The sequence below is a fragment of the Streptomyces sp. HD genome, from assembly GCF_028369295.1.
Lineage (GTDB): Bacteria > Actinomycetota > Actinomycetes > Streptomycetales > Streptomycetaceae > Streptomyces.
The window spans coordinates 114218-325485 of the sequence record NZ_JAQMYP010000005.1 but is presented as its reverse complement, the minus strand read 5'-3'; the positions used below and the strand labels follow the sequence as shown (position 1 = coordinate 325485).

Sequence of the window (211268 nt, the reverse complement as noted above, 5' to 3'; positions counted from 1 at the left end):
CGCTCCTCGCAGAAGCACGGCCGACGAACGAGGCCGCGTTGCGCGAGGCCCTCGACGCGGCCGCGGAGAATCCCGAACTGGCCCCGCTGGTCCGGGCGGTCGAGACACTCCGCGTACCCGTCTGAGGCCGCGCGCCGCCCCGGCGGGCCGGCATCCGCACCTGCGCGGACACCAGTTCTGGGCCACCCCCGGCCATGTGCCGTTGACGCGATCTCCGATGTGCCCGTACACATGGCCTCTATGAGCGCGCCCCACCTTCCCCTGTCCGGTGTCACCGTCGTCAGCCTTGAGCAGGCCGTGGCCGCCCCCTACGCCACCCGGCAGCTCGCCGACCTCGGGGCGCGCGTGATCAAGGTCGAGCGGCCCGGGGGCGGGGACTTCGCCCGTCGGTACGACACGACGGTGCACGGGCAGTCCAGCTATTTCGTGTGGCTCAACCGGTCCAAGGAATCCCTCACGCTGGACCTGAAGGCCCCGCGGGGCCGGGAGATCCTGAACGAGCTCCTCGACGGCGCCGACGTGTTCGTGCAGAACCTGGCGCCCGGCGCCGCCGACCGTCTCGGCCTGGATGCCGAGGCGCTCCGCGAGCGGTGGCCGCGGCTGATCCCGTGCACGATCTCCGGGTACGGCACGTCCGGGCCATGGGCCGACCGGAAGTCGTACGACCTGTTGGTGCAGTGCCAGACCGGGCTGGTGTCACTGACCGGAACCCCCGACGAGACGGCGCGGGTGGGCATCTCCGTCGCCGACATCGCCGCCGGGATGTACGCGTACAGCGGTCTCCTCACCGCCCTGTACACCCGCGCCACCACGGGCACGGCGCATCCGGTGGAGGTGTCCCTGTTCGAGGCGCTGGCGGAGTGGATGGGGCAGCCCGCCTATTACACGCAGTACGGCGGCGCCCAGCCTCTCCGACTCGGCACCCAGCACCCCACCCTCGCCCCGTACGGCGCCTACCCGGCCGCCGACGGCCGTGAGGTGCTGTTCTCCATCCAGAACGAGCGCGAGTGGGCCGTCCTGTGCGCGGAGTTCCTGGGCCGGCCCGAGCTGACCGACGATCCGCGGTTCGCCACGAGCTCCGCCCGAGTGGCCCACCGCGACGAACTCAACGCCGTGGTCGCCGAGCGCTGCGCCCGCTCCGGTGCCGACGAGATCCTCAAGGACCTGGAGTCCATCAACATCGCCTGCGCCGGGGTCAACGACGTCGCCGCGTTCCTGGACCACCCGGTGCTGTCCGGCCGCGACCGCTGGCGCGACGTGGCGGTACCCGGCGGCGCGACGGCGCGGGCCCTGTTGCCGCCGGCCGATCTCGCCGGGGTGCCCGCGCGGATGGACCCGGTGCCCGCGGTGGGCGAGCACACCGAGGCGATCCTGACCGAACTGGGCCGTACCGGCGAGGAGATCGAGGCCCTGCGCGCCGGTGCCGTCGTCTGAGGGCGTTGATCCGCTTCCTCCGTCTCAACTCAGCTGCTCGGCCAGTCCGACGATGATGCCCTCCGGGCCGCGGACGTAGCAGAGCAGATAGCTGTCCTCGAACCGGGCGATCTCGCCGACGAGTTCGGCGCCGTGAGGGCGCAGGCGGGCAACTGTGTCCTTGATGTCGTCGACGGCGAACATGACGCGGTGGGTGCCCAGAATGTTGTGCGGCCGGTTGCGCGGCCCGGCGCTGATCACCGCGGGGCTGCGGTACTTCGCCAGTTCGAGCCGGCTGTGACCGTCCGGGGTCCGGAGCATCGCGATGTCACAGCGGACGCCGTCGAGTCCGGTGCACTGGTCGGCGAAGAGGCCCTCGACCTCCCCCCTGCCCTCCAGCTCCATACCGAGTTCCACGAAGAACGCGATGGCTGCATCCATGTCCTCGACGACGATGCCGACGTTGTCCATCCGCTGAATCGCCATGCCGGTTTCTCCCTCTTCCTCGGGCGGCCGGTGGTGGCCGCTGACGTCCCTGGGACGGAGCCGATGTCGCGTTCTCGACATCCGCGGACCGCCGAACTCCGAAAAACCTGGATCGCGCCCGGCACCGCTGCGGCAGACGACCGGCCGCGGCGTGCCGTCCCCGCTTTCCCATGATTCCTCGACGATTCGCACCGTGCACGACCGAACGCGGCGCACGCTCCCCGCGTCACAGTGTCGGGCGGTGACGGCACCGCCCTGACCGGCTCATCGCCGTCCGCTCGGGGGTATCCATGCGTACGACCGTCCCGCGCACCGTCCGGTTGCTCACCGCACTCGGCCTGCTCGCCGCCGGATGCGGCAGTGTCACCGCGAGCGAGGAGGAGTCCGAACCGGCGCCTCACACCAGGCCCCGTGCGCTCAAGGTGGCCAGGGCCTGGGACGGTTCACCGGCCGCCGAGACCTGGCGCGAGGGCTACTACCCGATGGGCGACCCGGTGCAGCTGCCCGAGGGCGCCTTCCACAACGACGCCGACAAGGAGGCGTACGACACCCGGAACTTCGTGCTGCGCGGCGAGCTCCCCAGGACCCCGCAGAAGAACGCGAAGGTGACCTGGCAGGACGGTGACTCGCTCACGCTGCCGCTCATGGGGGCGCGGGCGGCGTACGAGAAGCTGGGCGGTTCGAACGCCCCCGGGCCGCGTCTCACGGTGACCGGGGCCAAGCTGGGCGAGACGACGCTGGCCACCAGCCGCGGCCCGGCCACCGTTCCGGCGTGGCTGTTCACGATCAGGGGCTATGACACCCCGCTCAAACGGGTCGCCCTCAGCTCCGCCAAGCCGCCGAAGTCGCCCATCGGACCGTTCGAGTACCCCAGCAGCGAGTTGTGGGACCTCGACAGGCTGGTCGAGGTGTCCGCGGACGGCCGGTCCCTCACCGTGCTGGCCCACCACGGGGCGTGCGACGACGGACCCGGCGTGGACGTCCTGGAGACGGAGGGCAGTGTCGTGCTGTCCGCCTACTTCGTGGGGACCAAGGACGGTCCCTGCACGCTCCAGCTGCTGTCCAAGAAGGTGACCGTCGCATTGGACCGCCCGCTGGGCGACCGAACCCTGTTGGACGCGTTCACGGGCAGTCCCGTGCGAGGGACCGAGTGAGTCAGCGGTCCTGAAGGGCCCTCACATCGCAGGGGCCGAGGGGTACTTCGGTCGCGTACTCGGTGCGCAGGACCTCCTCGGCCTCCGGTGAGTCGAGGACGAGGTTCTGGTCGGCGTCGAAGAGGGCGCCGCCGCGCTGGTAGAGGAGCACTCTGGAAGGACTGCACGACCTGGCCGGCGTCGCTGCCGACCGTGGAGACGACGCACATCGACGCGCCGTGGTCGCGGTGGACGCGGGCGCCGAGCTCGGCGAACTCCTCCCAAGTGACGCTGTCCTTGGGCAGGTTGTACCGGTCGAAGGGGTCGTCCCGGCAGAAGTGGACGACCATCGGGGTGTCCGAGTCGAAGGCGTAGACCCGGCCGTCATCGCTGAAGGGGGCCGTGCGGGCGGGCAGCAGGTCGTCCTTCAGGCCGGGTACGGCGGCTATGTCGTCGGTGAGGTCGTCCAGCAGGCGTTCGGCGATGTCGCCGCGCAGCATGCGCGGGAAGCTGCCGATCTCGAAGCCGACGAGGTCGGGTATGCCGCGTCCGGCGACGGCCTGGGCGAGCAGCTTGGTGACCACGTCGGAGGCTCCGGCGCGGGTGACCTTCAGGTGGTAGCGGAAGTCGGTGAGGCGGTCGGCGTCCGGGATGCCCTTCTCGAAAAAGGCCTCGTAGCCCGGGTCGTGGGTCCACAGGGCGAGGGTGACGTCTCCGGAGGTGAGGGCGCTGGTGCTGTCTCCCGCGCAGGCGGTGAGGGCGGCGGCCGCGCTCAGGCCGAGGGCGCCGTGCAGGAGGGCACGGCGGGTCGGGTGGGCTGGTGGGTACACACGTGACTCCTCACGTGGTGCGGCTACGAGTGTGCGGGTGCGAGTGTGCGGGTGCGGTGGAGCTCCGTACGGTCAACACGACGGCCGGTTCGGGGTGTTCGGCCGGTGCGGGGCGGCCCTCGATCAGGGCGATGAGATGCGCGTTGTTCGGGCGGTAGTCCAGCTCCCTTGTGGCCCGGAGCACGCGGTCGCGGACGTCCGGGCTGACGTGCGGTTCGCCGTTGACGACCCGCGACACGGTCTTCTGGGAGACGCCGGCGGCGCCTGCGGCCTCGGTCATGGTCGTCGCCACGGAGGGCTCCCGGGGTGGTTGTCGTCGTCGTTGACTACGTAGTCACGTGGAGCGGTGGCTGTGCGAGGGCTGCATTGACCACGTAGTCACGCCAGTGTGGGGAGTGGTGGGAGCCCAGTCACTGGATCTGTGCGCCCGCAACAGCAATCCGGCGCGGTCCGGCCGCGATCCGGAAGCGATCCGGCAGCGTCAGCTCGTCAGGGCCGACTCGGCGGCTGCCAGGGCCTGTTCGGCGTAACCGCGGCCGAAGAGCACCGCGTGCACAAGGAGCGGGAAGAGTTGGTGGACGCCGATCCGGTGGGGCCAGCCGTCGGCGAGGGGCGCGGTCTCCTGGTAGCCGTCCAGGATGCGGTCCAGGTGGGGGCAGCCGAAGAGGTGCAGCATCGCCAGGTCGGTCTCGCGGTGCCCGCCGTGCGCGGCCGGGTCGATCAGCCAGGCGTGTCCGTCGGCGCCCCACAGGACGTTGCCGTTCCAGAGGTCGCCGTGCAGCCGGGCGGGCGGCTCGGCGGGGCCGGCCAGTTCGGGGAGCCGCTCGCAGACCCGCTCGACGATACGGGCCTCCGTGCCACGGACCGTGCCCTCGTCGACCGCACGGCGCAGATACGGCAGCACCCGGTGCTCGGCGTACCAGCGGGGCCAGTCGGGACCGGTGACGTTACGCATCGGGGCGAGCCCGATGCAGGCGTCCTCGGGGCCGCCGGGCGGCGGGGCGCCGAAGGCGGGGGCGCCGGCTGTGTGCAGGGCGGCCAGTTCGCGGCCCAGCCGCTGCGCGGCCTCGGCGCCGGGACGACCGGTCGCCACCCGGTCGGTGACCAGCCACGGCCCGTCCTGGCCGCGCACGGTGGGGATACGGACCGTGCCGGCCTCGGCCAGCCAGCGCAGCCCGGCCGCCTCGGCCCGAGCCGCCCGGTCTCCGTCGCCGCGTTTGACCATCACCACCCGGCCGTTGTCGAGGGTGACTTCGGCGAGCGTGCCGGAGAGCCGACGCTCGCCTTTGGCCGCACGTCCGGTGAGGCGCGCCGCGACGGCGCCCGGGTCCTCGAAGCTGTTGTGCACGGCCGTCAGCGTACGGCGGCCCCGCCCCCTGCCGAAGTCACCGGGTCAGCCGTTGGCGGCGGCCTTCTTGATCGCCTCGCGGATACGGGAGTAGGTGCCGCAGCGGCAGACGTTCTCGATGCGGTCGATGTCGGCGTCGGTCGGTCGGGGTGTCTTCTTCAGGAGGGCGGCCGTGGCCATGATCTGGCCCGGTTGGCAGAAGCCGCACTGGGCCACGTCGCAGTCGAGCCAGGCCTGCTGCACGGGGTGGAGGCGCTCGCCGTCGGCCAGGCCCTCGATGGTGGTGACCTCGCGGCCGGCGCAGTCGGCGACCGGGACGACGCAGGGCTGGATCTCGTCGCCGTCGAGATGGCTGGTGCAGGCGCGGCAGGCGCCGATGCCGCAGCCGTACTTGGGGCCGGTGACGTTCAGCAGGTCGCGCAGCACCCACAGCAGGGGCATGTCGGCGGGGGCCTCGACGGTGACGCGCTTGCCGTTGAGGGTGAAGGAGTAGGACGGCATCGGTACCTTCTCGGACGAGGCTCAGAAGTTCAGGGGGAAGCGGCGCGGCTTGGTGCCGGTCGCGCGGGCATAGGCGTTGGCGACGGCTCCGGACGCGGCCGGGACGCCGAGTTCACCGGCTCCGCCGGGGTCGCGCCGGGAGGGCATGATGTGCGCCTCGAAGTGCGGTGGGGCGTGCCGTTGGCGGGCGTAGTGGAAGTCGGCGTAGCTGCTCTCGCGGACGGCGCCCTTGTCGATGTGCAGGCCGGCCCGCAGCACCGTGGAGATGCCGTCTACGGCGGTGCCCATGAGCTGGGCCTCAAGTCCGCGCGGGTTCACGGCCGTTCCGACGTCGGCCGCCATCACCACCTTGGTCACCCGGGGGTTCTTCGGGTCGACGGCGTCGATCTCGACCAGACAGGCCACACAGGAGCCGTACTCCTCGTGGACGGCGACCCCCTGGGCGTGGCCCCGCGGCATGGTCCGGCCCCATTTCCCGGCGGTCGCGACCTTGTCCAGTACGGCCTTGACGGCCTTGCCGCGCAGTGTCGTACGGCGGAAGGCGACCGGGTCCTCGCCGAGGCTGCGGGCGACCTCGTCGACGACAATCTCCTCGGCGGTGCGCACGGTGCCGGAGTCCACCGAGCGCCAGGCGCCGAGCGGGATCGCCAGGCCGATCGAGCCCGAGTCGCCGGAGAGGCGGCCGAAGTTGTAGAGGCCGCTGTCGCTGGGAAGCGGGGCCGCGGCGGGGGTGACGGTGGCCGGCCGGACACCGCCCTGGGTGGACAGGCCCTGCTTCCCGGAGGACTCGTTGACCGAGGCCGTCGCGTGGGCGAAGGCCACCACCCGGCCCTGGGCGTGGCTGGCCCGGATCCGGTGGTGGGAGGCGGGGCGCATTCTGCCGTGCCGGACGTCGTCCGCCCGGCTCCACATCAGCTTCACCGGCCGGCGTGCCTTCTTGGAGATCAGGGCCGCCTCGATGGCGGCGTCGTAGTTCAGCCGGCGTCCGAACGAGCCGCCGCCGCGCAGGACATGAACCCGGATCTTCGACGCGGGCAGGCCGATCGTCGCGGCGATGTCGTCGCGCGCGGACTGCGGGGTCTGGGAGGAGAACCAGATCTCGGCACGCCCGTCGCGTACGTCGGCCACTGCCGTGAGCACCTCCATCGGCGCATGGCTGACGAAAGCGAACTCGAACTCGGCCTCGGTCTGCGCCGATCCGCTCGGCGGGGTGTCCAGCTTCGGGACTGCGGCGCGCAGCCGGGAGCGGATCTGGGTGTCGGAGAGGTTCGCCAACGGGCCCGGCGCCCACTTGATCTTGAGCGCGTCGCGGGCCTGGAAGGCGTGGTGGAAGGTCTCCGCGACCACGGCTACACCACCGTCGATCCGGACGACCGCGTGCACGCCGGGCATGGCGCGTGCGGCCGCGGAGTCGACCGAGACGACCTTCCCGCCGATCGTCGGCGGCCTGGCCACCACCGTCGGCTTCGCTCCGGCCACCGCGAGGTCTCCGGTGTACTTCGCCTTGCCGGTCACGATGTCGCGGGCGTCGATCCGGGTCGTCGGCCGGCCGATCACCCGGTGCTGGGAGGCGGGCTTGGGTGTGGTCGGCACGCCCGGCCGGGTGATCCGGGCGGCGCTGCGGCTCAGCGAGCCGAAGGTGGCGGTGCGCCCGTCCGGTGCGAAGACACGGGTGCCCCGGGTGCGCAGGGTCCGCGCGGGGACGTGCCAGCGCCGGGCGGCCGCGGTCACCAGCTTGGCGCGGGCGGTGGCGGCCAGTTGCCGGGCCGGCCCGTACAGCGAACTGACCGAGTTCGAGCCGCCGGTGAACTGGTTGCCCTTGCCTCGGGCGTCCGCGAGCGGGATGTCGACGTCGGCGAGCCGGGCGTCCAGTTCCTCGGCGATCATCATGGCGACGGCGGTGGTGACGCCCTGGCCGACCTCCACACGCGGCAGCCGTACGACGATCCGGTTGGCCGTGGTGACCTCCAGGACCAGCATCTCCTCGTCGGTGCCGGTGGCCACCACTTCGGACGACGGGCGGGCGCCGCCCTCGGCTTCCTCGGCGCCTTCCGCGGGCGAGGCCTCGCAGCCGAGCGGTGCGGCGACGGTCAGGGTGGTCGCCGCGAGCGAGTAGACCACGAACTGTCGACGTGACAACTGACGGGCCAACAGACGCTCCTCTCCGAGAACCCGGGGTGGTTCGACCTGTATGAGGGGCGGTTGCTCGCCGAGGTTGCGCCGGTTGGTCACTCCATCGATCTACGGTTCGGCGATCTACGGTTTGGCCGCTTCGTCGATCGACGGCCCGGGTGACCGCAGTTCGGTACCCCACTCCAGCTGCCGTATCAGCTCGTCGTCGCCGGGCCGACTGCCACGCGCGGCGCCGGGTCCGGGTCGGGGACCGGCGCCGGGTCCGGGGCCTGACGGTGAGTGGGTGCCGCGGGAGATGTTGCCGCTGACCGTGATGTTGTTCTCCACGCGGGGGCGGCGGAGCGTCTCGTAGAGGGCGAGTGCGCTGTCGGTGTCGGGCGTGTCCCGCAGGGACTTGGCGAGGACGACGGCGTCCTCCAGGGCCATGGACGCGCCCTGCCCGGTGGCGGGGGATGCCGCGTGGGCCGCGTCGCCGATGACCAGGGTGCGGCCGGAGCGCCAGGGCGTCCCGGTGGGCAGTTCGGTGGCGTTGGTGACCATCAGCCGGTCGGAGGTGGCCGCGACCAGGTCGGCGGCGGGGGTGGCGTCCTTGCGCAGCAGCGGCAGCAGCAGATCGCGCCATCGGGCGGGGGTGCCGTGGGCGAGGTCGTCGGCGGTCAGCGGGGTGTCGGTGACACGGGCGAACCAGTACGACTCCCCCGCGGGCGACACCGCGTATCCGAAGGCGACGGAGCTGCCGCGGACCATGGTGATGGTCTCGCCCTCGCCGGACGGGGGTGCGGCGTCGGTGTAGCCGTAGAAGACGTACTGCCCGGCGTAGTCCGGGCGGGCGTCGGGGGCGACGATCCGGCGGACGGTGGAACTCAGGCCGTCGGCGCCGATGAGGAGGTCGCCGGTGGCCGTACTGCCGTCGGCGAAGTGGGCGGTGACGCCGTCCGGTCCTTCCTCGACGGATACGAGGCGGGCGCCGTGCCGGATGTCGATGCCACGGCCTGTCACCTCGGCCTGTAAGGCGGCGTTGAGATCGCCGCGCCGCACGCAGCGGTACCGCAGGTGGGGGGTGCCGGCCTCGCCGAGCGGCACCTGGGCCACCTGGGTGCCCGTGTCGTCGAGGACCCGCATCGAGGTGAGGGGGAAGCCGATCGCGGTGACCGCGGCCGAGGCGTCGATCTCCGCGAGGGCGCGCATGCCGTTGGTCGCGAGCGTAAGGAACGCGCCGATGTCCTCGGCGGAGTCGGGGTGCGCCCTCGTGCACAGTGACGTCGAATCCCGCCTTGTGCAGGGCAAGAGCCGCTCCCGCACCGGCGATTCCGCCCCCGATGACCAGTACCTGTGCCACATCGCTCCCTACTCGTACGCACACGGCCCCCGTGCGCACACCTCGCCCGCCGGTCTCCCGCACATCGCCCGGGTCCTTCGTGGAACGTCCCGGCACCTGCGTGGGTTCCCGCGCCGGACCGGGTCCATCGGATGGTCCCGGCCATGGGCGGCACGGAGTGGGTGGCATGGGGCGGGCGCCGTGGAGCGGGTGGCATGGAGCGGGTGGCGGCATTCCCCATGTCTGCGTGGGCGCTGGTCATCGGTGTTCCTGGCTTGTTCCGCATGGTTCCTGCGACGTCTCTCGCGAACGGTGCAACCATGGAGCCAATCCGGGTGTCTCACCAGATACCAGACAGACAGCTTCCCGGGGGGACGCAATGGTACGAAAGAGAACGGCATGGGCGGCACTCGCGCTCATGGGCACCACCTTGGGAGTGGCGGCGGTTCCGGCCGGTGCCGCACCGGTCAGCACGACGGCCCTGACCACGGCCTGCCCCACGGGCTGGGGCAGTGTGGCCAAGACCCGCTCCGCCGCCACGACGGAGTCGGTGACGAACATCAGGACCGGCCGGCACGCCTGCTTCGACCGCATGGTCGTCGACGTCCCCGGCGCAGGCACGGGCGCCCTCGGCTACTCCGTCAGGTACGTCAGCCGACTCCACCAGGACGGCTCGGGCAACTACATCCCCGTGGGCGGCGGAGCCGTCCTCGAAGTGCGGGTGGCCGCCCCGGCGTACGACACGGACACCGGGAAGCCCACGTATCCCGTGCGCGCGGGTCAGCGCCTGTCGGGCGTGGACCTCACGGGCTACCGCACCTTCAGGGACGCGCGGTTCGCCGGCAGCTTCGAAGGGGACACACAGATCGGACTCGGGGTCCGGGCCCGGCTGCCGTTCCGGGTGTGGGTGACTGCCGGCCGGGTCGTGGTCGACGTCGCACACAACTGGACCGGGGCACGCTGAGGTCGCCGGACGATCAGGGCGGCCCGCCCCACCCCACGATGCGGCCCGCCTCACCTCACGGAGGCGGGCCCCTGATACTCCCGGAGCTTCCGGTAAAGGGTCGCCCTCGCGATCCCCAACGCCGCGGCGGCGCGTGCCTTGTTGCCGCCGTGGCGGCGCAACGCCTCCAGGATCGCGGCCCGTTCGGCGAGCTCCATCGGGCTGAGGCTCCGCCCCGCGGGCCCCTCCCGGACGAGATCCGGCAGTTCGTTCCGCCGCACCGGCCCGGAGATCCGGCGCTGACTCGCCAGCGCCCGTACGAGGTGGGCGAGTTCTGTGACGTTGCCGGGCCAGGGGTGCTGTTCCAGTGCCCGCAGCGCGTCCAGCGTCCAGGTCAGCGGCGGACTGCCGGGGGCGGGACCGGGCGCGAGGACGGGCAGCAACTCCCTGATGTCCTCGGGGCGTTCACGCAGGGCGGGCACGGTCACCGAACGGGCCGCGAGGGTGTCGAGAAGGCGCTGAAGACAGGGGCCCGGCGGAGTTCCGGGGGTGTAGGTGGCGACCAGATGGAGGCCGGGACGCCCGTCCAGGAGGGAGTTGAGGGCGGCGACGTCCGGCTGGGCCAGCCGTTCGGCATGCCTCAGCAGCAGCGGACGGTCACCCGCCCTCCCCCAGCCCCCGGCCGGAGGGACACCCTTCTCGCCACGCTCGCCGTCCTTGAGGCCGAGTTCGGGTGACTCGGCGGCGTCCACGACCAGCGGGGCCGTGCCGTCGAGCAGTTCGAGAGCGAGTGCGGTCTTGCCGGTGCCCCGCTCGCCCACGAGGAGCAGCGGCGCCCTGGTGCGTGCCAGGACTGTCGCCCGCGCGACCGCGTGCCGCCACGGCACCGAGCCCCCCACCAGCGAGCCCGCCGGACAGGGCGGCGCCGACGACGGCTCCACCGGACGTGGTTCGAGTACGGCGACGAGGCCGAGGTCGCGGCCGTCGTGCCGTACCGGAGTGATCTCGGCGGTGCACCCGGCGTCCTCGGGAAGCGGGATGTCGTACGGCTCCCCGGTCCCCCTCCCCCACGCGCGCGTGGCCGCATCCAGCGCGGCCCGCTCCAGCGCCTCCAGCACCTGCGGCGAGGCAAGGTGTGCCGCCGCCTCGCTGATCAGGCGGTTGCGACCGTCCAAGGCGACGACCGCCCGTCCGTTCTCCCGCGCGGCCCGCTCGTAGGCGTCGAGCAGGGCGCGTTCCGCGGTACGCGCGCGTGCCCGCAGTTCCGCCTCCACCGCAGCCGCGGCCGCCTCGGCGAGGGCGGCGCCGGGATGCGGTCGGCAGCCGGTGCAGAGACCGGAGGCGACCGTCACCGTGCCGAGGGCCTGTCCCGTCTCCGGGGAGAGCAGGGGCACGCTGACCGCGGAGACGTCCTGCCACACGTCGAGGAAGTGCTCGGGGCCGTGTACCTCCGCCCGGCGCCGGGTGCGCAGCGCGAGCGCGGCGCTGTTGTGGCCGACCTCCCGCTCGGACAGGTCGCGGCACGCGTCGTCGCCGGGCACGCTGCCGGCCGACCACAGCACCCTCAGCCGCTCGTCGGTGAGGACGAGCGCCGAGCGTCCGGCGTCCAGGGCGGGGGCGATGCGGGCGAGCACGGGGCGTGCCGCCTCCAGCAGGGGCGAGTCGGCCGGGTGGGCCGACTCCGGTGCCGGGCCGTCGAGATCGGGCCGTACGCCGAAGAACCGGGCGCGCCGCCAGGCCGCGACGATGTCGTCCGGGACGCCGTCCGGGAGGGGACGTCCCGTCAGGAACCGTTCGCGGGCCTGGCGCAGGGGGGCGAGGGCAGGGGGATGTTCCGCGGTGGTCATGGCGTCCCTCACCGTATCGGGGGCGTCACGCCCCGGGCGACGGCGGGTTGTCTCGTATTGAGACACCCATGACCGGCCACTCCGCTCCATGATCTTGAAAGGTCGGAGCCTTTCCCTCCCGTGTCCTGTCTCATCTCCTGGAGCGTTCTGTCGTGCACACCGTCGTCGAGACCGATGTACTGATCGTGGGCAGCGGCCCGGCGGGCGCCTCGGCCGCGCTCGCGCTGAGCAGCTACGGCGTGCGCAACATGGTCGTCACCCGATACGCGAGCCTCGCCGACACGCCCCGTGCGCACATCACCAACCAGCGGACCATGGAGGTGTTGCGCGATCTGGGCGTCGAGCAGGACGTGATCGCCCAGGCGACGCCGCAGCACCTGATGGGCGACACGACGTTCTGCACCAGCCTGGCCGGCGAGGAGCTGGGCCGGGTCCGCTCCTGGGGCAACGATCCGCTGGTGCAGGCGGCGCACGAGCTGGCCAGCCCGACCCGTATGTGCGACATGCCGCAGCATCTGATGGAGCCGGTGCTGGTGAACGCGGCGATCGCACGCGGCACGGACCTCCGGTTCAGCACGGTCTACAAGTCCTTCGTGCAGGACAAGGCCGGCGTCACGGTCACCGTCGAGGACCGGCTGCGCGGCGACGAGTACACGATCCGCGCCAGGTACCTGATCGGCGCCGACGGCGGCCGTTCCAAGGTGGCCGAGGACGCGGGGCTGCCGATGGGCGGGCAGATGGGTGTCGCGGGCAGCATCAACATCGTCTTCGACGCGGATCTGTCGAAGTACACCGCGCACCGGCCCTCCACCCTCTACTGGGTGCTAGCGCCCGGCGCCACGGTCGGCGGCATCGGCGCCGGCCTGGTGCGCTGTGTGCGGCCCTGGAACGAGTGGCTGATCGTGTGGGGCTACGACGTGACCGCGGGCGCCCCCGACCTCACCGAGGAGTACGCGCTGTCCGTCGTACGGCAGCTGGTCGGCGACGACGGGATACCGGTGACGATCAAGTCGTCGTCGGCGTGGACGGTGAACGAGATGTACGCCGAGACCTACGCCAACGGGCGTGTCTTCTGTGCCGGTGACGCCGTGCACCGTCACCCGCCGTCCAACGGGCTCGGTTCCAACACCTCCATCCAGGACTCCTACAACCTGGCGTGGAAGCTGAAGCTCGTGCTCGACGGGGTCGCCTCGCCGAAGCTCCTCGACACCTATGACGCCGAGCGGGCTCCGGTCGGGAAGCAGATCGTGACCCGCGCGAACAAGTCCATCGCCGAGACCGCCCCGGTCTTCGAGGCGCTGGACGGGCTGTCGCCGCAGACCCCGGAGCGGCTGTGGGCCAACATCGCCGCCCGCAAGGACGCCACGGAGGCGGCCGAGAAGCAGCGGACGGCGCTGCGTGAGGCGATCGCGTTCAAGGTGTACGAGTTCAACGCGCACGGCGTCGATCTCAACCAGCGCTATCCCGCCGACAGCTCTGCCGCCGTCGTCCCGGACGGCACGCCCGATCCCGGTTTCACCCGCGACCCCGAGCTGCACCACCAGCCGACCTCCCGCCCCGGCGCCAAGCTCCCGCACGCCTGGATCACCTCGGGCACCCGGACCGTGTCGACCCTGGACACCGTCGGCAAGGGCCGCTTCACGCTGCTCACCGGCATCGGCGGCGACGCGTGGGTGCGGGCCGCCGAGGCGCAGCCCCTCGACATCGCAACTGTGGTGATCGGACCGGGGCAGGAGTACGAGGACCCCTACGGCGACTGGGCGAACCTCAGGGAGATCTCCGACGCGGGCGCCCTCCTCGTACGCCCCGACGGGTATGTGGCGTTCCGGCACGCCGGGGCGGCCGAGGACGCCGAACGGTTGCTCACGGACGCGCTGCGGCGGATTCTCGGGCACGGTTGAGATGAGCGCCGAGGAAGCGGGAGAAGGACAGGAAGCCGGGGAAGGAGCCCACATGACCGGCGAGCCGACAGTCACCGACGAGGCCGTCGCCAGTCTGCGCGGGACGGGCGATCCACGGCTGCGGGAGCTGCTGACCGGTCTGGTCCGGCATCTGCACGCCTTCGCGCGGGAGACCCGGCTGACGCAGGAGGAATGGGAGCGGGCGATCGGGTTTCTGACGGCGACCGGGCAGGCCTGCACCGACACCCGTCAGGAGTTCATCCTGCTGTCGGACGTGCTCGGGCTGTCGATGCTCGTCGAGACGATCAACGAGCGCCAGGGCCCGGGCGCCACCGAGTCGACGGTGCTGGGCCCCTTCCACATGACCGAGTCCCCGGTGCGTGCGCTCGGCGCGAACATCGACCTGGTCGGTGACGGCGAGCCGTGCGTGGTCAGCGGCCGGGTGCTGTCCCGGGACGGCGATCCACTGCCCGGGGCGGTGGTCGACGTGTGGCAGGCCGACGGGCACGGCTTCTACGACGTGCAGCGCCCGGACGTACAGCCGCCGGGCAACGGCCGGGGCCTGTTCACTGCCGACGCCGAGGGCCGATTCTGGTTCCGTACGTGCGTGCCGAGCCCGTATCCGATCCCGACGGACGGCCCGGTCGGTGACCTGCTGCGGGCCACGGGACGGCACCCCTACCGTCCGGCCCACATCCACTTCATCGCCTCGGCCGCCGGCCACACGCCGGTGACCACGCACATCTTCGTGGCGGGCAGCGAATACCTGGACTCCGACGCCGTGTTCGCCGTCAAGCAGAGCCTGGTGCAGGACTTCGCGTCGACCGACGACCCGGCGCTGGCCCGGGAGTACGGCGTGGCGAACCCCTTCCGGCACGCCCGGTTCGACCTCGTCCTGGAGCGGGCGTGACCGGTTCCCTCGACTTCTCGTACGAGACCCGGCCGGTGCGGGTCGTCCTGCGGCCCGGCGCGGCGGTGTCGGCGACGCCCGGTGAGGCCGAACACCTGGCTCTGCGGCGGCTGTTGGTGGTGTGCGGTGCGCGCGGGGCGGACACCGCCCGCGCGGTCGCGGACGCGCTGGGCCCGGCCTGTGCGGGCCTGCACGACGGGGCCCGGATGCACGTACCGGTCGAGGTCGCCGACCGGGCCGTCGAGGTGGCCCGGGCGGCGGGTGCCGACGGGTGCGTGGCGGTAGGCGGCGGTTCGTCGATCGGGCTGGGCAAGGCGATCGCGCTGCGCACCGGGCTGCCGCTGATCGCGGTGCCGTCCACCTACTCGGGCTCGGAGATGACCCCGGTCTGGGGCCTGACCGAGCACGGCGCCAAGCGCACCGGCCGCGACCCCGTCGTACAGCCCCGCAGCGTCGTCTACGACCCCGAGCTCACCCTCCCCCTGCCCGTGCCGCTCTCCGTGACCAGCGGCGTCAACGCGATCGCGCACGCCGTGGAGGCGCTGTACGCCCCGGACACCTCGCCCCTGGTGCAGCTGATGGCCGAGGAGGCCGTACGGGCGATGGCGCGGGCGCTGCCCGAGGTGGCCGCGGAGCCGACGTCGCTTCAGGCGCGCGGCCGTGCGCTGTACGGCGCCTGGCTGTGCGGGTCGTGTCTGGGCGCCACCACGATGGGCCTGCACCACAAGCTGTGCCATGTCCTGGGCGGCACCTTCGATCTGCCGCACGCCGAGACGCACACGGTGGTCCTGCCGTACGCCTTGGCCCACAACGCATCCGCCGCACCGCAGGCGGCAGCGGCGGTGGCCCGCGCCCTGGACGCCGAGGACGCGCCGACGGCCCTGTGGGAACTGGCCGGGCGCCTCGGCGCACCCCGTTCCCTGGCCGAACTCGGGCTCACCGAGGCCGACTTGGCGACGGCAGCCGCCCGCACCGCGGGCCAGGCGTACGCCAACCCCCGCCCGGTCACGGTGGACGGCGCGCTCGCCGTGCTGCGGGCGGCGTACGAGGGCGCACGGCCGGTGACCGCGACCCGGTGAGCCCTCCCCGTTCATCCTCTCCTCCTCCCCCTCACGTTCCCCCGCCCCCCTCAGAAAGGTGACTGCCATGCCCCTCGGACTGCTCAGGGCTCGACGCTCCCGGGGGGTGCCCCCTGCCGGGTTTCCCGTTCCGCCGGGCGCGGGTGGTGTGGGCCGCGAGGTCGTGGATCCGGTGGGGCTGCCGATGCGGGGCGCCGATGTGACGGTGACGGCGCTGGACTCCCACGAGGTCGTGGTGCGAGGCACCACGGATCCGTACGGGCTGTTCTTCGCCGCGCTGCCGCCGGGCCGCTACGGCCTGCGGATCACGGCCGAGGGGCTCACCCCGCACCAGGAGACCCTGGACGTCGTCACCGGTACGACACCCGCCACCGCTCGGGCCCAGCTGGTGTCGGCGCGGCAGCTGGATCTGCCGGTGCCCGGCACCTGGCTGTTCGACCCGCCGCACACGGCGATCCGGTTCATCGCCAAGCATGTCGGCATGGCCCACGTCCACGGCCGTTTCGAGCAGTTCACGGGCGGCATCCGGGTGGCGCCCGACATGGTGGCGTCCCAGGTGTCGGTGCGAATCGACGCGGCCAGCATCACCACGGGCAACAACACCCGGGACAATCACCTGCGTTCGGCCGACTTCCTGGACGTCGAGCGCTATCCGTACATCGATTTCGTCAGTACCCGCTTCGCCTACCGGGGCGGCGCCAAGTGGACCCTGCACGGCTCCCTGACCATGCACGGGATCAGCCGTTCCGTCGAGCTGGACACCACCTACCTGGGCTCCGTCAACGGCGGCTACGGCGAGGAACTGCGCTGTGCGGCGCTGGCCAGGGCGGAGCTGCACCGGGAGGACTACACGCTGAACTGGCGCAGCATGCTCGCCCGCGGGATCGCGGTGGTCGGTCCTACGGTGCAGTTGGAGCTGGACGTCCAGGCGATGTACCGCACCCACGACACACCCACGCCTCCCGACTAGGCCGGGGTGGCTGAGAGGTACCTCACGCCCCGGTTACGAATCGCTCAACCTCTGGTTGCGACGCGGTGATCGAGCGACTATGGGTGCATGACACTGGCCCAGCGCGCCATGGAGCAACTGGAAGTCTGGCCCGACCTCAGTTCGGGCCCAGCCAGTTGCGGCGCAGGACGGGCCCTGTGCTCCGTCCACAGCGAGATCGTGCACTTCCATTCCGACCACGACGTGGACCTGCACCTCACCGAGAGGGCCATAGAGCGCTTTCGCGCCGACCTCCGGGAGTCGACCGCGATCCGGCTCGTCCCGGGTTCCCGCTGGGTGACCGTCCACCTCGATTGCGACACCGACGTCGATCTGCTGATGAGCCTGGTCAGCATGGCGCTCAAGGCCCACCAGACCGGGTCGTCCCCCGTCGGCCACCCGGCCCGGTCCGAATGCAACTTCCACCGCGTCACGGTGGTGCCGCGCTAGCGGCGGTGCCGCGCCAGCACCGGTGCGTCAGCGCTGCTCGGTGTCGTCCTCGCCCGCCTCCAGCAGGCCCGCGGCGGCGCCGATAATGCGGGGGTCGGGGGCGCCGACGACCTCGTCGTCCTTGTCGGCGTAGTCGAAGCGGGCCAGCACGCTGCGCATGGCCTCGACGCGGGCCCGCTTCTTGTCGTTGCTCTTGACCACCGTCCAGGGCGCGTGCTCGGTGTCCGTCTCGCGGAACATGGCGACCTTGGCGGCGGTGTAGTCGTCCCAGCGGTCCAGCGACGCCAGGTCCATGGGGCTGAGCTTCCACTGCCGTACGGGGTCGACCTGACGGATCGTGAAACGGGTGCGCTGCTCGCCCTGGGACACCGAGAACCAGAACTTGACCAGGTCCACGCCGTCGTCCACCAGCATCCGCTCGAAGGCGGGGGCCTGCCGCATGAAGCGCCGGTACTCGTCGTCGGTACAGAAGCCCATCACCCGCTCCACGCCGGCCCGGTTGTACCAGGACCGGTCGAACAGCACGATCTCGCCGGCGGTCGGCAGATGCTCGACGTAGCGCTGGAAGTACCACTGTCCGCGCTCGCGCTCGGTCGGCTTCTCCAGCGCGACCACGCGGGCGCCGCGCGGGTTGAGATGCTCCGTGAACCGCTTGATCGTGCCACCCTTGCCGGCCGCGTCCCGTCCCTCGAAGACGATGACGAGCCGCCGCCCGCTCTCCTTGATCCAGCTCTGCAGCTTCAGCAGCTCGATCTGCTGGAGCCGCTTGTGCCACTCGTACTCCGGGCGCTCCATGCGCTGCTCGTACGGGTAGTTCTCGCGCCAGGTGTCCACCGGGCCGCCGTCCGGCCGGATCAGTACGGGATCGTCCTGATCGGTGTAGTCGACGCGCAGCCCTGACAACAGTTCGGTATTCATACACCGATGCAAGCGAGCGCTTTCGTACGCTCGGCGAACCCCAGGCAAAGATCAGCTATAGGTGACGCCCGCGCGGCCGCTCAGAGACCGCCGGACCCGGCCTCGACCAGCCTCGCGAGCTTGGCCAGCGCCATCCGCGTGCCGGTCTCGTTGTCCTTCGCGGGCACGGCGTCGGGAAGGCCCTCGTGTACGACGAGGACGTCCGTGCCGTCGGCGGCGTCGGTGAGAGTGGTGGTCATCGTCATCGTGCCGTGCAGCGCGGGGTCGTCGGTCTCGAACTCGACCTCTTCGACGACCCGCTCGTCCGGCACCAGTCTCACGAAGCGGCCGTGGTACGTGTCGGTGTGCGAATCCGACTTGCCCGTGCCGGTCGGCAGGTCATAGGTGAGCGAGACCCGGAACGCCCCGCCCTCCGTACCGTCGAAGTGGTGCACCCGCGCGGTCATGCCGTCCGGCACCCGCCACTTCGCGACGGCGTCCGCGTCCAGCAATGCCCGGTAGACGGCGGCACGCGAGGCGTTCACATGCCGGGAGACCCGCGTCGTCTGCATGGCCTCACGATAGCCCGCGTCAGGGGGACTCCCAGAAGGCCAGTGCCCGCATCGCCTCGGCCGTCCGGGTGAAACCGTCGTCGCCCAGCAGGGCCCGTGCCTCGACGTTGAACCGGTCGACCTCCGGCTGCGCGGCGTCCAGTGCGGCGGCCCCGTCGGCGGTCAACTCCAGTACCACGGCCCGGTGTTCGCGCGGATGCGCCCGTTTGGCGACGAGACCGGCCGCGGTGAGCCGCCCGACCAGCCCGGTGACGGCGGACTCGCGCAGCCCGAGGACGCGGGCCAGCCGCTGCTGGGAGATGCCCGGCTCGTCACGGACCGCGTACAGCGCGCCGAGTTGGGCCGTGGTGATCCCGGCGGCGGTCTGCAGACGCCGGTCGAAACCGGTGCGCAGCCGGTGGGCCGCCCTCTGGAGCAGGAAGAACAGACGCAGGTCGGGCTCGGACATGGACCGATGTTGACAGACGTCGCCGGGCGGCACCATGCTCACTTCACTAGTGAAGTGAGTCGGTGGGAGTGGTGCCTGCGGCGCGATGCGCGCGAGGCCCCGCCCGCTCCCCCACCGCGCAGAGAGGCGGAACCCGTGCCCGTCATCGACGCCTGGATGCAGCATCCGACGCCGCGCCACGCCAACCACGAGATGTTCGAGTCGCTGCGCCGGTGGACCGGCTGGTCGACGCTCGACAAGCCGCTGCCCGTCGAGGTCACGGTGGCCGCGCTGGAGGCCGCGGACGTGGCGATCGGGCTCACGGCCGCCTGGTACGGGCCGCAGGGCGCGCTGATCGACAACGATGAGGTGGCCGCCTTCGTGGAGCAGTCGGGCGGGCGGCTGCGCGGAGTGGCGGGCGCCGATCTCGCCCGGCCCATGGCCGCCGTACGGGAACTGCGGCGCGCCGTCGAGGAGTCTGGCTTCGTGGCGCTGCGTGTCATCCCGTGGCTGTGGGAACTGCCGCCCACCGACCGGCTGTACTACCCGCTCTACGCGGCCTGCGTGGACCTCGGCGTGCCGTTCTGCACGCAGGTCGGGCACACCGGCCCGCTGCGGCCGTCGGAGACCGGGCGGCCCATCCCGTACATCGACCAGGTCGCCCTGGACTTCCCCGAGCTCACGATCGTGTGCGGGCACATCGGCTATCCGTGGACGACGGAGATGATCGCGGTCGCCGACAAGCACCCCAACGTCTTCATCGACACCAGCGCCTACACCGTCCGCCGGTATCCGCCGGAACTGGTGGAGTATCTGCGCGGCCGGGGCCGCCGCAAGGTCCTGTTCGGCTCCAACTACCCCATGATCAAGCCGAGTCGGGCCCTGGAGCACCTGGACGCCCTGAACCTGGACGAGGAGACGCGGGAGCTGTTCCTGCACGGCAACGCCCGCCGCGTCTTCGCCCTCTGACGGACCGCGCGAGGTTCAGCGCACCAGGCAGGGCCGCTTGGCGTCGAAGGTCCAGCCCTTGATCAGGTACTGCATCCCGGCCGCGTCGTCCCGCCCCGACAGCGCCTTCTCCCGGTACAGCTCGTGTGCGGCGAGGAGCCGGTCCTGGTCCAGGCGGATTCCGAGGCCGGGCGTGTCCGGTACGGCGACCTCGCCGCCGACGATCCGCGGCGGCTCGGCGGTGAGCCGTTCCCGGCCCTCCTGCCAGATCCAGTGGGTGTCCAGGGCGTTGTACTCGCCGGGTGCCGCCGCCCCGCAGTGGGCCATCATCGCCAGGGAGATGTCGAAGTGGTTGTTGGAGTGGCAGCCCCAGGTGAGCCCCATGGCGTTGCACAGCTGGGCGACCCGTACCGAACCCCGCATGGTCCAGAAGTGCGGGTCGGCCAGCGGGATGGAGACCGACTGCAGGGCCAGTGCGTGGGTCAGCTGACGCCAGTCCGTGGCGATCATGTTGGTCGCCGTGGGCAGGCCGGTGGCCCGGCGGAACTCCGCGAGGATCTCCCGTCCCGAGTAGCCGTCCTCCGCCCCGCAGGGGTCCTCGGCGTAGGCGAGGGTGCCGACGAGAGGGCGGCACAGTTCGACGGCCTCGCGCAGGGACCAGGCGCCGTTGGGGTCGAGGGTGATCCGCGCCTCGGGGAAGCGGTCCTTGAGCGCCCGTACGGCCGTCACCTCCTCGGTGCCCGGCAGGACGCCGCCCTTGAGCTTGAAGTCGCGGAAGCCGTAGTGGTCGTAGGCGGCCTCGGCCTGGCGGACGATCGCCTCGGGGGTGAGGGCCTCCTCGTTCCGGATGCGGTGCCAGTCGACGGCGGCGTCGGGGTCGCGGGCGTAGTCCAGGTCGGTGCGGTCCGGGTCGCCGACGTAGAAGAGGTAGCCGAGGACCCGTACGGCGTCGCGCTGTTTGCCGTCGCCGAGCAGGGCGGCGACGGGTACCTCCAGGTGCTGGCCGAGCAGGTCGAGGAGCGCCGACTCCACGGCGGTGACCGCGTGCACCGTCGTCCGCAGGTCGAAGGTCTGGGCGCCGCGGCCGCCCGAGTCACGGTCGGCGAAGGTCGCCCCGATCGTGCGCAGGACGCGCTGGTAGTCGCCGACGCGTGAGCCGACGACGTGGGGTTCCGCGTCCCGCAGGGTCCGGGTGATCTTCTCCCCGCCGGGCACCTCGCCCAGGCCGGTGCGGCCCTCGGAGTCCTCCAGGACCACCACGTTGCGCGTGAAATAGGGGGCGTGCGCTCCGGAGAGGTTGAGGAGCATCGAGTCGCGGCCGGCGACCGGATACACGGTGAAGCGGGTGACGACGGGCTGACTCATGGCTTGTGGATGCCGTTCTCGTGAGGGGGGCGGTCGGTCAGACGGCGAGGGCGTCGAGGGCCTGTTCCAGAACGAGGACGCCGCCCAGACCCAGGATCGCGAGGACCGTCGTATAGGTCGTACGGGCCTTGATGGCATCCAGGACGGACAGGTTGAAGTACTCCTTGAACATCCAGAAGCCAGGGTCGTTGACGTGGGAGAAGGCGATCGATCCGCAGGACACGGCGAGCACCATCACCTCGGGGTGTACGCCGCTGCCGGCGAGCAGGGGCAGCGCCACGCCGGAGGCGGTGACGACGGCGACGGTCGCGGAGCCGAGGGCCACCCGGAGGATGGCGGCGATCAGCCAGGCGAGGACGATCGGGGAGATGGACCAGCCGTCGGTCGCGTCCTTGATGTAGTCGGATATCCCACCCTCGACGAGGACGTTCTTGAAGGCGCCGCCCGCTCCGATGACGAGCAGGATCATCGTCATCGCCTGGGCGGCCTCCTTGCACGAGGCGCTGACCTCGGCCAGGCTGCGGCCGACGCGCGGGCCGAACGCCCAGATCGCCACGAGCAGGGTGAGCAGCAGGGCGATCGGCGCGGAGCCGATGAAGGCGACGAAGTGCATCAGGCCCCCGTCGCCCGAGCCCGCCAGGTCGGTCACGGCCGCCCCGGCGATCAGTACGACGGGGAGCAGGGCGACGGACAGCGACCAGCCCATGCCGGGCATCTCGTCCTCGTCGAAGACCCGCTCGCTCACCAGGCCCTTGGGGATGGAGGGGTTCATCGCCCGGACGAAGGGGAGGCGCGGCCACAGCAGGGCGATGGCCGCGCCGATCGGGACGGCGACGAACAGGCCGTAGAACAGGGTGAGTCCGACGGACGCCTGGAAGGTCGCGGCCACCGCGGTGGGGCCGGGGTGCGGTGGCAGGAAGCTGTGCATGGTGGACAGGGCGATGGACATGGGCAGCCCCACCCACAGCAGGTTCGCCCGGGTGACCCGGACCAGGGTGAAGGCGATCGGCACGATGATGACGAAGGCGACCTCGTAGAACATCGTCACGCCGATGAGCATGGCCGTCAGCACCATGGCCACCTGGACCCAGCGGGGCCCGCACACGTCCAGGAGCCGGCCGGCGATGCGCTGGGCGGCGCCCGAGTCCCCCATCACCCGGCCGACCATGGCACCGAGCCCGATGGTGAGCATGGTGTCGCCGATCTGGTCGCCGATGCCCTCCGCGAGGACGTCCGGGATCTTCTCCAGCCCGATCCCCTGCACCAGGCCGACGCCCACGGCCACCAGGAGCAGGGCCGCGAAGCCGTTCAGCCTCAGTTTGGTCATCAGGACGAGCAGGACCAGGACACTGATCCCGACCACCACGAGCGGCATATGTCGGTTCTCCTTTGAACGTCGGCCGCTTCCGTTCAACCCACTGAATGGGGTCCTCACATGAAGACGCCGTCTACATATGAGGACGGAGATTATGGTCGTGGACGGTCAAGGTCAATGGGTCTGCACCGATCGATTCACCCGCGTCGCAGTCGTCGCAGTCGGCGCACCCGTCTCACTCGTCACCGGTCGCGGCCCGCCAGCCGCTCCAGTGCAGGACGGTGATCACGACCACCGGCCCGTCCGGCGGCTCTCGCGTGTACTGGGCGTACTTCTGCCGCAGCAGGTCGACGGCGGCGGCGTACTCGTCGCGCGCCGCCTGTTCCGGAGCGTCGGGCGCCAGGATCCGGGCGCCACCGTCCGCCCGCACCCACCACAGGCGGTCCCAGTCGTCGTCGTACACGTCCGCCAGGAGGCAGACGGCCGGGGTGACCTCGATGTTGTGCAACCGCTTGAGCCGCCGGGACCGCTTCGGTTTGGCGTCGACGGCGGTGACGATCTCGTCGCCGCGCACCGCGAACACGACCGGCACCAGATGCGGACGGCCCCCGGGGTCGACCGTCGCCAGCCTTGCGACGGCCGCCGCCGCGAACCGCCCGCGCGCCTCGTCCTGCTCGATCTGCGGCATCTCGGCTCCTTACGCCGGGCGGTACATCGTGCCCTGTCCCGGGTACCCCTATCCGTGTAGCGCCCTCCGGGCGGATCAGGCGGATCGGGTGGTGTCGATGGTCGGTGACACGGACGACGACATCGAGACACGGCGGCGCGGCGGCAGTGGCCATCGGGCGGTGCCGCACACGGCCGACGTGCGCGTCGAGGCGTGGGGCGCGAGCCGGGAGCGCTGTCTGGTCGAGGCCGCGCTGGGGATGGTGGAGTGCTTCGCGGACGTCACGGCGGTACGGCCCACCTCGGTGGAGCGGGTGCGGTTCGCGCAGGACACCGACGAGGACCTGCTGACCGCCCTCCTCGACGAGGTCGTCTTCCGCCTCGACGTGGACGGCCGGGTGCCCGTCGATCTGGAGGCCGACGCCACGGAAGGCGACCTGGACGTGCGCCTCGCCCTCGCCGACCTCGCGGACGTGGAGATCACCGGCGGCACACCGAAGGGCGTCTCCTGGCACGGGCTGCAGATCGGGCCGGGCCCGTACGGGTGGTCGTGTGCGGTGACCGTGGACGTGTGAGGGGTGACGGCGGGCGCCGACAGGTGAGGGCGGACGCGCGAGCGCCGAGGTGTGAGGGGTGGACGCGCGAGCGCCGAGATGTGAGGGGTGGACGCGCGAGCGCCGAGATGTGAGGGGTGGACGCGCGAGCGCCGAGATGTGAGGGGTACGGCCGCGCAGCCGCCGTCGGAAGCCGAACGGCCGCCCCCGTGCCCTCAGCCCTTCACCACCCCCAGCGGCACCAGCCGGGCCACCGTCCGGCACAGTCCCGCGCCCTCGCTCGCGGCCACCACTTCGCCCACGTCCTTGTACGCCTCGGGCGTCTCCTCCGCCAGGCCGCGCAGGGAGCGCGGGCGCACCGCGATGCCTGCCGACTCCAGCCTGGCCCTCAGTTCCCGGCCGCCCACCACGCGGGCGGCCCGGTGGCGGCTGAGGACCCGGCCGGCGCCGTGGCAGGTGGAGGAGAACGCGTCTCCGCCGGGCACCCCGACCAGGACGTAGGAGGCGGTGCCCATCGTCCCGGGGATCAGCACCGGCTGGCCGACCTCACGCAGGTCGTCGGGCAGGTCCGGATGGCCGGGCGGGAAGGCGCGGGTCGCGCCCTTGCGGTGGACGCACAGGGTGCGGCGGGTTCCGTCCACCGGATGGGTCTCGATCTTGGCGAGGTTGTGGGAGACGTCGTACACCAGCGACAGCCGGGTGCGCGCGGTGCTGCGGAAGACCCGGCGGGCCGCGTCGGACAGCAACTGGCGGTTGGCACGGCCGTAGTTGGCGGCGGCCGCCATGGCGCCGAGGTACCGCTGTCCCTCCGGTGACTCGACCGGTGTGCAGGCCAGTTGGCGGTCGGGGACCTCGATGCCGTACCGGGCCATCGCTCGGTCCATCAGACGGACGTGGTCGGTGCAGATCTGGTGGCCGAGGCCGCGGGAGCCGCAGTGGATCATCACGCAGACCTGGCCGACGGCGAGCCCGAACGCGGCGGCGGCCGGCTCGTCGTACACCTCGTCGACGCGCTGCACCTCCAGGAAGTGGTTGGCGGAGCCGAGGCTGCCGACCTGGCCGAGGCCGCGCTCCCGTGCCCGTGCGCTGACCTGGTCCACGTCGGCGTCGGCGACCGCCCCGCCGTCCTCGCAGCGGGTCAGGTCGCGCTCCACGCCGTGCCCCTCCTGAACCGCGTACCGGGAGCCGCCGCGCAGGATCCGCTCCAGCTGGCCGGGCCCGGTCAGATGCCACACCCCGCCGGGCCCGGCGCCGCGCGGGATCGCCCGGTCCAGGCCGTCCATCACGGCGGTCAGCACCGGCCCCAGCGCCTTCCCGTCGGTGTCGGCGGCGAGCAGCCGTACGCCGCAGGAGATGTCGAAGCCGACCCCGCCGGGCGAGACGACCCCGCCGTCGGCCACGTCGGTCGCGGCGACGCCGCCGATGGGGAAGCCGTAGCCCCAGTGGATGTCCGGCATGGCGTACGACGCGCCGACGATGCCGGGCAGTGTGGCCACGTTGGCCACCTGCTCCAGCGACTTCTCGGCGTCCGTCAGCAGATTCGGGGTCGCGAACACCACGCCCGGCACCCGCATCGGACCATGCGGGTCGATACGGAAGCGGTGGGGAGTCTCCTCGACCAGTTCCATAGCGGCCTCCCGCGCCTCGGCCGGCGTTTCCTGCGCGCGGCGCGCAGGTGCGGGGTACCCGCGCGGGGGCGTCCGTATCGCGTGGGGCGCGGCGGTTCGCCGACCGGGTGATCGGGCAGGGCCACCCTCGCCTCGACCTCGTACGGTTGAGACATGAGCGGCGGCACGGTGACGCTCTTCGTCTGTGGTGACGTGATGCTCGGACGTGGCGTCGACCAGATCCTGGCCCGGCCCGGCGACCCGGCGCTGCGGGAGGGGTACGTCGCGGACGCCCGGTCGTACGTGAGCATGGCGGAGTCGGTGAGCGGGCCGATTCCCGCCCCGGTCGACCCGTCCTGGCCGTGGGGCGAGGCGCTGGCGTTGCTGGAGGCGAGCGCACCGGACGCACGGATCGTCAACCTGGAGACGTCGGTCACGACGAGCGACGCCTTCGAGCCCGGCAAGGCGGTTCACTACCGCATGCACCCGGCCAACCTGCCGGCCCTGACGGTGGCCCGGCCCGACGTGTGCGTCCTGGCCAACAACCATGTGCGGGACTTCGGCCGCGCGGGCCTGGAGGAGACGCTCACCGTGCTGCACGGCGCCGGTCTGCGGACGGCGGGCGCGGGGCGGAACGCCCAGGAGGCGTACGCGCCCGTGGCCCTGCCACTCCCCCACGGCGGCCGGGTGCTCGTCTTCGCCCTGGGCGTCGGCAACAGCGGCATCCCGCCCGACTGGGCGGCGACCGCGGACCTGCCCGGCGTCGCCCATGTGCCCGAGCTTTCGCCGTCCACGGCCGGCGCCGCGGTGCGGCACATCCGGCAGGTGAAGCGGGCCGGCGACATCGTGGTCGTGTCCGTGCACTGGGGCTCCAACTGGGGCTACCTCGTCCCCCGCGAGCAACGCCGCTTCGCGCACGCCCTGGTGGACGGCGGCGCCGACGTCGTCCACGGCCACTCCTCGCACCACCCCCGCCCCGTCGAGCTCTACCGGGGCCGGCTGATCCTGCACGGCTGCGGCGACTTCATCGACGACTACGAGGGCATCCCCGGCTACGAGCCGTACCGCGACGACTTGCGCATCGCCTACTTCGTGACGGTGGCGCCGGACACGGGCGCCCTCACCGACCTGCGCATGGCACCGCTGCTCGCCCGCCGCATGCGCCTGGAACCGGCCCCGCCCGAGGACCGCGCCTGGCTGCACGCCACCCTCGACCGCATCAGCTACGGCGTCCGTCTCACGCTGGACGCGGAGGGCATGGTCACCCTGCCGAAGCCGGCCCGGGCCACCGGCTGAACCCCCCGGGACGCGCCCGCGGCCCGCGCCTACTCGCCGCGCAGCGCCTCCAGCACATCGGCGTCGGTCAGCTGCCCGAAGTCCTGGTACCACTCGCCGACGGCGCTGAACAGCCGCGGCTCATACAGACAGACGAACTCGTCGACCTCCCGGCGCAGTTCCTCGGCCGTCTCCGGCGCGCACACCGGCACGGCCAGCACCAGACGCTCGGGGTCCCGGTTGCGGACGGCACGCAGCGCGACGCGTGCCGTCGAGCCGGTCGCGACCCCGTCGTCGACGACGACGGCGGTACGGCCGCGCAGCTCCGGAGCCGGCCGGCCCTGCCGGTAGCGCTCCTCGCGCCGCCGCAGCTCCCTGCGCTCCCGCTCCACCACCGGCGCCAGATCGGCCTCGCTCAGCCCCAGCCGGTACAGCGTCGTCTCGTCGAAGAGCGGAGGGTCGTCGCCGGCGAGCGCGCCGACCCCGAACTCCTCGTGGAACGGGGCACCGATCTTGCGTACGACGAGCACGTCCAGCGGAGCGTCCAGCTCGCGGGCGATCTCCCGGGCGACCGCGACGCCGCCCCTCGGAAGGGCGAGGACCACCGGGTGCAGAAGGTTGCCCTTGTCCTGCCGGATGCGCAGCTGCTCCGCCAGCTCCCGCCCGGCCTCTGTGCGGTCACGGAACTGCATGGGAACTTCCCCTTCCGTCCGTCGCCGCGTACCCCGCCCATCGGCGCCGGACACACGGCCGGGCCGGTCGAGCCCGGCCGTGGATCGGGTGTGCCCCTGCTGGATCCCGCCTGGATCCCTACTGGATGGTCCAGCCCACGCTGCCGACGCCGCTGCTGTAGAACGCGCAGACGCCGGACGACTCGCTGTACTGGCCGGGGGTCAGCGTCACCCAGTCGCCGGAGACGTCCGGGGCCAGGCCGCAGACGATCTCGGCCCGGAAGGTGACGTTGTGGTCGGTGTTGTTCTGGCAGCCCACGATGCCGTGGTTCGGGTTGTTGTTGTGCACCGTGCCGTGGCAGTCGACGGTGCCCGCCGCGGCCTGTGCGGGGGCGGCCAGGCCACCGAGGGTGAGGGCCAGGGCCGAGACGGTGGTGGCCAGGCCGGCGGCGAACATGCTCTTCCTGCGGTTCATACGAATCCCCGTGAGGTAGTGGTTCCGTTCGGATGTACGCCTTCAGTCAAGATCAGCGGCGCTTCGTCGGGAACCTCAGACATCCGAGGGTGATGCAGGCCGTCACCCGCTCGCCGTACCGGGCTCGTTCCACTCGTAGGGCCCGCCGCCCTGCCAGTCGATCAGCTCGGGGTCGTCGACGGCCCGGTCCTCGGCGGGCAGGTCCGCGCGGTGCACCAGGTCCAGCACGTCGAAGAGGCTGTACGCGGTGCCCGCCGGTTCGCCGCGGATTGTCACCTGACGCCCGCCGTCCGACGCGGGCGGCAGCACCACCACGGGGGGACGCGTGCTCATGTCACCACCATGCGCTCTGCACGGCCCGTACGCAGCCCGGCGTCCCGGCCAGATCCCGCGCACGCAGACCCGTCAGCGCCGGCAGAGCCCCACGTGCGGGCCGCTGACCGGCAGCCCGTTCGCGTGCGGGTCGACGTCATACCTGCCGCAGTACCCGTATGGGCGCGGACCACACGGTGGCGGGGCGGCCCTCAGGTGTCCCCCTGGTCCAGTAGCGCCCTGACTCCGTGCGAGGTCAGCGCCAGCTGCTCGGGGGTGCCGGCGTCGATAACCAGGGACAGGTCGGCGGGCCAGCCGTGCGCGAGGACGCCGAGCAGCACGCTGCGGTGCCGCCGGATCCGGGGCAGGGCCTGTTCCATGCGTTCCTGGGTGGTGAAGACGGGGACCAGTTCGGTGCCGTCCTCCTGTTCGAACACGGGGAGCGTCAGCGCCTTCGGGGGCGGTCCCTCCGCGTCCGTCGCCGCCGGGACCAGCACCTCGCTGTGGGCCAGTGTGTCCAGCGCGGCCTGGTCCGCGCCCTGCTCGACGACCGTGCGCAGCGCCTGCTGGGCGGCCAGGGCGTCGCTGTCGTAGTGGGGGTCGGTCATGGTTCGTCCCCTCGCCGTGTCGTGCCCGTCCGTCCGTCCGTCCGGATACTCGCCGGTGGTTCGGGTACCCGATCGGCGCCGCGTCATGTGCACACACTGGGAGGGGTACCGGCTGCGCGTTTCGTCGGGTGCCGAGCCGGGCACCCGGCGTCCGCGCCGACGTCGAGGGAGGAGCGCCGTGTCATTCCGCGACCGCACCCACGCCGGACGGGAACTCGCTCTGCGGCTGGTCGAGCGGGCCGGCTCCGGCCATCTGATCGATGTGCTCGTGCTGGCCCTGCCGCCCGGCGGCGTGCCCGTCGCCGCGGAGGTGGCCGGTGCGCTGCACGCCCCGCTGGACGTGCTGGTGGCCGGCGAGATCAGCACGCCCGTCCGGCCGGAGACGGCGATCGGCGCCCTCGTCGCCGACGATCCGCCGCTGTACGACCGGCGCAGCCTGGCCATGATGCATCTGTCCGAGGACCGGCTCGGCGATGTCGTCGTCGGTGAACGCAACGAGCTGCACCGCCGCGAGTACCTCTACCGCGGCCGCCGCCCGCTCCCGTCGGTCAACGGCCGCACGGTCGTCCTCGTCGACGACGGCCTGACCACCGGTCTGACCGCCACGGCGGCACTGCGCTTCCTGCGCAGGCACGGGCCGACCCGGCTGGTCCTGGCCATCCCCGTCGGCAACGCGCGAACACTGTCCTCCCTGCGCGACGAGTGCGACGCCCTGGTGTGCCTCCAGCAGCCGCCGTCCCTGCATGCGGTCGGCGAGTGGTACGAGGACTTCGCGCCGGTCTCCGACACCCAGGTCGCGGACACACTGCACGCGTTCCACGCCACGGCGTGACACGGGGCGAGCGTGACAGGGTGGGGCCATGGTCATCGAAGTTCGCCCGGCCTCGGTCTTCGAGGACGTCCGCGCGGTGGTCGGCCCGAAGTCGCCCTCGGCGAACGTCTGTTGGTGCCTGAGTCACCGGATCCCGTCCAGGCTCAACAACGAACTCCGGGGGCCGGCCCGCGGCGAGTACGTCGCCGAGCTGTGCCGTGCCGATCCGCCTCCCGGAGTGCTCGCCTACGACGGTGACGTGCCGGTCGGCTGGGCCGCCGTGGCGCCCCGCTCGGCCACGACCTTCGCGCGCAACCGCAAGATCCCGCACCTCGACGACCTGCCGGTCTGGTCGCTGTGGTGCATCCGCGTCCGCCCCGGTCACCGGAAGCAGGGGATCACCCACAGCCTCATCACCGGAGCCGTCGAGTTCGCCCGCGCCCAGGGCGCACCGGTGATCGAGGCGTACCCGCTCGACAACGGCGACGCCAGGGTCGACCTGACGATGGCGTACGCCGGGCTGCGGAGGAACTTCGAACGCGCCGGGTTCGTGCACGCCGCCGACACCACCTCGGTGCTGGCCGGACACCCCCGGATCCTGATGCGCCTCGACCTGCGCTGACGGGCCGACCGCGCGCCGGGCTCAGTGCACGGAGAAGCCGCCGTCGACGAAGATCGCCTGCCCGGTGACATACGCCGAGGCGCGGCTCGCGAGGAACACCGCCGCACCCGCGAAGTCCTCGGCGAGGCCGTTGCGCCCGACCATCGTCCGGGCCGCCAGTGCCGCCACCCGCTCGGGGTCGGACGACAGGCGCCTGTTGAGGGGCGTCATGACGAACCCGGGCACGAGCGTATTGCAGGTGACGCCGTACGGCGACCATGCCTCGGCCTGGGAACGGGCCAGCGACTCCAGCGCCCCCTTGGAGACACCGTAGGCGCCGCTCTGCACGAACGCCCGGTGCGCCTGCTGGGAGGTGATGTGGATGATCCGCCCGAACCCCCGCTCGGCCATGCCGGGCCCGAACCGCTCCCCCAGCAGGTACGGCGCCTCCAGGTTCAGGGCCATCGTGGTGTCCCACACGTCCTCGCCCAGCTCGCCCATCGGGGGCCGCAGGTTGATCCCCGCGCAGTTGACCAGGATGTCGGGCTCCCCGAACGCCTCGACCGCCTCCTCGGCCGCCGCACGCACACCGTCCCGCGTGCCCAGGTCCGCGCTCACCTTGGCCGCCCGGCAGCCGAGGGCTTCCAACTCGCCGACCGTCGCGGCCAGTTCCGCCTCCCGGCGGGCCACCACCACGACGCTCGCTCCGGCACGGGCGAGGGCCTCGGTGACGGCCCGGCCGATGCCGGAGCTGCCGCCGGTCACGAGGGCGACACGGCCGTCGAGGGAGAACAGTTCGGAGAGGTATGGCTGCGAGGTCATGTCGGCAGCCTAAGCCGCGCGATCATGGTGCCGGCGGCCGGGGCGGTTCAGGGCTGCCGGGGCTCTGGGGCCGCCGTACTGTGGAGATGCGTGCGGGCGGCACCGTGTCACCGGTCGGTGCGGGGGTGCCTGACCTGCGCTCGACGGTGCCGGGTCCTCCCGCGCTCGGTGGAGGGCCGACCGACCCGTCCCGTACGCAGAAGGGACGATCACCATGAGCGTGAGCCACCACACCCCGTCACAGGCCGAGGGCGAGCGCGACGACGCCGACACCCCTCGGGCCGATCACCCGACGCCGGAGTACACGACGCCCTCCCAGGCCGAGGGCGAGCGCGAGGACACGCCTGCGGCGGCCGAGAAGGCCGAGACCCTTCGCAGCGGTTCCTGACGGCGCGAACGCGCGATGCCGGTATGAGCCCATCCGCCGCGGGCACTCGGAGCCCGCGGCGGCTCCGTCCGGACCGCCGTTCCCGCACAGGAGGCGAAGGACATGGGTCATGGTGGGAACGTCATCGACGAGCTGGTGACCGATCATCTTGAGGTCGAGGAGCTCTTCGGCCGCATCGAGGGTCTTGCGCCCGGTGACACGAACCGCAAGGTGTACGCCGACCAGGCCACGATGGAGCTGGTCAGGCACTCCGTGGCCGAGGAGGCCTACCTGTATCCGGCCGTCCGGCGGCATGTGGCGGGCGGGGACGCCATCGCCGACAAGGAGATCGACGATCATTCCAACGCCGAGCGGATCATGAAGGACCTGGAGGGGCGCGAAGCCGGCGATCCGGAGTTCGACCGGCTGATCGGGCTGCTGATGACGGAGGTCCGCTCGCACATCGCCGACGAGGAGAAGAGCCTCTTCCCTCAGCTGCGCGCGGCGTGCACCCCGGATGCGCTCGACGACCTGGGCGAAAAGGTGCGCCAGGCGAAGAAGGTGGCACCGACCCGCCCGCACCCGGCCGCCCCGGACAAGCCGCCGGCCAACAAACTGCTGGCCCCGGGAGCGGGCCTCGTCGACCGCCTGCGCGACGCGCTGACGGGGCGCGGCAAGAAGCACTGAGCCCGCACGGCGCCGTATTGCGAGCCCCGGGCCACGGCTACCGGGCGGCGCGCTCCACGCTCAGGCGATGAGCGCCTGTCCCGGGCCGAGGCGCTCGTGCAGGGCGGCGCGGTGCAGGGCCGCCACGGGGGCGAGTAGGTCGGGGTGACGCAGCAGCGCCGCAGCCTGCCGGTCGTCGGCGTCGGGTGACACCAGGCGCCGGAAGTCGACCGGGACCCCGGTGGTGGCGTGGGCGCCGTCGGCAATCGCGGCGACGGCCGGCCGGGCCAGCCCGGCGTCGGTGAGCAGGCATGCGGCCCAGCTGGCCACGATCTCGTCCACCCAGGTGCGCCACGCGAAGTCGTCCCCCTCGGCCTGCCCTCCCGTATCCGACCCGGTGATCCAGTCCAGACCCGGCCGAGCCGCCCGGGCCGGCCAGCAAGACCAGTGCGGCGTCCGTGGGCGTCGGATAGCGCAGCCAGGCCGCGACCGTGACGGCCTGCCGAGCCTGCGCCTCACCCAGGGCAGCGGCCAGCGCACCACCGCACGCGGGGTAGGAACGCGTCAGCCACCGGGTGGTCGCCGCTATGAGCGGGGAGAGATCTGCGAGCACTGCTGGGCCGTCCGGGGTACGGGTGAGCGGGGATCCGTCAAACGGTAGCCCGTCGACCCGGGTGGCCGACATCCCCGCTCAGGCCGCCGTGTAGCCGAGCTGGCGTCTCATGAACGGCGTCATGAGGGTCTTCGCCTTGGCCAGCGTCGTGGTGCGGCCGCCGAGGACCGCCGTCTCGCCGCCCGGCACGGGCAGCAGAGTCACTCCGTCGGCCGGGCCGAAGGGGACGATGAGCGGAGTGCGGTGGACCGGCCGGTAGAAGCGGGGCTCCTTGCGGTGCTTGCCGGCGCTGTTCAGATAGGTGCGGATGTTGTGGGCGGCGAGGTCCGCCTGGGCGAGCGCCGCCGGGGTGATCTTGAGCTCGGTGGCGTCGTTGACGTCGCCGACCGCGAACACGTCCAGCCACCCCTGGACGCGGAGTGCCTGGTCGACCTTCACCTGGCCCGCCGCGTTCAGCCAGTCCCCGTGCCCGGCCAGACGCAGCCAGAGCGTGTTGGGCGTGGTGCCGGTCGCCCAGAAGGAGCGGTCGGCCTCGATGAGGTTGCCCTGGGCGTCGCGGTATGTGCCGAAGTCGTTGCCGGGGGACATGAAGGCGTCGAGCCACACCTGCACGTCATGGGACTCCAGCCAGGACCGCGCCTTGCGTCCGGCCCGGGTGCTGCCGGTGGAGTGCAGCAGTTCCGGCCCGGAGTGGGCGAGGGTGACCCGGGCTTCCGGCCGGGCGAGGCGGATCTCGGCGCTGAGCTCGATGCCGGAGGGCCCGCCTCCGACGACCAGGACGTGCTCGGCGGCGGCGATCTGCTGCTGGTGCGCGACGAATGACTTCGCGGCCTCCTCGACGGTGGTGCCGTTGAAGCGGGCGGGCTCGGGGTAGTCGGCGCCGGTGGCGATCACCAGCACGTCGTACGGGAGCCGCTCCCCCGTCGCCAGGACTACCTGACGTTCGGTGGTGTCGATGCGGACGGCCTTGCCGACAGCCACACGGCCGTTCTTCAGCAGGCGGTCGTAGGGGATGAAGGGGGTGTGCGACCAGTCCCGGCGCACTCCGGCACGCAGGGAGGCTATGCGGTGGAAGAAGACCTCCTTGCGGTCCACCAGCGTGACCCGCGCGGTCGCGTCCAGCCGCTTGGCGAGGCGGACGCCCGCATATCCGCCGCCGATCACCACTACGTCGCCGTCAAGCACGCCGAGTCTCCTGAGCTGGTGGGAAGAGGAGGAGCGCGTGCCACGGCGGGTGGGCAGCCGTCGGCCACGCCCCCGTCCCGGGGAGCCTAGCGTTTGAAACTTAAAGGGGTCGCTGAGGTGCAGTGTGCGTTCTGTGAAAGGTGGGGTCCGTGAGGCACAGCGGCCCTGCGGCAGGGCGCAAACGCCGACGTCCAGGCCGGCCCGTGCGGGCCCGCCTGGACGTCGGGTGCGGAACGATCAGGCCGATCAGACGAGGTCGAAGCGGTCCGCGTTCATGACCTTGACCCACGCCGCGACGAAGTCGCTCACGAACTTCGCCTTCGCGTCGTCGCTCGCGTAGACCTCGGCGAGCGCGCGCAGCTCGGAGTTCGAGCCGAAGACCAGGTCGGCACGGGTACCGGTCCACTTGACGGCGCCCGAGTCGTCACGACCCTCGAACGTGGTCTGGTCCGCGGAGGTGGACTTCCAGGTCGTGCCCAGGTCGAGCAGGTTGACGAAGAAGTCGTTGGTCAGCTTGCCCGGGGTCTCGGTGAAGACGCCGTGCTTCGAGCCGTTGGTGTTCGCGCCCAGCACACGCAGACCACCGACCAGGACGGTCAGCTCGGGCGCGCTCAGGCCCAGCAGGTTCGCCTTGTCGAGCAGCAGGTACTCGGCCGGCAGGCGGTTGCCCTTGCCGACGTAGTTGCGGAACCCGTCGGCGGCCGGCTCCAGCGCGGCGAAGGACTCCGCGTCGGTGTGCTCCTCGGTCGCGTCGACACGGCCCGCGGCGAACGGCACCTCGACGGCGTGACCGGCGTCCTTGGCGGCCTTCTCCACGGCGGCGGTGCCGCCGAGCACGATCAGGTCGGCCAGGGAGACCTTCTTGCCACCGGCGGCGTTGAACTCCTGCTGGATGCCCTCAAGGGTGCGCAGCACCAGCGCGAGCTGGTCGGGGTCGTTGGCCTCCCAGTTGCGCTGCGGCTCCAGGCGGACCCGGGCGCCGTTCGCACCGCCGCGCTTGTCGCTGCCGCGGAACGTCGAGGCCGACGCCCAGGCGGCGCTGACCAGCTGCGGGACGGTCAGGCCCGAGTCGAGAAGCTTGGCCTTCAGGGCCGTGACATCGGCGGCGTCGATGGCCTCGCCCTCGGCCTGCGGCAGCGGGTCCTGCCACAGCAGCGTCTCCGCCGGGACCTCCGGGCCGAGGTAAAGGGACTTCGGGCCCATGTCGCGGTGGGTCAGCTTGTACCAGGCGCGGGCGAAGGCGTCCGCGAACTCGGCCGGGTTCTCGTGGAAGCGCTTCGAGATCGGGCCGTAGATCGGGTCGAAGCGCAGCGAGAGGTCGGTGGTGAGCATCGTGGGCAGCTTCTTCGAGTCGCTGTGGGCGTCGGGGATGATCGCCTCGGCGTCCTTGGCCACCCACTGGTTGGCGCCGGCGGGGCTCTGCGTGAGCTCCCACTCGTAGCCGAAGAGGATGTCGAAGAAGTCGTTGCTCCACTGGGTGGGCTTGGTGGTCCAGGTCACCTCAAGGCCGGAGGTGATGGCGTCGCCGGCCTTGCCGGAGCCATAGGTGGACTTCCAGCCCAGGCCCTGCTCCTCCATGGAGGCGGCCTCGGGGTCGTTGCCGACGTGGTCGGCCGGGCCGGCGCCGTGGGTCTTGCCGAAGGTGTGACCACCGGCGATGAGGGCGACGGTCTCCTCGTCGTTCATCGCCATGCGGCGGAACGTCTCACGGATGTCGCGGGCCGCGGCGATCGGGTCCGGGTTGCCGTTCGGGCCCTCCGGGTTGACGTAGATGAGGCCCATCTGGACGGCGCCGAGCGGGTTCTCCAGCTCGCGGTCGCCGGTGTAGCGCTGGTCGTCGAGCCAGGTGGTCTCGGGACCCCAGTAGACGTCCTCGTCGGCCTCCCAGACGTCGGCGCGGCCGCCGCCGAAGCCGAAGGTCTCGAAGCCCATCTGCTCCAGGGCGACGTTGCCGGTGAGGATCATGAGGTCGGCCCAGGAGATGGCCTGGCCGTACTTCTTCTTGACCGGCCACAGCAGACGGCGGGCCTTGTCGAGGTTGCCGTTGTCCGGCCAGCTGTTGAGCGGCGCGAAGCGCTGCTGACCGCGGCCGCCACCGCCGCGGCCGTCGCTGATGCGGTAGGTGCCGGCACTGTGCCAGGCCATACGGATCATCAGCGGGCCGTAGTTGCCGAAGTCGGCGGGCCACCAGTCCTGCGAGGTGGTCAGCACCTCGGCGATGTCCTGTTTCACGGCCGCCAGGTCGAGGCCCTGGAACGCCTCGGCGTAGTCGAACTCCCCACCGAGCGGGTTCGCGACGACGGGGTCCTTGGCGAGGATCTTCAGGTTGAGCCGCTCCGGCCACCACTGACGGTTGCCGCCGCCCTGCGTGGGGTGCGCGGCGCGACCGTGCGCGACGGGGCACCCACCGGTGCCCTCAGCCTTCGCGTCAGTGACGATCGCATCGGGGTTCTCAGCCATGGGAAACCTTCCGAACTAGGTGAATCACAGTGCTCGGGGTGCACTGTTGGCGGTGGAACAGTCGGGGCACAGGCCCCAGTAGATGACCTCGGCCTCGTCGATGGAGAAGCCGTGGTCGTCGGACGCGGTGAGGCAGGGCGCCTCGCCGACCTCGCAGTCGACGTCGGCGACGACCCCGCACGAGCGGCACACGATGTGGTGATGGTTGTCGCCGATCCGCCCCTCGAACCGGGCCGGGCTGCCGGCCGGCTCGATGCGGCGTATGAGTCCCGCCGCGGTGAGTGCGTGGAGGCCCTCGTACACGGCTTGCAGGGAGACATGGCCTACGCGATCACGCACCCCGGAGGCGATGGCCTCGACACCGAGGTGGTCACCGGCCCGGACGGCCTCCAGCAGCGCGACGCGCGCGGCGGTCACCCGCAGGCCGGCACCGCGCAGCTCCTCGGCGGGGGTCGGGGTCTGGGATGCGGTCATGGCAGACAACCTACCTCGCTAAACACGAATCATTCAAGAAAACGAATGATGAAAGTCTGGTGCGCCGCGTCGGCACGTCCCCGGGCCGGGCTTCGCGCCCGTTGGCGCACATGGCACGTCCAGCGTCCCCCAAAACCGCGAAAAATCATCTTTTCCGGCATTTCGGCATGACTTTCCGTCAAGGACTTGTCCTGGTCGACATCCCACTCGTACTCGATGGAGGTACATCGCATGCTGGGCAGACATACCGCGGCCGGCCGCCGCGTCGCCCTGACCGCTCTCGGCACCCTGGCCCTCGCCGGGGTCGCCCCGACCGCCGCGGCGAAGCCGCCGCCCGCGCCCGCGTCCACCGCCGCGCACACCCTCGGCGCCGACCGGCCGCCGGCCGCGGTGGTGCGTGCCATGGAGCGCGATCTCAAGCTCAAGCCGGGTCAGGGGGCCAAGCGCCTGGTGAACGAGGCGGAGGCGGGCGCCCGCGCCGGCCGCCTGCGCAACGCCCTGGGCGATCACTTCGCCGGGGCCTGGGTGCGGGGGGCGACCTCCGCCGAGCTCACCGTCGCGACCACCCGTGCCGCCGACGTCTCCGCCATCCAGGCTCAGGGCGCCAAGGCCGCCGTCGTGAAGCGGCCGTTGACCGAACTGCAGGCCGTCAAGAAGAAGCTGGACGCGGCCGCCGACCGCACCAAGACGCGCGACACACCGGTCTGGTACGTCGACGTGCCGGCCAACAAGGTCGTCGTACAGGCGACCAAGCGCTCGGCCGCCGACGCCTTCATCAAGGCCGCCGCCGTGCAGGGCGAGGGCGTGGGAGTCGTCGTGTCGGAGGTACGGCCCCGGCTGTTCGACGACGTGGTCGGCGGCGACGCCTACTACATCGAGAGCTCCGCCCGCTGCTCCATCGGGTTCTCCGTCACCAAGGACCAGCAGCAGGGCTTCGCCTCGGCGGGCCACTGCGGCGAGCGGGGCGACACGACGGCGGGCTTCAACATGGCCGACCAGGGTGAGTTCCAGTCGTCCACGTTCCCCCTCAAGGACATGTCCTGGGTCGCCGTCAACAGCAACTGGACCGCCACACCCGACGTGAAGGGCGAGGGCGGCCAGCGGACGCAGGTCACCGGCTCGGTGCAGGCACTCGTCGGGGCGTCGATCTGCCGCTCCGGCTCCACCACCGGCTGGCACTGCGGCACCATCCAGCAGCACGACACGAGCGTCACCTACTCCCAGGGCACCGTCGAGGGCGTCACCCAGACCACGGTGTGCGCCGAGCCCGGTGACTCCGGTGGCCCCTACCTCTCCGGCTCGCAGGCACAGGGCGTCACCTCCGGTGGCTCCGGCAACTGCACGAGCGGCGGGACCACCTTCTACCAGCCCATCAACCCGATCCTCAGCGACTTCGGCCTCATCCTGAAGACCACGCCCGCCCAGTCCGGCACCCCCGCTCCGCCGGAGAACGCCGCGGACACCTGGACCGCGGGCCGCGTCTACGAGGCCGGCGCCACCGTGACCATCGCGGGTGTGCGCTACCAGTGCCTGCAGAGCCACCAGGCACAGGGGGCTTGGTCGCCGAGCGGCACTCCCGCCCTGTGGCAGCGGATGTAGGAGTCGGTCGTACGACCCTTCCGGTGCGGGAGCCGCTCCCGCACCGGTCGCTCCCCCGCCTCCCCCGCTACTGCTCCGCGAGGAGTCCGTAAGCGGTGGCGACGAACGAGTCGCGGGCGCGGAACCGGCGGGTGCACAGCGCGACGAGGGCCGTGCCCGTGTCGGGCCGGAAGCCGAGGAAGGCCTGCTGGCCGAGGGTGGCCCCGCTGTGGAAGTACATCGGTCCGGCGTCCGTGGGATGCCGGAACCACGCCATCGTGTGCACGTGCCGGCGGTCCAGCCCGCGCCGCAGCACGGGTGTGCGCACCGCCCGCAGCGCGTCACCCAGCGGGGTGCCGGCCGGGTCGAGGTGGGCTTCGAGGAACGTCAGCAGATCGTGCGGGGTGGCGCGGACGGCGCCGGCCGCCTGGAAGCCGCCGGCGTCGAAGGCGAGGGTGGGCGTGCGCCCGTCCTTGCCGTGTCCGACGGCGTCCGCCTTCGGATCCTCCGCCGCCAGGGCGGTGCCGCTCAGGCCGAGCGGACGCAGCACCTGGGCGCCGAGCAGTTCCTCCCACGCCGTGCCGGTCGCGGCGGCCAGGGCATGGCCGAGCACGGAGACACCGAAGTTGGAGTAGTGCCACCGGCTGCCGGGCCGGTGCCGGGGGCGGTGCCGCAGGAAGGCCCCGATCAGACGCTCGGCCGGATAGCGGCCGTACGGATTGGTGCGCCAGGCGGGCAGCGCCCGTACGTAGAAGTCGGCCGGCAGGGCGGGCAACCCGGCTGTGTGCGTGATGAGGTGAGCGAGCGTCACCGGAGCCGCGTCGGTACGCCGCCCCGGGTCCAGACAGGCGGCGGCCGGCTCGCCCCCGGTCAGCAGGCCGCGCTGGATGAGCTGGGCCAGGAGCAGTCCCGTGTACGCCTTGGTGGCCGAGCCGATCTCGTAGCGCAGGTCCTGCCGGGGAACCGGCGGGGGCGGGCCGGTGCCGCCGCAGTGCAGGGTGCGGTGGCCGAACCGGGAGACGGCGAAGACGACGTCCGGCGCGTCGATGGCGTCGACGGCACTCACCAGCCGCTCGCGCAGCGAGTCACCGTCACCATCGGCGAGGACGACGCCGAGGGCACGGCCCGCACTGGCGTAGTCCTCCTCGCCGACCCGCACGTCCGTGCCGTCGGCTGCGCCCGGCCCCGGCCAGGGCGTGGCCGGGCCGGTCATGAGGTGGTGGCGTGCGTCAGCTCGGCGAGGGCGCGGGAGGTGGCCAGCACGGAGGCGAAGGCGGCGACCAGCGTCGGGTGGTAGACCATGTCGAACACCTCGTCGGGTTCACCCTCCGGCATCGTCCGTACGGCGGGCATGGCGCCGTCGGCCTGCTGAGCGGCGGCGAAGCCCTCCCAGGCCCGTTCGTCCAGGGTGGGCCGGGGCAGGCAGGCGTCGATGACGAGGAGTTCGCCGAGCAGGTCCCAGCGCTTCAGGTCCAGCCAGTCGTCGATCCAGACCGGCAGCCAGGTGGCGAGGTAGTCGGCGATCTCCGGCGGCAGGCCCTCGGGGTGCTCTCCCCAGTCGGTGAGGTGGAACACCGTGTGGGTGACGTCGTAGGCGATGTGCCCGCTGACCGTCCAGGGTTCGGGGGTCTGGCCGAGCCAGGTGGAGCCGACGATGTCCGCCTCGGGCATGCGGGGCGTGAGGCCGAAGCGGCGCTGGAACGCGGAGAGTCCGAGGCGCCGGGTCGGGTCCAGTTCGAGGGCCGCCCAGCTGTCGAGCCGGTGGTAGAGGACGGTGGCGCGCTCCACCTCGGGTTCGCTGTACCCGAGTTCCTTGTACGGCAGGTACACCTCGAAGGGGATCGGCGAGAGCGGCTCGATGCGCTGGCCGCGCACCAGCATGCGGCCGCCGTCCAGGGTGTGCCGCCAGGTGTGGTCCAGCAGCTTGCGGGCGAGTTCCGCCTGCCGTGATCCGGCCACGCCCTCACGGAACAACACCCTGCAGATCAGGGCCAGTTCGCCGACCGGCTTGAAGCGCTCCAGGAAGCCCACCTCGGGATCGACGTCGGGCTCCAGACGGAATCCGTCGCGATGGGCCCACAGCCATTCCAGGGCGCGGGCGCCGACGGTGTGCATCAGACGGGTGTCGGTCATCCGGGCACTCCTTCGGCGGCAAGGCACTTGACGGTCTGCGCCGCCGCGAAGGCGGCCATCAGGGTGGAGTGGTAACAGCGCAGGAAGTCCGGCTCCCGGTCCGCTCCCGGGTCGCCCGGGTGGTCCTGCTCCGGGAGGGCGCCGCAGGGGTGCTGGGCCCGTGCGATCCGGGTCCAGGCGTGCTGGAGGGTCGCCGGGTCGAGCGGGCCCGGGAGGCTGCCGGCCACCACCAGCAGCTCGCAGCTCAGGTCCCACATTCCGGCGTCCAGGCAGGTGTCGAGCCAGGGCGGCAGCCAGTGGGCCAGGTAGTCGGCGAGGTCCGCGGGAACGCCCGTGGGGATGCGGCCCCAGTCGGTGAGGTGGAAGACGACGTGGGTGAGCGCGTACCCCGAGGAGCGCTCGAACGTCCACGGTTCCGGAAGTCCGCCGAGCCAGGTGCGCCGCAGCGTCTGCGCGGCCCGCTCGCGCCGGTGGATGCCGCTGCGCCGCTCGGCTCTCAGGACGCCCAGCCGACGGGTCGGTTCCTGCTCGGTGAGCCGCCAGCTGCGGGTGCGGGCCGTCATGCCGGCGGCGGCCTCGTATCCGGCGTGTCTGAAGCCGGCCGAGGCGAAGACGGAGTAGATCTCCAGCGGATAGGTCGCGAAGGGCTCCAACCGCTGGAGCCGGAGGAAGAGTTCGCCCTGGCCGGTCTGCTGCCAGGCGAACCGCAACAGGTCGGACGCGCAGGCGTGCAGCGGGTCCGACGGCGGGGTGTGCGCGCGTACGCTCGCACAGGTCTGGGCGAGTTCCCCGAGCGGTTTCCAGGTGACGTCGACATGACCGTCCAGGGTGAGCGCGTCCTCGCCCAGGGCGAAGTCGCCGCGGTGCGCGGACAGCCACGCGAACGCGGCGCTTCCCACCTCCCTGATCTCGCCGACGCCCACCGCGGTCACGCCCGGGGCGGTCATACGAGCGCTCCTGCCGCCCGCATGACGCGTGCCGCCTGCACCTGGAGGGCCACGCAGGGGTCGTTGCCGCCCATCAGTTCCACGAAGTCCAGCCCGGCTTCGAGACCGAGTGTGTCCGGTACTCCGTCGAGCAGGGTGAGCCAGCGCCCCGCCCCGGCGGCCTGTTGCCAGTCCCTGCGACGCACCGCCCGTACGAAGCCGCGGGCCACGTCGACCGGACGACGCCGGGCGGCGCGTGCCACCGCGCACTCCTCGCCGGGCACCGCGAGCGGCGCCAGGACCGCGAGTTGGTGCGTCAGAACCTGCCAGCCGGCCGCGTCGAGCCAGTCGGCGCCGGGTTCCGCGTCGTCGTCCTCGAAGGACGCGCCGGTTGCACCGGGTGCGGCGGGAAGGGGGGTGTCGAGCCGCCGCAGCGTTCGACTCATCGCCCAGTGGCTCCACTTGACGGTGGGTGGCGCGTCGGCGCCGGGTGGGAAGGCCTCCACCGTCTTCCGGAACACGGCGAGCGCCGCCGGGTCGGGCGGAGTGGGGAAAAGTACGTGCGGCAGCAGCAGATCCGCTCCCAACACGCGTACGGCCGCGAGGTCGAGGCTTCCCTCCACCTCGTGCACCGTCTCGATGCCGGACATGCGCACGTGGTCTCCACCCCGGAGGGCGGAGACCACGTCGGTCGCAAGGTCCTGCACCGCGCCCTTCAAGAGGGTCGAAGTGCCTGACTGCTCCATTCAGCGTGCTCCCGTCGTCCTTTTAGCCCTTCTTGGGGCGGGGGGTCGGCGGGGACAGCAGCAGCTTGGTGTCTGCGGAGAGCAGCGCCAGTGCGGCACACTCCCGGCTGTCACGGAAGACACCGTCGGGTTCGACGGGGTCGAGTGCCGCTTCGAGGTCGCTCCGGACGCCCGTGAGTTCCTCGATCGCCTTGTCAATGGAAGGCATATCACCATCTCCTCTGGGGTCAGCCATAGCCTCCACAACCAAGGTCACCACATACCCACAAACACCGCATCTTTTCCCACAAGACACGACAGTACCCACCTTCAACATTTCGGACGGGAGCGCGGCGTTCTCGCGGCCCGAATCCGTTGCGCCGCGTGGTTCAGGCGTACACCGAGAGTGTTCGCGCCGGCCGTCCAACTCGGCACCGACACGCCCGAGTTGCAGCGGCGACGGCGAGGGCACCCCCTCCCACTAGTGTCAGGCGCATGCCATCCACGATGATCATCAAGAAGTCCCGCCTGGCCACCCTCGCGATCGCCGCGAGTGCCTTCACCATGATCGCGACCAGCCCGGCGTACGCCTGGCCGACCGAGCAGGACGTCGCCACCGCCCGCCCGAATCCGGACGGTGTCCCCGACTGCGCGCGGGCCACCTCCGGCGCGAAAGCGTGCTTCGACGAGTTCGGCGACTGGTTCTACATCACCGACCGTTACAAGGACGGCTACTCGGCCGTCGCCCTGTGGCGGGTCAAGGACGCCAACGGCAGCGTCATGCGCGGCGGGAACGTGTGGAACAGGGACGGTGCGGGCACGACCCGGTTCAAGAACAAGGACCTGCCCGAGGAGTACTACGTCGACTGGGCGTCCTGCGTCGGCGACTACGCCACCAAGGACATCCTCGAAGACGCCTGCGGCCCCATGACGCGGATCATCAACAACTGAGGGTCGCCGCCCGAGCGGCCCGTTGGTTCCGGACGTCTCACCGAGCAGTCCGCTCGGGAATCTTCGGGAGAACCTTGTCAGCGATGTCGAGGAGAACCCTGTCGTCCGGGAGGGCTCCGGTCGTGCTCCACACGGTGAAGTCGCAGTAGCCGCCCCGGTCATCACGGTCGAGGGCCACGGACAGCGTCCTGGCCAGGGGGCCCTCTTCGACCGGCCCGCCGGATCCGGCGGATCCGTCACTCCCGAGGCTGATCTCCAGCTTCATGGTGTGATCCGAGGAGAAGACCGCGGGCCGGCCGAGCACCTTCAGTGTCCTGACGTCCTTCTCGTCCCCGTACTTCATCAGCTTCACGTACTGGTCGGTCGACAGGTCGTTGTAAGTCGCCGAGACATTCACGGTGTACGTCTCGAACCTGACCTCGGCCTCCGGCAGGGCGACCTTCCCATCGGTCAGGGGAGCGGTGTTGTTGGTGCCGGAAGCCGAGCTCGCGGTCTCTTCGGGCGTTCCGAGGAGCCTGGCCAGGTCTGGCCGGTTGAGTGCTTCGCACAGCTCTTCACCGGTCACCGGCCGGGGCTTCTTCTCGTAGGCCTTCGGCAGTTCCTCGTGTTCCCCGTCCGAACACGAGGCGGTCTGCTGGGTGCTGCTGTCGTCGGACGGCATCACGCGTGGGCCCAGCCACAGCACGGCAGCGACGGCCCCGAACACGGCCACGGCCGCGATGGCCTGGCCCCATGCGTTGTGGTCCTTCTCCGGAGTGCCCGGGCGCCCGGGGCGCGGCCCCGCTCCGGCCTGTGCGGCAGCAGCGACCGCCGGACCGTCCGCGGCGACCGCCGGACCGCCCACGAGGGCCGCCGAACCGCCCACGGGGGCCGCCGGACCCGGGTTCCGGCGTGCGCGCAGCGCCCGGACCACCACGTGGACTCGTATCGCGGTGAACACGAGGAACACCACGCCGAGACCGACCGCGACCCAGTCGTGATCGCGGACGCCGAGATACATGATGCGCACACCGAGAACGGACCCGACGGTGATGAGCAGAGGCTCCCGGACCCAGAAAGGCAGGAGACGGAGGAGGAAACCGAGCACTCGGTGATCTCACCAGGCCAAGAGCACGTTCGCCGTGGTGGAAGCCACAGTTCCGCACGCGTGCGCGACCTGCGAAATCAAAAGTCGCCGATACCAGGGCCGACTTGGCCGACCTATGCCGGATTCACCGGATTGGTGATGCGGCCCTCGCAGTGCCGAGCCCGCTTGTGTCTGCACCCTGGCACTGACGGTGATCCGCGCGTGGTCGTACCCACCAGGCCCGGGCGACGGGTTGATCGCGCCGAGGTCCCACACCACGCACAAGGCCGGGAACCACACCAGCCGCCTGCGTCAACCGTTCCAAGTGGGCACCTCTGTCCGGCCCGGCCATGTTATGGCTGACTGTGATTAGTCAGGGGCATGCCAATGATGCACATTCGGGGCTGAATCCCTCCAGTTCTGAGGAGCCTCCCCATGCACCGCAAATTGGCTGTCGCCACAGTGGTCTTCGCTGTGGCACTCGGGCTCGGATTCGCCGAGCCCGCTCATACACTCCCCCACGCCTCCGCCCCGCCGAAGCCGACGGGTCAGACCGGGTACGAGATGGTCGAGGTGTTCCAGCCCAACGGCAGGATCGAGCGCAAGAAGATCCAGAAACGAACCGGACTTGCCCAGTCCGGCGCACGGGCAACAGCTGCCGCCAACACGAGATCGGCGACAAGGACAACCCAAGTGCGGCGCGGCGGCGATCCCGCCACCAGCTTCGACCTGGTATTCGTCGGCGACGGTTACACCAGTGCCGAACTGGGCACGTTCGCCGACCAGGTCGACACCGCGGTCAGCGCTCTCTTCGCCCGCGAACCGTTCCGGAGCCACCGCAACAAGTTCAACATCTGGCGCGTCGACGTCACCTCACCCCAGTCCGGCGTCGACAACGACCCCCGCGGCATCTATCGCAACACAGCACTGGACATGGGCTTTTGGTGCGAGGACATTGCCCGGCTGCTGTGCGTCGACGAGAACAAGGCACTGCGGTACGGTGCGCTGGCCCCGGATGCCGACCAGGTCATCGCCCTGGGCAACACCACGACGTATGGCGGCGCCGGCGGCACGGTGGCCACCATGTCAGGCGGCAACGGCCAGTCCTCCAACATCATGATCCATGAACTCGGCCACTCCATAGGCGGGTTGGGCGACGAGTACGAGGATCCGTACCCCGGCTTCCCCTGCCCGCCGACTGCGGAGGTCGACTGGCCCAACCTGTCGGTCCACAACCGCAGCACCCAGCAGCAGTACCACCTCAAGTGGTACCAGAACATGGGGCAGAGCACCCCCGACGGCGGCATCATCGACGCCTACCAAGGTGGCGGCTACTGCGCCACCGGCGTCTACCGCCCCAGCAACAATTCCGTCATGCGCTCACTGGATTCCACGGAGTTCAACCTGCCCAGCCGCGACGCACTCATCCGCGCCTTCTACCGAGAGCGGTAATCAACGGGACGGCCCCGGCGCGAGAGAGATGCGTCGGGGCCGCGCCTTTGCCAGCCCCATTTTGTGCCCTTGGAGATCACCACAGAACAGCCGCCTGCCGCAGCCGGTGTGGGCTATATTCGCCACGACATCGGCGTGGGGTGGTCAGACATGCGGATTGAACTCCGTCACCTGCGCCTTCTGTGCGCCATCGCCGATGCCGGGAGCCTCAGCCAGGCAGCGGCCACGGCCGGATTTTCCCAGCCCGCCCTGACGGCCCAACTGCACCGCATCGAAGCCGCGCTGAACGGTCAGGTCTTTCATCGCGGCCGACGCGGCGTCACCCCGACCGAGTTCGGCCTGTTCGTGCTCAGCCGGGCCAGGTCCGTGCTGGTGACCCTGGACGACCTGACCGCCGTCAATGCCGAGGCGCACAATGCCTCGCTGATACGAATCGGCGGCTACACCACACCTGTGCTGACCGGGCTCGTGCAGCGCCTGTACGAGCATCAGGACATCGAAATCAGCGTCCACGCCGAGTACTCACCGCGGCTCCTGCTGGACCTGTTGAAATCCCGGCGCCTGGATCTCGTCGCAACGGTCGACTATCCCCTTTACCGGACACCGGCCGTCCCCGATGTCACGGCCCGATTCATCGCAACCGAGCCGATCTTCGTCATCATGCCCAGTGATCACCGGCTGGCCGACCGACGCGAGATATCGCTGGCCGACCTCGCCGACGAAGACTGGCTGGTATCACCGCCCGACGGCGCCGGCTGGCCGGAAGTCTTCTACTCCGCCTGCTTGGACGCCGGTTTCGCCCCGCGTATCCGCCACATGATGAGTGAAAGAGACGCGATCCGCTCCTTGGTGGCGAAGGGGCGGGTCATCGCCCCCTGCCAGGCGACCATGCCCTCCGGCCCCGGCTGCGTCGTCCGTCCCCTGGAAGGTTCTCCCCTGCGTATCCGGCATGTCCTTGCCTGGCATGACAAGGGTCCCGCCTCGGATCAGGCGGGCCTTCTCACCGACCTGGCCATGGCCGCCCACCGGCAAGCATCCGCGGCAAGCCCGGCATTCGCCGCATGGCTGGCCGGGCCCGCCGCGGGGAATCTCCGTGGTTGCCCCCCGGACTCACAGTAGGTCGTTGAAGCGCCGGGCGAAGAGGTAGGCATCGCCGGGCCATCGGGCAGACAGATACCGGCCGTCCTGGACGACGAAGGCGGCGCTGTCGTCGGTCGCCGTACCGCGCCGCCGCAGCTCGATCGGTCCGCGTTCGAACTGCGCGGGGTCGTCGAGCGCGGAGGCCACCTCGTCCTGGACGTACGCCGGATACGTCCGGTAGTAGCGGCCGCGCCGCCACGCGGTGACGTAATAGGCGCTGCGTTCCATGTACTTCGGCAGGCAGGTGGTGCGCCGGTCGGCGATGACGCTGCGGCCGGTTTCCGGGTCGATGGTACGGGCCAGCAGGAGGACGCCGTGGCAGATGGCGCCCACCGGCCGGCCCGTCTCCCAGAATCGGGCGACCTTCGTCTGCAGGACGGGCGAGCCGAGGTACTGGCGCATGCCCGGCGCGTGCCCGCCGGGCAACAGCAGCCCGTCGTATGCTTCCGGCTCGACGGCCCCCCAGGCGAGCGGATCCCGGAAGGCGGCCTCGCGGGTGAGCTCGCGGTAGAACTCCTTCGGCTCCGGCGCAGCGCCGAGCTGCCCGAAGAGCACACCGCTGAGCAGCAGCGGATCGGCTTGCGGCGGCCGCCCGCCGTGTTCGGTGGCGAACACCACGTCGTGGCCGGCGTCGCGCAGCAGCCGCCAGGGGACGGCGACCTCCGTGACATCGAAGTCCCGGTCGGGCAACGGGAGAAGGACACGCATGCTCGATACCTATCACAGCGCCGCGGTGAACTCCGCCCGCGGGACGCCTACTTGCCGGGTGTGCTCCGACGAGACCGTCCGCGGCCGGGGAACCGGCGGCGGGCCTTCACCAGGTGTCGACGCAGCGGCGCGAGCCGCGCTGCACGGGCTCGTGGTCATGCAGCAGCGTGCTGATCCAGCGTCGCGACTCGGCCGGGTCGATGACGTCGTCGATCTCGAAGACCGAGGCGACGTTGAGGGCCTTGCCGTGCTCGTAGGCGGCCGCGACCCGGCGGGCGAACTCCCGCTCGCGCTCGTCCGCGTCCTCGATGGCCGCCAGCTCCCGGCGGTAGCCCAGCCGCACCGCACCCTCGATGCCCATCGGCCCGAACTCGCCCGTGGGCCACGCCACCGTGAACCGGGGGATGCGGAAGCCGCCGCCGGCCATGGCCTGGGCGCCCAGCCCGTAGCCCTTGCGCAGCACGATCACCCCGAAGGGCACCGTGAGCGCCGAGGCGTGGACGAACATGCGGCTGACATGCCGCACGGTCGCGGTCTTCTCCGCCTCGGGGCCGACCATGAACCCGGGTGTGTCGCACAGGGACAGCACCGGCAGCCCGAACGCGTCGCACAGCTGCAGGAAGCGGCTCGCCTTGTCGGCCGCGTCGGAGTCGATGGCGCCGCCCAGATGCCGCGGGTCATTGGCGAGGATGCCGCACGGGCGGCCCTCCACCCGGGCCAGTGCGGTGATGACGCCGCGTCCGAAGTGCCGTCGCAGCTCCAGGACTGAGTCCGCGTCGGCGAGTGTGGCGATGACCGCACGCACGTCGTACGCCCGCCGCCGGTTCTCGGGAACGAGGTGGCGCAGTCGGCGCTGATCGGGGCACTCCCATTCCGTCACCGGCCCCTGGAAGTACGACAGATACGTGCGCGCCAGCCGAACGGCGTCCGCGTCGTCCTCGGCCTCCAGGTCGATGACGCCGTTCGCCCGCTGGACCTCGACCGGCCCGATGTCCTCCGGGGCGAAGCTGCCCAGTCCCCCGCCCTCGATCATCGCCGGACCGCCCATGCCGATGGTGGCCTCGGGCGTGGCGATGATGACGTCGCAACAGCCGAGCAGCGCGGCGTTGCCGGCGAAGCAGCGCCCCGAGCCGATGCCGACCAGCGGCACCTTCCCGCTCAGCGACGCGAACAGCGCGAAGGCCATGCAGTCCAGGCCGGAGACCACCGTGCCGTCCACATCGCCCGGCCGGCCGCCGCCCCCTTCGGCGAACAGGACGACGGGCAGGTGCGCCTGTTCGGCCAGCGCGAAGAGCCGGTCCTTCTTGCGGTGGCCCACCATGCCCTGGGTGCCGGCCATCACGCTGTAGTCGTACGACATCGCCACGACGCGGGCGGACCGGGGGCCGAACCGGTCGGCCCCCACCGTGCCGACGCCGCCGACCAGGCCGTCGGCGGGGGTGCGGCGGATGAGGTCGTCCAGGGACCGGCGGCTGCGCTGGGCGGCGATGGCCAGGCCGCCGTACTCGACGAAACTGCCCGGGTCACACAGGTCGGTGATGTTCTCGCGGGCGGTGCGCCGCCCCTCGGCGTGCCGCCGGGTGACCATCTCGGGGCGGTCGGCGTCGTCGCCGAACCGCTTGCGCGCCCGCACCTCCTCCAGATCGGCCCGTGGGGCGTCCGGGTCCGGCCGTTCCTCGGGGTGCGGTTCACCGTCCGTCACGCCGGTGGCCTCCATCACCACCAGCGGCTGACCGTGCTCGGCCAGATCACCCGGCTCTGCCCGTACGGCGACGACCACGCCGTCGCCCGGCGCCTGGAGCAGGTGCTCCATTTTCATGGACTCCAGGACCACCAGTGTGTTCCCGGCCCGTACGCGCTCGCCTTCGGCGACGGCGATGTCGACGACGGTGGCCGTCATCGGCGCGGTGACGGTGAGCGTGCCCTGCGGCTCGAAGGCGTCCGGGACCTCCGCGTTCTTGTCCGGGACCGTCTCCTGCGGGACCAGTGCGGGCAGGAGTTCGTCGAGGAGCGCCGTGTGCAGCCGCCCGGCGACGACGTCGGGTGCCTCCAACAGCCGCCGTAGCACCTCGGCGTTGGTGGCGACTCCCTCGACCCTCAGCTCACCCAGAGCGCGGCGGGCGCGGGCGAGCGTGTCGGGCAGACTGCCGGAGCCGTCGTGGACGACGAGCTTGGCCAGCAGCGAGTCGAAGCGCGGGCTGACCCGACCGCCGGGGAACGCGGCGGTGTCGACGCGCACACCCGGCCCGGCGGGCGGCCAGAAGACGTCCAGCGTTCCGGCGGAGGGCAGCACCGTCCCGTCGGGGCGGACCGTCTCGGCGTTGACCCGCACCTGCACCGCGCAACCGCGGGGAACGGGAGCCTGTCCGGCTCCGCTGCGGTCGAGGCGCTCGCCGGAGGCCACCCGCAGCTGGGCCTTGACCAGGTCGATGCCGGTGACCTCCTCGGTGACGGTGTGTTCGACCTGGATGCGCGGGTTGGCCTCAAGGAAATAGAAGCCCGGGGAGCCACCACCGGTGTCCACGAGGAACTCGAACGTGCCGAGACCGGCATAGGCGACCTCCCGGGCCATGCGCAGCGCCGCGTCATGCAGCCCGGTCCGCACCGCCTCGTCGAGGCCGGGCGCCGGCGCGATCTCCACGATCTTCTGCCGGTGCCGCTGCAGACTGCAGTCGCGGTCGCCGTGGCCGACGACGGCGCCCGTGCCGTCGCCGAGCACCTGCACCTCGACATGGCGGGCACGCCGCAGCAACTGCTCGACGTAGACCGCGCCGTCGCCGAAGGCGTGCGAGGCCTCCGAACGGCAGCGCCGGACGGCCTCCTCCAACTGCCCTGCCTCGTACACCGCCCGCATGCCGCGCCCGCCGCCGCCGGCGACCGCCTTGACCATCACCGCGGCGCCCTCGCCGAGGCCGGCCATGAACGCACGCGCCTCCTCTACACCGGTGTCGCCGTACGTCGCCGGCAGCACCGGCACCCCGAGGCGGGCGGCGAGTTCACGGGCCGCGCTCTTGTCGCCGAGCGTCCGCAGTACCTCGGGGCGCGGCCCGACCCAGGTGAGTCCGGCGTCGGTGCACTGCTGCGCGAAGTCGGCGTTCTCGGCCAGCAGCCCGTAGCCGGGGTGGACCGCGTCGCAGCCCGTGCGCACCGCCGCGCCGACCAGGGCCGCCGCGTCCAGGAAGGCACCCGGACCCTCGCCGTCGAGCACCACGACCTCGTCGGCCATGCGGGTGTGCAGCGCGTCCGCCTCGTCGCGGGAGCGCAGCGCCACTGTCAGCAGGTCCAGCTCGCGGGCGGCGCGGATCACCCGTACCGCGATCTCACCGCGGTTGGCGACCAGCAGCTTGGCCAGCCCCATCGTCACCGGTCCTTTCCGTAGGCAGCGGCAGCGGTCGGGGACGCCGAAGACACGGCGATGCGCGCCGCCCGCTCCAGCAGCTCGCCCTTCTTCACCTTGCCGGTGGTGGTCATGGGCAGGACGTCGACGCACATCACCACGGGCACCTTGTACGGGGCCATGTTCGCCCGCGCCCACGCGCGCACGCTCTCGGCGTCGAGAGCGGCACCGGGGCGGGGCTGGACGAACGCCAGCGGCACCTGGCCCCGGCGGGGATCGTCCATCGGTACCACCGCCGCGGTGAGCACATCCGGGTGCCGGGCCAGCAGCGCCTCCAGCTCGGACGGGAAGACGCTCATACCCGAGACCTTGATCATCTCCTTGTCGCGGCCGAGGTAGTGCAGGCACCCGTCCTCGTCGATCATTCCGATGTCGCCGGTGTGCAGCCAGCCGTCGCGCAGGACCCGGCCGGTGGCCTCCGGCTGTCGCCAGTATCCGGTGAGCAGGGAGGGGGAGCGTACGAGGATCTCGCCCCGCTCGCCCAGCGGCAGCGGCTCGGCGCTCTCCCCGTCGGCCACCATGAACTCGGTTTCCGGCACGGGCAGTCCGCAGAAGACCGGCTCGGTCAGCAGGTCGTGGTCCCCGTCCTGGAACCCGGTGGTGAAGGAGTCCGCGGTGTGCGTCTCGGTCAGGCCGTACGCCGCCTCCTGCAGCACGCTGTGCTCGCCGGCCAGGGAGCTCCACCGGGCCCGGATCGACGGCGTCAGCTTGCGCACGAACGACATGGCCCGCGGCTGCGCGAGGCTGGACAAGTCGGTGCCGGGCAGGCCGGGGTGCTCCATCAGCTCGACGTAGTTGTCGACCGTGCCCAGCATCAGCGTCACGTGGTACCGCTCGATCGCCTGCAGCACGGCCTCGGGGTCCCAGCGGGTGAGCAGCACGATGCCGCTACCGGTCAGCAGCGGCAGCAGGATGCCGAAGTCCTCGCCGGCGATCCAGCAGACCGGCACGTAGATCAGCAGCGTGTCGGGGTTTTCGCCGGAGAGGTCCATGCCGCTGGAGGCCGCCGCCGTCGCCGCGGTGTAGAGCATGTGCCGCTGGGAGTGTTCGCACCCCTTGGGCAGGCCTGTGGTCCCTCCGGTGTAGTTCAGGGCGGCGAGCGCGTCCAGGTCGGCCGGATGATCCTGGCCGCGGGCACCGCCGACGGCCTGCCCCCACGCGCTGCCGGCCGAGCCGACTCCCGCCAGGCCGGGCGGCAGCGGCAGCACCGGATCGGATGGGAGCATGTCGGCGAGGCTGGTGACGAGTTCGCCCCGTACGGCGGTGTCGGGCCGCACCGCGTCGACCAGCGGCCGCAGGGTGTCAAGAGTGATCAGGATCTCCACCCCGGCGTCGGCCAGCTCATGCCGCAGCTCGTGCTCCCGGAACATCGGGTTCACCGGGACGTGCACGGCTCCGGCGCGCAGGATGCCGAGCATGGCGACGATGAACTGCGGGCAGTTGGGCAGGAACACCCCGACGCGGTCTCCGGGGCGTACGCCGCTGCGCTGCAGCCAGCCGCACAGCCGCGCCGTCAGGTCCTCCAGCGCCGCGTACGTGATCTGCTCGCCGTAGAAGGTGATCGCGACGCGGTCAGGATGGCGCCGGGCCCAGTGCCGCAGGTGGTCGGTGAGCGGCCGCTGCCCGAGCGGGTACACCACCTCCCTCGGCATCGAGGCCGGCCATACGCGCTGCCGGCGGGCCTGCACATCGGCCAAGTACTCTTCCACGCGCGCGTTGTTCACCACGACGGCCTCCACCTGACACTGGCATACCAACCGGTCGGCACGTGCGCATCACCGTAAGGGAGCCCGCAGGCCGGGACAAGGGTGAGGACGCGGCGGGGGGGAGGCCGGGGGCTTCCGTCTCGTCGAGTCGCGCAAGGCAGATCGACCGATCCAGTCATGCCCCGCCAGCCCCAGAGGCAGGCGAGGGGCACCCGGGCCCCCACGGGCAGAATCCGACGCCGCCGGGACACACCGGCGGAACGCCCTGTTCACGACCCTTTCAAATCGACTACGGAGACCGAATAACGTCGCCCGGCGACTAATTGAATGCGGTAAGGGTGAATCGTAAATTGACGCGGCCGGGGCCATTTCCACCCAAGGCGGCAATCCACGCGCGGAGACCGCGTATTCGGCAATGGCGCTAATTCGGCTTCAGCGCGGCTTCGCATCCCGGCATGCTCTGGGTGCCCAGGCGCCAGGGCCGATCACCGGTCGAGCAGGCGTCGGGCCATGACGACCCGGAGACCCGGCGATCGAAGCAAAAGGACGCGGCCCTTTGGCCGAACACCGGTCGTCCCGGCCGGAAAACAATGCGCATGGCCGCGAGATCGAAATTCAGCGCCCCATTATCAGGAGCAGGTCATGAAGACAACGCATCATCACGCCGTGGCATTTCTGGCCACAGCGTGCGGTTTCACTCTGTGCCTCACGGGCGTGGCCCTCGCGGCCGACGCACCGACGCCGCAAATCTTCGCCACGACACTGGTGAACAAGACCGGCACCACCATCACGGTCACGGCCGGGGTCGGACGGGGCAACACGATCAGTGTCTGGCAGTCAGGCAACAGCATCAGAATCAGAGATACCGGAGACACGGTCGCACCGTCCGGCGACTGCACCGCCATCAGCACGACCGAAGTCGCCTGCAGGGCCGCCGACACCACCGAACTCGTGGTCAACGCCGGCGACCAGGACGACAGCGTCGCCTCCTCGCTGGCGGCCCTCGGCGTCACCCTCATCGGCGGTGCCGGCAACGACAACCTCTACGGCGGATCCGCCAACGACACCCTCGAAGGCGACGAGGGATCCGACTTCCTCTCCGGCGGCGCGGGCAACGACACGCTGACCGGAGGAGCCGAGGCGGACAGGATCTTCGGCGGCTTGGGCAATGACTCCATCGAGGGACGCGGCGGCTCGGACATCGTGGACGGCGGTGCCGGCAACGACGTGATCTACGGCGGCAGCGGCAACGAGCAGATCGTCGCCGGCGCGGGCAACGACTACGCCGAGGGCGGCAACGGCAGGGACACCATCGACGCCGTGGACAACGTCAGCGGCAACGACTACGTCGAAGGCGGCCCCGACGTGGACGACTGCCGCGCCGACCTGGGCGACAACATCAGCGGATGCCCCTGACCAGCGTGAGCGAGCAGCACGCCAGTACCCGTACACGGCGAGACCCGTACACGGCGAGACAACACGAAAGGTGGGCACCGATGAGAACACGAAGCATCTGCACCACGGTGGTGGCGATCGGCGCACTCACCTGCGCCCCGCTGAGCGCCGCCTCCGCCGCGCCCGGCGCGGCCCCAGGCGAAAGCCTGGCCGGCACCACGGTCGTGCAGGAGGTGGGCGACGCCCTGCTCGTCACGGCCGCCCAGGGTGTGGCGAACGACATCACCATCCGGCGTCAGGGCAACGCTGTCGTGGTGACGGACACGGGGGACACCGTGGCCGCCGTCGCCCCCTGTCAGTCGACGGGGACGCACACGGCGGAGTGCCCACTGCCCGTCACGTCGATACGGGTCAACGCCAACGACGCCGATGACAGTGTCACCATCTCCCCGAACCTGGAGGCCGCAGGAACGGTGATCGGCGGTGCGGGTGACGACCGCCTCGTCGGCGGCCCCCGGGCGGACCGGCTCGTCGGCGACGACCCGGCTGCCACCGGCCTGCGGGCGACGCCGGGCAACGACACCATCAACGGCGGCCCCGGCAACGACACGATCTCCGGGCTGGCCGGCAACGACACCATCAACGGCAATGCCGGCAACGACACTCTCAACGGCGACGACGGCAACGACACCCTCGGCGGTGACCAGGGCAACGACACCCTCAACGGAGGCAGCGGCAACGACACGCACATGGGCGGCGAGGGCAACGACACCCTCAACGCCGTGGACAACGTGATCGCCAACGACAGCCTCGACGGCGGGCTCGGCTTCGACTCCTGCAACCGCGACACCGGCGACACGGCCATCAACTGCCCCTGATCCACACCGTTGATCACCACCCGCAGGGACTTCTCGAACCGCTCGACCGTCCCGCGCTCGTGCTGCAGATCCGGAGGGACCGATCGGGTCGCAGGCGCCGCCGGACAGCCGTACCGGCTGTCCGGCGGCAGAATGACAGGCGGTGATGACCGGCAACCGGGCTCGGCCATGCCGGCAGCAGAGCCCTGCGTGAGGCCACACCCGGCACCTGCCGGGAGGCCGTCGTGCACCGCGCCGCGCCGTGACAGGAGCACCATCCGCGTGGCGCAACCGCGGCTGACGATCCGAGGCGGCTCAGCCGAGCAGCTCCGCGCTGCCGGCCGGTTCGCGCCGCTCCTGCCCATTGATGCGGTGCCGCTCGACGGACGAGCGCCGGTACACCTCCTGCCGCACCCGCTGGATCTCGCCGATGGGCCGGTGCTCCTCTCGTGAGCGCCACGGTGTGATCGACGTGGCGTCGGCGGCCGCCAAGTTGTCGTCCCCGCCGATGTCCTGACGCGGGAGATCCACCCGGGCGACCGTCACCCAGGGGGACAGCTCCTCGGGCCACTTCACGGAAGTGTTGTCCACCGGCATCCGGGCCAGATCGGTGTTGAGCTGCACCTGGAGTTCAAAGGAATGGTCCCGCTCCGCCGCCTCGGCGACGAGGGTGCGGCGGAAGGCCTCATTGTCCGCGCCCACGTCCACGATCTGGTGCGTGAGGGCGGCCAGGGACTCGGCCGTGGGCACGGTGCGGATCTTGGCGATGGAATCGCCGTACCGGAAGGCACCCATGCTGTTGTAGGTGTACGACAGCAGGTTCCTGCGCGGGACGGTGGTGAACGACAGCATGGCGAACAGTTCGTCCCACAGCCAGCCGTCGGGATCGGCGAGCGTGCCCCGGCGGGTGAGGAACTCCGCCATCCAGGTCTTGCGGCGGGCGGGGTTCACCAAGGCTTCTGGCAGCTCCGCGAAGAGCTCCTCGATGACCATGTAGTCGTAGGCGGTGTTGGCGAAGAAGACCTCGTTGTTGATCAGGTTGAGGTCGAAGGTACCGGTGTCCGGTTCGTCGGCCAGCAGTGAGCCGCCGGGGACTCCGAACAGCTTGATGCCCATCCCGCACGCCGCGCCCAGTTGGTGGTCGGGACGCTGGTGGCCCAGACCGTTGGAGTAGCGGACGACGGCGTCGTACACGGCGGGCCGGGCGAAGATGCCCTGCCCGTGGAATCCCTGGTTGTCACCGACCGTGACAGTGGCCTTGAGGAGGCCGTAGGTCTTTCCGTGGGCGGTCCGGACGGCGCGGCCGACGCCCTCGCGCTCGACCGAGGCGCCGGTGCGCCGCGCCACCTGCGCGACCACCGCATCCAACTCCTCTTGATAGGTCGGACGTTCGACGGCGCGGTAATCCTCGTAGCGGACGGGATCCATGGTGCTGCCTCCCTGTGAGGGTGCTGTTGACCCCAAACGCTAGACAGCAATTAAATTGTGCACAACATAACTGGCTGTGATGAATCACACGCTGCGGAACAGCATGTACGGCTCCCTGCTCGACTGGGCCGGCCCGGTACTCGACCGGCACCAGCCGGGCGGGGCCGACTACACGGAGACGGAGACGCGTGTCCTCACGACAACGGGCACCGCACGCAGCGTGCTCACATGTCGTGATCGGGGCGGTGGAGAAGCGGCCGCAGGGCCTCGATGACGTTCGGGTCGTCCACCGTGGACGGGATGGGTTCGTCGAGGCCGTCGGCGATACCACGCATCGTCTTGCGCAGGATCTTCCCCGAGCGCGTCTTGGGCAGGGCGGCCACGACGGCGACCTCCTTGAGGGAGGCGACGGCGCCGATGCGCTCGCGTACGAGTTGGACCAGTTCGGCCTCGACCTCCCCCGGGTCGCGGGCGGTGCCCGCCTTCAGGACGACGAAGCCGCGGGGCACCTGTCCCTTGAGGGCGTCCGCGACGCCGATCACGGCGCACTCGGCGACGTCGGGGTGAGCGGCCAGGGCCTCCTCCATGCTGCCGGTGGACAGCCGGTGGCCGGCGACGTTGATGACGTCGTCGGTGCGGCCCATGACGTACACGTAGCCGTCCTCGTCGATGTGGCCGCTGTCGCCGGTGAGGTAGTAGCCGTCGTAGGCGGAGAGGTAGGAGGCGACGAAGCGGGCGTCGTCGTTCCAGAGGGTGGGCAGCGAACCGGGCGGCAGGGGGAGCTTCACGACGATGGCTCCCTCGACGCCGGCCGGCACCGGCTGCCCCGAGGGGTCGAGGACGCGGACGTCCCAGCCGGGCAGCGGACGGGTGGGCGAGCCGGGTTTGACGGGGGCGGTCTCGATGCCGACCGGGTTGGCGACGATCGGCCAGCCGGTCTCCGTCTGCCACCAGTGGTCGATCACCGGGATGTCCAGGAGGGCACTCGCCCAGTGATAGGTCTCGGGGTCCAGGCGCTCACCGGCGAGGAAGAGGTAGCGCAGGCGGGAAAGGTCGTAGTCCGCGGCCAGGGCGCCCTTCGGGTCCTCCTTCCGGATGGCGCGGAAGGCGGTGGGCGCCGTGAACATGGTCTTGACGCCGTGGTCGGCGGCGACCCGCCAGAACTGCCCCGCGTCCGGGGTGCCGACCGGCTTGCCCTCGTACAGCACCGTCGTGGCCCCGGCCAGCAGCGGCCCGTAGACGATGTACGAGTGCCCGACGACCCAGCCGACGTCGGACCCGGTGAACATCGTCTCGCCCGGGCCGATGTCGTACACGGCGCCCATCGACCAGTGCAGAGCCACAGCGCAACCGCCGCTGTCGCGGACAACTCCCTTGGGTTTCCCGGTCGTTCCGGACGTGTACAGGATGTAGAGGGGGTCGGTCGCGGCCACGGGAACACAGGCGGCCGGCGGTGCGTCGGCGACCAGGTCGGCCCAGTCGAGGTCGTCCGGCCCCAACTCGGCCCGCTCCTGCGGCCGTTGCAGGATCACTTGCTTGTGCGGCTTGTGCCCGGCGAGTTCGATCGCGCGGTCCAACAGCGGCTTGTACGGGATGACGCGCTTGCCCTCGATGCCACAGGAGGCGGAGACGACCACCTTGGGGGTGGCGTCATCGATACGGACCGCTAGTTCGGGTGGGGCGAACCCGCCGAAGACGACCGAGTGGATGGCGCCGATGCGTGCGCAGGCGAGCATCGCGACGGCGGCCTCGGGGACCATCGGCATGTAGATGACCACCCGGTCTCCGCGCCCCACACCGAGCCCGGCGAGTGCCCCGGCGAAGGCCGCGACCTCCTCCCTCAGCCGGCTGTAGGTGTAGGTGCGCCGAGTGCCCGTCACCGCGGAGTCGTAGACGAGCGCGGGCTGTTCGCCCCGGCCGGCTTCGACATGCCGGTCCACCGCGTTGAAGCAGACGTTGAGCCGGCCGTCCGGGAACCAGCGGTAGAAGGGCGCGTCCGACGAGTCCAGGGCACGGGACGGCGCCACTTCCCAGTCGATGCCTCCCGCCGCCCGCAGCCAGAAGCTTTCCGGGTCTTCGAGGCTGGCCCGGAAGACGTCGTCGTACATTCCCATCGCACTCTCCTTGACCAGAGTCGTGGTGGCCTGCCGTCAACCATGTCACAGGTTGATCATGTGGTCGGCCAAGCCGTGCTCGGGCCTGAATGACCGCCTCGACCGGCAGTGGACGGCTCGCTGAACCGCGCATCACCTTGGCCGTCATGCCGCCGAAAGCGCCCCTTAAGGTGACCTTGGGGGAAACAAGGGTCAACGCAGGTGAGAGATCACCATCGGGGGGGACGAGAACGTGGCGGGACTGGTAGGCAGATCGGCGGAGCTCGAACGGCTGGATGCCCTGCTCGCAGGACTGGGCGGGTCCGGGTCGGCGGAGGTCGTCGACATCGTCGGTGAACCCGGCATCGGCAAGACCAGGTTGCTCGACGAGGTGTGCGGGCGGGCCCGCCGGGCCGGGTTCACCGTACTGCGCGGACGGGCCACCGAGTACGAACAGCAGGTTCCCTTCCAGCTGTTCACGGACGCGTTCGCCGATGCCGATCCCGGCGCGCAGGCCGCCTTCGCCGACCCCGCCTTCGCCGAGGTGCACGCGGTTCTGCACGGCATCCGGCAGGCCCCGGGCGACGGTTCCGTCGAGAGCGCCGTCGGCCGCTTCGGGCTGCACCGCGCGATCGCAACGTTGCTGACGCGGTTGGGTGAGCGCGGTCTGGTGCTGGCTCTGGACGACTTGCACTGGGCGGATCCCGCCTCACGCGAGCTCGTGGACCATCTGATCCGGCACCCCGCGCGCGGACGCGTCCTGCTGGTGGTGGCCCGGCGGGTCCGGCAGACGCCGACATCCCTGACCGCGGCGCTGGCGCGCGGCGCGGACTGCGGGACCGTGCTCCACCTCGCCCTGGAGCCGCTCTCCGAGCAGGAGTCCGTCCTGGCGCTGGCCCCGGACATCGCCGAGGACCAGGCCAAGCGGCTGCACGCCGCCAGCGAGGGCAACCCCCTGTATCTGCTGGCGCTGGGGCACGCCCACCACACCGGGGCACCCCTGCCCGGCCTCACCGTCGACCCCCACGCCGACGCCACGGACGCCGGGTACGCGGCCGGCGTGCCCGGCGGGCTCGCGGCGCTGCTGCTGGACGAGTTGGGCACGCTGACCGGGTCGCAGCGCCGGCTCGTGGAGGCGGTGGCGGCGCTCGGCGACCACGCCTCGTCCGCGCTGCTGGCCGTGGTGAGCGAGCTGTCCGTCCAGGACGTGGAGCAGGAGACCGAAGCCCTGGTGGCGCGCGATCTGCTGCGCGCCGGGCCGGGCGGCCGGTGGATGCTGCGCCATCCCCTGGTCCGGGCCCTGGTCTACGAGAGGACCGCGCCGGGGCGGCGTGCCGAATTCCACCGCCGCACCGCGCGGGAACTCGCCCGCCGCGGCGCTCCGGCCACCGAGCGGGCCCGCCACGTCGCACGGTCGTTGACCGACTGGGACGCCCAGGCTGCGGAGGTGCTCACCGAGGCCGCCGCACGGTTCGCGTCGACCGCGCCGGCCATCGCCGCCCAGCTGCTGGACGTCGTCCTGACCCATATGCCGGACACTCCCGACCGGTTCACACGACGCGGCGAGCTGGTCCTGGCGCGCGCCCGTGCGCTCGGCGTCAGCGGGAACCTCCGGGAGAGCCGGGACCTGCTGCACTCCCTGATCGAGACCGCCGGCAAGGACCATCCCGAACTGCGGACGCGGGCCGTCGCCCAGTGCGCCGTGATGGAGCGGCACCTCGGCCACTCCCCCGAGGCCACCGCCCTGCTGCGCCGGGAGCTGTCCCGCGAACCCGGCCCGTCCCCCGCCCAGGCGGTCTCCCTGCGCCTGGCCCTCGGCATGTCCGCCCTGCTGACCGCGTCCTATCCGCAGGCACGCGCGGAAGTGGCGCAGGCCGTCGCCGTCGCCCGCGCCGACGACGATCCCCCCGGTGAGGCGGCGGCGCTCGCGCTGGCGGCCCTGGGCGAGGCCTACGAGGGAGAGACCGAGGCGGCGGCCGGGTTCGCCGACTCCGCCGCGTCACTCGCTGACGCGCTGACCGATCCCGGCCTCGCCGGTCTGTGCGAGGCGCTGGTCTGGCTGGCCTGGGCGGAAACCCTGCTGGAGCGCTACGCCGACGCCGAGCGGCACATCACCCGGGGGCTGGGCATCGCCCGTCGCACCGGACAACTCCACGTCCTGCCCCACCTGTTGACGAGCCGGGCCTTCGTCCACCTCACCACGTGCCGTCTGCCGTCCGCGCTGGAGGCGGCCGAGGAGGCGGAGTCCATCGCGCGGGCCGCGGGCAGCGACGACCTTCTGGGCTTCACCCTGGCCATCAAGACGCTGGTGCTGTTGCTGGCCCGGCCGCTGGGCGACACAAGCGCCCTGGCCACCGGTGAGGAGGCCACCGCCGCGGCCGGCCGCAGCAGGGGCTGGTGGTCGTCGCTGGCCTGGTGCATGCTCGGGCACGCGACCTTCGTCAGCGGTGACCCTCATCGCGCCCAGGAGGCCATCACGACGGCAGGCGGCGGCCCCGAACTGCCCCTGCTGCAGCCGTCGATCCGTCCGGGCCAGCTCGACACCCTCGCGGCCGCGGCCCTCACCGCCGGGGACGTCGAGGCGGCAGGCCGCTGGGCCGCCCAGGCCACCCGCGAGGCCGACCGGCTCGGCCTCGACGGTCAGCGCGCGGCCGCCCTGCGCGCCCAGGCCACACTGGCCGAGCACCACGGCGAGACGGGCAAGGCCGTACGGCTCCTCGACGCGGCGGCACAGGAATACGTCCGCTGCGGCCAGACCCTGTGGGAGGCGTACTCCCTGCTGCGGGCGGCGCCCCTGGTACAGCGCACCGGGCAGGGAGCGCGCGCCGCCGCGATGTGGCACCGGGCCCACCGCATCGCCGTCGGCGGCGGCGCACGCCTGCTGGTGGACCTCGCCGAACTGATCCGCCCCCAGGTGATGGCGCAGACACCGGCGCTCCCGGCGCAGCTCGCGGAACTGAGCGCTCGTGAGCTGGAGGTGGCCGAGCTGGTGGCGCAGGGGCTGAGCAACCAGGACATCGCCGCCCGGCTCCACCTCAGCCGACGCACCGTCGAGACCCACCTGTCCTCGATCTACCGCAAGGCGTCGGTGCCGTCCCGCGCGGCCCTGGCCGGGCTCATCACCCGCGTCGGACTGGGAGCCGGGTCGTGAGCGGTGCCGTGAGGACTGGCACATCCGTGGAACCACGTACTCCCGGCCACCTCCGCACCGAACACCCAGCGACATGGCGAAACCCGTAGTCGATTACGTGTTTCCACTGAGGCCCCTGCCCCCGCCGCCGTCTATGTTCGACCAGTCGGACAACTTGAGCGGTGCAGAGGGGAATGCGTGAGAGACAACGCCCGTGGCGTACGGGGTAGTTGGGTGACGCTCCTGGTGACGGGGAGTCTGCTGACCGGGTGTTCGGCCCAGGGGGCGGACGGCGGCTCCTCACCGCGGCCCGGGACATCCGCGCGCACCGCCTCGCCGCAGGCCACGGCGCCGCCGTCGGGCGGGTCGACGGCCACCCCCGTCCTCACACCCGACGCGTCCCTCGTCCCCAGAACCTCGAAGGACGGACAGCGGCTCGTGGAGTCGGTGGTGTTCGCTCCGGGTGACTGGGGGCGGGGCTTCGTCGCCCAGGATCCGGCCGTGAGCCGGCCGGGCACCTGGGCCGTGCTGGACGACGGCTGCCGCTGGGAGCGGGAGAAGGCCCCTCGGGGAGTGCTGGCCAGCCTGTCCCGCTACAGCCTGCTGCCCGCCGGCGGCTCCAAGGGGGCCGTCAAGGTGACCGCCGCGGCCACCGCGCACTCCTCCGCCCTCGGCGCCGACGAACAACTGAGCACCACCCTGGAGGAAGTCCTGCGCTGCCCGGAGCAGCGGCCCCGGGCCGACGCCCGGATCACGGGCCTGAACTCGCTCGGCACCCCCTTCGGCGCCCGCGAGCAGGAGTACGCCGACGACTCCGTGCTGGAGGCCGGGCAGTACGTCGAGAAGGACGGTGCCGCGCAGCCGTACCGGTGGATGGTCGCCCGGCTTGGCACGGTCGTCGTGGCCGTCTCCGTGACGGGCGCGAAGGGGCACACCGAGCAGGAACTCCAACAACTGGGCGCCGACGCCCTGGGGCAGATGCTGGCGCGCGTCCAGCAGCGCTTGAAGGGGAAGTGATGGACCCGCTGCGTACCTCCGACCCGTCCAGACTGGCGGGTCATCGGCTGCTCGGGCGGCTCGGCGCGGGCGGGATGGGCGTGGTCTACCTGGCCCGCTCGGCCGGCGGTTCGCTGGTCGCGCTGAAGGTGATCCAGGCCGAGTACGCCGAGGACGCCGGCTTCCGGGAACGGTTCCGCAGGGAGGCGGAGACGGCCCGTCGGATGACCAGTCCCTGGGTGGCGCCCCTCGTCGACGCGGACCCGGATGCGGCGCAGCCCTGGCTGGCCACCGCCTTCGTGCCGGGGCCCTCGCTCGGTGAGGCCGTCGCGGCCCACGGGCCGTTGCCTCTACGGAGCCTGCGCGTACTGGGGACGCGGCTCGCCCAGGCATTGGGGGACCTGCACGGCGTCGGCCTCGTGCACCGGGACGTCAAGCCGGGCAATGTGCTGCTGGCGCTCGACGGGCCCCGGCTGATCGATTTCGGTGTGGCCCGCGATCCGCAGGACACCGCGCTCACCTCGACCGGCGTGGTGGTCGGAACCCCCGGCTTCCTGCCACCCGAACAGGCCGGGGACACAGGGGAGTTGGGCGCGTCCGGCGACATCTTCTCGCTCGGCTGCGTGCTGGCTTTCGCGGCCACCGGCCGCCCTCCGTTCGGCACCGGCTCGCTGGACGCGCTGCTGTACCGCACGGTGCACGACGCCCCGGACCTGGAGGGCGTACCCCGGCCGCTCGCCGAGGTGGTGCGCGGCTGCCTGGAGAAGGACCCGCAACTGCGGCCTACGGCGGAGGCGCTGTCGGAGGCGCTGTCGGGGACGCACACGGTCGCCGCGTCCGAGGCGCCACCCGACCCACGGGAGGCGCTGCGGGCGGAGCGTCCCGCGCCCCCGCAGGACACCGATGCGCCGGATGCGGTCGCCGACGGCGAGGCCGAGCAGGCGACCGGCGGGCAACTCCCCGCGGACGATGCCTGGTTGCCCGAGCCGTTGGTCCGGCTGATCGCGGAGCGCTCGGCAGCCGGGCTCGCCCTGCCCGCCGTCGACGAGACCGAGGTCGACCCCGCGTCCGCCGGCACCGCCGGGCCGGACACCGCGGCCGCGCAGTCGGCGGCTCGTACCGTCGGCAGACGACGGTTCCTGCTCCTGGCCGGAGGCGCGGCGGTCGTCGCGGCCGGGGGTGGACTGGCGGCGTGGGCGGGGCTCGACGGTGACGGCGGCGGGGAGGACGACGCCACGCCGACGGCCACCGCTCCGGTGTACACCCTCGGTCTGCACGCCGACCTGACGGGTGATCAGAAGGCGGTCGGCCGGGCTCAGGAACGAGGGCTGCGGCTCGCGGTCCACGAGTTCAACTCCCGTGCGGGCAAGCCCTTCACGCTCGCCGTGAAGACGGTGGACGACGGTGGTGATCCGGCCCGGGCACCCGAGGCGGCCAAGGAGCTCGTCGCCGACCGTTCCGTGCTGGCGGTGATCGGTCCCACCACTGACGCCACCGCCCTGGCCTCGCTGGCGACGTACGACGCCGCGTCGCTGCCGCTGATCGCGGTGACACCCGGCGCCACCGTGCTGCAGGTGATGGGCAGCCGGTCCTTCCTGCACACCCGGGTGACGGACACGATCCTGCCCCTCTATCTGGACGCGTACCTGCGCGGTACGGCGAAGTCGCGCACGGTCGGGATCGTCGACGACCGGGCGGCGGACGCCTACGCCTGGGAGATCAGCAGCACCCTCGCCGATATCCTGCGCAAGGTCCCGCTGCCGGCCGTGCCCAAGGTGGTCAGCGCGCTGCGCACCGACTTCGGGCCGACCCTGGACGCCCTGCTGGACGGGGGCGCCGACTCGGTGGTCTTCGCCGGTTACCACGACCGGGCCGCGCTGCTGGCCCGGGAACTGCACCGCCGTGACTTCCCGGGAGCCAGGGCCGCCGCCCAAGGGGTGCTCGACGTCCGGTTCCTGTCCGCCGCGGGGGACGCGGCCGACGGCTGGGTGATCGTCGCACCGGCCATGGACGCCACCGTGGCGCCCGAGGCGAAGGCGTTCAGGGCCGCCCACCGCGAGCTCTTCGGCGCGGAGCCGGAGCGGTACGCCGTGGAGACGTACGACGTGGCGCAGTTCGCCGTGAAGACGCTGCGCTCGCTGAGCGTCGGGCGCCGTACCCGGCAGACTCTGACGACGGCACTGCGCTCGGGGTCGTACAAGGGCATCGCCCGCAACCTCGCGTTCAACAAGGAGACCGGGGCACTGGTGGCCGACGGCAGCGGGGTCCACCTGTGGAAGGTCGAGGGCGGCAGGTTGGCGTACCAGGGCCCGGCGCCGTACCAGGTCGCCACCTGATGGGGCGTTGATGGAGCCGTTGCGCGGAGCCGACCCGGCCAGGATCGCGGGTTACCGGCTGCTGCGCCGCCTCGGCGCGGGCGGCATGGGCGTGGTCTACCTGGCCCGCTCCGGGGGAGGTTCGCTCGCCGCGGTGAAGGTCATCCGCGCCGCGCACGCGGACGACCCGGGCTTTCGGGCCCGCTTCCGCCGCGAGGTGGAGACGGGGAGCCGGGTGGCGAACCCCTGGGTCGTACCGCTGCTCGACGCGGACCCTGACGCGGAGTCGCCGTGGCTGGCCACGGAGTTCGTGCCGGGGCCCTCCCTCGCGGAGGCGGTGGAGGAGTGCGGCCCGCTGCCGTACCGGAGTGCCCGTGTCCTGGGGGCGCGGCTGGCCGAGGCGTTGGAGGCGGTGCACGGGGCGGGTCTGGTGCACCGGGACGTCAAGCCCGCCAATGTGCTGCTCGCGGTCGACGGGCCGCGGATGATCGACTTCGGGATCGCCCGGCCGCCGGAGGACACCGCGCTCACCGCCAGCGGGATGGTGGTCGGCTCCCCCGGGTTCCTCTCCCCCGAGCAGGCCCAGGGGCGGGGCCGGGAGATCGGGCCGGCCAGCGATGTCTTCTCGCTCGGCTGTCTGCTGGCGTACGCGGTGACGGGCGAGCGCCCCTTCGGATGGGGCTCGGCGGCCGAGGTGCTGGTGCGTACGGTCCACGACGAGGCGGACCTGGACGCCGTACCGGCGCCGTTGCTGCCGCTGCTGCGGGACTGCCTGGCGAAGGAGCCCGGCGCCCGCCCCGGCGTGTCCGAGGTCCGGGCGGCTCTGGACCGTGCGGGTGAGGCCGGGGGATGGGTGCCGGAGTCGCTCACCCGGCTGATCGCACGCCGTTCGGCCGCCGTCCTCGCCCTGCCCGCGGTCGAGGCGACCGAGGTGTCCGGCGCCCCGGCAGGCGCGGACACGGTGGCGGGCTCGCAGGAAGGGCCGAAGGGCGCCACGCGGCGCCGCCTGTTGGTGCTGGGCTCGACCGCCGGAGTCGTGGCGGCCGGCGCCACGGCCGCCTGGTGGACCGCGGGTCGTCCCCGCCGCGCCCCGGCACAAGGGGGCGGCACACGGCTTGCGCAGCAGGTGGTCGCCCTGCACGCCGATCTGACGGGAGATCAGAAGACGTCCGGCCTGGCGCAGGAGAACGGTGTCCGGCTCGCCGTCGACCACCTCAACTCCCGTGCCGACCGCGGCTTCGACCTCGTCCTCCAGGTGCACGACGACGCGGGCAGCACCGCCCGGGCACAGCGGATCGCGCGGCAGTTGTCGGCCGACGACCGGGTCCGCGCGGTGATCGGGCCGACCACCGACGCCTGTGCCAGGGCCGTCCTTGAGCAGTACCGGAAAGCACTGCTGCCCATGGTCTGCGTGTCGGTCGGACTCGACGGGGTGTCCGCCGCAAGGTACCGGATGTACGCGGCCACTCGGCCCCCCGACCGCTTCTTGGCGGCACCCCTGGTCGCCCACCTCGTCCGCACCGTCCGAACGCGCAGAACGGTGCTGATCGACGACGCGGCCGAAGGCGACTTCAGCTGGGAGCTCTGCGCAGGCGTCGCCCAGGCGCTCCGATCCGGACAGCGCACCACGACTCGGCGCACCCTCGCCGCCGAGGACGACACGGCTGACGACTTCCGTGCCCTGGCCGAGTCGGTGACCGACTGGGAGGCGGACGCGGTGCTGTTCGCCGGAGGCCACGCCCGCGCGGCGAAACTGGCGCGAGCGCTGCGGGCGGCCGGCTACTCCGGAGCCCGGCTGGCCACCCAACGCGCTCTCGACTCCCGCTTCTTCACCACGGCCGGGGACGCCGCCGAGGGCTGGGTCTTCGCCACCGCCTTCCTCGATCCGACCCGTGTGACGGCCGCGAAGTCCTTCGTCGCCGCCTACCGCCACCGCTTCGGCGCCGCCCCGCCCTGGTACTCCGCGGAGGCCTACGATGCGACGCTCTTCGTGGCCCGCGCGCTGACGGCGCTGGGCGCGTCCCTCACTGAACGGGGCCCGCTCGTGGGGCGGCTGCGGGAGACCGACTATCGAGGAATCACCAAGCGGCTGCGCTACACGGACTCAAGCACCGGCTACACCACGAAGGCGATGTACCTCTTCCAGGCGTCCGGTGGCCGCTTCCGCTTTCTGGGCCAGTTCGAGGACGCCACGACCTGAGCCGCGGGGCGGGGCGTTATCGCGTCTCGCTCCTGCGCTGCGGCCACGGCTCCGCCGCTCGCGGGGAACCGGAGAACTGGCCGGCTCGGGACGAACTGCGTACGGCGCCGCGCGAGCGCGGAAATCAGCCTGTGGCGCAGGGACGACGAGGGCGACTGGCGACCGTGGGAGGAGTGACGAGCCGTCACCGTCCGCGTGGGTCCACACGTCTACGTGGTCCACTACGTGGTTTCCCGGATGTCGATGCCATGGCCCCGCTGCGAAGATCGCTCCTCCAGCGGTACAGGAAAGGCAACGCATGAACCCGGGTCACCAGATGGAATTCCATGCCTCCTGCGGGCATTTGATCTCGGCTCCGGCCGACCGGGCGGGGCAGGACGCCCGCTGCCCCCACTGTCACCAAGTGGTCCGGGTCCCGCAGACCGATGTTCCGTATGCCTCGCCCGTGACCGCGCCGGCCGGTGCCACCGAGCCGGTCGCGCTGACCGCCCTCTACGTGACCGCGCTGGTCGGCGGCCTCATGGGGGCCGGGCTCATCTACATGGTCATGTTCAACGAGTTCTCGGAGTCCGAGCTGGTCACGATCACACCCCTGTGGTTCTTCCCGGTCGTCTTCGGACTGTACGGCTTCGTCTCCCAGCGGCTGCTGCGGCGTATCGCCTCCGGGCGCGCCGGCACCCTGGGCGAGGCCGCCCGCATGACCATCGACGTGGCCGGGTCTTGGGCGGCCCTGGTGCTGTTCCCGTTCCTGGTACTGAAGTGGCGCAGCTCCCTGCTCGTCTCACTGGCCGCGGCGCTCTTCTGGGCCGTCCTGTTGTGGCTGTTCTTCACGGCCGTCTTCCCCACCCTCTGAGCCCGGCCCCCCGGCGAGCGCGACGAGGTCCGGAAGCATCCCGGCCAGTTCCTCCAGCAGCCCGTCCATGTCCACCACGTCCGGCAGCGGGTGGTGGACGAAGCAGACCCCGTCGTTCGTCATCGAGACCGCCGGTCCGGCGAGCTTGACCAGGCGCTCGGGCAGCTCCGAGGCGTAGAACCGCTCGGTCGTCCCCGCGCGGTCGTCGCTCATCGGCAGGTACGGCGCATCCATCTGGAAGGTGAGCCCGAGCTCCGCCGCACTCCAGTTGCGCTCCAGACGCAGGCTCTGTCCGCTGCCCGGCACGTCGAACACGACGACCAACCAGTGGGCGTCGACCTTGCTCGTCAGGTTCTCGACGAGCCTGGCGACGGTGACCTGGTGCCCGCCGAGCGGGCCGGTCACGGTGGTCCCGTGCCGTGCGCGCAGCAGCCAGGGGAAGTGGACCGCGTAACCGGCCCACTGCGCCCCGTCCTTGTCGCGTTTGAGCTGCTCCCAGCCAGGACGGGCAGCAAGGGCACGCATCGCCCGGTCCGCCTTGCCGACCCGGCGGGCGGTGCGGACCGCGAAGGTCAAGCCGATCAGGGACGGCGCCAGGATGACGGCGAAAAAGATGATCCAGCCCAACGCGTGGTCCCTTCGCTCCGGCCCGGGGTGGCCCGTTCGCCCGTATCTTCGGGCCCCGGGTCGCCGCAGGACATCGGGGAAACCACGTAGAGGACTACCGAATCCGGCGCCCGCCCCGGTCCGGTTCTCCGAGCACCGCGTCGTGTGCCGGCTTCCCACCCGGCAGAGTTCCTGCACGGCCGTGGAGGGCGGGCCGCCTTCAGAGCATGCGGGCCGCGAGACGCGGCAATCCCCGGTGGGCGCGAAGCACGGCCACCATCCCGTCGGCGACGCAAGGGCTCCATTCCCGCCTCGGACGTCTTGTCCGGAAAAAGCATGGAAGGGCACCGGAGTGCAGCGCATAGGCTCCGGCTTGCTCCAGATCACCGCAACCATCCTCATCGGCGCGGCATGCTCGCGCCCGATGTGCCGTGCCCGCAGACAGGAGAAGCACTGATGGCAGGCGAATCGAGCACCGGAACCGGACCACAGCCCATCGGCCTGCCCGACGGCGCCATCGCCACGGTCGCGGGCACCGGTGCCACCGGATATCTCTCCGACGGCGGCCCCGCGCCACTGACCAGGCTCTACCTTCCCATGGGCCTCGCCGTCGACAGGCAGGGCAACTTATACATCGCCGACCGCTACAACCACCGGATCCGCAAGGTGACCCCCGACGGCATCATCACCACCGTCGCCGGCACCGGCGACGGCGGCTACGTCTCCGACGGCGGGCCCGCCGTCGCGACCAGGCTCAACGAACCCATCGACGTGGCCGTCGACGACGCCGGAAACGTCTACATCGCCGACGGCGTCAACCACCGGATCCGAAAGGTGACCCCCGCCGGCATCATCACCACCGTCGCCGGCAACGGCGAAGCGGGATACGTCTCCGACGGCGGCCCTGCCATCGCCACCCGGCTCAACCATCCCCACGGCATCGCAGTGGACCGTGAGGGAAACCTGTACTTCAGCGAGTGGAGCAACCACCGGGTCCGCAAGGTGTCCCGCAACGGCATCATCACCACCGTCGCAGGCAACGGCACCGCCGGCTACGTCTCCGACGGCGGCCCCGCCATCGCCACCCGGCTTCAGCACCCGTCCGGGGTGGCCGTGGATCCCGAGGGGAACCTGTACATCGCCGATTGCGTCAACCATCGGGTCCGCAAGGTGTCCCGCAACGGCATCATCACCACCGTCGCAGGCAACGGCACCGCCGGCTACGTCTCGGACGGCGGACCGGCCGTCGCCACACGCATCCACCATCCTCACGACGTGGCACTGGACGCCGCGGGGAACCTGTACATCGCCGACAGCGGCAACCACCGATTGCGCAGGGTGTCCACCAACGGCATCATCACCACCGTCGCGGGCAACGGGATCGCTGGCTACGTCGACGACGGCGGCCCGGCCGTCTCCACCCGGCTCTACAGCCCGACCGGGGTGACGCTGGACGCCGCGGGAAACCTGTACATCGGCGATTACAACAACCACAGGGTCCGCGGTGTGACGGCCGTCGCCGACATGACGCCGCCGCTACCGCCCGCCGCGGATCTGTACGGCGAGATCGTCTCTCCGCTCGCGGTACAGCGTGGCCAGGCGTTCGACCTCGGCGTCCGGATCAAGAACCGGGGGCCCAACACGGTCGACGGGCGGTTCGTCACTGTTGTGCTGAGTCTCGCCGACGGCCTGGTGGGCGGGCCGGGCACCAGCGACCGGCGGCTCAGCCGCACCTTCACCGGTCAGCAGCTAGTGCCCAACCAGGGCTCCCTGGACGGCGTCTTCCGCGTCAGCGCCCCCGACACCACGCCTCCGGGCACCTACAACTCCACGCTGGAGATCCAGTACAGCGGCGAGATCAACCTCAAGGACAACGTCGAGCGTCTGCCCGTGACGATCGTCGTTCCCGCACCGATCGGTGACGAGACCGCGCTCACCGTCATCCAGGACACGATCCCCACCGCCGCACCCGGGCAACGGACCGTCCTCACCATGAAGTACACCTCCGGCACCGGCCAACCGGTCAACCCGGGGGTCATCGTCCAGCGCTTCACCGCGCCGGAGGGCTTCACCTTCAGCGGTCAGCCCACGTACGCGTACTACGAGACCATCCACGGCGTCATCGCCGGCAACCTCGACCACAGCATCGAGGACTCCGGGCGGACCCTCGTAGTCAGGGCGAACCCGCACCTCAACACCACCACCAGCGACACCGGTTCGCTCATCTGCACGATTCCGGTCCAGGCCCGGACCGACGCCCTGCCCGGCCGTTACGACAACGGCTCGGCGAGCATCGGACGCCTCGCGCCGGTGCAGATCTCCGGCCGGATCGGCGGCGCCGAATCGGACCTCACCGCCCGGGTGACGCAGACGAAGCAGGAGCAGGCGCGCGTACGGCCCGGACAGCGGTGGGTGTACCCGGCGGTCCTGCAGATCACGAACACCAGCCGACGCGCCATCGGCACCGAGCAGATCGTGCTGACCGCTCCGGAAGGCATGCGGTTCACGGAGGACCGGCTGGTGCTGTGGCACGAGGACACCGGCCAGGAAGTCGTCAACGCGGCCGAGCGGTCGGCCGACGGACGCCGGCTCACCTGCCGCCAGGCTCGCCTGGACATCGACCCCGGCAAGCGGGTCCTGCTCTACCCCGAGATGGAGGTCGACTCCTTCGCGGCTCCCGGCACGGTCCGTGTGGGCCTTCAGGTCGGCAATCCGGTCTTCGCGGCGGGCCAGGCCTCCATCGTCATCGAGACGCCGTAGCAAGGGCGCAGGGGTCGTCCCTTGAGGGTGGCCCCCGCGCTTCCCTCGCCAGCCCACCCCGGCAGGAAGCGGAGACAGCACGCATGAGCACTCCTGCAACACCCCAGGAATCCACGCAGCTCGACCCCGAAGGCACGGGCATCCGCACCCTGGGCCACGCCAACCGGTTCGCCGTCTGGGACAGCGAGTTCCGCTACGACGGCCGTATCCGCGTCCCGATGGGGGTGAAGATCAAGGAGGTCAAGTACTCGTACACGGGCAACGGGCAGGCGGACCTCGCCGCGACCGAGGTCAAGCGCGGCCGGGGCGGCATCGACCAGGAGTACGAGGTCATCGACCTCACCTTCCTCGACGACGCCGACCTGATCACCTTCACCCTGCGCGGTGACCTCAACGTCGACGCCGCCCCCCGCCCCGCGTACAGCCGCAGGTACCGGATCCGCGTCGACGTCACCCTCGACAACGGGGACGTCCGCACGGCGAACCCGGAGATCGAGGTACTCGCCGGCGCCTGGCAGAAGAGCGACCCGGAGATGGTCGGCCGGCCCTTCGTCCGGCTGCCCTACGACAACAACTGGGGCGGTGCGCCCAACAGCCAGGCCGGCTTCGGCCATGTCACGGACAACGGCCGTATCCCCGGGGACAAGTTCATCATCGACCTGGTGAACCTGCGCCAGGGCGAGCAGGGCGTGCCGAGCAGCAACAGCGACCACGTCTACTACCAGCTCGTGCACGAGGACGGCACGCCCTCGCACTACACCCCGACTCCCCAGCTGCAGAAGGCCGAAGGACACAAGGACAGCGGCACGGGCCGCAAGGTCGCACTGCCCGCGATCGACCTGCGGCAACTGGGCGACAAACCGGGCTACTACCGCTTCCTGGTCTGGCCGCAGTCGGTCAACCCTGACGGCTCTCACAGCAGTCTGCGCTGGGAAGAGGCCAAGCCGGAGGATGCCTTCCAACTCGGCAGTGTCTACTACCGGTACAAGGCACCACGCAGCATCGACACCGGACTGCGGGCCACCATCAAGACCCAGACGCTGGCGGCGGCCGCGGGCCAGGACCGCTGGATCTATCCGGCCTTCGTCATCCGCAACACCGGCCGGCGCACCATCGGCACGGTCAAGGCGGTATTCACCGCCCCCGAGGGGCTGCGGTTCACCGAGGACCGCGTGGCGTTCACCCGCTGGGAGGATGAGAACCACGAGGCCGTCGCCGTGGGTGTGCTGTCGGCCGACCACCGCACGCTCACCTGCCCGGCGCTGCCGCTGGACGTGGTGCCGAGCGGGCCCGGCAGGGACGCCTGGGTCTCGGTCTACCCGGCGATGGAGGTCGAGGCGACGGCCCCGGCCGGACGAGCGCAAGTCGGCATCCAGTTGGGCGAACCGGTCTTCGCCACCGCACAGGAGACCATCGAGATCCGCCCCAGGGGCTGACCTCGGCGCCGGGGTGCCGCATGCCCGGCGCGGCACCCCTTTCCTTCCTCGTACCCAGACCACACCGCTCCAGGAGCACCCGCATGCGATGGCCCCGCCTCGGGCGACACCCGGTCCCCCGCGTCCGCCACGACGGGACGGCCACGGCCCCCCACATCCTCGCGCTGATCCCCGCCCACAACGAGGCCCGACGCATCGCCGCCGCCATCGCGGCGCTGTACCGCCAGGAACATCCGCCGCACCGGATCGTGGTCGTCGCCGACAAATGCACCGACCGGACCGCGGAGATCGCGCGTGCCAACGGGGCCACCGTCATCGAGTCGCGGGACAACCGGCACAGGAAGGCCGGCGCCCTCAACCAGGTTCTCGGTGGGCTCATGGCCGACCTCGACGACGTCGACATGGTCCTCGTCCAGGACGCCGACACCATGCTCCAGCCGTCGTTCGTCACCAGTGCCGTCGCCGCCATGGACAACACCGTCGGAGCCGTCGGCGGCATCTTCTACGGTGAAACGGGCGGCGGCCTGCTCGGAGCGCTCCAGCGCATCGAGTTCCACCGCTATGCCCGCGAAATCGCCCGGCGGGGGTTCAGAGCCGACGTGCTCACCGGCACCGCGACCCTCTTTCGTGTCGCGACCCTGCGCGAAGTGAGACGAGCCCGCCTCGACGGACTCATCGGCGGCGGTAGCTCGTACTACTCCTTGGCCTCCCTCACCGAGGACGACGAAATCACCAAGGCCGTAAGGACGTTGGGTTACCGCACCGTCTCCCCGCCCGGGTGCGGCGTCGTCACGGAGGTCATGACCAGCCTGCCCAAGCTGTGGCACCAGCGTCTGCGCTGGCAGCGCGGCGCTCTGGAAAACCTGCGCGACTACGGCTGGACGAAGGTCACCGCCCCGTACATCCTCCGGCAGACCTTCATGGGCCTGTCCGTTCTCTTCCTCGCCCTCTACCTCGTCTTCACCGGATGGATGCTGGCCCGGGGGAGGCCGGAGTTCACCCCGTTCTGGATCGCTGTCGGCCTCGTCTTCGTCGCGGAGAAGGTGGTCACCGCGCGCGGTGCCGGATGGAAGTCCCAGCTGCTGGCCGGCACGCTCGCCGTCGAGTTGGCCTACGACATGTTCCAGCACGCCGTCTATGTCCGTTCCCTGTGGGACATGGCCCGCCGCGGGGAAGAGCACTGGCGCGCCACCTGAGCCCATCGCGGCTCACCGATCATCGTTCGGCACCGTTACCGAGGGGGCAGAGATCGCGTGTACGGAGGATTGCCGCCCGCCGGAGTGCTGGGCGTCGGCGGGGCGTCAGCGCTCTCGGTGAAGGGCCTCGCACGGCCGGGCTCCGGATTTCAGGCTCTGGCCACCGTGGTCGCGGCGACAACCCTCGTCATGGCGGGGGCCTCCCTCTGCAAGCTCCTGCCACCCCGGCGCCGAGTCGTCCACGCGCTCACCTCCGTGCAACCACCCCGATGGGACGTCCACGGCGACCCACTGCCCCAGGCCGTCGCGACCCGGGTCCCGGTGTCCTGACGAAGCGCGCCGGGCATTCCGGCGACAGGGGGCGTCTGCCTGCTCTGCAGCCCGCGAACTTCGCCGAGTTCGATCTCGTCGGCGGAGGGAACGGCGGCCCAGTCCGGCGCGCCGGAGGCGTTCAGCGCCACACTCCAGACAGGCGCCGGGTGACGACGGCACTGAGCGTGCGCACGCCACGTGTCGAGCCAGGGTTGATACCCGTGAGCTCGCGGACCCGGCGCAAGCGGTAGTCCAGGGTGCGGGTGTGGACGTTGAGCGCGGCCGCCGTGGCACCGCGGTGCATGTCGTGGCAGTAGTAGGCGTCGAGGGTCGCGAGGAGGTCGGGGCCGGTCTCCAGAAGACGGGCCACCGTGCGGAGCCAGTCGTCGACGAACGACACGTCCGCTACGGCGAGTTCGACGAACACATCCGCCAGAGTGTGCGGCCGCAGCCGTGCGGACGCCCGGCGCAGCGGGGCGGCCTGACTGATCCGCCGGGCGCGGTGCAGAGCGTCGGCCAGCTCCGGCAGCGGTGCGGTGGCCGTGGCGACAGCGCAGGGGCGGCCGAGGGCGCGGGCGAAGTCCTGTACGAGATCCGGCAGGTGGTCGGGGGTGAGGTCGGGTAAGAGCTCGGGAAAGGCGTGGGGCGGTACGTTCTCGGCTGCCGCGGCGCCGGAGAACAGGGGAAGCAAGGCGATCAGCTCGCCGCTTCCGTCGCTGCCCTCCGGTCCCCACATGACCGGCGCCCGGTGGCTCTTCACCAGCGCCTCGATCTCGTTCTCCAGGAAGCGATCGACGGCGGGCCGGTCCGGAAACCGGAACACCGTCACCGCGTAATGATCCGGCAGTTCCATGTCGACGGCCGCGGCGAGTTCCGACGAAATCGGATCTCCGTTCAGCAATGACCGGGCCAGCAGGGCGACCTGCTCGGAATACGGAATTCGGCGGCGCAGTACGCGCACGAATCCCTGGCGGTAGGCACCGATGCCGCGTTCGCCCTGCAGGGCGAACCAGGTCATCATGCGCATGAGTTCCTCGACACCGCCGCCGCGCTGGGCCTCGGTGGCCTCGTTGATCTCACGCAGCATGAGCGCGGTGTGCACTCGCAGCACCTGCTGCCGCGCGTCGAGCGAGATCCCGGCACCTGCCCTCAGCTCCCCCATCGACGCGATGCAGCCGAGATCGTCTCCACTCAACTCGCTGTCGCCCGGCGACAGTTCGACGGTACGACGCCGCAACCACATCGAGTGTTCCAGCGTCTCGGCCCGTGCCCGGGGGTCCTTGGCCAGGAACCCCAACTCCGGGACTTCACGTGTGTATGTCTCGACCTCACGGCGGGCGTTGGTCGACGCCTGCCGGGCCAGCTCGGCGAAGAGGCTCCCCATGGGCGCGAGCATGCCATTCGGGACGAATGGCCGACAGAGGAGATCCGGACGACGTTCATCACTCCGCACAAAACGGCGGCAAGTACGCCGACAAGGCTTTTGTCACAGTGCGCAAAATTCCCGCATCGGGGCGTTCTCGTCAACCCTTCTCCTTGTGGAGGAACTGTGAAGCGGCCTTAATGAGAACCGCCCACACACCCTCAGGAGGAAGCACCTCCGAAATCACTCCGGCGCGCGCCTGGAATGGCGTTCGCCCAAACGGGAGGGAAACCACGGTGGAAGCAGGCACGAGAAAGAGAATCATGGCAGCGGTCGCGGTCGTGGTCACGTCGACGACGCTCATGCTCGGCACGCCCGGCACCGGCTCGGCCGCCCCTGCCGCCACGCCCAGCCTGCGCGCCTTCGGGATCAGCGGCGACGGCACCCTGATGGCCACGTTCACCACCGACCGGCCGCAGGTCCTCGACTGGGTCAGGGTCGTCACCGGCCTCAGCGGCGACACAGGTCTGATCGGGATCGACTTCCGGGTGCAGGACGGCCTGATGTACGGCGTCGGCAACAAGGGCGGCATCTACACCATCAAGACTCCGCCTACCACCACGGACGTCGTGGTCACCAAGGTGTCCCAGCTCCAGTACGCGCTGAGCGGCGCGAACTTCGGCGTCGACTTCAACCCGGCGGCCGACCGCCTGCGTGTGATCAGTGACAACGGCCAGAACCTGCGGCACAACCTCAACGACCACAGCACAATCCAGGACCTGAACCTCACCACCCCGCCGATCGAGGGCACGACCAAGGGTGTCTCGGCCGCCGCCTACACGAACAACGACCTCAACGCGGCCACAGCGACCACGCTGGTCGACATCAACACGACCACCGACCAGGTCGTCCTGCAGTCCCCGGCGAACAACGGCACACTCTCCCCGACCGGCAGCCTCGGCATCGACGCCGGTATCAACGCCGGCATGGACATCTACAGCACCCTGTCAGGCGGGAAGACGGTCGACAACGCTGCCTTCGCCTCCCTTGTCCCGTACGGCGCCGGCACCCCTTCGCTGTACAGCATCAACGTCTTCACCGGCCAGGCCACCTCCATCGGCCAGTTCCCGCTGAACATCACGGACCTGGCCATCTCCCTCACCGGATCCTGATCCCCGGCCGTCGGCCGGCCCTCACCGCGGCCCGGCCACCGCCGGACCGCGGTGAACCGCCGACACCGACCACTGTGCGGGCTCCCCCGGTCAACGAGATCTCAGACCATGACCGGGTCCCGACCACGACGCGACCCGGCGGTGCCGCTGCGCACGCGCTGGCGGCACCGCCGGGCCTCAGTGTCCTGCGTGGATCTATTCGGTCACCTTCAGCAGCTTGTTGGGCGTTCCGCTGCTCGGGTTGGTGATCTTGTCACCGGTTGCCGCGCCGGTGAGCGCGGTGGCGACCTGAGCGGGGGTGGCGTCGGGGTGACCGGCCAGGTAGACGGCGGCGGCTCCCGTGACATGGGGGGTGGCCATGGAGGTGCCGGATATCGTCTTGGTCCCCTGGTCGCTGTCGTTCCAGTCGGAGGTGATGTCCGAGCCCGGCGCGTAGATGTCCACGATCGAGCCGAAGTTGGAGAAGTCCGACTGGGCGTCGTCCTTGGTGCTGGACGCGACCGTGATGGCCTCGGGAACCCGGGCCGGTGAGTTCTGGCCCGCGTCCGCCGACTCGTTGCCGGCGGCGACCGCGAAGGTGACGCCCGAGGCGACGGCCTTCTTGACCGCCTCGTCGAGAGCGGGGTCCGCTCCGCCGCCGAGGCTCATGTTGGCGACCGAGGGGCCCTGGTGGTTCTTGGTCACCCAGTCGATGCCGGCGACGACCTGCTCTGTGGTGCCCGAGCCGTTGTTGTCGAGCACGCGGACCGCGACGATCTTGGCCTTCTTGGCCACACCGTGGGCGGCACCGGCGATGGTTCCCGCCACATGGGTGCCGTGGCCGTTGCCGTCGTCGGCCGTGTCGTCGTTGTCGACGGCGTCGAACCCGGAGGCGGCGCGGCCCTCGAAGTCCTTGTGGCTGATGCGTACGCCGGTGTCGATGACGTACGCGGTCACCCCTTCCCCGGCCTTGTCCGGGTAGGTGTATTTGCCGTCGCCGGCCGTGTCCTTCTGGTCGATGCGGTCCAGGCCCCAGGACGGCGGCTTGTCCTGGGTGGCATTGATGTGGAACTTCTTGTTCTGGACCACCTTGGACACCGCGGGGTCGGCCGCGAGGCGCTTGGCCTCCGTCTCGGTCAGACTGCCGGCGGAGAAGCCGTTGACCGCCGAGCCGTAGGTCCGGCCGACCTTGCCGCCGTACTCGGCGGCAAGGTCCCGCTTCTCGGCCGTGGACGCCTTCTGGTCCAGCAGGACGATGTAGCTGCCGGCCACGGCTCCTTCGGCGTTCAGACCGTAGACCTTGCCCTCCGCGGGCTGTCCCGCCTGAGCGACGGGGGACACGTAGAGGGCGGTACCGGCGACGGTTGCGACGGCCGCGATCGCGGTGACGATCTTGGCCTTGCCTGTGCGTTTGTGATGCGCCGACAAGAGGGGTCTCCTCGTGAAGTGGGGGGATTTGCGTTCGAACGGCAGCGCTGCGCGTGCTCTGGAGAGTGCCGACTTGTCGCGAGCAGATCAATCTCGTGGCGTGACCCAAGGACCCGACGCACGGCGGATTTCCACAGGATTCACGCACACTCGAAGCAACCTCCGCACAAACGTGCAGCCCTCGGCGCTGGTTGAATAGCCAAGGAACGATCAAGGATTGTCTGTGCCGATCTCTTCACTGTCTGCTCACGCGACCGCATGTTCCAAGACCCCGATCGCCCCCAGGACGGCCCCCAGTTCAGGCCCAGGCCCCCACCGGCACGAACGAACTGTCCTGGCGGGAACGTCCTCCTGTTCCCGTAGGCCACCCCTGACCTGCGTGGCAGCCTCGCCCGACGAACCCGGCTGCACATCGGTTGCACGCGTTCAGCCGACGAGGACTGGACGTCTGCGAACGGCACGGGCATGGCGATCATTACTTCTCCCTGCCCCCGTGCCGTGTGCCGTGTGCCGTGTGCCGTGTGCCGTGTGCCGTGTGCCGTGTGCCAACTGAGCCTTGCGCACGAGTCCTGCGCACCCTAGGCCGCCTGCTCCCCGCCGCATTGGCTTGTCGGCCTATCCGCTGCGAGCGCGGCATAAGTGCCGTCTCGGGCAAGACGGGAGGCGCCGGGATGCCGAACAGACCCCTCGAAGAAAGCCGACGCGTTCTCCCAGTCCACCTCCAGGGCGAACCCATATGTGTCCAGCGTCTCGGCGAGCTTGCCGTGCCTCATGCGAGCCTGAACACTCCTGGGCCGCACCCCAGCAGCGATCAGAACAGCGTCCATGAAGTCCCGCAGGTCCCGGAAGGTGGCCGTGGGAGGAACCATGACCCCCTTGGCGCGCGCCCTTTCCTTCGCTCGGTTGAACGCCTCGGACAGCGTGTTCCGTCGCAGTGGCGTCCCACGCCGAGTCACGGTGACCAGCTGGTCGTACTCCACGGGACGGGGTGTCCAGCCGCTCCTCCTGCGATGAGACAGTGCGCTGGCTGACGGGGGCGCTGTTCGCCGTTCCATTGTGATGTGCACATAACAATGTAGTGATCGCCAAGTCAATTCCAAAAAAACCGCATCGTGAGATCGATATTTGGCAAACCTGGTGGTGTTCAGGGCAAAGTGTCGAACCGACTGCCCTGTCGCTCCACTTCGGCGTAGTCCATGAACCCGCGCCGGACCGGGTAGGACGGGTCTTTTTGGTGTGCCGACGCTGCCACTCAGGGACGTCCGCGGGGGTGTGAGCACAGCACTCACGAGACCCCGCAGCCGGCATCGTCCCCCGACGCACGCCGCCTGGTACTCGGCTGCGCGGAGGCGCCCTGAACGATGGAGTACGGCACGTACCGGAAGAGACTCCGCGTCTGCAGGGATCGCCACCGAGCCCCTTCCTTCTTGACCACTCAGTGGGCCGGGCGAATGCGTCGGTGCCGATCCGTACGAGACACCCCGTGCCTTCGCTGTCCAGACGGATCCGGTACACGTACCAGCGGCGGATCAGCGTGTCGTGGTCCGCCGGGACCATCCTGCTCGGCTTCGAACAATGCCAGCCGGGCGCGGGCGCAGGTACGGAACTGAACGCCGAGCACAAGACCCGCGACTCAACTCACTGAAGCGATCAGTCAGGAGACACGGCCCGTGGCGCCCACCGCTGTTCGCGCCGCCGCCACGAATGCTGCGATCGCCGGGTGAGTGCCGCCGCCCACGCGGAAGGCGACCTTCGAGCGGCGGAAGAGGGGCAGCCGGGTCAGGACCACGTCCTCGGGGGCATGTGCGGTGGCCATCTCCGGTACGAATCCTGCCCCTTGCCCGATGGCGGCCAGTGCCAGGACAGTACGGAAATCGTTGACCTGATGGCGGATGCGCGGCTGGAAACCGGCCGCCTGACAGGCGCGTACAGCCATCGCGTGGCCGGTCGTGCCGTCCCGGGCCGTGATCCACGGGGCCGTGGCCCACGGTCCGAGCAACTCCGCCAGCGTGTCACCGCGGGTGGCGAGACCTCTTGCGGGATCGGTACCGGTGGCGACGCCCGTGGCCAGGTACATCGGCTCCTCCAACAGGGGCACCTGCTCGACCGTGGTGTCCGGGGAGGCGGGCACGAAGTCGTAGTCGTGGACGAGGGCCACGTCGAGTTCGCCGGCGCGTAGGCCATCGGAGACCCGCGCCGAGTCGATCTCCTGCACCATCGGTTCCAGCGCGGGATGCCGCTGGGCCAGTTCGGCCAGCGTGGCGGGCACGATCGCGGGGCCGCCAGAGGGAAACGTCCCGATCCGCAGCGGCCCGCCGATGCCCTCGCGTGCCCCGGCCAGCTCGGAGACCGCCAGTTCGAGGCGTTCGAGGACGGCGTCGGCATGGGTGACGAGGGTGCGGCCCGCGGGGGTGAGCACCACCCGTCTGCCACTTCGTTCCAGCAGGGGTACGCCCGCCTCGCGCTCAAGCACGCTCAGCTGCTGGGAGACGGCCGAGGCGGTGAAGGTCAGCGCCTCGGCGACGGCCGCGATGGTGCCGCGTCGGTCCAGTTCGCGCAGCAGGTGGAGACGTCGGACATCGAGCATAAGGTGAGCTTACGTATAAGCGAAGAAACATGAACTGGATCTACTGGGTTTGTGTCGGTCAGGCTGGGCGTATGAAGCCCGAAGCGAACCTCACCGGCCTGTTCGTCCCCTTGGTGACCCCGTTCACCGACGACCTGCGCCTCGCCCCGGACGCGCTCGCCCGCCTCGCCGACGAGGCGCTGTCGGCCGGCGGCGCTCGCGGACTCGTTGCCCTGGGCACCACCGCGGAGGCGGCCACGCTGACCACCGCGGAGAAGCGGGCCGTGGTCCGCATCTGCTCGGCCGCCTGCCAGGCACACGGAGCTCCGCTGATCGTCGGAGTCGGCACGAACGACACCGCCGCCGCCATCACGACACTGCGGGAGCTCGCTCAGAGCGGTGACGTCGCCGCGGCGCTGGTTCCCACGCCGCCCTACACCCGGCCCGGAGAGGCGGGAACGCTGGCGCACTTCACGGCACTCGCCGAACACGGGGGTCTGCCGCTGGTCGTCTACGACATCCCGTACCGCACCGGCCAGCCCCTCAGCACCAACACGCTGAACGCGCTCAGGCACCTACCGCAGGTCGTCGGGATCAAGTACGCAACCGGCGCGATCGACGCAGCCGCGATGGAATTGCTCGGCTCGTCGACCCCGGGCTTCGCCGTGCTCGGCGGCGATGACGCCGTCATCTCGCCGCTGCTCGCTGCGGGCGCCCGCGGAGGCATCCTGGCGTCGGCCAATGTCCGCACCGCTGACTACGCCGAGCTCATCTCGCTGTGGCAGCGCGACGCCACCGGACCGGCCCGCAGGCTGGGAGCCGAGCTGGCCCGGCTGTCCGCCGCGCTCTTCGCCGAACCGAACCCGACCGTGACCAAGGGGGTGTTGCACGCTCAGGGCCGAATCCCCAGCCCCGCCGTCCGGCTGCCGCTACTGGCCGCCTCCGCCGATTCGGTCCGGCGAGCAGCGGACCTGGCGGCCGCCAGGACCCACCAAGAGACCGCAGCCTGACACGGGCCCGTGGCCCCGGGGGGGAACCCGGTGGACTTCGAGGCAAGCCGATGGGGCCCGCCCGCTCCCGCGCCACCACACTCCCCACGTGGGCGAGCTCCCCAGAGGGCCGGGGCGGCGGCTCGATCCACAACGTGGACCTGTCAGCGGCTGGAATGATGAGGTCGCGACGATGCCCGAATGACTGATGAGGTCCGGCCGACTTACCTGCAGGCGGCCCGAGAAGGCGGTGCACCTGCTGCCCACAGAGCAGGTAGCCCGATGCTGGGAGACCGAGTCCGCGCTTCCCGCGATGCCAGTGGGTGGGCGGGCCGGCCACCTTGCGCGTAGCGTCCTCCAGGTCGAGTGGTTCCTCGACGGTCAGGTAGTGGGCGCGGAGCCGGTGCCAACGGTTCGGCACAACGCGCGGCTCGCAGATACGTCGTTGCCAGACTCTGCGCTGAACGTCGGGATGCGTGCCCCCAGCGAGGAAACTGCCGCAGCCGGCCCCGCTCTCGTGGCTGAGCAGACCGAGCTGCCGAAGCGGCACTCGCCCTACTTGGCCGGGAAGAGCCGCAGCTTCGCGGTGTCCCCACGATCGCGAGAACAGCGATCGACAGCTCGTTGACCGTGGAAGGCCCGCCCTGGTCGGGGCGCTGCCCGAGAAGATCGGAGGTGAATCCGCTCGCGTCGACCGAGCTCAGGTCCACGCCGTCGGCACCGACGGAGCTCACCGTGAACGGTCCCGTGCGAAGGCCGGCGGCACGCGGGCATCTCGGTGCCCTTCGTCACGGCGACCGTGCAGCTTCCGTCTGCACGCCCGCAACTCGGCCGGTGGCGGAGTCGATCGTCACCGGCCGCGGGGCACCAGAGTTGGCTGCGCTGCATCCGCTGAGGTGAGACGGAGGGAGGCGGCCAGCGGAGGAAGTGGGGGATACGGGCGTTCGTCGCGTTGTCAGTGGTGAGTGACACGATGACCGCATGAACGAGGATCTTGACGACGTACTGGCCGACCCCGCGCGGCTGTTGACCGCGGACCGCGCGGCGGTGCGCCACCACCTCGCCAGCGAGGACGGTACGCAGGATGTGGGGCGGGAGGGGCTGGAGGTCTTCCTCCAGGCCGAGGCGATCTTCGGCAGCGGCAACGTGACGCGGGCCGAGTTCGCCTCCTGGCTGCACTTCGCGGCCAAGGCGACCGGCCACGATGAGTACGCCGAGGGGATCGCGAAGGCCGAGCCGGGCATGCCGTGGCGGACGGTGTGGGCTTGGTGGCGACCCGCCAACTGGTTTGTGACCCACCCGAGCCTGAACGGCGACTACTACCAGGTCCACCGTCGTCTGCACGAGGGTCGGCTGCTCATCGAGGTGGCGACGGACTGGCGCGGCTGTCTCTGGCTCGACGCGGAGACGGGCGACCGGGTGAGGCTCCAGGTCGAGGACACGCTGCCGGCAGCGCCCTTGTCACGGGAGGCGCTCGACGCCCCCGAGCTGAACGAATGGAACCTCACCGCGCCGGAGAGCTGGGAGGGCGCGGTCGCGTTCGCCGCCGAGGGCGGCAGGACCCGCTATCTCGTCCAGAACGCCTCGGGCCTGGCGGTGATCGAGACGGACGCGGAGGTGCTGCGGGACTGGCCGCGCGGCGAGGGCATCGACTGGGGCTCGGCCGAGGAGGCACTGCCCGAGACCGAACCGGAGGTACGGCGGCCGGAGGGCCCGCTCACCGCGGACCGGGTCGACGACGCCTTCGGTGAGCGGTATGTGCTGCGCCTGCCCGAGAGCGACCTCCCGGAGGGGCTCGAACACCCGGGCAGCAGGCGCTACTTGAGGGACATCGGCCTGCCCACGATGTGGCTGTGCCACGGTGGCCAGTACAAGGCCCGACGGCCCGAGGCCATGCGACCTCCGACCGACGACGAGCTGCCGAAGGGCGGCCTGCCCGACGGGGTCACCGCCTCGGACCTGATCTCCTTCGGCACGGTCGACTACGGCGAGCTGTATCTGCACCGCCACGACGGGTCCGTGCACATCTGGAGCCGCTTGGGCGGCGCGACCGACAGGACACTGGTGCCGCTCGCGCCGGACCTCGATGTCTTCACCCGCGTCCTTGAGGCCGTCTACCGCTACAGCAACGCCTGCTGGCACCCCTACCTGGTGGAGGGGGGCCAGGATGCGGTGGCGGAGGTGTTCATGGACGAGATCGACGAGCTGTCGCCCGGCCTGTTCGACCGCAAGACGCCCTGCGGCGAGGTGTGGAGCTGGCTCTACGCAGGCATCACCGAGCTCGGCGTGGACGGCTTCTAGGCGCGGCTGAAAGGGGCGCCGCGTCACCGCGGCGGCCGTGTCATGTCACGCGAGGCAGACCGTGTCACTACAGGTCACCGGCCCGCCACCGGGCCGCTTGCGCGGCCGGCTCTCGGCCGTCGACGGAACTTGGGAGCTCAGGCAACCCACCCAAAGTGGTGGCCGAAAGGAGCGGCAGTGAACGGGACGTGGTGGCTCACACAGGGCGACACCCGGATCGGCGAGCTACGGCAGTACGCAGTTGATCAGCCAGTGTTCCTCTGCCACTTCATCCCGGGGCCCGGCTGGGAAGAGGTCCGTGCGCTGTTCGAGAGCTGGGAGGCCCTGCACGGCCCGGACCCTGACGGCTCTCGGACAGCGCAGGCCATCAAGCCCATCCTGGACCTCGGACTGACGCTGGTTGCCGAAGACGAAGGTCGGCCCATGGCGCTCTTCAAAGAGTGCATCGTCCGTATCGACGGCGACACCGCCCGCGTGCGCTGCTGACTTCAACGAAGCCGGCGACGATCAAGCACAAGGTGAGAGCCTGTGAAGAAACCTCCGCCTGCGTCGCGGCGTCTGGCACGCACGCAAGCCGCGCCAGCTGACGTCGTTACAGAGCACGTACAGGATGCCCTGCAGGCACAACCGGTCATCCACCGGATTCGGACCGGGTGCCTTCTGCGGCCAGCGCGGCAGCAACGGATCGATCAACGCCCAGAGGTCATCGTCCACGTTTCGCAGTGGTCAAGGTGCGCACTCAGCCGGCAGTACGCTCGATCGCGTGTGGGCGGACAGCACAGGCCGCCAGAACATCACGGATCACCGATGGGCCAGAGTCAAGAATGTTGTCAGTACCGGAAGTTTGCCTTGCGGCCACGGATGTGAATCATGATCGGGGTGATGGCCTCACCACCGTCACTGGGATGAAGCTTGAGCTGGAGGTTCCGGACAGCGCCGATGGCCTCCGACATCCTTTGCTGGTCCCCACTGTCGACCGCAGTGGCCTGGGCTTGAAAGAGGTGCTCAACTTGCTCCCAGCCCTTGCTTAGAGCGAATTCGCAACGGAACCAGGGTTGATCGATTTCGGTGAGCGTGACGACTCCAAGGAGTGTGTCGTCGCCCTTCAGCTCCCATGATTGCGAAGACATGCAGCACCTTTCATTTTCCTTAGGAGATCGAGGTGGGGTTGATGAATCCCGAGACGTAGGACATATCGGCCGTCTTGTCCGGGTGCTTGTCGTCGTTCAGGTACCGGACCCAGTCGTTCAGGGTGTCCCAGCGCAGCGTGCTGACGATCACCCCGGTCGGTGCCTGGCTCGGTCGTAAGTCGGTTGCGAACTCATCATCGAGGGCCATCTGGCAACGGATGCGAGAAGCGCCGCTGCCCCGCCACGGGGCCTGTTCGCCACCGCGATCGGACACGTGAGCAGCGAGTCAATGAAGTCAGCCGTTCTGCCAACGAACCCAGCCGAGTGAGGAATCGCCTCCCATCCTCATGAGAGGAGGGGCCCCTCAAGGTCAGGGAGTTTCCTCATTCGGGTGCCAGTCCGCCTCGGACCAGCCGTATTCCTCGAATTCGTCGGGAACCTGCCCACAGGGGGCGTAGACGCTGATGAACAGAGTCGTGGTCGAGTCGTTCCACCGAACGTCGATCTGATCAACGCCTTCTGGATCTTCGAATCGGAAGCCCAGCTCGCGGAAGGTCGCCCCTGCACGGTTGCCGTCGTGGATAAGTTTCCAGCCCTGCTTCATCAACCGCTCGCGCACGCGCCGCTGCGCATCCCGTGCGGTGGCTTCGGGGATGTCGGGCACGCTCCAGTCGAGTCCGAAGCTACGGACGTCGCGTCGTGGCTGATCGATGTGGGTGATGCCTCTTAGCCCTCGGTAGTAGCAGGCGCCGGTATTGATGCTGCCCGAGTCCGCGGCGTACCTCTCGGGCAGGGCGAAGTCGTCGTACACCGTGTCGGATCGGTCCTTGAGTCGCTGCGCGACTGCGTCGGGGTCTGCCGTTGGATACGGGGCGCCGTTCCACACGGAACTGCCCGCCACCGCGGCAGCGACTGACAGCGCGATCAATACAAGCCCTGCGACGGCATGCCGGACGGCCTGCCCGGAGGCCCGGACTCCACGTACAGGGGTCTTGAACATGCACCTCACGGTAAGAGTCAGCGTGGCGCGCCGCATGAGTAGCAGTACCCAGGTGACCTCGGGAGCACCCAGGAAGTCGGGTGCTGACGTACGCAGAGAGCCACTGGCAGGAGGCTTCTGCGAGGTCGGTATCGCGCACGGAGCGGCCGCACAACGTCGGCGCGCGACAGGCGGTCCTGGCGTGGAGTCGGATCGACGACGGGCAGTTTGGATGGTGCCGCTCGCTGCTGGCGGGCCCGGCCTACTCACGCTCAGTTCTAGGTAGCTGCACCCCGGTGGAACACGGAGTCAGCCGCCTAAAGCGCGTTGCACAAGGGTGTGAGCTGGGCTTCTCCTCGGTATGGTCGGGGTGTTGAGGGCAGACCGTGTGTGGGTGGAGACGTTTACCGGGCTCCAAGTGACGCAGTTCGCACGTCTGTTGAAGGTAGTTCGGGAGCAAGGCGGTAACGGCACCATGCAGGGCCGGCCGTGGGTTTTGCCGCTGGCCGAGCGGGTGCTGGTGGTCGCGGTGTACTACCGGACGAACCTGACCATGCGGCAGCTGGGCCCGCTGTTCGGCGTCTCCTCTTCCACCGTGTGCCGGGTCATCCAGCGGCTGGGGCCGCTGCTCGCGCTGAACCCGTCTCCCGCCCGGCGGATGCAGCAGACCGGCTGTGGATCGTGGACGGCACACTGATCCCGGTCCGTGACCGGAGTGTGGCCGCTTCCAGCCGCAACTACCGGTTATCCGCGAATGTGCAGGTCATCGTGGACACGGACACCCGTCTGGTGATCGCGGCAGCGCGTCCGGTGCCGGGTACCACCGCGGACGAGGTCCGCGCCCGCGTGGAACACGTCATCGGCCGGATGAAGAACTACAAGATGCTCCGCGACTGTCGCCAGCGAGGCGACGGCCTCCATCACGCGGTCCAGGCCGTCGCCCACATGTACAACCTCGCCCTCGCGTCATGAGCAGACAACACCGTTCATGGGCTCTGACCTGCCCGAACACAGCCTTGTGCAACACCCTTTAAGGGCTGCCCCGCAATGGCGAGGAAGCGATGGTGCGAGGAGTAATCGTCAAGACCTGTGGATGGGGTCGGATGTCGCCTCGCGTTGCGCCGCGGTTGCGCCGGGAGGGGGAAGCTTCGTCACTCCGCAGACCGTGGCCGCCTAGGGCGAAGTCTTCTGCGGTGATGCCGCCGAGATGTCCGGACGGCCACTCCACCAGCTCGATGCGGTAACCGTCCGGGTCGGTGAGCCACGACGTCTTCGGGCCGTGGGAGCCGCCCGGGTACCGGAGGGGTTCGGGCCCCCGGCCGGCTTCGGTCAGCGTCTCCAGGGTGGTGGCGAGCGCTTCCACCTGGATCGTGAGGTGATCGAAACCGCTGCCCACGTCGACCGGTCCGTCGCCGGGGCGGTGGACCAGTTCGAGCGAGGCCGCCGGTTCGTCGGCGAACTTGAGGATCACGAGGCGAGCCCCGTCGCCGCCCTCGACCCTGCCCAGTTCGGCGTAGCCCAAGGTGGTGTAGAAACCGAGCGAGCGGTCCAGGTCGGTGACGCGGTAGGAGACGAAGAGCGTCTTCACGCGGCCTCCTCGGTCCGATGCACCCGGTAACGAAGGTGCGTGACGTCTCGATCTTCGAGCCGTCGGACGAGGTCGAGTTCGATGTGATCACTACCCAGGTGGTCGAACAGCCGTCGGCCGCCCCCGAGGAGGACCGGAATCAGATGGATCTCCATCTCGTCCAGCTGGCCGGCTCGCAGAAGTGCTTGCGCCGCGCCCGCCCCATGGACCATGACCGGCCGGTCCCCTGCAGCTGCGCGAGCCTGACGGGCGCAGTCCTCGACATCGGTGACGAAACGCGCCTGGCCGGGTGGCACGTCCCCGTCATCCACCTCGTGGGTGAGGACGAAGATCGGTACGCCGTCGTGATGGTCGCCCTGCCAGCGCCCGGCGAGTTCGAAGGTCCGACGGCCGGAGATCACCGCGCCGGTCCCCGTCGCTTCGCGGTAGACCTGACCGCTCGGACCGTCGGACTCCCGGTCGTCGAGCCAGTTGAAAAGCCGTCCGCCGTCGCGTCCGAGCTCCTGCCCTGGCCGATCGTCCGGGCCTGCGATATAGCCGTCGAGCGACATCGACATGTACAGCCGAATCGGATTGTTCATCCTGGCCTCCACCTCTCCTCCATGACACCGGGGCCTGCTGCTTCCTGATCCGCCGACGGGGCGGGCGTGTCACAAGGAAGACTTCAGGCAACGGGCAAACCCATCGGCCCGACGCGCCGGCCCTGCTGCCGGGCTGAGGGGTCAGGAGTCTTGACCGGTGGTTCAGCTGCGGTGGTTCAGGCCGCGTGGCTCTCGGAGCGTTCGACGAGGTGGCCGCGCTCGAAGCGGGTTCCGGCACGGACCAGGGCGACGAGGTGGGCTGCGTTCACGGCCCGCCACCGCTGCTGGGCGGACTCGACGAGTTTGAAGACCATGGCCAGGGCGGCGGCCGCGCCCCCACCTTGGACGATCTCCTCAGGAAAGGCCATGGCGCGAGGTCACCGACCTGGACGTCATACGGCGAAGTTCTGGTCAGTCGATGCCCCGCCATCGGCGGTTACTGGAACAGATGGTCAAGGTAATAGTCGATGGCAGCGGTGGCTTGTTCGGGGGTGCGCAGGCCCAGGACGACGGGTGGCCCCTGCGAGTCGGCGAGGCCGAAGAGCAGTTCCGCTTCCACATCGGGGTCGCGGTCCGGCGCGATGTCGCCGGCTTCCTGGGCCATGCGGACGAGGTCGGCGAGGAGCCGGTAGAGGCGGGGCAGCCCGTCGACGTAGAGGGCTCGCAGTTTGGGGTTCGCAAGCATGCGGATGAGGTACGCGACGCCGACGAGCCACTCGCGGCGGCGCCGGTCGTCCCTGGGGATCGTCTCCAGCAGCACCCAGCGCAGCGCCTCCCGGGGGGTGGGCTCGCCCTCGGGCCATGCCTGCTCGTTCCACCGCTGCTGGACCAGCCAGTCCTGGTACTCGATCGCATAGGCGAGCAGTTCGTCCTTGTTGGCGAAGTAGTGCTGGATGCGGCCGGTTGAGACGCCTGCCTGCGCCGCCACGGCCCGCACGGAGATCGCTTCCAGTCCATGGTCGGCGACGATGTCCAGCAGCGCCTCGGCGATCTGGTCCCGGCGGGCCTTGTGGTCTACCTGTCGCGGCACGTCGACGGGCACCTCTCTTCCTCGTGCTTGCCCTCCTGGGCGGATCAGCCTAATGTCGTTGTGGCAATACGAACGTATTGTAAAAAGGGATGGGCCGCCTGGACACTGCAGCGGCACGAGGAGAGGACCGGACCATGCCGAAGCGACGCTCCACCACCGGCGCCGCACTGGGCGCGGCCCTCCTCATGGCGGTGATGGGCACAGCGGATGCGGCGCAGACCTCGCCGGCGACGGCCGGGCAGCACCCGCACAGGCAGCCTGCCCAAGGTCAGCACCCCGAGGCCCGGTCGGACACCGCCCGTACTCGCCAGGGCCGCCTGGAGGGGGTGACCGCCGACGGCGTCACCACCTATCAGGGCATCCCCTACGCGGCGCCACCGGTCGGCCCGCTGCGCTGGCGACCCCCGGCCGCGCCACCCACCTGGACCGGCACGCGGACGGCGGCCGAGCCCGGACCGGCCTGCGCGCAGCCCGAGGTGGCGGACTCCGCGGAGGACTGCCTGTACCTCAACGTCACCACGCCCGCTGATGGGGCGGACCGCGCGGCGGGGGCGAGGGTGCGGGCGAGGACCCGCAGCGACACCCCGCGGCCGGTCGTGGTGTGGTTACACGGCGGGGCCTTCAGCTCGGGCTCCGGGGATCAGTACGACGCCACCCGGATGGCCCGGCAGGGCGACGTCACGGTCGTGACGGTCAACTCGCGCCTGGGCGCCCTGGGCTTCTTCGCCCATCCCGACCTGCCTGACTCCGGGGCTTTCGGCCTGCAGGACCAGCAGGCGGCGCTGCGCTGGGTACGGGACAACGCTGCCGCGTTCGGCGGTGATCCCGGCAATGTCACGCTCATGGGCGAGTCCTCCGGAGGCGCGAGCGTGTGCGCCCAGCTGACCTCGCCCAACGCCGCCGGACTCTTCCACCGCGCGGTCATCCAAAGCGGCTCCTGCCTGCAGAACTGGCCCAAGAACACGCTCGCGCCCGGCGACCCCGCCGCCACTTATTTCGAGCACCAGGACAAGCTGGCTGCCAAGGGCCGCGGTGCTCTGGGCTGCCGCAGCCTGAAGTGCCTGCGTGCCAAGCCCGTCAAGGACGTGTTGTCCCTCAACGGCCGTTTCCACCAGCCCGCCTACGGGACGAGTGTCCTGCCCCACTCGCCGGTCCGCGCGCTCGCCGCCGGCGACGTCCTTCGCGTGCCCGTCCTGCAGGGCAACACCCGTGATGAACACCGGTTGTTCGCCGCCCTGTTCACGCTGGACGGGCCGATGGCGGCAGCGGACTACCGCCGCCTGCTCACCGAGACCTACGGCAGGCGGCAAGCGGCCCGCATCGCCCGCGCGTACCCGCCCGGCGCCACGCCCGCACTGGCCTGGGCCAAGGTCGGCACCGACCGCAGCTGGGTGTGCCCTACGCTGGCCGCCGACCGGCTGTTGGCCAGGCATGTTCCGGTCTACAGCTACGAGTTCGCCGACCGCCACCCACCCGCACCCGACCTCCACCCCGACTTCCCGCTGGGCGCCTACCACAGCGCGGAGCTGCCCTACCTGTTCGGCATGGGCGACCTCCGCCTCGACGACGGACAGTCCGCCCTCTCCCGACGCATGCTCGCCGCGTGGACGACGTTCGCCAGAACCGGCACGCCCGGCGACCACTGGCCGCCCTTCCCGCACACCCAGCAGCTGGCCCGGAACACACCCTCCGGCGTGGACGCGGCGGCAGAACACCGCTGCGCCTTCTGGTCGCGCAACTCCTGACGCCCGTGATCCGCACATCTCCCGCGGACCGTGCGAACGAACCCCTCCGGAGGATCCCCATGAACGAGATCGGCACTCCGCTCGCCGAGGCCGACTACATCGGCGCCACCGCCCACGAGTTGAACGAGAAGCGAGCAGCGGCGAAGATCGCCGCCGGCGTCAACCAAAGGACTCTCTTCCAGCGCCGCGGCCGGATCATCCTGCACCCCGATCTGCTCGTCCTCACCGGCTGGTCGAGGAGAACAGCAGTTCATCCAGCTGCGGCCGTACATCGTTCACGGCGCAGCACTGTCGACCACACCTCGATCCGGCCGAGCGATTTTTCGGGCGACCTCCGCCGCCATCGCACGAAGATTTCCCCCAAGGGGCGTGGTCAGAAGGCCCTCGTTTACGTACTCACGGGTACGTCTCTGACTTGATCATCTGGGCGGGCGATGAGTCAACACTGTCGTGTGACGTGCAAGTTGCTGCTGGATAGCGGTCGGCTGTGCGTGGGTGCCGTGCGGCGGAGAACGCAGGGGGGCGTTCTGCTGCGGGTGTTGGACCGCAGCATCACGCTGCGCGGAGGCACCGCCCCGGTCCGCGCCTACATTCCCGAACTGCTGCCGGATGTGCTCTCCGGTGCCCTCGATCCCGGGCCCGTCTTCGACCGTGCCGTCCCCCGGCTGAGGTGCCGGACGGATATCGGCGATGGACGACCGGTCGGCGCTGAAGGAGCGCATCACCTTCTGGGGGCCGGCAGCACGGGGGCCTCCCGTGCCGCACGGCGCCCTCGTAATGTCAGGCGGCGCGCTTCACATGGCGGACAGTTCGCGGCCGCTCCCCTCGCAGGCCACGGCTTCGCGGAACATGTCCACCTGGCCGGGATCGGGGTACCACCAGGCGCCCTGGATCCGCAGGCCGTCCAGGGCGAACCGGAGACCGATCTCGATCTTGCGGCCGAGCCGGATCACCGCGCCCTGGTGCTGCCACCACCAGGAGTCGGTGCGGTAGTGCCAGACGGAGAAGTCCTCGTACCGGGCATCGGTGTCCGCGACCTCGTTGAGCAGGGCGATCATCGGCTGCCGAACCAGGCGTTCGCGGTCCGCGCGGTAACGCTCGCGGGTCGCGTGGGTCGGTTCGCCCTGGAGCTGCCACAACACGTCCATGGCCTGCTCCGGCCAGCCGGTGAACTGTCCGCCAGCCGAGCAGATCGAGGGGGCCAAGGTCACTTCAGCTGGGATCGGGGGCGATTTCGTGGATGCCGCCTCCGGGGCCGGTGGCGAGGTACTCCAGGAGCAGGGTGAGCGCGTTTGCCGCTAGTTCCTGCGCGTGGTCGTCGCCGAACTCACCTGTGCAGGGCTCGTCTTCGTCGGTCACGTCGGCCGGCTCGAAGGAGGTCTCCCACGTGCGGTGGACTGGCCAGTGGTGGGCACGGGTGGTGAACCGAATGCGGATGGGCCAGCTGTCCCCGTCTGCGGCGACGTCCACGACCTGGATGGTGCCGGACTGCGGGCTGTCGACAGAGCGCCCGCGCAGCGCGTCAGCGGTCATCCGTGCGGCGCGGGCGGGAGAGAAGGACGCGGCAGTCATACCAAGAGGCTAGTGCGGGGACGGGTGGTGTGCGCCCCGTCCCCGCGTCCAGTCAGCAGCGAGCGCCCGCGCTCGCCAGGTCTTCGTGGTAGGCGGTGATGATGCCCTTGATGCCCGTCGAGCCGTAGTCGAGGTACGACACGACGACGCGGTACTGGCCCCGGCAGGGCGCCAGGTCTTTCAGCAGGAAGACCCGAGTGTTCGGGTCCTGCTCGTAGTCGCTGGTGGGACGAGCGAGGGTGTTGGCGATGTCCTCGTCGACGGTGGGGCTCCAGTGCTTCTTACGGATCTTGTTGAAGCCGAAGCCATTCTCGGTGCCGCAGCGCAACGGCACCCTGGCGAGGGGCACATGCGGGGTGTACCACTTGACGATGTGTCCCTTGGTTTTTCCGTCGCAGGCAGTCGGCTTGAGTACCCGTGGTTGGGCGGAATCCGCTTGCGCAGCAGGCGAGATCGAGGACAGCGGGGCGATCGTGAGGGCTGCTACCGCTATCGCGCGGAAGGCGGTACGTGTTCTGAAACGCAACGTGTCTCCAGTTTGGTCAGGGCTGGATGTCGTTGGACAGAAGCACCGTATTCACACGCAGAAGTGAGCCCAAACGATTTATGACGTGTCCATTGTCGCGATTGCTCGCGAGAACAGAGTTCCGGCCACGACTGCCACCTGCAGGACCAGCAACTGCCGTTCGACGCTCCGTTCGAACGCCGGCACGGAGAGTCCGGTCCTGGGCATCCACTGGCCGAACCGCCCCGCCAGCGGACAGTCCCGAGGACTCGTTCGATTACGCCGCCCGTGCGACCGGCTGTACGCGGGGCGCCACCCGGACCGTCCAGAGCCGGTCACGTCCGGCCTGGATGCCATCCGCTTCCCCGGCTCCCGTGAGTACGAACAGTCCCTGCGCGCCCCCGGCGCAGCCCTCCACGCGGACATTGCACATCTCTGCGACGAGCTCGCAGCACTGCGCGAGCACCTGATCACCGCCGAACCTGCTCTCGCCGCCGACTCCGGGGCCACGGTGAGCCGGCCGGAGTCGACGTCGTACCCGACCGCGACGACGTGCCCGGCGGACTCCGGGGCGATGGCCTCCCACCGTTCCCGCGGGGAAGCGCCAGCGGCCGGGATCTCCCAGGCCCACTCGGTCACCAGCGTGCCGATCGCGGCGCCGGGCCCCATCGGGCTCACGCCCCTCGCGCTGGCCCGTCGACGTCGTATGTCTCGTCACCGCTGAGCGAGGCCGTCGATCCATGAACCACCAGCGAGACAGTCTTCAAGGGTGTGCTGAGTGACCGCGGCAAATGCGGCAGAGGCTGCCGGTGTAGGGGCAGCTCTCTCAACTCAGGGGACATGGCGGGCAAGCCCTCCGGGGAGAAGCCTGCCTGGGCCAACACGCCTCGGTAGCGGCGTTGACCGTGCTCACGCGGTCACCCCCTGGGGGCTGTCTCGCCGTCCAGCGGGCGCGCGGCCAGCTCGGTCAGCCAGGTCGACCACGGCGCGGGAGTGGCCGTCTCGGTGCGAACCGCCGTCCGCTCGCGCAGCTGCTTTCCGGCGGGACACCGAGCGCGAGATCACAGGTGTCGAGGGAGTGGATCCTGGCCCGCGAGGAACAGACCGTTCTCGCCGTGCGCGCCAGCGGGCCTACCACTTGGTCAGGCAGCGGCGGGAGATCCCGGCTTCCGCAGCGACGTGCGCGATCGGACGTCCCGCGTCGATCCGCAGACACAAGCGCAGACGTCCTTCGGGGGTCAGCGGGGCGTTCGGATGTCCTCTGCTGGTGGCGCTCCTGGACTCGGTAGCCGCGTTCACGGGGAGCCCTGGGGTCTCAGGGCTCCCGCGTGATTGGCTGTGCGTGGCGTCAGCGTGCGAACTTTTCGATGGCCGCCGGGGTGACGGGGGTGAAGAAGTTGACGAGGTTGCCGTCGGGGTCGCGGAACAGCAGCGACCGGTTGCCCCAGGGCATCGTGGTGGGCTCGGTGACGAAGTCGGTGACGAAGCCGGTCAGGTTCTGGTGAACGCGGTCCACGTCGTCGACGAGGAACTCGGTGATCACGCTGTGGTTGTCCGCCGGGCGGGCAGAGCCCGGGGCGAACAGCGGGACGGTGCGGGTGCCGGCGATCGCGAGGGTGGCGCCCGGGGTCTTGAGTTCGGCGAAGTCTTCGGTGGCCCACGTCGCCCGCGCTCCTGTGGCTCGCTCGTAGAAGTCGACGAGGCGCGCTACGTCGCTGGTGATGATGCGGATCGAGACGAAGTCCATGGGAATCTCCTTGGTCGTGCTGGAGGCGTGCACGTCGCAGGCTAGGAGAAATAGTGGACAGAATCGGTCCTGTATTCGCGTTAGGCTGCGGACATGCCTCGACCCACCGGCCGCGTGCTGACCCTCCTGGAGCTGCTGCAGTCGGGCGGCACCCGGACCGTGGCCGAACTCGCCGACCGGCTCGGCGTCGAAGGGCGCACCGTGCGGCGGTATGTGGACCAGCTGATCGACCTGGACGTGCCCGTGGAATCGGTGCGCGGCCGCTACGGCGGGTACCGGCTCGCCCCCGGGTACCGCTTGCCTCCGCTCATGCTCAGCGACGACGAGGCGCTGGCCGTGCTGCTCGGCCTGGTCGCCGGCCGCCGAGCAGGGTTGACGACGACGGAGCACACGGCAAGCGAGACGGCATCGGCCAAGATCCGGCGGGTGCTGCCCAAGCACATCGCCCATCGACTCGACACAATCCTGGAAGCTCTCGCCTTCACGGATCGGCCCGGCGAGTTCGACACCCCGGACGCCGGGGTCCTGCTCACGATCGCCGATGCGGTGCGCCACCGCCGACCGGTCTCGATCCGCTACACCGACCGTGACGGACGGCGCAGCGAACGCACGCTGCACGCGTACGGGATCGTCGCCCATGGGGGCCGGTGGTACGTCACGGGCAAGGACGCCCAGATCGGCGAGGACCGAACCTTCCGGCTCGATCGCATCGCAGACGCGCGGACCCTGCCCGGCGCATTCGAGGCGCCAGCGGGTCCCGGTCCGGCACAGCGCGTGTTGTCAGGGTTCGCCACGGCCGAGTACCGGCATGAGGTGACCTTGCGGATCCACGGGACAGTTGAGCAGATCCGCGCCCACCTTCCGGCCAGCGTCGCGAGCCTGGAGGAGTACGCACCCGTGGCAGGCGAGGACCGGGCGACCGAGCGCTGGCTGCGCGTCGAGCTGCGGGCGGAGCGGCTCGACTGGTTGCCCCCGGTACTCGCCTCGCTCGACCGGCCGTTCGTCATCGAGCGCCCCGATGAACTCCGCGACCTCGTCATCGCGCTCGCCGATCGCCTCACGTCGTATGCCCGCCGAGCCTGACAGCGAGGAACCAATGTCATGAGATGGCACACCTAGGCGAGCCTCTGAGGGGCGGGCAGCGCGACTGCGCGCGGCCTGCCCCCTCAGCTCATGCCGGCCAGAACTGCACCAAAAACCGCTCCACCCCGGCAGGCACCTCCTGCTGCGCGAGCTGCCGGACACGTTCCTGGCCGGTGACGTACGCCCGCACCCTCCACAGCGTGTCCGGCGCTCCCAGCTCCACGACCGACTCGCTCGTGCCGCCATACGACCACAGCGCCACCTCCCCGGACCGGCAGAACCATTCGGCATCCGCGCTTGCCTCCCAGGACTCCTGCTCCGCCTTCGCCGGCTCCTGGTCCCAGACTTCCGCCGTGAAGGCCGCCTGGTGCGTGTGACCGCCGCTCCTGAAGCACAGACGTCGATCACGGGACGCAAGGAGTTCGTCCTCAGCGGGCTCAGGACTCTCTCCGGGCTCGTCTTCGTCTGCGTCCTCCGCCCACAGGGCGTAGAACTCGACATACACGTCGAGGTCCTGACGCCTCGGCATCGGCATGCTCCCTCCCCTCCGCGCCCAATGGTCGATCATTGGTGCCGGCACTATCGAGAGCGTGTCTTGAGGGGCTCCCAGTACAACCCGACGGCGCGTCAAGCAGGAGACCTGCGAGAGCTGGTGATGAAACCCCCGTCGTCCGCCCGGATGGCGGGCTCCGCGGCGTCGTGGGGCCCTCCGCCCGGATGGCGGGCTCCGCGGCGTCGTGGGGCCCTCCGCCCGAGCCGTGCGTAGCGCGGTTCGCGGGTGGAGGGAGCGTGCGATCGCAAGACGCCGCAGTCAAAGAGCCCCTGGTAGTGGGACCCCGGCCAGGAAGACGTCGGCCGAGTTCGGCGCAGACACCCCGGTAGCGCCGCAGGACGAGGAGACCGCTGCCGACCGGATCAGCACGTCGCCCTTGTCGGCGACGGTGCTCGCAGTGGTCGGCGGTGTCACTACGGCAGGTAGTGACTGGCCTGTGCTCCCAGGACGTTCAGCAGGGCGAGGGCCTCGGCGCCGGGAGATCCCGGCGGTGCGGTGAAGAGCACCAGGTACTGGTCGCGGTCGGCGAGGGTGAGGGTGTCGCAGTCGACGGTGACCTCGCCGACGGTCGGGTGGCGGAAGGTCTTCGTGAGCATTGGCGCGGCCTGTACGTCGTGCCGGTCCCAGAGCCGGGCGAAGTCGGGGCTGACGTCGCGGAGTTCGTCGACGAGGCCGGTCACCGCGGGATCGGTGGGGTAGCGGGCGAGGGCGGCGTGGAGCTGCATCACGACGCCCAGCCGGAAATCGGCGGCGTCGGAGATCCCGTACAGCGTCGTGTCGGTCGTCTGCGGCCCGGGGAAGGCCCGGCGCGCGAGGTTGCGGTCCTTGGTGGTGAGCGGGGCGAGGTCCTCCATGAGCGCGGCCGCGAGGTCGTTCCAGGCCAGGACCTCGCACGCGGCGGACATCACGAAGCCGGCGGTCTGCGGCAGCCGCTCCAGGAGCGCGAGGATGCTGGGGCGGACGTCACGCCGGTGCAGTCCGGTGCGGTTCGGCGCGGTGCCCGCCAGGACGTGGAGGTGGTCGGACTCTGCGTCGGTGAGCCGCAGCGCTCCCGCGATCGCGGCCAGGACATCGCCCGAGGGGCGTGGCGCCCTGCCCTGCTCGAGGCGGATGTAGTACTCCGTGGAGATGTGCGCGAGGACCGCCACTTCCTCGCGGCGAAGACCTGGTGTGCGACGGCGCGGTCCCAAGGGGAGGCCGACGTCCTGCGGGCGGAGCCGCTCGCGGCGGCTGCGGAGGAACGCACCCAGTTCCTGTTTGTCCATACGCCCAGTGTGCGCGCGGCGCGGCGGCGGATCCTGGTACAGCCTGTGCCTGTATCCGGCCGGCAGCCGGCCGGACGCTGTTGCCATGACGAACAACACGCACACCACCGACAGCGCACCCATCGGCCTGCTCACCAGCAAGGTCATCTTCATCACCGGCGCCAGCCGCGGCATCGGGGCGGCCGCCGCCCGGCTCTTCGCCGCAGAGGGCGCCACCGTCGTGCTCGCCGCCCGCAGCACCGACGCCCTGGAGCGCATCGTGAAGGAGATCCGCGCCGACGGCCACGTCGCCGACGCCGTCACCCTGGACCTCGCCGACCCCGCGAGCATCCGCGCCGCAGTCGACCACGTCGAAAGGCTGCACGGACGGCTGGATGGCGCCTTCAACAACGGCGCAGTTCCCCAGCAGCAGTTCGGCCCGGTCGAGACCACCAGCGACGAGGACATCGACGAGCAGTTCGCCGTGAACTTCCGTTCGCACTGGACTGCCATGACCGCCGAGGCCGCGCTCATGCGCCGGAACGGCGGCGGGGCGATCGTCAACACCTCAAGCATCGGCAGCCGCCGCGCGAACCCCGCCCTGCCCGCGTACGGCGCCATGAAACGTGCGCTCAACAGCCTTACCGAGACTGCCGCGGTGAACTGGGCCGGTGACCGTATCCGGGTCAACGGCATCACCCCCGGTGGCACCTCCACGGAGATGATCGACACCTGGGAGGCTGCGACTCCCGGCATCGTCGAGCAGATGACCGCGGCGATCCCGCTCGGTCAAATGGCCGAGCCCCGGCAGATCGCCGAGGCGGCCGCGTGGCTGCTCAGCGACCGCGCCTCGTACGTCACCGGCGCGATCCTGCCGGTCGACGGCGGCGCCGGCGCCGGCGCCTGACCAGGCCAGCCCAGCACCACCCCCGGCGCCCACACTCTCAGCGCCGAGCCGTCACTCCCGTACAGGCCGTCCAGCAATCCCAGTGGGGCTCCGCGACGCGCAGACCTGGTACCCAGCCCGCGGGCCGGGTACTGCTGGGCGGCCCTTTCGGCCCCCACACCGCCTCTTCAAAAAGGAGGCACGACCGACCATGAACAGACCCGCCATGTGTTCTGACCGTGTCGACCCTGCGCTCAGGGACGAACTGGCCCTCTACGAGACGCTCGGGCTCACCCAGACCCAGCAGTTGACGACGGACGTCATCATTGCCGTGCGCGCCCAGGGCAGCGCAGCCGTCTCAGCGTTACTTGCGGATCTTCCGCACGACGAACAAGTGGCGCGCCACGATCACGTGATCCAAGGGCCGACGGGGTGACGACTTGCTCGTCCGGGTGTACCGGCCCCGCTCCTCGACCGGCGCGCTGCCCGCATTCATGTGGCTGCACGGCGGCGGGATGATTTCCGGCGGCATCGACGGCGACCGGCCCGTGTGCGAGCGCTACGCGCTCGACATCGGCCGCGTGGTCGTATCCATGCAATACCGGCTGGCACCCGAAGATCCCTACCCAGCTGGGGCGGAAGACTGCTATGCCGCCCTGCTGTGGACCGCGCAGCACGCAGTCGTCTTCCAGGCGCTGACCTACCCGATGCTCGACGACCGCAACAACACCTCCTCGGCGCGCGAGTTCCACAGCATTCCAGCTGGAGCCGACAGCACAACAACAGCGCCTGGCGGGCCGTACTCGGAATGAAGGCCGGCGGCCCGGACGTGGAGCCGTACGCCGCGCCCGCCCGCGCCAGGGACCTCTCCGGTCTTCCGCCCACCCTGATTCAAGTCGGTGAACTCGACGTATTCCGCGACGAGGACATCACCTACGCGACGCGCCTTCTGCAAGCCGGTGCGCCGACCGAACTTCATGTCCTTCCGGGCGCGTACCACGGCCGGGACGCCGTGGCCCCCAGGCGCCGTCGAGCGTGAGGGTGCGCGACGAACGCACCGCTGCACTGCGCCACGCCCTCCGGGGCTGATCACTCGTCGGGACGCGACAAAGCCTCCCGGCGGCCGGCACCGCATGCCGGTCACCGGCGACACGTCCGGTGCCGGTCTCATCCAACAGAAGCAGGACACCGAGAAGGAGGCCACAGATGACAGACCTGTCGGGAAAGGTAGCGGTCGTCACCGGCGCCGGCCGCGGCATCGGCCAGGGCGTCGCCGTTCGGCCGGGACGACTCGGCGCAAGCGTCGTGGTCAATTACTCGCGTGACGCATCGGGAGCCGCCGCAACGGTTGCCGAGATCGAGTCCGTGGGCTCCCGCGCCATCGACGTCCGCGCTGACGTGTCGAAGCCGGACGAGATCGAGGCACTCCTGGAGACTGCGCGCAGCCGGTTCGGCCGCCTTGACATCGTCGTGGCGAACGCCGGCCCCGACGAGGGCCTCGGCCCGGTGCTCGACGTCACGGAAGCCGAGTACCACCCCGTCCAGACCCAGATCGCGCCCCACCGACAGCCCCTTTCGTCACCCCCGTTCCCAGCGTTCGGGCTGGACGGTATGGGTGCCGGTGTAAAGCGGGGGACGGATATAGGCGAAGGACTCCGTTACCGCCACGTTCCCCACCGATGTGCAGCACTCGTACTACCCCTTCCTCGTCGGCATGGAGCGCGAGGCGGCGGCGCTCGGCTACGACTTGGTGCTGTTCACCGGGTCGAGCACCGGACGACCACGCCAGCAAACAGAGGGTGCGTTACGCAATCGAGCTTGGGTGTCACGGAGGGGCGGCCACAACCGTTCAACTCGGGCGCGGGACGCCCAGCATCTGCATGAGCTGGGCGAGTTCCTCCTCGAAGAGCTTCTCCGGGCTGGTGGTCTGGGTGTGCATGTGGCCGTAGACCTCCAGTGACACCAAGCCGTGCAGGTGACCCCAGATACGCAGGGCCAGGGCGACGGCTGCGGGCGGCAAGTCGGGGAAGGCGGGCCGCACCTTGTCGAGGAGCCCCGGGTCGAAGTCGGACCAGCCGAAGGCGCTGTCCTCGTAGAGATGCTGGGCGTGCGGCCATGCGGCTGCCGCGAGGGCGGTGAGTCCGGTACAGACGCGGTGTGCGGCATCTGGGGCGGGGCCGCCTTCGGGGGCGTGGTAGCCGGGGACGGGGTCGCCGTAGATGAGCCGGAAGCCCTGGGGGTTCACCAGGGCCCAGGTCCGGAAGGCGGTGGCCCATGCTGTGATGCGGATGGCGGGATCCGTGGCGGGGGCGGCCTCCCAGGCGGCGTCCACGGCGTCGGCCAGGGCGGTGTACACGTCGTTGATGAGCGTGGTGACCAGGTCGTCCCGGGTCGCGAAGTAGCCATAGATCGCGTTGGCGGTCATGCCCATCTCGCGGGCGATGGCCCGCAGTGTGATGGCGTCCGGGCCGCCCGAGGCCATCAAGGCGAGGGCCACCTTCTTGATTTCGGCCGTGGTCTCGGCTCGTAGCCGCTCGCGTCTTCCCTTGCTTCCCGTGATTGTCACAACAGGAACTCTACAGTGTCCATTTACTTCACAGCGTATAGTTTCTTCACGGCGTCACATCTGGTGGCGTCCCACGTCTGCATGCACAGGGGAGAACCATGCACATCGGAGTCATCGGAGCCACGGGCACCATCGGCGGCAGGGTCGTGGCCGAGGCCCTCGAACGGGGCCACCACGTCAAGGCGTTCAGCCGGGACGCCGCTCAGGCGCAGCACGAGGAGCGTCGGGACAACATCACCTGGACGAGCGTCGACGTCCTGGACCCGAAGAGCATCGCCGGCGTCCTGCCCGGACTCGACGTCCTGATCAGCGGATTCCAGCCGGGCAACGCGGCCAAGGACTTCGCGGACACCGTCCGGCGCTCGATCGCCGGCCCCACCGTCTACGCCACGGCGGCACGGGCCCTGTTGAAGGCTCTGGAGAGCCACCTACGGACCCGGCTCATCGTGATCGGCGGGGCCGGAAGCCTCGAAGTCGAACCGGGCGTGGTGCGCGCGGACTCCGACGAGCTGCTGCATGCCGCCCTCGACGAGCTTGGGCTGCCCCGCGAATACGGCGCAGCAGTACGTGGCCACCGCGACGCCCTGAACGTCCTGCGAACCTCGAACCGGCTGTGGACCTACTTCAGCCCCGCAGAGGAGATCGCTCCCGGCGAGCGCACCGGTCGCTTCAGGATCGGCGGCGACCAGCCGGTCCGGGACGCTGACGGCCGCAGCCGCATCTCGGCGGAGGACGCGGCCGTCGCCCTGATCGACGAGGCGGAGCTGCCTCGCTTCGTCCAGCGCCGCTTCACCATCGGCTACTGAGAGCCGCAGCCCGTATCCCCGGGGGGGAGGTCATGAACTCCCCCACGGGCAAGGGCGACGTCCATCTGAGTCAACCCGGATGGTCGGACCTACCGGCACTCTGGCATACGCCCAGTTAGGTGCTGCCAGCCCAGCTACGCGGCGGATCCGCATTTGTCCGTAGCCATCACGCAACAGCGGCCAGAACCCTCCAGTTGGTTGTGGCCGCTCCTCCGTGACACCCAAGCTCGATTACGTGACGCAACGTCTGCTTGCTTGCGTGACGAGTACGCCAGAACCGGGCTGCCGCTACGTCGCCAGGCTGAAGGGTCACGGAAGAATCGGCCCGACGCAGCTCATGCCGTCAAGCAGAGACCTCCTTGACGGCTTGCGGTGGCACGGTGAGGTGTCCTTCTGCCACAGCGAGCCCGAGGGGGAAGCCATGGGGCCACGCGGCCGAGCCTCCTGAACAAACCACGTCCCTTGGCCCGCTGCCAGGCCGGAGCAGGTCAAGGAACGCCTGGATGGGGAACCGTCGTTGCGCCTGGTGGCCGCCACGACCTGGGCCGAACATGTCGGGCGCGGACGGGCGGACAACGCCGACAGCACGGGCCGACATGCCGCGCATGGCCTAATGAGCCGCTCCGGCGGCTGACCGGGGCACGTTGTGCGTCGGCAGTCAGCGGTGGATGGCGGGAAGGAGGTGGGGAACCGGGCCATGGGCGAGGACAGCGTGGACCGGGCGGAGGGTATCGGCGAGCGGCTTCTCGGCGTGCTGCTGGACAGGGCGCGGCTGATGCCGCCGCAGCTGATCGCCCCCCTGATCGCGGAGGAGGTGGCCAGGATCGGCGGCCGTGACGTCTCCATCCTGCTCCAGGACTACGCCCAAGAGCTGTTGGTGCCGCTTCCGGGCAGCAAGCTGCACGTGGGCCAGCCCGAGCCGGTGACCGACTCGCCTGCCGGCCGCTCCTTCCTGCGGGCGGAGGTCGTCGAAGTGGCGCAGGCCCGCGGCGGCGTCCGGATGTACCTGCCGCTGCTGGACGGCAGCGACCAGGTGGGGGTGTTGGCCCTGACCCTGGACGCCGTCGGTGACGACGACCGGCGTCTGTTGGGCAGGCTCGCCAGCCTGGTCGCCGACATGCTGGTCACCAAGAACGCCTACACCGACCAGTTCTTCCTGACCCGGCGCCGGGAGCCGATGAGCGTGTCCGCGGAGATCCAGTGGAGCCTGCTGCCACCACTGACGATGACCGTGCCCCAGGTTCAGGTGGCAGGCATTCTGGAGCCCGCCTACCGCGCAGCCGGCGACAGCTTCGACTACGCCCTCAACGACGACATCCTGCATCTGGCCGTGATCGACGCGATGGGCCATGACCTGGACGCTGCCTCGATGGCGACCATCGCCATCGGTGCCTACCGCCATGCCAGGCGCGTGTTCGTCAGCCTGGCCGAAAAGTACACGTTCATGGACCTTGCCATCTCCCGGCAGTTCGGCGACGACCACTTCGTCACCGCGCAGCTGATGCACCTGAACATCGCCACCGGAGAGCTGGAGTTGGTCAACGCGGGCCACCCCGCGCCGCTGCTGATCCGCGACGGCCAGGTCGTGCGGCAGCTGGAGAGCGCGACGACGCTGCCCGTCGGCTTCGGAGGCGAGATGCCCCGCATCAAAGAGCACACACTCCAGCAGGGCGACCGGGTGCTCTGCTACACCGACGGCATCATCGAGGAACGCGTCGACGGCGGGCAGCCCTTCGGCGAGGAACGCCTCATCCACTGCGTCAACCGCCTGGGCCAGGAGCCGTCGGACGGCATGCGGGCGGACCTGCGCCGGCTCTCCCACACGCTGAAGCAAGAACGCGCCGGGCGTACCAGCGACGACGCCACCCTCTTCATGATCGAGTGGCACGGAGGCGCCGCCGACCACCTCGCCGTCTTTGACTGAAAAGCTCGACGTCGACCTGATCAGGCCGGGCGGCAGGCCACGTCCCCGATCGCGTCGCCGGTCAGCATCACCGCCGCCACAACGCGCTTGCCCACCGGCTCGCGGTGCACCTCAAAGTGCGGGCAGACGGCCATGACGAGCTCCAATCCGGGGACGCCGACTTCACAGCCGACCGGCTCGTCGCCCGCGCCGACGCGGACTTCACCGGAGGGCTCGGCAACCTCGTCCACCGCATCGTGACGATGGTCCACCGCTACCGCAGCGGGGGCGTGCCCCCGCTCGGCACCGACCGTTTCGCCGTAGCGACGCTGCTGGACGCGTGCGAGCAGACACCCGCCCGGCTCGACGCCGCGCTGGCCGACTTCGGCTTCCGCCGCGCCGCCGACGCCGCCGACGCCGTCTGGAGCATCGTGGAAGAGGCCAACCGCTGCATCCGACACGACCCGCCCCTGGGAGCTGGCCAGAGCGGAACGGCAGGGCAACGCCAATGCAGCCGAACGCCTCGCCGCCGTCCTCGCTGCTCTGGTCAGAGCCTGCCGCGTCCTGGCTGACGAGCTGCGGTCCTACATCCCCGACGCCGCCACGCGGATCGCGGAGCAAGTGACGCCGGCCGAGGGGAATCTGCCGCCCGCGAACCCGCTCTTCCCTCGAATCAATGCAGCGTGGGTCGGTAGATGAGCTCTTGGATGTGACCGTCGAGTGTCCGGTTCTCGATCAGCTCCAGGTCGAGATCGGCCGCACCCTGGAAGATCGGATCCACCCCCGTCCGACCGGTGATGACGGGGAAGAGCGTCACCTGCAAGCGGTCGACCAGGCCGGCGGCCATCAGCGCCGGTTCATCGACAGGCTGCCGTGCGAGCCCAACGGCACGTCGGACTGCTCCTTGAGCCGGGCGACGACGTCGACGGCGTCACCGCTCACGACGGTCGAGTCCGGCCAGTCGAGGGGACCTTCCAGCGTTGTCGACACCATCGTTGCCGGCATGCTCCTCATCCGCGGGACCCATGGGTCCCGCACGTCGGAGTCCTCGGTGCTCTCAGCCGGCATCCGCGCGAATGCCCGGTACGTGTTGGCCCCGAAGACCATCCGCTGCTCCGAGTCGTACAAGGCCAGGCGGTGGTCGAGCAACTCGGGGCCCTGCTTGCCCCAGTAACCGGTCCAGTCGCCGCCGGCGGCGCCGTAGCCGTCGAGGCTGGAGAAGACGTCGAGGCTGGAGAAGACGTCGAAGGTGGGTGCCGCAGTGTGCTGAGGCTCCGCCCGCGCGCGGGGGCGTCCACGGGCCGTTGTGTCCGTCCCGTGCTCAGGTACGTGCACTGAGCCTCGGCGCGGGGCTGGTCCTCATCGGCATGTCAACGAGACGCACTCGCCCGTGATCGCTTCCAGGTTCCGCTGCAGGGTGCACCATCGGTGATCGAGTTCAGCCAGAGCAGGCAGGCAAGAAGACCCCACACATGTACTTAGCAGATGATTCCACCCTTTGCCGCTGGCAGAAGCGAGGTCAGGCGTGTACCACCGGCAGACAAAGAACCTGCTGGGACGACTGATCGATCGCATAGCGCCACATGTGCTCCTGACCTGCATGTTTCTACGGTGTGGCGACACGCAACCGTCCCCAACACACACGAGGAAGTGGCGTACATGACGTCCTCAGCATCCGCTCCACCAAACGCCGAACAACCTCCGTCGCATCGTCGCCGCCAGCCTCAAAGGCACCACCATCGAGTGGTACGACAACTCATTCGATCGGGGCTAGGACCTGCGGGTTTGACTGATTTCCGGCGTTCGAGTCAGCACCGAACCAGCACCGGGATCTCCCCGTCCTGGTACAGACCCACCAGACGATCCAGGACGCACCTGCGAGGTGATCCAGCTAACCTCGGCCAGCGGTAACAGACCGTATTCATTAAGCGGTGGTCGCCGATGCAGTCAGTCTCCCCTTGGACATGTCCAACGCACTGCCGCTCTACCTTTTCCGCAGCCAAGGTTCACTCGATCGAGCTGCCCTCGACCGCGAGCAGCGAGGCCTCGCCACGTGTCGTGTGTCCCGCCCTCAGCAAGGGGACGCGGTCTCGTGCAGCGCTTCGAACTGCAGCGGCAGGACGAGCTGGGTCTTGAGGCTGAGTACGTCGTCCATGACCGACCTCAAGCGCTCAGGAGCGTCAGGCAGGACGTGCGCATAGGTCTGGTAGGTCGTGCGCGGATCACTGTGACCGAGCCATACCGCCATGTCCGTCACGGGTACACCCTTGGCAAGGCCGGCCGAAGCGAAGAAGTGCCGCAGCCAAAGCGGCGTGATCGTCCGAGAGACACCCGCGGCCTTCCTGGCCGCATGCCAGAGCCGATGCACCAGCGCGTACATCAGGATGTTCGTTCGCCCGATGTTGGCGAACAGGTAGTCCCCGGGCATGCGGTTCGGGCCAGCTGCGACACGGAAGGTTCCGTGCCTCCGAATGTGCTCGCGGATCTTGGCCGCAACCATGCCCGGCAGCGGCACGAGGCGTCCTTCACCCGGCGCGCGCCACTTGAGGTGCCGGATACGATGTGCCCGGCCCTGGCCAGCGGCACCCAGACGTCCTCGCATCCAGACCGTCGGCGCGGCAGCGTCCTGCGTGATCTGCCGGTCCACGAGCAGTATGCCGGACCCGAAGTCGAGTTGCTGCAGGCAGACTGCGCTCGCCTCCCCAATCCGCAGCCCGCACCCAGCCATCAACCACACCAACAACTGGTAGGGGGCCGGAAGATGCTCTGCGATGGCCACGACTTCAGCCAGCGTCGGCAGCCGCACCATCTTTCGCCTGCCCCGCCTGCTGTAATGGCGGCTGGTGCTCCAACCCCGGGACGGATCCCTGACCAGGTAGCCGTTGGCAACGGCGTACCCGAGTACCCCACGCAAGATTCCATACCGATTGACCACCGTGCTCCGCGCGTAGCCGCACTCCTCAACCATCCACGCCAGCCAGCCCCGAAGGTCCTTGGGCTTCACAGACCCGATGGTGCGGTGCCGGAAATACGGTTCAATATGCAGGCGCAGGCTCGCCTCGTACTGATACCGCGTGGAACCCGCATACGGCCCACTGCCGATGTACTCGCGATACACATCGACCAAAGACCGTGACGACCCGAACACGCCGGCACGGGCTCTGAGGAGCTTCTCCTGTTCCACGCTGACGGCAAAGCTCCGCGCCTGCCCCTTCCGGGAGAACGACACCTCCCGCTGCCGGCCCCGACGCCCTCCGGGCTCCCGATAGCGCACAGTCCACCCATGACCACACCGCGGACCGCGACAAGGATAGTTCCGGTTTCTCTTATCAGCCTTGCACTTCTGGAACACACTGGCCAACCGCGCAACCATTCCTTACTTGGCACACGTAGAGGCCTCTTAACGCTACCCGCATGACTTGACCACAACGCCTCCACGTAGCCGCCTTACAAGACGGGACGCCTTCCGTGTGGTCGGACGACTCCATCTCGCCATGCCATGCTCGCCTACGGAAACCGGCGGACGTGCCCGTGCCGTTGAGGGAACGGTCGTCGTACCGGAACACCTCAGGATCGCCCACGCCCGCCACAGCAAAGCTCGACAGACGGTTACTCGACGCAGCCGAGTCGATCCCGCTGAGCTCGAGGTCGCCGAAGTAGCTCATCTCCGCGATGCCGTGCTTGGCCGCGAGCTCGTCCTCTTCGCCTCGTGGGGCGAAGTGCAGAACTACGCGGCGTACGACCCCGTCGGCGGCAACCTTCAGCCCTTCGTCGACCTAGTCGACACGCACGGCCCCGAAGCGATCCTCACTGCGGTCGACAAGCTCACCGACGAGGGCGATGCCGATGTGACCGTCTCCACCGCTCACAAAGCCAAGGACCGCGAATGGCCAACGGTTCGGATCGTTGACGACTTCCACCCCCAAGGACACTGACCGACAGGACTCCGAAAGCCGTTCTATCTCTGGACCCGTCAGCGATACTGACGCCCGTCTCGCCTATGTTGCGGTGACCCGAGCCTGCCGCCACAAGCCCTCCAAGGATCACGAATGAGCTGGCAGGGACCTTGAGTGCCCTGAGCACCGGGCCGCTGAGGGCGCTCACTCGAGCCACCAGCGCTTTACCCCAACTCTTCGCAGCACGCGGGCTGTTCACGGGCTCGCCAGCCTGCCAACATCGTTGTCCGGGTTTGACGCCTTGGTGGGGGGTGGTGCTGTATGACGTCCGTACAGAACAACGACCAGCGGCTACTCGACCGCATCCTGGAGGACCAGCATCGGAAGCTGGCACCGGACAAGAACAGGGACGACTTCTTCACGTTCTTCGCTGCCGACAAGGCCCTGCAGGACTGGGACCTCGACAACGACGAAATCATGGACGGCATCGTGGACGGTGCCCACGATTGCGGCATCGACGGCATCTGGACTTTCGTGGACGAGCGCTACGTCACCGCCGATGCCCATCAGTTCCTGCCGTCGCGTGCCGGCAAGATCGAATTGGTGATCTTGCAAGCCAAGACCTCGACGGGCTACCAGGAGACCGTCGTCGAGAAGCTCCACTTCCATCTGCCGACACTCCTGGACATGAGCCGGGACGAAGATGACCTGGCCGCCCACACGAACGCCAAGCTCCTGGACCGCACACGGCGCTTCCTGCACATCCTCGAAGAGCTGGCGTCATCGTTCCCGCAGGTCCGCATCAAGGTGATCTACGCCAACAAGGCCGCCGAGACGCCGCACCCCAACGTGAAGGCCAAGGGAGACCGACTGCGGCGAGAGCTCGCGAAGATCACTTCGGACACCAAGGCAGATCTGGAGTACCTCAACGCCGCTGATCTACGTGAGCGCACCGCCCGAGGTGCCAAAGCGGTCGCGCAGTTGGTGTTCACCGAGACCCCGATGAGCACCTCGCTCGGCGAGGGATACGTTTGCCTGGCCCGCCTGGACGAGTACTACCGCTTCATCACGTCCGACAACGAAGCACTGCGACTGGAACTGTTCGAATCGAACGTGCGCGACTACGCCGGGTCCACTGCGGTGAACAACGCAATCGGCGAGACCCTCAAGTCCGGCACCGGCGAGGACTTCTGGTGGTTCAACAACGGTGTCACCGTGGTCGCCGACGCTGCCCAGATCGCAGGCAAAAGGATCGTCGTCAAAGAACCGCAGATCGTCAACGGGCTGCAGACCAGCCATGAGATCTACAGCTACTTCCAGAACGGCGGCCAGCATCGCGACCGCTCCCTTCTGGTCAAGATCGTGGTCGCACCCGAGTCCGGTACCGCCCGCGACCGCATCATCCGAGCCACGAACAGCCAGACGCAGCTACCGGCGGGCGCCCTGCGAGCCACCGAAGCCATCCAGAAGGACATCGAGGAAAGCCTGGGCCACGCCGGTGGTTACTACTACGAACGCCGCGCCAGCTATTACCGCAACCTCGGCTTCCCCCTCGACCGGGTCATCAGCATGACCCGCCTGGCCCGGGAGTTCACCGCCTTCGTCCAGCGCGAACCACATACCGCCCTGCGACACTCGGACGCCCTGCTACTGGACGACCAGCACTACGCGCAGATCTTCTCCCCCCGCCACGACCTGGACATCTACCGCCTCTGCCTCGATGTCCACACCCGCCTACGAACCTTCCTCGCTCAGTACGCCGAAGACCGGCCCCTGCTGGGAGAAACCCTGGAGAACTGGCTCTACCCCCTGGCAGCTATGTCCGCCCACACCCTGACCCGGCTGAGGCAGCCCACCCCACGGGACTTGCTCAACATCGACCTCGACCACCTCAGCGACGATCTCATGTCCCGTATGACGGGCACGCTGGAGCAGAACTTCAAGAGCGCCCTGCGTCAGAGCAAAGCAGGCGGTGTCGACCGCATCGCCCGCACACCTGAATTCTCCGCCAAGCTCCGCCAGGCCGTTGTCTCTCAAAGCCGATACCACATCGAACGTTGACTCGCAGGTAGCGAGAGCCTCACTCGACGCCCAGCGCAGCTGCGTGCCTGCCCATGTCAACGCCGCTCCGCCGACGACCCTAACCAGCTCATGCACGGTTGGCCGCGGCAACGTCATGGGGCGGTGGAGCGGACGGTGTTCACGTTTGGAGACCGCGGGAAAGAGTGTCAATCTGCAGGTGTGCGAGCAGGGCGGCGACGGCTTGGACGAATAAGTACGTCGTAGCGTCGGCGCGCCATTCGGCGCCCGTCAGCTTGTCACCGCCGCAGTTGCGGACGAACGGCTCAACCAGTTTGGTCCAGTCTGGAGGCACTCTTACTTCCGCTGCTTCCGCATCACGCTAGTTTCGGGGCTCGCCTCTTACCGCGCGGCGACCGCTTGGCGTTCGGGTGGAGCCGATTCTGGAGGTCCGAGGCGGGCCGCAACGAGTTGAGGGATGCCGTGAGCGTGGCGTCAAGCGGCCCGATGTGTCCGTCGTAGTAGACCCCGACGAGATCCCGAGTTGGCTCGTCGTACAGGAAGACGACGCCTCGCGGGATGCCCAGCTGATGCTTCTTTGCACGCAGATAGGCGCGGAGTCTCTTCTCTTCGCTGACTGGATCTTTCCCGGCCGGGCGAGTGGCCCAGACGAGAAGCCATCCTTCAGCCGGATCCACGCTCCCTGTGGCAGGTACGGTGAGGCTGCGGCCGTTGCCGCTCGGCGACGGGCTGTTCAGCAGGTCTTCGCCGTTTCGTGCGAACTGGTGTTGGGCCGTCGTTGCCCCTGACAGAAGTGTTGCACCGATGCTCAGCCAACCGGTGACGTTTCGTGACTGCAATTCGTCAATGAGTGGCGCAACCGGAGGCGCTGACATCGCCGGCTTCGGCGCAGTCTCCTGGCCATCCCCGGCGGGGGCCTTGGTGTAGTACCACTGGTCCAGTGCGTCGGTACGGCTACTCAAGAAGACCGGCTTCTGTGCGCGGTAGCGGCGCAGCTCCGCGGTTGTTGGCTCGGGCATGAACGGGAACGCGGTGCGTACCCGTGCGGGGTCGGGTTCGACCCAAAGGCCCGCCTCGAAGAAGTACAGGAACAGATCCAGTTCGTCGGGCGCGTTGAACATGACGGTGACGTCAGGGTTGCGGCGCCGCCGAAGGTAGAGGAGGAACTCAGCTGGCCGAGCGACGAGGTCGGTGATGAGTTCAAGGTCGTGCAGCGACACGGTCCACGGGATGCTGTCGAGACTGAGCAAGCCCGCCCTTACCAGTTCCGCAGTGGCCGTCATGACGGTGGAGAGGTCATCGAGGCTGACCGTCATGGTGTGGATCTCGCGGATATGGCTGAGATCCACCCATCCTTCGCCTTCGATACGGAGACCGCCGTCGCGCTCGATCCCGTCCCGCATCCGACCGGCTTGCTCGGCCGCCTTCGTGATGATGCCGGTCAGATCGGTGCGGATACGTGCGGTCTTGCCACCGCGTGAAAGAGCACTCAAGGCGACGGCCTTGTCTTCGACGATGATCGCGACATCGTCGAGGACAACAAGGTGGTCACCCTCGACGCGCTTGGTGTACTTCGCCGGATCAGCAGTCTTCTCTTCGGCGTCGTTCACAGGAACGTAGTACTCAAACGCGTCCCGGTAGTGAGCGCCGGGCAGCACCCGACCGAGCGCTGCCCGTGTGCGGGACTCCAGGAGGTCGCCACGGTGCTTCGCGTATGTGTTCCATGCGGAAGACGTCTTGAGATGCACTTCGAGATTCTCCCGGACGGCGACCACACTGAGTGCAGGGTGCGGCAGCATGATGCGCGCACTGTCACTGGCGATCAAGGGCCGCATGCGCAGCGGATTGTTGCCGGCAGTGAACTTGTCGATGACCTCCGCCGGCGTGGTCGTCCCCAGATCGAGGCGGAACCGACCGACGACAGCTCGGACACGTTCCTCGGCGATGCCCGTGTGAGCGGCAACATCCTCGATCGCAACCGTGGCTTCGTCAGCGCTGGGCTCGAACAGCGACACGAACCCGGACCTGGCCAGTTCCGTCAGCTCCGGATTGGGCTCGCCATCCCGCGTGGATGCAATCGCGTTCTCTGCCGCCGTGGCCATGTCCTCCATGCGGCCGTTCATGTTGACCTGTTGCAGGTGGTGGCACGCATTGAGAACAGCCAGGGCGTCGGTGGCGTCAAACCCGAGCTCTGCATTGAGAGCCGCACGAACGATCGGGTCGCCGTCAAGGAGCGCAAGGTTGGTCGCCTCAACCATCTCCGGGTAGGACGGGTTGCGAATCCATACCTCGGTGCCCTGGATGAGGAGTGACATCATGGCGAGCTTGTTAGTCCGGTCCACCGTCGCAAAGGACCGCAGCTGCGCAAGGTGCAGAAGCGCGACGATCTGTTCCTTCGCCTCGGAGATGGAGTGGCTCATTTCCTGGTCCTCGACCGCGTCGTGGTCGAGGGCTCCTGCGGCCGCCGCATCATGCTGAGACGCGAGAGCAATGAGTGCAAGCAACTCCACGTACGCGGCGCCTGCTTCCGGCGTGACCGGCATCGCGCCCTCCGGCGCGAAGGGCAGGAACGCCAGACGAGCCACCTCGATGAGCCGGATCGCGTCGAATCGCTGCAGCTTCTGGACGAACTCGGCGAGGGCCTCGTCGAACGCTGCGCTGATCGCCTCCACAGGGTCGTCGGCCGCAGCAAATTGCTCCAGGAGCGCTTCCAACGCGCCCCAGGTGTCAACTATGACCTGTGCATGCGGGTCAAACCCTGACGATGCCGGAACGGAGTGGCGCTGCCGCTTGTTTCGTACCTTGCGGCGCTTTGATCTAGAACTCACTGGCCAACCTCACCATATACCGGTACGGATCAGCCACCGGTTTCGCACCCCCGCTGGCGGTGCTCACTGACGCGCCCGCCTCTGCAGTGGCGCCCCATGGAAGCGCGCATCAGTCGACCGCGCTCCAGCCGGTCCATCAGCCTGCCGAGGTTGCGCACCGCACGAGCCGGGGCACCCTTGGCCGCGAGGGCTCCCAAGTTGGTCTCGCGTGCGAGCAGTCCCGCAGCACGCAGGCCCTGAAGGATGTGGTGGGCTCGCTGCTTGCCGAACTGGTCGCCAAAACCGTTGTTCTTGTAGAAGTCCAACCGCTTGATGGCTTTGAAGAGCTCTGCCGGAAGTACTGCTCGAAATGCGACCAGCTGGGGTGTTACGTCGCGTCCCCCTCGGCGGGACGAGGCATGCGAAGAAGTGCGGACGACGTCGGGTGACGGCGAGGTAACACGGCAGTGGGCTCTGAGGGTTATGGCGGAGCCGCGGTCCTCGGCGATGGCAAAGCCGGTGGACCTGATCGGGAACCTTCGTCGCGGTTTGAATACGTCTGCGCCCGCAGTAGTTTGACGGTGGAGAATGCTGCCGACATGAGTGATCTAACTGCCGCGCACCGCGGGTACGAGTACCAGGACTTGATGGAGGCAGGCCGCGTCGTCGACCTGCTGCTCGGCGGGATCGCCAGGGTCCTTGTCGACGAGAAGCTGGTGATGGACGACCGCTTCGACGACCTCACGGTGATCAACGCGGACGGATCCCGTGAACGGACCCAGTTCAAGCACTCTGACGAGGAAGACCCCCTCGCCTACACGACGTTCACGACCGACGACCGCGGACTGAGGCTAGACCGCCTTGTGGCGGCTGCCGTCGCCGACCGGGACGGACCGGGTGCGGGCGCCACCGCCCACCGGCTGCGCATCGTGATGCGCAATGCACCTCCGGGCGACGACGCACTCAACACTGTGATGGTGCCCGCCCGCTCCTCCGACGCGTCGTTCCTGCCGGGGATGAACACCACACTCCTGCGGTTCGACGCGGAAGCCCTCTGGCGAGGGTTCGACCTGCCCGCGCGGGGCCGACGCAAGGCGGGTAACGTCTTCGGGTTTCTGACCAGCGGTGACAAGGCCGTGTCCAAACAGGACCTGGAATGGCTGTGCGAGCACCTGGTGGTGGAAGTCGGCGCACCGGCCATGACGACGGACCTCCTGCAGCCGGGGCTGGCCGAACAGCTTCTCCTCCAACGGGTACGCGGCGAGCTAGGCGCGGGGATCTACCCCAACGAGGGACGCTCACCGGTGGACGTCGCCGAGGCGCTGATCCGCACGGTTCGCTCCGCCCGGCAGCGCGGCGTCGAGGTGACACCCCGCGAGCTACTGCGGCAGGCCCAGTTGCGCAGCGACCTCGGCGCCGTGGTGCGCGCGAACCCTGTCGACCGCGCCCTGGAAGTGGCCAGGCCCGCCACGGTCGGCGTTCTGGCGGAGGCGGCCGGGACAGCGGCAGCCAACGGGGGAGTCCTGCTAGTCACGGGCTCACCGGGACAAGGTAAGTCTTGGGCGTGCCAGCAGCTGATCGACCAACTCACCGGTGATGGATGGCTGGTTGCCGAGCACTATTGCTACCTTGGCGACGCCGACGGCGATCTGCTGACCCGGGTGGTCACCGAAACGGTCTTCGGCAGCCTGCTGGGCCGTCTGGCCGAGTCGGACCCCGGCCTCGTCCAGGAGCAGCGCCCGCGTTTCGCCGCTGATGCGCAAGCGCTGACGACGGCGGTGAACACCGCTCTGCGCAAGGACCCCACCCGGCGTGTGGCGCTCGTCGTAGACGGGCTGGACCACGTCACCCGCGTACAAGGAGGAAGGACCAGGAGAGCCGATCCGTCCCTGGCCCTTGCCGCGGTCCTCGGTTCGCTGCCCCTTCCGCCCGGCAGTGTCCTCATCGTCCTCAGCCAGCCCGGAACCCACCTCGTCCCCCTCCAGGACGCAGGGGCGGCTTCCGTCGCCGTGCCGTCACTGACCGCGCACGAGTGCCGCGCCGTAGCGAAGCGGCTCAGACTCGTCCCGACGGCGGACAACGATCGCACGGAGGCGCTCCTAAGCGACGACCGCGACGTGACCGACTTCTTGGACGCGCTGCAGGAACGCTCGGGCGGCAACGCCCTGTACGCGACGTACCTCTGCCGCGAGGTCGCCCTCCGACCGGAGACGATCACGAAAGCCGCGGCAGTGGTGCGGGCGCTCCCGGCTTACCGGGGTTCGTTGGAGGGCTACTACGCCCACCTCTACGACACCCTCGGCGCGGAAGCCGATGTCGTAGCGGACATCATCGCCCTGCTCGGCATGTCCGTTACCCGCGAGGAGCTCGGGCAGATCGTCCCGGACCGGGCGCACAGGATCGATGGCGCGCTAAAGGTGCTGGCCCCAGTGCTCTCCGGGACTGCCGGACCCGGCGAAATCCGCGTCTACCACGAGTCGTTCGCCCGCTACCTGCGCCTTGGCTACGACACCGACCCCGGGGCCCTGGAATCGACACTGGCTCTGATCGCCACCTGGCTGACCGGGAAAGGACTGTTCGACGACCCGCGGGCCTTCCGCCGCCTCCTGCAGATCCTCGCCGAAGCGGGACGCGACACAGGGGTGCTCGACCACATCGGGCGGGACTTCGTCACCCGAGCCGTCGCCACCGCCCACCCGGCCTCGGCGATCAGGGACAACCTGGCCACCGGCCTGCGCTGCGCCGCCAGGACAGCAAACTGGCCTGTCGTCGCGCGCTGCGTCGAACTCGCCAGGGCCGCGCAGACGTATGAGTTTGAGCGCTTCGACTCGGACCTGGTGGAATTCGCCGACGTGCCGATCGCCTTGATGGGGGCTCAGACGCTGGCGGACCGGCTCCTGCACGACGGCCGGACCGTCATGCCCGCCCGGGCAGGTCTGCAGATGTGCGCCGTCCTCGACGCGGCAGGCGCCGTGGCACCCTGGCACGCGTATATGGCGGCACACGACCACGAGGCCGAATCGGACAACACCTCCTACGGAGCGGAGTCCGATCGAGCCGTCGAACTTGCGTACCTGCGTGGCCGACTGCGCCTGTCTGCGACCGATCAGGAGACAGGCAAAGAGCCGCGCGAGGGCGGGCCCGACCGGCCGGTGCCGCTAGACCGCATCGCCGAGTGGCTCGAGGAACGGGGTGACCAGGCAGCGGCCGACGCCGTCGTGAAGACGCTCCTCGACACCGTCGGAATCGAGGCCGTCACCGACCTGGTGCCGCGCCTTACCGCGGGCGGGCCGGTATGCCTCGCACTCGCCGAGCAGATCGCCGCCGGCGCGGTGCGTGGAGAGGCGGGCACCGCCGCAGACTGGGCGCAGAAGGCTGCCGACCTGGGATACCCGTTGGGAACGGCGCACCGACTGCTCGCGCTGGGGGTCGCCGCCGCCGATCTCGCTGAAGGCCTTGCGGCAGAAGAGACTTCGACTGCCCGCGAGGCCCTGTTCGCCCTCACCCGCGACGTACAGAATGAACAGGTCCGGTGGGACCCCGTAGCCGTGGCCAGGTGGCTTGATGCCCTGGCGATCGCGGCACAGACCGACCCCATCGCCCTGGACGCGGTACCGGCTCTCGTTCAGGGGCCCGGTTGGTACCCCTGTTGGCTGCGGTTCGCGATCGCCCTCGCACGCGCTGAAGCCGCCGAAGCACCCACCCGGTCCGGCCTGGCCATCGAAGCCCTCGGGCTCCTGACCGCTGACCTCAATCCCTTCACCGGCAAACCGCGCGCCTGCGACCTCTACTCGATCCATCCGCTCATCGAAGAGTCGGTGCGCCGGGCGGCCGCCCTCGTGTCCGACCAGGACTGGCCGCAGGCGTGGAAGACCCTCACCCACGTCAGCCGGGACATCAGCGTCAGCCTGCGCGGTGAGATGGGCGGACCACTGCCAGCCGACACGCTCCTGACGATCGCCGTCGAGCACACCACGCCCGCACGGCGGGCCAGCGTTGACGAAGCCGTCCGCAACGAGTTCCTCCAGCAGGCCGGCGGACGCTTCTACAGCGACCTCGCCCGTTACCTCCTCATCCACGCGCGCCTCGCCCTCACCGCCGACGACCTTGGCGAGGCCGAGGAACACTGGTTGGCGGCCTGCCGCTTCCTGGTGGCCTACGGCTGGCGCAAGGACATCACCGTCTACGAGGTCCTGGATCCGCTGCCCGCCCTGGTCGCCGCAGACCCGGCACGGGGACGGGCGCGGGTGGCGCGCATCCAGCCACTGTGCGAACGCCTGGTCCATCACACAGACGGCAAGGAGACCAACGCCGCCCGCCCGCGGTGGTGGAAGGTACTGGCCGGCGCCGACCCGGCGGCCCTCGCCGATCTCGCAGCCACCGGCCTGCTCAGCGACTGCAACGGCCCGAACACCATCCTCCACGGCGCCCGCGAAGACCTCTGGGACGCGTGGACCGACACCGCCGACCCGGTCGTAGCAACCGCCCTGCGCATCACGCTGGACACCCCGCTCCTCGAAGGTGACGCCGCACTTCTGGACCGACTCGCCAGGACAATCGGCCCCTCCACACCCGACGGCGTTCCACAACTGCTGCGCATCGCACTGAGCAGGGCCGACGAGCGGCAGGCCAACCGCGACTCCTCCAGCGACCAGACCAGACCAGCCGACACGCAGCTGGTCACGGAACTCAACGCCGTCGCCGAACGCATCGGCGCCCCGCAGCTCACCCCCCTGCCCGAACCACCGGTCACTGACGAATCTCAGCCCCACCCCAGCCAACCCATCCCCGCGCAGCCGGCCACGGCCCGGACCTCACCTGCCGCCCCGTCGCCCGCGCCCTCCGAACCGGTCGGCCTGATCCGGCTACTGAGCGCATGGCACCTGAGCCCGTACGAGGCCGACACCCCCCAACACACTCTCGAACAGATGACAGACCTCGTCGGCGACGGCTTGCTCAACCTCGCCACTCAAGGACAGCTCGACGAGGCCGCACAAGTCCTGCGTGCCATCGCCGGCCCCTTCGACTTCCGGGAGGGACCGCTCCTGCTGCGCCAGCTCGCGGACAAGCTCCACCGAAATGGCCACGACGCTCTCGCCGCCGAAGCCTACGCACTGACCTGGGTACGCACACGCGGACAAGGGGGATGGCTGAACTTCGGAGGCGAGACAGCTCTCGACGCCCTTCGCACGGCCGCGCAACTCGACCCCGCCCATACCCACCGCGTCATCGCAGATGAGGCCGAGGCAGTGGTGAGCACCGGCCGGTACGGGACCCACGGCATCACCCAGGCACTGATCTTCGCCTTCGCCCATCAATCGCTCGCCCTGCCCCCGAACGACTCCCTCGACCTGGCCTTTGCCCTCTGGGACGAAGCCGCAACAGTCATCGAGAGCAGAGCACCCCGCGTCCACGACAGCGACGACCCGCAGCACCCCTACCGCGCCCCCGAAAATGACGACGGAACTCCTGTACCTGGCGATCTCGACCAGGCATTCACAACCGCGGCGCTGGCCGCAGTCGCACACGCAGACCGGGAAGGCAAACGCCGAGCGATGGTTGCGACGCGGTCCCTGGTCACACTGCGCCCCGATGCCACTGCACCTGCTATGGCACTTGCGCTGGAGCAACTCTCCGATCCGGCGACCCTGATGTGGCTGCTGTGTCTCCTCCAGGAACAGGGACCGGCAGCTCAACCCGTCGTGGACCACTGCCAGCACGCACTCGAAGCACTGGCCCGAGGACCACTGCTCACCGTCCGCGCACTCGCCCGCCGGCTGCTCACCGATGCGGCCAGCGTGCCCATGGGACCCTCGGACCCGGCCGGGCTGAACCCACCGAGTCGCTTGTGGACCTACGCCGCACAGGAAGAAAGCCCGAGAGAGCGCGTCGTGCGAGGGATGGTCTCAGAGGTGGCCCGCATGCGGCTGAACGAAGCCGAGCAGATGCAGCCCGGGCTGATCCGAGCAGTCCTCGCCAAGGTCCATCACCAACTCGACACCGAGCGCATCATGGAGAGGAATAAGACCCTGCAACGCGCCAACCGCAGTGCCGACGAGGACGAGCTGCCGGACGCCTACCTCGCCATCGAAGAGACCATCGAAGAGGCAATCCAGACGGTGGCAGCGGGCAGCCGCGCACACAGGCTCTCGCAGGGCCTGTGTGCGAGCGATCCGGCCGTCTGGGAGGACCAACTGGCCGCAGCGCTGACAGACAACCCCTGCATCCCGCTGGCATTCGAAGAAGCACGCTGGCCGCGCCCCGACCTTCGGCTGCCACCCGGCCCGGACGACCCGTCCGACCAAGACACCCCGGCGGCCGGAACAACCGCCGAGATCATTGCCACACGGCCACTGGCACAAGCCGCCGCCCTCACCGGACAGACCCTCCCGGGCTGGCGCATCCTCGCTTCCGTGGAGGAACGCAAATTCCTGTCACCGGACACCAGGACGACCAGCCTGACCGTCGTGACCTTCTCAAGCCCGGAAATGACGGACAGCGGGAACCAGCAAGGTAACGCTGTCCCCTTCTTGAACGGAGACCTTGAGGAGTGGACCCGACAGTTGGGGCAGCACCCCGACGCTGACATCGCGCCGGGAACCCCGCTCCTCGGCCTCGACCGCGACATGACCGCCGCCGCAGACGCCGCCCGAGGCCTGGGCCTGCCCGGCTTCGCACTGACACCCACCCCGCAACTGCGGGCCGCACTGCGCCTGACACCAGGAGCCCCGCTCACACTGAAGGACGACCGCGGTCCGGCCCTGCGGCTCATCTGCTGGCGTACCGAGTACGAGCGGAGCGCCTACCGCCTTCCGTGGCCGCGCACCACCGGCTGCGCCATCGTGATCCGCCCCGACCTACTGAACATCCTGTCCGATCGGGCATCCGCACCGATCGTCACCCGAGATGTCGTCATGCGGCTGGAAGCGGACTGAAAAAGAGCAGACAGCGCGGACGTCATCCCGCGAGTCCGGAACCGTCTTGTGCATCCTAAGAGACACAAGAGCCCGTACGCGAAGTCAATGGCACAGTTCAAAGTGCCAGGTAGAGGAACGGTAGAGCGTCGGGTAACACCAGGATCCGGACTCTATGCGGACGAACTCGACCCGGCAGCGGGAGATTCCAACCATCGCTGCAAGTCAGCACGCATCAAGCGGCTTCACGCCGCAGGAGTTCAACCGCCCACGGCAACCACTCGCACGGGAGATCCGGAGCTGCCGGTGGAGGACGGCTGAAAAGCAGTCCAGTAGCGTAGAACTCAGGCGTCGGAACTGGGTCACGATTCACGCGCCGCCGACACCGGGCGGCGACCAGATCCCCGCCCGGGTTGTTCGGACTCGCACAGCGCTGAACAAGTTCGCCCCAGGACGTCCCAGAACGAGCGCGACTATGCAGCAGACCAGCGTCGAGCACACGTCCAACCAGCACGGTACGGGTTACGACAGGTGATAACCGGTGCCGACAAGTGCGTCGACCAAGCGAACTCCACAGCGCCCCGCACCACCAGACGGCATCAAAGTATGGGTTCACACCACATGGGGCGACGCTGCAGCAGTTCCTAGCCTGTGCAGCACCCAAAGCACCCACGTCCCCGCCCGGAAGTGACCGATATGACCGCATCCGCAGCGCCCGCCCCAACTCTCCGTCAGATGCGGAAAGTTGTAGCAGCGAGCTTCATAGGAACAACTATCGACTGGTACGACTTCTTCCTCTACGGCTCCGCCGCGCCCGGATGAGGCAGCACTTCCCGGTTCGAAGATCCTGACTGCGAGCGGGCCGTCACCTCCTAACCTCGTCACCGTCGGCTCAGCCTGCGTCGCGAAGCCTTACTGAGGCACCGACAAGGAGAGGCCGCACCCCCCTGCCGGCCAGAGAACGCACAGGCCACATCCACTCCCTTGAAACCAATCGAGAGCTGGCGTAACAGACCAGGGTGCAGGTCAGGCCCAGGGTGCCACTGGCGTGAACGAACTGTCCTGACGGAAGAGGTCCGTTCCGTTCGAGCGCTCCACCCGAAGCTCGTAGTTGTAGTGGCGCAGGTAGTACCCGGGGTAGTTGTACGACTCGAAGCGGAGCGCACCCGTCGATGTGCCGGTGCGGGCGATGAACGTGGCGTCCTTGGCGAAGGTGGACGTGCCGTCGTTCGTGTCGAAGCGGGCGCGGAAGTCCCAGTGGCGGAGGTACTTGCCGGTCGAGTCGCGGAAGGAGTAGCCCCCCGCGTCGGCAAGGCCGGCCACGACCGTGAACGTGGCGGCCTGCTTCTCGGCGGCGGTACTGGAGGCGCTCACCACCGGGAGGTTGAGCAGGGAGGACTGCACCTGCCAGTGGCGGGTGGAGAAGTTGGCCGACTGGAAGGAACGGGTGACGTTCCGCGCCAGGGTCGGGCCGCCCGAGACGGTTTCCTTGATCACCGTGAAGTGGCGGGCCGTGCCCGAGACGGCGGGCAGGGCGGCCGGGGCCGACCAGGTGGCGAAGGTGTCGTAACTGTCGCTGTAGTAGTACGTGCCGTCGCCGTAGCCGTCGAAGAACAGGCGCCAGGCACCGTTGTCGAGCTGGACCAGCGCGGGGCCCTCGCGATAGCTGCCCCAGCCCGCCCAGTCGCCGGTGCGGGAGATCGTGTAGGGACCGGTGAGGTTGGACGCCGTCGCGTACTCGATGTACTTGGTCGTCTCGTTCTTCGTGAAGGCGTGGTAGGTCGAGCCGATCTTCACGATGAAGGTGTCGATGTGGTTCGCGCCTATGCCGGACAGCGCCACTGGTGAACTCCACGCCGTCAGCGCCGTGTTGGTGGCCTTCAGCAGATGCGGCGTGAAGATCCACTCGTCGTTGGTCGTCGAGCAGGACACGATGACGTTCACGCTGCCGTCGCTGTCCACGAACCACTCCGGCGCCCAGGCCCGGGAGAGGTTGGCGATGGGGACCGTGTAGTCGTACAGGAACGTCCAGTTGACCCGGTCGGTGCTACGGGCGAAGCCGATGGTGGTGCTGACGTCCTGCCAGGTGTGGGTCGTGTAGGTGATGTAGTAGTAGCCGTTGGTGTGCTTGAAGATGCTCGCGTCGCGGATGCGGTTGCTCGGCGGCGTGTAGGCGGAGGCCTTGACCAGGCGGAAGTCGGTGGCGTCGTCCGACTGATAGACGTTCACGGTCGCGTCGTTGCTGTTCAGGAACGGCACGATGGTGTACCGGGTGGCCGAGCCGCTCGGCGGTGCGGCCGCCAGCGCCGGGCCTAGCAGGCCGGGGGCCTCGCCCAGGAGCACCGCCGATGCGGGCAGGACTGCCATGGCGCGCAGCAGGCTGCGGCGGGACGGGGTGTGGTGACGTCTGGTCACGTGCGGCTCTCCCTGCCTGTTCATGGGATTCCGAAGGGGTTCGACAGGGTTCGACAAGGATGCCCAGAGGTTCGATATGTCGAACGTAGTTCGGAAATTCGATCAGAAGGTAGAGGTGGGACCGGGACGCGTCAATGGTTCGCGCATGCGGCGGCGAGACCTGAGAGAAACCTGTGGTGAACGGCGGGCCGCGCCCGGCGAAAGCGTTCCGCCGCCGCCCCGCGGGGGTTACCGTTCAGTAGACATCGTCGTCCCGGAGGTGCCCGCATGACACCCGACCGTGCCGTTGGCCTCGCCGAGTCCGCCCGTGCGCTGGCCGAGGGCGAGGTGACGTCACGGGCGCTCGTCGCTCAGGCGCTGGCGCGGATCGAGGCGACCCAGGGTTCACTCAACGCCTTCCGGGTGGTCCGGGCCGAGGCCGCGCTCGCCGAGGCCGACGCCGCGGACGAGGAACTCGCCGCCGGAGTACGCCGACCGCTGCTGGGCGTGCCGGTCGCGGTGAAGGACGACATGGACGTGGCGGGCGAGCCGACGGCGTTCGGATGCGGCGGCGAGTTCCTGCCCGTCACCGAGGACGGGGAGGCGGTACGGCGGCTGCGCGCGGCCGGGGCCGTGATCGTCGGCAAGACCAACACCTGTGAGCTGGGGCAGTGGCCGTTCACCGAGGGGCCCGCCTTCGGCGCGACCCGCAATCCGTGGGACCAGGGGCACACCCCCGGTGGCTCGTCCGGTGGTTCGGCCGCCGCCGTCGCCGCCGGGCTCGTCCCCGCCGCGCTCGGCTCGGACGGTGCCGGTTCGGTCCGTATCCCCGCGTCCTGGACCCATCTGATCGGCATCAAACCGCAGCGCGGCCGTATCTCCACCTGGCCGCGCGGCGAGTCGTTCCAGGGCATCACCGTCAACGGCACGCTCGCCCGTACGGTGGCCGACGCGGCCCTCCTGCTGGACGCCGCCGCCGGCAACCACGACCTCGATCCGCACCGGCCACCGAAGGTCGACGCCTCCGAGGCCGTCGGCCGCGAACCCGGCCGCCTGCGCATCGCGCTCTCCCTCAAGCCGCCCTTCACCGCGCTGCCCGCCCGGCTGCAGCCGGAGGTACGGGCCAGGGTCGTCCAACTCGCCGAGAAACTGGGCGCGTTGGGGCACCATGTCGAGGAGGCCGATCCGCCGTACGGGCAGATCGGGCTGACCTTCATCCCGCGCGCGACGGCCGGTATCGCCGAGTGGGCGGGCGATGTGCCCTCCCCCGCGCTCCTCGACCCGCGCACCCGCAGCGCCGCGCGCCTCGGCCGGCTCCTCAACGGGGCCCCGCTGCGGGCGGCCCGGCGTGCGGAGGCGGTCCTGCACCGTCGTATCGGCGCGTTCTACGAGTCGTACGACGTCGTCCTCGCGCCCACCACCGCCGCTCCCCCGCCCCGGATCGGCGCGCTGCTCGGGCTCGGCGGATTCGCCACCGACCGTGCGATGATCGCCGCCTGCCCCTACGCCTGGCCGTGGAACGTGCTGGGCTGGCCCGGCGTCAACGTCCCCGCCGGATTCGTGGGCGGTCTGCCCGTCGGTGCCCAGTTGCTCGGGCCGGCGAACAGTGAGGCGCTGCTGATCTCGCTGGCCGCGCAGTTGGAGGCGGAGCTGCGCTGGCACGAGTCGTGGCCGCCGCAGCAGGGCGAGACGGCGCCCACCGCGGTCGCCTGATACCCCGCCACCCCTCCGGGACAGGGCCTACTCTGTGACCATGGGCGATGCGTCGATGGTCGGACTCATGGGGCGGGTCACGGGGACGATCGGGCCGGGCCTCGTCGGCGAGGTGATCGTCCGGGTGCGCGGCGGCGCCGAGCACTTCCTCGCCTATCCCGCCCCCGGCACGGACCGCATCGAGCGGGGCACGGTGGTGATGGTGGTCGAGTACCAACCGCCGCGCACCGTCTACGTCCAGGCCGCGTACGACAGTTGAGCCCGCTCGGGCGCAGCTGAGAGCCGTCCGCGTCAAGGTTTCGACAAGGATGCGCCGGTGTCTGTACCCGGGCCTCGCACAGGCGCACACTCCCTTCGTTCGGTGCCGAAAGGGCACCATGCAAAGGGGGCGTATGCCGATGGTCGTCGGCGTCGTGGCGGGGGCGGCGGTAGTGGCCGTCCTCGTGCTGATCGGTGTGTTCAAGATGATGTGGCGGGTCGCGGAGCCCAACGAGGCGCTCATCATCTCCGGTTCCAAGCACCGTACGGAGGGCCTGGAGGAGGGCATGGGCTTCCGTATCGTCACCGGGCGCGGCACGCTCGTGCTGCCCGGTGTGCAGGCGGTGCGCAAGCTGTCGCTCGACCTCAACGAGACCGAGTTGCATGTGGACTGCGTGACCCACCAGGGCATTCCGCTGAAGGTGCGGGGCGTGGTCATCTTCAAGGTGGGCGACGACTTCGTGTCGATCGCCAACGCGGGCCGCCGTTTCCTGGACCAGCAGAAGCTGATGTCGGAGCGGGTGCACAACGTCTTCGCCGGTCATCTGCGGTCCATCGTGGGCGGGCTGACGGTCGAGGACATGATCCGCGACCGGGAGAAGCTCACCGGGCAGACCCGGGCGGCGTGCGGTACGGAGATGGAGAAGCTGGGGCTCATCGTGGACTCGCTGCAGATCCACGAGATCGAGGACCCGACCGGGTACATCCAGAACCTGGCCGCCCCGCACGCGGCCGCCGTCCAGCGGGACGCGCGCATCGCGCAGGCCGAGGCGAACCGGCTGGCCACGGAGGCGGAGCAGCAGTCGTTCGCGCGGATGGCCGAGGCGACCCGGGACAGCGAGATCCTCCAGGCCGGCTACCAGGCCGAGCGCGACAAGGCCGGCGCCAAGGCCCGCCAGGCCGGACCGCTGGCCGACGCGGCCGCCCGGCAGGAGGTCGTCGTCCAGGAGACGCGGGTCGCCGAACTGGAGGCGCACCGGCGGGAGCAGCAGCTCCAGGCCGATGTCCGCAAACCCGCGGACGCGCAGGCGTACGAGAAGCGCACGCTGGCGGAGGCCGAGCGCGACGCTCGCATCTCGGCGGCGCAGGCCAAGGCGAAGGAGACCGAGCTCGCGGCCGCCGCCGAGGCGACCCGCGTCAAGGCGGCCGCGGGTGCCGAGGCCGAGGCGACCAAGACGCGCGGCACGGCCACGGCCGCGGCGACCCGGGCCACCGGTGAGGCGGAGGCGGCCGCCGCTCAGGCCAGGGGCCTCGCCCAGGCCGAGGCGACCAAGGCGAAGGGTCTCGCGGAGGCGGAGGCCATCAAGGCCCGCGCCGCCGCCCTCGCCGAGAACCAGGAGGCCGTGGTCGCCCAGCAACTCGCCGAGAACTGGCCGGAGATCGTCAAGGCCGGGGCGTCCGCGTTCGGGAACGTCGACAACATGGTGCTGCTCAACGGCGCCGACGGCATGGCGGACATGTTCGCCAAGGCGCTCACCATGGGCGGCACGGGGCTCGGGCTCGCGCGTCAGCTGCTCGCGTCGATGAACCAGAACGGGCAGGGCGCCAAGGGGGCTTCACCGACCTCTCCGACCTCGACCTCACCGTTGAACGGTCTGACGACACCACCCGCGCAGAAGGTGCCGGTGGACCGGAACGAGGGCTGAGCAGCCGTCACCGTACGGCATCCGTCCGGGGCCTCGCCCGCGAGCGCCCCGGACGGCGTGTACCCCTTTTGCACCGGTCCGACCTGCAATAATCGGAACTTCCAGGGGGCGGGGCGGCTGGGCGAAGGAGTTGAGGGACACACCATGACGTCGGCGGAACCGCGCCTGCTGTGCGACATCCGGGCACTGCCCAGCGGCACGTCGGCCACGGCCGACGTGTTGTGGAAGCTGACCGAAGCGGGCCGTCAGCTGGACGCCAACGTGGTCCGCCTGGCACCGCACCACAGCGTCGCCGCGCACCGGGAGCCGGAGCTGGACGTCCTGCTCCTGGTCGTCGCCGGCTCGGGCGTCATCGGCTCCGGCCTCAGCGGCGGCGACGCCGACGAGCACGTGTCCGAGGGCATGCTGCTCTGGCTGCCGCACGGCTCCACCCGCAGCATCACCGCGGGTGCTCAGGGCCTGACCTGTCTGACCGTCCACCGGCGCAGGCCCGGCATGCAGATCCGTCCGCGCGGCGACGCGACACGGGACTGACACCACCGCGGCCGACCACCCGCGCTTTCCCGCACGCACGCTCCGACAGGCTGCTCTCGGACGTTTCGGTTTCTGCAACTTCCGCGGTACCGCGGAAGTTTGACGCCCACCCGAGAAGACCGCTCTACGCTGCTGCGATGCGGATGCGCCCGATAGCCGTCGACACGCTGATCGCGTCGGCGCTGACCAGTGTGGCCCTGTTGCTGGGGCCGGAAGCCGCGCGTCAGGGGCAGCGTCCGCTGGACACGGCCGCCTATGTGCTGGTCGTCCTGGTGCATCTGCCGCTCGTCCTGCGGGGGCGGGCCCCCGTCGTGGTCTGCTGTCTGGTGCACGCCACCTGGCTGGTGTACATCACCGCCGGCTACTGGCCCGTGGTGTGCAGCTTCGGCCCCATGCTCGCCGTCTACACCGTCGCGTCCCTGCGTCCGCCGCGCCTCTCCGTCCCCTGTGCCGCGTTGATGAGCGCGACCTGGCTCTACGCGGGCGCGGTGAACCACACCGACAGCTGGCCGTCCGTCGTCGCTCAGGCCGTCGTCTACCCGGCGGTGCTGTGGCGCTTCGGCGGCGTCGCCCGCCGCTCGGCCGAACTGACCCGGCAACTCCGCCGCGAACAGGCCGAGCGCGCCCGGCGCGAGGTCGCCGAGGAGCGCGGCCGGATCGCTCGCGAACTGCACGATGTGGTCGCCCATCACATGTCCGTGATCTCGGTGCAGACCGGTCTGGCCCGCTTCGTCTTCGACAGCGACCGGGACACCGCGCGCACCTCGCTCGACACCATCGCCGCCACCGGCAAGGAGGCCCTCGACGAACTGCGCCGCATGCTCGTGCTGCTGCGCACCGACGACGACGCCCCGGCCGCCCCGATGCCGGGGCTCGCCCGGCTCGACGAGATGGCCGAGCGCATCCGCAGTGGCGGCGTCCCGGTCACCCTCACCGTCGAGGGCACCCCGCGCCCGCTCGCCCCCGGCATCGAACTGTGTGCGTACCGGGTGGTGCAGGAGGCGCTCACCAACGTCCTGAAGCACGCGCCGGGCGCGAGTGCGGAGGTACGGCTGAGATACGAGCCGCGCCAAGTGATCGTTTCGGTCACGGACGACGGAGAAGGGGTGATTCCGGCCAGAGTGCGAACGGGCGGCGGGCACGGCTTGATTGGCATGCGTGAGCGGGCCAAGCTCTACGGCGGGCAGATCAGCATTGGCCCGCGGGACCGGGGCGGCTTCGCCGTACGGCTGACCCTGCCGACCTCCGCGCGGGCCGCGGCGCAGGGGGACGACACGACCACATGACCACAGTGCTCGTCGTCGACGACCAGTTCCTCGTCCGGGCCGGACTCGTCGGGCTGTTGCGGGCGGCACCCGGCATCGACGTGGTCGGCGAGGCATGCGACGGCGCGGAGGCCGTCGCCCTGGCCGCCGAGACCGCGCCCGAGGTGATCCTGATGGACATCCGGATGCCCGGCATGGACGGCATCGAGGCCACCGAACGCATCCTGGCCCAGGCCGGCGACCCCGCGCCCCGGATCCTCATACTGACCACGTTCGACCTCGACGAGTACGTGTACGGGGCGCTGCGTGCCGGGGCCTGCGGATTTCTGCTCAAGGACTCCGGTCCCGAGCGGCTGCTCGCCGCGGTGGCCGCGGTCCGCGGCGGCGACGCGCTCTTCGCGCCCAGCGTCACCCGCCGCCTGGTCGAGGCGTACGCCCGCCCCACCACCGGCGAACGGCCCGCGGACCTGGACGATCTGACCTCACGCGAGGTCGAGGTCCTGAGGCTGATAGCCCGCGGCCTGTCCAACCCGCAGATCGCCGACCTCCTCTACATCAGCGAGGCGACCGTCAAGACCCACCTCAACCGCACGATGACCAAGCTGGACCTCAACAGCAGGGCGCAGGCGGTCGTGGTGGCGTACGAATCGGGACTGGTGTCCCCGGGCGAATAGCGGCCGGGCGGACGAGCGCGCGACGCCGGGGCGCCGGGGCACCGGGCCTTTTCAACCCGCCGCCCCGTCCATCTCCCGTTCCCCGTTCCCCGTCCAACGCCAGGTCGCACGGGCCGGGGTCCGCGTCACACGGTGGTTGCAACCGTCCGTAAACCTCTGCGGTACGTCTAAGGTGCCCCACGTGACTGCGATTACCGACGAGAACGTGCCCGGCCGCCACGGCCCCACCGCCACCACCGAGGTCGACCCCGGCCAGGTCGGCCGGGTGCGCACCGAGTACTCCCCCGCGCACGACGGCGACCCCGACCCCGGGGAGATCGTCTGGACCTGGGTGCCCTTCGAGGAGAACGACGGGCGCGGCAAGGACCGCCCGGTGCTCGTCGTCGCCCGCGAGGCCGCCGGAACCTTCCTCGCCGTGCAGTTGTCCAGCAAGCGGCACGACGCCGGGCGGGTGGGCGGGGGAAGAGGTGCCCGTGAGTGGGTCGGGATCGGCAGCGGGCCCTGGGACCGGTCGGGGCGCGACTCCTGGGTCGACGTGGACCGCATCCTCCGTCTGCACGAGGAGGGCATGCGCCGCGAGGCCTGTGCCCTGGACCGGGGGCGGTTCAACCTGGTCCGGCACCGGCTGCACGAGCGCTACGGCTGGCAGTGAGCGGGCCGCACGGCTGCGGCTGACGCTCCGGACCGCCCGCCGCGGGCCTCACCGCTGTGGCTGACGCTCCGGGAACGCCCGTAGGAACGCCGCTCGCGTCGCGCTGTCCGGGGTGCGGTCCAGGATCCCGAACACCACGTGTTCGAAGGCCCCCTCGAATCGCGCGCCGGGCCCGAGCAACGCCCGGAACGCGCCCGCGACCTGCGCCGGGTCGTTCTGGAACACGCCGCAGCCCCACGCGCCCAGCACCAGTCGCCGGTAGCCGTACGCGGCGGCCGTCTCCAGCACCCGGGCGGCCCGTGCGGCCAGCGCCCGCGGCAGCTCGCCCGTGCGCTCGGGCGCCGTACGCCGTACGACGCCCGCGTTCGGCGCGGCGGCGGTGAGGAAGCCGGCCAGGTGCGGCTCGTCCAGGAGGCTGCCGCGGTCGTCGCGGAAGACGGGCACGCCGGGTGAGTGGATGACACGGTCCGTGTAGAACGGGTCGCGGTGGGCGCGGTGGTGGTCGTAGAACTCGCGGGCCCGGAGCAGGCAGGTGTACAGCGCCGAGGCACGGCACAGCGCCTCTTCCTGGGCTTGCGCGCCGTTCAGATAGCCGCCGCCCGGATTGCGGGCGGACGAGAAGTTCAGCACCGCGGTCCCGTCACCGAGCCGACGGGCCGCCTCCAGGCTGCTCTCGCCGGTGACCTCGAAGGACGTCCGAGCCGGGGAGATCGACGGAACCGGCACCGGGTCCGGCCCGTGCATCCGGGTGCCGGCCCGTGCCGTCTCGATCGCCGCCGCGAGGGGCACCTCTCGGCCGTCCGGCGCGCGGTACTTCCCCGCCGCGACGATCTGTTCCGTCTGCTGTGCGACGGCGCGCAGACGTGCGCTCATGGCGCCACCCCCGTGCGCGCCATGACCGTACGACCGCGCCGCCTTCGCGCGATCTCCCCCGTCGTGCTCATACAGGGATCCTGGGCGATGCTGGTCATGCGGTGCAACAGAGTTTTCCGGGGCCCGGCAGCCGACCGAGAACGGCCGGGAAAGACTTCGAGAACGCCCGGAGAGCGGAGATTACCGACCCGGAACGTGCCGGTACGCACCCTTGTGCGAAGCGTCGCGAAGGTCTTGGGTGGGACGAGTGTGTCTTCCCGGCCCGCAGGATCCGGCGGCCGGTGGCATCGTGGACTCTCAGGAGGATCCCGACATGTCCGATTCGGTAAGTGACTGTACGGAGCAACCTCGCACCGCAGTCACCGAAGCCGAGGTGGAGGCCCTCGTCCGGGGCATCTGCTTCAAGACCGGGCCGCCCCGCACCCTCGGGGTCGAAGTGGAATGGCTCGTCCATGAGCTGCGCAGCCCGCGGCTCCCCGTGACACCCGAACGACTCGAAGCGGCTTACGCCGCACTGCGGACCGTGCCCCTGAGGTCGGCGCTCACCATAGAGCCCGGCGGCCAGCTGGAACTGAGCTCGCCGCCCGCCGCCTCGCTGATGGAGTGCATCGGTACCGTATCCGCCGACCTCGACGCCGCCCGCGCGGTACTGCGCGAGCACGGTCTCGGCCTGGTCGGCCTGGGCAACGATCCCTGGCACTCGCCCCGCCGGTTCCTGCGCCAGCCGCGCTACGACGCCATGGAGGCGTATCTGGACCGGGCGGGCCCGGCCGGTCGCGCCATGATGTGCACCTCGGCCTCCGTGCAGGTCTGCCTGGACGCCGGTTACGAGGAGCCCGGCCCGCTCGGGCACGGGCGGCGCTGGTGGCTGGCGCACCAGCTGGGCGCGGTCCTGGTCGCCGCCTTCGCCAACTCGCCGCTCGCCGGATGCGAGCCCACCGGCTGGCTCTCCACCCGGCAGTTGCTGTGGATGGAGATCGGCCCGGGGCGTGCGGGCGCGCCCCCGCTGGACGGCGATGCGAGAGCGGCCTGGGCACGGCATGTGCTGGACGCTCCGGTGATGTGCGTACGGCAGGACGGCGGCCCGTGGGACGTGCCGGACGGGCTGACGTTCCGGGACTGGACCACGTCGGGGGCGCCCAGACCGCCGACGCACGAGGATCTCGACTACCACCTCACCACGTTGTTCCCGCCGGTCAGACCGCGTGGCCATCTGGAACTGCGGATGATCGACGCCCAGCCCGGCGAGGACGGCTGGATCGTGCCGCTCGCCGTGACGACCGCGCTCTTCGACGACCCCGAGGCCGCCGAGACCGCGTATCGCGCGGTGAAGCCGCTGGCCGAGCGCGGTCTGTCACTGCCCGCGCCGCACAATCCGCTGTGGATCGACGCGGCCAGATCGGGGCTCGCCGATCCCGAGTTGCACGAGGTCGCCGTGGAGTGTTTCGCGGCGGCTCTCGACGCCCTGCCCCGGTTGGGGGCGACGACCGAGGTCACGGACGCGGTGGCGGCGTTCCGGGACCGTTACGTAAGCCAGGGCCGCTGCCCGGCCGACGATCTGCTGGACGAGCTCTACGGCACGGACCGCACCCTGCACGGGAAGGACCTCCGCACATGACCGACCCCGCCCTCGACGCCGATTCACTCCGCGAGCGGGCCCTGACCACCCTGACCACGGCCCGCGCCCGGACGACCCTGCTGACGTCGTGCGTCGAAGACCCGGACCTCACCGCCCAGCACTCGCCGCTGATGTCCCCGCTGGTGTGGGACCTCGCGCACATCGGCAACCAGGAGGAGCAGTGGCTGCTCCGGACGGTCGCCGGGCGGGACGCGATGCGGCCCGAGATCGACGGCATCTACGACGCCTTCGAGCACCCGCGTTCCGAGCGTCCCTCGCTGCCGCTGCTGCCGCCGGCCGAGGCCCGGCACTACGCGGCCGAGGTGCGCGGCCGGGTCCTGGACCTGCTGGAGAGCACCGCGTTCCACGGGACACGGCTGACCGAGGCGGGTTTCGCCTTCGGGATGATCGCTCAGCACGAGCAGCAGCACGACGAGACGATGCTGATCACGCATCAGCTCCGCAAGGGCCCGCAGGCCCTGACCGCCCCCGACCCGGATCCGGCGCCCCTGTTCACGGGACCGTCCGAAGTCCTGGTCCCCGGCGGCCCGTTCACCATGGGCACCTCGACCGAGCCCTGGGCGCTGGACAACGAACGCCCGGCGCACCGGCGCGAGGTGCCGCCGTTCCACATCGACACGACCCCGGTGACGAACGCCGCGTTCCAGGCGTTCATCGAGGACGGGGGCTACGACACCGAACGCTGGTGGACCCCCGAGGGCTGGGCGCACATCCGGCAGCACTCGATCCACGCCCCGCTGTTCTGGCACCGGGACGGCAGGCAGTGGCTCCGGCGCCGCTTCGGTGTCACCGAGGTCGTACCGCCGGACGAGCCCGTCCTGCACGTGTGCTGGTACGAGGCCGACGCCTACGCCCGCTGGGCCGGGCGCCGGCTGCCCACCGAGGCCGAGTGGGAGAAGGCGGCCCGCCACGACCCGGCCGGGGACCGCACCATGCGCTACCCGTGGGGCGACGCCGAGCCGCGGCCGGAACACGCCAACCTCGGCCAGCGGCATCTGCGCCCGGCACCGGCCGGAAGCTATCCGGAGGGCGAATCGCCGCTGGGCGTACGGCAGTTGATCGGTGATGTGTGGGAGTGGACGGCGAGCGACTTCCTGCCGTACCCGGGTTTCCAGGCGTTCCCGTACAAGGAGTATTCGGAGGTGTTCTTCGGGCCCGAGCACAAGGTGCTGCGCGGCGGTTCGTTCGCCGTGGACGCGGTGGCCTGCCGGGGCACGTTCCGCAACTGGGACTATCCGATAAGGCGGCAGATCTTCTCCGGCTTCCGCACGGCCCGCTCCGCGGGGGATGTCTGATGTGCCGTCACCTGGCGTATCTGGGCCCCGAGGAGCCCCTCGGCAGACTCCTCGTGGAGCCCCCGCACAGCCTGTACCGGCAGTCGTGGGCGCCGCGGCGGCAGCGGTACGGGACCGTCAACGCCGATGGTTTCGGGGTGGGTTGGTACGCGGAAGGGGACCCGGTGCCGGCGCGGTACCGCCGGGCCGGGCCCATCTGGGCGGACCTGTCCTTCGCCGATCTCGCCCGGGTCGTACGCAGCGGCGCGCTGCTCGCCGCCGTACGGGACGCGACGGTGGCCGGCGCCGACGGGGAGGCCGCGGCGGCGCCGTTCGCCGCGGGTCCCTGGCTGTTCAGCCACAACGGCGCGGTGAAGGGCTGGCCGGGCTCGCTGACGCCGCTCGTGCCCGGCCTGCCGGCCGAGGACCTGCTGTCGCTGGAGGCCCGCAACGACTCGGCGTTCGTGTGGGCGCTGGTCCTGGCCCGGCTGCGCGGCGGTGACGACGAGGGGCAGGCGCTGGCCGACACGGTCGCGGAGGTCGCCGCGGCGGCCCCGGGGTCGCGGCTGAACCTGCTGCTCACCAACGGCGAGACCATCACCGCGACGGCCTGGGGCGACACCCTCTGGTACCTGACCCGGCCCGGCGGCGGAACCGTGGTGGCCTCCGAGCCCTACGACGACGATCCGCACTGGCAGGAGGTCCCCGACCGCACCCTCCTCGCGGCGAGCCGCACCGACGTACTGCTCACCCCGCTCAAGGAACCGAGCGAGGCCCTGGCACCCGAACCCTCCAAGGAGCCCAGCACGTGAGTCCGTTCCTGCTGACCCGCACCCTGCCCGAGGACGCCACCGACGCCGCACTGCGCGTCGACGTCCTGAAGGGCCTGACGAGCTCGCCCAAGACGCTGCCGCCGAAGTGGTTCTACGATGCGCGGGGCAGCGAACTCTTCGAGCAGATCACCGAGTTGCCGGAGTACTACCCGACGCGGGCGGAGCGCGAGATCCTCGTCGGCCGGGCAAGTGAGATCGCCGCCGTCACCGGCGCGCGGACCCTCGTCGAGCTGGGTTCCGGCTCCTCGGAGAAGACGCGGTACGTGATCGACGCCCTGACCGGGCTGCACACCTACGTCCCCGTCGACGTCAGCGAGAGCGCGCTGACGCAGGCCGGGCAGGCCCTCGTCGAGGAGCGGCCCGGCCTTGACGTGCACGCTCTGATCGCCGACTTCACGGGCGGGCTGACCCTGCCGGACACGCCGGGGCCACGGCTGGTGGCGTTCCTGGGCGGCACGATCGGCAACCTCCTGCCGGCCGAGCGCGCCGCGTTCCTCGCCACGGTCCGCGCGCTGCTGGCCCCCGGTGACGCGCTGCTGCTCGGCACCGACCTGGTCAAGGACGAGAAGGTCCTGGTCCAGGCGTACGACGACGCGGCCGGGGTGACGGCCGCGTTCAACAAGAACGTCCTGGCCGTGATCAACCGCGAGTTGGGCGCCGACTTCGATCCCGGCGACTTCGACCATGTGGCGCGCTGGGACCCGCGCACCGAGTGGATCGAGATGCGGCTGCGTTCCCGGGTCGCCCAGACGGTGAAGGTACCCGCGCTCGACCTCGTCGTGGAGTTCGCGGCGGGTGAGGAAATGCGCACCGAGGTGTCGGCGAAGTTCCGGCGCGACGGTGTGCGCGCGGAACTGTCGACGGCCGGACTGGAGCTGGCGCACTGGTGGACGGACAGTGAGGAGCGCTTCGCGCTGTCACTGAGCGTGGCACGGTGAGAGCCTGTGAAGAAACCCCCGTCCGCCCGGAGGGCGGGCCCGGCGGGGTCTGGTGCGCGCTGGGCCCCCTCTGGGGGAGTGCGTGCCAGGCGCCGCCGGGCAGGCGGGGGTTTCTTCGCAGGCTCTCAGGGACGGCTCGCGCGATGTCCCGCCGTGGGGCACCGTGGAGTGACGCGTGACGATCCGCCACGGCGGAGTCACGGGAGAGGAGCACCCCCATGACCAACCACACCTATCGGGTCACGGACATCGTCGGCACCTCGCCCGAGGGCGTGGACCAGGCCATCCGCAACGGCATCACGCGGGCCTCGCAGACCCTGCGCAACCTGGACTGGTTCGAGGTGACCGAGGTACGCGGCCAACTCGACAACGGGGAGATCGCGCACTGGCAGGTGACCATGAAGGTCGGCTTCCGGTTGGAGGAGGCCGAGTAGAGGGTGCCTTCCGCGCCGGACCCGTTTGCAAGGTGCGGTGCCTTGCGGCCGGGTCCGGCGGGTCAGCGGCATGACGTCATGTGAGCGTCGAGCGCTTCGCCGCTGGTACCGCGTGTGGTTCCACCGCCGCGTCGGCTCGCCCGCCAGTCAGGTCCGCCCCTCCTGCTCCTGTGCCACCTTCAGCGCGCCGGACGGAGCGGTCCAGCGCGCGCGTACGACGGTGAAACCGGCCCGTTCGGCGTCCTGGCAGACCAGTTCGTCGTCGTCCACGAGGACCCGGATCTCCCGGGTGCGGGCAAGGCGGCGCAGGATCTCCAGCTTGGTGCGTCGGGCGGGCCTGCGGTCGTCGTTGCGGCGCATGTAGAGGCGCCCTTCGGGCAGTCGGTGCGCCGCGAGCCAGTCGAGCGTGTCGCGCCGGCAGCGCTCGGGGCGCCCGGTCAGATAGCGGACCTCGCACTCCTTGGCGCACTCCAGCACCAGCGCGACGCCCTCCGTGATCGGCGGGTCCTGCGGCGCCGCCGCGAAGAAGCCGTCCCAGTCACGCGGCTTGCGCTCCAGGAAGTGCTGACGGTGTGCCGTGTCGGCGAGGGTGTTGTCCAGGTCGAACACGGCGAGCGGGAGTGTGCTGTCGTCGGTCACGCGTTCACCCTAGACCGGCCCGGAAAATCACCTGCTCACCGTCAGGTGCGGTACTAGGTTCCCGTGTCATGCGACTGACGGTTCTAGGCGGGTGCGGTGCGTGGCCGACGGCGGCCCAGTCATGCAGTGGCTACCTCGTCGAGTACGCCGGGTTCCGCCTGCTCATCGACCCCGGGTACGCCACGCTGCCGCGCCTGCTCCAGCACGGCACCGTCGACGCCGTCGACGCCGTGCTGATCAGCCATGGGCACCCCGACCACTGTGCCGACCTCAACCCGTTGCTCCGCGCCCGCGGGCTCAGCGACGATCCGCCGCCGGCCCTGCCCGTCCACGCCCCGCGCGGTGCGGTCGACGCTGTTCTCGCCCTCGACAGACCGGGCATGCTCGCCGAGGCGTACCGCCTCCATGAGTTCGACCCCGGCGACCGGTTCGGTATCGGCCCCTTCACCGCGGACACCTGGCTCCTGCCGCACTTCGTGCCCAATGCCGGTATCCGGCTCGCAACACCCGAGTCCGTGCTGGCCTACACCGGCGACACCGGCCCCAGTTCCGACATCCCGCGCCTCGCGCGGGGCGCCGATCTGTTCCTGTCGGAGGCCACGTACGTCCATCAGGTCCCGGCCGCCGACGCACCGTACCTGCTGACCGCACGACTGGCCGGCCAGTACGCCCACCAGGCAGGCGCCGCTCGGCTCATGCTCACTCACCTCTGGCCGGGCACGGATCCGGCAACCGCCCGGGATGCAGCCGCGGAAGCCTTCCAGTACTCCATCGGTGTCGCCACACCCGGCCTGCTCGCCGACCTCGGCGGCACGGTTCGGGATCGTTCGGCAGGCTGGACCACGACGGCGCCCAAAAAGCCGAGCCCCTGAAGGGCCCGAGACCCCGGCAACCTCCGCGCCCCCGGCGGCCACTGCTGTGCGACACGGTACGCAGGCGGAGGCGGGAGGCCCCATGCGCAACACGGTGAGCGGCATGCGTGGTACTGCGATCTGGACGGCGGCGGCGATGGGCGCGGCGCTGCTGACGGTGTGGGGGCCGGCGAGCGAGGCGTACGGGGCGACCACGCTGGTCGTGGCGACCGACGGGAGCGACTCGGCACCGGGCACCTTGGACCGGCCGTTGCGGACCGTGCAGCGGGCGGTGGACCTGGCGAAGCCCGGCGACGTCATCACCGTGCGCGGCGGCACCTACACCCTCACCGACAACATCACCATCACCACCTCGGGCACCGCCGCCCGGCCCATCACCCTGGGCCCCTACCAGGGCGAGCGCGTGGTCGTCGACGGTGAGCAACTGCCCGCCAGTCACACGCCGGTCGGGGGCAGCATCCCGCGGGCGGAGCGCGGGGCGATCCACATGGAGGCCTCGTACTGGCGGATATCCGGCCTGGAGGTGGTCAACGGCCCGTACGGCGTCTATTGCGACGGTTGCCACCACAACGTCTTCTCCCGCCTGTTCACGCACGACAATTACGAGTCCGGGTTCCAGCTCCAGGGATCGTCCGCCGACAACCAGATCCTGAACCTGGACAGTTCCGGCAACCGGGACCCCCGCAAGAACGGCGAGAGCGCCGACGGCCTGGCCATCAAGGAGGGCAGCGGAACCGGCAACGTGGTGCGCGGCGCCCGTTTGTGGAACAACGTCGACGACGGCTTCGACGCCTGGAAGTTCACCTCGCCGATTGTCATCGAGAACACGGTCGTGTACGGCAACGGCTACAACCGCTGGAACTTCCCGGACTTCTCGGGCGACGGCAACGGCTTCAAGATGGGCGGCGGCAGTCCGGCCCCGGCGGTGGGCCACACCCTGCGCAACTCGATCGCGTACGAGAACGCGGCACACGGCGTCACCGACAACGGAAATCCCGGCCCCCTGGCCCTGACCCGCAACACGACCTGGGGCAACGCGGGCACCGGCTTCGACGCCGACGCCGCGGGCGGCACCGCCACCCTCACGGCCAACCTGTCCATCGCCGACGCACGCCCGGCGGCCGTCGGCACGGGGACGGTCGCCAGCGGCAACTCCTGGAATCTGGGCGGCACTTGGGACGGCTCCTCGGTGCTCAGTACCGACCCGGCCGCGCTCACCGGCCCCCGTGCGTCCGACGGATCCCCGCCATCGGCCCGGGGCTTCCTCGTACCCCGCGACGGTACGGCCGTCGGCGCCCGCTTCTGAGCCACCGGACCGGGCCGCGCCGGCCGGGTCGAGTTTCAGACAGTCCGACCCAAAGAACTGGTCCGGACTAATTCCGGGAAGGCCATTTTCGCAGGCCGCAGAAGGCCGCGAAAGGATCGTGAGCGTCGTGAACGCGCCATCGGGGTAGGGCAATTCAGCGCCGCGGTTGATTCTTCAATGAGCCCGCTGCCATACTCCGGCTTCCGGCTTCGCCGCCGCTCACAGCTTCCCCACAACAAAGCCCGCGCTCCCGTATGTCCGGCATGCCGCAGCAAAGAAGGTGCGCCTGTGCCCGAGTTTTCACCTTGGCACGACAATTCTTTCACATACAGTCCCCCGAAAAATGAGCCCGCGCCGGCCCGGCGCATATCCGAAGATCCCGAATTCCACTCACTGCGCCGCGCTCAGCGCAGATTCGGAGTCCGTGCGACGGTCCTGTCCGTCGGCGGATTCCTGCTGTACGTGCTCCTCTCGCACACCGTCCCCGGTCTGATGAACCAGCGCCTGGTCGGCCATCTCACCCTCGGTCTCGCCCTGGGCCTCGGGCAGTTCGTCGTGATGGGCGTGACCGCTTGGGCCTATCTCCGCTACATGCGCGCCCGTGTCGACCCGCTCGCCCGCGGCCTCGGTTCACGACTCGACCAGCACGAAGCGGACTCGGCCCGCACCGCCGCGTCACACGGCGACGCCGGGCAGACCGTCCGGCCCGGCTCCAGGGGGTACCGCACGTGGTGACCATGTCCGAAGGCATCGTCGACCGGTTCAGCCTGCAACTGACGTTCGTGCTGTTCCTGTCGGTGGTCGTGGTCACGCTGTTCATGGCGCTGCTGACGGCCCCTCAGCGCGACGAGATCAGCGAGTTCTACCTCGGCAACCGCACGATGTCCCCGCTGCGCAACGGCCTCGCCATGTGCGGCGACTACCTCTCCGCCGCCACCCTGCTGGGCAGTACCGGACTGGTCGCCCTCAACGGGTACGACGGACTGCTGTACCTGGGCGGCACGGTCGTCGCCTGGATGATGGTGCTGCTGCTCATCGCCGAACCCCTGCGCCGGGCAGGAAGGTTCACCCTGGGCGACACCCTGGCCCTGCGGCTGACCCGGCTGCAACGACCCGCGCGGCTCGCCCTGGCCGTGTGCACCCTCGCCATCACGACCCTGTACCTGGTGGCCCAACTCGTCGGCAGCATGGCCCTGTTGACCCAGTTCACGGGCGAACCCAGCGCCGGGACACGCACCCTGTGCGTGATCGTGATCGGCACCATCGTCATCGTGTACGCCGCCATCGGCGGCGCGCCCGGCGCCACGGTCATCCAGATCATCAAGGCCGTGATGCTGGTGGCGGGCGTGACGGTCACCGCGGTCATGGTGCTCCACCACTACGACTGGAACCCGGGCGCCCTGCTGGCCGCAGCCGCGGACCACAGCGGCACCGGCACCCAGTTCCTCGAACCCGGGCTGCGCTACGGCGTCAGCACCACCAGCAAGATCGACTTCTTCAGCCTGGAACTGGCGATCGTCCTCGGCCTCGCCGCGCTCCCCCACGTACTGATGCGGCTGCTCGCCCCGCGCAAGATCGACGTCCTGCGCTCCTCCGTCGTCTGGGCGGTGGGCCTGGTCGGCCTGGTCTGCCTGGCGGCCGGCATCCTCGGCCTCGGCGCCACCGCCGTCGTCGGCCGGGAGACCATCGCGGAGACCGACCACAAGGGCGACTCCGCGGTCCTGCTGCTGGCCAACGCCCTCGGCGGCGGCATCCTCACGGCCCTGCTGTCCTGCCTCGCCTTCGTCACGCTGCTCGCCGTCGCGGCCGGCCTCACCCTCGCCGCCGCCTCGTCCCTCGCCCATGACCTGTACGGCGAGGTGATCCGCAAGGGCCGCGCGAGCGAGACCGAGGAGCTGATGGTCGCCCGGCTGTCCGCGGCCGTCATCGGCATCCTCGCGATGATGCTGGCGCTGATCTCCTGGGGCGCCAACACCGCGACGCTCGCCTTCCTGGCCTTCGCCATCGCGGCGTCCGCGATCCTGCCGACGATCGTGTACACCCTGTTCTGGCGCCGCTTCACCGGCGAGGGGGCGCTGCTCAGCCTCTGGGGCGGCCTGGTCTGCTCGGTCCTGCTGGTGCTGTTCTCCCCGGTGGTCTCCTCCACCCCGGGCTCGTTCTACCCGGACGCCGACTTCGCCTGGTTCCCGCTGCAGAACCCCGGCATCGTCTCCATCCCGGCAGGCTTCTTCCTCGGCTGGCTGGGCACCGTACTGAGCGAACGTCAGGGCCCCCAGGAGGACGCCGCCTACGCGGAGTTCGAGGTCCGGATGCTGGTGGGCGCCAAGGAGTAGGAGATGCTTCTCCCATGCCTACCCGTACGTTCCTGATCGGCGCCGCCCGCGAGCGCCCCTGCACACTCGTCGTCTGCCGGGGCTGCTGTTGCGGAAACCGGAGCAAGCACCCCGGCACCGATCACGCCTGGCAGCTGGACCGGCTGCGCGCCGCAGGGGCCGAGCACGGCTTCCAGGTCCGTACGACGGACTGCCTGGGCCCCTGCGACCAGGCCAACGTGATCGTCGTCCAGCCGTCGGCCGCGGGGCGCCGGGCCGGCGGGCGCCCCACCTGGGTGGGCTTCGCGATGGACGACGACTGCACGGAGGAGATCGCGCGATGGGCGGCCGCCGGCGGACCGGGTCTCGCCGATCCGCCCGTCACGCTGGAGCTCCAGTTCATCCGGCCACCGCGGGACGCCCGGGTGCGATCACGTCGCTGACCGCAGCCAAGTCCTCCTCCCCCTCCATCCCACCCTCCCCTCTTCTAATTGTTAATGGGATCCATTTTCATGTAGCGTCCTCGGTGTTCACCCACCGAGGAGGTCCGTCATGGCTGTCCCCAAGCGGAAGATGTCCCGCAGCAACACCCGCCACCGCCGCGCCCAGTGGAAGGCGGCGACCCCGCAGCTCGTGCCCGTGACCATCGACGGCGTCCGCCATCTCGTGCCACAGCACCTGGTGAGGGCGTACGAGCGCGGGCTCCTGCACCCCGAGGGCTGACCGTGATGCCGTACGACCGCCGTCTGCCCGTCACCGTCCTGTCCGGCTTCCTCGGGGCGGGCAAGACGACCCTGCTCAACCACGTCCTGGCGAACCGCGAGGGACTGCGCGTGGCGGTCATCGTCAACGACATGAGCGAGGTCAACATCGATGCCGCGCTGGTGCGGGGCGGCGAGGCCGCGCTGTCGCGGACCGAGGAACGCCTCGTCGAGATGACCAACGGCTGCATCTGCTGCACCCTGCGCGACGACCTCCTGGAAGAGGTCGAACGGCTCGCCCTTGAGGGCCGCTTCGACCATCTCCTCATCGAGTCGTCCGGCATCTCCGAGCCCATGCCCGTCGCGGCCACCTTCGCCTTCGCCCGCGACGACGGCGCCACCCTCGGCGACCTCGCCCTCCTGGACACCATGGTCACGGTCGTCGACGCCGCAGGATTCCTGTCCGAGCTGGACAGCGGCGACGAACTCGCCGAGCGCGGCCTCGACCAGTACGAGGACGACGAGCGCACCGTCAGCGATCTGCTCGTCGACCAGGTCGAGTTCGCGGACGTCATCGTGCTCAACAAGCTCGACCTGGTGGACGACGGGACGGCGGACCGGTTGCGCGCGGCCATGGGCCGGCTCAACCCCGCCGCGCGGATCGTCGACGCCGTACAGGGACGCGTGGCGCTCCAAGAGGTGCTCGGCACGCGGCTGTTCGACCTGGAGCGCGCCCAGCAGGCGCCGGGCTGGGTGCGGGAGCTCAACGGCGACCACGTTCCGGAGACCGAGGAGTACGGGATCTCCTCCGCGGTGTTCCGCTCCGCGGTGCCCTTCCACCCCGGGCGGTTGTGGACCTTCGTCACGGAGGAGCTCGACGGCGGCGCCTACGGAAAGGTGCTGCGGTCCAAGGGCTTCTTCACCCTCGCCAGCCGCCCCCAGGTGACAGGGCTGTGGTCGCAGGCCGGCTCCGTCGCCCGCTTCGAGCCCAGCGCCGCGCGGGACGGCGACGCCCCGTACGCGCAGGAGCTGGTCCTCATCGGCACACATCTGCGCGCGGAGGCGCTCCGGGCCGCCCTGGCCGCCTGCCTGATGGCCGACGGCGAGGACCCCCCGTCCGTCGACCCGTTCCCGGCCTGGGACACGTACGGCATCGACGACAGCTGCGACCACGAGCACCCGGCCCCGCTCCAGATGTCCGCTCACTGACTCCCCCGGTATCCGTCCTGCCTATCCTGGTGAGGAGCCGGTCCTGCTCGCAGTGCGCGAGAAGGGAGCCGCGGGTGACCGAGCGGACGATCGACAGGGCCGCCGCGGACACCTTGCGGCAGGCCAGGGACGCCGTCGCGCGTGAGGCGTGGGCCGAGGCGTACCGGCTGCTGGCCGCCCTGGACCCCGCCTGCCTCACCCCCGACGACCGCGCCGCCTTCGCCGACGCCGCATGGTGGACGAGCCGGGTCGAGGAGTCGGTCGTCCAGCGGATGCGGGCCTACTCCGGGTATGCGGCACGGGACGCGGCCCGGGAGGCCGGGCACATGGCCTGGCTGCTCTTCTACGAACATCAGCTGGCGGGACGCAGTGCCGTGGCCGCCGGCTGGCTGCGCCGGGCACGGCGGCATCTGCACGGTGAGCCGGAGTGTGCCGAGCAGTGCTACCTCGCCTGGGTCGACACGGAGGACGCCCGGCAGCGGGGCGCGTTCGGCCAGGCGATGGCGGCGGCCCGGCGCATGGCCGGGATCGCGCGGCGCTGCGGCAGCCCGGATCTGCTCGCGATGAGCGTCCAGGCGCAGTCGGGCGTCCTGGTGGCGCAGGGCAGGGTCGGTGACGGACTCGATCTCCTGGACGACGCCATGTGCTCGGCCATGGCGGGCGAACTCAGCTCCTTCTTCACCGGCTGGATCTACTGCCTGGGCCTCCAGCAGTCCATGGCCTGCTTCGACCTGGAACGCGCCGCCGAGTGGAGCGACGCGGCGATGAGCTGGTGCGCGGCGATGCCCGCCGAGAACAACTTCCGCGGACTGTGCCGGGTGCACCGGGTGGAGGTGCTGGAGCTGCGCGGCAGCTGGGCCGAGGCGCTGTCCGAGGCCGAGCGGACCTGCGCGGAGCTGCTGCCCTACGAGCGGCGGATGGCGGCCGAGGCGGTCTATCTGGCTGGCCAGATCCGGCGGCGCCGCGGCGAGCTCGCCGCGGCGGAGAAGTCGTACGACCGCACCCATGAACTCGGGCGAGACCCGCAGCCCGGACTCGCCTTGCTGCGGCTGGCCCAGGGGAAGGCCGACGCCTCGGCCACCGCCCTGCAGCCGGCCCTCGCGACCGGGGCCGGGGCCGGCGCTCTTGAGCGGTGCAGGCTGCTCGCGGCCCAGGTGGAGGTCTGCCTGGCGCTGGGCCGGACGGCCGAGGCGGGCACGGCCGCGGAGGAGCTCCAGTCCTTGGCCCTCGACTGGCAGCGACGGTGCGGTTCGGAGGCGACCCTGCTGCACGCGAGCGCCGCGGCCGCGTCCGGCGCGGTGGCCTTCGCCGCCCGGGACCTGGACCGCGCGCTCCCGCTGCTGCGCCGGGCGCTGACGCTCTGGCTGGAGCTGCGGGTCCCGTACGAGGCGGCGCAGGTGCGGATGACCCTGGCCGCGGCCGACCGGGCCGCCGGGGACGCGGAGGGGGCGCGGATGGAGCTGCGGGCCGCCGAGCAGACCTTCCGGCAACTCGGTGCCGTACCGGACGCGCGCCGGGCGGCGGCCCTGCTCGCCGAGGTGCGCCGACGGCAGCCGGGCGGGCTCACCGAGCGCGAGATCCAGGTGCTGCGGCTGGTCGCGGCGGGCCAAACGAACCGGAGTGTCGCCGCCGAGCTGGTGATCAGCGAGCACACCGTCGCCCGGCACCTCAACAACATCTTCGCCAAGCTCGACGTGTCCTCGCGGGCGGCGGCGACGGCGTACGCGTACAAGCACGGCCTCGCCTGAGGCGTATGGGCCGTTCTGCCCATGCCCGGTCCACCGGGATGGGCGATTCGGGCGATGAGCGCGCCCCCGCTCCCCGCGTAGACCGGTGGGGTACCCCTTCCCCGACCCAGGAGCGGAGAGCAGGTGGCGGCCATGACCACCTATACACCGACCCTCGACGACAGACTGCTGGACCGGCTGCGCGGAGCCGTCCGCGGCGAGATCGTCGAGCCCGGCGACCCGGACTACGACGAGGCCCGCAGTGTCTACAACGCGATGCACGACAAGCGGCCGGCGATCATCGTCAGGGCCGTCGACGCGGGCGACGTCATCGCGACGGTCGACTTCGCCCGCGACCAGGGCCTGCCACTCGCCGTGCGCGGCGGCAGCCACAGCGTCCCCGGCTACGGCACCTGCGACGGCGGCGCCGTCCTCGACCTCGGGCGCATGCGCGGGACCCGCGTCGATCCCGAGACCCGCACCGCGTGGGTCGAGGGCGGTTGCACCCTGGCGGACCTCAACCACGCCACCCACGCCTTCGGGCTGGCCACCACCGGCGGGGTCGTCTCCACCACCGGCGTGGGCGGCCTGACGACCGGCGGCGGCATGGGCTATCTGTCCCGCCGCTGCGGTCTGGCCTGCGACAACCTGGTCTCCGTGGACCTGGTGACGGCCGACGGAGCCTTTCTGACCTGCACGGACGAGCAGCACAGCGACCTGATGTGGGGGGTGCGCGGCGGCGGCGGGAACTTCGGGGTCGTCACGTCCTTCGCATACCGGCTGCACCCCATCGCCGACATCCTCGGCGGGCCCGTCTTCTTCCCGCTCGACGGCGACGTGATCCGCCGCTACCGGGAGCTGGTCGGCGAGGGGGACGAGAACCTCGGCGCACTGCTCGTCGTCGGCCTCGGACCGCCGGTGCCGTTCCTGCCCGAGCGCTGGCACGGACGGCCGCTGTGCGGCGTGGTCGCCTGCTGGACCGGCTCGGAGGCCGAGGACGACCGGATCCGGGACCGCCTCGCCGCGCTCGGACCGGTGCTGGGCCAGTATCTGGAACGCATTCCCTACCCGGTGATCAACACTCTCTTCGACGACCTGGTGCCGCCGGGGCTCTACCACTACTGGAAGGGCACGTTCACCCAGGACCTGTCGGACGGCGTGATCGACACCTGTGTCGAGCACGGCGCCACCACCCCGTCCATCCAGAGCGTCACGGTCGCCTACCCGCTCGACGGCGCCGTCGGCCGAGTGGGGCAGGAGGAGACCGCCTTCTCCTACCGGGACGCCGGCTACTCGTTCGCACTCAGCGGGACCCTCACCACGCGTGCGGACTGCGAGGCGCAGAAGGACTGGGTGCGCGGCTTCCACCAGGCGCTCGCACCGCACGCCATGGAGGGCGGCTACGTGAACTTCATCGACGGCGACGACCAGAACCTCGTCCGGGCCAACTACCGCACGAACTACGACCGTCTCAGGGACCTGAAACGGCACTACGACCCGGGCAACCTGTTCCGTCTGAACCACAACATCGCGCCGTGAGGAATCCTGCGGCGGCGGCGTTGTTGAACCCCGTATGAGCTCCGTGATCGCGGCGACCCGCTTCTCCGTCCTCGACCGTTCCCGCACCCGCGAGGGCGGCACGAACGGAGAGGCGCTGCGTGACACCGTACGGCTGGCCCAGGAGATCGAGGCGCTCGGCTACCACCGGCTCTGGGTGTCGGAACACCACGGCGTACCCGGAGTCGCCGGCTCGGCGCCGACGGTGCTGGCCGCCGCCGTGGCCGGGGCCACGAGCACCGTCCGGGTCGGCACCGGCGGTGTGATGCTGCCCAACCATCGACCGCTGGTCGTGGCCGAGCAGTTCGGGGTGTTGGAGTCCCTCTTCCCGGGGCGGATCGACATGGGGCTCGGCCGGTCCGTCGGCTTCACCGACGGGGTGCGCAGGGCGCTGGGCCGGGACAAGGGGGACGCGGAGGACTTCGCGGCGCAGATCGAGGAGCTGCTCGGCTGGTTCCGCGGCAGCTCGCCGACCGGCGTGCACGCGCGGCCCGCCGAGGGGCTGACCGTGCCGCCGTTCGTGCTTGCCATGGGCGAAGGCGCGGACATAGCGGCCCGCGCGGGGCTTCCGATGGTCATCGGGGACCTCCGGAGCCGGGAGAAGATGCAGCGCGGGATCGATCACTACCGCGAGCACTTCCGGCCCTCCCCCTGGGCCGCCGAGCCGTACGTCGTGATCTCCGGCACGGTCGCGGTGGCCGGCACGCCCGAGGAGGCCCGGCGGCTGCTCGTGCCGGAGGCCTGGTCGATGGCGTACTCGCGCACGCACGGCACCTTCCCGCCGCTGCCGCCCGCCGAGCGGGTCGAGGCGCTCACGATGACCGGCAAGGAGCGCGGGTTCTTCGAGGGCGGCCTCGCCGGGCATGTCGCGGGCACGGAGGAGCAGGTCGCGCACGAGCTGGAGACGGTGCTGAAAGAGACCGGGGCGCAGGAGGTGCTGGTCACGACCAGTACGTACGACCGTGCGGCGCTGGTGGACTCGTACCGCAGGCTCGCCCGGATCATCAACGCCTGATCCGGGCTCGCCGCCGGCGGTTGCTCAGTCCGTGTCGCGCGGGTCGAACGACTTGGTGTCGATCGTCAGCGGCTTCGGGAAGGCGGTGGCCACCGACTCCCAGCCGGTGAACTTGAAGTCGGTGCCCTCCCGGTCCCCGTCCGCGGGCGTGGCCTCGCCGTCATGGGTGACCAGCAGGCCCTTCGGGAAGGACCGGCCGAGCGGGACGTTGACGACGGTGGACCCGTCGGAGTGCTGCACCCCGTCGGTGGCGGCGCTGTCGGTGACGGCGAAGGAGCCGAGGTAGGCGTTACCGCCCTGGCGCTCGTACACGGCGAAGGTGTTGTCGCCCTGGCTGGAGGCGAGGAGGTAGCCCTTGCCGTCGGCGGCGTGGTAGATCGCGGCGCCCTCGGCGTCGGCGCTCAGGTGGTCACCGCCGTAGCCGGGGTCGTGGGCGGTGTCGAGGACGCACTCCTCCTCGGCGTCATACGTCCACGGCGTGCCGTACTCCCGCACCCGGTCGATCAGCTCGGGCCGCTCGAACTCCTCGTCGTCGAGGTCGACCCGCCACAGCCCGACGTCCTCCTGGGCCGCGTACAGGACGTGCTTCTCCTGGTCGACGACCATGCCCTCCACCTGCGCGTGGTCACCGGGGTCGGCGCACGGCGTCCAGCCCTCGCCGTTCGGCAGGGTGAAGGAGGCGGGCAGGTCGAGGGTGTCCTCGGTCCGGTAGCCGACGCGGCCGTCGCGGTCCTCCAGCCGAAGCAGCCGGACCCGGGTCTCCGAGCGGCGTGACACCACGGCGTAGGTGTTGTCGTCATCGCTGAAGGCGGCCAGGCCGTAGGCGGTGCGCTGGTCGTCGACCTCGGACTCGCTCGCGGAGAAGACCGGCGCGGCGTCGGCCGCCGTCACGTCCTTCAGCGGGGGCCGGCCCGCCGCCACGGCCGCCGGGTCGATCGCGTAGGCCCGGACCCGGTCCCGGCCGCGGTCGCTGACCAGGGCCAGGTCGGTCTTCTTGCCGCCCAGTTCGAAGCCGTAGACGACGTCGACGTTGTTGAAGCGGCCCGGCGCGCTGTCCTCGCCCGGCGCTGCGGGCGCGGCGATGTGCTGGAGCCGCCTGCCGTCGAGGCCGTAGACGTCGAGGCCGGCCTCCTTGAGGGTGCCGATGACGAGGCTGCGGCCGGGGTCGCGGGGGTCGACCCAGACGGCCGGGTCGTCGGCGTCGGCGTTGCCGCCCGCCTCGTCGTCGTACACGGCGGGCGTCTCGACGCGGGCGGACACGGAGACCGGCTGCGGGGCGGAGGCGCCCGTGACCATCAGCAGCGCGGCGGTGAGAGTGCTCAGAGCGGAAGCGCTCACGATACTCCTCGGTAGGAAGAGAGACTGGCGAGACGGTATGGGCGGCCGGTGTGGGTGAGCCGACGGCTCCGTGAACATCAGGTGGCTCGGACAGGTGTGCGCCTGGTTCGCCTACAATCTGGGCCTTATGTACTCCCCGCACGACCCATACGTACGCGTCCGCGGTGCCCGTGAGCACAACCTCAAGGGAGTGGACGTCGACATTCCGCGGGACATGCTGACCGTGTTCACGGGTGTGTCGGGGTCGGGGAAGTCGTCGCTGGCGTTCGGCACGATCTACGCCGAGGCGCAGCGCCGCTACTTCGAGTCGGTCGCGCCGTACGCGCGCAGACTGATCCACCAGGTCGGCGCGCCGAAGGTCGGCGAGATCAGCGGGCTTCCGCCCGCCGTGTCCCTCCAGCAGCGCCGCTCGGCGCCGACGTCCCGCTCCTCGGTCGGCACGGTCACCAACCTCTCCAACTCCCTGCGGATGCTGTACTCCCGCGCCGGCGACTACCCGCCCGGCGCCGAGCGGCTCGACTCGGACGCCTTCTCCGCGAACACGGCGGCCGGGGCCTGCCCGGAGTGCCATGGGCTCGGCCAAGTGCACCGTACGACCGAGGAGTCGCTGGTCCCCGACCCGTCGTTGTCGATCCGGGAGGGCGCGATCGCGGCGTGGCCGGGTGCCTGGCAGGGCAAGAACCTGCGGGACATCCTCGACGCGCTCGGGTACGACGTGGACCGGCCCTGGCGTGAGCTGCCCGCCGAGCAGCGGCAGTGGATCCTGTTCACCGACGAGCAGCCGGTCGTCACCGTTCACCCGGTGCGCGACGCCGACCGTATCCAACGGCCGTACCAGGGCACCTACATGAGCGCCCGCCGGTATGTGATGAAGACCTTCTCCGACTCCAAGAGCCCGACCCTCAGGGCCAGGGCGGAGCGGTTCCTCGTCTCCGCGGCCTGCCCGGCGTGCGGCGGCAGCAGGCTGCGGCCGGAGGCGCTGGCGGTGACCTTCGGGGGGCGCACGATCGCCGAGCTGGCCGCGCTGCCGCTCACTGAGCTGGCGGGCCTGCTGGACGGCGAGCCTTCGTCGGAGACGGCCAGGGTCCTCACCGAGGACCTCAAGTCCCGTATCGCCCCGGTCGTCGAGCTCGGCCTCGGCTATCTCGGCCTCGACCGGGCCACGCCCACCCTCTCCGCGGGCGAACTGCAGCGCCTGCGCCTCGCCACCCAGCTGCGGTCCGGGCTGTTCGGTGTCGTGTACGTCCTCGACGAGCCGTCCGCCGGACTGCACCCTGCGGACACGGAGGCGCTGCTGACGGTGCTGGCGCGGCTGAAGGCGGCCGGCAACACGGTGTTCGTGGTCGAGCACCACCTCGACGTCATGCGCGGTGCCGACTGGCTGGTCGACGTGGGGCCGCGGGCGGGCGAGCACGGCGGGCAGGTGCTGCACAGCGGGCCGGTCGCCGAGCTGGCGACGGTCGCCGACTCGGCGACGGCGCGCTTCCTGTTCGACGACTCCCCCGCCGCCGTACGCCAAGTGCGCGCCCCGCACGGCCAGTTGAAGGTCGGCCCGGTCACCCGGCACAACCTGCGCGGGGTGACCGCCGAGTTCCCACTCGGCGTGTTCACGGCCGTCACCGGGGTCTCGGGGTCGGGCAAGTCCACGCTCATCGGAGAGATCACGCAGGAGTCGGCGGGCGTGGGGCGCCTGGTCTCGGTCGACCAGAAGCCGATCGGCCGCACCCCGCGCTCCAACCTCGCCACCTACACCGGCCTCTTCGACGTCGTACGCAAGGTGTTCGCGGCCACCGACGAGGCGCGGGATCGTGGGTACGGCGTCGGGCGGTTCTCCTTCAACGTCGCGGGAGGGCGCTGCGAGACCTGTCAGGGCGAGGGGTTCGTCAGTGTGGAGCTGCTGTTCCTGCCGAGCACGTACGCAGCGTGCCCGGACTGCGGTGGGGCGCGCTACAACCCGGAGACGCTCCAAGTGGCGTACCGGGGGCGGAACATCGCGCAGGTGCTGGACCTCACGGTCGAGGCGGCGACGGAGTTCTTCGCGGACACGCCGACCGTGGCCCGCAGCCTCGGCACCCTGCTCGACGTCGGCCTCGGCTACCTCCGGCTCGGGCAGCCCGCCACCGAGCTGTCCGGCGGCGAGGCGCAGCGCATCAAGCTGGCGAGCGAGCTGCAGCGCGGCCGTGGTGGTCACACCCTCTACCTCCTCGACGAGCCGACGACCGGACTCCACCCGGCCGACGTCGAGGTGCTGATGCGCCAGCTGCACGGGCTGGTGGACGCGGGGCACACCGTCATCGTCGTGGAGCACGACATGTCGGTCGTCGCGGGCGCGGACTGGGTGATCGACCTGGGGCCGGGCGGCGGTGACGCGGGCGGGCGGATCGTGGCGGCGGGCCGGCCGACGGAGGTGGCGGGTACGGAGGGGAGCGCCACGGCGCCGTATCTGGCCCGTGTGATGCCCTGAAAAGCCCTTGGGGAAGCGGCACTTGTGCCTCGTAGAATCGCCCGGTGCGTTGATCCTCCGTGCGACGGCGCCTGCCGTCGCGGACCGTGTGGGCGCCCGGACGTTCCGTGGCCGCCCCGGTAGGCATTCCCGTCGCCGTCCCATCGGAGATCACGCATGACCGCGCAGCAATCCCTCACCTACGACGCGTTCCTAGAACTTGCCACCGCCGATCCGGCCGTGGTCGGCCTCGTCCTGAAGGGCTCGCGGGCCCACGACGGCATGGCCACCGAGCACTCCGACCACGACTTGTACGTCGTGCTCGCGGACGGCGCGCCGACCGGACTCCGTCGGCTCGCCGGCCACCGCACACCATGGCTGGATCTGGTGATCGTCTCCCTCAGCGAGTTCCGGGCCGCCGGAATGCCGGGCCCCGAGCGCTATGCCCTCGCCCGGGCGCGGATCGTGCTCGACCGGCTGGACGGAGGGATCGGCGACCTCCTCGCCGCCAAGGCGCGGCTCGGCGCCGACGAGGCGTTCCGGGCCGCCGGCGGATGGCTCGACGCGTACGCCAACTCGCTGTACCGATCGGTCAAGAACGACCGTGACGGCGAGCCGCTCGCCGCCCGGCTCGACGCCACCGACAGTGTGGGCCACCTCCTGGAGCTGCTCTTCGCCCTGGACCGGCGCCCTCGCCCGTACAACAAGTACCTACGCTGGGAACTTGTCCGCCATCCGCTGCCGGACTGGGACGGCAAGGCCCTGCTGCGGGACGTGGACCGTATCTCCGCGAGCGCCGATGTGGCGGTCCAGCGGCGGCTGTTCGCCCGGGTGGAGGCCCTGGCCCGCCGGGAGGGGCACGGGGCGGTGCTGGACGCCTGGGGCGATGATCTCCGGCTGATGCGTCCGCGCTAGCGCGGACCGCTCGGCGGCCTGGGCGAGGCGGCGACGGTCGGTATGACTGCCGGCCGCTATCGGCTCCCGCACCTCGGCCTCGGCGACCAGGTCACGGGAGCGCGTCACCCGCCACACCGAGGTGAGCAGCGAGTCGTCGCCGACGAAGGCCGCCGCCGTGCCGGGGGTGCCTCCGGCCGCCCGGTAGTGCAGACGCACCGGCTGTACGGGGACGCCCGCGTCCAGGGCGGCCTGGAAGGCGGCGCGTCGGAAGTGGCCCTGGGCGCGGCCGCACCAGGTGCTGCCCTCGGGGAAGACGGTGACCGCCTGACCCGCGCGCAGCGCCTGGGCGATCCGTGCCACCGTCTCGGGCAGTGCGCGGATGCGGTCGCGGTCGATGAACAGGGCGCCGCTGCGGGCGGTCAGCCACCCTGCCACGGGCCAGTCCCGGATCTCCGACTTGGCGAGCATCCGGGCCGGGCGCACGGCGGCGAGCAGCGGGATGTCCAGCCAGGAGACGTGGTTGGCGACGAGCAGCAGCCCGCCGTCGGGCGCGGCGCCGCCGGCGATCCGTACCCGGACACCCGAGGCCCGGACGACCCAGCGGCACCAGCTCCGGACCAGCCCCGCGGGTATCCGTCCGCCCAGCGGTAGGGCCAGGCATCCGACGATCAGCAGGCACAGGACCGCCACGAGCCGCAGGGCGGCCAGGGGCGCGGCTCTGGCCGGTCCCGTCGCGTCCACGCACGTCCGCGGGGTGCAGGGCGCGCTGGGGCGCCAGAGGGTCGCCACCTCGACGGCATGGGCACGCGCGGCCGGTACGCCGGTCGTCCCGGCCGAGGGTGCGGTCGCCGCGGGGACACCCACGGCACCGAGGGAGGAGATGCTCATGGCCGCCCCGTCCGTCACGCCGGGACGAGGGAGAGGAAGTGCCGCAGATAGCGCGCGTTGATCCGGCGCATCGACAGCAGCACGTACAGGTCGGCGACCCCGAACTCCGGGTCGTGCGCGGGCTCGCCGCAGACCCAGGCGCCGAGGCGGACGTAGCCGCGCAGCAGGGCGGGCAGTTCGACGCGCTGGGCGGGCACCGGCGCCGTCGGCTGCCAGGGGCGCAGCGGTCGTACCCGGTACTCCTCCGGGGCCAGGTGCTTGGCCTGCACCCGGTCCCAGGTCCCCGCCGCGAGCGTGCCGCCGTCGGCGAGCGGGATCGAGCAGCAGCCGGCCAGCCACTCATGGCCGTGGTCGACCATGTAGCGGGCGATGCCGGCCCAGATCAGGCTGATCACGGCGCCGTCGCGGTGGTCGGGGTGGACGCAGGAGCGGCCGACCTCGACCAGATTCGGGCGCAGGGAGTCGATCCGGCTGAGGTCGAACTCGCCCTCCGAGTACAGTCGGCCCGCGACCGCGGCCCGCTCCGGGGGCAGCAGCCGGTAGGTGCCGACGACCTGTCCGGACACCTCCTCGCGGACGAGCAGGTGGTCGCAGTACGCGTCGAAGGCGTCGATGTCGTGGCCCGGCTGCGGGGTGGTCAGCAGGGCACCCATTTCCCCGGCGAAGACGTCGTGCCGCAGCCGCTGGGCGGCGCGCACGTCCTCCTCGTCGCGGGCGAGGCCGACGGTGTACCGGGTGGGGGCCGTGGGCTGCGGGGGACGGTCGACGGTCAGTACGCCGGTCATGGCTTACTCCTGGTCACGGGCCGGGGACGGCGAGCGAAGGACAGTTGCGAGCGGTGCGTGGTGCCGCCCCTGTTCTTCCTATGCCGGTTGGCGTGCGCGTGACCGGTGCCAGGAGAGCGGATGTGCGGAGGTTGAACGCTTCGCTCGACAGGCTCAAAAACGCGAGACGGGGCCGGGGAGCACCACTCCCGACCCCGCCCGTCCGCACCTTTTCGGCGAACGTTCACTTCAACGCCCCAGGGGCGCGGGGAACTGCGCGACAAGCCACGACGCACCCGCAGCCGCCACACATCCCACTCGCCACGGCGCTACCGCTTCACCTTCCGCGTGGCCCGCAGCCACTCCTTGTTCATGCTCGTGATGGACATCAGCGGGATGCCCTTCGGGCAGGCGGTGGCGCATTCCCCGGTGAGCGTGCACCCGCCGAAGCCCTCGTCGTCCATCTGCGCCACCATGTCCAGGACGCGGGTCTCCCGCTCGGGAGCACCCTGCGGCAGCACGTTCAGGTGGTTGATCTTGGCGGAGGTGAACAGCATCGCCGCCCCGTTGGGACAGGCCGCCACGCACGCCCCGCACCCGATGCACTCGGCGTGCTCGAAGGCGAGGTCGGCGTCCGGCTTCGGCACCGGCGTGGCGTGCGCCTCGGGGGCCGCGCCGGTCGGCGCCGTGATGTAGCCGCCGGCCTGGATGATCCGGTCGAACGCGGACCGGTCCACGACCAGGTCCTTGATGACCGGGAAGGCGGACGCCCGCCACGGCTCGATGTCGATCGTGTCGCCGTCCTTGAACGACCGCATGTGCAACTGGCAGGTCGTCGTCCGCTCGGGCCCGTGCGCATCCCCGTTGATCACCAGGGAACACGCACCGCAGATGCCCTCACGGCAGTCGTGGTCGAAGGCGACCGGGTCCTCGCCCCTGAGGATGAGCTTCTCGTTGAGGGTGTCGAGCATCTCCAGGAAGGACATGTCGGAGGAGATCCCGTCCACCTCGTACGTGGACATGGCGCCGTCGGCGTCGGCGTTCTTCTGCCGCCAGACGCGCAGGGTGAGCTTCATGCGTAGCTCCGCTGGGTGGGGTGGACGTACTCGAAGACCAGGTCTTCCTTGTGCAGGACGGGAGCGGCGCCGGTGTCGGTGAACTCCCAGGCCGCCGCGTAGGTGAACTCGTCGTCCTTGCGGGCCGCCTCGCCGTCCGGCGTCTGCGACTCCTCGCGGAAGTGGCCGCCGCAGGACTCACTGCGGTGCAGCGCGTCGAGGCACATGAGCTCGGCGAGCTCCAGGTAGTCGACGATGCGATTGGCCTTCTCCAGCGACTGGTTGAACTCCTCGCCGCTGCCCGGGACCTTGATGCGGCGCCAGAACTCCTCGCGGATCTGCGGAATGCGCTCCAGCGCCTTGCGCAGCCCGGAGTCCGTGCGGGCCATCCCGCAGAACTCCCACATCAGCTCGCCGAGTTCACGGTGGAAGGAGTCCGGCGTACGGTCGCCGTCCACGGCCAGCATCAGGTTGAGCCGGTCCTGGGTCTCGGCCAGCACCTCCTGGACGACCGGGTGGTCGTCGGTGACCTTCTCGTGGTGCGGGTTGCGGGCCAGGTAGTCGTTGATGGTGGCCGGAAGGACGAAGTAGCCGTCGGCCAGGCCCTGCATCAGGGCCGATGCGCCCAGGCGGTTCGCGCCGTGGTCGGAGAAGTTGGCCTCGCCGATGGCGAACAGGCCGGGGACGGTGGTCTGGAGGTCGTAGTCGACCCACAGGCCGCCCATCGTGTAGTGCACGGCGGGGTAGATCCGCATCGGCACCTCGTACGGATCCTCGTCGGTGATCCGCTGGTACATGTCGAAGAGGTTGCCGTACTTCGCCTCGACGGCCCCCCGGCCCATGCGCTTGATGGCGTCCGCGAAGTCCAGGTACACGCCCTGGCCGCCGGGGCCCACTCCCCTGCCCTCGTCGCAGACGTTCTTCGCGGCGCGGGAGGCGATGTCGCGCGGGACCAGGTTGCCGAAGGAGGGGTAGATGCGCTCCAGGTAGTAGTCCCGCTCGTCCTCGGGGATCTTGTTCGGCGGCCGGTCGTCGCCCTTGGCCTTGGGCACCCAGATCCGGCCGTCGTTGCGCAGCGACTCGCTCATCAGCGTCAGCTTGGACTGGTGGTCGCCGGTGCGCGGGATGCACGTCGGGTGGATCTGCGTGAAGCAGGGGTTGGCGAAGTAGGCGCCGCGCCGGTGGGCCCGCCAGACGGCCGTGGCGTTGGAGTTCATGGCGTTCGTCGACAGGTAGAAGACGTTGCCGTAACCACCGGTCGCCAGTACGACGGCGTCCGCGAAGTACGTGTCGATGCGGCCGGTGATCAGGTCGCGCGCCACGATGCCGCGCGCCTTCCCGTCGATGACGATCAGGTCGAGCATCTCGCTACGCGGGTGCATCTCGATGTTGCCCGCGGCGATCTGCCGGCTGAGGGCCTGGTAGGCGCCGAGCAGCAACTGCTGTCCCGTCTGGCCACGGGCGTAGAACGTCCGGGACACCTGGACTCCGCCGAAGGACCGGGTGTCGAGCAGCCCGCCGTACTCGCGGGCGAACGGCACGCCCTGTGCCACGCACTGGTCGATGATCTCCACGGAGATCTGCGCGAGCCGGTGCACATTGGACTCCCGCGCCCGGAAGTCACCGCCCTTGACCGTGTCGTAGAACAGCCGGTGGACCGAATCCCCGTCGTTGCGGTAGTTCTTCGCCGCGTTGATGCCGCCCTGTGCGGCGATGGAGTGGGCGCGGCGCGGGGAGTCCTGGTAGCAGAACTGGACGACGTGGTAGCCCTGTTCGGCGAGTGTGGCTCCGGCGGAGCCGCCGGCCAGGCCCGTCCCGACCACGATCACCGTGTGTTTGCGCCGGTTGGCGGGGTTGACGAGCTTGGCCTCGAAGCGGCGTTTGTCCCAGCGCTCGTTGACGGGCCCTGAGGGGGCTTTGCCGTCGACGAGGGGTTCGCCGGTCGGGTAGTCGGTGTACGTGTTCATGGTCAGCTCACCACTCCGGTCATGACGCCCACGGGTACGGCGATGAACCCGGCCGTGAGCAGCAGCGCGAGGACGTTGGCGACGGATTTCAGGGCGCGGTCGCGGGTGCGGCTGCCGGCGCCGAGGGTCTGGGCAGCGCTCCAGAAGCCGTGCCGGATGTGCAGGCCGAGGGCGAGCATCGCGACGATGTAGACGACGTTGCCGTACCAGGTGGAGAAGGTGTCCACGACGTTCTGGTAGGGGTGGCCCTCCTGGAAGCCGCCGGAGTGCACGGTGCCGGTCGTCAGGTCGAGGACGTGCCAGACGATGAACAGGCCGAGGATGATGCCGCCCCAGCGCATGGTGCGCGTGGCGTAGGTGGCCCGCGGCTTCTTGTGCACGTACTTGCTGGGACGCGCCCGGATGTCGCGGCGGCTGAGCTGGTACGCCGAGACCGCGTGGGCGACGACGGCGGCGACCAGGACGACGCGGATCAGCCAGAGCGTCCACTCGTAGTGCATGAACGGCTCGCCGACCGTGCGGAGCCAGTGGCCGTAGGCGTTGAACTCGCCCGCGCCGAAGTAGATCTTCAGATTGCCGATCATGTGGGCGACCAGGTACGCCAGCATGATCAGTCCGCTGACCGCCATCACGGTCTTCTTGCCGACGGTGGAGTCCCACACGGTGCGTGCCATGGACGGCCGTCGGTCCGTCCGCGTTGCCAGAGCCATGACCAGGACGCTAGGGCCGAACGGCCCCATCGGTCCAAGACATGGTCCGGCTCGTTTCGATAGCTGATGCCTATGATGGCTGGATGCAGTTCCAGCAGCTCCAGTACTTCGTGGCGGTCGCCGAGACCCGGCACTTCACCCGGGCCGCCGACCTGGTGCATGTCGCGCAGCCCTCGCTGTCGCAGCAGATCAAGGCGCTGGAGCGGGAGTTGGGCGCGGACCTGTTCCTGCGGGCCCGCGGCAACATCACGCTGACGGACGCCGGGGAGGCGCTGCTGCCGCTGGCCCGGCGCATCCTGGCCGACGCGGACACCGCGCGGCACGAGGTGCAGGAACTGGCGCAGCTGCGCCGGGGCCGGGTCCGCCTCGGAGCGACCCCGAGCCTGTGCACGGGTCTGCTCCCGGACGTGCTGCGCGCCTTCCACGACCGCTATCCCGGCATCCGGCTGCTCATCGAGGAGGGTGGCTCGCACGACCTGGTACGGGAGCTGGCGCGCGGCGCCCTCGATCTGGCCCTGGTCGTGCTGCCCCTGCCGACCCCGTCCCCGGCGCTGACCACCGTGGAGCTGCTCCGTGAGGATCTGGTGGTCGTCTCCTCCCCCGAGGCTCCCCGCCCCGGCGGCGGCCGGCGCACCGTGCGCATCGCCGATCTGGAGGGCGAACGTCTGGTGATGTTCCGGCACGGCTATGACCTGCGGGAACTGACCGTTGCCGCGTGCCGTGCCGAGGGCTTCGAGCCGGACTTCGCGGTCGAGGGCGGGGAGATGGACGCGGTGCTGGGATTCGTACGGGCCGGGCTGGGTGTGGCCGTCGTACCGCGCATGGTGGCAGCACGGTCGGGCCGGGGACTGCGGGTGACCCCACTGGCCCGGCCCGGACTGCACCGGACGATCGCGCTGGCCCACCGCAGTGACGTGGCTCCGCCCCGGGCGGCGCGGGAGTTGCAGCGGATGCTGCTGCAGCGGTGAGCGTCAGCTGCGCGGCGCCCGGCGCGGTGTCAGGAGATCCGGCATGCCGATGCGCTCGTAGAAGTCGGCGCGGACGGCGTCGGCGAGGTCGCTGACCCGCTCCGAGCCGTCGTTCGCCGGGTCGATGGTGGTGCGGAAGGGGCGCTCGCCCTTCGGGGTGTCGACGATGCGGACGATGGCGTCGGCGACCTCCCGGACGTCGGCGTCGGCCGGTGACAGTGCGGCCAGTGCCTTGCCGACGTCGTCCATCAGACCGGCGTAGCAGGCGTCGTACGCCTCTGCCGTGGTCGTATCGGCAGGGTGCATCGCGTGGGCGAAGTGGTTGGTGCCCGAGGTGAAGGCGCCGGGGACGACGATGGCCGTGTCGATGCCGAAGCGGCTGAGCTCGACCGCGTAGCTCTTGGCGAGGTGATCCATGGCGGCCTTGGCGCCGAAGTACGGGCCGAGGTAGGGCGGGGTGCCGCCGTAGGTGCTGGACGACCCCACCCACAGCAGCAGGCCGTCGCGCCGGGCCCGCATCCCCGGCAGCACGGCACGGTTGACGCGCTGTGTGGACAGCACGTTGGTGTCGTAGATCTCGGCGATCTGCTCGGGGGTGAACGATTCCGTCGGGCCGAGCACCATGTGCCCGGCGTTGTGCACGACGACATCGATCCGGCCCGCCTCGGCGACGACCCGCGCGACCCCGGCGTCCACGGACTCCTGGCGGGAGACGTCGAGTTCGACGGTGCGCAGCGCGACACCGTGCTGGTCGGTGTAGGACAGGGCGTCGGCGACGGCCGGGGCGTTGCGGCCGGTCGTCTGCCGTATGCCGGCGTAGACGGTGTGTCCGGCGTCGGCGAGGGCGCGGGCCGTCAGGGCGCCGAAGCCGCTGGAGGCACCCGTGACGAGGGCGACGTAGGGCATGGTGATCTCCTTGCGCGAAGCGAAGTCTGAGGGCGGGCCGGACGGTTCAGGCGGTTCGGGCTTCAGACTTCAGGCGAAGGTGATGACGCTGCGCCCGTGCGCCGAGCCGTCGGCCATCGCGTCGAGGACGGCCGGTGCCTGGTCCAGGGTGATCGGGGTGATCTCGGGCAGGATGCCGTGGGCCGCAGAGAAGGCGAGGGTGTCGCGCAGGTCGTGGGGCGAGCCGGAGGGGGACGCCGCCACGTGCAGGCGGTTGAGGATCATGGGCTGGGTGGGCAGCGTGAGCGGCTCGGAGCCGTAGCCGAGGAGCAGGAGGGTGCCGTCGGGGGCGATGCCGCCCAGGGTGGCGGTGGCCGCGGCGGTGGAGGGGGCGGCGTTGAGGACCAGGTCGGCGCCGCCGTCCCATGCCTTGAGTGCCCCGGCCGGGTCGGACTCGTCGGTGGCGACGAACAGTTCGGCGCCCAGGGTCTTGGCCTGGTCCTCGCCGCGTCGGGAGCGGCTCACCACGGCGACGCGGGCACCCATGGCGACGGCGTAGCGCACGGCCAGCGCACCCACTCCGCCCAGACCGACGACGGCGACCCGGGAACCGGCCTTCGCGCCGCCCTGCCGCAGACCGTTGAAGGCGGTGAGGCCGGCGCACATCAGCGGCGCCGCGGCGACGGGGTCGAGGCCGTCCGGCAGCGGGGTGACGAAGTCGGCCTTGAGCAGGGCGTACTCGGCGTAGCCACCGTCGGCCACGATGCCGGTGATCCGCTTGCGGGGGCACAGGATCTGGTCGCCGCGCACGCAGTGGTCGCAGTGGCCGCAGGAGTCGTACAGGAACTGGGCGCCGACCGCCGTGCCGACCTCGGGGAAGGTCACGCCCTCGCCGACGGCGGTCACGACTCCGGTGATCTCGTGGCCGGGGACGACGGGATACCGGGCGAAGGGGTAGTGGCCGCGCAGCAGGTTCAGGTCGGAGAAACACACGCCGCAGGCGGTGACCTTGACCAGGACCTCACCGGGGGCGGGCCGGGGGACGTCGAGGGTGTCGAGGGTGAGGGGGAGATTCGCGCCGATGGCGACGGCAGCACGCATCGCGGGCTCCAGAGGACTAGGGGGGCCAGGGGGTACGCCGGGAAGTTCTGGTACTTCCGTGCTTTCGAGTCTTGGGGGCCTGTCCGGTCCCGTCCAATGCCTCTTCCCGCGCGATTGATGCCGAGACGGCATAGGCGCAGGTCTACGCCGTCCCTCTCACCCGCACGGCCGCACGCACCGCCTCGACGAAGCTCGCGACGAGCGGCGAGGGGCGCGCGGCGTTCCAGGCCAGGGCCACCTGCCCGGGCGGTACGTCGGCGACCGGGACGTAGGCGATGTCGGACCGGGGGAACGCGGCCGCGACGGAGTTCGGCACGAAGGCGATGCCGCGCCCGCCCCTGACGTAGCCCAGCAGCTCCTCCATGTCGTGGAAGGCGGGGCCGTGGCCGGGGCGGCTGCCGTCGGGGCGCGGATCGGCGTTCCATACGGCCGACCAGGCCTCCGCTGCCTCGGCGTACTCCAGGACCGGGTCGTCTGCCAGAGCCGTGAGGGCGACCTTCGCGTCGCCTGCCCGCGCGTGATCGACGGGCAGTACGGCGGTGAGGTGTTCGGGGTACAGGGGCAGCAGATCCACCCCGTCGGCCTCGACGGGCGGCCGTACGAACCCGACGTCGACGCTGCCGTCCAGCAGGACCCGCGCCTGACTCCACCAGCGCAGCCGGACCAGCTCGATGGACACATCGGGATGCTGCCCGGAAAAGGCGTTCAGCGCGAGGCTGACGTCCGTGCCGAGCATGAAGCCCACGACCAGCGCGTCGTCCCCGGCGCTGATCCGGCGGGCCCGCTCCTGGGCGGCCTCGGCGGCGGCGAGCAGCGCCTTGGCGTCGCGCAGGAACTGTTCACCGGCCGGGGTGAGCGCGACCTCGCGCGTGCTGCGGGTGAACAGCTCCACCCGCAGCTCGTGCTCCAGCTGCCGCACCTGTCGGGACAGCGCCGGCTGCGTGACATGCAGGGCGAGGGCCGCCTGCCCGAAGTGCCTGCGCTCGGCCACGGCCACGAAGTAGCGCAGCTTGCGCAGATCCAGATCGATCGGCCGGTCGGGCATGACTTCACGCTATATGACCGTGAAGGCGCCGCACGGGGGCGGGCAGCAGCCCATCTCCGACCCGCACCGGGGCGGGCAGCGGCCCGCGTTCTCCCACACGGGGCCGGGCGGCGGCCCGCCTTCGTCCCGCACCGGGGCAGGCAGCGGCCCGCGCTCTTCCCGCACCGGGGCCGGGCCGGGAAGCACCCCCCGTACCGGCCAGGCCCCAGGGGCTGGCCGGTACGGGGCCCGAATGCAGCCCCGTCCTGTCCCGTTCGGCCCCGCCGTTCAGCCCGTCGCGTCCACCAGTGCCAGCTCGTGCAGTCGGTCCGGTGGGCCCGGGCGGGCGTAGTACCAGCCCTGGGCCGTGTCGCAGCCCAGAATCCGCAGTTGCTCCGCCTGGGCGCCGGTCTCCACGCCCTCCACCGTCACCGCGAGGCTCAGGCTGTGCGCCAGGGAGACGATCCCCTCGACGATCTTGAGATCGACGGGGTCGGCCGGGAACTGCTGCATGCTCTGGGTGAAGGAGCGGTCCAGCTTGAGGATGCTCACCGGCAGGCGGCGCAGGTTGGCCAGGTTGGAGTAACCGGTGCCGAAGTCGTCCAGGGCGATGTCGACGCCCATCTCGGCCAGCCGGCGCAGGGGTTTGAGCAGGTCGTCGTCGGCACCGATGAGGGCCGACTCGGTGACTTCCAGGCACAGCGAGTCCGGCTGCACGCCCGCGCGTTCCAGGATATCCACGGTGTCCTGGACCAGCCCGGGATGGGTGAGCTGGCAGGGCGAGAGGTTGACGTTGATGCGGAGGGGGCCCGCGTCGTCGCGCCGTTCTCGCCACTCGCGTGCCTGGCGCACCGACTGTTCCAGCACCCAGCGGCCGAGCGGCACGATGAGCCCGGTGTGCTCGGCGAGCGGGATGAACCGGTCCGGGCCGAGAACGCCGTGCTGCGGATGCAGCCAGCGCACCAGCGCCTCCGCGCCGCGCACGCTGCCGTCGCCGAGGTGGACCAGCGGCTGGTACTCGATGAAGAACTCGCCCCGCTCCAGGGCCGCCGGCAGCGCCGTGGTCAGCCCGTGCCGGGTGATGGCGCGGGCGTCGGCCTCCGGGTCGGCCAGCTCGAAGCGGTTGCCGCCCGCCGACTTGGCCCGGTACATCGTGATGTCGGCGCTGCGCAGCACCTCCGCCGGGCTGCGCTCCCCCGCCGGGCCCTCGACGATGCCGATGCTGCCGCGCACGGTCAGCTCGCGGCCGTCGATGCTGATGGGGGCGATCAGCACGTTCATGATGCGGGCGGCGAGTTCGTCGACCTCGCGCTCGGTGTCCGGGCCGGTGGTCAGCGCCACGAACTCGTCGCCGCCGAGCCGCGCGACCATCTCGCCGGGCGCGGTGGCACAGGACTGCAGCCGGTCGGCGACCTCGACGAGCAGCCGGTCGCCGGCCGCGTGGCCGAGGCTGTCGTTGACGGTCTTGAAGCCGTCCAGGTCGAGGTAGCACAGTCCGAACCGCTGTCCTTCGCCGGCACCCAGTGCCTTCTCCAGGCGTTCGAAGAAGAACGTGCGGTTGGGCAGCCCCGTGAGGGCGTCGTGCGTGGCCTCGTAGCGCAGCCGCAGATTGAGCAGGCGCCGCTCGGTGGTGTCCTCCATCAGGGCCAGCTGGTACTGCGGGTCGCCGTCGGCGTCGCGCAGCAGGGAGACCGTGAGGTTGGTCCACAGGACCGTTCCGTCAGGCCGGTAGAAGGCCTTCTCCAGGTGGTAGTGCTCGCGCTCGCCGCGGACGAGTTCGTCGTAGAGCTTCCAGGTCTGCGGGGCGTCCTCGGGGTGGGTCCACTGCATGACGTTGCGGCCGTGCATGGTCTGCTCGGAGACGCCGAACATGCGCAGCAGCGCACCGTTGACCTGGAGGACGTTGCCCGCCAGGTCGGCGATGCCGATTCCTATGGCCGCGCCCTCGAAGACCGCGCGGAAGCGGGCCTCGGTCGCGTGCAGGGCCTGTGCCACGACGCCCTGTGCCTTGAGGGCGGCCGCGGAGATCGCCTCCTGCTCGGCCAGCGTCCGCTCGCGCAGCGCCTGCGCGAACCCGGCGGCCATGGCGTGCTGCAGCCGCGAGGAACGGGCCCGCAGGTCCTCCGGGTCGCCGCCGTCACCGCAGTAGAGCACCAGGTAGGCGTCCACGCAGTCCAGCGAACGGCTCAGCGCCTCCGGGTCGGTGCAGTGCGCGGTGACGAGCGCGGTGCCGACCGCCTTGCCCTGGTTCGCGTCGAAGGTCCTGGCCCTGAGCGCCTCGCTCAACCGCCGGGCGAGCGGCAGGAGTTGCTCCTCGAACTCCGGCCGGGTCGACGAGGTCGAGGTCACCGGAAAGACCGCCCGGCTCCAGATCGTCGCGAACCGGCGCAGTCTGTCCTCCGGCCCGTCCGGCCCCGCGCTCACGCCGTACGCCCCACGCCGGCGAAACCGGAGAAGGCATACGGATCCTCGTCCTCCGGTGCGGTGTCCGGCCGCCAGCGCGGCATCGGCACCAGTCCGGGTTCCACCATGTCGTACCCCTCGAAGAACCGCGCGATCTGCTCGCGCGAGCGCATGATCAGCGGGTTGCGAATGTCCTTGTAAACGTCGACCGTGCCCTTGGCCCGCTCCTCGGGCAGCGGGATTCCCTCGTACGAGGCATGGGTGAGCACCAGCATGCTGCCGGGCGCGAGCGCGTCGCGCAGCTGGGCGACCGCCTCGTAGGGTTCGTCCTCGTCCTCCACGAAGTGCAGTATGGCAACGAGAAGCAGCGCCACTGGCCGGTTCAGGTCGATGAGGCCCTCGACCTGCGAACTGGCCAGGATCTCCTTGGGCTTGCGCAGATCCGCGGCGACGACGTCCGTGCCGTCGGTGCCCTCCAGGACGGCCTGGCTGTGTGCGACGGCGACCGGGTCGTGGTCGACGTACACCACGCGTGCGTCGGGAGTGGCCTTCTGGGCCACCTCGTGGACGTTGCCGAAGGTCGGGATGCCGGAGCCGATGTCCAGGAACTGGGTGATGCCCTCGTCGGCCGCGAAGCGCACCGCGCGGCGCATGAACGCCCGGTTGGCCTGCATGATCTTGGGGAGTCCCGGCATGAACTCCATGGCCTTGCGGGCCGCTTCCCGGTCGACCTCGAAGTTGTGCGAACCGCCCAGGTAGTAGTCGTAGATCCGCGAGACACTGGGCACCGAGATGTCGATGCCCCGTGGGGCCCAGGCGGGACGCTCCATCTATCTCTCCAAGGCTTAGGCGATCCGGTGTTCGAGCAGAGGCTACTGATCGCCCGCCAAAGGAGCGAGCGGAAACGGAAATTGACCATCCGTTCCCGGTCACTGCCAGCGGCACGTGCCGAATTGATGCCCCGTGCACCCGCCGTGAAAAGCATCCGAAGCTTCCGAACCTTTCCCCAGAGTTCCGAACCATGGTGAAAGGGGCGAAGAATACCGGTGAATGACGGCAAACCGGTCCGCCCCCTGCGCGTGGAGCTCAGGGGGCGGACCGGTGGGTCGGGCGCGCCGTCCGTTCGTCCGGCACTCTCGCTGTTCTCGTCCCTCCCTTCCGTGGTGCGTACTCGGCTGGGTGAGGCGATCAACCCTGGGGAGGTGTGATCTCTACTTCTCCGACGCGCCGACCGGCTTGCCGTCGGGGCGGATGGCGAACCAGGTGCCGCCGACGCCCTGACCGTTGGTGTCGCCGGGCTTCTTGTCACCGGCGAAGGTGTAGATGGGCACGCAGTCGATGGTCTGCTGCTTGATGCCGTCGGGCCGGTCGAAGACCACGTAGCCCTGGCCCCTGGGACCGGACCCCTTCAGATCGATGCCCTCGGTGTCCTCGGCGTCGACCGGCGCGATGACCGGCCACTTCTCCAGGCACTCGCCGGTGCACGCCGTCTTCATCGGCCAGGGCGAGTCCTTCATGAACCGGTAGACCGTGTGGCCGTTCTTGTCGATGACGATCTCGCCGAGCTTTGGATCCTTGCGGGTGGACAGCCCGGGCAGATCGCCCGCCTCGGCACCGGCGCCACCCTCCGCCTTCTTGCCGTCGGGGGCGAGCGCGTACCAAGTGCCGCCCACGCCCTGGCCGTTGACATCACCGGCGTTGGCGTCCTTGGCGAAGCGGTACGCCGGCCAGCCGTCGACGGTCAGCTGCTTGGTGCCGTCGGAGCGGGTCACCGAGCCGAGCAGCGCCTTGTCGATACCGGCGCCGGCGGTGGCGTCGTCCGCGGGGACCGGGGGCCACTTCTTCGCGCAGTCGCCGTCGCAGTTCGACTTGGGCGGCTCCGCGACGTCCTTGTCGAAGCGGTAGAGCGTCAGGCCGGCGCTGTCGGTCAGCACCTTGCCGAGTTCCTGGTTGGTGGAGACGGACAGCTCACCGGCGGAGGCGGCCCCCGTGGCGGCGCTCTCCTGACCGGCCGCGCCGGGGTCGTAACCGGATCCGTTGCCAAGGCCGGTGCCCGCGCTGCCGTAATCACCGGCCGCGGCCGTTGCGCCCACATTCTGGCTGCTCGCCGGCGGCGCGGTTTCCGAGCCGCATGCCGTCGTCAGCGCCGCCACCGCCACGGCGCTCACCACGAGCGAGGCGCTCCGCCACGAGGTCTTCATCGTCAACTCCCCATAATCACAAGGGTGTTGCAGCGCCCTGCTGCGCCGCCGCACGACAAGGGGTACGCACGAAAGCCACTCTCGTGTTCAACCGGCGCACAAATTTCTTTCCGAAAGCTGTGACGCGGCCCGCATCACGGCCGTGACAACGACCGCGCCACCTGCGCCCACACCCGGCTCACGCGCGGCATCCGTCACCTCTCGCGTCGCACATGCGTACGTCCGGGCCGTCACATCCGCGCCCGCTCGGCAAACCTTTCGAGGGCCATACGTCGCCCTTTCGAGGCAATCCGCCCGCGCTACGGCACGTGAGAGCGTGCACGGAGCTGAAGATCTTCGTCGTGTATGGACTCGAACCGACCCAATCCACCCTGATGACAAGGGTGTTGACGCTGGTCACGCTGACCTGGCTCCTGGTCGCGGCACCGGCCGGCGGGGCCTCGGCCACCGTCTGCGCGTACGCCGACACAGGGCCGGACGGCGCAACGGCGGTGGCGGTCGTCGGGGACCTCACCTGGCCGACGCCCACGCAGTGCCCCGTACCGACGCCGACGCCCACCCCCACCCCGACGCCCTCACCCTCTCCGAAGCCCACGCCCGACCCCACGCCCACCCCAGCGCCGAAACCCACGCCCACCCCGGAACCCGAACCCCCGCCTCCCCCGCCACCGCCACCGCCGGCCCCGCCGGCTCCCCGGCCCGCACCGCCTCGCCCGCGGCCGATCCCCCCGCCCACCCCGACCCCAACCCCGAAGCCGTCGGCCAAGCTCACCCCAAGCCGGCCCGCGGCCCCGGTGCACTACCCGGCCTACCGCGCCACCCATCACCGACGGGCGACACATGACGCCCCGTCGCCCCTCACCTTCGTCCTGCTCATCGCGGCGCCCGCGATCGCCGCCGTCGCCGCGCTGCGTCCACGCTGACCCTTGGAGGCTTCTCTTGCCGGAATGGCTTGTTCTCACCCTCGCGATGCTGGCCGCCTGCTCCGTGGTGGTCATCGTCACCCTCGTCCGGCACCGCACCGCCCCCGAGGACGAGGATCCCTCCGAGACGCCGGACGTCATCGAGTACATGACGATGTGGATCGGTGTGGTGTACGCCATCGTCCTGGGCCTGGCCATCGCCGGTGTGTGGGAGGGCCGCAGCGCCGCCGAGGACCACGTCCAGGCGGAGGCCGTGGCGCTGCACGAGGTCTCGGAGCGCGTCCGGGTGTATCCGGCCGACATCCGTGACCGTATTCGGGATGATGTCAACACCTATGTCGGACACGTGGTCACCACCGAGTGGAAGACGATGTCCGACGACGGCCGGGTCACCGAGCGGGGCACCGAGCTCCTCCAGCGCCTCCGCGAGGACGTCACCGACTACGAGCCGAGGACGGACTTCGAGGCGCAGGCCTACCAGCCGCTCCTGGACCAGGTGACGGCGGCCGACCAGGCGCGCAGCGCCCGCGCGAACTCGACCGGGGAGACCATGCCGGGCGTGGTGTGGTTCGGACTGATCGCAGGCGGCATCGTCACGATCGGGATGATCTTCGCCCTGCAGATCCGGCGCACCCCACGGGAGCTGATCCTCGCCGGGCTGTTCTCCGCACTGATCGCCTTCCTGCTCTTCCTCATCTGGGACTTCGACGCGCCGTACAGCCGTGGCGTGACGGCGTCGGCGGAGCCGTTCCTGGAGCTCTTCCCGCACATCAAGGGCTGACAGGCCGTCGCCCGACGGGCCGCCGGGGGACGCCGCGTGAGTCGACGTCGGCACTCCACGCGAGGACGCCACGCCGCTGCCGTCCCCCGGTCGCGCCAACGCTTTCCCCTGAGCGGCCCACACGGTTGCCCCATTCGTACGACAGCGATCGCGCAGGTGTGCGCGCCTTTCTAGCGTTCCCAGCATCGAGGTGCATTTACGGCACAAGCGGGCAAAGGTCCGCGACTGCTCCTCGGGGACCCGGAGGGAACACCATGCGCGCGATACGTGTCGCTTCGGCCGCACTGCTGGGCGTCAGCGCCCTCGCCCTGACCGCACCCACCGCCCAGGCCCGTGGGGACACCGAGGGGGGGTTCCGGGTCGGTGTGCTGCCCTCCACCGTCGCCCCCGGTGGACGGGTCACGCTGCACGCGACCGGCTGCGAGCAGAGCGTCAGCGTGTCGTCGGGGGTCTTCGACACGATCATCATTCCCCGGGGGTACACATCCGGCCGGGCCGTGGTCGACTGGGAGGCCAAGCCGGGTGCCGTGTACGAGGTGTCGTTCCGCTGCGGCACCTTCTGGCAGGACGTCGACCTCACCATCGCCGGTGGCCGGGACGGCGCGCCCCCGCACTGGGAGAAGGGCGTGCAGGCCGGTGAGGGCGGCACGTTCGCCGACCTGAACCTCAAGCAGGTCGGCCTGGGCGGCGCGCTGATCGCGGCCACCCTCGCCACGGCGCACCACCTCTCCCGGCGCCGCCGCGGCGAGGAGGGGGACGGCGCCTGACGCCGCCCCCGCGCACACAGGCCGCACGCACACCGGCCGCACGCACGCAGGACTTCGCCCCGGGTTCCCCCGCAGAGGGGGCCGGGGCGAAGTCCTGTGAACGTGCGGCCGGTCTCCTGTCGGGCAGCGGGATCAGATCTGCTTCTCCGCCCGCCGCCGCATCCAGAACACCCCGCCACCGATGAGGGCAACGGCGATGAGCCCGCCTCCGATGGCCATGTCGGTAGGCGTCGCACCCGTGGTGCTGCTGCCGCCGAGGCCGCCGCGGACACCGCCGATGACGGTGAAGGCGTTCGGGTGGGTCAGCGGCCGCCCGGCGCCCGTGCAGTGGACCGTGATGCTGTGCGCACCCGACCGCGCGTTCCTGTCGATCGTCGCGGTGCCCTTGGCCGTGCTGCCGCCCGGGACCGGGCTCAGCGTGGTGGCGGGGAACGCGTCCGAGGTCGCGGTGCCGCCCTGCGGGCAGCCGTCGACGGTGATGGTCAGTTGCCCGCCGCGCGCGATGACGCTGGGCAGGGCGACGATGTTGCTCGGTCCGACGGGTGGCATGCCGTCCCGGGCCGCGGCCACCGGGGCGGCGATGCCGAGCGCGGCAACCGCGGTGGCAGCGGCCGCCAGGGCACGAGTAGTACGCATGTGATCCTCCGCGGAAGACGCCCCGGGAACCGTCCCCGGTCGATCGGCGAGAAAGCGCCTCCCAGAAAGACCCTCAGTTGCCGTGCCCGAGGCCGCATTTCGGCACTGGTCCGTCCTGGTGAGAGGACACGCCGACCGATGTGCCCACAATGGGAATTGCCGCAGGTCACACACCGTCAGAATTTTCCGGTCGGCGGCAACTCGGATGGCGCACCCCGATTGTCCGGGCCACCCGTTCGCATCCGCCCCGTCGCAGGTCGGGCGCACCGGACTTAGCGTCTTCGTATGCGCGAATGGCGTGGCGACGGCCTCGTCGAGAGGGGAAGTCGTATGCACGGGTCCGAGCTGGCCGAAGAGCAGGAGCGGCGGAAGCAGCGCGCTCCTTGGGGCGTGATAGCGCTTGTTCTGCTGACCGGTCTCGCGCTCGTCCGCAATGGCTCCGGCGAGTTCGACGAGGGGCCGCCGCAGCCCGCGTCGGCGGCCGCCCCGGACCGCCGGGTGTCCGGCGGGATCCTGGCGGACACCGTACGGCCGCTGCCGTACGCCATGCCGGACCGGGTCAGCATCCCCTCGATCCAGGTCGACGCGCCGATGATTCCGGTGGGTCTGGACGGGGACGGCTGGGTCGGTGCGCCGCCGCCGGAGGACCCGAATCTGGCGGGCTGGTTCACCGGGTCGGTGTCTCCCGGCCAGAAGGGCACGGCGGTGGTCGTCGGCCATGTCGACAACACTCAGGGCCCTGCCGTGTTCTACGGTCTCGGCGCCCTCAAGCAGGGAAGCCGGGTCGAGATCGCCCGGCAGGACGGAAAGACGGCCGTTTTCCAGGTGTACGGCGTCGAGGTGTTCGAGAAGAACAACTTCCCCGGCGACCGGGTGTACGCGTCGAAGGGGGGCGCCGAATTGCGGGTCATCACCTGTGGCGGCGGTTTCTCCAAGCAGAACGGCTACGACGGGAATGTCGTCGCTTTCGCCAGCCTGGTCGAGGTGCGCTGAACGTCCTCGCCGGGCCGGCGAAAGCCGGTCAGGTGTATTTCGGTTCGGGGACGCTGACGAAATACCCGGCGTCCAGCAGCCGTGGCAGATAGGCGCGCAGGGCCCGGACGCTCTGGGAGCGGTCGCCACCGGCGTCGTGCGAGAGCAGTACGACCCCGGGGGCGGCGCCGTGCTGGACCCGGCGGATGATCGTGCGGGTCCCGGGGGCCATCCAGTCGAGGGTGTCGACGGTCCAGCCCAGCGGTTCCATGCCCAGCTCGGCGCCGAGTTGGAAGGTGGCGCGGTTCCAGGCGCCGTAGGGCGCGCGGAACCAGGCGGGGCGTTCGCCGTACGTCTCCTCGATCACGTCGCAGGTGCGTTCCATCTCGGCGTGGATCCGGGCCCGGCTCAGGCGGGTGAGCAGCGGGTGGGACCAGGTGTGGTTGCCGACGACATGACCCTCGTCGGCCATGCGTGCCACGAGGTCCTTGTTGTCGGCGACCATCTCGCCGCACACGAAGAACATGGCGCGGACGTCGTACTCGCGCAGGGTGTCCAGGATGTGCGGGGTGTACCGGGGGTCGGGTCCGTCGTCGAAGGTCAGCACCATGGTGCGGCCGCGCCCCGACATGCGCAGGAACGGCTCACGGCGGACGAGGGCGCGACGCGGCGCCGCGCGGGGCGGGCCGTAACCCGCGAGGGGCTGGAGCCGGTAGGCGGAGGGCTTGAGCGGGCGGTTCGCCTGCGGGCCCGGCGCGGCAGGGGCCTCGGGTGTGGCAGGGGTGGCAGGGACAGCGGGCCGGATCGGCATCTCGCCCGCGAGCGTCGCGTACAGTCCGGCGGTGCCGGCGGCTCCGCAGGCGACGGCTCCGGCGAGCAGCGCACGGCGCCGCGTGACCGACTGATCCTTCGTCATGAATGATCAGTCGCCCGGCGAAGGACCGGGGCACCACGACGACACCGGTACGGCCGCATGAGAACGCCCGACCGGCCCAGCCCCGGCGCCCGCACCTGCTGTGACGGTGTGTCAGCGGCGCCGCACCAGCGGGAAGGGCAGGGTCTCCCGGATCGTCAGGCCGGTGAGGAACATGACCAGCCGGTCGACGCCGATTCCGAGGCCTCCGGTGGGCGGCATGGCGTATTCGAGGGCGTCGAGGAACTCCTCGTCGAGTTCCATCGCCTCGGGGTCGCCGCCGGCCGCGAGCAGGGACTGGGCGGTGAGGCGGCGGCGCTGTTCGACGGGGTCGGTGAGTTCCGAGTAGGCGGTGCCCAGTTCGGTGCCGAAGGCGACGAGGTCCCAGCGCTCGGCGAGCCGGGGGTCCAGTCGGTGCTGGCGGGTGAGCGGGGAGACGTCGGTCGGGAAGTCCTTGTAGAAGGTGGGCAGCTCGGTCTTCTCCTCGACGAGCCGTTCGTACATCTCCAGCACGACGTCGCCATGGCCGTCGTCGGCGGTGTACGGCACGCCCACGCGGTCGCAGTGCCGGTGCAGCCGAAGCAGCTCGGTGTCGGGGTCGATCTCCTCCCCCAGCACCTCGGAGATCGCGCCGTACACCGTCTTGACCGGCCACTTCCCGGAGATGTCGTACTCCTTGCCGTCCTGGCGGGCGATCGGCGATCCGAAGGCGGCGGTCGCGGAGCCCTGAATGAGTTCGCGGACGAGGTCGAGCATCGCGTCGTAGTCGGCGTACGCCTGGTAGGCCTCCAGCATCGTGAACTCGGGGTTGTGCTTGTAGTCGACGCCCTCGTTGCGGAAGGTGCGGCCCAGCTCGAAGACCTTCTCCAGGCCGCCGACGCAGAGCCGTTTCAGATACAGCTCGGGGGCGATGCGCAGATAGAGGTCGAGGTCGTAGGCGTTGATGTGGGTGGTGAAGGGGCGGGCGTTGGCGCCGCCGTGGATCTGCTGGAGGACCGGCGTCTCGACCTCCAGGTAGCCGCGCTCCAGCAGGCCTTGCCGCAGGGCCTGGACGGCGGTGGAGCGGGCGCGGACCACGTCGCGGGCGGTGGGGCTGGAGACCAGGTCGAGGTAGCGCATCCGGACCTTGGTCTCGGGGTCGGCGAGGCCGCGGCGTTTGTCGGGCAGGGGGCGCAGGCACTTGCCGATGAGCTGCCAGGAGGTGACGAAGACGGTGGGCTCGCCCTTGTCGCTGACGCCGGCCAGGCCGGTGGCGCTGATGAGGTCGCCGATGTCGGTGTCGTGGGTGAAGCGGTCGAGGGCGGCGCCGGAGTCGCTCCGGGTGAGGGCGAGTTGGTGGTCGCCGGACCAGTCGCGCAGGACGGCGAAGACGATGCCGCCGAAGTCGCGCACAAGCATGATCCGGCCGGCCACGGTGACCTGATCGCCCTGGCGGACGTCCGCCAGGGCGTGGGTGCGGGGCGGGATGCCCACCGGGTAGGGATCGAGGCCGTCGGCGCGCAGCCGGTCGAGGGTGTGATGCCGGATGCGGACCTGCTCGGGCAGGCCCGCATCCGGCCCGACCGCCCCGGCCTCGTCCCCTCCTTCGAGGCCGAGCGCCGCCAGCGAGGGCAGTCCTTCGGTGGTCGCCGGACGCGGTCCGTTCCTCGGGTGCCCCTTTCTGCGGAGTTTGCGCAGCGACGGTACGGAGACGAATCCCTCGGCGATGCCGGAGGCCAGGCCGATACGGGCCAGGGAGGCGGCCTCGCCGTAGCAGATGAAGCGCGGGAACCACTGGGGCCGGTACTTGGCGTTGGAGCGGTAGAGGGCCTCCAGCTGCCACCACTTGGAGAAGAACAGCAGCAGGCGGCGCCACAGCCGCAGCACGGGTCCGGCGCCGATGCGGGCGCCCTCCTCGAAGACCGAGCGGAACACGGCGAAGTTCAGCGAGATCCTGCGGATGCCCATCTTCGGCGCCGCCGCGCACAGGTCGGCGACCATGAACTCCATGACGCCGTTGGGTGCGGCGCGGTCACGGCGCATCAGGTCCAGGGAGATGCCCTCCCTGCCCCACGGCACGAAGGAGAGCAGGGCCAGCAGTTCGCCGTCCTCGCCGAGGGCCTCCACCAGGAGACAGTCGCCGTCGTCCGAGTCGCCGAGGCGGTCCAGGGCCATGGAGAAGCCGCGTTCGGTCTCGGTGTCGCGCCAGGCGTCGGCCTTGCCGAGCACCTCCTCCATCTCCGGCTCGCTGAGGGCCGAGTGGCGGCGGATACGGCAGTGGGCGCCGGTGCGGCGGACGCGGTGCACGGCCTGCCGGGTCACCCGCATGTCGCGGCCGTCGAGGTCGAAGTCCGGCACGTGCAGGATCGCCTCGTCGCCGAGTTGGAGGGCGCCCAGTCCGGCGCGTGCGTAGGCCCGGGCACCGTCCTCGGAGGCGCCCATCGCGGCGGGCACCCAGGCGTAGCGGCGGGCCAGATCCAGCCAGCCGGCGATGGCGTGCGGCCAGGCCTCCCGGTCGCCGACCGGGTCCCCGCTGGCGAGGCACACGCCGGCCTCGACGCGGTAGGTGACGGCGGCCTTGCCGCTGGGTGAGAAGACGACGGCCTTGTCGCGCCGGGTGGCGAAGTAGCCGAGGGAGTCCTGGTCGCCGTAGACCTTGAGGAGGGCGCGGATGCGGGCCTCCTCGTCGTCGTGCAGGGCGGCCTCCATACGCTGCGAACGGAACAGTGTCGCCGCGGCGTTCAGGAGGGCGAGCGCGCCGAACAGGCCGAGCAGGAAGTACAGGGGGCGGGGTGGCCGTCCGTCGTAGGAGGCGCCGGAGACCAGACCGCCGCAGACCCGGTCGGCGGCCCAGGCCAGCCGTTGGCCGGGCGGCAGTGTGCCGGGGAACAGCTCGACCAGCCCCCAGCCGACGAGGATGCCCACGGCGAGCCCGACGGCCAGGACGCCGAGGGCTCTTCGTACGGCGGCACGGCGGGACGCCGCGTAGAACTCCTTGCGGGCGATGATCAGCAGGGCGAGCGCGAGGCCGCACACGATGAGGGACGGTACGGAGTCCGAGTAGTCGCCGACGATCGTGCCGAGGATGTCGGTCAGGACGAGCAGGCCCAGATAGACGACGACCAGCCACCAGGCGATCTTCTTGCGGGCGGCCGTCGCGGCGGCGAGCAGGAAGAGGAAGACGGCGTAGGCCAGGTTGGCGCTGACCGGGACGATGATCTGGTCCAGGACGCGCACGACGGGGCGGAGCGCGACGCGCAGTGGGGGGATGACGGCCAGCAGGGCGCAGAGCAGTCCGAGGGCGCCGAGGAAGGTCGCGAAACCCTCCGGCACCCTGCTGAGAAAGCCGTTCCCGGGCGGCCGTGTCCGGCCCGTGCTGTCCTTCGCCGGGGCCGCCTGCACGGTGGCAGTCATGTTCCGACTGTAGGAAGCCCGCGGCCTCCTCGCCCGTCGAGCGCCCTGCCCGACGGTGGGACCTGCGGGTTCCGATAGCCTCCCTGCCGTGACGGAACAGCACTCGCACCAGTTCGAGCGGGGCACGGACGGGCCCAAGGTCATCGTGGTCGGGGTGGACGGCTCCGACTCCTCGCTCCGCGCGGCGGCCTACGCCGGTGGCCTCGCCCGACGGCAGAACGCCCTGCTCGCCGTCGTGTACGTGCAGCCGGTGATGGCGGCGGGCGCGGCCCTCGGTGCGCCGGTCGCGGAGACGACCGACGAGATCGCGGAGGATCTGATCGCCCAGATCCGGGACGCCACCGAGCGGGTCAAGGGGATATTCGACGTCCGCTGGGAGTTCCACACCTTCCGCGGTGACCCGTACAACGGCCTGGTGAAGGCGGCGGACGACCTGAAGGCGGACGCCGTGGTGGTGGGCGCCTCGGAGCAGGCCGGTCACCGGATCGTGGGGTCCGTCGCGGTGCGGCTGGTGAAGGCCGGGCGTTGGCCGGTGACGGTGGTGCCGTAGGGGCGCGGATCGGCTGGGGCCGGGTCGCTCGGCGTGCGGGACCTGAGTTACGTGGTCCCGCACGCCGAGGCGACACGGGTCAGAGGGTCCGGAGGAAGTCGAGCAGAATGCGGTTGAATTCCTCGGGCTTCTCCAGGCTCGGGAAGTGCCCGGTGTCGTCGATGGTCACCGAGCGGCCGTTGCGCACGCCGCCGACGAGCCGTTCGGCCATGTCGATGCCGTCGGCCGCGTCGAGCTCGCCGTGGACGGCGAGGACGGGCACCTCGATCTGCGGGACGCGGCTCCACGGGTCGTCGAGGGGGACGAGCCAGTTCGTCTCGCCGAGGGTGTGCTTGGAGACGGTGTGCAGCGCCATCTCCCGCATCCTGCGCACGGCGTCGGGGTCCACGTCGTCCAAGGTGCGGTGCGGCCCGACCACGTTCTTGGCGAAGGCCTCGCCCCAGCCGGCGACGTCTCCCTCCCCCAGCATGCGCGCCGACTCGGCGGCCCGCTCCACGGTCCACGGGTCGGAGTACTCGAACGCGCTGGTCCCAGCACCGCTGACGACCACCGCGCGGACCAGCTCGGGGTATTCCAGCACGGTGTCGGTGACGACCGCCGCGCCCATGCACGAACCGACCAGGACCGCGGGCCCGGCGTCCAGGTGGCGCAGCAGGTCGCCGAGGTCGTCGGCCCAGCGGAACGGCTTGCTCGGGTTGGCGGAGAAGCCGAAGCCGCGCACGTCGGCCGCGACGACGCGGTGACCGGCGGAGACCAGGGCCGGTATCTGGTCGTCGAAGAAGCGGTGGTCGACCCACCCGGGGTGCACCAGGACCACGAGGTCACCGGCCCCGGCGTCGCGGTAGGCGAGCTCGCCGTCGGAGGAGGCGAAGAAGGACAGATCCGAAGCTGTTGTCGCTGTCGTCATGACAACTAAGGTGTCATCTTCGGGGAGGTTTGGCAACCCAGGTGTCATGATGGCCCGGTGAACGACGACCACACGCCCCTCTCCCCCGACGAACTCGGCCACCGCGTCAGCGAGGTGTTCGACCTGATCGGCGCGCTCTACCGACGCGGCCTGCGCAAGCTGGAGCAGGGCGAGGAGGTCGAGGGGGCCTCCGTCGGCGTGCGCTCCGTCCTGGTACTGCTGCACAGGTACGGGCCCATGACGGTGCCTCAGATGGCCCGGGTCATGTCACTGACCCGGCAGTTCGTGCAGCGCATGACCAACGACGCGATGGCCAGGGACTGGGTCGAGGCCACGCCCAATCCCGCGCACCAGCGGTCCTCGCTGATCCGGCTCACGGATGCGGGCGAGGCCGTCATCACCGCGATCCTCGCGCGCGAGCACGCCCTGAACCGGCAGGTCGGCGGGGGCGAGCTGACCGAGGCCGAGCTCCGGGCGTGCGTGCGCGTGCTGAAGGAGATGATGAAGACCTTCGACCACGCAGACATGGACGCGGACTGACCGTCGACACGGACCGGCCTACTCCCCCATACTGAGCCCGTCGTCGCCCGCGCCCCGGCTCAGCACGACGTCCCGGATCCGGTCGCGCACACCGCGCAGTTCAGCGCCCCGGGCGATGGCCCGGTTGAGGTTGATCACGCGCCCCGCGTCGATGTCGAACAGCTGGGGAATGAACTCGGCCTTCTTGACCTCCCAGCGATCGCCGTTCTCCTTCGGCGGGTCGAAGGTGAAGCGGCCGAGGGTGGACTGGTTGCCACGCGGGTCCTGCACGCCCTGCTCGTTGTACATCGCGCCTGCGACCTGGTCGCCCATGCCGTAGACCACCCAGGTGCCGTTGACCTTCTCGTACGCCTGGGGGACATGCGCGTGGGTGCCGAGGATCAGGTCGATGTCGGGGCGGCCGCCGGTCTTCGAGGCGGTGAGTTCGCGCGCGAGGGTGACCTGCGTGTCGTCGGGGGCGTCCTGCCATTCGGTGCCCCAGTGCATCGACACGACGATGACGTCGGCGCCCCCTTTCCGGGCGGCACGGGCGTCCGCCACGATCTTGGCCTGGTCGATGAGGTTGACCGCCCAGGGCTGTCCCGGCGGCAGCGGAAAGCCGTTCACGCCGTATGTGTACGCGAGGTGCGCGACCTTGGCGGCACCCGCGCGCAGCACCGTCACGGACCGCGCCTCCCCCTCGGTGCGCGCCGTCCCCGCGTGCCGTACGCGCGCCTCGTCCAGGGCGTTCAAGGTGCGCAGGATGCCGGCGGCACCGTCGTCGAGGCTGTGGTTGGAGGCGGTGGAGCAACTGTCGTATCCGGTGTCGGCGGCACCGCGGGCCACCTCCGGCGGGGACTTGAAGGTCGGGTATCCGGTGTACTGGCCGTCGGCGCCGTAGACGGTCTCCATGTGACACAGCGCCAGGTCGGCGCGGGAGACGACGGGTTTGACGCCGGCGAGCATCGGGCGGAAGTCGTAGCCGGAGCCACCGGCGTCGAAGCGGGCACGGTCGATGATGGAGGTGTGCGGGAGGATGTCGCCGGAGGCGACGAGCGTGAAGCCGCGGGGGTTGGCGGAGGGGCCTGACTGCCCCGAAATCTTGCGGTTGTTGGCCTGGCAGGCGGCGCCTGCAGCGAGGGCGGCCGTCAGAGCGAGGGCCACAAGTCGACTGCGTGCAATCATCAGCTCACCCCGTATGGTCGTATTACCCACCAATACGTATGAAAGCCGGGCGATCCGTAAACAATTCGGCCGCTGCTGTTAGCCCGTCCGGCCCGTCCCGAATAGGCGGAAGGAACCGTTCGTCGTACCGTTCGCCGACGCGATCGACCGTCCGTCGCAGACCCGTGCGTGCGCCCTGTCACAAAACAGCCGCCTGCGATGGCATACGGCCATGACGGCCGGAACCACCCTCACCAACGGGACGACGACCGCCGAGCACGAGCTCGCCGCGCTGCAGCGCGAGCACGGCCGGCCCCTCTTCGCACTGCTGCTCCGACTCTGCGACGGCGACCGGCAGCGCGCCGAGGATCTCGTGCAGGAGACGCTGGTGCGCGCCTGGCAGCATCCCGAGGCGCTGCGCGCGGACGACTTCGACTCCGTACGGCCGTGGCTGATGACCGTCGGACGGCGGCTCGCCATCGACGCACGGCGGGCCCGGCAGGCGCGGCCGCCTGAGGTGGGGGATGCGATCCTGGAGAACGCCCGGGTGATGTCCGATCACGCCGAACGGGCCGCGGAAGTGCTCGATGTGCGCGAGGCTGTGAAGACACTCACTCCGGAGCACCGTGAAGTCCTGGTGCTCGTGTACTTCCAAGGGGCGAGTGTTGCAGAGGCCGCGGAAACCCTGGGTATTCCGCCCGGTACCGTGAAGTCCCGCGCTTACTATGCGCTGCGCGCCCTGCGCAGGGTGCTTCCGGGATACGCGGCCGACCTGCGGTGAAACCAACGGCTGAGTCAAACCTCCGTAAAGCGCCTTGCTGAGGACCCCGGTTGAGTAATCGGCTGTCCTCATCCGTGTTCCGGATTGGGCCGGGACCCACGGGTCCCGCGGGTCGGGCGACGCACTCACCGGAGGAAGGCAGGAAGGGATGCTGCACAGAGGTCAAGAGAGCACGGACGGCACCGGCGGCGGTGAACTGACCGTCCCCATGGCTTGGTTGTACGCCGAGTACATCGCCGACGAGCTGCTGCGGACCGGCGATCTCATGCCGCCGACGTCCTTCGAGTTCCGCGCCGGGCGCGACGCCCTGGCGCTGACCATCTTCCTCTCCGACACCGACGGCGAACTCTCCGGCATCCGGGTGGTCTCCCAGCTGGAGACCTGGCTGTCGCTGACCGCGTACGACCAGCCGTGGCAGCACTGGGTACGCGAACGCATGGCGGGCCTCGCGGCCGAGGCCGCCGAGTCCGGCGGGCCCGCACCCGACCTTGAGCTCGCCGAGGCGGCCTGGCGCTGGCTGCAGGAGACCGAGCTGCTCGCGCCCGATCTGAACGCGGTGCCGGGCGGCGGTGCGCTGGTCGGCGAGGACGAGGGGCCGAAGGTGTGGACTCCGGCGTGGCAGCTGGGGCTGCCGCTCGGGCATCTCGCCATCCACCTTTTTTAAGTTCTTTCCTCCCCGGACCAATCCTCGACGCCGACCGCTCCGAATCCCTTGGTTGCGATTCTGTGTAGGCCTTGAGTGATTCGACTGCCTGGTGCGTACCAGTGGGCGCAAGGAGTAACACACCCCACACCCAACGGCACGAGGATTCGGCATGAGGTCCCTGGAGAGGCATCGCGACGTCGCCGCGTACGCGCTCGGCGTGCTGAACGAGGCGGAGGCATTCCGCTTCGAGGACCACCTCATGGAGTGCGCGCGCTGCGCCGCACACGTGACCGAGTTCGGGCCGGTCACCCGCCAGTTGATGTTGTACCGGCGGTCCACGCCCCAGTTCGTGCACCCGATGACCAAGCCCGGCCCGCAGCTGCTGAACCGGCTGCTCGAAGCGGTGGCGAACCGCCATCGCGCGCTGCGCCGCCGCACCCTGTACGCCGTGGCCGCCTCGGTCGTGATCGCCCTCGCCGGGCCCGCCGTCGCGATCATGGCGGGCGGCGAGGACAAGACCGTACAGATCGTCGAGGCGACCGACGCGCGGTCGGGTGTGTGGGCGCAGGTGACGAGCGAGAACGAGGCCTACGGCAGCCAGGTGGAGCTGAAGGTGAAGGACGGCGCCGGTCCGCGCGCCTGTCATCTCATCGCCATCGGCCGGGACGGCTCGGAGGAGACGGTGACCAGTTGGTCGGCCGCCCACCACGACGCCCGGGAGAACACCATGATGGGGGCCTCGGCGATGCACAGCGACGAGATCCTGCGGTACGAGGTGCGGACGGCGGACGGCGACCACCTGGTGACGCTTCCGTCCCGGTGAGACCTCCGTCCCGGTGAAACCTACTTCAGCAGCCGCGACATTCTGCGGTCCGCCAGCGGCTTCCCGCCCGTCTGGCAGGTGGGGCAGTACTGGAGCGAGGAGTCGCTGAAGGAGACCTCGCGGACGGTGTCGCCGCACACCGGGCACGGCTCTCCGGCGCGGCCGTGGACGCGCAGGCCGCTCTTCTTCGCCGCCTTGAGACGTCCGGCGGCAAGCCCCCGGGAGCGGTCGACGGCCTCGGTGAGGGTGGTACGCAGCGCCGCGTAGAGCCTGGCCGTCTCCTCCGCGGTCAGCGAGGAGGCCAGCTTGAAGGGGGACATCTTCGCCGCGTGCAGGATCTCGTCGCTGTAGGCGTTGCCGACCCCGGCGATCAGGCTCTGGTCGCGCAGGGCGCCCTTGAGTTGACGCCGCTCGTCCTTCAGCAGGGCCGCGAAGCGCGTCTCGTCGAAGTCCTCGGCGAGCGGGTCCGGGCCCAGCCGGGCCACGCCCGGGACCTGCTGTGGGTCCTGGACGACGTAGACCGCGAGGCGCTTTTGTGTGCCGGCCTCGGTGAGGTCGAAGCCCGCGCCGGTCTCCAGGGCCACGCGCAGCGCGAGCGGGCCCTTTCCGGGACGGGGCATGCCGCTCGGCAGCCGGTCCTTCCAGTGCAGCCAGCCCGCACGGGCCAGGTGGGTCACCAGATGCGGGCCGTCCGCCGTGGCGAGGTCGAGGAACTTGCCGTACCGGTGCACGGCGACGACCTGATGGCCCTCGACGGCGGTGACCGGCGGGTCGTACGTCTTGAGGACGCTGATCGCGACGGGCAGCACACGGACGATCTCGTGGCCGACCAGGTGCTCGGTCAGGAAGTCCTTGAGCGCTTCGACCTCGGGGAGTTCCGGCATACGTCCAGAGTGCCATCCGGCACCGACAGTGCCAGGCGGGTCCGCACGGGCCCCTCCGCCCGGACGCCGCCGCTGGGGGGCTTCTGATGGATCGCCGTGGGAGAAGGAGCGGCGTTCGGTGCGTGCTCTCGGCGTGCCGGGCGGAAGTCCTCGTAGCGGAGCTACTAGGCCTTTCGTCCGGTGCGGCGAGAGGGCGTGCCGGGCGTCGCGACGCCGCGGAGATCCATCAGAAGCCCCCTAGCCCCGCTCCGGCACCACGAACTCGCACCACACGCACTTGCCGCCGCCCCGCGCCTCCACGCCCCACACGTCGGTGAGCAGGTCGACCAGGAGCAGCCCGCGGCCGGAGACACCGGACTCGCCCGCCTCACGGCGGCGTGGCAGGGCACTGGAGGAGTCCTCGACCTCGACACGCAGACGGCGTTCGGAGCCGGTCAGGACGCGCAGGGTCACTATCGCGGATCCCTCGGTGTGCATCAGGGCGTTGGTGATCAGTTCGTCGGCGACCAACTCGATCTCGTCAGCCCGGTCCCCGGCGTTCCAGGCGCGCACGGCGGCGCGGATCATGTGCCGGGCGCCGGTGAGGGCCTCGGGGTCTCCGGGCGCGACGTGCTGCTGGAGACGGCCGCCGGGCTGAGGGGCGTCCAGGACGCGGCGGCGCAGCAGGAGCAGGGCCACGTCGTCGTCGCCGCCGCGTTCCTCGGCCACGTCGATGAGGCGGTCGGCGAGGTCCCGTACGTCGTCCGGGCCGGTGGCGATGAGTGCGGTGAGGGTCTGCATGCCGTCGTCCAGGTCGGCGCCGGGCTGTTCGACCAGACCGTCGGTGCACAGCAGCAGAGTGCGGTCGGAGTCCAGCTCGATGGTGCCGACCGGGTATTCGAGCCGCCCGAACTCCGCGGACAGGCCCAGCGGCAGCCCGCCCTCGATGGGGACCCGGCGGCAGCTCCCGCCGGGCTCCCGGATCAGCGGGTCGATATGGCCGGCCCGGACCACCTGCACGACTCCGGTGGCCAGGTCGGCCTCCGCGTACAGGCAGGTCGCGAAGCGGTCGGTGTCCAGCTCGTGCAGGAACACCGAGGCGCGGGCCATCACGGTGGCCGGGGTGTGCCCCTCGGCGGCGTAGGCACGCAGCACGATGCGCAGTTGCCCCATGACGGCGGCGGCGTGCGTGTCGTGGCCCTGGACGTCGCCGATGACGGCGCCGACCCGTCCGCCCGGCAGCGGGATCAGGTCGTACCAGTCGCCGCCGATGTCCCGGCCGAGGGAGCCTGCGGCACCGGCGGCGCGGTAGCGGACGGCGATGTCGGCGCCGGGGACGCTGGGGATGGTGCGCGGCAGCATGGCCTGCTGGAGGTCGGTGGCGAGGTCCTTCTCCTGCTCGTAGAACATGGCCCGCTGCAGGCTCTGCGCGATGCTGCTGCCGAGGGCGACGAGCACGTTGCGGTCCTCGGTGGAGAAGCCGTCGCGGTCGCTGTAGAGCAGTCCGATGGCGCCGATCGGCCGGGCCTGGGCGATCAGCGGGAGATAGGCGGCGGCCGTGATGTTCAGGTCGGTGATGTGCGGCCAGAGGATGGGGTAGCTCTCCGCGAACTCCTCCGGCGACTCGATGAACCGCGGGGTGAGGGTCCTGACCACCTCGCTCATCGGGTACTGCTCGTCTATTCGGGTGACCAGCGTCCCCGGCACGAAGCTGCCCGCGGGCCCCTCGGCGACCAGCCGGATACGTCCGGCCTCGACCAGGCCCATCACCAGGCTGGTGGCACCGAGGTGGGTCAGACCGTGGGTGTCCTTGAGGACGTCGATCACGTCCTGCACGGTGCGGGCGTGCGCGAGGGCGGCCGTGGTGAGCTGGACGACGTTGGTCTGCCGACGCCGGGCCTCGTCCTCGGCGGCCTGCTCGCGCCGCTCCTCGCTCTCGGCGAGTTCGTCGGTGGCGTCACGGACGATGCCGACGATGCGGCGCGGGCGGCCCGTCTCGTCGCGCCGGATGTAGCCCTGGGTGTGGGTCCAGCGCAGGCTGCCGTCGCGGCAGCGGATACGGAAGTAGGCGCCGTAGTTCTCGCTGCCGTCCTTCAGGGCCTTGGAGACCATGCCGTCCAGCCGGTAGGCCTCCGGCGGCGGCACCCGGATCGCCAGGGTCGCGGGGTTCCCGTCGTATTCGTCCGGGCGCAGATCGAAGACCTCGTGGGCCTGGGCGTCCATGTGGAACACACCGGTGTCCAGGTCCCAGTCGAAGGTGCCCATGTGGTTGAGCGCCAGGATCGGGTCCGGGTGGGCGGGCCAGTCCTCCGGGAGTGACGGGGCGCTCGCTCCCCGATCAACCATGGGCCCACCTTGCCAGGGTTTGCCGGATTCTTCGACTGGGGCGACGGAACCGGTCAGCTGCCGAAGACGTCGGTGGGGCTGCCGAAGACGCTGTCGACGGTGCGCGGCGCGTCGGGGACCAGCCCGGGTGAGGCGGGCGCGCTGGGCGTACCGGGCGTGCTGGGCTCGGTCCCGGGTTCGGACACCCCGGGCGACGCCGTGACGGTGGCCGTCGGACAGTCGGTGGCACGGCGGGCCGACGAGGTCTTGGCGTCGTCCGCGGCACCGGAGGCCGCACCGGAAGCAGCGCCGGAGGTGGCACTGGGAGTGACGGTGACCGTGGGGGGCACGCACCCGCTCGGCGACTGCTCCGGCGAGGCGGACTCGCCGGACGGGGACGCGCTCTCGTGCGTGCCGTCCTCGCCGGGCCAGGTGCCGGAGGCGCTGTCATGCGGGTGCGGGACACGGGTCGGGGGCACGGGCCGCGGCGTCGGGGGCAGGGGGCTCGACGGCGGTACGACATGGTCGTGGTCGTGGCCCCGGTGGCCGATCGGCCGCTCGATCCAGGTGTTGACGTCGACGTCGATGATCGTGATGTCGTTGATCACCCGGGTCGCCGGGGTCACCACGATCACCTGGCTCGGCCGGTACCCGGACCAGGCCCGCCCGCTGGTGCCGGACTCACCGCGCGTCCCGACGGGCGGGGCGAGCGGATTGCCGCAGGCGCAGCGCACCCGGGGCACACCGTGGTCGTCGACCAGGACGGCGGTGCCCGCCTGGAGGACCGACTGGTAGCCGGTCGTACGGCCGTCGCGGTAACCGTGGTTGGTGACCCGGGTGTCGGCGCGCAGCACGACCGAGGTCAGCCCGCGCAGATAGCCGGGGATCGACGCCTGGGAGACGCCCGCGGCCTGGGCGAAGCCGCGGGCCCTGTCCCGGTCGGCGGTGAGCCGCTCGATCTGCCGCCGCACATCGCAGCTCCCGGTCCCTCGGGTGCCGCCGTACAGACCGGGCGTCTCACCGGACAGGGACTGCGGTTCCGCCCGCCCCGAGTGGGCCGGCCGCGGCGTTCGGGTGACCGGCGACGGGGTGGCCGTGGAGGTCGCCGTGGAGTCCGTGAAGGGGTCCGGGCCCCGGGCCGCCGCGGGCTGGAGGAAGATCTCCCCGCCCGTTGTCGCGCTCTCGCCGCTGTCGACGGCGCACCCGCCGGCGAAAAGGGCCGCCGAAAGTGTGCAGGCCGTGACGATGGATCGGGTAGGTGTCCGCACCACGACCTCCCACCGACTGTCGACTGACGGGCATTTCGCCCCTCATTGTCTGCTTCACTCACTTGGGTTACGCAAGCGGAGAGGTGATATACGGAGAGTCACCTGGGTCGGTTGGCGCGACAATGACAGAAGGAGGGGTAGGGCCGTGGACTGGTTCGTCGCACCGGACTACTGGACGAGTCGGCTGGTCTTCCAGCGGGCTCTGGCCGGCGTGTACCTCGTCGCGTTCCTGACGGCGGCCCTGCAGTTCCGGGCGCTCATGGGCGAGCGCGGCATGCTGCCCGTGCCGCGCTTCGTCGCCCGGGTGCCCTTCAAGGCCGCCCCGAGCGTGTTCCACCTCCACTACTCGGACCGGTTCTTCGCGGCCTGCGCCTGGGCCGGCTGCGCGGTGTCGGCGGCGTTGCTGGCCGGGCTGGACTCCCTGGTGCCCCTGTGGGCCGCGATGCTGCTGTGGCTGATCCCCTGGGCGCTGTACCTCTCCATCGTCAACGTCGGCCAGACCTGGTATTCGTTCGGCTGGGAGTCCCTGTTGCTGGAGGTCGGCTTCCTCGCCGTCCTCCTCGGCAACGACGAGGTGGCGCCGCCGATCGTGGTGCTGTTCCTGCTGCGCTGGATCCTGTTCCGGGTCGAGTTCGGTGCGGGCCTGATCAAGATGCGCGGCGACGCCTGCTGGCGGAAGCTGACCTGCCTCGACCACCATCACGAGACCCAGCCGATGCCGGGCCCGCTGAGCTGGTTCTTCCACCATCTGCCGAAGCCGCTGCACCGCGTCGAGGTGGCCGCCAACCACTTCACCCAACTCGTCGTGCCCGTCCTCCTCTTCACTCCGCAGCCGATCGCGACGGCAGCCGCCTCGCTGATGATCCTCACCCAGCTGTGGCTGGTCCTGTCCGGCAACTTCTCCTGGCTGAACTGGATCACCATCGTGCTGGCCCTGTCGGCGCTGCGGTTCCCGAGTGGTGCGCCCTCCGTGCCGGGCGCGCCGCTGTGGTACGAGGTCGTGGTGCTCGCGGTCGCGGCGCTCCTCGTCCTCCTGAGCTATCACCCGGTCGCCAACATGATCTCCCGCCGCCAGGTCATGAACCGCTCCTTCGACCCGCTCCATCTGGTCAACACCTACGGCGCCTTCGGCAGCGTCAGCAGGATCCGGTACGAGGTGGTGATCGAGGGCACCGCCGACGACGTGCCGCGTGAGGACTCGGACTGGCGGGAGTACGAGTTCAAGGGCAAGCCCGGCGATCCCCGGCGCTGGCCGCGCCAGTTCGCGCCGTACCACCTCCGGCTGGACTGGCTGATGTGGTTCGCCGCCCTGTCGCCCGCGTACGCCGGGGCGTGGTTCGGTGCCCTGGTGGAGCGGCTCCTGGAGAACGACCGCGACACCCTGAAGCTGCTGCGCCGCTCGCCGTTCCCGCCCGACGAGCCGCCCCGTCACATCCGCGCCCGTCTCTTCCGCTACCGCTACACGACCTGGCGTGAGCTGCGGGAGACGGGGGCGTGCTGGGAACGGGTGTATGTGCGGGAGTATCTGCCGCCCACGCGGCTGGCGGGGGTGGCTCAAAGATCGTGAGGAGTTGTCATGGACGGTCAGCAGGATCAGGTAAGGGTCGTCACGCCCCGCGACCGTAGGCCGGGGCCCCCGACTCCGGGGATGGACCGGCAGGAGGCGTTCGCCACCGAGGCGACATGGTCGGGTTACGTCCGCACCGAGGCCGGCATGGTCTCCGGCTGGCACCACCACGGCGACTGGGAATCAGTGATCTACGTCCTCACCGGCGCGCTGCGCATGGAGTTCGGCCCGGACGGCGCGAACACGGTGGAGGCGGGCCCCGGCGACTTCATCCATGTCCCCAAGGGCGCCGTTCACCGAGAGAGCAACCCTTCGGCCGAGGCCGCCGACATCATCGTCGTCCGAGCCGGCGCCGGAGGAGAGTCGACCTTCAACGTCGACGGGCCGGAACGGAGCTGAGACGGGCAGGCGCTGCCGAGCGGGCCGCCGTCAAAGACCGTAGACCTGGGCGGCGGTGCCCGCGAAAAGCCGTGTGCGTTCGGCGTCGGAGAGCGCACCGGTCAACTCCCCTGCGGCATCCAGCACTTGACCGTACGTCGCCGCGAGCGTGCACACCGGCCAGTCCGATCCGAACATCAACCGGCCCGGGCCGAACGCGTCCAGGACCACATCGGCGTACGGGCGCAGGTCGTCGACCGTCCAGGAGGCGAGGTCGGCCTCGGTGACCATGCCGGAGAGCTTGCAGACGGTGTTGGAGAGGGCGGCGAATGAGCGTACGGCGGTTTCCCAGGGCTCCCGCTCGCCGGAGGCGATGGGCGGTTTGCCGAGGTGGTCCAGGACGAAGGTGAGGTCCGGGTGGTCCGCGGCGGCCTTGACGCAGGCCGGCAGCTGGTGCGGCAGCACGACCAGGTCGTGGACCAGCCCCGCGTCCGCCACGGCCGTCAGCCCGCGCCGTACGTCCGCACGCAGCAGCCACTCCGGGTCGGGCTCGCCCTGCACCTGGTGGCGGATCCCCTTGAGGTACGGCCCGCCGGGCAGTTCCCGCAGCCGGGCGAGTTCGTCGGCGACGTCCGGGCGGGTGAGGTCGGTCCAGCCGACGACTCCGGCGATCAGTTCATGTGCGGAGGCGAGGGCGAGGAACTCCGGGGTCTCCTCGGCGACCGTGACCGTCTGGACGAGGACGGTGCGCTCGACGCCCGCTGCCCGGGCCTCGGGGGCCAGGTCGGCGACGGTGAAGTTCCGCCTCAGCGGCCGGAGTTCGGGGCCCGTGATCCAGTCCTGGTCCCGCACCGACAGGTCCCAGACGTGGTGGTGTGCGTCGACGACGGTCACGGCAGCTCCCCTACGACGGGGAGGCCGGCGTCCGCGCCCTCGTCGGAGTAGTCGTGCACCACGTCGAGCAGTTCGGCCATGCGGGCCGGCCAGGCCACGTTGACCGGGAGCTTCTCCAGCTCGGCGAGGAGGCGGCCGTAGTCCTCGCAGTCCAGGACATGGAAGAGGTCAGTGCCTCCACGCTCGAATGCGCTCGCGCGGGGGGACCCCCACCGCCCGATCGTCCAGGAGATCGCCCCGGCGGCGCGGATGGCATCGGTCAGCTCGACCGGCACCTCCTGGCGGGCGGCCTCGTACTCGGCGATCCGGTCCGCGCGGACCTTGGTGTGCAGGGCGATTCTCATGAAGCTTCCTTGTCGGACAGCAGGCCGGACTCCAGCAGTTCCTGCCAGAACGCCATCGGCACCTCCGTCGCGAACTGCTCGGCACAGTCCCGGACTTCGTCGGCCGACCTGACACCCACGAGGACGCTCGCGACGGCCGGGTGCGCGGCGCAGAAGGCGAGGGCGGCGGCCCGCAGGGTGATGCCGTGGCGGTCGGCGAGGGACTTCAGGCGCAGTGCGCGGTCCAGCAACTCCTGCTGGACTTGCGCGTAGTTGTACGTCGCGTCGGGCCTCGGATCGGCCAGGAGGCCGGAGTTGAAGGCACCGCCGACGACGACGGAGGTGTGGCACTCGACCGCCACGGGCAGCAGGTCGTCGAGCGCGCTCTGGTCCAGCAGCGTGTAGCGGCCGGCGCACAGCACCACGTCGACGTCGGTGTCGGTGACGAAGCGGGTGAGCATCTCGGCCTGGTTCATCCCGGCGCCGATCGCGCCCACCACGCCCTCGGAGCGCAACTGCTCCAGCGCCGGATAGCCCTCGCGGAAGGCCTGTTCGGCATGGTCGTCGGGGTCGTGGAGGTAGACGACGTCGACGCGGTCGAGGCCGAGCCGCTCCAGGCTCCCCTCCAGGCTGCGTCGTACGCCGTCCGCGCTGAAGTCCCAGACGCGGCGCTGGTCGGCGGGGACTGCGAAACCGTTGGCCAGGTCGTCGCCCGTCGGGTCGGGCACCGGTTCCAGGCGGCGGCCGACCTTGGTGGAGATCGTGTACGCGTCGCGCGGGTGCTCCCGCAGCGCCGCGCCGAGGCGCCGTTCGGACAGGCCGAGGCCGTAGTGCGGGGCCGTGTCGAAGTAGCGGATGCCGCGCTGCCATGCCGCGTCCACCGCCTCGTGCGCCTGCTGCTCGCCGACCTCGCTGTAGAGGTTGCCGATGGCGGCCCCGCCGAAGGCCAGCGGGCTGACCTCGACGTCGGTGCGGCCGAGGCGGTTCACCGGCCGACCGGCCTGAGGCGCAGGCCCTGCATGCCGCCGTCGACAGCGAGGGCGGTACCGGTGGTGGCGCCGGAGAGCGGGCTCGCGAGGTAGGCGACGGCGCCCGCGACCTCGGCGGCCGAGACGAGGCGGCCGGTGGGCTGGCGGGCCTCCAGGGCGGCGCGTTCGGCGGCCGGGTCGGGAGCTCGGGACAGCAGCCGTCCGACCCAGGGGGTGTCCACCGTGCCGGGGTTGACGCAGTTGACGCGGATGCCCTCGCGGACGTGGTCGGCGGCCATGGCGAGGGTGAGGGAGTACACGGCGCCCTTGGTCGCGCTGTACAGCGCCCGCTGCGGGAGCCCCGCCGTGGCCGCGATGGAGCAGGTGTTGACGATCGCCGCGTGCGTGGAGTCGCGCAGATGCGGGAGGGCGGCGCGTGCGACCCGCACCATGCCGATGACATTGACGTCCATGACCCGGTGCCACTCGGCGTCGTCATTGTCCTCGACGGTGCCCTGAGCGCCGATCCCGGCATTGTTCACCACCACGTCCAGCCCGCCGAGCTCGGCGACAGCGGCGGCCACGGCCTCGCGCACCGAGGCGTCGTCGGTCACGTCGGCGCGGAAGGCGAGCAACGGCTTGTCGACGGAGGACGGGTCCAGGTCGAGTACGGCGACCTGGGCGCCGCGTGCGGCGAGGAGTTCGGCGGTGGCCCGGCCGATGCCGGAGGCGCCTCCCGTCACCAGCGCCTTGAGACCCTCGAAGTCGCTCATGCCGCGTGCCCCTTCTCTTGGGCGGTCTTGAGGTCGGCGGCCCAGAAGGCGCCGTCCGGGAACGTGTACCGCGCGATCGACTCGGGCCGCATGGCCGCCGAGAAGCCGGGCGCGGTGGGTGCCGTGTAGTGACCTTCCCTGATCAGCACCGGGTCGAGGAAGTGGTCGTGCAGATGGTCGACGTACTCGATGACACGGTCCTCGGTGGTGCCGGTGACGGCCACGTAGTCGAACATCGACAGGTGCTGGACGAGTTCGCAGAGTCCGACGCCGCCCGCGTGCGGGCACACGGGCACGCCGAACTTGGCGGCGAGCAGCAGGATGGCGAGGTTCTCGTTGACGCCGCCGACGCGGGCCGCGTCGATCTGGAGGACGTCGAGGGCGCCGGCCTGGAGGAGTTGCTTGAAGACGACCCGGTTCTGCACGTGCTCGCCGGTGGCGACCTTGACCGGGGCGACGGCCTCACGGACGGCGGCGTGCCCGAGGACGTCGTCCGGGCTGGTGGGCTCCTCGATCCAGTACGGGTCGAACTGAGCGAGGGCCTTGGTCCAGCGGATCGCCTCGGCCACGTCCCAGCGCTGGTTGGCGTCGATCGCCATGCGGATGCCGGGCCCGACGACCTCGCGGGCGACACGGCAGCGCCGTACGTCGTCCTCCAGGTCGGCGCCGACCTTCAGCTTGATCTGGCGGAAGCCGTCGGCGACGGCCTCGGCGGCGAGGCGGGTGAGCTTCTCGTCGTCGTAGCCGAGCCACCCGGCGGAGGTGGTGTACGCGGGGTAGCCGTGCTCCATGAGCTGGGCCACGCGCTCCTGCGCGCCCTCGCGCCCCCGGCGCAGGATGGCCAGCGCCTCTTCGGGCGTGAGCGCGTCGGTGATGTACCGGAAGTCGATCTGCCGGACGATCCACTCCGGGTCGGCGTCGGCGAGGAGCCGCCACAGGGGCTTCTCGGCCCGCTTGGCGGCCAGGTCCCACACGGCGTTCATGACCGCGCCGATCGCCATGTGCATCACGCCCTTCTCGGGGCCGAGCCAGCGCAGCTGGCTGTCGCCGATCAGGTCGCGGTTGAGGGTCCCCGGGTCGGCGCACAGCTCATCGACGGACCGGCCCACGACATGGGCGCGCAGCGCCTCGATCGCGGCGACCTGGACCTCGTTGCCCCGCCCGATGGTGAAGCTGAACCCGTGCCCCTCGTGCCCGTCGGCCGCGTCGGTGCGCAGCACGACGTACGCCGCCGAGTAGTCGGGGTCGGGGTTCATCGCGTCGGAGCCGTCGAGCTCGCGCGAGGTGGGGAAGCGGATGTCATAGGTGTCGACCGCGGTGACGCGGGTGGAGGTGCCGGGGGCCTGGGACACTGAAGTCCTTTCCGTCAGGGGGCAGTGGGCAGCCGGGGTCAGTCCTGGGCCCGGCCCGTCGTGACACGGGCGATCATGAGGGCGATCAGGATGATTCCGCCGTAGATGGCCTGGATCCAGAACGACGGGACCTGGGCGAGGGTGAGCAGGTTCTGGACGACACCCAGCAGGAGTACGCCGGTCAGGGCGCCGAACATGGTGCCCTTGCCGCCGTCGAGGCTGATGCCTCCGATCACCGCGGCCGCGAACACGGTGAAGATCATGTTGTTGCCCTGGTTGGCGCTGATCGCGCCGACGTAGCCCGTCTGGATGATGCCGCCGACGGCCGCGAGGGTGCCTGCCACGACGAACACGCCGAGCATCACGCGCTCGACCCGGATGCCGGCCGCGCGGGCGGCGTCCGCGTTGCCGCCGATGGCGTACAGGGCGCGTCCGATGCGGTGGTACTTGAGCACGAACCCGGCGATCGCGAAGGCGGCCGCCGCGAGCCACACCGACATCGGGATGCCGATGAAGGTCGTGGTGGCCAGGGAGTAGAAGCTCTCGGGCATCCCGAACAGCGTCTTGCCCTTGGTCGCGCCGACCAGCAGCCCGCGCAGGACGATCAGCATCGCCAGCGTCACGATGAACGCGTTGAGCTTGAACTTCACGACCAGGACGCCGTTGAAGGCACCCACGGCCGCGCCCACCAGCAGGATCGCCAGCAGGGAGAGGGCGGCGGGGAGTTCGGTGCCCCAGCCGGACTGGGCGGCGGGCAGCACGAGGAGCGCGCCGACGGCGGGCGCGATGCCGACGACCGATTCCAGCGACAGGTCGAACTTGCCGGTGATCAGGACGAGCGACTCGGCCAGCACGACCATCGCCAGCGCGGCGGACGCGCCGAGGATCGAGATCAGGTTCCGCTCGGTGAGGAACGAGTCGTTGACCACCGCGCCGAGCGCCATGAGGAGCAACAGGGCGGGAACCAGGGCGAGTTCGCGTGCGCGGCGGAGCAGGACCGTCCTGGCGGCACGGGCGTCCGGCACCTTCACGGGCAGGGCCGGTGGGGCCTTGGTGTCAGCCATGGTGGTCCACTCCTTCGATGGAGGCGATCAGCTCGTGGTCGCGCCAGCCCGCCGGGTGCTCGGCGACGACACGGCCGTGGAACAGGACGAGGACGCGGTCGCAGCGGCGCAGGTCGTCGAGTTCGTCGGAGACGACGAGCACGGCGATGCCGTCCTCACGGGCGCTGTCCACCCGGGCCAGCAGGGATTCCTTGGACTTCACGTCGACGCCCGCGGTGGGGTTGATCAGCACGAGCAGCCGGGGTTCGGAGGCCAGCGCGCGGGCCATGACGACCTTCTGCGCGTTGCCGCCGGACAGGTCGGAGACGGGCTGGTCGGGGCCCTCGGTGTGAATGTCGAGGCGTTCGATGAGGGCAGTGGCCAGGCCGCGCTTGCGTTCAGTGCCGACGAAACCGAAGCGGCCGAGCCGCTCCAGGACGCTCATGGTGGCGTTGTCGCCGATGGTCATGCCGGCGACCAGGCCCTGGTCGTGCCGGTCGCGCGGCACACAGGCGACGCCGGCCCTGAGGGCGACCTGCACATCGCCGAACGGCAGCCGCTCGCCGCCCAGTTGGACCGTCCCACCGGTCGGGGTGTGCAGCCCGGCGAAGGACTCGGCGAGCTCGACCTTCCCGCTGCCGCTGATCCCGGCGAGCCCGACGACCTCGCCGCGCCGGACGGTGAGGTCGATGCCCTGGTACGCCGGTGAGGTGAGTCCGCGCGCTTCGAGGAGGACGGGGGCGTCGTGGTCGACGTCCCTCGGGTCAACGGCCTGTTCGGCGATGACCTCCAGGGACTCCCCCGCCATGGCCTCCACCAGGGCCCGGCGCGGGAGTTCGGCGACCGGGGCGGTGGTGATCCAGCGGGCGTCACGCAGGACCGTGACGGTCTGGCAGACCTCGTACACCTCCTGGAGGTGGTGCGAGATGAACAGGAAGGTGACGCCGGAGTCCTGGAGCGCCCGCATGCGGGTGAACAGCCGCTCGATCTCACGCTTGTCGAGCTGTGCGGTGGGCTCGTCGAGGATGATGAAGCGGGCGCCGAAGCTCAACGCCCTTGCGATCTCCACCATTTGGCGGTCCTCGACCTTGAGGTCGGCGGTGCGGGCCTCGGGGTCGACGTGCACGTCCCAGGTGGCGAGGAGTTCGGCGGCCTCCGCGCGCAGCCTGCGCCAGCTGATGAAGCCGCGGTTGAGCGGCTGCCGGTTGACGTACAGGTTCTCGGCGACCGTCAGCTCGGGGACGACGGTGGGCTTCTGGTAGACGCAGGCCACCTTGCGGCGCCATGCGTCACGGTCGGCCGGCGAGGGCGCGGGCTCGCCGTCGAAGCGGACCTCACCCTCGTCGGCGGCCTGGAGTCCGGTGAGGATCTGGACCAGGGTCGACTTGCCGGCGCCGTTGCGGCCGACGAGGGCGTGCGACTCCCCGGGCAGCACGGTGAGCCGTCCGTCGGCGAGAGCGGTGGTGGGGCCGTAGCGCTTGACGATGTCGCGTGCCTCGACGAGGGGGGTGATCACGGGCGTACTCATTTGACCGTGTTGCCCCAGAGCTTGGGGTCGTCGACGTTGTCCTTGGTGACCAGCGGGGCGGGCAGCTGGTCCTCCAGGATGCCGCTGGGCAGCTTGACGATGGTCGAGTCGTGGTCGGTGGGACCGGGCTCGAACTTCTTCCCCTCCATCGCCGCCTTGATGTAGTACATGCCGTACTTGGCGTACAGGTCGGCGGGCTGGGAGACGGTCGCGTCGATCTCGCCCTTGCGGATGGCGTCGTACTCCTGCGGGATGCCGTCGTTGGAGACGATCGCGATGTGCCCGTCCTGTCCGGCCTTCTTCAGCATTCCCTTGGACTTGAGGGTCTGGAGGGTCGGGGCGAGGTAGACGCCGCCGGCCTGCAGGTAGATGCCCTTGATGTCGGGGTTGGCGTTCAGGAGGGTGTCCAGTTTGGAGGCCGCGGCGTCGGACTCCCACTTGGCCGGTATCTCCAGGACCTTGAGCCCCGGGAAGTTCTTCTTCACACAGGCCCGGAAGGCCTCGGAGCGGTCGCGGCCGTTGACCGAGGCGAGGTCGCCCATGATCTGCACGACCTTGCCGGAGGGGATCTGCTTCCCGAGGTACTGGCAGGCCTTCTCGCCGTAGGCCACGTTGTCGGCCCGCACCACCATCGCGACCTTGCCCTTGTCGGGCGCCACGTCGACGGCGACGACCGGTACGCCCTTGCGCTCCGCCTGGTCGAGGCCGGCCTCGATGGCGGCGCTGTCCAGCGGGGCGACGACCAGGCCCTTGACGCCCTGGGTGAGCTGGTTGTTGATGTCGGTGATCTGCTGGGAAGGGTCGCTGTTGGAGTTGACCGTCTTGAGCGTGTCGACGCCCTCGGAATCGGCCATCTTCGGCACGTAGTCGTTGTACGACTGCCAGAACGGCGAGGTCAGCAGGGGCAGGATCACCCCGACCTTGCCGCTGCCGCCGCCCTCGGCGCTCGACGCGCCGGTGTCCTTGGTGCTGCCGCACGCGGCGAGGACGAGCGATGCGCCGGCGACCGCGCACACCGCCCCGACCATCCGTGACCTGTTCTGCTTCCGCGCTGTAGTGCCGTGCATCTGGCGGCTCCTCGTTGAGCGTGTTCGAGCACTTGGTTCGAGCAGATGCCCGCATATTTATCAGACCACTTCCGAGGAAGAACACCCTCCAGCGGCAGATTTTCCGGCATCGCGACTGTATTGGTCGGACCACCTCGCTGGTTAGACTGCGCGCACCGGTGACAGGAGGAATGGCGTGAACGTGGACGAGACAGCCCCGCAGAAGGGCACCGTGACGCAGCGCGCCATCGAGCAGATCAAGGCGATGATCGCGGAGGGCCGCCTTGAGCCGGGGCAGCGGCTGCCGACCGAGCGGGATCTGGCGGCGCAGCTGGGCATCTCCCGCAGCTCGATGCGGGAGGCGATCCGCGCGCTGACGGTGCTGGGGGTACTGGAGGCCAGGCACGGTTCGGGCATCTACGTCACCCAGCTGGAGGCGGGCGACCTGCTGGAGACGTTCGGCGTGGTGGCCGATCTGTCACGGGGCCCGCGGCTGGTGGAGCTGCTGGAGGTGCGGCGCATCCTGGAGTCGACGGCGACGGCCCTGGCGGCGGCGCGGATCACTGCGGACCAGCTCGCGGAGGTCGAGAAACACCTCACGGCGATGAACGCCACGGACGACCCCGAGGAGATCCTCGCCCACGACCTGGCCTTCCACCGCGTGATCGCGAGCGCCGCCGGCAACGACACCATGGCCGCGATCCTGGAGGGCCTGTCCTCCCGCACCTTTCGCGCGCGCGTCTGGCGCGGCTACCAGGAGGAGGGCGCCTTCGCCCGCACCCGACGCGAACACGCCGCGATCCACCGCGCCCTGGTCGCCCGCGACCCGGAGGCGGCCCGAGCCGCAGCGGCGGCGCACGTGGGCGAGGTGGAGGAGTGGCTGCGGGCACAGCTCGGCGGCGGCTGACCGCCAACGCCGAGGGCCGTTCCCCCTCACCTCCCGTGCGAGGGGAACGGCCTCATGACCGGACTAGGCCTTCACGTCGAAGCCGTGTTCCCGTCCGAGCTTCTCCAGTGACCTCTGGCCGGGGATGCCGTTGGCGTCGTCGCCGCTGAAACCGCAGTGGCGCTGCCAGGCGGCATACGCCTTGACGGTCGTCGTTCCGAAGTGGCCGTCCGCGAACCTCGATTCGAGGAGGCCCTCGGCGACGAGCGCCTTCTCCACGGTCTTCACGCCCGGGTACGACACCGGCGTGCCCGCCTTGGCCGGATCATGCAGGGCCGCGGCGACCAGCTTCGACACATCGACCACCGTCCGCGGGCCGGGAACGGGGGTCGAGCCACCGGGCCGCGGGGCGCCCTTCTTCACCCAGGCGTACAGGTGCTCCCCCGGGCACTCCGTGGCCAGGCCGTCCCGGTGCCCCTTGATCTCTTCGCCGGCACCGTGGCGGCGCAGCAGCTCGATGCCGTCGCGGATCGCGTCCAGCATGGCGTCCGTCGGCTGGGTCAGCCCCTCGTCGCCGACCAGGCCGAGGATCGCGTAGTGCCCGCGGTTGAGGGGCTGGTTGCCGTTCGCGCCGGTGCGCTTGCCGAGGCCGCGGCCCTCCAGGAGGTAACCGTGCGGGCAGGCGCCGTAGTTGTAGGCGATGTCGGAGTAGTTCTGCTTCTTGTCGGCGAGATGGGTTACCCGGATCGCCTTCCATTCGGCGATGCAGAGGTCATGGTCGTCGAGGAGTTCGACGCTGACCGTCGTGCCTTCGTAGTGCACCTTCACGCCCTGGGTCGAGGTCTGTGTCGGTGCGGCTGATGCGGGCCAGCCGAGCTGGTCGCGCGTGACGAGCTTCAAGGTTGCCTCCAAGGCGCTGGTAGAACGCCAACCCCTTTGAGTGTGAGACCAGTTGCCCGCCACTACGCGACAAACGCTCCGTAATTCACCCTCAGTGGGCCTCGGCCCGCCGCAGCCGCAAGGTCATCAGTTCGAACGGCCGCAGCCGCAGGGCGACTCGACCGCCTTCGTACGACGGGGTCTCGGGCAGCGGGCGTTCCAGCAGATCCGTCGCCGTGACGTCCGCGACCTCGAAGCCGGCGGTCAGCGTGGCGCGCGCCCGGCCGCCGTATGCCTCGTGGAGGCGTACCACCACGTCCCCGCTGCCGTCGTCGGCCAGCTTGACGGCGGTGACGACGACCGCGTCCTGGTCCACGGTCACCAGCGGCGCCACCTCACGGGCGCCCGCGACCCTGCGCTCCGGCAGATTGATCCGCCAGCCCTCGCGCACCGCGTCCGCGATGCCCGCGCCCGGCACCAGGGCGTGCCGGAAGCGGTGGACGCCCTGGTCGGTCTCGGGGTCGGGGAAGCGCGGGGCGCGCAGGAGGGAGACCCGGACCGTGGTGGTCGTCCCGTGGTCGCCGTCGGTGCGGACCGTGCGGGTCACGTCGTGGCCGTACGTCGAGTCGTTGACGACGGCGACGCCCCAGCCCGGCTCCTCCAGCTGGACGAAGCGGTGGTTGCAGGCCTCGAACTTGGCCGCCTCCCAGCTGGTGTTGGTGTGCGTGGGGCGGAAGAAGTGCCCGAACTGGGTCTCGGACGCGTACCGCTCCGCGTGCACGTCGAGCGGGAAGGCCAGCTTCAGGAACTTCTCCGTCTCGTGCCAGTCGACCTCCGTGTCGATCAGCAGCCGCCGCTCCCCCGCCGCGAGGGAGAGGTGCTGGGTGACGCGCGAGGCGCCGAAGGACCGCACGATCCGCACCGCCGCCTCGTCGTCGCCAGGGGCGATCTCGTCCACGTCGGTGAGGTCGGTGACCGTGTGCCGGTAGAACTCGTCCACGTCCCAGGCGTCCCACATGTTCGGGAAGTCGGGGTGGAGCTGAAGGAGGCCCGCGCGCCGGTCCGGGGCGATCGTCTCGCGGTCCGCATCGATGTCGTAGGCCGAGACGACCAGGCCCTGAGCGTCGATCTCGATCCGCAGCAGGCCGTTGTCGAGGACGAAGCCGCCGCCCGGACGTTCCGTGCGTGCCGTCCGGCCTTCGGTCACCGGGGTGTGCGCACCACCCGCCGGTACGCCCTCGCGCGGGTGCGGGGCGGCGTTGAAGACGAGCTCGGTCCCGCCCTCGCCCGCCAGGGCCCGCTGGGCCGACTCGATGATCGCGGTGAGTTCCCCGGCGAGGCGCTCGTAGGTCGCGCGGGCCTCCCGGTGTACCCATGCGATGGACGAGCCGGGCAGGATGTCATGGAACTGGTGCAGCAGCACCGTCTTCCAGATGCGGTCCAACTCCTCGTACGGGTAAGGGAATCCGGTGCGCACGGCGGCCGTGGCGGCCCACAGCTCCGCCTCGCGCAGGAGGTGTTCGCTGCGGCGGTTGCCCTGCTTGGTCTTCGCCTGGCTGGTGAGGGTGGCGCGATGGAGTTCAAGGTAGAGCTCGCCGACCCAGACGGGCGCGTCGGGGTACTCGGCCTCGGCCTTCCTGAAGAACTCCTCCGGGCTCTCCCAGACGACGGTCGCGGAGCCTTCGAGGTCGCGCAGCCGTGCCGCCTTGCCGACCATCTCGCGGGTCGTGCCGCCGCCTCCGTCGCCCCAGCCGGTGGGGGCGAGGGAGTGCCGGGCGACTCCCTTGTCCTTGAAGTTGCGGGCCGCGTGGGCGATCTCGCTGCCCTTCATGGAGCAGTTGTAGGTGTCGACGGGCGGAAAGTGGGTGAAGATCCGGGTGCCGTCGATCCCCTCCCAGCGGAAGGTGTGGTGCGGGAACTTGTTGGTCTGCGACCAGGAGATCTTCTGCGTCAGCAGCCACTTGGAGCCGGCCGCCTTGATGATCTGGGGCAGTCCGGCGGCGAAGCCGAAGGTGTCGGGCAGCCAGGCCTCGTCGTTCTCGATGCCGAACTCGTCGAGGAAGAACCGCTTGCCGTGCACGAACTGCCGGGCCATCGCCTCCGAACCGGGCATGTTGGTGTCCGACTCCACCCACATCCCGCCGGCCGGCACGAACCGCCCGTCGGCGACCGCCTTCTTCACCCGCGCCCACACCTCGGGCCGGTGCTCCTTCACCCAGGCCCACTGCTGGGCCTGGGACATCGCGAACACGAATTCCGGCTCGTCGTCCAGCAGCGCGGTCATGTTGGACGTCGTACGGGCCACCTTGCGCACCGTCTCACGCAGCGGCCACAGCCACGCCGAGTCGATATGGGCGTGGCCGACGGCGCTGATGCGATGGGCGGAGGGCACGGCCGGCTCGGACAGGACCGTCTCCAGTCGCACCCGTGCCTGCGCCGCCGTCCCGTTCACGTCCTGGAGGTCGATGGCGTCCAGTGCCTTCTCGACCGCCCGCAGGATGTCCCAGCGGCGCGCCGACTCCACCGGCAGCTCGGCCATCAGCTCGCCGAGCACCTCCAGGTCGAGGACGAGCTGCCACACCGTCTCGTCGAAGACGGCGAGGTCCATGCGGGTGAGCGTGTACTGCGGTGCGCTGCCCGCGGTCGCTTGGTCGCCGAGCCGGGTCGGCAGGAAGGGGTGGTAGTCGAGGATGACGGGGTTGGAGGCGGCCTCGATGTGCAGCCGCACCTCCTCGCCGCCCTCGACGGGAGCCCCGACCCGGACCCACTGGTTGCGCGGGTTGAGGCCCTTCACCGGCGTGCCGTCCGGCCGGTACACCAGGCCCTCGCACTGGAAGCCGGGCATGTTCTCGTCGAACCCGAGGTCGAGCAGCGCCTCCACCGTCCGCCCGGCCCACGCCTCGGGCACGGTCCCGGTGACCCGGAACCAGCTGGTGCCCCAGGGAGCACCCCAGCGGGCGCCCACCTCGATCGGCTCGGGCTCGGCGGCGAGCCCCTCGCCGACCGGCACCGGCTCGCCGGGCGCATGCCACACCGCCACCTCCAGCGGCACGGACTCCGGGTACACGGCGGGGCGGACGCGCTCGTCCAGGACGCGCTTGAGACGGGCTTCGACCAGGCTGCGGTCGTCATGCATGCGAGGTACTCCGTAGGTCGTCCGGGTGCGGGTGGTTACCAGGTGTGGGTGACGGTCGCGGGGGCCGACGTGGTGTAGAGCTCCCCTACGGCGCGCAGTTCGAACCGTGCCGTCCGTTCACCCTGTTCGGGCCGCAGACCGGCGACGAAGTAGGCCGGCTGGCAGGTACCGCCGAGGAAGCGCCGGGTGCCGTCGGGGAGGAGGCGGTGCAGGGTGTGGTGGCGTACGTCGCCGGGGGCGGGGGCCCAGGCGAAGCGGAGGTCGCCGCCGGAGGCGCCGGTGATGCGGAGGCCGGAGGGGGCGGCGGGCGTGTGCCGGGCGGTGCGGACCGCGAGTCCGCCGAGCCGCCACCGCACGGGGCCGCCGTCCGGGGCGGTCAGTCGGACACCGATGGCGCGCACGGTGCCGGTCAGGCCGCTGAGCGGAACAGCCACGGTCTGCCAGCCGTCGCCCGGGTTCACCGGCAGATAGGTGTACGGCGGTGTCGCCCCCGGAGTGGTGGGCTCGGCGGTGGCGACCGCCAGCTCGACGTTCACACTGCCCGCGTCGGTCCGATGGGTCAGCTCGACGACCGAGTCGGCGGTGATCGGCAACCGCGTCGCATAGACGTCCAGGACCGCGGGCCGGTGCAGCCCACCGGCGACGAGCACGCTGCTGCCGCCGCACCAAGCGTCCTCGAAGTCGAAGGTCACGGTGGGCCGCTGCCCGTCGGTGTGCACGACCCAGCGCCGGGACGGCAGCCGGTCCTGCAACCCCAGGTGGTTCCACGGCGCGTCCGACGTCACCTCCCCGTCCTCGTACCACCGCAGCCCGTGCCCGGTGTTGAACACACTCGCGAACGGCACGGAGGTGACCGTCGACCGATCGGCGACGGACACCGCCGGGGCGCGCCAGCTGTCCGTGCCGTCCGGGCGCGCGGGATCCAGTGAACGCCCGGTCCAGAACCGGTCGTCGGCGGCATGGAAGTCCCCCGGGCCGCGCCCGTCCGCCGGCAGGTGGTTCCGCGTCCACTCGGGCCGGTAGAAGCCGAGCGACACCACATGCGCCCGGTCCCGCGGCACGATGGCGTCCCAGTTCACGGACGAGTTCCACCCGTTGGCCTCGACATCGACACCCGCCCACAACTCGTAGCGGTTGCGGCCCAGTTGACCGGCCCGCTGCGCCGAGGACGCCAGCGTCGCCGCCGTCCACCGGAAGTCGACGAACATGTCGTCGGCGGCCTGGAAGAACGCCTCGTTCTGGGCGTTGAGGGCCCCCTGCCAGCTCACGGCCCCGTTCACGGTCATCGAGTCGTACCAGGTGACCCGCTGCCCCTTGCCCCGGGCCCGCGTCTTCAACTCCCGCATGAACCCGAGCATGTCCGCACCCAGCGCGGTGTCCCCGCCGCCGGTCTCAGCGTTGACGAACCACCCGTCGAACCCGTACGCCTCCGCCACCGCGACCAGCCGCTCCGCCAGTGGATACCTTCCGGCGGTGTCCTTCTGCACCAGGTCACGCGTCCACCGCAACTGCCCGCCGTAGGCGACGGGCGGCAGGAAGATGTTGCCGAGGACCGGCACGCCGTGGCGGTGGGCGGCGTCCACGATCGGCGCGTTCGGCGCGAGGATCAGCCCCTCGCCGGAGGAGCCGCCCCAGAACACCAGCTCATCGATGTAGGCCCAGTGGGTGAGGGCGTAGTAGTCGGCGGTGGCCGAGCCCTGGGAGGGGTTGCTCGCGGTGGGCCCGAAGGACACCAGGGACTGGATACGGGCCTGGCCCGCGCGGGCGGTGGCGTTGACCGCGGCCGGGGTGAAGCGCGGGGCGAGCGGCACGGTCGAGGCGTTGAAGGCGAGGTCCGGGTCGTCGGCCGGGCGCCAGGACTTCAGGCTGCGCCAGGTGATACCGGTGCCGGGGGTACCGGAGGGCAGGGTGTCCGGGTACCAGTAGGCGGCGTACGGCTGGAGGGCGGCCTTGGGCTTGGCCTTGTTGGCAGCGCCGAAGGCCGGCGGCGAGGGCAGGAGCGCGGCCGTGGCGCCGGCGATGAGGACGGTGCGTCTGGTGGGGTTCACGAGCGGGTGCCTCCTGGTGGGGTGGGGAGTACCTGATCGGGAGCTACGACCTCGGTGATGCCGCGTGCGGTGAGGTGTTCTTGGTCGGCGGCGCGCACGTCGAGGACGGTGGTGGGGCGGACGCCGTCGGCGACCAGCCGGAAGAAGGCGTCGAAGACGGCGCCGCCCGGCGCGCAGCGCGAGCGGGTGGCCGGATCGGCCGGGACGACCAGCGCCGTCGTGCGCGGCGCGGGTGCCTGCCACGGCTCCTGGGCCGCCCGCGCCAGCACGCGAGCCGTGTCCTTCGGCTTCCGGTCGTTGGTCAACAGGCCGAGCCCGTATTCGAGTGGGGGGAAGTCGGCCAGCTCACGCGACACGTCGTGGGAGCACCACCAGGTGATCCCCCACAGGTCGGGACAGTCCACCGCGTTCGCGACGGTCGCCTCGGTGAAGGCGGCGGCGTGCTCCGGCGGCACCAGCGGCGCGGGCGCGCCGACCTCCTGGAGCCAGACGGGGCGATGCGGATCACCGGCCCAGGCCTTGCTCAGCTCGACGAGGTACGCGGCGTGGTGCTCGCTCGGGACGGAGGTACGGCCGTGGCGCTGGGCGGTGCCGTTGAAGACCCAGGAGTGCACGGCTGTGAGGGCGCCGTGCCGGGCGGCCTGAGCGGGGGTGAACGGCTGGTCGTCCTGGTACCAGGTCGCGTCGTACTCGGCATGCAGATGCAGTCGTCCCGGGGCGCCCTCCTCGCAGGCGGCGAGCATCCGCGACAGCCAGCGGTCGATCTCCTGCCCGGTCGCGCGGTCGGGGTCGGGGTGCGGGTCGGCCGAGAACTGGTTGACCTCGTTGCCGAGGGTCATGCCGAGGAAGCCCGGCCGGTCGGCCAGGGCGGCGGCGAGGGTGCGCAGATAGGCGGCCTGGCCGTCGAGGACGTCCGGGTCGGTGAAGAGGTTCCGGCGGTGCCAGGTCCGTGTCCAGGCCGGCAGGAAGTCGAAGCTGCTCAAGTGGCCCTGCAGACCGTCCACGTTGACGTCGAGGCCGCGTTCCGCGGCGGCGTCCACGAGCAGGACCAGCTGTTCGACTGCTCGCTCCCGGATCAGGGTGCGGTTGGGCTGGAAGTACGGCCACAGCGGGAAGACCCGTACGTGGTCGAGGCCCAGCGTCGCGATGGAGTCGAGGTCGGCACGCACGGAGTCGAGGTCGAAGTCGAGCCAGTGGTGGAACCACCCTTCACTCGGGGTGTAGTTGACGCCGAAGCGCACGGCAGAAGGCATGCGTGTCCTTGTGACGGAGGTACGGGGTCCGGCCCTTGACGAGCGGTCAGCCCTTGACGGCGCCCTCGCCGACGCCGCGGAAGAAGTACCGCTGGAGACAGGCGAAGAGGGCGATCAGCGGCGCCACGGCGATGATCGTGCCGGCAGCGACCAGGCGTTCGTCATTGGCGAAGGTGCCGTGCAGATAGTTGAGGCCGATGGTCAGCGTGAACTTGGACGGGTCGCTCAGCACGATCAGCGGCCACAGGAAGTCGTCCCAGGCCCCCATGAAGGCGAAGATCGCGACGACGGCGAGGGTCCCCTTCACGGACGGCAGCGCGATGCGCAGGAACCGCTGCCAGACGTTGGCGCCGTCGACATAGGCCGCCTCCTCGATCTCGTACGGCAGGTTCAGGAAGGCGTTGCGCATCAGCAGGACGTTCATGGCGCCGATGCAGCCGGGCAGCACGACGCCGACGAGCGTGTTGTTGAGCCCGAGCTCCCGCATGGTCGTGAACTGGGCGATGATGATGCCCTCCACGGGCACGAGCATCGCCAGGATGAAGGCGAGGGTGGCCGCCCGGCGGCCCCGGTAGCGGAGCCGGGCGAGGGCGTAGCCCGCGAGTGCCGAGCCTACGCAGTTGGTGACGACGTTGGCGGTGGCGACCTTCAGCGAGTTGAGGGCGTAGTCCCAGACGGGGATGGTGTCGGCGACCCGCTCGTAGTTGTGCAGCGTCGGATCGCTGGGCAGGAACTTCGGCGGGGAGCCGAAGATGTCCTCGGTGGGGCCCTTGAGCGAGGTCGACAGTTGCCAGATGAAGGGGCCGACGGTGAGGGCGAGGACGGCGAGCAGCAGCAGGTAGCGCAGGATGAGCTCCCACACTCGGATGCGTCGGCCGTGCTCGTCGGTGACGCGGGGCTCCCGCGCGGCGACGGGCGCCTTGGCCGCGGGCCGTGCCTTCTCCATGACGCTCATGTCTCGTCCCTCCGGTCGGCGCGCAGCACGAGCAGCATCAGGGCGACGGTGACGACGAAGACGACGACCGAGATGGCCGAGGCATAGCCGACGCGGCCGGTCAGGCCGGTGCCGGTGCGCTGGACGAGCATGACGAGGGTGGTGTCCTCGCCCGCCGGGCCGCCGCTCGGGCCGGCCATCAGGTACACCTCGGAGAACACCTTGAAGGCGGCGACCGACGACAGCGCCCCGACCAGGACCATGGTGGAGCGGACGGCGGGCACGGTGACCGTCAGGAAGCGGCGGACCGCTCCCGCTCCGTCCACGGCCGCCGCCTCGTGCAGTTCGCGGGGCACGTTGGCGAGCGCGGCGAGATAAATGATCATGTAGTAGCCGAGGCCCTTCCAGACCGTCACCGCCATGGCGCTCAGCAGAAGCAGCCACTGGTCGCTGAGGAAGCCGACCCGGCCGACGCCGACCGTCTCCAGCAGGGAGTTCACCAGGCCGCGCTCGTCGAGCAGCCACACCCAGATCAGCCCGACCACCACGATCGAGGCGACGACCGGGGTGTAGAAGGCGGAGCGGAAGAAGGTGATGCCGGGGATGTTCTTCTGCACGAGCAGCGCGAGCAGCAGCGGCAGGATCACCAGCGCGGGCACGACACCGACGACGTACAGCGTGCTGTTGCGCAGCCCGATCCAGAACATGTCGTCGCCGAGCAGCTCACGGAAGTTGGCCAGGCCCACGAACTCGCCCGGGATCAGGGTGCGCCGGTCGGTGAAGGCGTTGACCAGCGTGGAGAGGAACGGGTACAGGATGAAGGCGCCGATGATCAGCAGGCCCGGGGCGGCGAACAGCCAGGGGCTGGTGGGCAGTTGGCGCCGCACCCGGGAGACGGTGGAGCCGGCCATCGCGGGCTATCCCTGCTGCTGGAGAAGCCGGTTGCAGGCCTCGACAGCGTTGTCAAGAGCCTCCTTCGGACTCTCCTTGCCCTGCAACGCCTTGGCGACCTCGTTGCGCAGCTCGGTCTTCATCTGCTCGCTGAACAGCACGGGCGTGTAGTTGACGGCGTTCTTCAGCGACTTGGCGGCGGCGATCCGCACCCGGGTCTCGTCGCTGCCGTCCTCCTTGGTGAAGTACGGGTCGTCGAGCGATCCGGCGGTGCTGGGGAAGATGGCGACCTGCTTGGCGAACGACATCTGGTGCTCGGCGTCGGTGACGTAGTGCGCGAAGGCGACCGCGGCGGGCGTCCGCTTGGTCTGCGCGTTGACCATCACGCCCATCACGTACATGTTGACGTGGCCGGTGCTGGTGATCTGGTCGGTGATGCCGATGTTCTTGTACAGGCCGGGCGCCTGCTTCTTGAAGTTGCCGAGGTCCAGCGCGCTGCCGGGATTCATGGCGACGGCGCCGGTGAGGAACTTCTTGCCGGACGACTCGGGGGTGGCGGTCAGCGCCTGTGGGTCGAGGGCCTTGGCGTCGTACAACTCCTTGTACCTGGTGAGGAGTTCGACTCCTTTGGCGTCGTTGAAGGAGAAGGCGGTGCCCTCCTTGTTCATCAGCTCGACGCCGTAGCGGCCGAAGTCCTCGATGGTGGGGACGTTGGCGAGGGTGGCGACCTTGCCGTCGGTCTTCTCCGCCATGGTCAGGGCGGCGTCGAAGACCTCGTCGTACGTCTTCGGCGGCTGCTCGGAGTCGAGGCCGGCCTCCTTGAAGAGGGTCTTGTTGTAGAAGAGCGGGCCGGTGTTGAGGTACCAGGGGAAGGCGTACGTGCCCTCCATGCCCGGTATCCGGTGGCTGGCCCAGGCGCCCTCCAGATACTCCTTCCGGTACTTCCCGGCCGCCTTGTCGAGGTCGAGCGCGAGGCCCGCCTTGGCGAGCGGGGCGACCAGGTCCGGGGAGACGTTGACGACGTCGGGCAGGGTGCCGCCGGCCGCGTCCGCGCTGATCTTGTCGGCGTAGCCCTCGGCGGGCTGGTCGATCCACTTCACCTTGGTGCCGGGGTACTTCTTCTCGAAGTCGGCGATCAGGCCCTCGAAGTAGTCCTTGAAGTTGGCGCGGAGATTCCAGGTCTGGAAAGTGATGTCGCCCTCGACCTTGCCGGAGGCGTCGGCCGTGCCGCTGTCGCCCCCCGACGAACCGCAGGCGCTGAGCGGCAGCGCGACACAGACAGCGAATACGGCAGCGAGGGCTCTACGGGATATGGGCACCGTGAACCGGCCTCCTTTTCGGGCGGGTTGGTCGACGTGGCAGACCCTGCACGCCGTTTCAGGGGCCCGTCAATGGCTCTTGCGCAGCTAATTTCTTTAGTGACTAATGCGCATTAGGATCACCGAGCTGAACCGCATTAGTGCATACTGCTCAGGGAATGTGCCGGTGGAATGGGGGGCTCGATGCCAGGCAAGCGGTCACCGGCCCGTCGGCCGACGATGAAGGACATAGCGCGGCACGCCGGGGTCTCCCAGAGCGCGGTCTCCTTCGCGCTGAACGGCCGGCCCGGGGTGTCGGAGGACACCCGCGAGCGGGTGCGGCGGGTCGCCGATGAGCTGGGCTGGCGGCCCAGTACGGCGGCCCGGGCGCTGTCCGGGGAGGGCGCGGCGACGGTCGGTTTCGTGCTGGCGCGTCCGGCCGACACGCTGGGCGTGGACTCGTTCTTCCTGCAGCTCGTCTCGGGCATCCAGGAGGTGCTGGCGGAGCGCCATCTCGGTCTGCTGTTCCAGGTGGTGGAGGACATCGCCGACGAGTGCGCGGTGTACCGGCGCTGGTGGGCCGAGCACCGTGTGGACGGCGTCCTGGTGGTCGACCCGCGCACCGACGATCCCCGCCCCGACCTCCTGGACGAACTCGGCCTGCCCGCCGTGGTGATCGGCGGCGCGCCCGACGAACGGCACCCCGGCCTGTCGACCGTCTGGGCCGACGACGCGGGCGCGATGGCCTCGGTCGTGGACGGCCTGTACGCCCTCGGACACCGGCGGATCGTGCACATAGCCGGTCTGCCGGGGCTCGCCCACACCGAGCGCCGTGTCCGCACGCTGCGGGCCGAGGCGGGGCGGCGCGGTCTGACCGAGGTGACGTCGGTGACCACGGACTACTCCGACGCCGAGGGCGCGGCGGTGACCCGCCGGGTGTTGGAGGGCCCCACTCCCCCGACGGCCCTGATCTACGACAACGACGTGATGGCCGTCGCCGGGGCCGCCGCCGCGGCCGGACTCGGCTTCTCGGTTCCGGCGGACGTCTCGGTGGTGTCCTGGGAGGACTCGGCGCTGTGCCGCATGGTCAAGCCGTGGCTGTCGGCGCTGTCCCGGGACAGCGTGGAGTTCGGGCGTACGGCGGCACGCGAACTGACGGCCCTGCTGGACGGGGGGTCGGCGCGGGCGGTGCGGGTGCCGGTGCCGCGGTTGATCCCCAGGGAGAGCACGGGAGCCGCACGCACGCCGTAGACGTCTTGCCCGGGCTCAGGAGGAGGCCGGTTCCAGCACCACACAGCACCGGCCGGGCCCCGGCGCCAGGAGTGCCCGGAACGCGGTGTCGCCCGAGGTGGCGAGCGCGCCGCGCAACAGATGGAGGTTCATTCCGCACACCGTTTCGGCGTGCTTGCGTGCCAGTACGTGGAAGGGACAGTTCCCGAGGACGACGGTCTCCCCCTCGCGGCGCGGCTCGAAGCCGTACCGCTCCAGCATGTCCACCACTCCGGTCATGGCCTCACCACCCAGCCGTTCACCCAGCGCTGCCGCCTTGCGGTACAGCACCGCGCGGACCGGCTCGCCCGAGCTGTCGGACTCCTCCACCGCCTCGGCGAGCAGCTGCCCGGCCATCTCGTACTGCCGCGCGGGCACGCTGACGCCGACCTCACGCTCCGAGCGCCGATAGAGCTTGGCGGGCCGTCCGGCGCCCGGTCCGGTGCGCCCGCTGCGCCGCTCGTAGACGACGTCCAGCAGCCCCTCGTCGGCCAGGCGGTCCAGATGGAACGCCGCGGTCTGCCGCGTCAGGCCCAGGGCCTGGGCGGCGTCGTCCCGGCCCACGGGGTCGGTACTGCGCGCCACGTGCTCGTACAGCCGGCGGCGCGTCGGCTCGTCCAGCGCGGCGACGGCGGAGAGGTCGTCGCGGGGCGCTTCCTTCGAATGCTGCGAGTGATCCACGAACACCAGTGTAAAACCAATCGCCATTGACTAAAGAGATGGGATGCGCTTCTATCGACAAGAGAAGTTGTTTATAGAAGGAGGGCGTCATGTCGTCCGCACCCGCAACCTCCACCCCCGTCACCGCACGGCAGGCCATTGCCACCGACCCCGGCTACCAGGCCTTCTGGATCCTGCGTGTGGGGTTCGCCGTCGCTCCGGTCCTGTTCGGGCTGGACAAGTTCGCCAACCTGCTCGTCGACTGGCCGGGCTATCTCGCCCCGTGGATCAACGACGTCGTCCCCGGCAGCGCGCAGGACGCCATGTACGTCGTCGGCGTCATCGAGATCGTGGCCGGACTGGTCGTCGCGGTGGCACCGCGCTTCGGCGGCTGGCTGGTGGCCGGCTGGCTCGCCGGGATCATCGTCAATCTGCTGACGATTCCCGACTACTACGACATCGCGCTGCGCGACTTCGGCCTGCTCCTCGGCGCGATCGCCATGGCCCGGCTCGCCCAGCGCTATCACGGCACCGGGCAGCACTGACGCGGCCCGCCGAAGCGAGGGGGCGGTCGCCGGGCAGCAGTAAGGCGCGGGAGGGCGGCCATCAGGCCGTCGAAGCCCCGGTGACCGCCCCCTCCGCACGCCGTCGGACCCGCGCCTCGTCGGACGCGGGGACCGTCAGACCCGCGACCGGTACAACCCGAACTCCACAATCCGCGCCTCGGCACGCGAAGCGGTCACCCGCACCCGCCACCGCCGTGCCCGCACCGGAGCCGCCAGCAACAGGATCCGGCTCGCGCCGACCGTTGCGGCCCGGGCCACCTCGGTCCACGCACCGCCGCGCCGAGCCTCCACGACGAAGCTCTCCACCTGCTGCCCGTACCGGATGTCCTCCGCCAGCCGGATGCGGTCCACCTCCCGCTCCCCGCCGAGGTCGACGGTGACCCGGCCTGGCGAGGTCGTCGTCCGGGCGCCGCGCGCAAGGTCCTGCGGGAGCTCGCGGTCCACACGCTCACGGAACTCCCGCAGCCGCGCCACGTCGGCGGCCGGAAGCAGCCCGTCCGTGTCGGGCGGGATGTTGAGCAGCAGCACCGAGTTGCGGCCCACGGACCGGAAGTAGATGTCCGTCAACTGCTCGACGCCCTTGGGCTGTTGGTCGGCGTGATAGAACCAGCCGTCCCGGATCGACACGTCGCACTCGGCCGGCCACCACTGGAGGTGGTCCGCCACCGGCCGGGCCTTCACCAGTGCGGCACGGCTGCCCATGTCGGGCGCGTCGTAGGCGAGGGCGTAGTCGGTGCGGCCGTAGTCCTTCTCCTGGACCGGTATGACGCTCCACTCGTCCTCCCGCGCCAGCCCGCCCTCGTTGCCGACCCAGCGCACATCGGGTCCGGACACGGCGATCACGGCGTCGGGGGCGAGCGACCGGACCAGGGTGTACCAGCTGTCCCAGTCGTACTTCTCCACCTTGTCCGGCGGGATACGTCCCTGGGCGCCGTCGAACCACACCTCGTCGACCGGCCCGTACTCGGTGAGGACCTCGTAGAGCTGGTTGAGCATATGGGCGCCGTAGTCGGTGGCCGGGAGGGTGTAGCACCGGGGCGGTGTGCGGTCGTCGCCCTCGACGAGTGTGGGGATGGTGCGGTCGGTGCGGGCGCTGCCGTTGGCGTAGACGCCGTGGAGGTACTGATTCTCGTCGGCGGGTGAGATGTAGACGCCGACCTTGATGCCGTACCGGCGCATGGAGTCGGCGAAGGACCGCAGGACGTCGCCCCGGCCGTCGCGCCAGCTGCTCGATGCCACCGAGTGGGCGGTGTAGCGGGTCTGGTGGAGCACGAAGCCGTCGTGGTGCTTGACCGTGAGGATGGCCAGCCTGAAGCCGCCGTCACGCAGGGCACGGGCCCACTGGTCGGTGTCGAGCCCGGTCGGCCGGAACACGTCCGGGTCCTCGTCGCCGGTGCCCCACTCCAGGCCCGTGAAGGTGTTCACGCCGAAGTGCAGGAACGCGGTCCGCTCCAGTCGCTGCCAGGCGATCTGCCGTGCGGTCGGACGGACTTGGGAGGCCTTGCGGACCAGGTCGGCCTCGGTGTCGTCGGGGCCGACGGGGATGCGGTAACCGGGGTCCTCCGCTTCGACGGCGGGTGCGGCCAGGGCGGGTCTCGCCGCGCCGGTCACGGCGAGGGCGGCGGCTGTCGCGACGAACACGCGTCGGGAAACGGCCATGGGAAGGCTCCTAGGGTCGGCTGCTCAGGTGCCATACGGCGGCGGTGCGCTGGTCCGGCGGGTACTGTGCGAGCCGCCCGTCGTCCGTGACGCCCAGCGGCATACGGGTGATGGCGTTGACGAGCTGGTAGCCACCTGCGGCCGGCTCCAACTGCCAGCGCTGGAGGGTGCTGCCGGGGTCGCACGCCTGCGGGGCCGCCTCCACGCCGGGCTGGAGCGGCACGTTGAGCGTGAGCTTCCCGCCGCGGATCTCCATGCAGCCCTCAGCCGTCCGCACGGTCACATAACCGTCGGCCGTGCGCCCGACCTCGGCGTCGAAGGACCGAGTGCCCGCGGACAAGGTGTACGACCCGTCCGGCACCGGCACCCGGGCCAGGTCCCGCCACCCCGGCGCGTGCCCGACGGCCGCGCCCCGGGCGGTGAACCCGGCGTAGATGGCGTCGGGGTGCGGATCACCCCAGGTGGCCTGGGCGATGTGGCGCAGCGCGGGCCACAGGGCGACGGCGACCTCGTTCTCGGTCTCGCCCCGGCCGTTGTCGGGCCAGAGGCTGATCTTCGCGCCGGTGATGCCGTCGGCGGAGGCCAGCGTCTCCCCCTCGAAGCTGCGCGGGTCCCAGCGCTGGTCGTACAGGCCCTTGGTGTCGCTGTGGAAGCCGCCGCGGACCAGGTAGAGCGCGTAGGCGGCGTTCATCAACGGGTGGCCCTGGGCGCGCAGTCGGCTCGGTTTCGTCGCCACGTTCAGCCAGTGCTCGACGGTCGTGCCGGCGGCGACCGGGACGGTGTTGGCGCCGGTGAGTCCGTCGTTCCAGATGCGCAGCTTCTTGCCCTTGCCGGCCGCGTGGGCGTGGACGCGGTTGACGAAGTCGATGAAGGCGTCCTGGGGTGTGGCGCCGGGGCCGTACTTGTCCTGGGCGTACTTCAGGATCTGCGGGTACTTGGCGAAGTCGGAGCCGAGCATGTACTCGTCGGCTCCCATGTGCCAGGACGCCGAGGTGAACACCTGTGCGTACTCGTCGATCAGGCTCGTGTAGTAGGCGAAGGCCTCCGGCCGGGTGATGTCGAGACGCGAGGGCTGCCTGTTGCCGTCGGAGTCGGTCAGCTGGAGGTCGGGGCGGTTCTCGATCCACGGGTCCATGTGGCCCGGGGAGTTGATCTCGGGGATGATCTCGACGTGGTACCGCTCGCCGAGGGCGACCAGGCGACGGATCTCGTCCTTGGTGTAGTAGCCCCAGGTGTTGGCCTCGGGATGGGCGTCGCTCCTCACCTTCAGTTCGAGGAGCAGCTGGTTGAGCTTCTGGTACGCCATCTCGCGGACCAGGTTCTCCAGCCAGGGCATCGAGACGTGGATGTAGCAGGCGCAGACGCCGACGCCCCGCTCCTTGAAGCGCGGGACGTCGACCGAGCGTCCGGCCGGGATGCGGTCGCCCTGGGCGAGGAGCTGAAGGAGGGTGCGGGTGCCGTAGAAGGCGCCGGTCCCGGTCGCCCCGGTCACCGACAGCCGACTGCCGGCGCGGAGTTCGTAGCCCTCCGCGCCGAGGGAGGTCCGGGAGGGCTGGACGTCGATAACGATGTCACCGGGGCGGGCGCCGCCTCGGACCACGGGGACCGTGCCGTGCCCCGCCTCACGGAGGTCGTCGGCGAGGGTGTCGGCGACCCGCCGTTCGGTCGCGCTGTCGGCCACGAGGCGGGCGGAGCGCTGGTAGGTGTAACTGCCGGATGCGGGTGTCCAGTCGGTCAGGGCGGGCACCGTGACCGGCGCCGCCTCCTGCCGCGCCTCCGCGCTCGCCGGCAGCGGCGCCGCGAAGAGCAGCGCCAGCGCCGCGAGGACACCGCACGCTCTCAAGCGTCTCCTCATGAGGCACCCCCATTCATCGGATGTCTGATGATTGGGCTGGCCCCAGGGGCTGTCAATGGACCGCGAAGTGAAAGCAGTTGACCCATTGATCGGATGATGCGCAGGTCAGCAGGGACGAGTCGCGGAGAGCCGCCGTGAAAAGTCCAAGAAGACCTTCCTGAATATCCAAGCCGAGCGCCCTCTCGACTCCGGGCCCGCCGCCCGGCAGAGTGCTCCTACATACTCGCGAGTAAGCCTGAGGAGCGCCCGTGACCAGCTGGGTCGGTCGGACCGCCGCCGAGATCGCCGCCGCCGTACGCGAGAAGCGGGCCACGCCTCGGGAGGTGGTGGCCGAGCACCTGGCCCGGATCGAGCGGCTCGACGGCCGTGTCGGCGCGTTCCGGGTGGTCCGGGCCGAGGCGGCGCTCGCCGAGGCCGACGAGGTGGCCTCGCGCGGCGATCTCGCCGAACTGCCGCTGGCCGGTGTGCCGGTGGCGGTCAAGGACAACCTCGCGGTGCGCGGCGAGTCCAACCTCATCGGCTCCACGGCCACGCCGGACACGCCGGCCGAGGCCGACCATGTCACCGTGGCCCGGCTGCGGGCCGCCGGTGCGGTGGTGGTGGGGCTGACGAACGTGCCGGAGCTGTGTGTCTTCGGCACCACCGAGGGCGTGCACGGCACCGCCCGCAACCCGTGGGACACCTCGCGCACGGCGGGCGGCTCGTCCGGCGGCAGCGCTGCCGCGGTCGCCGCGGGCATGGTGCCGATCGCCCTCGGCAACGACGGCATGGGCTCGCTGCGCATCCCGGCGGCCAACTGCGGCCTGGTCACGATCAAGCCCGGCACGGGCGTGGTCCCGGCCGGCATCAGTGACGGCGACTGGTTCGGCATGTCGGAGAACGGCCCGCTGGCCACGACCGTCGAGGACACCCGACTGATGCTGTCGGTCCTCGCCGACACCGAGGTCGCCCTCCCGGACCCGCCCGGCACGCTCCGGATCGCGGTGTCCCTGCGCAGCCCGCTCGCCGGGGTGACCATC

Annotated in this window: 177 protein-coding genes and 14 pseudogenes (1 of these 191 cut by a window edge); 91 read left to right on the top strand and 100 right to left on the bottom strand. The window is 70.6% G+C overall.

Going from position 1 to position 211268, the window contains the following annotated elements:
* Both POF73_RS07740 and POF73_RS07735 read left to right on the top strand, forming a co-directional pair.
* Positions 1-125: pseudogene (locus tag POF73_RS07740) on the top strand (MarR family transcriptional regulator); the annotation flags it as partial.
* A gap of 115 nt (positions 126-240) precedes the next feature.
* Positions 241-1434 carry a CaiB/BaiF CoA transferase family protein gene (locus tag POF73_RS07735; protein ID WP_272113761.1) on the top strand — a complete coding sequence of 398 codons (1194 nt, stop codon included), beginning with the start codon at positions 241-243 and terminating at the stop codon, positions 1432-1434.
* A 24-nt stretch (positions 1435-1458) separates the two neighbouring features.
* On the opposite strand, the gene POF73_RS07730 is transcribed toward POF73_RS07735, so the two are convergent.
* A complete protein-coding gene (locus POF73_RS07730; RefSeq protein WP_272113760.1) occupies positions 1459-1899 on the bottom strand; it encodes a VOC family protein in 441 nt (146 codons plus the stop codon).
* Between the two features lie 290 nt (positions 1900-2189).
* Here POF73_RS07730 and POF73_RS07725 point away from each other — a divergent pair, with 290 nt between their 5' ends.
* A complete protein-coding gene (locus POF73_RS07725; RefSeq protein ID WP_272113759.1) occupies positions 2190-3053 on the top strand; it encodes a hypothetical protein in 864 nt (287 codons plus the stop codon).
* A gap of 819 nt (positions 3054-3872) precedes the next feature.
* Here the strand turns inward: POF73_RS07725 and POF73_RS46180 are convergent.
* The 5 genes and pseudogenes from POF73_RS46180 to POF73_RS07700 all read right to left on the bottom strand — a co-directional run bounded on the left by POF73_RS46180 (position 3873) and on the right by POF73_RS07700 (position 9183).
* Positions 3873-4154: a LacI family DNA-binding transcriptional regulator gene (locus POF73_RS46180; RefSeq protein WP_443049452.1), complete on the bottom strand. Its 282-nt coding sequence runs from the start codon at positions 4152-4154 to the stop codon at positions 3873-3875.
* Positions 4155-4343: 189 nt separating this feature from the next.
* Positions 4344-5210: a fructosamine kinase family protein gene (locus POF73_RS07715; protein WP_272113758.1), complete on the bottom strand. Its 867-nt coding sequence runs from the start codon at positions 5208-5210 to the stop codon at positions 4344-4346.
* 45 nt (positions 5211-5255) lie between these two features.
* Positions 5256-5711, bottom strand: coding sequence for a (2Fe-2S)-binding protein (locus POF73_RS07710; RefSeq protein ID WP_272113757.1), 456 nt, complete (start codon positions 5709-5711; stop codon positions 5256-5258).
* Positions 5712-5732: 21 nt separating this feature from the next.
* On the bottom strand, positions 5733-7832 hold the full coding sequence (locus POF73_RS07705) for a xanthine dehydrogenase family protein molybdopterin-binding subunit (protein ID WP_272113770.1): 2100 nt from the start codon (positions 7830-7832) through the stop codon (positions 5733-5735).
* 135 nt (positions 7833-7967) lie between these two features.
* Positions 7968-9183 (bottom strand): annotated as a pseudogene (locus tag POF73_RS07700) (FAD-dependent oxidoreductase).
* Positions 9184-9541: 358 nt separating this feature from the next.
* On the opposite strand from POF73_RS07700, the gene POF73_RS07695 reads away from it, so the two are divergent.
* Complete coding sequence (locus tag POF73_RS07695; protein ID WP_443049451.1) at positions 9542-10126, top strand: AMIN-like domain-containing (lipo)protein; 585 nt, start codon at positions 9542-9544, stop codon at positions 10124-10126.
* Between the two features lie 50 nt (positions 10127-10176).
* Here POF73_RS07695 and POF73_RS07690 read toward each other — a convergent pair whose 3' ends face one another.
* The gene (locus POF73_RS07690) at positions 10177-11952 is read right to left on the bottom strand and encodes a helix-turn-helix domain-containing protein (RefSeq protein ID WP_272113755.1); all 1776 of its coding nucleotides are present in this window, start codon (positions 11950-11952) and stop codon (positions 10177-10179) included.
* A 152-nt stretch (positions 11953-12104) separates the two neighbouring features.
* Here POF73_RS07690 and POF73_RS07685 point away from each other — a divergent pair, with 152 nt between their 5' ends.
* From POF73_RS07685 to POF73_RS07665, 5 genes are all read left to right on the top strand, one after another.
* Positions 12105-13853 carry an FAD-dependent oxidoreductase gene (locus POF73_RS07685; protein ID WP_272113754.1) on the top strand — a complete coding sequence of 583 codons (1749 nt, stop codon included), beginning with the start codon at positions 12105-12107 and terminating at the stop codon, positions 13851-13853.
* A gap of 52 nt (positions 13854-13905) precedes the next feature.
* The gene (locus POF73_RS07680; protein ID WP_272113753.1) at positions 13906-14763 is read left to right on the top strand and encodes an intradiol ring-cleavage dioxygenase; all 858 of its coding nucleotides are present in this window, start codon (positions 13906-13908) and stop codon (positions 14761-14763) included.
* A complete protein-coding gene (locus POF73_RS07675; RefSeq protein WP_272113752.1) occupies positions 14760-15842 on the top strand; it encodes a maleylacetate reductase in 1083 nt (360 codons plus the stop codon). Before POF73_RS07680 ends, POF73_RS07675 begins: the two co-directional genes overlap by 4 nt.
* Before the next feature lie 67 nt (positions 15843-15909).
* The gene (locus POF73_RS07670; protein ID WP_272113751.1) at positions 15910-16812 is read left to right on the top strand and encodes a YceI family protein; all 903 of its coding nucleotides are present in this window, start codon (positions 15910-15912) and stop codon (positions 16810-16812) included.
* A gap of 87 nt (positions 16813-16899) precedes the next feature.
* The gene (locus tag POF73_RS07665; protein ID WP_272113750.1) at positions 16900-17280 is read left to right on the top strand and encodes a luciferase domain-containing protein; all 381 of its coding nucleotides are present in this window, start codon (positions 16900-16902) and stop codon (positions 17278-17280) included.
* Between the two features lie 27 nt (positions 17281-17307).
* Here the strand turns inward: POF73_RS07665 and ppk2 are convergent, their stop codons facing one another.
* The 3 genes from ppk2 to POF73_RS07650 form a co-directional block, all read right to left on the bottom strand.
* The gene (gene ppk2, locus POF73_RS07660; RefSeq protein ID WP_272113749.1) at positions 17308-18198 is read right to left on the bottom strand and encodes a polyphosphate kinase 2; all 891 of its coding nucleotides are present in this window, start codon (positions 18196-18198) and stop codon (positions 17308-17310) included.
* Between the two features lie 80 nt (positions 18199-18278).
* On the bottom strand, positions 18279-18749 hold the full coding sequence (locus tag POF73_RS07655) for an SRPBCC domain-containing protein (protein WP_272113748.1): 471 nt from the start codon (positions 18747-18749) through the stop codon (positions 18279-18281).
* 19 nt (positions 18750-18768) lie between these two features.
* Positions 18769-19197, bottom strand: coding sequence for a MarR family winged helix-turn-helix transcriptional regulator (locus tag POF73_RS07650; protein WP_272113747.1), 429 nt, complete (start codon positions 19195-19197; stop codon positions 18769-18771).
* Positions 19198-19332: 135 nt separating this feature from the next.
* Between POF73_RS07650 and POF73_RS07645 the strand changes: the two genes are divergently transcribed.
* Entirely contained in the window at positions 19333-20145 is an 813-nt protein-coding gene (locus POF73_RS07645; RefSeq protein WP_272113746.1) for an amidohydrolase family protein, read from the top strand.
* Between the two features lie 15 nt (positions 20146-20160).
* On the opposite strand, the gene POF73_RS07640 is transcribed toward POF73_RS07645, so the two are convergent.
* From POF73_RS07640 to POF73_RS07630, 3 genes are all read right to left on the bottom strand, one after another.
* The gene (locus tag POF73_RS07640; RefSeq protein ID WP_272113745.1) at positions 20161-21489 is read right to left on the bottom strand and encodes an enolase C-terminal domain-like protein; all 1329 of its coding nucleotides are present in this window, start codon (positions 21487-21489) and stop codon (positions 20161-20163) included.
* A gap of 37 nt (positions 21490-21526) precedes the next feature.
* On the bottom strand, positions 21527-22903 hold the full coding sequence (locus tag POF73_RS07635; RefSeq protein ID WP_334313582.1) for a gluconate:H+ symporter: 1377 nt from the start codon (positions 22901-22903) through the stop codon (positions 21527-21529).
* 136 nt (positions 22904-23039) lie between these two features.
* Positions 23040-23492 (bottom strand): TIGR03668 family PPOX class F420-dependent oxidoreductase, encoded by a 453-nt coding sequence (locus POF73_RS07630; RefSeq protein ID WP_272113742.1) that lies wholly within the window; start codon positions 23490-23492, stop codon positions 23040-23042.
* 97 nt (positions 23493-23589) lie between these two features.
* Between POF73_RS07630 and POF73_RS07625 the strand changes: the two genes are divergently transcribed.
* Positions 23590-24045: an archease gene (locus POF73_RS07625; protein WP_272113741.1), complete on the top strand. Its 456-nt coding sequence runs from the start codon at positions 23590-23592 to the stop codon at positions 24043-24045.
* Between the two features lie 194 nt (positions 24046-24239).
* Here the strand turns inward: POF73_RS07625 and POF73_RS07620 are convergent, their stop codons facing one another.
* Positions 24240-25652: an RtcB family protein gene (locus POF73_RS07620; protein WP_272113740.1), complete on the bottom strand. Its 1413-nt coding sequence runs from the start codon at positions 25650-25652 to the stop codon at positions 24240-24242.
* A gap of 153 nt (positions 25653-25805) precedes the next feature.
* Between POF73_RS07620 and POF73_RS07615 the strand changes: the two genes are divergently transcribed.
* Positions 25806-26927, top strand: coding sequence for a CapA family protein (locus POF73_RS07615; protein ID WP_272113739.1), 1122 nt, complete (start codon positions 25806-25808; stop codon positions 26925-26927).
* A gap of 29 nt (positions 26928-26956) precedes the next feature.
* Here POF73_RS07615 and POF73_RS07610 read toward each other — a convergent pair whose 3' ends face one another.
* The 4 genes from POF73_RS07610 to POF73_RS07595 form a co-directional block, all read right to left on the bottom strand.
* On the bottom strand, positions 26957-27598 hold the full coding sequence (locus POF73_RS07610) for a phosphoribosyltransferase (RefSeq protein ID WP_272113738.1): 642 nt from the start codon (positions 27596-27598) through the stop codon (positions 26957-26959).
* 118 nt (positions 27599-27716) lie between these two features.
* Complete coding sequence (locus tag POF73_RS07605) at positions 27717-28052, bottom strand: hypothetical protein (RefSeq protein ID WP_272113737.1); 336 nt, start codon at positions 28050-28052, stop codon at positions 27717-27719.
* 102 nt (positions 28053-28154) lie between these two features.
* Positions 28155-28385, bottom strand: coding sequence for a hypothetical protein (locus POF73_RS07600; RefSeq protein WP_272113736.1), 231 nt, complete (start codon positions 28383-28385; stop codon positions 28155-28157).
* A 191-nt stretch (positions 28386-28576) separates the two neighbouring features.
* Positions 28577-28972, bottom strand: coding sequence for an SseB family protein (locus POF73_RS07595; protein ID WP_272113735.1), 396 nt, complete (start codon positions 28970-28972; stop codon positions 28577-28579).
* Positions 28973-29150: 178 nt separating this feature from the next.
* Between POF73_RS07595 and POF73_RS07590 the strand changes: the two genes are divergently transcribed.
* Positions 29151-29804 (top strand): phosphoribosyltransferase, encoded by a 654-nt coding sequence (locus POF73_RS07590; protein WP_272113734.1) that lies wholly within the window; start codon positions 29151-29153, stop codon positions 29802-29804.
* Positions 29805-29832: 28 nt separating this feature from the next.
* Positions 29833-30405, top strand: coding sequence for a GNAT family N-acetyltransferase (locus POF73_RS07585; RefSeq protein ID WP_272113733.1), 573 nt, complete (start codon positions 29833-29835; stop codon positions 30403-30405).
* A gap of 21 nt (positions 30406-30426) precedes the next feature.
* Here the strand turns inward: POF73_RS07585 and POF73_RS07580 are convergent, their stop codons facing one another.
* Positions 30427-31206 carry an SDR family NAD(P)-dependent oxidoreductase gene (locus POF73_RS07580; protein ID WP_272113732.1) on the bottom strand — a complete coding sequence of 260 codons (780 nt, stop codon included), beginning with the start codon at positions 31204-31206 and terminating at the stop codon, positions 30427-30429.
* 214 nt (positions 31207-31420) lie between these two features.
* Between POF73_RS07580 and POF73_RS07575 the strand changes: the two genes are divergently transcribed.
* Positions 31421-31594, top strand: a complete 174-nt coding sequence (locus POF73_RS07575; RefSeq protein ID WP_272113771.1) for a hypothetical protein — start codon at positions 31421-31423, stop codon at positions 31592-31594.
* A 102-nt stretch (positions 31595-31696) separates the two neighbouring features.
* Positions 31697-32260, top strand: a complete 564-nt coding sequence (locus POF73_RS07570; protein ID WP_272113731.1) for a hemerythrin domain-containing protein — start codon at positions 31697-31699, stop codon at positions 32258-32260.
* Positions 32261-32320: 60 nt separating this feature from the next.
* Here POF73_RS07570 and POF73_RS07565 read toward each other — a convergent pair.
* The 4 genes and pseudogenes from POF73_RS07565 to POF73_RS07550 all read right to left on the bottom strand — a co-directional run bounded on the left by POF73_RS07565 (position 32321) and on the right by POF73_RS07550 (position 36971).
* Positions 32321-32852 (bottom strand): annotated as a pseudogene (locus POF73_RS07565) (hypothetical protein).
* Between the two features lie 78 nt (positions 32853-32930).
* On the bottom strand, positions 32931-34037 hold the full coding sequence (locus tag POF73_RS07560) for an NAD(P)/FAD-dependent oxidoreductase (protein WP_272113730.1): 1107 nt from the start codon (positions 34035-34037) through the stop codon (positions 32931-32933).
* Between the two features lie 246 nt (positions 34038-34283).
* Positions 34284-36497, bottom strand: a complete 2214-nt coding sequence (katG, locus tag POF73_RS07555) for a catalase/peroxidase HPI (protein ID WP_272113729.1) — start codon at positions 36495-36497, stop codon at positions 34284-34286.
* Between the two features lie 24 nt (positions 36498-36521).
* Positions 36522-36971: a Fur family transcriptional regulator gene (locus tag POF73_RS07550; RefSeq protein ID WP_272113728.1), complete on the bottom strand. Its 450-nt coding sequence runs from the start codon at positions 36969-36971 to the stop codon at positions 36522-36524.
* 231 nt (positions 36972-37202) lie between these two features.
* On the opposite strand from POF73_RS07550, the gene POF73_RS07545 reads away from it, so the two are divergent.
* Entirely contained in the window at positions 37203-38570 is a 1368-nt protein-coding gene (locus POF73_RS07545; protein WP_272113727.1) for an alpha-lytic protease prodomain-containing protein, read from the top strand.
* A 67-nt stretch (positions 38571-38637) separates the two neighbouring features.
* Here POF73_RS07545 and POF73_RS07540 read toward each other — a convergent pair whose 3' ends face one another.
* From POF73_RS07540 to POF73_RS07520, 5 genes are read right to left on the bottom strand one after another with little or no spacing between them, the layout of a single operon-like run.
* A complete protein-coding gene (locus tag POF73_RS07540) occupies positions 38638-39762 on the bottom strand; it encodes a serine hydrolase domain-containing protein (RefSeq protein WP_272113726.1) in 1125 nt (374 codons plus the stop codon).
* Complete coding sequence (locus tag POF73_RS07535) at positions 39759-40682, bottom strand: DUF6895 family protein (protein ID WP_272113725.1); 924 nt, start codon at positions 40680-40682, stop codon at positions 39759-39761. The genes POF73_RS07540 and POF73_RS07535 overlap by 4 nt, the downstream gene beginning before the upstream one ends.
* Positions 40679-41629 (bottom strand): DUF6895 family protein, encoded by a 951-nt coding sequence (locus POF73_RS07530; RefSeq protein WP_272113724.1) that lies wholly within the window; start codon positions 41627-41629, stop codon positions 40679-40681. Before POF73_RS07530 ends, POF73_RS07535 begins: the two co-directional genes overlap by 4 nt.
* Positions 41626-42354 (bottom strand): hypothetical protein, encoded by a 729-nt coding sequence (locus POF73_RS07525; protein WP_272113723.1) that lies wholly within the window; start codon positions 42352-42354, stop codon positions 41626-41628. The genes POF73_RS07530 and POF73_RS07525 overlap by 4 nt, the downstream gene beginning before the upstream one ends.
* A 22-nt stretch (positions 42355-42376) precedes the next feature.
* Positions 42377-42562, bottom strand: a complete 186-nt coding sequence (locus POF73_RS07520) for a hypothetical protein (protein ID WP_272113722.1) — start codon at positions 42560-42562, stop codon at positions 42377-42379.
* Between the two features lie 266 nt (positions 42563-42828).
* On the opposite strand from POF73_RS07520, the gene POF73_RS07515 reads away from it, so the two are divergent.
* Positions 42829-43284, top strand: coding sequence for a hypothetical protein (locus POF73_RS07515; RefSeq protein ID WP_272113721.1), 456 nt, complete (start codon positions 42829-42831; stop codon positions 43282-43284).
* A gap of 37 nt (positions 43285-43321) precedes the next feature.
* Here the strand turns inward: POF73_RS07515 and POF73_RS07510 are convergent, their stop codons facing one another.
* Complete coding sequence (locus POF73_RS07510) at positions 43322-44371, bottom strand: DUF6215 domain-containing protein (RefSeq protein WP_272113720.1); 1050 nt, start codon at positions 44369-44371, stop codon at positions 43322-43324.
* A 414-nt stretch (positions 44372-44785) separates the two neighbouring features.
* On the opposite strand from POF73_RS07510, the gene POF73_RS07505 reads away from it, so the two are divergent.
* Together POF73_RS07505 and POF73_RS07500 are read left to right on the top strand one after the other, a co-directional pair.
* The gene (locus tag POF73_RS07505; protein WP_272113719.1) at positions 44786-45802 is read left to right on the top strand and encodes a M64 family metallopeptidase; all 1017 of its coding nucleotides are present in this window, start codon (positions 44786-44788) and stop codon (positions 45800-45802) included.
* A gap of 69 nt (positions 45803-45871) precedes the next feature.
* The gene (locus POF73_RS07500) at positions 45872-46921 is read left to right on the top strand and encodes a LysR family transcriptional regulator (protein ID WP_272113718.1); all 1050 of its coding nucleotides are present in this window, start codon (positions 45872-45874) and stop codon (positions 46919-46921) included.
* Here the strand turns inward: POF73_RS07500 and POF73_RS07495 are convergent.
* The 3 genes from POF73_RS07495 to POF73_RS07485 form a co-directional block, all read right to left on the bottom strand.
* The gene (locus tag POF73_RS07495; RefSeq protein WP_272113717.1) at positions 46913-47650 is read right to left on the bottom strand and encodes a type 1 glutamine amidotransferase domain-containing protein; all 738 of its coding nucleotides are present in this window, start codon (positions 47648-47650) and stop codon (positions 46913-46915) included. The two genes, POF73_RS07500 and POF73_RS07495, sit on opposite strands and share 9 nt — an antisense overlap.
* A 106-nt stretch (positions 47651-47756) precedes the next feature.
* A complete protein-coding gene (locus POF73_RS07490; RefSeq protein WP_272113716.1) occupies positions 47757-51008 on the bottom strand; it encodes a carboxyl transferase domain-containing protein in 3252 nt (1083 codons plus the stop codon).
* Between the two features lie 2 nt (positions 51009-51010).
* Complete coding sequence (locus tag POF73_RS07485; RefSeq protein ID WP_272113715.1) at positions 51011-52756, bottom strand: AMP-binding protein; 1746 nt, start codon at positions 52754-52756, stop codon at positions 51011-51013.
* 639 nt (positions 52757-53395) lie between these two features.
* Between POF73_RS07485 and POF73_RS07480 the strand changes: the two genes are divergently transcribed.
* Positions 53396-54169 carry a calcium-binding protein gene (locus POF73_RS07480; protein WP_272113714.1) on the top strand — a complete coding sequence of 258 codons (774 nt, stop codon included), beginning with the start codon at positions 53396-53398 and terminating at the stop codon, positions 54167-54169.
* An 80-nt stretch (positions 54170-54249) separates the two neighbouring features.
* On the top strand, positions 54250-55026 hold the full coding sequence (locus POF73_RS07475; RefSeq protein ID WP_272113712.1) for a calcium-binding protein: 777 nt from the start codon (positions 54250-54252) through the stop codon (positions 55024-55026).
* 294 nt (positions 55027-55320) lie between these two features.
* Here POF73_RS07475 and POF73_RS07470 read toward each other — a convergent pair whose 3' ends face one another.
* Together POF73_RS07470 and POF73_RS07465 are read right to left on the bottom strand one after the other, a co-directional pair.
* On the bottom strand, positions 55321-56433 hold the full coding sequence (locus POF73_RS07470) for a catalase family protein (protein WP_272113711.1): 1113 nt from the start codon (positions 56431-56433) through the stop codon (positions 55321-55323).
* A gap of 224 nt (positions 56434-56657) precedes the next feature.
* On the bottom strand, positions 56658-58547 hold the full coding sequence (locus tag POF73_RS07465; RefSeq protein WP_272113710.1) for a propionyl-CoA synthetase: 1890 nt from the start codon (positions 58545-58547) through the stop codon (positions 56658-56660).
* A gap of 232 nt (positions 58548-58779) precedes the next feature.
* Between POF73_RS07465 and POF73_RS07460 the strand changes: the two genes are divergently transcribed.
* From POF73_RS07460 to POF73_RS07440, 5 genes are all read left to right on the top strand, one after another.
* Positions 58780-61677: a helix-turn-helix transcriptional regulator gene (locus POF73_RS07460; RefSeq protein WP_272113709.1), complete on the top strand. Its 2898-nt coding sequence runs from the start codon at positions 58780-58782 to the stop codon at positions 61675-61677.
* Between the two features lie 177 nt (positions 61678-61854).
* The gene (locus POF73_RS07455) at positions 61855-62673 is read left to right on the top strand and encodes a hypothetical protein (RefSeq protein ID WP_272113708.1); all 819 of its coding nucleotides are present in this window, start codon (positions 61855-61857) and stop codon (positions 62671-62673) included.
* A complete protein-coding gene (locus POF73_RS07450) occupies positions 62673-64988 on the top strand; it encodes a bifunctional serine/threonine-protein kinase/ABC transporter substrate-binding protein (protein WP_272113707.1) in 2316 nt (771 codons plus the stop codon). The genes POF73_RS07455 and POF73_RS07450 overlap by 1 nt, the downstream gene beginning before the upstream one ends.
* Before the next feature lie 10 nt (positions 64989-64998).
* Entirely contained in the window at positions 64999-67167 is a 2169-nt protein-coding gene (locus POF73_RS07445; protein WP_272113706.1) for a bifunctional serine/threonine-protein kinase/ABC transporter substrate-binding protein, read from the top strand.
* 298 nt (positions 67168-67465) lie between these two features.
* The gene (locus tag POF73_RS07440) at positions 67466-68020 is read left to right on the top strand and encodes a hypothetical protein (protein WP_272113705.1); all 555 of its coding nucleotides are present in this window, start codon (positions 67466-67468) and stop codon (positions 68018-68020) included.
* Here the strand turns inward: POF73_RS07440 and POF73_RS07435 are convergent.
* Positions 67949-68647 (bottom strand): hypothetical protein, encoded by a 699-nt coding sequence (locus tag POF73_RS07435; RefSeq protein ID WP_272113704.1) that lies wholly within the window; start codon positions 68645-68647, stop codon positions 67949-67951. The two genes, POF73_RS07440 and POF73_RS07435, sit on opposite strands and share 72 nt — an antisense overlap.
* Before the next feature lie 435 nt (positions 68648-69082).
* On the opposite strand from POF73_RS07435, the gene POF73_RS07430 reads away from it, so the two are divergent.
* The 4 genes from POF73_RS07430 (at position 69083) to POF73_RS07415 (ending at position 74348) form a co-directional block, all read left to right on the top strand.
* Complete coding sequence (locus POF73_RS07430) at positions 69083-71386, top strand: NHL repeat-containing protein (protein WP_272113703.1); 2304 nt, start codon at positions 69083-69085, stop codon at positions 71384-71386.
* An 83-nt stretch (positions 71387-71469) separates the two neighbouring features.
* Complete coding sequence (locus POF73_RS07425) at positions 71470-72822, top strand: hypothetical protein (RefSeq protein ID WP_272113702.1); 1353 nt, start codon at positions 71470-71472, stop codon at positions 72820-72822.
* 83 nt (positions 72823-72905) lie between these two features.
* Positions 72906-74018 carry a glycosyltransferase gene (locus POF73_RS07420; protein WP_272113701.1) on the top strand — a complete coding sequence of 371 codons (1113 nt, stop codon included), beginning with the start codon at positions 72906-72908 and terminating at the stop codon, positions 74016-74018.
* 57 nt (positions 74019-74075) lie between these two features.
* Positions 74076-74348 (top strand): hypothetical protein, encoded by a 273-nt coding sequence (locus POF73_RS07415; protein ID WP_272113700.1) that lies wholly within the window; start codon positions 74076-74078, stop codon positions 74346-74348.
* 121 nt (positions 74349-74469) lie between these two features.
* On the opposite strand, the gene POF73_RS07410 is transcribed toward POF73_RS07415, so the two are convergent.
* On the bottom strand, positions 74470-75714 hold the full coding sequence (locus POF73_RS07410; RefSeq protein WP_272113699.1) for a PucR family transcriptional regulator: 1245 nt from the start codon (positions 75712-75714) through the stop codon (positions 74470-74472).
* A gap of 302 nt (positions 75715-76016) precedes the next feature.
* Here POF73_RS07410 and POF73_RS07405 point away from each other — a divergent pair, with 302 nt between their 5' ends.
* Positions 76017-76865, top strand: a complete 849-nt coding sequence (locus POF73_RS07405; RefSeq protein ID WP_272113698.1) for a DUF4394 domain-containing protein — start codon at positions 76017-76019, stop codon at positions 76863-76865.
* Positions 76866-77060: 195 nt separating this feature from the next.
* Here the strand turns inward: POF73_RS07405 and POF73_RS07400 are convergent, their stop codons facing one another.
* Positions 77061-78272 (bottom strand): S8 family peptidase, encoded by a 1212-nt coding sequence (locus POF73_RS07400; protein ID WP_272113697.1) that lies wholly within the window; start codon positions 78270-78272, stop codon positions 77061-77063.
* 1654 nt (positions 78273-79926) lie between these two features.
* A complete protein-coding gene (locus tag POF73_RS07395; RefSeq protein ID WP_272113696.1) occupies positions 79927-80859 on the bottom strand; it encodes a LysR family transcriptional regulator in 933 nt (310 codons plus the stop codon).
* A 71-nt stretch (positions 80860-80930) separates the two neighbouring features.
* Between POF73_RS07395 and POF73_RS07390 the strand changes: the two genes are divergently transcribed.
* The 3 genes from POF73_RS07390 to POF73_RS07380 all read left to right on the top strand — a co-directional run bounded on the left by POF73_RS07390 (position 80931) and on the right by POF73_RS07380 (position 84614).
* A complete protein-coding gene (locus POF73_RS07390) occupies positions 80931-81848 on the top strand; it encodes a dihydrodipicolinate synthase family protein (protein ID WP_272113695.1) in 918 nt (305 codons plus the stop codon).
* A 960-nt stretch (positions 81849-82808) separates the two neighbouring features.
* The gene (locus POF73_RS07385) at positions 82809-84128 is read left to right on the top strand and encodes an SUKH-4 family immunity protein (RefSeq protein ID WP_272113694.1); all 1320 of its coding nucleotides are present in this window, start codon (positions 82809-82811) and stop codon (positions 84126-84128) included.
* Positions 84129-84305: 177 nt separating this feature from the next.
* A complete protein-coding gene (locus tag POF73_RS07380) occupies positions 84306-84614 on the top strand; it encodes a hypothetical protein (protein ID WP_272113693.1) in 309 nt (102 codons plus the stop codon).
* A 21-nt stretch (positions 84615-84635) separates the two neighbouring features.
* Here POF73_RS07380 and POF73_RS07375 read toward each other — a convergent pair whose 3' ends face one another.
* From POF73_RS07375 to POF73_RS07360, 4 genes are all read right to left on the bottom strand, one after another.
* Positions 84636-84842, bottom strand: coding sequence for a transposase (locus POF73_RS07375; protein WP_443049448.1), 207 nt, complete (start codon positions 84840-84842; stop codon positions 84636-84638).
* Positions 84843-84958: 116 nt separating this feature from the next.
* Positions 84959-85258 (bottom strand): hypothetical protein, encoded by a 300-nt coding sequence (locus POF73_RS07370; RefSeq protein WP_272113692.1) that lies wholly within the window; start codon positions 85256-85258, stop codon positions 84959-84961.
* Between the two features lie 19 nt (positions 85259-85277).
* Positions 85278-85466 carry a hypothetical protein gene (locus tag POF73_RS07365; RefSeq protein WP_272113691.1) on the bottom strand — a complete coding sequence of 63 codons (189 nt, stop codon included), beginning with the start codon at positions 85464-85466 and terminating at the stop codon, positions 85278-85280.
* Positions 85467-85628: 162 nt separating this feature from the next.
* Positions 85629-86258, bottom strand: coding sequence for a hypothetical protein (locus POF73_RS07360; protein WP_272113690.1), 630 nt, complete (start codon positions 86256-86258; stop codon positions 85629-85631).
* A 340-nt stretch (positions 86259-86598) separates the two neighbouring features.
* Here POF73_RS07360 and POF73_RS07355 point away from each other — a divergent pair.
* Positions 86599-87209, top strand: a pseudogene (locus POF73_RS07355) (transposase family protein).
* Positions 87210-87414: 205 nt separating this feature from the next.
* On the opposite strand, the pseudogene POF73_RS07350 reads toward POF73_RS07355, so the two are convergent.
* The 4 genes and pseudogenes from POF73_RS07350 to POF73_RS07335 form a co-directional block, all read right to left on the bottom strand.
* Positions 87415-87825 (bottom strand): annotated as a pseudogene (locus tag POF73_RS07350) (VOC family protein); the annotation flags it as partial.
* Entirely contained in the window at positions 87822-88406 is a 585-nt protein-coding gene (locus POF73_RS07345) for a dihydrofolate reductase family protein (protein WP_272113689.1), read from the bottom strand. The pseudogene POF73_RS07350 and the gene POF73_RS07345, both read right to left, overlap by 4 nt.
* A 176-nt stretch (positions 88407-88582) precedes the next feature.
* Positions 88583-88744 (bottom strand): annotated as a pseudogene (locus POF73_RS07340) (IS256 family transposase); the annotation flags it as partial.
* 98 nt (positions 88745-88842) lie between these two features.
* Positions 88843-89436 (bottom strand): TetR/AcrR family transcriptional regulator, encoded by a 594-nt coding sequence (locus POF73_RS07335; protein WP_272113688.1) that lies wholly within the window; start codon positions 89434-89436, stop codon positions 88843-88845.
* A 134-nt stretch (positions 89437-89570) separates the two neighbouring features.
* Here POF73_RS07335 and POF73_RS07330 point away from each other — a divergent pair, with 134 nt between their 5' ends.
* The 3 genes and pseudogenes from POF73_RS07330 to POF73_RS46175 form a co-directional block, all read left to right on the top strand.
* A complete protein-coding gene (locus POF73_RS07330; protein ID WP_272113686.1) occupies positions 89571-91181 on the top strand; it encodes a carboxylesterase/lipase family protein in 1611 nt (536 codons plus the stop codon).
* A 59-nt stretch (positions 91182-91240) separates the two neighbouring features.
* Positions 91241-91600 (top strand): hypothetical protein, encoded by a 360-nt coding sequence (locus POF73_RS07325; RefSeq protein WP_272113685.1) that lies wholly within the window; start codon positions 91241-91243, stop codon positions 91598-91600.
* 117 nt (positions 91601-91717) lie between these two features.
* Positions 91718-91907, top strand: a pseudogene (locus tag POF73_RS46175) (IMP dehydrogenase); the annotation flags it as partial.
* 68 nt (positions 91908-91975) lie between these two features.
* On the opposite strand, the gene POF73_RS07320 reads toward POF73_RS46175, so the two are convergent.
* The 5 genes and pseudogenes from POF73_RS07320 to POF73_RS07300 all read right to left on the bottom strand — a co-directional run bounded on the left by POF73_RS07320 (position 91976) and on the right by POF73_RS07300 (position 95005).
* A complete protein-coding gene (locus POF73_RS07320) occupies positions 91976-92392 on the bottom strand; it encodes a hypothetical protein (protein WP_272113684.1) in 417 nt (138 codons plus the stop codon).
* 1 nt (position 92393) lies between these two features.
* A complete protein-coding gene (locus tag POF73_RS07315) occupies positions 92394-92753 on the bottom strand; it encodes a hypothetical protein (RefSeq protein ID WP_272113683.1) in 360 nt (119 codons plus the stop codon).
* 52 nt (positions 92754-92805) lie between these two features.
* On the bottom strand, positions 92806-93102 hold the full coding sequence (locus tag POF73_RS07310; RefSeq protein WP_272113682.1) for a hypothetical protein: 297 nt from the start codon (positions 93100-93102) through the stop codon (positions 92806-92808).
* A gap of 1218 nt (positions 93103-94320) precedes the next feature.
* A pseudogene (locus POF73_RS07305) lies at positions 94321-94557 on the bottom strand (helix-turn-helix domain-containing protein); the annotation flags it as partial.
* 49 nt (positions 94558-94606) lie between these two features.
* A complete protein-coding gene (locus tag POF73_RS07300; protein ID WP_272113681.1) occupies positions 94607-95005 on the bottom strand; it encodes a VOC family protein in 399 nt (132 codons plus the stop codon).
* A 93-nt stretch (positions 95006-95098) separates the two neighbouring features.
* Between POF73_RS07300 and POF73_RS07295 the strand changes: the two genes are divergently transcribed.
* On the top strand, positions 95099-96088 hold the full coding sequence (locus POF73_RS07295) for a helix-turn-helix transcriptional regulator (protein ID WP_272113680.1): 990 nt from the start codon (positions 95099-95101) through the stop codon (positions 96086-96088).
* A gap of 88 nt (positions 96089-96176) precedes the next feature.
* Here the strand turns inward: POF73_RS07295 and POF73_RS07290 are convergent, their stop codons facing one another.
* Both POF73_RS07290 and POF73_RS07285 read right to left on the bottom strand, forming a co-directional pair.
* The gene (locus tag POF73_RS07290; protein WP_272113679.1) at positions 96177-96617 is read right to left on the bottom strand and encodes a hypothetical protein; all 441 of its coding nucleotides are present in this window, start codon (positions 96615-96617) and stop codon (positions 96177-96179) included.
* Positions 96618-97054: 437 nt separating this feature from the next.
* Positions 97055-97906 (bottom strand): helix-turn-helix transcriptional regulator, encoded by an 852-nt coding sequence (locus POF73_RS07285; RefSeq protein WP_272113678.1) that lies wholly within the window; start codon positions 97904-97906, stop codon positions 97055-97057.
* An 85-nt stretch (positions 97907-97991) separates the two neighbouring features.
* Here POF73_RS07285 and POF73_RS07280 point away from each other — a divergent pair, with 85 nt between their 5' ends.
* The 6 genes and pseudogenes from POF73_RS07280 to POF73_RS07265 all read left to right on the top strand — a co-directional run.
* Positions 97992-98792, top strand: a complete 801-nt coding sequence (locus POF73_RS07280; RefSeq protein ID WP_272113677.1) for an SDR family NAD(P)-dependent oxidoreductase — start codon at positions 97992-97994, stop codon at positions 98790-98792.
* Positions 98793-98982: 190 nt separating this feature from the next.
* A complete protein-coding gene (locus POF73_RS07275) occupies positions 98983-99207 on the top strand; it encodes a hypothetical protein (RefSeq protein ID WP_272113676.1) in 225 nt (74 codons plus the stop codon).
* A 16-nt stretch (positions 99208-99223) separates the two neighbouring features.
* A pseudogene (locus POF73_RS46170) lies at positions 99224-99451 on the top strand (alpha/beta hydrolase); the annotation flags it as partial.
* Positions 99433-99810 (top strand): alpha/beta hydrolase fold domain-containing protein, encoded by a 378-nt coding sequence (locus POF73_RS46165; RefSeq protein WP_443049447.1) that lies wholly within the window; start codon positions 99433-99435, stop codon positions 99808-99810. The pseudogene POF73_RS46170 and the gene POF73_RS46165, both read left to right, overlap by 19 nt.
* Before the next feature lie 167 nt (positions 99811-99977).
* A pseudogene (locus POF73_RS46160) lies at positions 99978-100298 on the top strand (SDR family NAD(P)-dependent oxidoreductase); the annotation flags it as partial.
* Positions 100299-100425: 127 nt separating this feature from the next.
* A pseudogene (locus POF73_RS07265) lies at positions 100426-100548 on the top strand (LacI family transcriptional regulator); the annotation flags it as partial.
* A 72-nt stretch (positions 100549-100620) separates the two neighbouring features.
* On the opposite strand, the gene POF73_RS07260 reads toward POF73_RS07265, so the two are convergent.
* Positions 100621-101337: a TetR/AcrR family transcriptional regulator gene (locus POF73_RS07260; RefSeq protein WP_272113674.1), complete on the bottom strand. Its 717-nt coding sequence runs from the start codon at positions 101335-101337 to the stop codon at positions 100621-100623.
* A 98-nt stretch (positions 101338-101435) separates the two neighbouring features.
* Here POF73_RS07260 and POF73_RS07255 point away from each other — a divergent pair, with 98 nt between their 5' ends.
* The gene (locus POF73_RS07255) at positions 101436-102143 is read left to right on the top strand and encodes an NAD(P)-dependent oxidoreductase (protein WP_272113673.1); all 708 of its coding nucleotides are present in this window, start codon (positions 101436-101438) and stop codon (positions 102141-102143) included.
* Between the two features lie 697 nt (positions 102144-102840).
* The gene (locus POF73_RS07250) at positions 102841-104067 is read left to right on the top strand and encodes a PP2C family protein-serine/threonine phosphatase (RefSeq protein WP_272113672.1); all 1227 of its coding nucleotides are present in this window, start codon (positions 102841-102843) and stop codon (positions 104065-104067) included.
* Between the two features lie 20 nt (positions 104068-104087).
* Here POF73_RS07250 and POF73_RS07245 read toward each other — a convergent pair whose 3' ends face one another.
* The 3 genes and pseudogenes from POF73_RS07245 to POF73_RS07235 all read right to left on the bottom strand — a co-directional run bounded on the left by POF73_RS07245 (position 104088) and on the right by POF73_RS07235 (position 107230).
* Complete coding sequence (locus POF73_RS07245) at positions 104088-104507, bottom strand: hypothetical protein (RefSeq protein ID WP_272113670.1); 420 nt, start codon at positions 104505-104507, stop codon at positions 104088-104090.
* Between the two features lie 212 nt (positions 104508-104719).
* Positions 104720-105279 (bottom strand): annotated as a pseudogene (locus POF73_RS07240) (dihydrofolate reductase family protein); the annotation flags it as partial.
* 838 nt (positions 105280-106117) lie between these two features.
* Positions 106118-107230: a tyrosine-type recombinase/integrase gene (locus POF73_RS07235; protein ID WP_272113669.1), complete on the bottom strand. Its 1113-nt coding sequence runs from the start codon at positions 107228-107230 to the stop codon at positions 106118-106120.
* Between the two features lie 505 nt (positions 107231-107735).
* Between POF73_RS07235 and POF73_RS07230 the strand changes: the two are divergent.
* A pseudogene (locus tag POF73_RS07230) lies at positions 107736-108099 on the top strand (3'-5' exonuclease); the annotation flags it as partial.
* A 164-nt stretch (positions 108100-108263) separates the two neighbouring features.
* Positions 108264-110003 carry an AIPR family protein gene (locus POF73_RS07225; protein WP_272113668.1) on the top strand — a complete coding sequence of 580 codons (1740 nt, stop codon included), beginning with the start codon at positions 108264-108266 and terminating at the stop codon, positions 110001-110003.
* Between the two features lie 335 nt (positions 110004-110338).
* On the opposite strand, the gene POF73_RS07220 is transcribed toward POF73_RS07225, so the two are convergent.
* Together POF73_RS07220 and POF73_RS07215 are read right to left on the bottom strand one after the other, a co-directional pair.
* Complete coding sequence (locus POF73_RS07220; protein ID WP_272113667.1) at positions 110339-112696, bottom strand: preprotein translocase subunit SecA; 2358 nt, start codon at positions 112694-112696, stop codon at positions 110339-110341.
* 143 nt (positions 112697-112839) lie between these two features.
* Positions 112840-113115: a hypothetical protein gene (locus POF73_RS07215; RefSeq protein WP_272113666.1), complete on the bottom strand. Its 276-nt coding sequence runs from the start codon at positions 113113-113115 to the stop codon at positions 112840-112842.
* Positions 113116-113388: 273 nt separating this feature from the next.
* Between POF73_RS07215 and POF73_RS07210 the strand changes: the two genes are divergently transcribed.
* Positions 113389-119724: an ATP-binding protein gene (locus POF73_RS07210; protein ID WP_272113665.1), complete on the top strand. Its 6336-nt coding sequence runs from the start codon at positions 113389-113391 to the stop codon at positions 119722-119724.
* Between the two features lie 1005 nt (positions 119725-120729).
* Here the strand turns inward: POF73_RS07210 and POF73_RS07205 are convergent.
* Positions 120730-122118 (bottom strand): glycoside hydrolase family 43 protein, encoded by a 1389-nt coding sequence (locus POF73_RS07205; protein WP_272113662.1) that lies wholly within the window; start codon positions 122116-122118, stop codon positions 120730-120732.
* 267 nt (positions 122119-122385) lie between these two features.
* Here POF73_RS07205 and POF73_RS07200 point away from each other — a divergent pair, with 267 nt between their 5' ends.
* From POF73_RS07200 to POF73_RS07170, 7 genes are all read left to right on the top strand, one after another.
* The gene (locus POF73_RS07200; RefSeq protein WP_272113661.1) at positions 122386-123810 is read left to right on the top strand and encodes an amidase; all 1425 of its coding nucleotides are present in this window, start codon (positions 122386-122388) and stop codon (positions 123808-123810) included.
* Between the two features lie 40 nt (positions 123811-123850).
* Positions 123851-124069, top strand: a complete 219-nt coding sequence (locus tag POF73_RS07195; protein ID WP_272113660.1) for a hypothetical protein — start codon at positions 123851-123853, stop codon at positions 124067-124069.
* A 133-nt stretch (positions 124070-124202) separates the two neighbouring features.
* Positions 124203-125714 (top strand): SPFH domain-containing protein, encoded by a 1512-nt coding sequence (locus POF73_RS07190; protein WP_272113659.1) that lies wholly within the window; start codon positions 124203-124205, stop codon positions 125712-125714.
* Positions 125715-125858: 144 nt separating this feature from the next.
* Positions 125859-126248 carry a cupin domain-containing protein gene (locus tag POF73_RS07185; RefSeq protein WP_272113658.1) on the top strand — a complete coding sequence of 130 codons (390 nt, stop codon included), beginning with the start codon at positions 125859-125861 and terminating at the stop codon, positions 126246-126248.
* A 137-nt stretch (positions 126249-126385) separates the two neighbouring features.
* Positions 126386-127534 carry a sensor histidine kinase gene (locus POF73_RS07180; RefSeq protein ID WP_272113657.1) on the top strand — a complete coding sequence of 383 codons (1149 nt, stop codon included), beginning with the start codon at positions 126386-126388 and terminating at the stop codon, positions 127532-127534.
* The gene (locus POF73_RS07175; RefSeq protein WP_272113656.1) at positions 127531-128187 is read left to right on the top strand and encodes a response regulator; all 657 of its coding nucleotides are present in this window, start codon (positions 127531-127533) and stop codon (positions 128185-128187) included. Before POF73_RS07180 ends, POF73_RS07175 begins: the two co-directional genes overlap by 4 nt.
* Positions 128188-128368: 181 nt before the next feature.
* The gene (locus tag POF73_RS07170) at positions 128369-128839 is read left to right on the top strand and encodes a type II toxin-antitoxin system PemK/MazF family toxin (RefSeq protein ID WP_272113655.1); all 471 of its coding nucleotides are present in this window, start codon (positions 128369-128371) and stop codon (positions 128837-128839) included.
* A 48-nt stretch (positions 128840-128887) separates the two neighbouring features.
* On the opposite strand, the gene POF73_RS07165 is transcribed toward POF73_RS07170, so the two are convergent.
* On the bottom strand, positions 128888-129712 hold the full coding sequence (locus tag POF73_RS07165) for a TIGR02452 family protein (protein ID WP_272113654.1): 825 nt from the start codon (positions 129710-129712) through the stop codon (positions 128888-128890).
* Positions 129713-130025: 313 nt separating this feature from the next.
* On the opposite strand from POF73_RS07165, the gene egtA reads away from it, so the two are divergent.
* The 5 genes from egtA (at position 130026) to POF73_RS07140 (ending at position 134830) form a co-directional block, all read left to right on the top strand.
* Entirely contained in the window at positions 130026-131330 is a 1305-nt protein-coding gene (egtA, locus tag POF73_RS07160) for an ergothioneine biosynthesis glutamate--cysteine ligase EgtA (RefSeq protein WP_272113652.1), read from the top strand.
* Positions 131327-132646: an ergothioneine biosynthesis protein EgtB gene (egtB, locus tag POF73_RS07155; protein WP_272113651.1), complete on the top strand. Its 1320-nt coding sequence runs from the start codon at positions 131327-131329 to the stop codon at positions 132644-132646. The genes egtA and egtB overlap by 4 nt, the downstream gene beginning before the upstream one ends.
* Positions 132646-133437: an ergothioneine biosynthesis protein EgtC gene (egtC, locus tag POF73_RS07150; RefSeq protein WP_272113650.1), complete on the top strand. Its 792-nt coding sequence runs from the start codon at positions 132646-132648 to the stop codon at positions 133435-133437. The genes egtB and egtC overlap by 1 nt, the downstream gene beginning before the upstream one ends.
* Positions 133434-134396, top strand: coding sequence for an L-histidine N(alpha)-methyltransferase (egtD, locus tag POF73_RS07145; RefSeq protein ID WP_272113649.1), 963 nt, complete (start codon positions 133434-133436; stop codon positions 134394-134396). Before egtC ends, egtD begins: the two co-directional genes overlap by 4 nt.
* Positions 134397-134614: 218 nt before the next feature.
* Entirely contained in the window at positions 134615-134830 is a 216-nt protein-coding gene (locus POF73_RS07140) for a dodecin (protein WP_272113648.1), read from the top strand.
* Positions 134831-134977: 147 nt separating this feature from the next.
* Here POF73_RS07140 and POF73_RS07135 read toward each other — a convergent pair whose 3' ends face one another.
* Complete coding sequence (locus tag POF73_RS07135) at positions 134978-135469, bottom strand: phosphatase domain-containing protein (RefSeq protein WP_272113647.1); 492 nt, start codon at positions 135467-135469, stop codon at positions 134978-134980.
* A 68-nt stretch (positions 135470-135537) separates the two neighbouring features.
* Here POF73_RS07135 and POF73_RS07130 point away from each other — a divergent pair, with 68 nt between their 5' ends.
* The 10 genes from POF73_RS07130 (at position 135538) to POF73_RS07085 (ending at position 146168) form a co-directional block, all read left to right on the top strand.
* The gene (locus POF73_RS07130; RefSeq protein ID WP_272113646.1) at positions 135538-136341 is read left to right on the top strand and encodes an MBL fold metallo-hydrolase; all 804 of its coding nucleotides are present in this window, start codon (positions 135538-135540) and stop codon (positions 136339-136341) included.
* Between the two features lie 103 nt (positions 136342-136444).
* Positions 136445-137647, top strand: a complete 1203-nt coding sequence (locus tag POF73_RS07125) for a right-handed parallel beta-helix repeat-containing protein (RefSeq protein WP_272113645.1) — start codon at positions 136445-136447, stop codon at positions 137645-137647.
* A 177-nt stretch (positions 137648-137824) separates the two neighbouring features.
* Positions 137825-138382, top strand: coding sequence for a DUF485 domain-containing protein (locus POF73_RS07120; protein ID WP_272113644.1), 558 nt, complete (start codon positions 137825-137827; stop codon positions 138380-138382).
* A 2-nt stretch (positions 138383-138384) separates the two neighbouring features.
* Positions 138385-139980 (top strand): solute symporter family protein, encoded by a 1596-nt coding sequence (locus tag POF73_RS07115; RefSeq protein WP_443049445.1) that lies wholly within the window; start codon positions 138385-138387, stop codon positions 139978-139980.
* A 14-nt stretch (positions 139981-139994) separates the two neighbouring features.
* Positions 139995-140402 (top strand): (2Fe-2S) ferredoxin domain-containing protein, encoded by a 408-nt coding sequence (locus POF73_RS07110; protein ID WP_272113642.1) that lies wholly within the window; start codon positions 139995-139997, stop codon positions 140400-140402.
* A 109-nt stretch (positions 140403-140511) separates the two neighbouring features.
* The gene (gene rpmF, locus POF73_RS07105) at positions 140512-140682 is read left to right on the top strand and encodes a 50S ribosomal protein L32 (RefSeq protein ID WP_272113641.1); all 171 of its coding nucleotides are present in this window, start codon (positions 140512-140514) and stop codon (positions 140680-140682) included.
* Positions 140683-140687: 5 nt separating this feature from the next.
* On the top strand, positions 140688-141869 hold the full coding sequence (locus POF73_RS07100) for a GTP-binding protein (protein WP_272113640.1): 1182 nt from the start codon (positions 140688-140690) through the stop codon (positions 141867-141869).
* Between the two features lie 74 nt (positions 141870-141943).
* Positions 141944-143617, top strand: coding sequence for a LuxR family transcriptional regulator (locus POF73_RS07095; RefSeq protein WP_272113639.1), 1674 nt, complete (start codon positions 141944-141946; stop codon positions 143615-143617).
* Positions 143618-143749: 132 nt separating this feature from the next.
* A complete protein-coding gene (locus POF73_RS07090) occupies positions 143750-145135 on the top strand; it encodes an FAD-binding oxidoreductase (protein WP_272113638.1) in 1386 nt (461 codons plus the stop codon).
* A gap of 34 nt (positions 145136-145169) precedes the next feature.
* Positions 145170-146168 carry an LLM class flavin-dependent oxidoreductase gene (locus tag POF73_RS07085; protein ID WP_272113637.1) on the top strand — a complete coding sequence of 333 codons (999 nt, stop codon included), beginning with the start codon at positions 145170-145172 and terminating at the stop codon, positions 146166-146168.
* A gap of 24 nt (positions 146169-146192) precedes the next feature.
* Here POF73_RS07085 and POF73_RS07080 read toward each other — a convergent pair whose 3' ends face one another.
* Positions 146193-147506, bottom strand: a complete 1314-nt coding sequence (locus POF73_RS07080; protein WP_272113636.1) for a phytase — start codon at positions 147504-147506, stop codon at positions 146193-146195.
* A 127-nt stretch (positions 147507-147633) separates the two neighbouring features.
* Here POF73_RS07080 and POF73_RS07075 point away from each other — a divergent pair, with 127 nt between their 5' ends.
* Together POF73_RS07075 and POF73_RS07070 are read left to right on the top strand one after the other, a co-directional pair.
* Positions 147634-149970 (top strand): excinuclease ABC subunit UvrA, encoded by a 2337-nt coding sequence (locus tag POF73_RS07075; RefSeq protein WP_272113635.1) that lies wholly within the window; start codon positions 147634-147636, stop codon positions 149968-149970.
* A 156-nt stretch (positions 149971-150126) separates the two neighbouring features.
* Complete coding sequence (locus POF73_RS07070; RefSeq protein WP_272113633.1) at positions 150127-150864, top strand: hypothetical protein; 738 nt, start codon at positions 150127-150129, stop codon at positions 150862-150864.
* Between the two features lie 252 nt (positions 150865-151116).
* Here POF73_RS07070 and POF73_RS07065 read toward each other — a convergent pair.
* The 5 genes and pseudogenes from POF73_RS07065 to POF73_RS07045 all read right to left on the bottom strand — a co-directional run.
* Positions 151117-151734 (bottom strand): annotated as a pseudogene (locus POF73_RS07065) (lysophospholipid acyltransferase family protein); the annotation flags it as partial.
* Between the two features lie 14 nt (positions 151735-151748).
* On the bottom strand, positions 151749-152519 hold the full coding sequence (locus POF73_RS07060; protein ID WP_272113632.1) for a GNAT family N-acetyltransferase: 771 nt from the start codon (positions 152517-152519) through the stop codon (positions 151749-151751).
* A 308-nt stretch (positions 152520-152827) separates the two neighbouring features.
* Entirely contained in the window at positions 152828-153574 is a 747-nt protein-coding gene (locus tag POF73_RS07055; RefSeq protein WP_272113631.1) for a succinate dehydrogenase/fumarate reductase iron-sulfur subunit, read from the bottom strand.
* Positions 153571-155520 (bottom strand): fumarate reductase/succinate dehydrogenase flavoprotein subunit, encoded by a 1950-nt coding sequence (locus tag POF73_RS07050; RefSeq protein WP_272113630.1) that lies wholly within the window; start codon positions 155518-155520, stop codon positions 153571-153573. The genes POF73_RS07055 and POF73_RS07050 overlap by 4 nt, the downstream gene beginning before the upstream one ends.
* 2 nt (positions 155521-155522) lie before the next feature.
* Positions 155523-156194: a succinate dehydrogenase gene (locus POF73_RS07045; RefSeq protein WP_272113768.1), complete on the bottom strand. Its 672-nt coding sequence runs from the start codon at positions 156192-156194 to the stop codon at positions 155523-155525.
* Between the two features lie 119 nt (positions 156195-156313).
* Here POF73_RS07045 and POF73_RS07040 point away from each other — a divergent pair, with 119 nt between their 5' ends.
* Positions 156314-157198: a LysR family transcriptional regulator gene (locus tag POF73_RS07040; RefSeq protein WP_272113629.1), complete on the top strand. Its 885-nt coding sequence runs from the start codon at positions 156314-156316 to the stop codon at positions 157196-157198.
* Positions 157199-157201: 3 nt separating this feature from the next.
* Here POF73_RS07040 and POF73_RS07035 read toward each other — a convergent pair whose 3' ends face one another.
* From POF73_RS07035 to POF73_RS07010, 6 genes are all read right to left on the bottom strand, one after another.
* The gene (locus tag POF73_RS07035; protein ID WP_272113628.1) at positions 157202-158104 is read right to left on the bottom strand and encodes an SDR family oxidoreductase; all 903 of its coding nucleotides are present in this window, start codon (positions 158102-158104) and stop codon (positions 157202-157204) included.
* A gap of 69 nt (positions 158105-158173) precedes the next feature.
* Positions 158174-159184 carry an alcohol dehydrogenase catalytic domain-containing protein gene (locus tag POF73_RS07030; RefSeq protein ID WP_272113627.1) on the bottom strand — a complete coding sequence of 337 codons (1011 nt, stop codon included), beginning with the start codon at positions 159182-159184 and terminating at the stop codon, positions 158174-158176.
* Positions 159185-159326: 142 nt separating this feature from the next.
* On the bottom strand, positions 159327-160229 hold the full coding sequence (locus POF73_RS07025; protein ID WP_272113626.1) for a LysR family transcriptional regulator: 903 nt from the start codon (positions 160227-160229) through the stop codon (positions 159327-159329).
* A gap of 267 nt (positions 160230-160496) precedes the next feature.
* Positions 160497-162632: a putative bifunctional diguanylate cyclase/phosphodiesterase gene (locus tag POF73_RS07020; RefSeq protein ID WP_272113625.1), complete on the bottom strand. Its 2136-nt coding sequence runs from the start codon at positions 162630-162632 to the stop codon at positions 160497-160499.
* Entirely contained in the window at positions 162629-163441 is an 813-nt protein-coding gene (locus POF73_RS07015; RefSeq protein ID WP_272113624.1) for an SAM-dependent methyltransferase, read from the bottom strand. The genes POF73_RS07020 and POF73_RS07015 overlap by 4 nt, the downstream gene beginning before the upstream one ends.
* Positions 163442-163822: 381 nt before the next feature.
* On the bottom strand, positions 163823-164812 hold the full coding sequence (locus tag POF73_RS07010; protein ID WP_272113623.1) for an SCO0930 family lipoprotein: 990 nt from the start codon (positions 164810-164812) through the stop codon (positions 163823-163825).
* Between the two features lie 374 nt (positions 164813-165186).
* On the opposite strand from POF73_RS07010, the gene POF73_RS07005 reads away from it, so the two are divergent.
* The 3 genes from POF73_RS07005 to POF73_RS06995 all read left to right on the top strand — a co-directional run bounded on the left by POF73_RS07005 (position 165187) and on the right by POF73_RS06995 (position 167283).
* The gene (locus POF73_RS07005) at positions 165187-165735 is read left to right on the top strand and encodes a hypothetical protein (RefSeq protein WP_272113622.1); all 549 of its coding nucleotides are present in this window, start codon (positions 165187-165189) and stop codon (positions 165733-165735) included.
* 16 nt (positions 165736-165751) lie between these two features.
* On the top strand, positions 165752-166516 hold the full coding sequence (locus POF73_RS07000) for a bestrophin-like domain (RefSeq protein WP_272113621.1): 765 nt from the start codon (positions 165752-165754) through the stop codon (positions 166514-166516).
* Between the two features lie 254 nt (positions 166517-166770).
* Complete coding sequence (locus tag POF73_RS06995; RefSeq protein WP_272113620.1) at positions 166771-167283, top strand: hypothetical protein; 513 nt, start codon at positions 166771-166773, stop codon at positions 167281-167283.
* Positions 167284-167415: 132 nt separating this feature from the next.
* Here POF73_RS06995 and POF73_RS06990 read toward each other — a convergent pair whose 3' ends face one another.
* A complete protein-coding gene (locus POF73_RS06990) occupies positions 167416-167919 on the bottom strand; it encodes a hypothetical protein (RefSeq protein ID WP_272113619.1) in 504 nt (167 codons plus the stop codon).
* Positions 167920-168249: 330 nt separating this feature from the next.
* On the opposite strand from POF73_RS06990, the gene POF73_RS06985 reads away from it, so the two are divergent.
* Entirely contained in the window at positions 168250-168912 is a 663-nt protein-coding gene (locus POF73_RS06985) for a class F sortase (protein WP_272113767.1), read from the top strand.
* 28 nt (positions 168913-168940) lie between these two features.
* Here POF73_RS06985 and POF73_RS06980 read toward each other — a convergent pair whose 3' ends face one another.
* Both POF73_RS06980 and lysX read right to left on the bottom strand, forming a co-directional pair.
* On the bottom strand, positions 168941-169807 hold the full coding sequence (locus POF73_RS06980; RefSeq protein WP_272113618.1) for a polysaccharide deacetylase family protein: 867 nt from the start codon (positions 169805-169807) through the stop codon (positions 168941-168943).
* A gap of 111 nt (positions 169808-169918) precedes the next feature.
* Entirely contained in the window at positions 169919-173197 is a 3279-nt protein-coding gene (gene lysX, locus POF73_RS06975) for a bifunctional lysylphosphatidylglycerol synthetase/lysine--tRNA ligase LysX (protein ID WP_272113617.1), read from the bottom strand.
* 88 nt (positions 173198-173285) lie between these two features.
* On the opposite strand from lysX, the gene POF73_RS06970 reads away from it, so the two are divergent.
* Positions 173286-173747 carry a universal stress protein gene (locus POF73_RS06970; RefSeq protein ID WP_272113616.1) on the top strand — a complete coding sequence of 154 codons (462 nt, stop codon included), beginning with the start codon at positions 173286-173288 and terminating at the stop codon, positions 173745-173747.
* 79 nt (positions 173748-173826) lie between these two features.
* Here the strand turns inward: POF73_RS06970 and POF73_RS06965 are convergent, their stop codons facing one another.
* Complete coding sequence (locus POF73_RS06965) at positions 173827-174654, bottom strand: alpha/beta fold hydrolase (protein ID WP_272113615.1); 828 nt, start codon at positions 174652-174654, stop codon at positions 173827-173829.
* Between the two features lie 57 nt (positions 174655-174711).
* Here POF73_RS06965 and POF73_RS06960 point away from each other — a divergent pair, with 57 nt between their 5' ends.
* Positions 174712-175194 (top strand): MarR family winged helix-turn-helix transcriptional regulator, encoded by a 483-nt coding sequence (locus POF73_RS06960; protein WP_272113614.1) that lies wholly within the window; start codon positions 174712-174714, stop codon positions 175192-175194.
* Positions 175195-175212: 18 nt separating this feature from the next.
* Here POF73_RS06960 and POF73_RS06955 read toward each other — a convergent pair whose 3' ends face one another.
* The gene (locus POF73_RS06955; protein ID WP_272113613.1) at positions 175213-176358 is read right to left on the bottom strand and encodes a CapA family protein; all 1146 of its coding nucleotides are present in this window, start codon (positions 176356-176358) and stop codon (positions 175213-175215) included.
* Positions 176359-176569: 211 nt separating this feature from the next.
* Here POF73_RS06955 and POF73_RS06950 point away from each other — a divergent pair, with 211 nt between their 5' ends.
* The 3 genes from POF73_RS06950 (at position 176570) to POF73_RS06940 (ending at position 178587) form a co-directional block, all read left to right on the top strand.
* Entirely contained in the window at positions 176570-177118 is a 549-nt protein-coding gene (locus POF73_RS06950) for a sigma-70 family RNA polymerase sigma factor (protein ID WP_272113612.1), read from the top strand.
* 148 nt (positions 177119-177266) lie between these two features.
* On the top strand, positions 177267-177782 hold the full coding sequence (locus POF73_RS06945) for a hypothetical protein (RefSeq protein ID WP_272113611.1): 516 nt from the start codon (positions 177267-177269) through the stop codon (positions 177780-177782).
* A gap of 151 nt (positions 177783-177933) precedes the next feature.
* Positions 177934-178587, top strand: a complete 654-nt coding sequence (locus POF73_RS06940) for a zf-HC2 domain-containing protein (protein ID WP_272113610.1) — start codon at positions 177934-177936, stop codon at positions 178585-178587.
* 20 nt (positions 178588-178607) lie between these two features.
* Here the strand turns inward: POF73_RS06940 and POF73_RS06935 are convergent, their stop codons facing one another.
* The 3 genes from POF73_RS06935 to POF73_RS06925 all read right to left on the bottom strand — a co-directional run bounded on the left by POF73_RS06935 (position 178608) and on the right by POF73_RS06925 (position 183046).
* Positions 178608-179471, bottom strand: a complete 864-nt coding sequence (locus POF73_RS06935; protein ID WP_272113609.1) for an Fpg/Nei family DNA glycosylase — start codon at positions 179469-179471, stop codon at positions 178608-178610.
* Between the two features lie 237 nt (positions 179472-179708).
* Entirely contained in the window at positions 179709-181796 is a 2088-nt protein-coding gene (locus tag POF73_RS06930; RefSeq protein ID WP_272113608.1) for a SpoIIE family protein phosphatase, read from the bottom strand.
* Positions 181797-181849: 53 nt separating this feature from the next.
* A complete protein-coding gene (locus POF73_RS06925) occupies positions 181850-183046 on the bottom strand; it encodes a DUF6777 domain-containing protein (RefSeq protein WP_272113607.1) in 1197 nt (398 codons plus the stop codon).
* 142 nt (positions 183047-183188) lie between these two features.
* Between POF73_RS06925 and POF73_RS06920 the strand changes: the two genes are divergently transcribed.
* Entirely contained in the window at positions 183189-184610 is a 1422-nt protein-coding gene (locus POF73_RS06920) for a lipase maturation factor family protein (RefSeq protein WP_272113606.1), read from the top strand.
* A gap of 9 nt (positions 184611-184619) precedes the next feature.
* On the top strand, positions 184620-185009 hold the full coding sequence (locus POF73_RS06915; RefSeq protein WP_272113605.1) for a cupin domain-containing protein: 390 nt from the start codon (positions 184620-184622) through the stop codon (positions 185007-185009).
* Between the two features lie 30 nt (positions 185010-185039).
* Here the strand turns inward: POF73_RS06915 and POF73_RS06910 are convergent, their stop codons facing one another.
* From POF73_RS06910 to POF73_RS06875, 8 genes are read right to left on the bottom strand one after another with little or no spacing between them, the layout of a single operon-like run.
* A complete protein-coding gene (locus POF73_RS06910) occupies positions 185040-185882 on the bottom strand; it encodes an amidohydrolase family protein (RefSeq protein ID WP_272113604.1) in 843 nt (280 codons plus the stop codon).
* A complete protein-coding gene (locus POF73_RS06905; RefSeq protein ID WP_272113603.1) occupies positions 185879-186226 on the bottom strand; it encodes an L-rhamnose mutarotase in 348 nt (115 codons plus the stop codon). Before POF73_RS06905 ends, POF73_RS06910 begins: the two co-directional genes overlap by 4 nt.
* The gene (locus POF73_RS06900) at positions 186223-187194 is read right to left on the bottom strand and encodes an aldo/keto reductase (protein ID WP_272113602.1); all 972 of its coding nucleotides are present in this window, start codon (positions 187192-187194) and stop codon (positions 186223-186225) included. The genes POF73_RS06905 and POF73_RS06900 overlap by 4 nt, the downstream gene beginning before the upstream one ends.
* The gene (locus POF73_RS06895; protein ID WP_272113601.1) at positions 187191-187946 is read right to left on the bottom strand and encodes an SDR family NAD(P)-dependent oxidoreductase; all 756 of its coding nucleotides are present in this window, start codon (positions 187944-187946) and stop codon (positions 187191-187193) included. The genes POF73_RS06900 and POF73_RS06895 overlap by 4 nt, the downstream gene beginning before the upstream one ends.
* Positions 187943-189298 carry an L-fuconate dehydratase gene (locus tag POF73_RS06890; RefSeq protein ID WP_272113600.1) on the bottom strand — a complete coding sequence of 452 codons (1356 nt, stop codon included), beginning with the start codon at positions 189296-189298 and terminating at the stop codon, positions 187943-187945. Before POF73_RS06890 ends, POF73_RS06895 begins: the two co-directional genes overlap by 4 nt.
* Positions 189299-189336: 38 nt before the next feature.
* Positions 189337-190362 (bottom strand): ABC transporter permease, encoded by a 1026-nt coding sequence (locus tag POF73_RS06885; protein ID WP_272113599.1) that lies wholly within the window; start codon positions 190360-190362, stop codon positions 189337-189339.
* Complete coding sequence (locus POF73_RS06880) at positions 190355-191869, bottom strand: sugar ABC transporter ATP-binding protein (RefSeq protein ID WP_272113598.1); 1515 nt, start codon at positions 191867-191869, stop codon at positions 190355-190357. The genes POF73_RS06885 and POF73_RS06880 overlap by 8 nt, the downstream gene beginning before the upstream one ends.
* A complete protein-coding gene (locus tag POF73_RS06875; protein WP_272113597.1) occupies positions 191866-192936 on the bottom strand; it encodes a sugar ABC transporter substrate-binding protein in 1071 nt (356 codons plus the stop codon). The genes POF73_RS06880 and POF73_RS06875 overlap by 4 nt, the downstream gene beginning before the upstream one ends.
* A gap of 181 nt (positions 192937-193117) precedes the next feature.
* Between POF73_RS06875 and POF73_RS06870 the strand changes: the two genes are divergently transcribed.
* Positions 193118-193822: a FadR/GntR family transcriptional regulator gene (locus POF73_RS06870; protein ID WP_272113766.1), complete on the top strand. Its 705-nt coding sequence runs from the start codon at positions 193118-193120 to the stop codon at positions 193820-193822.
* A gap of 63 nt (positions 193823-193885) precedes the next feature.
* Here POF73_RS06870 and POF73_RS06865 read toward each other — a convergent pair whose 3' ends face one another.
* From POF73_RS06865 to POF73_RS06835, 7 genes are all read right to left on the bottom strand, one after another.
* Positions 193886-194701, bottom strand: a complete 816-nt coding sequence (locus POF73_RS06865; protein ID WP_272113596.1) for an N-acetylmuramoyl-L-alanine amidase — start codon at positions 194699-194701, stop codon at positions 193886-193888.
* Between the two features lie 91 nt (positions 194702-194792).
* Entirely contained in the window at positions 194793-197816 is a 3024-nt protein-coding gene (locus POF73_RS06860) for an alpha-mannosidase (RefSeq protein WP_272113595.1), read from the bottom strand.
* A gap of 35 nt (positions 197817-197851) precedes the next feature.
* On the bottom strand, positions 197852-199864 hold the full coding sequence (locus tag POF73_RS06855; RefSeq protein WP_272113594.1) for an endo-beta-N-acetylglucosaminidase: 2013 nt from the start codon (positions 199862-199864) through the stop codon (positions 197852-197854).
* The gene (locus POF73_RS06850) at positions 199861-201117 is read right to left on the bottom strand and encodes a glycoside hydrolase 5 family protein (protein WP_272113593.1); all 1257 of its coding nucleotides are present in this window, start codon (positions 201115-201117) and stop codon (positions 199861-199863) included. Before POF73_RS06850 ends, POF73_RS06855 begins: the two co-directional genes overlap by 4 nt.
* Before the next feature lie 46 nt (positions 201118-201163).
* On the bottom strand, positions 201164-202072 hold the full coding sequence (locus POF73_RS06845) for a carbohydrate ABC transporter permease (protein ID WP_272113592.1): 909 nt from the start codon (positions 202070-202072) through the stop codon (positions 201164-201166).
* Positions 202069-202962 carry a carbohydrate ABC transporter permease gene (locus tag POF73_RS06840; protein WP_272113591.1) on the bottom strand — a complete coding sequence of 298 codons (894 nt, stop codon included), beginning with the start codon at positions 202960-202962 and terminating at the stop codon, positions 202069-202071. Before POF73_RS06840 ends, POF73_RS06845 begins: the two co-directional genes overlap by 4 nt.
* Before the next feature lie 6 nt (positions 202963-202968).
* A complete protein-coding gene (locus POF73_RS06835; RefSeq protein ID WP_272113590.1) occupies positions 202969-204261 on the bottom strand; it encodes an ABC transporter substrate-binding protein in 1293 nt (430 codons plus the stop codon).
* A 183-nt stretch (positions 204262-204444) separates the two neighbouring features.
* Here POF73_RS06835 and POF73_RS06830 point away from each other — a divergent pair, with 183 nt between their 5' ends.
* Positions 204445-205491 carry a LacI family DNA-binding transcriptional regulator gene (locus tag POF73_RS06830; RefSeq protein WP_272113589.1) on the top strand — a complete coding sequence of 349 codons (1047 nt, stop codon included), beginning with the start codon at positions 204445-204447 and terminating at the stop codon, positions 205489-205491.
* 15 nt (positions 205492-205506) lie between these two features.
* Here POF73_RS06830 and POF73_RS06825 read toward each other — a convergent pair whose 3' ends face one another.
* The gene (locus POF73_RS06825) at positions 205507-206196 is read right to left on the bottom strand and encodes a helix-turn-helix transcriptional regulator (protein ID WP_443049456.1); all 690 of its coding nucleotides are present in this window, start codon (positions 206194-206196) and stop codon (positions 205507-205509) included.
* A gap of 83 nt (positions 206197-206279) precedes the next feature.
* On the opposite strand from POF73_RS06825, the gene POF73_RS06820 reads away from it, so the two are divergent.
* The gene (locus tag POF73_RS06820; protein ID WP_272113587.1) at positions 206280-206714 is read left to right on the top strand and encodes a hypothetical protein; all 435 of its coding nucleotides are present in this window, start codon (positions 206280-206282) and stop codon (positions 206712-206714) included.
* Positions 206715-206849: 135 nt separating this feature from the next.
* Here POF73_RS06820 and POF73_RS06815 read toward each other — a convergent pair whose 3' ends face one another.
* Positions 206850-208394 (bottom strand): alpha-L-fucosidase, encoded by a 1545-nt coding sequence (locus POF73_RS06815; protein ID WP_272113586.1) that lies wholly within the window; start codon positions 208392-208394, stop codon positions 206850-206852.
* 10 nt (positions 208395-208404) lie between these two features.
* Positions 208405-210249, bottom strand: coding sequence for a family 20 glycosylhydrolase (locus POF73_RS06810; RefSeq protein ID WP_272113585.1), 1845 nt, complete (start codon positions 210247-210249; stop codon positions 208405-208407).
* A gap of 248 nt (positions 210250-210497) precedes the next feature.
* On the opposite strand from POF73_RS06810, the gene POF73_RS06805 reads away from it, so the two are divergent.
* Positions 210498-211268: the 5' portion of an amidase gene (locus tag POF73_RS06805; protein WP_272113584.1), read on the top strand. Its footprint extends 573 nt past the window's final position; 771 of the gene's 1344 nt are visible here — the first part of the coding sequence; it begins with the start codon at positions 210498-210500; its stop codon lies off the right edge, out of view.

Coding starts and splice junctions, on each gene's coding strand:
- POF73_RS07735 (WP_272113761.1), top strand. CDS start 241: ATGAGCGCGCCCCACCTTCCCCTGTCCGGTGTCACCGTCGTCAGCCTT.
- POF73_RS07730 (WP_272113760.1), bottom strand. CDS start 1,899: ATGGCGATTCAGCGGATGGACAACGTCGGCATCGTCGTCGAGGACATG.
- POF73_RS07725 (WP_272113759.1), top strand. CDS start 2,190: ATGCGTACGACCGTCCCGCGCACCGTCCGGTTGCTCACCGCACTCGGC.
- POF73_RS07710 (WP_272113757.1), bottom strand. CDS start 5,711: ATGCCGTCCTACTCCTTCACCCTCAACGGCAAGCGCGTCACCGTCGAG.
- POF73_RS07695 (WP_443049451.1), top strand. CDS start 9,542: ATGGTACGAAAGAGAACGGCATGGGCGGCACTCGCGCTCATGGGCACC.
- POF73_RS07690 (WP_272113755.1), bottom strand. CDS start 11,952: ATGACCACCGCGGAACATCCCCCTGCCCTCGCCCCCCTGCGCCAGGCC.
- POF73_RS07680 (WP_272113753.1), top strand. CDS start 13,906: ATGACCGGCGAGCCGACAGTCACCGACGAGGCCGTCGCCAGTCTGCGC.
- POF73_RS07670 (WP_272113751.1), top strand. CDS start 15,910: ATGCCCCTCGGACTGCTCAGGGCTCGACGCTCCCGGGGGGTGCCCCCT.
- POF73_RS07665 (WP_272113750.1), top strand. CDS start 16,900: ATGACACTGGCCCAGCGCGCCATGGAGCAACTGGAAGTCTGGCCCGAC.
- ppk2 (WP_272113749.1), bottom strand. CDS start 18,198: ATGAATACCGAACTGTTGTCAGGGCTGCGCGTCGACTACACCGATCAG.
- POF73_RS07655 (WP_272113748.1), bottom strand. CDS start 18,749: ATGCAGACGACGCGGGTCTCCCGGCATGTGAACGCCTCGCGTGCCGCC.
- POF73_RS07650 (WP_272113747.1), bottom strand. CDS start 19,197: ATGTCCGAGCCCGACCTGCGTCTGTTCTTCCTGCTCCAGAGGGCGGCC.
- POF73_RS07640 (WP_272113745.1), bottom strand. CDS start 21,489: ATGAGTCAGCCCGTCGTCACCCGCTTCACCGTGTATCCGGTCGCCGGC.
- POF73_RS07630 (WP_272113742.1), bottom strand. CDS start 23,492: ATGCCGCAGATCGAGCAGGACGAGGCGCGCGGGCGGTTCGCGGCGGCG.
- POF73_RS07625 (WP_272113741.1), top strand. CDS start 23,590: ATGGTCGGTGACACGGACGACGACATCGAGACACGGCGGCGCGGCGGC.
- POF73_RS07620 (WP_272113740.1), bottom strand. CDS start 25,652: ATGGAACTGGTCGAGGAGACTCCCCACCGCTTCCGTATCGACCCGCAT.
- POF73_RS07615 (WP_272113739.1), top strand. CDS start 25,806: ATGAGCGGCGGCACGGTGACGCTCTTCGTCTGTGGTGACGTGATGCTC.
- POF73_RS07610 (WP_272113738.1), bottom strand. CDS start 27,598: ATGCAGTTCCGTGACCGCACAGAGGCCGGGCGGGAGCTGGCGGAGCAG.
- POF73_RS07605 (WP_272113737.1), bottom strand. CDS start 28,052: ATGAACCGCAGGAAGAGCATGTTCGCCGCCGGCCTGGCCACCACCGTC.
- POF73_RS07600 (WP_272113736.1), bottom strand. CDS start 28,385: ATGAGCACGCGTCCCCCCGTGGTGGTGCTGCCGCCCGCGTCGGACGGC.
- POF73_RS07595 (WP_272113735.1), bottom strand. CDS start 28,972: ATGACCGACCCCCACTACGACAGCGACGCCCTGGCCGCCCAGCAGGCG.
- POF73_RS07585 (WP_272113733.1), top strand. CDS start 29,833: ATGGTCATCGAAGTTCGCCCGGCCTCGGTCTTCGAGGACGTCCGCGCG.
- POF73_RS07580 (WP_272113732.1), bottom strand. CDS start 31,206: ATGACCTCGCAGCCATACCTCTCCGAACTGTTCTCCCTCGACGGCCGT.
- POF73_RS07575 (WP_272113771.1), top strand. CDS start 31,421: ATGAGCGTGAGCCACCACACCCCGTCACAGGCCGAGGGCGAGCGCGAC.
- POF73_RS07570 (WP_272113731.1), top strand. CDS start 31,697: ATGGGTCATGGTGGGAACGTCATCGACGAGCTGGTGACCGATCATCTT.
- katG (WP_272113729.1), bottom strand. CDS start 36,497: ATGGCTGAGAACCCCGATGCGATCGTCACTGACGCGAAGGCTGAGGGC.
- POF73_RS07550 (WP_272113728.1), bottom strand. CDS start 36,971: ATGACCGCATCCCAGACCCCGACCCCCGCCGAGGAGCTGCGCGGTGCC.
- POF73_RS07545 (WP_272113727.1), top strand. CDS start 37,203: ATGCTGGGCAGACATACCGCGGCCGGCCGCCGCGTCGCCCTGACCGCT.
- POF73_RS07540 (WP_272113726.1), bottom strand. CDS start 39,762: ATGACCGGCCCGGCCACGCCCTGGCCGGGGCCGGGCGCAGCCGACGGC.
- POF73_RS07535 (WP_272113725.1), bottom strand. CDS start 40,682: ATGACCGACACCCGTCTGATGCACACCGTCGGCGCCCGCGCCCTGGAA.
- POF73_RS07530 (WP_272113724.1), bottom strand. CDS start 41,629: ATGACCGCCCCGGGCGTGACCGCGGTGGGCGTCGGCGAGATCAGGGAG.
- POF73_RS07525 (WP_272113723.1), bottom strand. CDS start 42,354: ATGGAGCAGTCAGGCACTTCGACCCTCTTGAAGGGCGCGGTGCAGGAC.
- POF73_RS07520 (WP_272113722.1), bottom strand. CDS start 42,562: ATGCCTTCCATTGACAAGGCGATCGAGGAACTCACGGGCGTCCGGAGC.
- POF73_RS07515 (WP_272113721.1), top strand. CDS start 42,829: ATGCCATCCACGATGATCATCAAGAAGTCCCGCCTGGCCACCCTCGCG.
- POF73_RS07505 (WP_272113719.1), top strand. CDS start 44,786: ATGCACCGCAAATTGGCTGTCGCCACAGTGGTCTTCGCTGTGGCACTC.
- POF73_RS07495 (WP_272113717.1), bottom strand. CDS start 47,650: ATGCGTGTCCTTCTCCCGTTGCCCGACCGGGACTTCGATGTCACGGAG.
- POF73_RS07490 (WP_272113716.1), bottom strand. CDS start 51,008: ATGGGGCTGGCCAAGCTGCTGGTCGCCAACCGCGGTGAGATCGCGGTA.
- POF73_RS07480 (WP_272113714.1), top strand. CDS start 53,396: ATGAAGACAACGCATCATCACGCCGTGGCATTTCTGGCCACAGCGTGC.
- POF73_RS07475 (WP_272113712.1), top strand. CDS start 54,250: ATGAGAACACGAAGCATCTGCACCACGGTGGTGGCGATCGGCGCACTC.
- POF73_RS07470 (WP_272113711.1), bottom strand. CDS start 56,433: ATGGATCCCGTCCGCTACGAGGATTACCGCGCCGTCGAACGTCCGACC.
- POF73_RS07465 (WP_272113710.1), bottom strand. CDS start 58,547: ATGGGAATGTACGACGACGTCTTCCGGGCCAGCCTCGAAGACCCGGAA.
- POF73_RS07450 (WP_272113707.1), top strand. CDS start 62,673: ATGGACCCGCTGCGTACCTCCGACCCGTCCAGACTGGCGGGTCATCGG.
- POF73_RS07445 (WP_272113706.1), top strand. CDS start 64,999: ATGGAGCCGTTGCGCGGAGCCGACCCGGCCAGGATCGCGGGTTACCGG.
- POF73_RS07440 (WP_272113705.1), top strand. CDS start 67,466: ATGAACCCGGGTCACCAGATGGAATTCCATGCCTCCTGCGGGCATTTG.
- POF73_RS07430 (WP_272113703.1), top strand. CDS start 69,083: ATGGCAGGCGAATCGAGCACCGGAACCGGACCACAGCCCATCGGCCTG.
- POF73_RS07425 (WP_272113702.1), top strand. CDS start 71,470: ATGAGCACTCCTGCAACACCCCAGGAATCCACGCAGCTCGACCCCGAA.
- POF73_RS07420 (WP_272113701.1), top strand. CDS start 72,906: ATGCGATGGCCCCGCCTCGGGCGACACCCGGTCCCCCGCGTCCGCCAC.
- POF73_RS07410 (WP_272113699.1), bottom strand. CDS start 75,714: ATGGGGAGCCTCTTCGCCGAGCTGGCCCGGCAGGCGTCGACCAACGCC.
- POF73_RS07405 (WP_272113698.1), top strand. CDS start 76,017: ATGGCAGCGGTCGCGGTCGTGGTCACGTCGACGACGCTCATGCTCGGC.
- POF73_RS07395 (WP_272113696.1), bottom strand. CDS start 80,859: ATGCTCGATGTCCGACGTCTCCACCTGCTGCGCGAACTGGACCGACGC.
- POF73_RS07390 (WP_272113695.1), top strand. CDS start 80,931: ATGAAGCCCGAAGCGAACCTCACCGGCCTGTTCGTCCCCTTGGTGACC.
- POF73_RS07385 (WP_272113694.1), top strand. CDS start 82,809: ATGAACGAGGATCTTGACGACGTACTGGCCGACCCCGCGCGGCTGTTG.
- POF73_RS07370 (WP_272113692.1), bottom strand. CDS start 85,258: ATGTCTTCGCAATCATGGGAGCTGAAGGGCGACGACACACTCCTTGGA.
- POF73_RS07365 (WP_272113691.1), bottom strand. CDS start 85,466: ATGGCCCTCGATGATGAGTTCGCAACCGACTTACGACCGAGCCAGGCA.
- POF73_RS07360 (WP_272113690.1), bottom strand. CDS start 86,258: ATGTTCAAGACCCCTGTACGTGGAGTCCGGGCCTCCGGGCAGGCCGTC.
- POF73_RS07345 (WP_272113689.1), bottom strand. CDS start 88,406: ATGAACAATCCGATTCGGCTGTACATGTCGATGTCGCTCGACGGCTAT.
- POF73_RS07330 (WP_272113686.1), top strand. CDS start 89,571: ATGCCGAAGCGACGCTCCACCACCGGCGCCGCACTGGGCGCGGCCCTC.
- POF73_RS07325 (WP_272113685.1), top strand. CDS start 91,241: ATGAACGAGATCGGCACTCCGCTCGCCGAGGCCGACTACATCGGCGCC.
- POF73_RS07315 (WP_272113683.1), bottom strand. CDS start 92,753: ATGACTGCCGCGTCCTTCTCTCCCGCCCGCGCCGCACGGATGACCGCT.
- POF73_RS07300 (WP_272113681.1), bottom strand. CDS start 95,005: ATGGACTTCGTCTCGATCCGCATCATCACCAGCGACGTAGCGCGCCTC.
- POF73_RS07295 (WP_272113680.1), top strand. CDS start 95,099: ATGCCTCGACCCACCGGCCGCGTGCTGACCCTCCTGGAGCTGCTGCAG.
- POF73_RS07290 (WP_272113679.1), bottom strand. CDS start 96,617: ATGCCGAGGCGTCAGGACCTCGACGTGTATGTCGAGTTCTACGCCCTG.
- POF73_RS07285 (WP_272113678.1), bottom strand. CDS start 97,906: ATGGACAAACAGGAACTGGGTGCGTTCCTCCGCAGCCGCCGCGAGCGG.
- POF73_RS07280 (WP_272113677.1), top strand. CDS start 97,992: ATGACGAACAACACGCACACCACCGACAGCGCACCCATCGGCCTGCTC.
- POF73_RS07275 (WP_272113676.1), top strand. CDS start 98,983: ATGAACAGACCCGCCATGTGTTCTGACCGTGTCGACCCTGCGCTCAGG.
- POF73_RS07255 (WP_272113673.1), top strand. CDS start 101,436: ATGCACATCGGAGTCATCGGAGCCACGGGCACCATCGGCGGCAGGGTC.
- POF73_RS07250 (WP_272113672.1), top strand. CDS start 102,841: ATGGGCGAGGACAGCGTGGACCGGGCGGAGGGTATCGGCGAGCGGCTT.
- POF73_RS07225 (WP_272113668.1), top strand. CDS start 108,264: ATGACGTCCGTACAGAACAACGACCAGCGGCTACTCGACCGCATCCTG.
- POF73_RS07210 (WP_272113665.1), top strand. CDS start 113,389: ATGAGTGATCTAACTGCCGCGCACCGCGGGTACGAGTACCAGGACTTG.
- POF73_RS07200 (WP_272113661.1), top strand. CDS start 122,386: ATGACACCCGACCGTGCCGTTGGCCTCGCCGAGTCCGCCCGTGCGCTG.
- POF73_RS07195 (WP_272113660.1), top strand. CDS start 123,851: ATGGGCGATGCGTCGATGGTCGGACTCATGGGGCGGGTCACGGGGACG.
- POF73_RS07190 (WP_272113659.1), top strand. CDS start 124,203: ATGCCGATGGTCGTCGGCGTCGTGGCGGGGGCGGCGGTAGTGGCCGTC.
- POF73_RS07185 (WP_272113658.1), top strand. CDS start 125,859: ATGACGTCGGCGGAACCGCGCCTGCTGTGCGACATCCGGGCACTGCCC.
- POF73_RS07180 (WP_272113657.1), top strand. CDS start 126,386: ATGCGGATGCGCCCGATAGCCGTCGACACGCTGATCGCGTCGGCGCTG.
- POF73_RS07175 (WP_272113656.1), top strand. CDS start 127,531: ATGACCACAGTGCTCGTCGTCGACGACCAGTTCCTCGTCCGGGCCGGA.
- POF73_RS07165 (WP_272113654.1), bottom strand. CDS start 129,712: ATGAGCGCACGTCTGCGCGCCGTCGCACAGCAGACGGAACAGATCGTC.
- egtA (WP_272113652.1), top strand. CDS start 130,026: ATGTCCGATTCGGTAAGTGACTGTACGGAGCAACCTCGCACCGCAGTC.
- egtB (WP_272113651.1), top strand. CDS start 131,327: ATGACCGACCCCGCCCTCGACGCCGATTCACTCCGCGAGCGGGCCCTG.
- egtC (WP_272113650.1), top strand. CDS start 132,646: ATGTGCCGTCACCTGGCGTATCTGGGCCCCGAGGAGCCCCTCGGCAGA.
- POF73_RS07140 (WP_272113648.1), top strand. CDS start 134,615: ATGACCAACCACACCTATCGGGTCACGGACATCGTCGGCACCTCGCCC.
- POF73_RS07130 (WP_272113646.1), top strand. CDS start 135,538: ATGCGACTGACGGTTCTAGGCGGGTGCGGTGCGTGGCCGACGGCGGCC.
- POF73_RS07125 (WP_272113645.1), top strand. CDS start 136,445: ATGCGTGGTACTGCGATCTGGACGGCGGCGGCGATGGGCGCGGCGCTG.
- POF73_RS07120 (WP_272113644.1), top strand. CDS start 137,825: ATGAGCCCGCTGCCATACTCCGGCTTCCGGCTTCGCCGCCGCTCACAG.
- POF73_RS07115 (WP_443049445.1), top strand. CDS start 138,385: ATGTCCGAAGGCATCGTCGACCGGTTCAGCCTGCAACTGACGTTCGTG.
- POF73_RS07110 (WP_272113642.1), top strand. CDS start 139,995: ATGCCTACCCGTACGTTCCTGATCGGCGCCGCCCGCGAGCGCCCCTGC.
- rpmF (WP_272113641.1), top strand. CDS start 140,512: ATGGCTGTCCCCAAGCGGAAGATGTCCCGCAGCAACACCCGCCACCGC.
- POF73_RS07100 (WP_272113640.1), top strand. CDS start 140,688: ATGCCGTACGACCGCCGTCTGCCCGTCACCGTCCTGTCCGGCTTCCTC.
- POF73_RS07090 (WP_272113638.1), top strand. CDS start 143,750: ATGACCACCTATACACCGACCCTCGACGACAGACTGCTGGACCGGCTG.
- POF73_RS07085 (WP_272113637.1), top strand. CDS start 145,170: ATGAGCTCCGTGATCGCGGCGACCCGCTTCTCCGTCCTCGACCGTTCC.
- POF73_RS07075 (WP_272113635.1), top strand. CDS start 147,634: ATGTACTCCCCGCACGACCCATACGTACGCGTCCGCGGTGCCCGTGAG.
- POF73_RS07070 (WP_272113633.1), top strand. CDS start 150,127: ATGACCGCGCAGCAATCCCTCACCTACGACGCGTTCCTAGAACTTGCC.
- POF73_RS07060 (WP_272113632.1), bottom strand. CDS start 152,519: ATGACCGGCGTACTGACCGTCGACCGTCCCCCGCAGCCCACGGCCCCC.
- POF73_RS07055 (WP_272113631.1), bottom strand. CDS start 153,574: ATGAAGCTCACCCTGCGCGTCTGGCGGCAGAAGAACGCCGACGCCGAC.
- POF73_RS07050 (WP_272113630.1), bottom strand. CDS start 155,520: ATGAACACGTACACCGACTACCCGACCGGCGAACCCCTCGTCGACGGC.
- POF73_RS07045 (WP_272113768.1), bottom strand. CDS start 156,194: ATGGCACGCACCGTGTGGGACTCCACCGTCGGCAAGAAGACCGTGATG.
- POF73_RS07040 (WP_272113629.1), top strand. CDS start 156,314: ATGCAGTTCCAGCAGCTCCAGTACTTCGTGGCGGTCGCCGAGACCCGG.
- POF73_RS07035 (WP_272113628.1), bottom strand. CDS start 158,104: ATGCCCTACGTCGCCCTCGTCACGGGTGCCTCCAGCGGCTTCGGCGCC.
- POF73_RS07030 (WP_272113627.1), bottom strand. CDS start 159,184: ATGCGTGCTGCCGTCGCCATCGGCGCGAATCTCCCCCTCACCCTCGAC.
- POF73_RS07025 (WP_272113626.1), bottom strand. CDS start 160,229: ATGCCCGACCGGCCGATCGATCTGGATCTGCGCAAGCTGCGCTACTTC.
- POF73_RS07015 (WP_272113624.1), bottom strand. CDS start 163,441: ATGGAGCGTCCCGCCTGGGCCCCACGGGGCATCGACATCTCGGTGCCC.
- POF73_RS07010 (WP_272113623.1), bottom strand. CDS start 164,812: ATGAAGACCTCGTGGCGGAGCGCCTCGCTCGTGGTGAGCGCCGTGGCG.
- POF73_RS07005 (WP_272113622.1), top strand. CDS start 165,187: ATGACAAGGGTGTTGACGCTGGTCACGCTGACCTGGCTCCTGGTCGCG.
- POF73_RS06995 (WP_272113620.1), top strand. CDS start 166,771: ATGCGCGCGATACGTGTCGCTTCGGCCGCACTGCTGGGCGTCAGCGCC.
- POF73_RS06990 (WP_272113619.1), bottom strand. CDS start 167,919: ATGCGTACTACTCGTGCCCTGGCGGCCGCTGCCACCGCGGTTGCCGCG.
- POF73_RS06985 (WP_272113767.1), top strand. CDS start 168,250: ATGCACGGGTCCGAGCTGGCCGAAGAGCAGGAGCGGCGGAAGCAGCGC.
- POF73_RS06980 (WP_272113618.1), bottom strand. CDS start 169,807: ATGACGAAGGATCAGTCGGTCACGCGGCGCCGTGCGCTGCTCGCCGGA.
- lysX (WP_272113617.1), bottom strand. CDS start 173,197: ATGACTGCCACCGTGCAGGCGGCCCCGGCGAAGGACAGCACGGGCCGG.
- POF73_RS06965 (WP_272113615.1), bottom strand. CDS start 174,654: ATGACGACAGCGACAACAGCTTCGGATCTGTCCTTCTTCGCCTCCTCC.
- POF73_RS06955 (WP_272113613.1), bottom strand. CDS start 176,358: ATGATTGCACGCAGTCGACTTGTGGCCCTCGCTCTGACGGCCGCCCTC.
- POF73_RS06950 (WP_272113612.1), top strand. CDS start 176,570: ATGACGGCCGGAACCACCCTCACCAACGGGACGACGACCGCCGAGCAC.
- POF73_RS06945 (WP_272113611.1), top strand. CDS start 177,267: ATGCTGCACAGAGGTCAAGAGAGCACGGACGGCACCGGCGGCGGTGAA.
- POF73_RS06940 (WP_272113610.1), top strand. CDS start 177,934: ATGAGGTCCCTGGAGAGGCATCGCGACGTCGCCGCGTACGCGCTCGGC.
- POF73_RS06935 (WP_272113609.1), bottom strand. CDS start 179,471: ATGCCGGAACTCCCCGAGGTCGAAGCGCTCAAGGACTTCCTGACCGAG.
- POF73_RS06930 (WP_272113608.1), bottom strand. CDS start 181,796: ATGGTTGATCGGGGAGCGAGCGCCCCGTCACTCCCGGAGGACTGGCCC.
- POF73_RS06915 (WP_272113605.1), top strand. CDS start 184,620: ATGGACGGTCAGCAGGATCAGGTAAGGGTCGTCACGCCCCGCGACCGT.
- POF73_RS06905 (WP_272113603.1), bottom strand. CDS start 186,226: ATGAGAATCGCCCTGCACACCAAGGTCCGCGCGGACCGGATCGCCGAG.
- POF73_RS06895 (WP_272113601.1), bottom strand. CDS start 187,946: ATGAGCGACTTCGAGGGTCTCAAGGCGCTGGTGACGGGAGGCGCCTCC.
- POF73_RS06885 (WP_272113599.1), bottom strand. CDS start 190,362: ATGGCTGACACCAAGGCCCCACCGGCCCTGCCCGTGAAGGTGCCGGAC.
- POF73_RS06880 (WP_272113598.1), bottom strand. CDS start 191,869: ATGAGTACGCCCGTGATCACCCCCCTCGTCGAGGCACGCGACATCGTC.
- POF73_RS06875 (WP_272113597.1), bottom strand. CDS start 192,936: ATGCACGGCACTACAGCGCGGAAGCAGAACAGGTCACGGATGGTCGGG.
- POF73_RS06860 (WP_272113595.1), bottom strand. CDS start 197,816: ATGCATGACGACCGCAGCCTGGTCGAAGCCCGTCTCAAGCGCGTCCTG.
- POF73_RS06850 (WP_272113593.1), bottom strand. CDS start 201,117: ATGCCTTCTGCCGTGCGCTTCGGCGTCAACTACACCCCGAGTGAAGGG.
- POF73_RS06845 (WP_272113592.1), bottom strand. CDS start 202,072: ATGAGCGTCATGGAGAAGGCACGGCCCGCGGCCAAGGCGCCCGTCGCC.
- POF73_RS06840 (WP_272113591.1), bottom strand. CDS start 202,962: ATGGCCGGCTCCACCGTCTCCCGGGTGCGGCGCCAACTGCCCACCAGC.
- POF73_RS06830 (WP_272113589.1), top strand. CDS start 204,445: ATGCCAGGCAAGCGGTCACCGGCCCGTCGGCCGACGATGAAGGACATA.
- POF73_RS06820 (WP_272113587.1), top strand. CDS start 206,280: ATGTCGTCCGCACCCGCAACCTCCACCCCCGTCACCGCACGGCAGGCC.
- POF73_RS06815 (WP_272113586.1), bottom strand. CDS start 208,394: ATGGCCGTTTCCCGACGCGTGTTCGTCGCGACAGCCGCCGCCCTCGCC.
- POF73_RS06810 (WP_272113585.1), bottom strand. CDS start 210,249: ATGAGGAGACGCTTGAGAGCGTGCGGTGTCCTCGCGGCGCTGGCGCTG.